The 221,687-nt window shown below is 67.6% G+C and carries 239 protein-coding genes, 4 tRNA genes and 2 pseudogenes (1 of these 245 only partly in view); 155 read left to right on the top strand and 90 right to left on the bottom strand.

Going from position 1 to position 221,687, the window contains the following annotated elements; translation table 11 throughout:
* From IBX18_RS01845 to IBX18_RS01835, 3 genes are all read left to right on the top strand, one after another.
* Positions 1-70: the final stretch of a 3-hydroxybutyryl-CoA dehydrogenase gene (locus IBX18_RS01845; protein ID WP_107659627.1), read on the top strand. Its footprint begins 803 nt before the window's first position; the window shows 70 of its 873 coding nt (coding positions 804-873); its start codon lies beyond the left edge, outside the window; its stop codon occupies positions 68-70.
* 90 nt (positions 71-160) lie between these two features.
* Positions 161-2,464 (top strand): 5-methyltetrahydropteroyltriglutamate--homocysteine S-methyltransferase, encoded by a 2,304-nt coding sequence (gene metE, locus IBX18_RS01840; protein WP_194832036.1) that lies wholly within the window; start codon positions 161-163, stop codon positions 2,462-2,464.
* 335 nt (positions 2,465-2,799) lie between these two features.
* Complete coding sequence (locus tag IBX18_RS01835) at positions 2,800-4,395, top strand: DEAD/DEAH box helicase (protein WP_194832035.1); 1,596 nt, start codon at positions 2,800-2,802, stop codon at positions 4,393-4,395.
* A gap of 71 nt (positions 4,396-4,466) precedes the next feature.
* Here the strand turns inward: IBX18_RS01835 and IBX18_RS01830 are convergent, their stop codons facing one another.
* The 5 genes from IBX18_RS01830 to IBX18_RS01810 all read right to left on the bottom strand — a co-directional run bounded on the left by IBX18_RS01830 (position 4,467) and on the right by IBX18_RS01810 (position 7,655).
* Positions 4,467-5,522, bottom strand: a complete 1,056-nt coding sequence (locus tag IBX18_RS01830) for a serine hydrolase (protein WP_194832034.1) — start codon at positions 5,520-5,522, stop codon at positions 4,467-4,469.
* Positions 5,522-6,007: a Clp protease N-terminal domain-containing protein gene (locus IBX18_RS01825; protein ID WP_228540253.1), complete on the bottom strand. Its 486-nt coding sequence runs from the start codon at positions 6,005-6,007 to the stop codon at positions 5,522-5,524. Before IBX18_RS01825 ends, IBX18_RS01830 begins: the two co-directional genes overlap by 1 nt.
* Positions 6,004-6,234 (bottom strand): hypothetical protein, encoded by a 231-nt coding sequence (locus IBX18_RS01820; protein WP_194832033.1) that lies wholly within the window; start codon positions 6,232-6,234, stop codon positions 6,004-6,006. Before IBX18_RS01820 ends, IBX18_RS01825 begins: the two co-directional genes overlap by 4 nt.
* Positions 6,235-6,287: 53 nt before the next feature.
* Complete coding sequence (locus IBX18_RS01815) at positions 6,288-7,019, bottom strand: ZIP family metal transporter (protein ID WP_194832032.1); 732 nt, start codon at positions 7,017-7,019, stop codon at positions 6,288-6,290.
* 78 nt (positions 7,020-7,097) lie between these two features.
* Positions 7,098-7,655 carry a TetR/AcrR family transcriptional regulator gene (locus IBX18_RS01810; RefSeq protein WP_194832031.1) on the bottom strand — a complete coding sequence of 186 codons (558 nt, stop codon included), beginning with the start codon at positions 7,653-7,655 and terminating at the stop codon, positions 7,098-7,100.
* A 79-nt stretch (positions 7,656-7,734) separates the two neighbouring features.
* On the opposite strand from IBX18_RS01810, the gene IBX18_RS01805 reads away from it, so the two are divergent.
* Positions 7,735-9,078 carry a condensation domain-containing protein gene (locus IBX18_RS01805; RefSeq protein WP_194832030.1) on the top strand — a complete coding sequence of 448 codons (1,344 nt, stop codon included), beginning with the start codon at positions 7,735-7,737 and terminating at the stop codon, positions 9,076-9,078.
* Here IBX18_RS01805 and IBX18_RS01800 read toward each other — a convergent pair.
* Entirely contained in the window at positions 9,047-10,276 is a 1,230-nt protein-coding gene (locus tag IBX18_RS01800; protein WP_306796094.1) for an AI-2E family transporter, read from the bottom strand. The two genes, IBX18_RS01805 and IBX18_RS01800, sit on opposite strands and share 32 nt — an antisense overlap.
* A gap of 33 nt (positions 10,277-10,309) precedes the next feature.
* Positions 10,310-11,362, bottom strand: a complete 1,053-nt coding sequence (locus tag IBX18_RS01795; protein WP_194832029.1) for an NAD(P)-dependent alcohol dehydrogenase — start codon at positions 11,360-11,362, stop codon at positions 10,310-10,312.
* A 175-nt stretch (positions 11,363-11,537) separates the two neighbouring features.
* Between IBX18_RS01795 and IBX18_RS01790 the strand changes: the two genes are divergently transcribed.
* Positions 11,538-12,626: a S1C family serine protease gene (locus IBX18_RS01790; RefSeq protein WP_194832028.1), complete on the top strand. Its 1,089-nt coding sequence runs from the start codon at positions 11,538-11,540 to the stop codon at positions 12,624-12,626.
* Here IBX18_RS01790 and IBX18_RS01785 read toward each other — a convergent pair.
* Both IBX18_RS01785 and IBX18_RS01780 read right to left on the bottom strand, forming a co-directional pair.
* A complete protein-coding gene (locus IBX18_RS01785) occupies positions 12,623-13,189 on the bottom strand; it encodes a vitamin K epoxide reductase family protein (protein ID WP_194832027.1) in 567 nt (188 codons plus the stop codon). The two genes, IBX18_RS01790 and IBX18_RS01785, sit on opposite strands and share 4 nt — an antisense overlap.
* Positions 13,186-13,962, bottom strand: a complete 777-nt coding sequence (locus IBX18_RS01780; RefSeq protein WP_306796093.1) for a thioredoxin domain-containing protein — start codon at positions 13,960-13,962, stop codon at positions 13,186-13,188. Before IBX18_RS01780 ends, IBX18_RS01785 begins: the two co-directional genes overlap by 4 nt.
* A 190-nt stretch (positions 13,963-14,152) precedes the next feature.
* Here IBX18_RS01780 and IBX18_RS01775 point away from each other — a divergent pair, with 190 nt between their 5' ends.
* Positions 14,153-15,013, top strand: coding sequence for an LLM class flavin-dependent oxidoreductase (locus IBX18_RS01775; RefSeq protein ID WP_194832026.1), 861 nt, complete (start codon positions 14,153-14,155; stop codon positions 15,011-15,013).
* Positions 15,014-15,019: 6 nt separating this feature from the next.
* On the opposite strand, the gene IBX18_RS01770 is transcribed toward IBX18_RS01775, so the two are convergent.
* The 4 genes from IBX18_RS01770 to IBX18_RS01755 all read right to left on the bottom strand — a co-directional run bounded on the left by IBX18_RS01770 (position 15,020) and on the right by IBX18_RS01755 (position 17,736).
* The gene (locus IBX18_RS01770; RefSeq protein WP_194832025.1) at positions 15,020-15,868 is read right to left on the bottom strand and encodes a polyphosphate kinase 2 family protein; all 849 of its coding nucleotides are present in this window, start codon (positions 15,866-15,868) and stop codon (positions 15,020-15,022) included.
* Between the two features lie 30 nt (positions 15,869-15,898).
* Positions 15,899-16,618 (bottom strand): ESX secretion-associated protein EspG, encoded by a 720-nt coding sequence (locus tag IBX18_RS01765; RefSeq protein ID WP_228540251.1) that lies wholly within the window; start codon positions 16,616-16,618, stop codon positions 15,899-15,901.
* Between the two features lie 5 nt (positions 16,619-16,623).
* Positions 16,624-17,262, bottom strand: a complete 639-nt coding sequence (locus IBX18_RS01760) for a hypothetical protein (RefSeq protein ID WP_306796092.1) — start codon at positions 17,260-17,262, stop codon at positions 16,624-16,626.
* Positions 17,263-17,343: 81 nt separating this feature from the next.
* On the bottom strand, positions 17,344-17,736 hold the full coding sequence (locus IBX18_RS01755) for a hypothetical protein (protein ID WP_194832023.1): 393 nt from the start codon (positions 17,734-17,736) through the stop codon (positions 17,344-17,346).
* 196 nt (positions 17,737-17,932) lie between these two features.
* Here IBX18_RS01755 and IBX18_RS01750 point away from each other — a divergent pair, with 196 nt between their 5' ends.
* The 3 genes from IBX18_RS01750 to IBX18_RS01740 all read left to right on the top strand — a co-directional run bounded on the left by IBX18_RS01750 (position 17,933) and on the right by IBX18_RS01740 (position 20,632).
* Positions 17,933-18,646 carry a GntR family transcriptional regulator gene (locus IBX18_RS01750; RefSeq protein ID WP_194832022.1) on the top strand — a complete coding sequence of 238 codons (714 nt, stop codon included), beginning with the start codon at positions 17,933-17,935 and terminating at the stop codon, positions 18,644-18,646.
* A gap of 58 nt (positions 18,647-18,704) precedes the next feature.
* Positions 18,705-19,949, top strand: coding sequence for a serine hydrolase (locus IBX18_RS01745; protein WP_194832021.1), 1,245 nt, complete (start codon positions 18,705-18,707; stop codon positions 19,947-19,949).
* A gap of 125 nt (positions 19,950-20,074) precedes the next feature.
* Complete coding sequence (locus tag IBX18_RS01740) at positions 20,075-20,632, top strand: hypothetical protein (protein WP_194832783.1); 558 nt, start codon at positions 20,075-20,077, stop codon at positions 20,630-20,632.
* Between the two features lie 70 nt (positions 20,633-20,702).
* Here IBX18_RS01740 and IBX18_RS01735 read toward each other — a convergent pair whose 3' ends face one another.
* From IBX18_RS01735 to IBX18_RS01715, 5 genes are all read right to left on the bottom strand, one after another.
* A complete protein-coding gene (locus tag IBX18_RS01735; protein WP_194832020.1) occupies positions 20,703-21,785 on the bottom strand; it encodes a serine hydrolase in 1,083 nt (360 codons plus the stop codon).
* Between the two features lie 236 nt (positions 21,786-22,021).
* Positions 22,022-22,654 carry a methyltransferase domain-containing protein gene (locus IBX18_RS01730; protein WP_194832019.1) on the bottom strand — a complete coding sequence of 211 codons (633 nt, stop codon included), beginning with the start codon at positions 22,652-22,654 and terminating at the stop codon, positions 22,022-22,024.
* Positions 22,655-22,688: 34 nt separating this feature from the next.
* The gene (locus IBX18_RS01725; protein ID WP_194832018.1) at positions 22,689-23,939 is read right to left on the bottom strand and encodes a trans-acting enoyl reductase family protein; all 1,251 of its coding nucleotides are present in this window, start codon (positions 23,937-23,939) and stop codon (positions 22,689-22,691) included.
* An 18-nt stretch (positions 23,940-23,957) separates the two neighbouring features.
* Positions 23,958-25,394 (bottom strand): AarF/ABC1/UbiB kinase family protein, encoded by a 1,437-nt coding sequence (locus tag IBX18_RS01720; protein ID WP_194832017.1) that lies wholly within the window; start codon positions 25,392-25,394, stop codon positions 23,958-23,960.
* Between the two features lie 154 nt (positions 25,395-25,548).
* The gene (locus IBX18_RS01715) at positions 25,549-26,232 is read right to left on the bottom strand and encodes a TetR/AcrR family transcriptional regulator (RefSeq protein WP_107659606.1); all 684 of its coding nucleotides are present in this window, start codon (positions 26,230-26,232) and stop codon (positions 25,549-25,551) included.
* Between the two features lie 202 nt (positions 26,233-26,434).
* On the opposite strand from IBX18_RS01715, the gene IBX18_RS01710 reads away from it, so the two are divergent.
* The 5 genes from IBX18_RS01710 (at position 26,435) to IBX18_RS01690 (ending at position 30,602) form a co-directional block, all read left to right on the top strand.
* The gene (locus IBX18_RS01710; RefSeq protein ID WP_186818796.1) at positions 26,435-27,769 is read left to right on the top strand and encodes a DUF445 domain-containing protein; all 1,335 of its coding nucleotides are present in this window, start codon (positions 26,435-26,437) and stop codon (positions 27,767-27,769) included.
* A gap of 104 nt (positions 27,770-27,873) precedes the next feature.
* A complete protein-coding gene (locus IBX18_RS01705) occupies positions 27,874-28,377 on the top strand; it encodes a helix-turn-helix domain-containing protein (RefSeq protein ID WP_107659605.1) in 504 nt (167 codons plus the stop codon).
* Complete coding sequence (locus IBX18_RS01700) at positions 28,374-29,048, top strand: heparin-binding hemagglutinin (RefSeq protein WP_107659604.1); 675 nt, start codon at positions 28,374-28,376, stop codon at positions 29,046-29,048. The genes IBX18_RS01705 and IBX18_RS01700 overlap by 4 nt, the downstream gene beginning before the upstream one ends.
* 114 nt (positions 29,049-29,162) lie before the next feature.
* Complete coding sequence (locus IBX18_RS01695; protein WP_107659603.1) at positions 29,163-29,468, top strand: DUF2516 family protein; 306 nt, start codon at positions 29,163-29,165, stop codon at positions 29,466-29,468.
* A gap of 93 nt (positions 29,469-29,561) precedes the next feature.
* A complete protein-coding gene (locus IBX18_RS01690; RefSeq protein ID WP_194832016.1) occupies positions 29,562-30,602 on the top strand; it encodes an alpha/beta fold hydrolase in 1,041 nt (346 codons plus the stop codon).
* Positions 30,603-30,620: 18 nt separating this feature from the next.
* Here IBX18_RS01690 and purU read toward each other — a convergent pair whose 3' ends face one another.
* Together purU and IBX18_RS01680 are read right to left on the bottom strand one after the other, a co-directional pair.
* Positions 30,621-31,511: a formyltetrahydrofolate deformylase gene (purU, locus tag IBX18_RS01685; protein WP_194832015.1), complete on the bottom strand. Its 891-nt coding sequence runs from the start codon at positions 31,509-31,511 to the stop codon at positions 30,621-30,623.
* Between the two features lie 69 nt (positions 31,512-31,580).
* Positions 31,581-32,132: a GNAT family N-acetyltransferase gene (locus tag IBX18_RS01680; RefSeq protein WP_194832014.1), complete on the bottom strand. Its 552-nt coding sequence runs from the start codon at positions 32,130-32,132 to the stop codon at positions 31,581-31,583.
* Between the two features lie 155 nt (positions 32,133-32,287).
* On the opposite strand from IBX18_RS01680, the gene deoC reads away from it, so the two are divergent.
* Entirely contained in the window at positions 32,288-32,956 is a 669-nt protein-coding gene (gene deoC / locus IBX18_RS01675) for a deoxyribose-phosphate aldolase (protein WP_194832013.1), read from the top strand.
* A gap of 34 nt (positions 32,957-32,990) precedes the next feature.
* On the opposite strand, the gene IBX18_RS01670 is transcribed toward deoC, so the two are convergent.
* Positions 32,991-33,719 carry a DUF2993 domain-containing protein gene (locus IBX18_RS01670; RefSeq protein WP_194832012.1) on the bottom strand — a complete coding sequence of 243 codons (729 nt, stop codon included), beginning with the start codon at positions 33,717-33,719 and terminating at the stop codon, positions 32,991-32,993.
* A 99-nt stretch (positions 33,720-33,818) separates the two neighbouring features.
* On the opposite strand from IBX18_RS01670, the gene IBX18_RS01665 reads away from it, so the two are divergent.
* Complete coding sequence (locus tag IBX18_RS01665; RefSeq protein WP_135233658.1) at positions 33,819-34,427, top strand: hypothetical protein; 609 nt, start codon at positions 33,819-33,821, stop codon at positions 34,425-34,427.
* Between the two features lie 60 nt (positions 34,428-34,487).
* Here IBX18_RS01665 and IBX18_RS01660 read toward each other — a convergent pair whose 3' ends face one another.
* The 3 genes from IBX18_RS01660 to IBX18_RS01650 form a co-directional block, all read right to left on the bottom strand.
* Positions 34,488-35,306: a class I SAM-dependent methyltransferase gene (locus IBX18_RS01660; protein ID WP_306796091.1), complete on the bottom strand. Its 819-nt coding sequence runs from the start codon at positions 35,304-35,306 to the stop codon at positions 34,488-34,490.
* Positions 35,276-35,797 (bottom strand): DUF2505 domain-containing protein, encoded by a 522-nt coding sequence (locus tag IBX18_RS01655; RefSeq protein ID WP_194832011.1) that lies wholly within the window; start codon positions 35,795-35,797, stop codon positions 35,276-35,278. The genes IBX18_RS01660 and IBX18_RS01655 overlap by 31 nt, the downstream gene beginning before the upstream one ends.
* Positions 35,798-35,920: 123 nt before the next feature.
* Positions 35,921-36,406, bottom strand: coding sequence for a DUF2505 domain-containing protein (locus tag IBX18_RS01650; RefSeq protein WP_194832010.1), 486 nt, complete (start codon positions 36,404-36,406; stop codon positions 35,921-35,923).
* Positions 36,407-36,445: 39 nt separating this feature from the next.
* Between IBX18_RS01650 and IBX18_RS01645 the strand changes: the two genes are divergently transcribed.
* Both IBX18_RS01645 and IBX18_RS01640 read left to right on the top strand, forming a co-directional pair.
* Entirely contained in the window at positions 36,446-37,525 is a 1,080-nt protein-coding gene (locus IBX18_RS01645) for a UDP-N-acetylmuramate dehydrogenase (RefSeq protein WP_306796163.1), read from the top strand.
* Positions 37,526-37,592: 67 nt separating this feature from the next.
* Positions 37,593-38,825, top strand: coding sequence for an Ig-like domain-containing protein (locus IBX18_RS01640; RefSeq protein WP_306796090.1), 1,233 nt, complete (start codon positions 37,593-37,595; stop codon positions 38,823-38,825).
* 66 nt (positions 38,826-38,891) lie between these two features.
* Here the strand turns inward: IBX18_RS01640 and IBX18_RS01635 are convergent, their stop codons facing one another.
* Positions 38,892-39,554 (bottom strand): hypothetical protein, encoded by a 663-nt coding sequence (locus IBX18_RS01635; RefSeq protein ID WP_194832008.1) that lies wholly within the window; start codon positions 39,552-39,554, stop codon positions 38,892-38,894.
* A 227-nt stretch (positions 39,555-39,781) separates the two neighbouring features.
* Between IBX18_RS01635 and IBX18_RS01630 the strand changes: the two genes are divergently transcribed.
* Positions 39,782-40,582 (top strand): patatin-like phospholipase family protein, encoded by an 801-nt coding sequence (locus IBX18_RS01630; protein WP_194832007.1) that lies wholly within the window; start codon positions 39,782-39,784, stop codon positions 40,580-40,582.
* Between the two features lie 158 nt (positions 40,583-40,740).
* Here IBX18_RS01630 and mscL read toward each other — a convergent pair whose 3' ends face one another.
* Positions 40,741-41,196, bottom strand: coding sequence for a large conductance mechanosensitive channel protein MscL (gene mscL / locus IBX18_RS01625; protein ID WP_194832006.1), 456 nt, complete (start codon positions 41,194-41,196; stop codon positions 40,741-40,743).
* 130 nt (positions 41,197-41,326) lie between these two features.
* Positions 41,327-42,061 (bottom strand): SDR family NAD(P)-dependent oxidoreductase, encoded by a 735-nt coding sequence (locus IBX18_RS01620; RefSeq protein ID WP_194832005.1) that lies wholly within the window; start codon positions 42,059-42,061, stop codon positions 41,327-41,329.
* A gap of 71 nt (positions 42,062-42,132) precedes the next feature.
* Between IBX18_RS01620 and IBX18_RS01615 the strand changes: the two genes are divergently transcribed.
* From IBX18_RS01615 to IBX18_RS01585, 7 genes are all read left to right on the top strand, one after another.
* A complete protein-coding gene (locus IBX18_RS01615) occupies positions 42,133-42,954 on the top strand; it encodes an alpha/beta fold hydrolase (protein ID WP_194832004.1) in 822 nt (273 codons plus the stop codon).
* 138 nt (positions 42,955-43,092) lie between these two features.
* Positions 43,093-44,514: a D-inositol-3-phosphate glycosyltransferase gene (gene mshA / locus IBX18_RS01610; RefSeq protein ID WP_194832003.1), complete on the top strand. Its 1,422-nt coding sequence runs from the start codon at positions 43,093-43,095 to the stop codon at positions 44,512-44,514.
* Positions 44,515-44,519: 5 nt separating this feature from the next.
* Positions 44,520-45,017 (top strand): YbjN domain-containing protein, encoded by a 498-nt coding sequence (locus IBX18_RS01605; protein ID WP_194832691.1) that lies wholly within the window; start codon positions 44,520-44,522, stop codon positions 45,015-45,017.
* Complete coding sequence (locus tag IBX18_RS01600) at positions 45,014-45,919, top strand: ROK family protein (protein WP_194832002.1); 906 nt, start codon at positions 45,014-45,016, stop codon at positions 45,917-45,919. Before IBX18_RS01605 ends, IBX18_RS01600 begins: the two co-directional genes overlap by 4 nt.
* A 92-nt stretch (positions 45,920-46,011) precedes the next feature.
* On the top strand, positions 46,012-46,749 hold the full coding sequence (locus tag IBX18_RS01595) for a phosphoglyceromutase (RefSeq protein ID WP_194832001.1): 738 nt from the start codon (positions 46,012-46,014) through the stop codon (positions 46,747-46,749).
* 378 nt (positions 46,750-47,127) lie between these two features.
* Complete coding sequence (locus IBX18_RS01590) at positions 47,128-49,185, top strand: CocE/NonD family hydrolase (protein WP_194832000.1); 2,058 nt, start codon at positions 47,128-47,130, stop codon at positions 49,183-49,185.
* A gap of 206 nt (positions 49,186-49,391) precedes the next feature.
* The gene (locus IBX18_RS01585) at positions 49,392-51,422 is read left to right on the top strand and encodes a CocE/NonD family hydrolase (RefSeq protein WP_194831999.1); all 2,031 of its coding nucleotides are present in this window, start codon (positions 49,392-49,394) and stop codon (positions 51,420-51,422) included.
* Between the two features lie 94 nt (positions 51,423-51,516).
* On the opposite strand, the gene IBX18_RS01580 is transcribed toward IBX18_RS01585, so the two are convergent.
* Complete coding sequence (locus IBX18_RS01580) at positions 51,517-52,179, bottom strand: NADPH-dependent F420 reductase (RefSeq protein ID WP_194831998.1); 663 nt, start codon at positions 52,177-52,179, stop codon at positions 51,517-51,519.
* A gap of 90 nt (positions 52,180-52,269) precedes the next feature.
* Here IBX18_RS01580 and IBX18_RS01575 point away from each other — a divergent pair, with 90 nt between their 5' ends.
* From IBX18_RS01575 to IBX18_RS01565, 3 genes are all read left to right on the top strand, one after another.
* A complete protein-coding gene (locus IBX18_RS01575; RefSeq protein WP_194831997.1) occupies positions 52,270-52,674 on the top strand; it encodes a helix-turn-helix domain-containing protein in 405 nt (134 codons plus the stop codon).
* 252 nt (positions 52,675-52,926) lie between these two features.
* Complete coding sequence (locus IBX18_RS01570; protein WP_135233643.1) at positions 52,927-54,162, top strand: cell wall metabolism sensor histidine kinase WalK; 1,236 nt, start codon at positions 52,927-52,929, stop codon at positions 54,160-54,162.
* Positions 54,159-54,848, top strand: coding sequence for a response regulator transcription factor (locus tag IBX18_RS01565; RefSeq protein ID WP_069160635.1), 690 nt, complete (start codon positions 54,159-54,161; stop codon positions 54,846-54,848). The genes IBX18_RS01570 and IBX18_RS01565 overlap by 4 nt, the downstream gene beginning before the upstream one ends.
* A gap of 68 nt (positions 54,849-54,916) precedes the next feature.
* Here IBX18_RS01565 and IBX18_RS01560 read toward each other — a convergent pair whose 3' ends face one another.
* Together IBX18_RS01560 and IBX18_RS01555 are read right to left on the bottom strand one after the other, a co-directional pair.
* Positions 54,917-55,249, bottom strand: coding sequence for a hypothetical protein (locus IBX18_RS01560; RefSeq protein ID WP_228540250.1), 333 nt, complete (start codon positions 55,247-55,249; stop codon positions 54,917-54,919).
* Positions 55,250-55,328: 79 nt separating this feature from the next.
* Complete coding sequence (locus IBX18_RS01555) at positions 55,329-56,126, bottom strand: hypothetical protein (protein WP_194831996.1); 798 nt, start codon at positions 56,124-56,126, stop codon at positions 55,329-55,331.
* Between the two features lie 143 nt (positions 56,127-56,269).
* Between IBX18_RS01555 and IBX18_RS01550 the strand changes: the two genes are divergently transcribed.
* From IBX18_RS01550 to IBX18_RS01510, 9 genes are all read left to right on the top strand, one after another.
* Positions 56,270-57,301 (top strand): Ppx/GppA phosphatase family protein, encoded by a 1,032-nt coding sequence (locus IBX18_RS01550; RefSeq protein WP_306796089.1) that lies wholly within the window; start codon positions 56,270-56,272, stop codon positions 57,299-57,301.
* A 102-nt stretch (positions 57,302-57,403) separates the two neighbouring features.
* Positions 57,404-58,984 carry a hypothetical protein gene (locus tag IBX18_RS41875; protein WP_228540249.1) on the top strand — a complete coding sequence of 527 codons (1,581 nt, stop codon included), beginning with the start codon at positions 57,404-57,406 and terminating at the stop codon, positions 58,982-58,984.
* A gap of 128 nt (positions 58,985-59,112) precedes the next feature.
* Positions 59,113-59,979, top strand: coding sequence for a sugar phosphate isomerase/epimerase (locus tag IBX18_RS01540; protein WP_194832690.1), 867 nt, complete (start codon positions 59,113-59,115; stop codon positions 59,977-59,979).
* Between the two features lie 153 nt (positions 59,980-60,132).
* Positions 60,133-61,014 (top strand): thioesterase family protein, encoded by an 882-nt coding sequence (locus IBX18_RS01535; RefSeq protein ID WP_194831995.1) that lies wholly within the window; start codon positions 60,133-60,135, stop codon positions 61,012-61,014.
* A 22-nt stretch (positions 61,015-61,036) separates the two neighbouring features.
* A complete protein-coding gene (proC, locus tag IBX18_RS01530; RefSeq protein WP_194831994.1) occupies positions 61,037-61,873 on the top strand; it encodes a pyrroline-5-carboxylate reductase in 837 nt (278 codons plus the stop codon).
* Between the two features lie 170 nt (positions 61,874-62,043).
* The gene (locus IBX18_RS01525) at positions 62,044-62,328 is read left to right on the top strand and encodes a helix-turn-helix domain-containing protein (protein ID WP_370465384.1); all 285 of its coding nucleotides are present in this window, start codon (positions 62,044-62,046) and stop codon (positions 62,326-62,328) included.
* A 262-nt stretch (positions 62,329-62,590) separates the two neighbouring features.
* Positions 62,591-62,692: a 30S ribosomal protein bS22 gene (locus IBX18_RS01520; RefSeq protein WP_003402602.1), complete on the top strand. Its 102-nt coding sequence runs from the start codon at positions 62,591-62,593 to the stop codon at positions 62,690-62,692.
* 248 nt (positions 62,693-62,940) lie between these two features.
* Positions 62,941-63,975: an NAD-dependent epimerase/dehydratase family protein gene (locus IBX18_RS01515; protein ID WP_194832689.1), complete on the top strand. Its 1,035-nt coding sequence runs from the start codon at positions 62,941-62,943 to the stop codon at positions 63,973-63,975.
* Positions 63,972-64,997 carry a lysophospholipid acyltransferase family protein gene (locus IBX18_RS01510; protein WP_194831993.1) on the top strand — a complete coding sequence of 342 codons (1,026 nt, stop codon included), beginning with the start codon at positions 63,972-63,974 and terminating at the stop codon, positions 64,995-64,997. The genes IBX18_RS01515 and IBX18_RS01510 overlap by 4 nt, the downstream gene beginning before the upstream one ends.
* Before the next feature lie 155 nt (positions 64,998-65,152).
* Here the strand turns inward: IBX18_RS01510 and IBX18_RS01505 are convergent, their stop codons facing one another.
* Complete coding sequence (locus tag IBX18_RS01505) at positions 65,153-66,106, bottom strand: HAD family phosphatase (RefSeq protein ID WP_228540374.1); 954 nt, start codon at positions 66,104-66,106, stop codon at positions 65,153-65,155.
* A gap of 186 nt (positions 66,107-66,292) precedes the next feature.
* Between IBX18_RS01505 and IBX18_RS01500 the strand changes: the two genes are divergently transcribed.
* From IBX18_RS01500 to IBX18_RS01480, 5 genes are all read left to right on the top strand, one after another.
* Positions 66,293-66,553 (top strand): glutaredoxin family protein, encoded by a 261-nt coding sequence (locus IBX18_RS01500; RefSeq protein WP_107659576.1) that lies wholly within the window; start codon positions 66,293-66,295, stop codon positions 66,551-66,553.
* Positions 66,554-66,802: 249 nt separating this feature from the next.
* Positions 66,803-67,678 carry a redox-sensing transcriptional repressor Rex gene (locus tag IBX18_RS01495; protein ID WP_194831992.1) on the top strand — a complete coding sequence of 292 codons (876 nt, stop codon included), beginning with the start codon at positions 66,803-66,805 and terminating at the stop codon, positions 67,676-67,678.
* A 73-nt stretch (positions 67,679-67,751) separates the two neighbouring features.
* Entirely contained in the window at positions 67,752-69,191 is a 1,440-nt protein-coding gene (locus IBX18_RS01490) for a glutamyl-tRNA reductase (protein ID WP_194831991.1), read from the top strand.
* A 79-nt stretch (positions 69,192-69,270) separates the two neighbouring features.
* Entirely contained in the window at positions 69,271-70,365 is a 1,095-nt protein-coding gene (gene hemC / locus IBX18_RS01485) for a hydroxymethylbilane synthase (protein WP_194831990.1), read from the top strand.
* Positions 70,366-70,518: 153 nt separating this feature from the next.
* Positions 70,519-72,084, top strand: coding sequence for a bifunctional uroporphyrinogen-III C-methyltransferase/uroporphyrinogen-III synthase (locus tag IBX18_RS01480; protein ID WP_135233634.1), 1,566 nt, complete (start codon positions 70,519-70,521; stop codon positions 72,082-72,084).
* A gap of 73 nt (positions 72,085-72,157) precedes the next feature.
* On the opposite strand, the gene IBX18_RS01475 is transcribed toward IBX18_RS01480, so the two are convergent.
* Positions 72,158-72,430 carry a hypothetical protein gene (locus IBX18_RS01475; protein ID WP_306796088.1) on the bottom strand — a complete coding sequence of 91 codons (273 nt, stop codon included), beginning with the start codon at positions 72,428-72,430 and terminating at the stop codon, positions 72,158-72,160.
* A gap of 182 nt (positions 72,431-72,612) precedes the next feature.
* On the opposite strand from IBX18_RS01475, the gene IBX18_RS01470 reads away from it, so the two are divergent.
* The 3 genes from IBX18_RS01470 to IBX18_RS01460 are packed head-to-tail and all read left to right on the top strand — an operon-like array spanning position 72,613 to position 75,094.
* Entirely contained in the window at positions 72,613-73,413 is an 801-nt protein-coding gene (locus IBX18_RS01470) for an alpha/beta fold hydrolase (RefSeq protein ID WP_194832686.1), read from the top strand.
* Positions 73,413-74,714 (top strand): SpoIIE family protein phosphatase, encoded by a 1,302-nt coding sequence (locus tag IBX18_RS01465; RefSeq protein ID WP_194832685.1) that lies wholly within the window; start codon positions 73,413-73,415, stop codon positions 74,712-74,714. Before IBX18_RS01470 ends, IBX18_RS01465 begins: the two co-directional genes overlap by 1 nt.
* The gene (locus IBX18_RS01460) at positions 74,711-75,094 is read left to right on the top strand and encodes an STAS domain-containing protein (protein WP_194831989.1); all 384 of its coding nucleotides are present in this window, start codon (positions 74,711-74,713) and stop codon (positions 75,092-75,094) included. Before IBX18_RS01465 ends, IBX18_RS01460 begins: the two co-directional genes overlap by 4 nt.
* 18 nt (positions 75,095-75,112) lie before the next feature.
* Here IBX18_RS01460 and IBX18_RS01455 read toward each other — a convergent pair whose 3' ends face one another.
* Together IBX18_RS01455 and IBX18_RS01450 are read right to left on the bottom strand one after the other, a co-directional pair.
* Positions 75,113-75,991 carry a tetratricopeptide repeat protein gene (locus IBX18_RS01455; protein WP_194831988.1) on the bottom strand — a complete coding sequence of 293 codons (879 nt, stop codon included), beginning with the start codon at positions 75,989-75,991 and terminating at the stop codon, positions 75,113-75,115.
* 31 nt (positions 75,992-76,022) lie between these two features.
* On the bottom strand, positions 76,023-76,808 hold the full coding sequence (locus IBX18_RS01450; RefSeq protein WP_194831987.1) for a hypothetical protein: 786 nt from the start codon (positions 76,806-76,808) through the stop codon (positions 76,023-76,025).
* A 243-nt stretch (positions 76,809-77,051) separates the two neighbouring features.
* Here IBX18_RS01450 and hemB point away from each other — a divergent pair, with 243 nt between their 5' ends.
* The 6 genes from hemB (at position 77,052) to IBX18_RS01420 (ending at position 80,245) form a co-directional block, all read left to right on the top strand.
* Positions 77,052-78,029: a porphobilinogen synthase gene (gene hemB, locus IBX18_RS01445; protein WP_194831986.1), complete on the top strand. Its 978-nt coding sequence runs from the start codon at positions 77,052-77,054 to the stop codon at positions 78,027-78,029.
* A complete protein-coding gene (locus tag IBX18_RS01440; RefSeq protein WP_194831985.1) occupies positions 78,026-78,550 on the top strand; it encodes a hypothetical protein in 525 nt (174 codons plus the stop codon). Before hemB ends, IBX18_RS01440 begins: the two co-directional genes overlap by 4 nt.
* Positions 78,551-78,862: 312 nt before the next feature.
* A complete protein-coding gene (locus tag IBX18_RS01435; protein WP_194831984.1) occupies positions 78,863-79,408 on the top strand; it encodes a hypothetical protein in 546 nt (181 codons plus the stop codon).
* On the top strand, positions 79,405-79,653 hold the full coding sequence (locus IBX18_RS01430) for a hypothetical protein (RefSeq protein WP_194831983.1): 249 nt from the start codon (positions 79,405-79,407) through the stop codon (positions 79,651-79,653). The genes IBX18_RS01435 and IBX18_RS01430 overlap by 4 nt, the downstream gene beginning before the upstream one ends.
* A 44-nt stretch (positions 79,654-79,697) precedes the next feature.
* Positions 79,698-79,937: a hypothetical protein gene (locus tag IBX18_RS01425; RefSeq protein ID WP_194831982.1), complete on the top strand. Its 240-nt coding sequence runs from the start codon at positions 79,698-79,700 to the stop codon at positions 79,935-79,937.
* Between the two features lie 65 nt (positions 79,938-80,002).
* Positions 80,003-80,245: a hypothetical protein gene (locus tag IBX18_RS01420; RefSeq protein ID WP_194831981.1), complete on the top strand. Its 243-nt coding sequence runs from the start codon at positions 80,003-80,005 to the stop codon at positions 80,243-80,245.
* 7 nt (positions 80,246-80,252) lie between these two features.
* Here the strand turns inward: IBX18_RS01420 and IBX18_RS01415 are convergent, their stop codons facing one another.
* Complete coding sequence (locus IBX18_RS01415) at positions 80,253-80,624, bottom strand: hypothetical protein (RefSeq protein WP_107659563.1); 372 nt, start codon at positions 80,622-80,624, stop codon at positions 80,253-80,255.
* Positions 80,625-80,800: 176 nt separating this feature from the next.
* Between IBX18_RS01415 and hemL the strand changes: the two genes are divergently transcribed.
* The 8 genes from hemL (at position 80,801) to IBX18_RS01375 (ending at position 88,532) form a co-directional block, all read left to right on the top strand.
* Positions 80,801-82,138, top strand: coding sequence for a glutamate-1-semialdehyde 2,1-aminomutase (gene hemL / locus IBX18_RS01410; protein ID WP_194831980.1), 1,338 nt, complete (start codon positions 80,801-80,803; stop codon positions 82,136-82,138).
* Between the two features lie 596 nt (positions 82,139-82,734).
* Entirely contained in the window at positions 82,735-83,385 is a 651-nt protein-coding gene (locus IBX18_RS01405; RefSeq protein ID WP_107660986.1) for a histidine phosphatase family protein, read from the top strand.
* Positions 83,382-84,023, top strand: a complete 642-nt coding sequence (locus IBX18_RS01400) for a TlpA disulfide reductase family protein (RefSeq protein ID WP_194831979.1) — start codon at positions 83,382-83,384, stop codon at positions 84,021-84,023. Before IBX18_RS01405 ends, IBX18_RS01400 begins: the two co-directional genes overlap by 4 nt.
* Before the next feature lie 77 nt (positions 84,024-84,100).
* The gene (locus IBX18_RS01395) at positions 84,101-84,268 is read left to right on the top strand and encodes a hypothetical protein (protein WP_194831978.1); all 168 of its coding nucleotides are present in this window, start codon (positions 84,101-84,103) and stop codon (positions 84,266-84,268) included.
* A 48-nt stretch (positions 84,269-84,316) separates the two neighbouring features.
* Positions 84,317-85,159: a cytochrome c biogenesis CcdA family protein gene (locus tag IBX18_RS01390; RefSeq protein WP_194831977.1), complete on the top strand. Its 843-nt coding sequence runs from the start codon at positions 84,317-84,319 to the stop codon at positions 85,157-85,159.
* A complete protein-coding gene (locus tag IBX18_RS01385; RefSeq protein ID WP_194831976.1) occupies positions 85,156-86,814 on the top strand; it encodes a cytochrome c biogenesis protein ResB in 1,659 nt (552 codons plus the stop codon). Before IBX18_RS01390 ends, IBX18_RS01385 begins: the two co-directional genes overlap by 4 nt.
* Before the next feature lie 2 nt (positions 86,815-86,816).
* A complete protein-coding gene (gene ccsB, locus IBX18_RS01380; protein ID WP_194831975.1) occupies positions 86,817-87,785 on the top strand; it encodes a c-type cytochrome biogenesis protein CcsB in 969 nt (322 codons plus the stop codon).
* Positions 87,786-88,208: 423 nt separating this feature from the next.
* On the top strand, positions 88,209-88,532 hold the full coding sequence (locus IBX18_RS01375) for a PadR family transcriptional regulator (protein ID WP_228540248.1): 324 nt from the start codon (positions 88,209-88,211) through the stop codon (positions 88,530-88,532).
* A gap of 41 nt (positions 88,533-88,573) precedes the next feature.
* Here IBX18_RS01375 and IBX18_RS01370 read toward each other — a convergent pair whose 3' ends face one another.
* Positions 88,574-88,732 (bottom strand): hypothetical protein, encoded by a 159-nt coding sequence (locus IBX18_RS01370; RefSeq protein ID WP_228540247.1) that lies wholly within the window; start codon positions 88,730-88,732, stop codon positions 88,574-88,576.
* Positions 88,733-89,427: 695 nt separating this feature from the next.
* Between IBX18_RS01370 and IBX18_RS01365 the strand changes: the two genes are divergently transcribed.
* The gene (locus IBX18_RS01365) at positions 89,428-89,943 is read left to right on the top strand and encodes a hypothetical protein (protein ID WP_194831972.1); all 516 of its coding nucleotides are present in this window, start codon (positions 89,428-89,430) and stop codon (positions 89,941-89,943) included.
* Between the two features lie 276 nt (positions 89,944-90,219).
* On the opposite strand, the gene IBX18_RS01360 is transcribed toward IBX18_RS01365, so the two are convergent.
* The 4 genes from IBX18_RS01360 to IBX18_RS01345 are packed head-to-tail and all read right to left on the bottom strand — an operon-like array spanning position 90,220 to position 92,231.
* Entirely contained in the window at positions 90,220-90,591 is a 372-nt protein-coding gene (locus tag IBX18_RS01360) for a hypothetical protein (protein ID WP_135233620.1), read from the bottom strand.
* A gap of 11 nt (positions 90,592-90,602) precedes the next feature.
* Complete coding sequence (locus IBX18_RS01355; protein WP_234391280.1) at positions 90,603-91,070, bottom strand: roadblock/LC7 domain-containing protein; 468 nt, start codon at positions 91,068-91,070, stop codon at positions 90,603-90,605.
* Positions 91,067-91,849 (bottom strand): hypothetical protein, encoded by a 783-nt coding sequence (locus IBX18_RS01350; RefSeq protein ID WP_194831971.1) that lies wholly within the window; start codon positions 91,847-91,849, stop codon positions 91,067-91,069. The genes IBX18_RS01355 and IBX18_RS01350 overlap by 4 nt, the downstream gene beginning before the upstream one ends.
* Complete coding sequence (locus IBX18_RS01345) at positions 91,839-92,231, bottom strand: hypothetical protein (protein WP_194832683.1); 393 nt, start codon at positions 92,229-92,231, stop codon at positions 91,839-91,841. Before IBX18_RS01345 ends, IBX18_RS01350 begins: the two co-directional genes overlap by 11 nt.
* Before the next feature lie 425 nt (positions 92,232-92,656).
* Between IBX18_RS01345 and IBX18_RS01340 the strand changes: the two genes are divergently transcribed.
* On the top strand, positions 92,657-92,869 hold the full coding sequence (locus IBX18_RS01340; protein ID WP_194831970.1) for a hypothetical protein: 213 nt from the start codon (positions 92,657-92,659) through the stop codon (positions 92,867-92,869).
* 28 nt (positions 92,870-92,897) lie between these two features.
* Here the strand turns inward: IBX18_RS01340 and IBX18_RS01335 are convergent, their stop codons facing one another.
* The gene (locus IBX18_RS01335; RefSeq protein ID WP_194831969.1) at positions 92,898-93,107 is read right to left on the bottom strand and encodes a hypothetical protein; all 210 of its coding nucleotides are present in this window, start codon (positions 93,105-93,107) and stop codon (positions 92,898-92,900) included.
* A 118-nt stretch (positions 93,108-93,225) separates the two neighbouring features.
* Complete coding sequence (locus tag IBX18_RS01330) at positions 93,226-93,435, bottom strand: BldC family transcriptional regulator (protein ID WP_040739417.1); 210 nt, start codon at positions 93,433-93,435, stop codon at positions 93,226-93,228.
* A 184-nt stretch (positions 93,436-93,619) separates the two neighbouring features.
* On the opposite strand from IBX18_RS01330, the gene IBX18_RS01325 reads away from it, so the two are divergent.
* The 5 genes from IBX18_RS01325 (at position 93,620) to IBX18_RS01305 (ending at position 96,517) form a co-directional block, all read left to right on the top strand.
* Positions 93,620-93,973, top strand: coding sequence for a DUF4229 domain-containing protein (locus IBX18_RS01325; RefSeq protein WP_107659534.1), 354 nt, complete (start codon positions 93,620-93,622; stop codon positions 93,971-93,973).
* Positions 93,970-95,055, top strand: coding sequence for a PLP-dependent cysteine synthase family protein (locus tag IBX18_RS01320; RefSeq protein WP_194831968.1), 1,086 nt, complete (start codon positions 93,970-93,972; stop codon positions 95,053-95,055). The genes IBX18_RS01325 and IBX18_RS01320 overlap by 4 nt, the downstream gene beginning before the upstream one ends.
* A 182-nt stretch (positions 95,056-95,237) precedes the next feature.
* A complete protein-coding gene (locus IBX18_RS01315; protein ID WP_135233616.1) occupies positions 95,238-95,459 on the top strand; it encodes a helix-turn-helix domain-containing protein in 222 nt (73 codons plus the stop codon).
* On the top strand, positions 95,459-96,040 hold the full coding sequence (locus tag IBX18_RS01310; RefSeq protein ID WP_194831967.1) for a Clp protease N-terminal domain-containing protein: 582 nt from the start codon (positions 95,459-95,461) through the stop codon (positions 96,038-96,040). Before IBX18_RS01315 ends, IBX18_RS01310 begins: the two co-directional genes overlap by 1 nt.
* 93 nt (positions 96,041-96,133) lie before the next feature.
* Positions 96,134-96,517: a phage holin family protein gene (locus tag IBX18_RS01305; RefSeq protein ID WP_147138736.1), complete on the top strand. Its 384-nt coding sequence runs from the start codon at positions 96,134-96,136 to the stop codon at positions 96,515-96,517.
* On the opposite strand, the gene IBX18_RS01300 is transcribed toward IBX18_RS01305, so the two are convergent.
* Positions 96,518-97,387 (bottom strand): 1,4-dihydroxy-2-naphthoate polyprenyltransferase, encoded by an 870-nt coding sequence (locus IBX18_RS01300; RefSeq protein ID WP_194831966.1) that lies wholly within the window; start codon positions 97,385-97,387, stop codon positions 96,518-96,520.
* Positions 97,388-97,477: 90 nt separating this feature from the next.
* Positions 97,478-97,945, bottom strand: coding sequence for an SRPBCC family protein (locus IBX18_RS01295; protein ID WP_194831965.1), 468 nt, complete (start codon positions 97,943-97,945; stop codon positions 97,478-97,480).
* An 87-nt stretch (positions 97,946-98,032) separates the two neighbouring features.
* Between IBX18_RS01295 and IBX18_RS01290 the strand changes: the two genes are divergently transcribed.
* Positions 98,033-101,416, top strand: coding sequence for a BTAD domain-containing putative transcriptional regulator (locus tag IBX18_RS01290; RefSeq protein WP_194831964.1), 3,384 nt, complete (start codon positions 98,033-98,035; stop codon positions 101,414-101,416).
* Between the two features lie 79 nt (positions 101,417-101,495).
* Here IBX18_RS01290 and IBX18_RS01285 read toward each other — a convergent pair whose 3' ends face one another.
* Positions 101,496-102,332: an ABC transporter permease gene (locus tag IBX18_RS01285; RefSeq protein WP_194831963.1), complete on the bottom strand. Its 837-nt coding sequence runs from the start codon at positions 102,330-102,332 to the stop codon at positions 101,496-101,498.
* A complete protein-coding gene (locus IBX18_RS01280; RefSeq protein ID WP_194831962.1) occupies positions 102,329-103,315 on the bottom strand; it encodes an ATP-binding cassette domain-containing protein in 987 nt (328 codons plus the stop codon). The genes IBX18_RS01285 and IBX18_RS01280 overlap by 4 nt, the downstream gene beginning before the upstream one ends.
* 45 nt (positions 103,316-103,360) lie before the next feature.
* On the opposite strand from IBX18_RS01280, the gene IBX18_RS01275 reads away from it, so the two are divergent.
* Entirely contained in the window at positions 103,361-103,696 is a 336-nt protein-coding gene (locus IBX18_RS01275; RefSeq protein ID WP_194831961.1) for a TA system VapC family ribonuclease toxin, read from the top strand.
* 10 nt (positions 103,697-103,706) lie between these two features.
* Here IBX18_RS01275 and menE read toward each other — a convergent pair whose 3' ends face one another.
* The 3 genes from menE to IBX18_RS01260 form a co-directional block, all read right to left on the bottom strand.
* The gene (gene menE / locus IBX18_RS01270) at positions 103,707-104,840 is read right to left on the bottom strand and encodes an o-succinylbenzoate--CoA ligase (protein WP_194832682.1); all 1,134 of its coding nucleotides are present in this window, start codon (positions 104,838-104,840) and stop codon (positions 103,707-103,709) included.
* A gap of 354 nt (positions 104,841-105,194) precedes the next feature.
* Positions 105,195-105,587, bottom strand: coding sequence for a VOC family protein (locus IBX18_RS01265; RefSeq protein WP_194831960.1), 393 nt, complete (start codon positions 105,585-105,587; stop codon positions 105,195-105,197).
* Position 105,588: 1 nt separating this feature from the next.
* On the bottom strand, positions 105,589-106,482 hold the full coding sequence (locus IBX18_RS01260; protein ID WP_194831959.1) for a 1,4-dihydroxy-2-naphthoyl-CoA synthase: 894 nt from the start codon (positions 106,480-106,482) through the stop codon (positions 105,589-105,591).
* Positions 106,483-106,575: 93 nt separating this feature from the next.
* Between IBX18_RS01260 and IBX18_RS01255 the strand changes: the two genes are divergently transcribed.
* The 3 genes from IBX18_RS01255 to menD all read left to right on the top strand — a co-directional run bounded on the left by IBX18_RS01255 (position 106,576) and on the right by menD (position 109,627).
* Positions 106,576-107,232 (top strand): PaaI family thioesterase, encoded by a 657-nt coding sequence (locus IBX18_RS01255; RefSeq protein WP_194831958.1) that lies wholly within the window; start codon positions 106,576-106,578, stop codon positions 107,230-107,232.
* A 143-nt stretch (positions 107,233-107,375) separates the two neighbouring features.
* Positions 107,376-107,822 carry a hypothetical protein gene (locus IBX18_RS01250; RefSeq protein WP_107659520.1) on the top strand — a complete coding sequence of 149 codons (447 nt, stop codon included), beginning with the start codon at positions 107,376-107,378 and terminating at the stop codon, positions 107,820-107,822.
* A 161-nt stretch (positions 107,823-107,983) separates the two neighbouring features.
* On the top strand, positions 107,984-109,627 hold the full coding sequence (menD, locus tag IBX18_RS01245; protein ID WP_135233604.1) for a 2-succinyl-5-enolpyruvyl-6-hydroxy-3-cyclohexene-1-carboxylic-acid synthase: 1,644 nt from the start codon (positions 107,984-107,986) through the stop codon (positions 109,625-109,627).
* A 24-nt stretch (positions 109,628-109,651) separates the two neighbouring features.
* Here the strand turns inward: menD and IBX18_RS01240 are convergent, their stop codons facing one another.
* Positions 109,652-109,891 (bottom strand): hypothetical protein, encoded by a 240-nt coding sequence (locus tag IBX18_RS01240; RefSeq protein ID WP_194831957.1) that lies wholly within the window; start codon positions 109,889-109,891, stop codon positions 109,652-109,654.
* Positions 109,892-110,024: 133 nt separating this feature from the next.
* Entirely contained in the window at positions 110,025-110,261 is a 237-nt protein-coding gene (locus IBX18_RS01235; protein ID WP_107659518.1) for a hypothetical protein, read from the bottom strand.
* A 139-nt stretch (positions 110,262-110,400) separates the two neighbouring features.
* Between IBX18_RS01235 and IBX18_RS01230 the strand changes: the two genes are divergently transcribed.
* Positions 110,401-110,979 carry a TIGR03086 family metal-binding protein gene (locus tag IBX18_RS01230; RefSeq protein ID WP_194831956.1) on the top strand — a complete coding sequence of 193 codons (579 nt, stop codon included), beginning with the start codon at positions 110,401-110,403 and terminating at the stop codon, positions 110,977-110,979.
* A gap of 6 nt (positions 110,980-110,985) precedes the next feature.
* On the opposite strand, the gene IBX18_RS01225 is transcribed toward IBX18_RS01230, so the two are convergent.
* Entirely contained in the window at positions 110,986-111,606 is a 621-nt protein-coding gene (locus IBX18_RS01225) for a TetR-like C-terminal domain-containing protein (RefSeq protein ID WP_194831955.1), read from the bottom strand.
* Positions 111,607-111,688: 82 nt separating this feature from the next.
* On the opposite strand from IBX18_RS01225, the gene IBX18_RS01220 reads away from it, so the two are divergent.
* Positions 111,689-112,723: an aldo/keto reductase gene (locus tag IBX18_RS01220; RefSeq protein WP_194831954.1), complete on the top strand. Its 1,035-nt coding sequence runs from the start codon at positions 111,689-111,691 to the stop codon at positions 112,721-112,723.
* A gap of 17 nt (positions 112,724-112,740) precedes the next feature.
* Here IBX18_RS01220 and IBX18_RS01215 read toward each other — a convergent pair whose 3' ends face one another.
* The 4 genes from IBX18_RS01215 to IBX18_RS01200 form a co-directional block, all read right to left on the bottom strand.
* Positions 112,741-116,916: a bifunctional nitrate reductase/sulfite reductase flavoprotein subunit alpha gene (locus IBX18_RS01215; protein ID WP_194831953.1), complete on the bottom strand. Its 4,176-nt coding sequence runs from the start codon at positions 116,914-116,916 to the stop codon at positions 112,741-112,743.
* Positions 116,917-117,028: 112 nt separating this feature from the next.
* On the bottom strand, positions 117,029-117,733 hold the full coding sequence (locus tag IBX18_RS01210; protein ID WP_194831952.1) for a demethylmenaquinone methyltransferase: 705 nt from the start codon (positions 117,731-117,733) through the stop codon (positions 117,029-117,031).
* Between the two features lie 96 nt (positions 117,734-117,829).
* Complete coding sequence (locus IBX18_RS01205; RefSeq protein ID WP_194831951.1) at positions 117,830-118,969, bottom strand: glycosyltransferase family 1 protein; 1,140 nt, start codon at positions 118,967-118,969, stop codon at positions 117,830-117,832.
* Between the two features lie 99 nt (positions 118,970-119,068).
* Positions 119,069-119,521, bottom strand: a complete 453-nt coding sequence (locus tag IBX18_RS01200; RefSeq protein ID WP_194831950.1) for a DUF3592 domain-containing protein — start codon at positions 119,519-119,521, stop codon at positions 119,069-119,071.
* 39 nt (positions 119,522-119,560) lie between these two features.
* Here IBX18_RS01200 and IBX18_RS01195 point away from each other — a divergent pair, with 39 nt between their 5' ends.
* Complete coding sequence (locus tag IBX18_RS01195) at positions 119,561-120,067, top strand: DUF2505 domain-containing protein (RefSeq protein ID WP_194831949.1); 507 nt, start codon at positions 119,561-119,563, stop codon at positions 120,065-120,067.
* A 60-nt stretch (positions 120,068-120,127) separates the two neighbouring features.
* Here the strand turns inward: IBX18_RS01195 and IBX18_RS01190 are convergent, their stop codons facing one another.
* Positions 120,128-120,565, bottom strand: coding sequence for a VOC family protein (locus IBX18_RS01190; RefSeq protein ID WP_194831948.1), 438 nt, complete (start codon positions 120,563-120,565; stop codon positions 120,128-120,130).
* 101 nt (positions 120,566-120,666) lie between these two features.
* On the opposite strand from IBX18_RS01190, the gene IBX18_RS01185 reads away from it, so the two are divergent.
* Together IBX18_RS01185 and IBX18_RS01180 are read left to right on the top strand one after the other, a co-directional pair.
* Positions 120,667-121,239, top strand: a complete 573-nt coding sequence (locus IBX18_RS01185) for a PadR family transcriptional regulator (protein ID WP_194831947.1) — start codon at positions 120,667-120,669, stop codon at positions 121,237-121,239.
* A gap of 11 nt (positions 121,240-121,250) precedes the next feature.
* Positions 121,251-121,700 carry a deazaflavin-dependent nitroreductase gene (locus tag IBX18_RS01180; RefSeq protein WP_194831946.1) on the top strand — a complete coding sequence of 150 codons (450 nt, stop codon included), beginning with the start codon at positions 121,251-121,253 and terminating at the stop codon, positions 121,698-121,700.
* On the opposite strand, the gene IBX18_RS01175 is transcribed toward IBX18_RS01180, so the two are convergent.
* Positions 121,697-122,125, bottom strand: coding sequence for a helix-turn-helix transcriptional regulator (locus IBX18_RS01175; protein WP_194831945.1), 429 nt, complete (start codon positions 122,123-122,125; stop codon positions 121,697-121,699). The two genes, IBX18_RS01180 and IBX18_RS01175, sit on opposite strands and share 4 nt — an antisense overlap.
* Positions 122,126-122,183: 58 nt before the next feature.
* Positions 122,184-123,449, bottom strand: a complete 1,266-nt coding sequence (locus tag IBX18_RS01170) for a geranylgeranyl reductase family protein (protein WP_194831944.1) — start codon at positions 123,447-123,449, stop codon at positions 122,184-122,186.
* Positions 123,450-123,643: 194 nt separating this feature from the next.
* Here IBX18_RS01170 and IBX18_RS01165 point away from each other — a divergent pair, with 194 nt between their 5' ends.
* Together IBX18_RS01165 and htpX are read left to right on the top strand one after the other, a co-directional pair.
* Positions 123,644-124,666: a polyprenyl synthetase family protein gene (locus tag IBX18_RS01165; protein WP_135233590.1), complete on the top strand. Its 1,023-nt coding sequence runs from the start codon at positions 123,644-123,646 to the stop codon at positions 124,664-124,666.
* A 226-nt stretch (positions 124,667-124,892) separates the two neighbouring features.
* Positions 124,893-125,765 carry a zinc metalloprotease HtpX gene (gene htpX, locus IBX18_RS01160; protein WP_194831943.1) on the top strand — a complete coding sequence of 291 codons (873 nt, stop codon included), beginning with the start codon at positions 124,893-124,895 and terminating at the stop codon, positions 125,763-125,765.
* A gap of 11 nt (positions 125,766-125,776) precedes the next feature.
* Here htpX and IBX18_RS01155 read toward each other — a convergent pair whose 3' ends face one another.
* Entirely contained in the window at positions 125,777-126,268 is a 492-nt protein-coding gene (locus IBX18_RS01155; RefSeq protein WP_135233588.1) for a YajQ family cyclic di-GMP-binding protein, read from the bottom strand.
* 166 nt (positions 126,269-126,434) lie between these two features.
* On the opposite strand from IBX18_RS01155, the gene IBX18_RS01150 reads away from it, so the two are divergent.
* The 11 genes from IBX18_RS01150 to IBX18_RS01100 all read left to right on the top strand — a co-directional run bounded on the left by IBX18_RS01150 (position 126,435) and on the right by IBX18_RS01100 (position 131,667).
* A tRNA-Tyr gene (locus tag IBX18_RS01150) sits at positions 126,435-126,517 on the top strand.
* A gap of 211 nt (positions 126,518-126,728) precedes the next feature.
* Positions 126,729-126,801 (top strand) — tRNA-Thr (locus tag IBX18_RS01145).
* Positions 126,802-126,893: 92 nt separating this feature from the next.
* Positions 126,894-126,969: transfer RNA gene (locus IBX18_RS01140), tRNA-Met, on the top strand.
* 42 nt (positions 126,970-127,011) lie between these two features.
* A complete protein-coding gene (gene rpmG / locus IBX18_RS01135; protein ID WP_014988500.1) occupies positions 127,012-127,182 on the top strand; it encodes a 50S ribosomal protein L33 in 171 nt (56 codons plus the stop codon).
* A 270-nt stretch (positions 127,183-127,452) separates the two neighbouring features.
* Positions 127,453-128,514: a fused (3R)-hydroxyacyl-ACP dehydratase subunits HadA/HadB gene (locus tag IBX18_RS01130; RefSeq protein ID WP_306796162.1), complete on the top strand. Its 1,062-nt coding sequence runs from the start codon at positions 127,453-127,455 to the stop codon at positions 128,512-128,514.
* Between the two features lie 230 nt (positions 128,515-128,744).
* Positions 128,745-128,817: transfer RNA gene (locus tag IBX18_RS01125), tRNA-Trp, on the top strand.
* A gap of 67 nt (positions 128,818-128,884) precedes the next feature.
* A complete protein-coding gene (gene secE / locus IBX18_RS43015; protein WP_159080734.1) occupies positions 128,885-129,277 on the top strand; it encodes a preprotein translocase subunit SecE in 393 nt (130 codons plus the stop codon).
* Between the two features lie 118 nt (positions 129,278-129,395).
* Positions 129,396-130,193 carry a transcription termination/antitermination protein NusG gene (nusG, locus tag IBX18_RS01115; RefSeq protein WP_371865773.1) on the top strand — a complete coding sequence of 266 codons (798 nt, stop codon included), beginning with the start codon at positions 129,396-129,398 and terminating at the stop codon, positions 130,191-130,193.
* Between the two features lie 96 nt (positions 130,194-130,289).
* Positions 130,290-130,724, top strand: coding sequence for a 50S ribosomal protein L11 (gene rplK, locus IBX18_RS01110; protein ID WP_107659500.1), 435 nt, complete (start codon positions 130,290-130,292; stop codon positions 130,722-130,724).
* 77 nt (positions 130,725-130,801) lie between these two features.
* Positions 130,802-131,515, top strand: coding sequence for a 50S ribosomal protein L1 (gene rplA / locus IBX18_RS01105; protein WP_107659499.1), 714 nt, complete (start codon positions 130,802-130,804; stop codon positions 131,513-131,515).
* Positions 131,516-131,568: 53 nt separating this feature from the next.
* Positions 131,569-131,667 (top strand): NAD(P)H-dependent oxidoreductase, encoded by a 99-nt coding sequence (locus IBX18_RS01100; RefSeq protein WP_306796085.1) that lies wholly within the window; start codon positions 131,569-131,571, stop codon positions 131,665-131,667.
* A gap of 51 nt (positions 131,668-131,718) precedes the next feature.
* On the opposite strand, the gene IBX18_RS01095 is transcribed toward IBX18_RS01100, so the two are convergent.
* On the bottom strand, positions 131,719-133,341 hold the full coding sequence (locus IBX18_RS01095; protein ID WP_194831942.1) for an MFS transporter: 1,623 nt from the start codon (positions 133,339-133,341) through the stop codon (positions 131,719-131,721).
* Positions 133,342-133,754: 413 nt separating this feature from the next.
* On the opposite strand from IBX18_RS01095, the gene rplJ reads away from it, so the two are divergent.
* From rplJ to IBX18_RS01020, 15 genes are all read left to right on the top strand, one after another.
* Entirely contained in the window at positions 133,755-134,303 is a 549-nt protein-coding gene (rplJ, locus tag IBX18_RS01090; RefSeq protein ID WP_107659496.1) for a 50S ribosomal protein L10, read from the top strand.
* Positions 134,304-134,368: 65 nt separating this feature from the next.
* Positions 134,369-134,749, top strand: a complete 381-nt coding sequence (rplL, locus tag IBX18_RS01085) for a 50S ribosomal protein L7/L12 (protein WP_107659495.1) — start codon at positions 134,369-134,371, stop codon at positions 134,747-134,749.
* 242 nt (positions 134,750-134,991) lie between these two features.
* A complete protein-coding gene (locus IBX18_RS01080) occupies positions 134,992-136,068 on the top strand; it encodes an ABC transporter ATP-binding protein (protein WP_194831941.1) in 1,077 nt (358 codons plus the stop codon).
* Positions 136,069-136,079: 11 nt separating this feature from the next.
* Positions 136,080-136,874, top strand: a complete 795-nt coding sequence (locus tag IBX18_RS01075; protein ID WP_107659493.1) for an ABC transporter permease — start codon at positions 136,080-136,082, stop codon at positions 136,872-136,874.
* 105 nt (positions 136,875-136,979) lie between these two features.
* Entirely contained in the window at positions 136,980-137,744 is a 765-nt protein-coding gene (locus tag IBX18_RS01070; RefSeq protein ID WP_228540357.1) for an ABC transporter permease, read from the top strand.
* Complete coding sequence (locus IBX18_RS01065) at positions 137,741-139,096, top strand: MCE family protein (RefSeq protein WP_194832679.1); 1,356 nt, start codon at positions 137,741-137,743, stop codon at positions 139,094-139,096. The genes IBX18_RS01070 and IBX18_RS01065 overlap by 4 nt, the downstream gene beginning before the upstream one ends.
* Complete coding sequence (locus IBX18_RS01060; RefSeq protein WP_194831940.1) at positions 139,093-140,169, top strand: MCE family protein; 1,077 nt, start codon at positions 139,093-139,095, stop codon at positions 140,167-140,169. Before IBX18_RS01065 ends, IBX18_RS01060 begins: the two co-directional genes overlap by 4 nt.
* Positions 140,169-141,179 (top strand): MCE family protein, encoded by a 1,011-nt coding sequence (locus IBX18_RS01055; protein ID WP_194831939.1) that lies wholly within the window; start codon positions 140,169-140,171, stop codon positions 141,177-141,179. The genes IBX18_RS01060 and IBX18_RS01055 overlap by 1 nt, the downstream gene beginning before the upstream one ends.
* A 1-nt stretch (position 141,180) precedes the next feature.
* Entirely contained in the window at positions 141,181-142,434 is a 1,254-nt protein-coding gene (locus IBX18_RS01050) for an MCE family protein (protein ID WP_194831938.1), read from the top strand.
* Positions 142,435-142,475: 41 nt separating this feature from the next.
* Positions 142,476-143,669, top strand: coding sequence for an MCE family protein (locus IBX18_RS01045; protein WP_194832678.1), 1,194 nt, complete (start codon positions 142,476-142,478; stop codon positions 143,667-143,669).
* On the top strand, positions 143,666-144,907 hold the full coding sequence (locus IBX18_RS01040; protein WP_194831937.1) for an MCE family protein: 1,242 nt from the start codon (positions 143,666-143,668) through the stop codon (positions 144,905-144,907). Before IBX18_RS01045 ends, IBX18_RS01040 begins: the two co-directional genes overlap by 4 nt.
* Positions 144,908-144,936: 29 nt before the next feature.
* The gene (locus IBX18_RS01035) at positions 144,937-145,644 is read left to right on the top strand and encodes a hypothetical protein (RefSeq protein WP_194831936.1); all 708 of its coding nucleotides are present in this window, start codon (positions 144,937-144,939) and stop codon (positions 145,642-145,644) included.
* 11 nt (positions 145,645-145,655) lie between these two features.
* Positions 145,656-146,375, top strand: coding sequence for a hypothetical protein (locus tag IBX18_RS01030; RefSeq protein ID WP_194831935.1), 720 nt, complete (start codon positions 145,656-145,658; stop codon positions 146,373-146,375).
* Positions 146,376-146,763: 388 nt separating this feature from the next.
* On the top strand, positions 146,764-150,270 hold the full coding sequence (locus IBX18_RS01025; protein WP_135233578.1) for a DNA-directed RNA polymerase subunit beta: 3,507 nt from the start codon (positions 146,764-146,766) through the stop codon (positions 150,268-150,270).
* A 105-nt stretch (positions 150,271-150,375) separates the two neighbouring features.
* Entirely contained in the window at positions 150,376-154,329 is a 3,954-nt protein-coding gene (locus tag IBX18_RS01020; protein ID WP_194831934.1) for a DNA-directed RNA polymerase subunit beta', read from the top strand.
* A gap of 79 nt (positions 154,330-154,408) precedes the next feature.
* On the opposite strand, the gene IBX18_RS01015 is transcribed toward IBX18_RS01020, so the two are convergent.
* Together IBX18_RS01015 and IBX18_RS01010 are read right to left on the bottom strand one after the other, a co-directional pair.
* Complete coding sequence (locus tag IBX18_RS01015; protein ID WP_194831933.1) at positions 154,409-154,882, bottom strand: NUDIX domain-containing protein; 474 nt, start codon at positions 154,880-154,882, stop codon at positions 154,409-154,411.
* A 31-nt stretch (positions 154,883-154,913) separates the two neighbouring features.
* Complete coding sequence (locus tag IBX18_RS01010) at positions 154,914-155,627, bottom strand: XRE family transcriptional regulator (RefSeq protein ID WP_194831932.1); 714 nt, start codon at positions 155,625-155,627, stop codon at positions 154,914-154,916.
* 254 nt (positions 155,628-155,881) lie between these two features.
* Here IBX18_RS01010 and IBX18_RS42755 point away from each other — a divergent pair, with 254 nt between their 5' ends.
* The 6 genes from IBX18_RS42755 to IBX18_RS00985 all read left to right on the top strand — a co-directional run bounded on the left by IBX18_RS42755 (position 155,882) and on the right by IBX18_RS00985 (position 160,119).
* Positions 155,882-156,010: a hypothetical protein gene (locus IBX18_RS42755; RefSeq protein ID WP_255528006.1), complete on the top strand. Its 129-nt coding sequence runs from the start codon at positions 155,882-155,884 to the stop codon at positions 156,008-156,010.
* Between the two features lie 171 nt (positions 156,011-156,181).
* Positions 156,182-157,213: an alpha/beta fold hydrolase gene (locus tag IBX18_RS01005; RefSeq protein WP_194831931.1), complete on the top strand. Its 1,032-nt coding sequence runs from the start codon at positions 156,182-156,184 to the stop codon at positions 157,211-157,213.
* Positions 157,214-157,221: 8 nt separating this feature from the next.
* Positions 157,222-157,359, top strand: coding sequence for a hypothetical protein (locus IBX18_RS01000; RefSeq protein WP_194831930.1), 138 nt, complete (start codon positions 157,222-157,224; stop codon positions 157,357-157,359).
* Positions 157,360-157,417: 58 nt separating this feature from the next.
* Positions 157,418-158,389 (top strand): zinc-binding dehydrogenase, encoded by a 972-nt coding sequence (locus IBX18_RS00995; protein ID WP_194831929.1) that lies wholly within the window; start codon positions 157,418-157,420, stop codon positions 158,387-158,389.
* Between the two features lie 61 nt (positions 158,390-158,450).
* Positions 158,451-159,515, top strand: coding sequence for a glycerophosphodiester phosphodiesterase family protein (locus IBX18_RS00990; protein WP_194831928.1), 1,065 nt, complete (start codon positions 158,451-158,453; stop codon positions 159,513-159,515).
* Between the two features lie 133 nt (positions 159,516-159,648).
* Positions 159,649-160,119 carry a PaaI family thioesterase gene (locus tag IBX18_RS00985; RefSeq protein ID WP_194831927.1) on the top strand — a complete coding sequence of 157 codons (471 nt, stop codon included), beginning with the start codon at positions 159,649-159,651 and terminating at the stop codon, positions 160,117-160,119.
* 41 nt (positions 160,120-160,160) lie between these two features.
* Here IBX18_RS00985 and IBX18_RS00980 read toward each other — a convergent pair whose 3' ends face one another.
* The gene (locus tag IBX18_RS00980) at positions 160,161-161,171 is read right to left on the bottom strand and encodes an aldo/keto reductase (RefSeq protein ID WP_194831926.1); all 1,011 of its coding nucleotides are present in this window, start codon (positions 161,169-161,171) and stop codon (positions 160,161-160,163) included.
* Positions 161,172-161,271: 100 nt separating this feature from the next.
* Here IBX18_RS00980 and IBX18_RS00975 point away from each other — a divergent pair, with 100 nt between their 5' ends.
* Entirely contained in the window at positions 161,272-162,132 is an 861-nt protein-coding gene (locus IBX18_RS00975) for a helix-turn-helix transcriptional regulator (protein ID WP_194831925.1), read from the top strand.
* 5 nt (positions 162,133-162,137) lie between these two features.
* Here IBX18_RS00975 and IBX18_RS00970 read toward each other — a convergent pair whose 3' ends face one another.
* Both IBX18_RS00970 and IBX18_RS00965 read right to left on the bottom strand, forming a co-directional pair.
* Positions 162,138-162,764, bottom strand: a complete 627-nt coding sequence (locus tag IBX18_RS00970; protein ID WP_194831924.1) for a hypothetical protein — start codon at positions 162,762-162,764, stop codon at positions 162,138-162,140.
* 114 nt (positions 162,765-162,878) lie between these two features.
* On the bottom strand, positions 162,879-163,349 hold the full coding sequence (locus tag IBX18_RS00965) for a MarR family winged helix-turn-helix transcriptional regulator (RefSeq protein ID WP_194831923.1): 471 nt from the start codon (positions 163,347-163,349) through the stop codon (positions 162,879-162,881).
* Positions 163,350-163,414: 65 nt separating this feature from the next.
* Between IBX18_RS00965 and IBX18_RS00960 the strand changes: the two genes are divergently transcribed.
* Complete coding sequence (locus IBX18_RS00960) at positions 163,415-163,804, top strand: VOC family protein (RefSeq protein ID WP_228540242.1); 390 nt, start codon at positions 163,415-163,417, stop codon at positions 163,802-163,804.
* A 12-nt stretch (positions 163,805-163,816) separates the two neighbouring features.
* Here the strand turns inward: IBX18_RS00960 and IBX18_RS00955 are convergent, their stop codons facing one another.
* The 3 genes and pseudogenes from IBX18_RS00955 to IBX18_RS43345 form a co-directional block, all read right to left on the bottom strand.
* Positions 163,817-164,803 carry a pirin family protein gene (locus tag IBX18_RS00955; protein WP_194831922.1) on the bottom strand — a complete coding sequence of 329 codons (987 nt, stop codon included), beginning with the start codon at positions 164,801-164,803 and terminating at the stop codon, positions 163,817-163,819.
* A 40-nt stretch (positions 164,804-164,843) separates the two neighbouring features.
* A complete protein-coding gene (locus IBX18_RS43350) occupies positions 164,844-165,155 on the bottom strand; it encodes a GNAT family N-acetyltransferase (RefSeq protein ID WP_228540352.1) in 312 nt (103 codons plus the stop codon).
* A 21-nt stretch (positions 165,156-165,176) separates the two neighbouring features.
* Positions 165,177-165,638: pseudogene (locus IBX18_RS43345) on the bottom strand (carboxymuconolactone decarboxylase family protein); the annotation flags it as partial.
* A 172-nt stretch (positions 165,639-165,810) separates the two neighbouring features.
* Between IBX18_RS43345 and IBX18_RS00945 the strand changes: the two are divergent.
* Positions 165,811-165,981, top strand: coding sequence for a hypothetical protein (locus IBX18_RS00945; RefSeq protein ID WP_167837573.1), 171 nt, complete (start codon positions 165,811-165,813; stop codon positions 165,979-165,981).
* 67 nt (positions 165,982-166,048) lie between these two features.
* Here IBX18_RS00945 and IBX18_RS00940 read toward each other — a convergent pair whose 3' ends face one another.
* Genes IBX18_RS00940 through IBX18_RS00930 form a run of 3 tightly spaced genes read right to left on the bottom strand, consistent with a single transcriptional unit; the run spans position 166,049 to position 167,829 of the window.
* Positions 166,049-166,339: a putative quinol monooxygenase gene (locus IBX18_RS00940; protein ID WP_306796083.1), complete on the bottom strand. Its 291-nt coding sequence runs from the start codon at positions 166,337-166,339 to the stop codon at positions 166,049-166,051.
* A 30-nt stretch (positions 166,340-166,369) separates the two neighbouring features.
* The gene (locus tag IBX18_RS00935; RefSeq protein ID WP_194831920.1) at positions 166,370-167,377 is read right to left on the bottom strand and encodes an aldo/keto reductase; all 1,008 of its coding nucleotides are present in this window, start codon (positions 167,375-167,377) and stop codon (positions 166,370-166,372) included.
* Positions 167,374-167,829 (bottom strand): MerR family transcriptional regulator, encoded by a 456-nt coding sequence (locus IBX18_RS00930; protein ID WP_194831919.1) that lies wholly within the window; start codon positions 167,827-167,829, stop codon positions 167,374-167,376. Before IBX18_RS00930 ends, IBX18_RS00935 begins: the two co-directional genes overlap by 4 nt.
* 155 nt (positions 167,830-167,984) lie before the next feature.
* On the opposite strand from IBX18_RS00930, the gene IBX18_RS00925 reads away from it, so the two are divergent.
* On the top strand, positions 167,985-168,560 hold the full coding sequence (locus IBX18_RS00925; protein ID WP_194831918.1) for a Uma2 family endonuclease: 576 nt from the start codon (positions 167,985-167,987) through the stop codon (positions 168,558-168,560).
* Between the two features lie 180 nt (positions 168,561-168,740).
* Positions 168,741-169,085: a Uma2 family endonuclease gene (locus IBX18_RS00920; RefSeq protein ID WP_306796082.1), complete on the top strand. Its 345-nt coding sequence runs from the start codon at positions 168,741-168,743 to the stop codon at positions 169,083-169,085.
* 73 nt (positions 169,086-169,158) lie between these two features.
* Here IBX18_RS00920 and IBX18_RS00915 read toward each other — a convergent pair whose 3' ends face one another.
* Entirely contained in the window at positions 169,159-169,527 is a 369-nt protein-coding gene (locus IBX18_RS00915) for a glyoxalase superfamily protein (protein ID WP_194831917.1), read from the bottom strand.
* Between the two features lie 58 nt (positions 169,528-169,585).
* Between IBX18_RS00915 and IBX18_RS00910 the strand changes: the two genes are divergently transcribed.
* Complete coding sequence (locus tag IBX18_RS00910) at positions 169,586-169,789, top strand: hypothetical protein (protein WP_107659473.1); 204 nt, start codon at positions 169,586-169,588, stop codon at positions 169,787-169,789.
* Between the two features lie 8 nt (positions 169,790-169,797).
* Here IBX18_RS00910 and IBX18_RS00905 read toward each other — a convergent pair whose 3' ends face one another.
* The gene (locus IBX18_RS00905; RefSeq protein WP_194831916.1) at positions 169,798-170,289 is read right to left on the bottom strand and encodes a histidine phosphatase family protein; all 492 of its coding nucleotides are present in this window, start codon (positions 170,287-170,289) and stop codon (positions 169,798-169,800) included.
* Between the two features lie 158 nt (positions 170,290-170,447).
* On the opposite strand from IBX18_RS00905, the gene IBX18_RS00900 reads away from it, so the two are divergent.
* Positions 170,448-172,118, top strand: coding sequence for an FAD-dependent oxidoreductase (locus IBX18_RS00900; protein WP_194831915.1), 1,671 nt, complete (start codon positions 170,448-170,450; stop codon positions 172,116-172,118).
* 142 nt (positions 172,119-172,260) lie between these two features.
* Here IBX18_RS00900 and IBX18_RS00895 read toward each other — a convergent pair whose 3' ends face one another.
* Entirely contained in the window at positions 172,261-173,037 is a 777-nt protein-coding gene (locus IBX18_RS00895; RefSeq protein ID WP_186818791.1) for an acyl-[acyl-carrier-protein] thioesterase, read from the bottom strand.
* A 311-nt stretch (positions 173,038-173,348) separates the two neighbouring features.
* Here IBX18_RS00895 and IBX18_RS00890 point away from each other — a divergent pair, with 311 nt between their 5' ends.
* The 3 genes from IBX18_RS00890 (at position 173,349) to IBX18_RS00880 (ending at position 177,035) form a co-directional block, all read left to right on the top strand.
* Positions 173,349-173,777, top strand: a complete 429-nt coding sequence (locus IBX18_RS00890; RefSeq protein WP_194831914.1) for a hypothetical protein — start codon at positions 173,349-173,351, stop codon at positions 173,775-173,777.
* 103 nt (positions 173,778-173,880) lie between these two features.
* Positions 173,881-175,821 (top strand): serine/threonine-protein kinase, encoded by a 1,941-nt coding sequence (locus IBX18_RS00885; protein WP_194831913.1) that lies wholly within the window; start codon positions 173,881-173,883, stop codon positions 175,819-175,821.
* On the top strand, positions 175,821-177,035 hold the full coding sequence (locus tag IBX18_RS00880) for a hypothetical protein (protein ID WP_194831912.1): 1,215 nt from the start codon (positions 175,821-175,823) through the stop codon (positions 177,033-177,035). Before IBX18_RS00885 ends, IBX18_RS00880 begins: the two co-directional genes overlap by 1 nt.
* A 9-nt stretch (positions 177,036-177,044) precedes the next feature.
* On the opposite strand, the gene IBX18_RS00875 is transcribed toward IBX18_RS00880, so the two are convergent.
* Entirely contained in the window at positions 177,045-178,166 is a 1,122-nt protein-coding gene (locus tag IBX18_RS00875) for a transglycosylase SLT domain-containing protein (RefSeq protein ID WP_194831911.1), read from the bottom strand.
* Complete coding sequence (locus IBX18_RS00870) at positions 178,163-178,486, bottom strand: type VII secretion target (protein WP_194831910.1); 324 nt, start codon at positions 178,484-178,486, stop codon at positions 178,163-178,165. The genes IBX18_RS00875 and IBX18_RS00870 overlap by 4 nt, the downstream gene beginning before the upstream one ends.
* 201 nt (positions 178,487-178,687) lie before the next feature.
* Here IBX18_RS00870 and IBX18_RS00865 point away from each other — a divergent pair, with 201 nt between their 5' ends.
* Together IBX18_RS00865 and IBX18_RS00860 are read left to right on the top strand one after the other, a co-directional pair.
* On the top strand, positions 178,688-179,662 hold the full coding sequence (locus IBX18_RS00865) for an NADPH:quinone oxidoreductase family protein (protein ID WP_194831909.1): 975 nt from the start codon (positions 178,688-178,690) through the stop codon (positions 179,660-179,662).
* A 13-nt stretch (positions 179,663-179,675) separates the two neighbouring features.
* The gene (locus IBX18_RS00860; protein ID WP_194831908.1) at positions 179,676-180,788 is read left to right on the top strand and encodes a winged helix DNA-binding domain-containing protein; all 1,113 of its coding nucleotides are present in this window, start codon (positions 179,676-179,678) and stop codon (positions 180,786-180,788) included.
* 6 nt (positions 180,789-180,794) lie between these two features.
* Here the strand turns inward: IBX18_RS00860 and IBX18_RS00855 are convergent, their stop codons facing one another.
* Positions 180,795-181,319, bottom strand: a complete 525-nt coding sequence (locus IBX18_RS00855; RefSeq protein WP_107659462.1) for an Lrp/AsnC family transcriptional regulator — start codon at positions 181,317-181,319, stop codon at positions 180,795-180,797.
* A 187-nt stretch (positions 181,320-181,506) separates the two neighbouring features.
* On the opposite strand from IBX18_RS00855, the gene hppD reads away from it, so the two are divergent.
* The 9 genes from hppD (at position 181,507) to IBX18_RS00810 (ending at position 189,255) form a co-directional block, all read left to right on the top strand.
* Entirely contained in the window at positions 181,507-182,715 is a 1,209-nt protein-coding gene (gene hppD, locus IBX18_RS00850; protein WP_194832675.1) for a 4-hydroxyphenylpyruvate dioxygenase, read from the top strand.
* A gap of 68 nt (positions 182,716-182,783) precedes the next feature.
* Positions 182,784-182,990 (top strand): hypothetical protein, encoded by a 207-nt coding sequence (locus IBX18_RS00845; protein WP_194831907.1) that lies wholly within the window; start codon positions 182,784-182,786, stop codon positions 182,988-182,990.
* Positions 182,991-183,086: 96 nt separating this feature from the next.
* A complete protein-coding gene (locus IBX18_RS00840) occupies positions 183,087-183,614 on the top strand; it encodes a DUF3558 domain-containing protein (RefSeq protein WP_107659460.1) in 528 nt (175 codons plus the stop codon).
* Positions 183,615-183,628: 14 nt separating this feature from the next.
* Positions 183,629-184,180 carry a DUF3558 domain-containing protein gene (locus IBX18_RS00835; protein WP_107659459.1) on the top strand — a complete coding sequence of 184 codons (552 nt, stop codon included), beginning with the start codon at positions 183,629-183,631 and terminating at the stop codon, positions 184,178-184,180.
* Positions 184,181-184,449: 269 nt separating this feature from the next.
* Positions 184,450-184,824 (top strand): 30S ribosomal protein S12, encoded by a 375-nt coding sequence (rpsL, locus tag IBX18_RS00830; RefSeq protein WP_019049359.1) that lies wholly within the window; start codon positions 184,450-184,452, stop codon positions 184,822-184,824.
* 1 nt (position 184,825) lies between these two features.
* Positions 184,826-185,296 carry a 30S ribosomal protein S7 gene (rpsG, locus tag IBX18_RS00825; protein ID WP_040739280.1) on the top strand — a complete coding sequence of 157 codons (471 nt, stop codon included), beginning with the start codon at positions 184,826-184,828 and terminating at the stop codon, positions 185,294-185,296.
* 138 nt (positions 185,297-185,434) lie between these two features.
* Positions 185,435-187,537 carry an elongation factor G gene (gene fusA, locus IBX18_RS00820; RefSeq protein WP_147140581.1) on the top strand — a complete coding sequence of 701 codons (2,103 nt, stop codon included), beginning with the start codon at positions 185,435-185,437 and terminating at the stop codon, positions 187,535-187,537.
* Between the two features lie 150 nt (positions 187,538-187,687).
* Positions 187,688-188,878, top strand: a complete 1,191-nt coding sequence (tuf, locus tag IBX18_RS00815) for an elongation factor Tu (RefSeq protein ID WP_107659457.1) — start codon at positions 187,688-187,690, stop codon at positions 188,876-188,878.
* A gap of 191 nt (positions 188,879-189,069) precedes the next feature.
* Positions 189,070-189,255 (top strand): hypothetical protein, encoded by a 186-nt coding sequence (locus IBX18_RS00810; RefSeq protein WP_194831906.1) that lies wholly within the window; start codon positions 189,070-189,072, stop codon positions 189,253-189,255.
* A 129-nt stretch (positions 189,256-189,384) separates the two neighbouring features.
* Here IBX18_RS00810 and IBX18_RS00805 read toward each other — a convergent pair whose 3' ends face one another.
* Positions 189,385-189,639 carry a type II toxin-antitoxin system Phd/YefM family antitoxin gene (locus tag IBX18_RS00805; RefSeq protein ID WP_194831905.1) on the bottom strand — a complete coding sequence of 85 codons (255 nt, stop codon included), beginning with the start codon at positions 189,637-189,639 and terminating at the stop codon, positions 189,385-189,387.
* 66 nt (positions 189,640-189,705) lie between these two features.
* Positions 189,706-190,371, bottom strand: a complete 666-nt coding sequence (locus tag IBX18_RS00800) for a hypothetical protein (RefSeq protein WP_194831904.1) — start codon at positions 190,369-190,371, stop codon at positions 189,706-189,708.
* Between the two features lie 147 nt (positions 190,372-190,518).
* Between IBX18_RS00800 and IBX18_RS00795 the strand changes: the two genes are divergently transcribed.
* Complete coding sequence (locus tag IBX18_RS00795; RefSeq protein WP_194831903.1) at positions 190,519-191,349, top strand: alpha/beta fold hydrolase; 831 nt, start codon at positions 190,519-190,521, stop codon at positions 191,347-191,349.
* A gap of 80 nt (positions 191,350-191,429) precedes the next feature.
* Here the strand turns inward: IBX18_RS00795 and IBX18_RS00790 are convergent, their stop codons facing one another.
* The 3 genes from IBX18_RS00790 to IBX18_RS00780 all read right to left on the bottom strand — a co-directional run bounded on the left by IBX18_RS00790 (position 191,430) and on the right by IBX18_RS00780 (position 193,498).
* On the bottom strand, positions 191,430-192,386 hold the full coding sequence (locus tag IBX18_RS00790) for a type IV toxin-antitoxin system AbiEi family antitoxin domain-containing protein (RefSeq protein WP_194831902.1): 957 nt from the start codon (positions 192,384-192,386) through the stop codon (positions 191,430-191,432).
* Between the two features lie 87 nt (positions 192,387-192,473).
* Positions 192,474-193,139, bottom strand: coding sequence for a TetR/AcrR family transcriptional regulator (locus IBX18_RS00785; protein ID WP_194831901.1), 666 nt, complete (start codon positions 193,137-193,139; stop codon positions 192,474-192,476).
* Positions 193,139-193,498 (bottom strand): SPW repeat protein, encoded by a 360-nt coding sequence (locus IBX18_RS00780; protein WP_147140594.1) that lies wholly within the window; start codon positions 193,496-193,498, stop codon positions 193,139-193,141. Before IBX18_RS00780 ends, IBX18_RS00785 begins: the two co-directional genes overlap by 1 nt.
* 152 nt (positions 193,499-193,650) lie before the next feature.
* On the opposite strand from IBX18_RS00780, the gene IBX18_RS00775 reads away from it, so the two are divergent.
* The 3 genes from IBX18_RS00775 (at position 193,651) to IBX18_RS00765 (ending at position 196,490) form a co-directional block, all read left to right on the top strand.
* Positions 193,651-194,862, top strand: a complete 1,212-nt coding sequence (locus tag IBX18_RS00775) for an FAD-dependent oxidoreductase (protein ID WP_306796081.1) — start codon at positions 193,651-193,653, stop codon at positions 194,860-194,862.
* Between the two features lie 97 nt (positions 194,863-194,959).
* Positions 194,960-195,721, top strand: coding sequence for a glutamate racemase (locus IBX18_RS00770; protein WP_107659449.1), 762 nt, complete (start codon positions 194,960-194,962; stop codon positions 195,719-195,721).
* A 28-nt stretch (positions 195,722-195,749) separates the two neighbouring features.
* A complete protein-coding gene (locus IBX18_RS00765) occupies positions 195,750-196,490 on the top strand; it encodes a DNA alkylation repair protein (RefSeq protein ID WP_194831900.1) in 741 nt (246 codons plus the stop codon).
* Positions 196,491-196,497: 7 nt separating this feature from the next.
* Here IBX18_RS00765 and IBX18_RS00760 read toward each other — a convergent pair whose 3' ends face one another.
* Positions 196,498-197,553: a ferredoxin--NADP reductase gene (locus tag IBX18_RS00760; protein WP_194831899.1), complete on the bottom strand. Its 1,056-nt coding sequence runs from the start codon at positions 197,551-197,553 to the stop codon at positions 196,498-196,500.
* A gap of 61 nt (positions 197,554-197,614) precedes the next feature.
* Positions 197,615-198,253: a mycofactocin system transcriptional regulator MftR2 gene (gene mftR2 / locus IBX18_RS00755; RefSeq protein ID WP_228540241.1), complete on the bottom strand. Its 639-nt coding sequence runs from the start codon at positions 198,251-198,253 to the stop codon at positions 197,615-197,617.
* A gap of 360 nt (positions 198,254-198,613) precedes the next feature.
* Between mftR2 and mftA the strand changes: the two are divergent.
* From mftA to IBX18_RS00725, 6 genes and pseudogenes are all read left to right on the top strand, one after another.
* Positions 198,614-198,676 (top strand): annotated as a pseudogene (gene mftA / locus IBX18_RS43005) (mycofactocin precursor MftA); the annotation flags it as partial.
* A 14-nt stretch (positions 198,677-198,690) separates the two neighbouring features.
* Positions 198,691-200,244, top strand: coding sequence for a mycofactocin radical SAM maturase (mftC, locus tag IBX18_RS00745; protein WP_194831898.1), 1,554 nt, complete (start codon positions 198,691-198,693; stop codon positions 200,242-200,244).
* 230 nt (positions 200,245-200,474) lie between these two features.
* Positions 200,475-201,875 (top strand): mycofactocin biosynthesis glycosyltransferase MftF, encoded by a 1,401-nt coding sequence (gene mftF / locus IBX18_RS00740; protein ID WP_194831897.1) that lies wholly within the window; start codon positions 200,475-200,477, stop codon positions 201,873-201,875.
* A gap of 41 nt (positions 201,876-201,916) precedes the next feature.
* The gene (gene mftG / locus IBX18_RS00735; RefSeq protein WP_194831896.1) at positions 201,917-203,410 is read left to right on the top strand and encodes a mycofactocin system GMC family oxidoreductase MftG; all 1,494 of its coding nucleotides are present in this window, start codon (positions 201,917-201,919) and stop codon (positions 203,408-203,410) included.
* A 730-nt stretch (positions 203,411-204,140) separates the two neighbouring features.
* A complete protein-coding gene (locus tag IBX18_RS00730) occupies positions 204,141-204,359 on the top strand; it encodes an MbtH family protein (RefSeq protein ID WP_107659443.1) in 219 nt (72 codons plus the stop codon).
* A 121-nt stretch (positions 204,360-204,480) separates the two neighbouring features.
* Complete coding sequence (locus IBX18_RS00725) at positions 204,481-204,642, top strand: hypothetical protein (protein ID WP_194831895.1); 162 nt, start codon at positions 204,481-204,483, stop codon at positions 204,640-204,642.
* A gap of 73 nt (positions 204,643-204,715) precedes the next feature.
* Here IBX18_RS00725 and IBX18_RS00720 read toward each other — a convergent pair whose 3' ends face one another.
* Positions 204,716-206,062, bottom strand: a complete 1,347-nt coding sequence (locus tag IBX18_RS00720; RefSeq protein WP_194831894.1) for a DNA-binding transcriptional regulator — start codon at positions 206,060-206,062, stop codon at positions 204,716-204,718.
* Positions 206,063-206,320: 258 nt separating this feature from the next.
* On the opposite strand from IBX18_RS00720, the gene IBX18_RS00715 reads away from it, so the two are divergent.
* Positions 206,321-206,509 (top strand): hypothetical protein, encoded by a 189-nt coding sequence (locus IBX18_RS00715; protein ID WP_107659441.1) that lies wholly within the window; start codon positions 206,321-206,323, stop codon positions 206,507-206,509.
* Positions 206,510-206,557: 48 nt separating this feature from the next.
* On the opposite strand, the gene IBX18_RS00710 is transcribed toward IBX18_RS00715, so the two are convergent.
* Both IBX18_RS00710 and IBX18_RS00705 read right to left on the bottom strand, forming a co-directional pair.
* Positions 206,558-207,430, bottom strand: coding sequence for an aldo/keto reductase (locus tag IBX18_RS00710; protein ID WP_194831893.1), 873 nt, complete (start codon positions 207,428-207,430; stop codon positions 206,558-206,560).
* Between the two features lie 142 nt (positions 207,431-207,572).
* Positions 207,573-208,268 carry a type 1 glutamine amidotransferase domain-containing protein gene (locus tag IBX18_RS00705; RefSeq protein ID WP_194831892.1) on the bottom strand — a complete coding sequence of 232 codons (696 nt, stop codon included), beginning with the start codon at positions 208,266-208,268 and terminating at the stop codon, positions 207,573-207,575.
* Between the two features lie 172 nt (positions 208,269-208,440).
* Here IBX18_RS00705 and IBX18_RS00700 point away from each other — a divergent pair, with 172 nt between their 5' ends.
* On the top strand, positions 208,441-209,571 hold the full coding sequence (locus tag IBX18_RS00700; RefSeq protein WP_194831891.1) for a serine hydrolase: 1,131 nt from the start codon (positions 208,441-208,443) through the stop codon (positions 209,569-209,571).
* 74 nt (positions 209,572-209,645) lie between these two features.
* On the opposite strand, the gene IBX18_RS00695 is transcribed toward IBX18_RS00700, so the two are convergent.
* Positions 209,646-210,548 (bottom strand): oxygenase MpaB family protein, encoded by a 903-nt coding sequence (locus tag IBX18_RS00695; protein WP_194831890.1) that lies wholly within the window; start codon positions 210,546-210,548, stop codon positions 209,646-209,648.
* A 287-nt stretch (positions 210,549-210,835) separates the two neighbouring features.
* Between IBX18_RS00695 and IBX18_RS00690 the strand changes: the two genes are divergently transcribed.
* From IBX18_RS00690 to IBX18_RS00640, 11 genes are read left to right on the top strand one after another with little or no spacing between them, the layout of a single operon-like run.
* Positions 210,836-211,060 (top strand): hypothetical protein, encoded by a 225-nt coding sequence (locus tag IBX18_RS00690; RefSeq protein ID WP_194831889.1) that lies wholly within the window; start codon positions 210,836-210,838, stop codon positions 211,058-211,060.
* Positions 211,060-211,248, top strand: coding sequence for a hypothetical protein (locus IBX18_RS00685; protein ID WP_194832673.1), 189 nt, complete (start codon positions 211,060-211,062; stop codon positions 211,246-211,248). The genes IBX18_RS00690 and IBX18_RS00685 overlap by 1 nt, the downstream gene beginning before the upstream one ends.
* Before the next feature lie 13 nt (positions 211,249-211,261).
* A complete protein-coding gene (locus tag IBX18_RS00680; RefSeq protein ID WP_107659435.1) occupies positions 211,262-212,116 on the top strand; it encodes an ABC transporter permease in 855 nt (284 codons plus the stop codon).
* A 1-nt stretch (position 212,117) separates the two neighbouring features.
* The gene (locus tag IBX18_RS00675) at positions 212,118-212,981 is read left to right on the top strand and encodes an ABC transporter permease (RefSeq protein WP_194831888.1); all 864 of its coding nucleotides are present in this window, start codon (positions 212,118-212,120) and stop codon (positions 212,979-212,981) included.
* An 8-nt stretch (positions 212,982-212,989) separates the two neighbouring features.
* A complete protein-coding gene (locus IBX18_RS00670; RefSeq protein ID WP_194831887.1) occupies positions 212,990-214,354 on the top strand; it encodes an MlaD family protein in 1,365 nt (454 codons plus the stop codon).
* A gap of 2 nt (positions 214,355-214,356) precedes the next feature.
* Positions 214,357-215,379 carry an MCE family protein gene (locus tag IBX18_RS00665; protein ID WP_194831886.1) on the top strand — a complete coding sequence of 341 codons (1,023 nt, stop codon included), beginning with the start codon at positions 214,357-214,359 and terminating at the stop codon, positions 215,377-215,379.
* Positions 215,376-216,401: an MCE family protein gene (locus IBX18_RS00660; RefSeq protein WP_373889156.1), complete on the top strand. Its 1,026-nt coding sequence runs from the start codon at positions 215,376-215,378 to the stop codon at positions 216,399-216,401. Before IBX18_RS00665 ends, IBX18_RS00660 begins: the two co-directional genes overlap by 4 nt.
* Complete coding sequence (locus IBX18_RS00655) at positions 216,401-217,501, top strand: MCE family protein (protein WP_194831885.1); 1,101 nt, start codon at positions 216,401-216,403, stop codon at positions 217,499-217,501. Before IBX18_RS00660 ends, IBX18_RS00655 begins: the two co-directional genes overlap by 1 nt.
* On the top strand, positions 217,498-218,580 hold the full coding sequence (locus IBX18_RS00650) for an MCE family protein (RefSeq protein ID WP_194831884.1): 1,083 nt from the start codon (positions 217,498-217,500) through the stop codon (positions 218,578-218,580). Before IBX18_RS00655 ends, IBX18_RS00650 begins: the two co-directional genes overlap by 4 nt.
* Positions 218,577-219,797 (top strand): MCE family protein, encoded by a 1,221-nt coding sequence (locus IBX18_RS00645; protein WP_194831883.1) that lies wholly within the window; start codon positions 218,577-218,579, stop codon positions 219,795-219,797. The genes IBX18_RS00650 and IBX18_RS00645 overlap by 4 nt, the downstream gene beginning before the upstream one ends.
* A gap of 11 nt (positions 219,798-219,808) precedes the next feature.
* Positions 219,809-220,423 carry a hypothetical protein gene (locus tag IBX18_RS00640; protein WP_194831882.1) on the top strand — a complete coding sequence of 205 codons (615 nt, stop codon included), beginning with the start codon at positions 219,809-219,811 and terminating at the stop codon, positions 220,421-220,423.
* On the opposite strand, the gene IBX18_RS00635 is transcribed toward IBX18_RS00640, so the two are convergent.
* On the bottom strand, positions 220,424-221,668 hold the full coding sequence (locus IBX18_RS00635) for a TetR/AcrR family transcriptional regulator (protein ID WP_194831881.1): 1,245 nt from the start codon (positions 221,666-221,668) through the stop codon (positions 220,424-220,426). It lies immediately after the preceding gene.
* Between the last annotated feature and the right edge of the window lie 19 nt (positions 221,669-221,687).

Below are 221,687 nucleotides of genomic sequence, written 5' to 3'. Positions count from 1 at the left end.
GCGTATGGTCGAAGCTGGGTTGCTCGGCAAGAAGACCGGCGCCGGTTTCTACCAGTACAACCGGGCCTGAGCTCGTTTCGATTCAACCCAGGCGCAATAGCGTGCGGCGTCCAGTCTTCGTAGTGGGCGCCGCACAGCCATCGAAGGGAGCAGCGCGCTCATGGTGAACGTGACCGACGGCTACGGGTCGAGCATTCTCGGCTATCCGCGCATCGGGCCGCATCGAGAACTCAAGCGGGCACTCGAGGCCTATTGGCGCGGTGCGATTCCCCGCGAAGAGTTGCTCGCGGTGGGCCGTGACATTCAGGAACGGCAGTTCAACGAACTCGCCGCCACCGGGTTGACCCAGGTCCCCGGCAATACCTTCTCGTTCTACGATCACGTGCTCGACAACGCGCTGATGTTCGGCGCGGTGCCCAAGCGGTTCGAGCCGTTCCGCGGCGAGATGGATCCGCTGGACTTCTATTTCCTGATGGCGCGCGGCAGGCCGGATCTGCCGCCGCTGGAGCTGGTGCGGTTCTTCGGCACCAATTACCACTACCGCCAGCCGGAATTGGATGCCGACACCGAATTCTCGCTGCATCCCGAGGCGTTGCTCGACGAATTCGACCGGGCCAAGACGCAGGGCATCGAGCTGCGGCCGGTGGTGCTCGGCCCGGTGTCGCTGCTGCTGCTGTCCAAGGCGGGGCAGGTCCCCGGCGAGGACGAGTTCGACACGCTGAAGCTGCTCGACCGGCTGCTGCCCGCCTACGAGGAGCTCTTCGAGATCCTGGCCAAGCGCGGCGCCACCTGCGTGCAGCTGGACGAGCCCGCGTTCACCAGCGAGCGCACGCCCGCCGAGCTGGCCGCGTTCGAGGCTGCCTACCAACGACTTTCGAAGGCGCCGCTGCGTCCGCGCATGCTCGTTACCGGCCAGTACGGCGACTTCGGCGAGGCGCTGCGCATCCTGGCGGCCAGCAATGTCGAGGCCATCGGGCTCGACCTGTCCAGCTACCGCATCCGGCCGGAGGAGCTCGCGGAGATTCCGGGCATTCGCCGTAAGCGCCTGTACGCCGGGGTGATCAGCGGGCAGAACGTCTGGCGCGCCGACCGTTACGTCACGCTCGAGTACCTGAACCAGCTCGCACAGGTGTGCCCGGACCTGGTCGTCTCGACCGGCACCACGCTGCTGCACGTGCCCTACGACCTACTCATCGAGTACGACATCCTCGGTAACGTCGCCGACCGGCTCGCCTTCGCGAAACAGAAGGTGGGCGAGGTGGTTTCGCTCGCCAAAGCGCTCACCGACGGCCCGTCGGACAGCTGGCGCAAGCGGCCGACCGAGGTGCACTTCAAGCAGAAACACGCGGTGCGCCAACGGGTTTACGCGGTCACGCCGGATATGCGGGCGCGCGAGCCCTACGCGGTGCGCCGGGAGGCCCAGCAAGCCAAGCTGAATCTGCCGCCGGTGCCGGCCACCACGCTCGGTTCCTTCCCGCAGACCAACAAGATTCGGCAGGCCCGCTACGAACTGGGCGAGGGCCGGCTGTCCTTCGACGACTACAAGAAGCGGATCGAAGCCGAGATCGAGGCGACGATCCGGCTACAGGAAGATATCGGGCTCGACGTGCTGGTGCACGGCGAGCACGAGCGCAACGACATGATCCAGTACTTCGCCGAGCTGCTCGACGGCTTCGCGACCACGCACTTCGGCTGGGTGCAGGTGTACGGATCGCGCTGCGTGCGACCGCCGATCCTCTACGGCGACGTGTCGCGGCCCGCGCCGATGTCGGTGGAGTGGATCAGCTACGCCCAGTCGTTGACCGACAAGCCGGTCAAGGGCATGGTCACCGGTCCGGTCACCATGCTCGCGCGCTCGTTCGTCCGGCAGGACCTGCCGCTGCACGAGACCGCGGACCAGGTGGCCCTCGCCATCCGGGACGAGGTGGTGGACCTGGAACGGGCGGGCATCGCGATCATCCAGGTCGACGAGCCCGCGCTGCGCGAGATGCTGCCGCTGCGGCCCGAGGGGCGGGCCGAGTACCTGCGCTGGGCGGTCGGCGCGTTCCGGCTGGCCACCTCCGGGGTCAAGCCGGAAACCCAGATCCACACGCACATCGGCTATTCCGGCCGCGCCGAGGTGGTCGAGGCGATCGAGGAACTCGACTGCGACGTCACCGCGATCGTGGCCACCCGCTCGATCGACTGGGTGGTCAAGGCGCTCAAGGCGGACAGCGGCACCGACCACGGGCTGAGCCACGGTGTCGGTCCCGGTGTGTACGAGAGCCGCTCGGCGCGCATCCCGGACATCGACGAGCTGGACGAACTGCTCACCGCGGCGGCGGAAGCCATTACGCCGGAACGACTATGGGCCAATCCGGACGGTGGGCTCAAGACCAGGCACTACTGGCAGCTGGAGCCGTCGTTGCGCAACTTGGTGGCCGCGGCGCGACGGGTGCGCAGGCGCGCGCTCGCGGGCGAGTAGCCGAACTACGTTGGCCGCCCCCTGTTTTCGCAGGGGGCGGTTTTCGTTCGAGGAGGGCCGGTGGTGGGTCACCGATGGGCGAGCCGCCGACGGTCATTCCTCGCCCAGGCAATGAGTGACGTAACCCACTGGCAACCTGGCATCGAGGAATACTCGAGGTTGCGGTAGAGTTACCCGAGGCAAGCGTTGATCTTCACGCTCCCTCTCGATCCGTCGTGGATGTCTTACCTTTCGCGTCGGCGCCTCAGCTGGGTGTCATAACACCGAACGCACGGACGACAGTCCTGCGCAGCGCTGGGGTACACCCCGATGCCTGGAAGGCACACCCACCTCATATGACGAATCCTTCTTCGAACCCTGCCGCCACCACGTCCTTCGCCGCTCTCGGCGTCGGTGCGAAGCTGGTCGGCGCCCTGACGGCGAGCGGTATCACCGCTCCGTTCCCGATTCAGGCGGCCACCCTGCCCGACACCCTGGCCGGTCGCGACGTGCTCGCCCGCGGCAAGACGGGTAGCGGCAAGACGCTGGCCTTCTCCATCCCGATGGTCGACCGCCTCGCCGGTGGCGACCGCAAGCCGGGCCGCCGTCCCCGCGGCCTGATCCTCGCCCCGACCCGTGAGCTGGCCACCCAGATCGCCGCCGCGCTCGAGCCGATGGCCACCGCCGCGGGGCTGAAGGTGACGACCATCATGGGTGGCGTCTCCCAGCACCGGCAGGCCAAGGCCTTCTCGACCGGCGTCGACATCGTCGTCGCCTGCCCCGGCCGGCTCGAGGACCTGATGCGCCAGCGTCTGGTGTCGCTGCAGGACGTGCAGATCACCGTGCTGGACGAGGCCGACCACATGGCCGACCTCGGCTTCCTGCCCGCGGTGACCCGCATCCTCGCCTCGACCCCGAGCGGCGGCCAGCGGCTGCTGTTCTCCGCGACGCTGGACAACGGCGTCAACAAGCTGGTCAAGCAGTTCATGCGCAACCCGGCCACGCACTCGGTCGACACGGCGGACTCGCCGGTGCCCGCGATGACCCACCACGTCTTCGAGGTCGGCGGCGTCGAGGCCAAGCGGATCCTGGTGGAGACGCTGGCCGCGGGCTCCGGCCGTCGAATCCTGTTCATGCGCACCAAGCACCAGGCCCGCAAGCTGGCCAAGCAGCTCACCACCGTGGGGATTCCCGCGACGGACCTGCACGGCAACCTGTCGCAGGTGGCCCGCGACCGCAACCTGGCCGCCTTCACCAACGGCTCGGCCCGCGTGCTCGTCGCGACCGATATCGCGGCGCGCGGCGTGCACGTCGACGACGTCGAGCTGGTCGTGCACGTCGATCCGCCCGCCGAGCACAAGGCTTACCTGCACCGCTCCGGCCGCACCGCCCGCGCGGGCAGCTCCGGTGACGTCGTCACCGTGGTGCTGCCCGAGCAGCGCCGCGATGTCGCGGCACTGCTGCGCAAGGCGAACATCAATGTCGCCTCGCAGCGGGTGACCGCGGACGCCGCGCCGGTGACGGCGCTGGTCGGCACCGTCGCACCGCGGGTCGCACCGAGTGCGATGCCGGTGGCGTCGAACTCCGAAGGACAGGGCAACCGCAACCGGCGTGGTGGCGGCGACCGTCGCTACAGCGCGCCTGCCGGTCAGGTCCGTAGTCGTGGCGCTCGGGACGGTGCGCCTGCCGGTGGGCAGCCGCGCAGCCGGACCGCGCGCAGCACCGATGACGCCGCGTCGCGCGGTGTCGCCGGTGGCCAGTCGCGTGGTCGCGGCGGGCGTGGCGGCGACGCGGCGGCACATGTCGGTGGTGGTCAGTCGCGCAGCCGGAACGGGCGTGGCGCGAACGGTGCCGCAGCCCATGGCTTCGACAACGCGGGCCGTTCGGCGGCCCGTCCGGTCCGTGGCGCGGCGCCGCGCACTCGGGCAACCCGCGAACAGGCACCCGCCTGACCATAGGCGAGCGGTTCACTAGCTGAAAGATCAAGGCCGCCTTCCCAGTACGGGGAGGCGGCCTTTGTCGTTCAGCGAGAAGCCGGCACGGTGGAGCCGAACTGGGTGTCCAGCACCGCGAGGAAGACCTCCAGCGGGTCGTTCCAGTCGCCGTTGGTGTGCGTCACCACGATGCGTTCGCCGTCTCGGCTACCCATCGCCCAGGTCCACGAGCCCATGGCGGCGCCGGCGAGGCCGTAAACCGTTGTGCCGCACGGCAGCTGCTGTTCGAACACGCCGCAGCCGTACCTGGTGTCCGGGACCCACTCCGCGCCCGCGGTGGAGACGGTGGTCCACATTTCTCGCTGCTGGGCGGGTGGCAGCAGCTGCCCGGTCAGCAGTGCATGCAAGAAGACCTGGAGGTCTCCGGTGGTCGAGACCATGTCGCCTGCGGCACCGGCCCAGGTCTGGTCCATTTCGGTGAGGTCGTGGACCGCGGCGTCCGGGGTGGGGTCGAACAACGTCGAGTAGTGGCGAGGGTGTGGCCCACGGATCTCGGTTTCGGTGCCTGCGCAGTAGGTCCCGGTCAAGCCGAGAGGTTCACAGATTCGGTGGGTAATCTCCTGCGCAAGTGGGGCATTCGTCACCTGCTCGATGAGCAGTCCGGCGAGAAGGTAGTTGGTGTTGGCGTATCGGAAATGCGCACCGGGGGCGAAGTAGGGCGGGTGTGTCGTCGCGATCCGGACCAGCTGTTCTGGCCGCCAGCCTTCGGCGGAGTGCACCTGTTCGTCGTCGGTGTGGTTGAACAGCCCGCTGGTGTGGTCGAGCAGTTGCCGAATGCTGATCGCGCTGCCGTCGTTGCCGTTGCCCGCGACCAGTCCGGGTAGCCACCGCTCCACCGTGTCGTCGAGGCTCAGCTTGCCCTCGGCGACCAGCTGCAGAACCACCGTCGCCGTGAACGCCTTTGTGGCGCTGCCGATTCGGAACTGCTCGTGTTCGGCACGCGCTCGCCCGGTAGAGGTGTCGGCCACCCCTGCCGCACCGAACCAGCGGCCCTGGTTGTCGCGGATCTCGCTGACGACGCCGGGCAGGCCGCGCTCGCGTACCGCCTCGTCCAGCAGCTGCTGAACCTCCGGATGTGCTGCCATCACGCTTCCTCGAGCGTGTGCTGCACCTGGGCTTGTAGCTCTGTCCGGTTCACACCGGCCAGTGCGAGCGCGCGCGGTACCGTCCCGACCTCGGCCCGCAGAATGCCGAGCAGCACATGCGCGGGACGCAGATCTCGTTTGCGCGCAACGGAACCGAACCCGCGCTCCAGCGCGAGCTTGGTCGACGCGCCGACATTCGGGGCGCCCTTCCCGCAGCCCTTCGCAGGTGGCACATCCAGACCGGAGAGGGACACTCCCGCTGCGCTCAGGCTGTGCTCGAACTCGCGGTGCAGCGCGTCGCGGATCGCCTGGTGGTCCAGTCCGGCCGCGGCCAGGACGCGCTGCGGCGCGGTGCCCTGCTGTGCGGCGATCGCCAGCAGCAGGTGCTGCGCCTCGACGGTCGCCGAGCCGTCCCGCTGCGCCTCGCTGCTGCCCTCGGTGAGGACCGTGTGCAGGTATTCGTCGAATGCGGTCAGAATCATCATCGCCTCCTCAGGCTGACGCCCGCGGCGATGAGCCGCTTGGCGTGCTTCTTGTGCACCGCTTGCCTGGTGACACCGAGGGCCTCGGCGACCTGCGGCCAGCTCCAGCCCGTCCGCATCGCCTGCTCGACGGCGGCGTCCTCCAGTTGATCGGCCAAGCGCCGCAACGCGACCACGGCCGCGAGCCGGTCTGCGGGGTCGCCGGAATCGGGGATTTCGGGGGTGGGCATGCGAGCAACCTTAGTTGACTAAATTGCGGATAGTCAACCTTGGTTGCTAACGCTCAGTGGCTCAGTGCGGCCACGAGCAGCATGATTCCCGCGCCCGTCACGGTGCAGGCAAGGGTCAGGCGGGAGGGGTGCACGGCGTGCGCCTCCGGCAGGATGTCCGCGGTGGCCAGGTACAGCAGGAACCCGGCGAAATACCCGAGGTAGAGCCCGACTACGCCGTCCGGGACCTGGATGAGCGTGCCTAGGATCGCGCCGACCACCGGGGCGATGGCGTCCAGCGCGAGCAGGGTCAGCGCCCGCTTGCGCGCACTGCCGTAGAGGGTCGAGATGGTGAAAGTGTTGAAGCCGTCGGCGAAGTCGTGCGAGATGACCGCGATCGCCACCGCCGCGCCGACCGTGGCGCCCGCCTGGTACCCGAGGCCGATGCCGAAGCCGTCCAGCAGACTGTGAAAGATCAAGCCGGACGCGGCAAGCAGGCCGACGGATTCGAAACCGTGTGTGTGCGAGCCGAATTCCTGCTCGTGTCCGGTGTGCACGGCGACCGCGCGTTCGATGACGTGGATGGTGAGAAACCCGACCACCGCGGCGATCAGCGCGGCGGGCACCCCGAGGACGTGCTGCCCCGACTGTTCCAGTGCCTCCGGCAGTAGATCGAAGAAGACCACGCCGAGCATCACGCCTGCGGCCAAGCCGAGGACCAGGTGCCGGCGGTCGCCGATGCGCACCGCGACGAAACCGCCGAACAGCGTGGAGCACATCGAAACCAGCGCCAGCAGAATCGCCATCGTTCCAGCATCGGTGAACGGCACGGGCGGGAACGGTAGCACGGGCCGGTGGGTTCGCCGGGCGGTTACCCGGTGTACTCAGTCCGGGTCGGCCGCCGCGGCCAGTGCGCGCAGACCCGCCGCGATGGTCTCGGCGGAGGGCGCGTTGGCGGGGTCGATCAGCCATTGGACGAGCAGGCCGCCGATCAGGGTCTGCACCACCGCGCCGATGGCGGGATCGGGTGTGGCGCTGTCGGCGACGCGTGAAAGCGCCTGGCGCGCACGGGCTTGCGCGGTGCCGAGTTCGGCGCGCAGCTCGGGGGAGTGCAGCGCCTGCACGAAGCTCTCGATATTGGCGGACCAGAGCAGCCGTTCCTCGGTGAACGAGCGGATCAGTTGCTCGAGGAATGCTCGAATGCGGACGGCCGGATCGGCGGTGTCGTCGGCGGGCAGCGAGTCGAGGATCGCCTGCACCGCGGTCGCGCTCGACTCCATCATGGCCTGGCTGAGCAGCTTGTCGCGGGTGCCGAAGTGGTAGTTGATCGCGGCCAGGTTGGTGCCAGAGGCGGCCACGATGTCGCGCACGGTGGTGCGCGCGTAGCCGCGTTCGGCCAGGCACTGCTTGGCCGCGGCGAGGAGGTCGTCTCGAGTTCCCACCTTTCGCACGATAGCAGCCGGGCATACGGGTGTTTGTGACGACTGTTTCATACATATGTTTGTGACAACTGTTTGAAACATGCGTATGTTCGAGGGCATGACCGCACAGCGCCCCATTTCCCCGTTCGAAACCACGTTCTTCGGCACGGACACCAAGCTCGGCAGCGTCCCCACCGGCGGCATGCCGCTGTACATCGGCTCCACCGTGCACGGAGCGCTCGATCCCGAGCTGCTGCGCCGGGTCCTCGGTGAGCTGGCCGCCGTGCACCCGATGTTGCGCAGCAGGGTGCTCACCGAGCCCGACGGCACGATGTACCTGCGCCGCGACGACGACTATCGCCCGCGCCTGGACGTCACCGACGGTGACGAGGCCGACTATCTGCTGCTGGTGAACGGTCCGCGGGACTGGACCGACGGCTTGTTCCGCGCCCACCTCTTGCGGGCCGGCGAGCGTCAGCAGATCGTGCTGACCATCCATCACGGAATCGCCGATGGCCGATCGGCTTTCGCGCTGCTTGCGGAGCTGTGGCGGCGCTACACCGCGCACATCGCGGGAAGTCCACTGCCGGTGGGCGACTCGGATCAGTCGCTGCCCGAGGCGATGGATACCCGTCTCGCCGAGGCCTTTTCCGACGCCGAGGTGGCCGAGTTCCTGGACTTCGCCGCCGCGGGCGTGACGATGATCGATCCGGCCGCGGCGCCGCGCGCGCTGCCCCGCGACGGGGACGGCGTCGGCGACGATCCCCTCGGCCGTTTCGCGGTGCGGCGCATCGAGTTGGACAGTACCGAAACCGGTGCGCTGGTCGATGCCGCTCGCGCGCACGGCATCTCGGTGAACAGCCTGCTCTGCGGCGCCGCGCTGGTGGCCTGGCGCACGCAACTCGAACCGGCCACCGGCGCCCTGCCGCTGATCTGCGGGCACGCCATGGATCTGCGCAACGAACTGGTGCCGCCGCTGCCCGCGAGCACGATGCTGAATGTCGCGTCCGGTGTCGGCACCCCTGTCGAGGTAGGGCCGGAGCACAGCCCGATCGAGCTCGGTCTCCTGGTGACGGCCGGTATGCAGGCCGCGGTAGCGCGCCGCGACGCTGGCCGATTCCTGCTGGCCGCGCAGCGCGTCACGGACCCGGCGACGGCCGCTGCGTTCGCCGCGGCGCCCACCCTGGCCATGTCCAATATCGGCCGCCTGCCCGCACATTCGACGCCGCCGGGCCTCGGGCACGTGCGCGACGACGTCTTCGCGATGGGGCCGGGCATGCCGCCGAAGCTCACTGTTTTCACCGTCGGTGACCGGCTCACCATCCAGGTCGAGCACGATATCGCGCAGCACAGCCGCGCGCAGATGGGCAAGATCACCGCGGTGCTGCTCGAGCAGCTGCGCCGGTGCGCGGCTACTCGCCCTTCGGTCGCTCAGCTCCGGTAAACCGGATGGTCAACTGGCGAGCCCACTTTCGATGGGGCTTCGGCGGCGGTGGCGGCAGCGGCGCGCGCACATCGATATCGGTCTGCACCTCGTAGCGCCGGATGTAGGCCCCGGAGAAGGCCTGCACGGTCGCGGTGACCGGAATGGCAAGCAGCGCACCGGTCGCGCCGAGTAGCGCGGCGCCGGCCAGCACCGCGCCGAAGGCGACGGCCGGATGCATGTCCAGGGTGGTCGCGGTGATTCGCGGTTGCAGCACATAGTTTTCGAACTGCTGGTACACCACGATGAAGCCGAGGATCCACACGGCGTCGGAGGGGTCGTGCACCAGCGCGACGATGACCGGCAGCGCGCCGGCCAGATAGGTGCCGACGGTCGGAATGAACTGCGAGACAACGCCGACCCACAGCGCCAGCGCGAACGCCGACGGCACATCGAGCACCCGCAGCGCGACATAGTGCGCCACCGTCGAAGCCAGGGCGAGCAGCCCGCGCGAGTAGATGTAGCCGCCGGTCTTCTCCACCGCGATATCCCAGGCGCGCAACACATGTCGCTGCTTGCGCGGCGGCAGCAGCGAGCACACGGCGTTGCGGAAGCGCGGGCCGTCGGCGGCGAAGTAGTAGGTGAAGAGCAACACGCCCAGGGACTGGAAGACCACACTGACCGCCCGGGTGCTGATGTCCCAGGCGTTTCCGGCCGCGCCCTCGAGGTACTTGCTCCAGTCGCTGGTATATCGCTCGATATCGGTACCGGACAGGTTCGTCTTGAAGGTGTGATTGATCCAGTCGATGCCCTGGTCGGCGTACTGCGGCGCATTGTTGACCAGCGCGGTGACCTGATCGATCAGCAGCGAGCCGAGCGTCCAGAAGAAGCCAACGACGACCGCGATCAGGGCGAGGAAGACCACGCCCGTGGCCAGTCCGCGCTTCATACCGCGGCGCGCCAGCCAGTTCACCGCAGGCTCGATGGCGAAGGCCAGGAACAGCGAGACCAACAGAATGGTGAGCAAACCCTGCAGCCGGGTCAGCGCCCAGAAGCCCGCGAACAACCCCGCCACCGTCGCCGCCGCGAGCAGAAACGCCCGCAGCAGCCACGGCGGCGGGGTGGTCGTCATCTCCGCGGTAACCACGGCCTCCCCGGTGGGTGCCACCGCATCCGCACCCGCAGGCGGTGTCGCGTTGTCGTCTTCGTCCGAAGCCACATCGCCAACGTACCCACCCGGCGCGGTCTTATCTCAGATGGTCGACACGTCGATGACGAAGCGGTAGCGGACGTCGCTGGCCACCACGCGGTCGTAGGCGCCGTCGATCTCGTCGGCGGAGATCACCTCGATCTCCGCGCCGATGCCGTGTTCGGCGCAGAAGTTCAGCATCTCCTGGGTCTGCGCCAGGCCACCGATCATCGACCCGGCCAGCGAGCGCCGGTAGCCCGCGATGGTGAACGGCTTGACGCTCATCGGGTTCTCCGGGAGACCGAGGATCACCAGGGTGCCGTCGAGGTTCAGCAGCTTGAGGTAGTCGTCGATCGGCAGGTCGGCCGAGACGGTGTTGAGGATGAGGTCGAACCGGCCGCGCAGCTCGCGGAAGGTCTGCCGGTCGCTGGTCGCGTAGTAGTGGCTGGCACCGAACCGCTTGCCGTCGTCCTGCTTGCTCAGCGAGTGGCTGAGCACGGTCACCTCGGCGCCCAGCGCGGCGGCGATCTTCACCCCGACGTGCCCGAGCCCGCCCATGCCGATGATGGCGACCTGCTTGCCGGGCCCGGCGTTCCAGTGCCGCAGCGGCGAGAAGAGGGTGACGCCCGCGCACAGCAGGGGTGCCGCCTGGTCGAGGCCGATCCCCTCGGGGATGCCGACGACGAAGTTCTCGGTCACCGCGATCTGGGTGGAGTACCCGCCCATGGTGTACCCGCCGGGCTGGACGGCCGGATCGACGGGCGTGTTGTAGGTCATGGTCGCGCCGCGGGTGCAGTACTGCTCCTCGTCGGCCAGACACGGTCCGCACTTACCGCAGGAATTGACCATGCAGCCGACCCCGACGCGGTCGCCGACCTGATATTTGTTCACCTCGGAGCCCACCGCCGCGACCAGGCCCGCGATCTCGTGACCCGGTACGCAGGGGTACTTGGTGCCGCCCCACTCGTCGCGCGCGGTGTGAATGTCGGAATGGCAGATACCCGCGAATTTGATGTCGATCAGCACGTCACGCGGACCCAGGTCCCTGCGTTCGATCGTCACCTTCTCGAATGCGCCATCAGGTGTGGAAAGAGCGTACGCAGCAGCATTGGTCATGCATACATGCCTACCGCCGCATGCCTCTACTTGCCAAACATGACACATAACGGACACGCCTGAATTACGAACACGCGGGTATTTCGGCGGGCAGCGGCGGTCATCGACCCGATTTCGATCTACGGTGAAGATCTCCGGCCACAATGGAATTCGCATGGCATCGAGGCGGAGTGCGATGAATGAGCAACGGTATGGGGGCCGCGCGCTGGCGATGATCGTCGCCGCGCTGCTCGCCGTGGCCGGATTCCTCGGTTACCGGGGCGAATTGCCGGGCTGGCCGACCGGGGCGAGCGAGCTCCCCGCACCGATCATCGAGCAGCCCCCGCCGCCGCTGGACCCGCTGGCCGTCGCCGCTGTGGTCGATCCGGCGCTGGTGGATATCAGCGCGTCGGCCGCGCCGTTCGGGCTCGGCGCCGCCGGCTCGGGCATCGTGCTCACCCCCGACGGTCAGGTGCTGACCAGCCACCATGTGGTCAAGGGCGCGGACACGGTGAGCGTCACCGATGTGGGCAACGGGCGCACCTACGACGCCGTCGTGCTCGGTTACGACGCGGGCGTCGATATCGCGCTGCTCGCGCTGTCCGGCGCGGCCGATCTGGTAACCGCGCGCATCGGCAGCTCGGCCGGCGTGCGGGTGCGCGACGAGGTGCTGGCCATCGGCAACGCGGGCGGGCTCGGCGGTACGCCGACGGCGATCCAGGGCACGCTCACCGATCTGGACAGCACTATCGTCGCGTTGAACTCCGCCGACCTGTCGCGCAAGCCGCTCACCGGGATGCTCGAGGTCGCCGCGGCGGTCAGCTCCGGACAATCCGGCGGGGCACTGGCCGATCGCGAGGGCGCGGTAGTCGGGGTGATCGCCGCGGCGTCGGGCGATCCGGAGCGTGCGACGAGCAGGCCACCGAACGGCTATGCGGTACCGATCGATACGGCCATGCGGGTGGTCGAGCAGATCCGGTCCGGCATTCCAACCGACACCGTGCACATCGGCCCGACCGCAACCCTCGGCGTGCTGACCACCGACGCGAAACCGAGTGGGGCACGGATAGATCTGGCGCTCTACGGGCTACCCGCCTACGCGGCAGGGCTCGCGCGCGGCGAGGTGATCACGGCCGTGAACGGTCGCGTGATCACCTCGGCTCGCGCGCTGCACGCGGCGATCAACGTGCACAAGCCGCAGGACACGATCCAGCTCGAGATCCTCGACGCCGCGGGCGGCCGTCGCACGGTCACCCTGGTGCTCGCGCTGGGCACGCCGAACTAGACCAGCGACAGCCAGTAATCCTGGAACCGCAGGAAAATCAGCAACAGCACCACCGCGTAGAACAACGCGACAATGGTCCAGCGCCACTCCGCCAGCACCCGCAGCGGGCCGCGTGACCCGCCCCAGAGCTGATCGGTGACCACCGCGAGCAGCGGGGTGATGATCGCCCACACCACCATGCAGTACGGGCACAGCGCGTTGATCCGGTACAGGCTCTGGAAGATCAGCCAGCAGACGAAGCCGACCCCGGCCGCGAGGCCGAGCCACAGCCCGCCCCAGATCCATTGCGGGAACCCCACCCCGACCACCGACAGCACCCCGAGGGTGACCAGCACCGAGAAGCCGACGATGCCGATGAGCGGGTTCGGGAACCCGAACACCGCGGCCTGCTCGGTCACCATCACCGAACCACAGGACAGGATCGGATTGATGCTGCACGACGGGGTGTAGCCCGGCTCGGTGAACAGCTTGAACCGCTCGACGGTCAGTGCCACCGAGGCCAGCCAGCCGGCCAGCCCGCCGATCAGAAGAATCCAGGCGGCCCGGGGCGGGGCGGTGATCACTGCGCCGCGGCGGCGGCGATCACGGGTGCGAGGCCGCCGGGTCCCATGAGCTCTTGGCTCGACTGGATCTGCTTGCCGTTGACGAAGACCGACGGGGTCGACTTGATGCCGCTGTTGAGCACCTCATCGGTGCGGGCCTGGATGTACTTGTCGTACTTCACATCCGTGATGCAGCTCGCCACCGAATCCGGGTAGCCCGCGGCCTTCGCGATCTGGACCAGCTTGTCGTCGGTCAGGCCCGCGCCGCCCTCCGGGGGCTGCTGGGCGAACATCGCCGACACCCAGGACACGTACTTCGACGGATCCGCCTCGGCGACGCAGTAGGAGGCGTTCGCCGCGCGCGTCGAGTACCGCGTGCTGGAGGCCTTGTCCAGGAACGCGATCACGTTGTATTCGACCACCGCGGTGCCGTTCTGCACGGCCTCGTCGAGCACCTTGCCGTTGGCCTCCTCGAAGGCATTGCAGGCGGGGCACTGCAGGTCGGCGACGACCCGGACGGTGACCTTCGCATCGGGCTTGCCGATCCGGATGGCGCCGTTGTCGGTGATCGTTCCGGTGATGCCCGACGCGTTCTGGTTCGCGGCCGCCGCGATGGCCGGGCTCGGCCCCGGATCGTCCCTGCGGGCCTTCTTCACCGCGACACCGATACCGATCGCCGCGATGAGCGCGACCAGTACGGCGGCCACGGCCACCTGGATGAAGATCTTGCGGTTGCGGTCGGCGCGATCCGCCGCCAGCAGCGGATTCTTCTTCCCACCCGGGTTCTTGCTCACCGTGCGTTCACCACGCCTTTCGCTCGACTGCCGGTACCTGCCGCCACGATGGTAGAGAGCGAAACTCGTCCCCGCGTGGTCGGGCCACGGCCACATCATCGTGGGTCAACCTGAGAGATTCCGAAATATCGGGCGCAGACGCGGCCGCTAATCTCGCGCGTTGTCGGACCCGCCGGGTAGGAATGGTGGGATGACTGTCCTCGGTGCCGTATTTCGTCCACAGAATCCGCCGGAACGGCTGCGTGCCGTGGCCATGGCCGCGGAGGCGGCCGGGCTGGAGCAGCTCTGGCTCTGGGAGGACTGTTTCCTGGAGAGCGGAATCGCCAGTGCCGCAGCGGCTTTGGCATGGACCGAGCGGCTGGGTGTCGGTATCGGGCTGCTCCCGGTGCCGCTGCGGAACGTGGCGCTGACCGCGATGGAGGCCGCCACGCTCTATCGCCTGTTCCCCGATCGGGTGCACCTCGGCGTCGGACACGGCGTACAGGACTGGATGGGGCAAGTGGGGGCGCGGGTGGAGTCCCCAGTCACGCTGCTCGGTGAATATCTGGATGCGTTGCGCGCGTTGCTCGCCGGCGAACGGGTCACCACCTCGGGTCGCTACGTCCAGCTCGACGAGGTCGCGCTGGATTGGCCGCCGCTCGCGCCGCCGCGGATCTACGCGGGCGCCCGTGGACCGCGCTCGATCCGGCTGTGCGGCGCGCATGCCGATGGGACGCTGCTGGATTCGATCACCGATGCCGACGGTGTGCGCGCCGCGCGGGCGCTGATCGAGCAGGGCCGCGCCGCGGCGGGCCGGACCGACGAGCATGTGATCGTCGCGAGTCTGCTGGCCGTCACCGGCCCGGACGCCGCGGCCAGGCTGGCCGCCGAACGCACCCCGCAGCACGCGCCCGGCGCGGGCGTCGCCGGTGACGCGCATGCCGTGGCCGCCGCGGTGCGCGCACTGGCCGAGGCGGGTGCCGCGACCGTCATCGTCCAGCCGACGGCCGACGAGGCGGATCCCGAGGGATTCGTCCGCTTCGTCGCCGAGGAGGTCCGCCCGCTCGTGTGAATCGGGTCAGGCTTGGGCGAGGCGGCGCTTCTGTTCGGCTACGTCGAAATTGGCCGGCGGCCAATCGAGGTCGAGGCCGGTCAGGGCGTCGATGAGGAGTTCGGTGACGGCCAGGCGGGAGAACCATTTGCGGTCGGCCGGGATGACGTGCCAGGGGGCGTAGTCGGTGGACGTGCGGTCGAGCATGGCCTGGTAGGCCTCTTGGTAGGCGGGCCAGAAGCCGCGCTCGTCGATGTCGGACGGGTTGAACTTCCAGTACTTGTCCGGTCGTTCCAGGCGTTCCATCAGCCGCTTCTTCTGTTCGTCGAGGGAGACGAACATGGCGACCTTCACCAGCGTGGTGCCCTCGTCCACGAGTTCGCGCTCGAAGGTGTTGATCTCGTCGTAGCGCGGTTCCCACTCTTTCTGCGGAACCAGGTTGTGTACCCGCACCACCAGCACGTCCTCGTAGTGCGAGCGGTCGAAGACGCCGAGCTGGCCGCCGCGCGGCAGCGCGTTGCGGATGCGCCACAGGTAGTGGTGGCGCTGCTCCTCCTCGGTCGGTACCCCGAACGCGTGATGGTCGACGCCCTGCGGATCGACCGAACCGATGACGTGCCGGACGATGCCGCCCTTGCCTGCGGTGTCCATGCCCTGCAACACCAGCAGCACATTGCGCAGATCGCCGGATCGTCCATTGGCGTAAAGCTTTTCCTGCAGACCCGACAGCACCGTGGTGCGCTCGGCGAGCAGCTCCTGTCCCGCCACCTTGTCACCGTCGAATCCGGGCGTGCCGGAGGTGTCCAGGTCGGCGATCTGCAAGCCATCGGCTTTCAGCGCCTCGGTGGCCGGAACGGACCAGTGCTTCTTCGCCATCTCCCACAACTACCACAGCGGGTCCTCGCCTCAGCGGATGTGCGCGAGCCCGATCAGCTGGGCCGCGAAGTCCTCATCGGAGACCGGGGTGAGGATGAGGTCCTGCGACGTGGTCAGCAGGTAGCGACCGTCGCCGGTGAAATCGAGCCAGGTGCGGTGGCGCGTCGGCGGCGACATCGGATTGTCGGGTTCCACGGTGACGGTCAGGAAGCCGCGTCCGTCCACCGGCTTGCGCAGCGTCTGCCGGAATCGGGCGGCGCCGCGATGGCCGTTGGTGACGAACGGTTCGGTGCGGTCCGGGCTCAGCACCGCGTCCTGCGGCTCCCGCATGGCGGCGAGCTTGCCGACCGGGGCCGAGCCGATGATCTGCACCAGGCGCTCGCCGACCGCCCGGGCGTGGCACATCAGCACGGTCACCTTCTCCGGGGTGGCGACCAGGATGCCCGCGTGGTTGTGCACCACCGCGGCGAAGGCGAGGATGCGCTCGGTGTCGGCGCCGGAGCCGTTGCGCGGGGGCGTGTTCCGCTCGCCGGCGACGGTGATGGTGGTCGCGTCGGAGCGCCCGCACAGCATGAGGGCGGCGGCCAGGTCGGGGTCGGCCTGGCGGGCGAAGCGCTGCGGCAAACGCAGTGCGGCGTACTCGGATTCGGTGCGCACGGTGGCCGCGGGCACCATGTTGACCGGGTAGGGCCTGCGGTCGAGGCTGGTTTCGTTTTCCCAGACATGTGAGAACTCGTCCGGGGTGAGCACCCATTTCACTGTGCGGCGCCCCCATCGCCCGCGGGCAGTGGCCCCTCGGGTGGTGGGGTGAAGCGCGGCACGTGATTTCCGGAGGCGGGCATGGTCGGGGCGTAGACGTAGGTCATCGTGTCCCGGACATCGGCCTCGATATCGGCCGCCGCGCTGTCGTGCGCCATGCGCCGCTTGCCGCCGTACACGGCTTCGGCGGCCGGATCATCCAGCGGCCGATACGGCACGGGCGGTGGGATGGCGGCCCGAATTGCTTGCGCGGCGTCGCAATTCAGCTCGAGTAAGCGCGCGACCGCCCGGCAGACGTCGTGGGCGTCGGTACCGGCCAGGACGAATTGCCGGGTGGCCCGTAACGCGGCATCGGCGGCGCGGCCCGACCAGCGGGCGAATTCCCGGTTGGCGGTGTCGGAAAAGGCTTGGAACGCTTCGGCTATCGCGTCCGCGTTCGACTGCCACACCGCCGATGCGTGGCCGAGCGCGGCCGGGTCGAGCGCTTCGTGGACGAGGTCCCAGATCTCCTGGTGGCTGTAGGAGCCGAATCGTTCCCGCTCCGGCGCGTACGCGGGATCGGTTGTGCCGGAGCGTAATCCGGCCAGTTCCTGGCGGATGTGCTCGGCGGCCGCGCGGGCGGCGGAGTCTGCCACGGCGATCCTCTCAGCCCGCTCGGTGCCCGGCCGGGCCCGGTGTGATGCCGGAGCACGTCTGCGGCCCGACGCGAGGATGGTTCATCGTGCCTCTAAGTGTTCGGCGACCAGGTCCAGGGCGGCCTTGTGCGCGGCTTCGGCGTCGGCGAACTTCTTGCCCGCTGCCAGGTACGCGGCCTTGAACAGCAGCGCCGTCTCCTGGAAGGCGGCGAGCGTATCGAGGTACTGCCTGCCCTTGCCGCTGAAGCCGCGGGTAAGGCCTTGGCCGCTCGGCAGATTCGGAAATCCGGTCACCTCTGTCACCAGCTGCCCGGTGGTCATGGCCCGGTGCAGGTCCTCGACGAGCTGGTCGCACGCGGCGGCGAGATTCTCGGCGACGTCGGTGGCCAGCTCGAAGGGCCGATCCCCATTCGCGCCGGTGGCCGCCGCGTACAGTTGCCTCGCCGTCCCCTGTCCGGTGTCCGGTACCGCCATCTGGGAACCCCCTCTGTTCGGTCCACTGGCTGTTCGGTCCATTGGCGCAGTGCCGTACTGGATGGGCACTCTACCGGGCGGTAACCCCTCTGGGGACCGGCTTGGTCTCGCGCTGTGCCTGTGATGTGGGGCACGATTGTTGCATTCTTCGTCCGGCCTGCGGCGGCCGGAGGCGGTGTGCGCAGAGAGGCGGCCGGTGCCCGAAATCGATGAAGTACTGCCGAAATATCTGCGGATATCGGAGTACCTCCGCGATCGCATCGAGCGCGGTGAGCTCGCGCCGGGTGCCGAGGTGCCCTCCGAACGTGAACTCGCCGCCCAATGGCAGGTGGCCAGGCCGACCGCGGCCAAGGCGCTGAATACGTTGCGGCAGCAGGGAATAGTGGAGTCCCGGCGCGGCTCCGGAACCTATGTGGCCGACCGGCCCGGTGGTCCGGTGCTGCGCGAGCAAGTGCCGCGCTACGGTTCGGCGTATGCCGAGGACGAGTCGGTGGCCGTGCTGGCGGCCGCCCTCGTCGCCGCGCCTGCCCCGGTCGCCGAGGTGCTGGCACTGCCGAGCGGCGGCCCGGCGATCATGCGAAAGCGATTGACCGGCAACGGATCCGGTGGCAGCGAGCTTGCGACGTCCTGGTTCGACGGCGCGCTCGCCGAAGCCGCGCCCCTGTTGTTGCGGACCGAACGCCTGCCCGGCGGCACCCTGCGTTATCTCGAATCGGTGACCGGCCTGCGGGTCGCCTACCTGCGCGACCGGGTCGGCGCCCGGCTCGCCACCGCCGACGAGCGGCGCGTGCTCGGGTTGGCCAGGCCCGCCGCCGTGCTGGTCTGTCAGCTGACGCTGCACGCCGCGGACGACGCCGTGCTCCAGCTCGACGAGATCGTCCATCCGCAGGCGAGATGGCTGCCGAGCTGAGCGCCGCGCCCGCGCGGACCGATCCGGAATGCCGCCGAATGGTCGATATGCTGGGCGAATGAGCACACTCCCTGGCACGTTGGTGACGGTGGCCGAGGATCTGGACTCGGTGACCACGGTCGGCGACGAGGACGATCCCGCGGCGGCCGCGTTGGCCGCGGCCGACGTCGACGCGCTGTGGAAGTCGGTGCAGGACTGGTATCGACTGGGCACGACGCCCGCGATTCAGGTGTGCCTGCGGCGCAACGGGAAGATCGTGTTGAACCGGGCCATCGGGCACGGCTGGGGGAATGCGCCGGGCGACGGACCGGACGCGGTGCAGGTGCTCGCGACGCCGGAGACCCCGTTCTGCGGGTTCTCCACCGCGAAAGGAGTTTCCGCGGCGCTGATGTTCATGCTGGTGGAGCAGGGCGCATTTCGGCTCGAAGACCCGGTGTGCACCTACATTCCCGAGTTCGCGGCCAATCGCAAGGAGCGGATCACCATCGGCCACGTGCTGTCGCATTCGGCAGGCGTGCCGTTCGTGACGCCGCCCTACAAGGGGTTCGAATTGGTCGTCGACGAGGAATTGGCCGCGCAAGGCTTGGCCGATCTGGTCCCCAGTTGGCCGCCCGGGCGATTCCGGATCTACCACGCGCTCACCAGCGGGCTGATCCAACGGCTGCTCGTGCAGCGGGCGACCGGAAAACGCATGCGCGAACACCTCGCCGAGCAGGTGCTGGACCCACTGGGATTCCGCTGGAACAACTTCGGCGTCCGACCCGAGGACGTCGGCAAAGTCGTGGCCGGCGTGAAAACCGGGCCGGGACCCTCGCGCATCTCGAAATACCTGGCGCGCAAAGCACTCGGCGGCGGGATGGGCGGCGCGGTCTCGGAATCCGCGACCCGGACCTTCCTCACCGCCGAACTCCCGTCGGGCAATCTCGTCACCACCGCCGTCGAACTGTCCCGCTTCTACGAAATCCTCGCGCGCGGCGGCGAACTCGACGGCGTGCGGGTCATGCGGGAAAGCACGCTGCGCGACGCGATCCAACCGGCCGACCGCATGCCCGGGCTGGCCGGGCGGGTGAGCCGGGCCGGATTCGAACTGGGCGGACGGAAATCGAAGTTCGGGCGCAACACCCGGACCCACTTCGGCCGCAGCGGACTGACCACCCAGTACGGCTGGGCCGACCCGGCCCGCGGGCTGGCCGGGGCAATCCTGACCAGCGGCAAGGCGACCACCGACACGCAGCGGCCGTGGCAGCTGGTCGCGCAGGTCTCCGACCGTGTCGGGCTGAGCGACCGGCCGAGCTGGTGGTAATCGGATCCACAAGCCCCGGAAAGTAGGGTCGGCGCGAAAGTCGCTGCGGTGTAGCAAATCTGGACATTCGACCGATAGGGGACTCGGGTGCGGTGAGCGCGCTCATCTCGAGTTGGAGGTCAACCATGTCGCAGTGGAGGAGAAGTTCGCGCACCGTTCGGCAGTCGGTGCTGCTGGCCGCCGTCGCCGGGACGGTGGCGCTCGCTCCCGCCGCGCTTGTCATACCGGCATTCGCAACCCCTGATCAAACCCCGGCTACCACCGCACCCGCCACCATCGCGCCGGTGACCACGGTGCCGCCCGTGACGACCGCGCCGCCGGTCACCACCGTGCCGCCGGTGACCACCGCGCCGCCGGTGACCACGACCCCGCCGGTGACGACCACACCACCGGTCACCACCAAGCCGCCGGTCACCGAACCGCCCGTCACGACCCCGCCACACCCGAAACCCGCTGAGCCGGAAGATCCCTACGGTCCGGACGGCTACGACGTCTGGGGCTACGACCGGTGGGGTTACGACCGCTGGGGCTTCGACAGGTGGGGTTACGACCGACAGGGCTACGACGTGCACGGCTACACCGCGCAGGGCTGCGCCCGCTCCGGCGAGGACCGGCCGGACGCCGACCGGGTGGCCTGCGAACTGCGTCGCGCACGCCCGTCCACCGGCAGCGCGGGCAGCTGAACCTCGAAACTTCGCGCCCATCGACCCGTAGCGCAGGAAACCGCGCGGGCGGGTCGATGGGCAAGGCCGGTCAACCGGTGCAGAGGGCGGCGTCGATGACGTTGTTCATGGCGGCCCGGTGCAGGAAAGTGGTGACCGGGTCGGGGAACTGGTTCATGCTGAGGGTGACCGCGCGATCCGCCGTCGCGGCATTGACGACGACGAAGCCGGTCATCGCGCCGCCGTGGCTCCAGCTGTCGAGGCCACAGGCGTTGACCCGGCGGAACAGGCCGAGCCCGAAATCGTCGTCGCGGAACGGATCGCCGGATTCGACGGTGCGTTGCATATCGGCCAGCTGCGCGGGCGGGAGCAGTTCACCGGACAACAAGGCCATGAAGAACCGATTCAGATCGGCCCCGGTAGAAACCATCGCGCCGTCGGACAGGCCCCAGCCGGGATCGATATCGGTGATGTCGACCAGCACGCCGTCGAACTCCTGATAGCCGCGCGGGTGTGGCTGCCGGATGACGTTCTCCAATGGGAACAATGGCCAATAGGTGTCGCGGAGACCGAGCGGGAGAATGATCCGCCGGGTCACCTCCAGGCCCACCGGCTGACCTGTCAGCCGGTGGATCAATTCGCCCGCCAGCAGAAACCCGGTATTGGAGTAGCCGGTACTCGAGCCAGGCGCGAATTCGGCGGGCTGGTCGAGACCGAGCCGGATCAATTCTGCCGGTGACCGCGGTGTCTGCAATTCGGCGACGGAGGCAAGACTCAACTGCGGCAGGTAATCCGGTATTCCGCTGGTGTGCTGCAACAGATCTCGCACGGTGATCAGATTTCCGTCGCCGCCGGGTCCGGCGACCACGCCCGGCAGGTATTGCTCCACCGGCGCATCCAACTGCACCCGCTGTTCCGCAGCCAGTTGCAACAGCACCGTGGCCACGAAAGTCTTGGTGTTGCTGGCGATCCGCACTTGCGCGTTATCCGGGAAAGCGCCGCCGGTAACCAGATTCCCAGCGCCACTGTCGAGTTCGGTGCTCAGGCCGGCACCGCCGACTACCAACTGAGCGCCCGGGACACCGAGGGCCAGCACCAATTGATCGAGCTCCGCTTGCAGCTGTTCGGTGGGCGAACCCGGATCGGCGACCGCTACCGGCGCCCCGGTCACCATCGAAACCGCCACTGTCACAACGCAGGCCGCCACAACCAGCAAATGCCGCACCAGTTCTCCGATTTCGTCGCCTGCTCTCCTCACGGCCCCGAAATCGCGTTCACGCACCGGCGAGGGTGACACCACGGCGAATGTTGGCGGCACAACTACGTTCTGGATGGACACTAGAGGTATCCCCGGCGAGCCGAAGATCGTTTCCGACTCGCGTAATCCAGTCCGGTGTTGCGTCTACCCGTTCACGCAGGCCTGGTGGCGCTGACGTACTGCAGCAGCCGGTGCACGTCCTGCTCGATATCCACCAGCCCCGCCTCGGCGAAGAGGTCCGGGAACGTCCTGGTGTCGAAGACGCGCAACCCGCTCCACCCGCCGACCACCCGGCTGACCTGCCCGAACGGATTGTCCGCGCGGTAGCTGGTGGTGATGGCGATCCGCCCGCCCGGCGCGAGCACGCGCAGCATCTCGCGGGTGGCGGCGAGCGGGTCGGGGATCAGATAGAGCGCGCCGAAGCAGCACACCGCGTCGAACGTGCCGTCGGCGAACGGGAGCACCCGGGCATCGCCGCGCAGATAACCGACGCGCGGGCCCGCGTTGTCGGTAACGGCCCTGGCGAGCATCGGCTCGGAATAGTCGAGGCCGACGGCGAAGCCGTCACCGGTCAACGCCTTGCTCAGGTGGCGGGTGAAATTGCCGGGCCCGCAGGCGATATCGAGCACCTTCTGCGCACCGTCGAGCCGCAGCGTGCGCACGGCATCGCGGCGATCCGAGGCCGTGCTGCGCCCGCTGGCCAGATAGAACAGCGTGGGTCGCCATGCCCGCTCGTACACCGCGGCCAGCGCCGGATGGTTCATGGTGCGCCGTGCCAGGTTCAACCGATCACTCCTGCATTCGTCCACCGCGCTGTCTTCAGGCCCGCGCGACCTCGATGGTCATCCCCGCCGCGCGCAGCCGCTCGGTGAGCGCGTCGCCCATCGCGGCGCCAGGCGTGAGGACGCCTGCCAGCTCGGGTTGCTTGTCGGTGTCGAACGCCAGGCACAGCCCGCTTTCGCCGAGCAGCACCGCCGTCGCCTTGTAGCCGGGGTCGCCCTTACCCGAGAAGGTCGCCACGTACTTCGCGCCCGAGGAGGTGCGGGTGAACGTCTTCATGGCGAACCACCCACTCTCGCGGGCTTTCTCGCTCGGACCGGTGCCCGGCTTCGGCAGCACCCGGTCGAGCAGCTTGCGCCCGACCGCCACCCGGGACAGCACCGCGCCCGCGGCCATGGTCGCGACGATGCCGCCCGCCATTCCCGCGGCCACCAGCGGTGCGGCGGCCGAGGTGCCCGCGTTCATCACCTCGCGGTAGCGGAAGTTCTTGCCGTACACCCAGCCGAGCAGGCCGTTGGTCCGGCGCACGATCTTGGTGTTGTGCGCGGCCATGACGAACGTGCTCACCCAGCCGTCCAGGCTCGGGTCGATGGCGCTGGCGCGCGAGAGCGCCTGGTCGGACTGGCGGCCGACGTCGGGATCCATCGACTTGTCCGGGCTCAGCGAGTACGGGTGCGACAGCACCGAACCCTTGCGCGGGTCGGCGGCGATGGCCTCCATCATGGCCCGGCCCGAGTCGATGGTGCCGCCGCTGACGCCACCCTTGAGCGAGGCGACCAGCGTGGTCTCCTCCAGCTCGCCGGTGTTGTCCGCGAGCGAGCGCCGGTACAGCTGATACACGCTCAGATCCGACGGAATCGAGTCGTACCCACAGGAATTCACGATCTTCGCGCCGGTCGCGACGGCCTGCTCGTGGTACTCGTCGATCGCGTCCCGGATGAACAGCGGCTCACCGGTGAGATCGGCGTAGTGCGTGCCTGCCTTCGCGCAGGCGGCGACCAGCGGCAAGCCGTAGCGCAGGTACGGGCCGACCGTGGTGACGACCACCTTGGTCCGCGCGGCCAGCGCGGCGAGCGCGGCCTCGTCGGTCGAGTCGGCCACCACCAGTCCCCAGTCCGCGGCCACCGGGCCGAGCTCGGTGCGGACCTTGGTGAGCTTGTCCAGCGAGCGGCCGGCCAGCGCGATGCGCGCGGATTCCGGTGCGGCGGTGAGCAGGTACTCCGCGGTGAGCTTGCCTACGAAACCCGTCGCGCCGAAGAGGACGATGTCGAATTCGCGTGTGTCTGCCATGTTTTTCCGTTCTGCGGGTCAGGCATCGGTGCTGGGCTTCGGGACTTTCTTCGCCTTGGCGCGCGGCTTCTTCGGCGCGGCCGGCGGATGCTCGGCCAGCCAGGCGTGATGGGCCTTGCCGAGCTCGGTGACGGGGGGCTCGTCGTAGAGCCATTCACGGGAGATCTGATGCCAGTTCGCGGTGCAGCCGAGCTGGCCGAGCATGCCGAAGGTGAGGAAATCGGCCCGGCGGGAGAACAGGTGCTCCGGCGGCAGGTTCTGCTGTTTCATCCCGGCGAACTCGCTGGCTCGCGGATCGACGGCGAGCAGGAACGCGCCGCTGGCCAGCTCCGGAGTGATCGTCAGGTCCTCGTCGATCAGACACCATTCGGAGGCGGCGAGCACGTATTCCAGACATTCCTCGGCGCCGATCTCGTCCGGCGAGTCGATCACGCCGCGCTCGATCATCAACTCCCGCAGGTCTTCGGCGCGGTCTTCGGCGGCCGCGCGCAGGCAGGTCAGCTCGAACTGCACGTGCTCGGGGTCCATCCGGTTGAACAGGCCGAAGTCGAGGAAGCCGACCTTGCCGTCCTCGGCGAGCAGCACGTTGCCCGGGTGCGGGTCGCCGCAGAACTCGTTGAAGGTGAACAGCGAACCGACGTAGAAGCGGTAGATGATCTCGCCGATCCGGTCGCGCTGCGCGTCCGGCAGCTGCCGGATCTCCTCGAAGCCCTTGCCCGCCACGTACTCGCTGACCAGCACGCGGGTGGTGCTGAGCTCCGGCATCGACCGGGGCACCACGATGAACGGATGCCCGGCGTAGAGCTCGGCGATCTGCAACTGGGTGTTGGCCTCGGCCTGGTAGTCGAGTTCGCTCTCCATGTTGAGCCGCAGCTCGTCGAGCACGGCCGGGGTCACCCACGGCATCGCCGATTGCAGCACCCGGCGGAACATGGCCAGGTTCTTCAGGTCCGCGCGCACCGCGGCGTCGATGCCCGGGTACTGCACCTTCACCGCGACCCGCCTGCCGTCGTGCAGCGTGCCCCGATAGACCTGGCCGATCGAGGCGGCCGCGATCGGCTCGGCCTCGAACTCGGCGAAGATCTTGTTCAGCGGCTGGCCGAAATCGTCCTCGATCACCTGGCGCATCGACTCGAACGACACCGACGGCGCGGCATTGCGCAGCACCGCGAGCCGCTTCTGGAACCGCTCGCGATGCGCCTCCGGCACCAGGTCCATATCCAGCACGGACATCATCTGCCCGAGCTTCATGGCCACGCCCTTCATGGTGCCGAGCACCATGACCACCTGCTCGGTGGTGCGAATCATGGACTCCTCGGCCATCTTCGCGCGCACGGCCTCGGATCTACCCCGCATCGACAGCCGCGCGCGTTGCGTGCGAATCACCGAGCTGGCTGCGACGGCACCTAGCTTGGTGCCACGAGCAAGCCGAGAGGTCGGTACTTGCTTCGCCATCGAGGTACCTCCATTGGTGCCAGTGCGCGGGGCGGTGACGTGGCCCACGGGGCGCACCGCTCGGGTTCAGAGTAGCCAACCTCGCGGCAAAGTCGAGCCCGTCGTCACACTTTTGCTAGCACCCCAGCTAGCACCCCGGAAGTCGGGCGATTGATCAGTTCGCCGAGTTCGCACCGGGTGTCGGGAGCACGTGCGGCTGCGCGTTGAACACCTCGCGCGAGCCGTTGGCACGCGCCATCCCGTCGATCGCACTCCAGGCCATCATGGTCAGGTAGTCGATCACCTGTTCGCGCGACATCGTCTTGTTGGTGGTCCACCAGTGCGTAGCCAGCTGGATGCCACCGACCAGGACATAGGACCAGAGCATCGCGCCCTCGGTCTGGATGCCCTTCGCGGTCGCGCGATCGATGATCACCGCGGCGACCACCTCGGCGAAGAGTTTCTCGAATTCGGCGAGCGAGGACTGATCGGCCGAGCCGTTGCCCATGATGAACCGATAGACCTCGGGGTCCTCGTCGACCGTGCCGACGTACTCGCCCAGTGCCGAACGGACCAGCTGATATTCGTCCGCGTCGAGGCTGATCGCGCCGTAGACCCGTGGCATCAGGGTGGTCTCGATGAACCGCTGCATGGTCGCGTGGACCAGGTCGTTCTTATCGGAGAAGTACCGGTAGAGGACGGTTTTGGAGACGCCGATCTCGGCGGCGATCTCGTCCATGCCGGCATTGGAGCCGCGTGCTCGAACAGCGGCAAGAGTGCCGTCGACGAGTTCCTCGCGGCGGTCGATCTTGTGCTGGCGCCATCGGCGTTTGCGGCCATCCTGTCGGCCGGTGCGCACCGCCGCCGGTCGGTCGGCGATCTCGCCGACGTCGACAAGGTCATCGGTGGACAGCGTGGGCTCCCTTGTTAGTCGGATTCTCCGTTCGCCTCCAGCTTATGTCCCGGTCGCTGGTGATATGCGCGTTTGGGTCGGGATGCGACAGGTTGCACATCTTCCGCGCCTCAGGCCAGCCCGCCGTCCGGCACAGCAGAATGGAGCCATGGAGAAAGCTCCCGGCAACATCGCGGTCCTGGAAACGCCCCCGGCGCCCGCGGCGGCCGCCCCGTTCGGCTTCGCCGCGGTCCTCGACGAGGAAAGCAAACGCCGCGACCTCTGGCGGATGAAGGCACTGGCCACCGGACTGCTCGCCGTGGCGACGGCGATCTACCTGTTCTGTCGCTGGCTGGAATCGCGCGGCAGCGACGGGTGGGTGGACTATGTGCGCGCCGCGTCCGAGGCGGGCATGGTCGGCGCGCTGGCCGACTGGTTCGCGGTGACCGCGCTGTTCCGGCATCCGCTCGGCCTGCCCATCCCGCACACCGCGATCATCCGCAAGAAGAAGGACCAGCTCGGCGAGAGCCTCGGCACCTTCGTCGGCACCAACTTCCTGGCGCCCGAGGTCGTTTCGGCCAAGGTGACCTCGGCGCAGATCTCCTGGCGGGTCGGCCGGTGGATGGCCGATCCCGGCCATGCCGCCCGGGTGGCCGAGGAGAGCTCCACGCTGCTGCGCGCGGTGGTCGGAGCGCTGCGCGACGAGGACGTCGAGCAGATCATCGACCAGACGATCGTGAAGCGGATCGCCGAACCGCTCTGGGGTCCGCCGATCGGCCGGGTGCTCGCGGAGTTGCTCGCCGACAACCGGCAGCTCGCGCTGATCGACCTGCTCGCCGAGCGCGCGCACCAGTGGGCGCTGGGTTCGCAGGAGACGATCGACCGCATCGTCTTGCGCGACGCACCGCAGTGGGCGCCGAAATTCGTCAACATTCTGTTGTCCGAACGGATCTACCGGGAGCTGGTCGAGTTCACCTGGAAGGTCCGGTCCAATCCCGAGCACGAGGTGCGGCTCGCGGCGAATCGCTTTCTCGAGGAATTCGCCGACGATCTGCAGCACGACGACGCGATGATCAAGAAGGCCGAGCGGATCAAGGCGCAGATCATGGGCCGCGAGGAAATCACCGGGATGGCCGAGGCAACCTGGCGCGCGGCCAAACGTTTGATCTTGGAATCGGCCGACGACCCGAACAGCACATTGCGGCGTAAGGTCGGCGAGAACGTGCAGCAACTCGGCGAGCGGCTGCGCGACGACGCCGACATGCGCGCGAAGGTGGACGGCTGGATCGACCGGGGGGCAAGGTATCTCGTGGAGAACTATGCCGGGGAGATCAGCACCCTGGTCACCGATACGGTTGCCAGGTGGGATGCGGACGAGGCAAGTAAGAAGATCGAATTGCAGGTCGGGCGTGATCTGCAATTCATCCGCATCAACGGAACGGTCGTCGGTTCGCTTGCGGGCCTGGCGATTTACACGATCTCGCAGTTGATGTTCGGCGGCTGAGCAGCAGCGCGCCGAATGTTTGCCGAGAGGGTGCTAGCAGACTGCTTGCAATAGTTAGCACCCTGCCCTAGAATTGAACTCGTACAACCGCCAGAAGGTGAGTGATGGCAGACCAGCCCGAGGTTTCCGCCGAGTACACCGATAGTTCGGCCGAGCAATCGGCCGGCGTCGGAGAAAAAGCGGCCCGCGTGGTGAACGCGGCGCACGACATCGGAGGCTTCATCAGGGCACAGCGAGAGGCCGCGCAAGTCTCGCTGCGTCAGCTCGCCACCCTTGCGGGAGTGAGCAATCCGTACCTCAGCCAGATCGAGCGCGGATTGCGCAATCCATCCGCCGAGGTACTCGCGCAGATCGCCAAGGCACTGCGGGTGTCTTCGGAGGTGTTGTACGTCCGGGCCGGCTATCTCGAACAGCGGCCACACAGCCCGGTCCGGGATGCCCTGCTCGCCGATACGTCGATCAGCGAACGGCAAAAGCAGGTGCTGCTCGAAATCTATGAATCGTTTCGCCGGGAAAACGGAGGGAACGAGCCCGGGGGGGATGGGGACAGCGTCGTTCCGCGCACACCAACCGAAACTCCGCCACGCCAGGAGAACGAAGAAACATGACCGAGAAGAACCCGACCGTGACCAAGCCGCTGCTCGCTACCGTCGGTGCGGGCGACGCCATCTACGCCGTCGTGACCGATGTCGTCACCCAGGTGCGTGAGCGCGCCGCCTCGACCGACGTCTCCGCCCGGGTCGACGAGGCCCGCGAGCGCTTCGCCAACGTGCCCGCCGATGTGCAGGCCCAGTTCGAGACGCTGCGCGAGCGGCTCGCCGGACTGCCCTCGGAACTGCCGGAGGACCTCGCCGAGCTGCGCGAGAAGTTCACCCCCGAGGAACTGCGCACGCTGGCCGACAAGTACTACCACCAGGTGCTCGACATCTACGCCGATCTCGCCGTGCGCGGCGAGGAGACCGTGGAGCGGCTGCGCGCCAACCACCTGGTCGAGGAGCAGATCGAGCGCGTCGAGACGCTGTACAAGGACGCCGCCACCCGCGCGGAGGACGTGCTGGGCCGGGTCAACGGCCTGCTCGGCCGCCCGGCCAAGGTCGAGGGCGAGGCGCCCGCGCCGGTCGTCGACGCCGAGGTCGTCACGGTGACCACCGAGACCACCCCGGCCCCCGAGGAGAACGGTGCGCCTGCCGCGCCCGCAGCGCCTGCCGCCCCCGCCGCCAAGAAGGCCGCCCCGGCCAAGAAGGCTCCCGCGAAGAAGGCCGCGCCCAAGAAGGCATGAGCTGACCGATACGCCGTGCGTTCCGAGCGTTGATTCGTAAGGGCCGCAACGGTATTGGAGTTCGACCGAGCAACGCCCCCGCACACTCTGGTGTGCGGGGGCGTTGCTCGTATGATGGGTGAGGTGAATATGGTGCACGGATTGACCGGGATGATCCTGCTCGTGCTGTGGCTGGCGGCGCTAGGCGCGACGATCTTTGCGCTGATTCATGCCGTGCGGCAGCGTCCGGACGCGTTTACCGCGGTGGACAAACTGACCAAGCCGATCTGGCTGGCGATCCTCGGGGTCGCGGTGCTGCTGCTCCTGCTCTCGCCCGCGGGTCTCGGGCTGCTCTCCTTCATCGCCATCATCGCCACCGGCATCTACCTGGCCGATGTTCGGCCGAAGGTGGACGAAGTTCAGCGGGGTCCACGCTGGTAATCGACGAATACTCGATAACTTTTGCGGTGCTAGCACTAGCTAGCGGCATGAATCGGAGTTACTGTATCGAGCAGTAACACAAAGGAGTGTCCGATGCGTGCCAAGCTGCCGACTGCGTTGGTGAACTTCCCGGGTCAGCTTCGGGGGTTGCTCGACGCACACCGCGCGAACCTGCGGTCCCGTACCTACGCGACCACGGCGTTCAACCCGCCCACCGTCGTGCCCGAGGTGATCCCGGTGACCACCCGCGACGGTGTCCGGCTCCGCGTCCACTCCTACGGCCCCGCCGACCGCCCGGTGATCGTGCTGGTGCACGGCTGGACCTGCTGCATCGAATACTGGAACGCCCAGATCAACGCCTTCGCCGGCGAGTACCGCGTGGTCGCCTACGATCAGCGCGGCCACGGCGAGAGCGAATACGGCACCAGCATGCTGAGCATGGAGCTGCTCGCCGACGACCTGGATGCCGTGCTCACCGCATCGCTGCGCCCCGGCCAGCGGGCCGTGCTGGTCGGCCACAGCCTGGGTGGCATGACGCTGCAGGCGTGGGCCGCGCGCTACCCCGAGCACGTCGCCGAGCAGGCGCTCGCCGTGCTGCTCACCAATACCGCGCCCGATCGGCTGGTTTTCGAGACCACCGTGGTGCCGCTGCTGAACCGGCCGATGCGGCTGCTGGAGCTGAAGGTGCCGCTGCCGTTCCTGTTCGGGCGCCTCGGGCTCGGCGCCCCGCTCGTCTTCCCGCCGATCGCGCCGGTGCGGTGGCTGTTCGCGCGGTCGATCATGACCACCAAGGCCAAGGGCGACCTGCTCGACTTCAGCATGGCCATCGTGCGGTCGTGTCCGGCCATGGTGCGGGCCAGATTCGGCAGGCTGCTCGCCGATATGAACGTCGGCGAGGGTGCGCGAAACCTGGTGGTGCCCACCACGGTGATCGCCGGATCGTTCGATGACATGACGCCCGTGGTGCATTCCGAGCGGATCGCGGAAATACTCAGGGAGACCGGCCATCTGGCGCGCTTCACCGAGCTGCCGACCGGGCATCTCGGCAATACCGAGGCCTACGAACAGTTCAACGAGGAACTGGCGCGCGTCCTCGAATCGGTACGCCCCCGGCGCGCCGAGATCGCGGGCTGATTCCTCGGCTGCGCGCGGTCAGGTGAACACGACCGTGCGGCGGCCGTGCACGAGCACCCGGCCCTCCAGATGCCAGCGCAGGCCACGCGCGAGCACGACGCGTTCGATGTCGCGGCCCTGCCGGACCATGTCGAGCACGTCGTCGGCGTGGTCGATGCGGCTCACGTCCTGCTCGATGATCGGGCCCGCATCCAGCTCCGCGGTGACGTAGTGGCAGGTGGCGCCGATCAGCTTCACGCCGCGCGCGAACGCCTGGTGGTACGGGCGGGCGCCGACGAACGAGGGCAGGAAGCTGTGGTGGATATTGATCGCCCGGCCTGCCCAGTGCGCGCACAGTTCCGGCGGCAGCACCTGCATGAAACGGGCGAGCACCACCGCGTCCGGGTGGTGCGAGTCGACCAGCGCCTGTAGTTCGGCGAAGGCGGGCCCGCGGTCGGCCGGGTCCTTCGGGAACGGCACGTGATGGAACTTCACCCCGTGAGCGTCGGACATTCCGGCCAGATCGGGGTGGTTGCCGATCACCGCCTCGATCGTCGCGGGCAACTCACCGCTGGCGGCGCGCCCGAGCAGGTCGTGCAGGCAGTGCCCGTCCTTACTGACCAGCAGCACCGCGCGGCGGCGTGCGCCGGAGTCGAGCAGCTGCCATTCCGTCTCCGGCCCCAGCTCGGCGGCCACCGTCGCGAATCGGTCGCGCAGTTCCGCGAGACCGAACGGCACCGTCGCCGCCTTGATCGCCTGCCGGGTGAAGAACCAGCCGCTGTCGGCGTCGGAGTGATAGCCCGCCTCCACGATCGACCCGCCGAACTCGGCGATGAAGGTGGTGATCCGGGCGATGATGCCGGGACGGTCGGGGCAGCCGAGCGTCAGCACGAAGCGTCGATCGTCCAGGGCGAGTGGAGCGGAACTCATGACGCTCATCCTTCCAGGTCAGCCTGGACAGGAGAGCAGGAGGTTTGCTGGGATCCGGCGGGGTAGCGGTCAGAGATCGTAAAACGGCTCAGGGTAGTGGAATTCGCCCGTGATGCGAGGGTCGTAGGCGCTGAGCGGGCGGACCTGGAAGTGCGATATCCAGGCGGGGACGTCGGGGGTGATGCCGAGGCGGGCCGCCGGGACGAAGCCGAATTGCGGGTAGTAGTCGAGGTGGCCGAGCAGGCAGACGAGTGGTTCGTCGAGGGCGTCGGCGGCGCCGAGGGCCGCGTGCATGAGTGCGGAGCCGACACCGCTGTGCTGGTGTTCGGCGACGACACCGATCGGGCCCAGCGCGAGGACGGGGAAGGGGCCGACGGCGGCCCGGGTGAGGCAGACATGTCCGATGACGGTTTTGTACTCCACCGCCACCATCGAGAGGGTCGGGATCCAGCCGGGGTCGCTGCGCAGCCGGGCGACCAGATCGACCTCGGGCGGCTCGGCCCCGTCGTTCTCAGATGGTTCGCCGGTACGGTCGCCGTCCGCCTGAAGCGGACCGAACGCGCTGCGATGGACGGCGGCGATCTCGGCGATGTCGTCGGCGCGCTCGCGACGGATCAGCACGGTGTCGTCTCCTCCCGAACAAGTAGGGGCCCATCCGCACACGTTAATCAGTCGACCGCTGCGTCACTACCGGCGATCTGTCACCTGTACGAGTGTGCGGGAGTGTCGCCAGGCGCGCAACGGAATTCGCCACCGGTGTGCCAGACTCTCAGCTCATGGCAAGTTCCGCGTCACTCACCAGGGCCGAAGTGGCCGCCATGATCGATCACACACTGCTGGCGCCGGGGGCGACCCCCGACGACGTCGCCGCGTTGATCTACGAAGCCCGCGAACTGGGGGTGCTGGCGATCTGCGTGTCCCCGTCGATGCTGCCGGTGCGCGCGCAGGGGCTGGTGGTCGCGACCGTCGCCGGATTCCCGTCCGGCAAACACCATTCGCTGGTCAAGGGCGCCGAGGCCCGGCTCGCGGTGGACCAGGGCGCGACCGAGGTGGACATGGTCATCGACGTCGGCGCGGCACTGGCCGGCGACTACAACGCGGTGCTCTCCGACATCGTCACGGTGCGCGAGGCGATCGGCGACCGTGCGGTGCTCAAGGTGATCATCGAGGCGGCCGCGCTGCCGGACGCCGCGATCGTCGAGGTCTGCCGGGTCGCCGAGCGCGCGGGCGCGAATTTCGTGAAGACCTCCACCGGTTTTCACCCCGCGGGCGGCGCCAGCGTGCACGCGGTCGAGCTGATGGCGGCGACCGTGGGCGGGCGGCTCGGGGTCAAGGCGAGCGGCGGTATCCGCACCGCCGAGGCCGCGGCGGACCTGATCGCGGCGGGCGCGACGCGGCTCGGGTTGTCGAAGTCGCGCGAGGTGCTCGACGGGTTCCCGGCCTGAGCCGTCCTCCCGTTAGTTGGTGCGGCGCAAGCGATCAGGCGCAGGTGGCGTTCGCGTTCTCGGCGGCGGGCAGCTCGGCGCGACCGCCCGCGAGCTTGACCGCGATACCGTCGTCGGTCACCTTCACCTCGGTCGGCGCCATGTGGTACGGGTAGCTCTGCAGGCTCTTGGTGAACACCTCGACGATGCCCTGCACCAGATCGGTGGGCAGGCCCATGCCGAGCAACTGCGCCGACATCGTCTCCACCTCGATCACCCCGCCCTTGATCACCGGCTTGACCTGCAACTGGGCCAGCCCGCCGAGCACATCCAGGGTGAGCATGTCCGAGGCCGCCGACGAGCGCACGCCGCTGACCAGGCCGCCGAGCGTCTGCCGGATGCCGTCGTTGTGCCAGCTGACATCGGCCGACGAACTGCCGATCACGCCGCCGCCACGACCGTTGTCGGTCACCTCGACGCCGTGGAACTCGGCGTGCACCACCATGCCGACCGCGGGGCCGAACTTGGTGTCGTCGCTGTCCACCTTCACCGTCGGCACCTTGCCGTCGATCCAGGTGATCAGCATCGGTTTGGCGCCGAAGCCGACATCGATCTTCGAGCCCATCTCCTTCTCGAATTGCGTACTGATGCACTGGGAGACGGTGTGCCTGGCGTACGCCTCGCCGCCGGCCAAGGCCGTGGCCAGCAGGATCGCTACCACGGTCAGGGCGATCAGCAGGGCTCGCCGGGTGATCGTCTTGGTGGGCCTTGGCTGCGTACTCATGCGGCTGATTCTTCCCGACGTTTCTGTGCCGTCTCTGAGGGGGCGATGAGGGGTTCGAATGTGACATGTGACACAGGATTCGAGCGTAGCCTTAGGCACATGGCTGGCGAGGCGGCGGGCCGGGCCCTCGGTTCCGCGGAACACGGCTGGCGTGTGCTGCGGCGATTGGCCGGTCGCCACGCGGGTTTCTTCACCACCCGGCAGGTGGTGCGCACCCGGTGTGAGGCGCGGGTGCGGATCGCGCTCGGTGACGGCTCGGTGACCCGGGCGGGGGTCGGGTTGCTCCGACTATCCGAATGGCCTGCTGGTCCGCTCGACGAATACGCCATGTGGGCCGCCTGGTTCGACGGTGCCGCGGCGGTCTCCCATCACAGCGCGGCCGAACTGCACGGCATCGGCCGACTACGCCCCCGCTTCCTGCACCTGTCGGTGGGTTCGGGCCGCCCGCCGGTGACTCCGCGACTGGTGGTGCTGCGCCGCTCACTGATCGGCACCGAAATCGAGTCGGCGGGCCCGTTCTTGGTGACAACACCGCTGCGTACAGTGCTCGATCTGGCCGAGGCGGACATCGGCCAGTCCGCACTCGACGAGGTGGTCGCCGACGCGGTCGCGATCAACCGCTGCGCGAGCGACGAAATCCGCACGGCCGGTGCGGGACTGACACCGCGCGCGGCCGCCAGGGTCTATCGAGCACTGGCAAGCGCGTAGCCGACGCACGAAAACAGCAGCGGTGCAGAGTAAGTCAGAATGTGCACCGGCTGCTGTAGCTCAGAGTGCCCGGGGTGGTTCGAGTTTCGGCGCGACGGTATCCCACGGCACGGAAAGCACGCAGTCGCGCATGCGGCGACGGTAGGTCCGCAGTGGAAACCCTTCCTGCCGTAGTGATTCGGCGGCAGCACGCCAGCGGATGCGGGGGCCGAAGGGGGCCAGGGGTGCGGCGCGGGCCCAGGCTCGGTCAGCGGCGGTGAGCAGGGTGTGGATTCGTTCGCCCGGAATGTTGCGGTGAATCAAGGCTTTCGGTAGCCGCTCGGCGATGTCGGAGGGCTGGGCGACGGTGAACGGATCCCAGGCGAGGGTGAGCGATTGCGGGCCGGTGCGGTCCAGCAGTACCCAGGCGCAGCGGCGGCCCAGTTCGTCGCAGGTGCCATCGATCAGCAGGCCGCCGGGGGCGAGATTGGACAGGATGGTCGACCAGGCCTCGGGCACCGCCGATTCCGGATATTGCCGCAGCACGTTGAACGCGCGCACCAGAACCGGTCGCAGCCCGGCCAATTCGAACCCGCCACGGGCGAAGGTGACGCCGTCGCGACCGGGCACCACCCGGGCCGGATCGATCTCGAGGCCGACGACCCGGACCTCCGGCCGCACGGTCCGCAGCCGTGCCGCCAATTCCAGGGTGGTCCACGGGCTGGCCCCGTAACCGAGATCGACGACCAGGGGATCGGTCGCCGCGCGCAGCCGCGCCACCACCGATTCGTCATGGGTCAACCAGCGATCGCTGCGGCGTAGCCGGTTGACGCCGGTGGTGCCGCGGGTGATGGAGCCTAGGGGTTTGGTCAGCGGGTCGGGTGGTGGTCGTCGAGCCACTGCACGGTGAACTCGGCTTCGGCCCGGAACAGGTCGATCAGGTTCACCAGCATCAACTGCTCGAGCCGCGGCCCGACCATCGGGATGAACACCTTCGCCTCCGAGGAGAAGCGCATGGTGCAGCCGGTGTCGGTGGGGAACAGGCGGATGGTGCCGCCGAGGCTGCCGGGCCCGGCCGGGATCGAGGCCGAGTATTTGCCGGTGATCTCCTCGGCGCCGAACGGCCCGTAGCTCTCCTTGCGGGTGATCACCATGTCCTTGCGCATCACGGCCTGGGCGATCTCGGGCAGCATGTCGCGCGGCAGGATGTGGTGCAGTTCGACGTCGATGCCGCCGTCACCGGCCTCCAGGTGCGCCACTTCATTGCCCGGCGAGTACTTCCGCATCTCGGCCATCCGCGCGTCCCAGTAGTCGCGGTTCGACAGCGCCGCGTACAGCTCCTTGGTGGTGTGCAACGGGTAGCGCGCGGAGTAATCCAATCGACGGGCCATGGATCCAGAGATTACTGGGTGGCGCGGCCCCGGCCTCGCTCGGCGGTACGGTCCACAAAAAAGGTGAGCGGGAAGTGTGCTGTCGCAACAACTTCCCGCTCCGAAGGGCTGATTCTCCGCGTGTCAGTGCGTGTCGAGCCAGGTGTTGGTGAACTCTTCCTCGTTCTTCAGCACCTCGGTCAGGTGCTCGGCGATCGCGGCCTCGATCTTGCCGCCGAACAGCGGGATCTTCACCTCGATGGTGCCGTTGGCGGCGGCGGTCGAGCCCGCGCCGTCCTCCCGCAGCGTGATGGTGCCGCGCACCTCGGCGGGCGCGCCCTCGACGGTCGCCTGGAAGGTGGCGGCGTCGCCGGTCCAGTTCTCCACGCGGGGGATGATCAGGTCGCCGGGGCGGACCGCGGTGATCGCGGCGGGCAGCAGCTCCGCGGCGATGGCCTGCACCAGCTGGACGCGGATCTGGTCGCCCTGCACGCTCACCGAGTCGAGCCGGGCATTCGGCCCGCCGACCTCGGCGACGCGGTCTTTCCAGTACTGGTCGTTCGCGAACGCCGCGCGCACGGCGGCAGCGGGATGCGAGTAGCGGGCCGTGTACGCCAGCGGTGTAGCCATGGTCGGACACGCTACCGTCTGCCTGTGCGAACTTCACGTGTGGTGCCGTCGGATGTGCTGGCCGCCACCGGCGCCCGGATCCGCGAATCGGTGCCGCTTGCCGAGCTGACCACGCTGCGGGTCGGTGGTCCGGCCACCGTCGCCGAGTGCGCGAGCACCGAATCGCTGGTGGCGACGGTACGCGCACTGGATACGGCGGGTATCCCGGTGCTGCTCATCGCGGGCGGTTCCAACCTGCTGATCAGCGACGACGGTTTCGACGGCGTGGTGGTGCGGGTGGCGACCGAGGGCGTCGAGCTCGGTACCGACGGTGTGCGGGCCGAGGCGGGCGCGAATTGGGACGCGGTCGTCGCGGCGACCGTCGCCGCGGGGCTCGGTGGCCTCGAGTGCCTGTCCGGAATTCCGGGTTCGGCCGGGGCGACGCCGGTGCAGAACGTCGGCGCGTACGGCGCGGAGGTGGCGAGCCTGCTGCGCCGGGTGCAGCTGCTCGACCGCCATAGCGGCGCGATCCGCTGGGTCGAGCCCGACGAGCTCGGGTTCGGTTATCGCACCAGCGTGCTCAAGCACCGCGACGACGCACTGGTGCTCGCGGTCGAGTTCGCCCTCGACCCGAGCGGTGCGAGCGTGCCGCTGCGGTTCGGCGAGCTCGCGACCGTGCTCGGCGCCGCGAACGGGGAATCCCGCCCGGCCGCCCAGGTCCGCGAGGCCGTGCTGCGCCTGCGCGCGGGCAAGGGCATGGTCCTCGACCCCGCCGATCACGACACCTGGAGCGCAGGCTCCTTCTTCACCAACCCGGTCGTGCCCGAGGATCGCGTGCCCGAGGTGCGCGCCGCGATCTCGGCGCATGTGGGTGATGTCACTGTGCCGACCTATCCGGCGCCGGACGGGGTCAAATTCTCGGCGGGCTGGCTCATCGAACGCGCCGGTTTCGCCAAGGGCTTCCCGGCCCCCGACGCACCCGCCCGGTTGTCCACGAAACACACGCTCGCGCTGACGAATCGCGGGGCCGCGACCGCCGCCGATCTGGTGGAATTGGCCAGGACGGTGCGCGATGGGGTGGCCGAGCGATTCGGCATCCAGCTCGAGCCCGAACCGGTCACCGTCGGCGTGACGTGGTAGCCGGTGAAACGGACACCACACCTTTCGGTAGTCAATCGAACGAGTTTGCCCGCGTAAATTCGATGTGGTGAGCAAGCGTCCAGTGATCCGTAGACCGGTCGCCGCGGTATCGGCCGTGCTGCTCGTCGTGGTCGCCTTGGTGGCCGGATGCAGCACCGGCAGCGGCGGTAACAGCAACTCCTCCCGCGAAGCGGGCCCCGTCGCCAAGGTCGCCCTGGCACCGGAGAACAACGCCAAGAAGGTCAACCCGACGGCACCCGTCTCGGTCACCGTCACCGACGGCACGATCGACCAGGTGGCGTTGACCAACGCCAACGGTAAACAGGTCGCCGGTGAATTCTCCCCGGACAAGCGCGCTTACACCATCACCGAGCCGCTCGGCTACGACGCCACCTACACCTGGTCCGGCACCGCGGTCGGCACCGATCGCAAGCCGATCCCGATCGACGGCACGTTCAGCACGCTCGCGCCGAAGAACACCGTCCCGGCGACCATCAACATCGCCGACAACCAGGAGGTCGGCATCGCCGCGCCGATCATCCTGCAGTTCAAGGCTTCCGTGCAGAACAAGGCCGCGGTGGAGAAGGCGATGACCATCACCACCGACCCGCCCACCGAGGGCGCGTGGGCCTGGTTCCCCGACGACAACGGCTCGCGATTGCATTGGCGCCCCAAGAATTACTGGGCGCCCGGCACCACGGTGCACGTCGCGGCCAAGCTCTACGGCCTGGATCTCGGCGACGGCAACTACGGATACTCCGACCTGACAACGGATTTCCGCATCGGCCGCAGCCAGATCGTGAAGGCCAACGCGCCGAGCCACCGCATGCAGGTGGTGCGCGACGGCCAGACCATCTTCGATTTCGCGGTCAGTTACGGCGAGGGCAACGAGCCGCGCAATGTCACCCGCTCCGGGTTGCACGTGGTCACCGAGAAGTACGAAGACTTCATGATGTCGAACCCGCCGTTCTACACCAACGTTCGCGAGCGCTGGGCCGTACGCATCTCCAACAACGGCGAATTCATCCACGCCAACCCGGAATCCTTGTCCGCCCAGGGTTCCTCGAACGTCACGAACGGCTGCATCAACCTCTCGCCCGCCGACGCGCAGGCCTACTTCGGGACCGCGCTCTACGGCGACCCGGTCGAAGTCACCGGCACCTCCATCCCGCTCTCGGCCGCCGATGGTGACCTGTACGACTGGACCATCGACTGGGCCACCTGGAAAACCATGTCCGCCTTGGACGGTTCTACCTCGGTCATCACCGCGACCCCGGTCGCGCCCGGCCCGCCACGGTAGGTTCGACTCGGGCGGATCCGGTTCCGCCCCCTCGGAATCCGATGGGGGCGCCGACGTTCAGCACAGTCAGGGGTTGATCCATTCGGCAGCCTTGTAGGCCGCGATGGCGTCGGTTTCGGCTTTGTCAGCGGCGACGTTCGCCTCCGCCATCAGACCAGATTTGTGGACAATATCGGATGCGGCACCCGCCCAGCTGGAGGCGGTCGCCGCAGCGCTCCCCGCTTTGCCGTGCTGACCGAAGTAGATCGGTGGAAGGTCGGTGTCTCCCATAGTGTTCGGCACCTTGCCGTATCCGCCGAGCAGTGCTGCTGTGCTATTCGCCGCGTTCAATGCGACCCCGGCCGCTGAACTAGCAGACAGCGCCGCGTTCTTCGCGTTGTTTGCCTCGGCGCTCTCCTTGGCTTTGTTCGCCCATTTCTCTGCGGCCGGCACCAAACCCTTCATCTGTTCGATAATCGACGCCGTGCCTTCTTTGTCTTTCACCGAGTCTTCCTGGCGTTTCTCGGCGTATTCGACTGCCTCGCGGGTCCGATAGAGCGCGCTGGCGGCTCGTTGTGCATGACAGCGTGCGGCATTGGCCGCCACGTCCTGCTCCTCTTCGCTCGTGCAGAGTTGAGGAGGGGGAGGGGAAGCTGCGTGAGCGAAGGTGGACAGTGGGCCGGGTGCCAGCAGCCCCACAACGATGGCCACTGCGGAGTAGCTGGTGATCCGAGAGATGGCGCGGTGCATGGAGAACTTTCCTTCCGTAGACACTCTGGGTACGTCGCTGTGCAACATTCGGCACTGGGACGACTACGGATGGCGGAGTCATCCGATCGTTACGACCTTCAGCGCGTCAGCACCCGCATCCCGCTGGCGTGGATCCATCGCGGTAACTCCGCGACCCCGGTCGCGCCCGGCCCGCCACGGTAGGTTCGACTCGTTGATATCGATGTGCTCGACGAGAAGGTGACGTGGTGAACGACGGGCGTGCGGTGGTGCTCGGTCCGGGCGGGGTGGTCGGCACCGCTTGGTTGCTCGGGGTGGCGGAAGGCTTGCGCCGCAACGGCATCGAGCTGGCCGACGCCGATCTGCTGGTCGGCACCTCGGCGGGCGCCATCGTCGGGGCGCTGCTGGCCGACGGACGTGACCTCGCCGCGCACGCGGAACCGCCGACCGCCGCGGGCCCCGCGCCGCAGGTGGATCCGGTGGTGACGGCGCAGGTGCTCGAACTGCTCCGCGGCCCGGACGCCGCGACGGCCTGGCCGCGCATCGCCGAGCTGACGTTGAACGCGTCCACCGCGCCCGAACAGTTACGGATCGAGGGCTTGAAAGCCATGGTGGGCGAAGGCGATTGGCCGCACCCCCGGCTGCTCATCCCGACCGTCGATGTTCATTCCGGTGCGCCCAAGGTGTGGCGCGGTACCGAGGGCGTCCCCGTGCACCTGGTGATCACGGCGAGCACCGCGATGCCGGGGATGGCCGCGCCGGTCACCATCGACGGCCGCCGCTATGTCGACGGCGCGCTGCGCAACGGCTCGAATGCCGATCTGGCCGAAGGCATGTCCACGCTCGTGCTCATCGAGCCGCTCGCCCATCTCTTCGCGACGAAGATGCCGTCGAGCGTGCAGCGGGTCGCCCGGATCGTGCCGGACCCCGTCGCGCTCGACATCTTCGGGCCGGACCTCAACGACGGGTCGGCCTGGACCGCGGTGTTCGGCGCGGGGCTGCGGCAGGGCAAGGGCGCGGCCGACGAGATCCGTTCGATCTGGACCTAGGGCCTGTCGCAAAGTCCCATCCGGCGCCTCCGGGGGCTGCTTCGTCGCCTGGCCGCGTTGTCGTCGTCGCCGATACAAACCCGGTATCGGCAACTCCTCCGCCTTGCCAGGCGACGAAGCAGCCCCCGGAGGCATCCGGCCGGACTTTGCGACAGGCCCTAGCGGCGCAGCGAGGTATCGAGCTCGGGGTCGTTCTCGATCGCGTGGTCCGCGGCCCGCTGGGCGCGCACGGCGTCGTGGCGTTCGGCGAGCAGGTCGCGGATCTCGATGAGCAGTTCGGTCTCGGTCGGCTCGGCCGCCTTGGTGGTGCCGAAGCGGTTCTTGATCGTCTTCATCGGCAGCATCAGCACGAAATACAGCACGGCGGCGACCACGAAGAAGTTGATGAACGCGGTGATGATCGGGCCGACCTGGATGAAGGTCGCCGGCTTGCTCGCGATCAACTGGACGCCGAGTCCCAGCTCGTTCTGGCTGCCGAACACGGCTAGCAGGGGGTTCACGACGCCCTTGGTGACCGAGGTGACCACCGTGGTGAACGCGGTGCCCATGACGACGGCGACGGCGAGGTCGATGACGTTCCCGCGCATCAGGAACTCTTTGAACCCCTTGAACATGCGCACAACTCCGATCTGAGGTAGACGTCGAAGCATCCGATGCTAACGGCAGCCGAGGCCCGTCGTTGACTCAGCAATTGTGCGGCGAACCAGCCCTCGCCGGTGAGTAATGCGATTCGGCTATAACGCGTCAGTTGCGGCGTGCGAAGCGTCCCGCGTCGGCCTGATCACGGGGCTTGACGATGATCTGGTCGAGGTTCACATGCGACGGCCGCGAGGCGACGAAGCCGACGATCTCCGCGATGTCCTGCGCGACCAGCGGATCGATACCTTCGTAGACCTTCGCCGCGCGTTCCTCGTCGCCGTCGAAACGCACCAGCGAGAACTCGGTTTCCACTGCGCCGGGGGCGATTTCGGTGAGCCGCACCGGCCGGCCGAGCAGCTCTCCGCGCAGGGTGCGGTGCAGCACGGCCTGGGCGTGCTTGGCCGAGGTGTAGCCCGCGCCGTTGTCGTAGGCGACGAAGGCGGCGACCGAGGTGATGGTGACGATGAGGCCGTCGCCGGAGGCGATCAGCTTGGGCAGCAACGCTTTTGTGACGCGCAGCGTGCCGAGCACGTTGGTCTCCCACATCCAGCGCCAGTCGTCGAGGTCGGCGTCGGCCACCGTGGCCAGGCCCTTGGCGCCGCCCGCATTGTTGACCAGCACGTCGGCCCGCTCGACCGCGTCGGCGAAGGCGCGCACCGAGTCGTCCGAGGTCACATCGAGTTCCAGTGCGGTGCCGCCGATTTCGTCGGCGACGCGCTGCAGGCGATCGAGCCTGCGGGCGCCGACGTAGACGTGGTAGCCCTGCTTGGCCAGTTCCCGGGCGGTGGCCTCCCCGATGCCGGAGCTGGCTCCGGTGACGACAGCGCTGCGAGTGCTCATGTCTGCGATCCTAAATGCAGGCTGTTTGCGGACAGGAGCGCTGTTGCGGGGATCACCGTTAGCCTGACGTCATGGCTATACGGGACGCGGTGAGCGCGGATGGCACCAACATCGTCTATCGCGTGAGCGGTCCGGCCGACGCGCGGCCGCTGGTGATGTTGCACGGGTGGTCGGCGAATCTGCGCTGCTGGGGCCGGGCGGCCGATGATCTCGCCGCCCGCTTCCGGGTGATCGCGGTCGACCTGCGTGGCCACGGTTATTCCGACGCGCCCGCCACGGGCTACGACGATCCGAAGAACTGGGCGGCCGACGTCGCGGCCGTGCTGGCGGGGGCGGGCATCGAGTCCGGCGCGATCTTGCTCGGCTGGTCCTACGGCGGCATCGTGCTCAGCGACTACCTGACGGCCTACGGCACCGGCGCGCTCGCGGGCGCCGTGTTCACCGGTTCGCAGGCCAATATCGGGCGCGGCGTGCCCGGCGCGGCGAGCGGCGCCGCGATGCAGGCCGCGATGCCGGGTGTCTTCGAGGAGAGCGCGGGTCGCGCGGTGCGCGCGTTCGGAGCCTTCGGCAATGCCAACACCGGCCCCGGCGCGGACAAGGGCGCCGACGCCCAACGTCTGTTCGGCACCAGCCTCGCCACCGCGCCCGCGGTACGCAAGGCGCTGTTCTACCGCACCGTCGACAACACCGAAACCCTTCGCGCACTGGATATTCCGGTCTTGGTGCTGCACGGCACCGCCGACCCGGTGGTCCCGATCGAGAACGGCCGCTACGTCTTCGAGGCGGTGCCCGACGCGCGCGCCTCGTTCTGGGAGGGTGCGCAGCACGGGCTGTTCATCGAGGACCCGGCCCGCTTCGTAGGCGAGATCAGCATGTTCGCCGACAGCTTGTGAATCGGGCGAACCGGACTGGGGAAATCCGAGTCGTCCCAGGTGGCGTCGCCGCCCAGTTGTGAGTGAGTTCACCAATCGTCTGTGATAGCTCTCACTTGGCGGCGTGACGGCATGGAGGCCGGGAATGCAACGTGCACTATGGATAGTGTGAGTCAACGCCCGGACCTACGGCCGAACCGTGTCGCCGTGCTATCGGTGCACACCTCACCACTGGCTCAACCGGGCACCGGCGACGCGGGCGGCATGAACGTCTACGTGCTGCAAACCGCCCTGCAGCTGGCCCGGCGCGGCACCGAGGTGGAGATCTTCACCCGGGCCACCGCCTCCAATCTGCCGCCCGTGCAAGAAGCGGGCCCCGGCGTGCTGGTGCGCAACGTGGTGGCCGGCCCCTTCGAAGGCCTCGACAAACACGATCTGCCCACCCAGCTCTGCCCGTTCACGGCGGAAGTGCTGCGCCAAGAGGCGCGCCATCTGCCGGGCTACTACGATCTCGTGCACTCGCACTACTGGCTGTCCGGCCAGGTCGGCTGGCTGGCCAGGGACCGCTGGCGGGTGCCGCTGGTGCACACCGCGCACACGCTGGCCGCGGTCAAGAACGCCGCGCTCGCCGACGGTGACTGTCCGGAGCCGCTGACTCGCGAGATCGGCGAGAAGCAGGTGATCGCCGAGGCGGATCGGCTGGTCGCCAATACCGCGGACGAGGCCCGCCAGCTCATCGAGCTGTACGGCGCGGAGCCCGAGCGCATCGACGTGGTGCCGCCGGGCGCCGACCTGACCCGGTATCAGCCGGGCGACAAGGCCGCGGCCCGTGCGGCACTCGGCCTCGCCGCGGACGAGCAGGTGGTCGCGTTCGTCGGGCGGATCCAGCCGTTGAAGGCACCGGATGTGCTGGTGCGCGCCGCGGCCGAGGTGCTGCGCACCGATCCCACCCATAAGCTGCGCGTCCTGATCGTCGGCGGGCCCTCCGGCACCGGCCTGGATCGGCCGGACGCGCTGATCGAATTGGCCGCCGCGCTCGGCATCGCCGACCGCGTCACCTTCCTGCCGCCGCAGCCGCCGGACCGGCTGGTGCTCGTCTACCGCGCCGCCGATCTCGTCGCGGTCCCGAGTTACAACGAATCCTTCGGCCTGGTCGCGATCGAGGCCCAGGCCAGCGGCACCCCGGTGCTCGCCGCCGATGTCGGCGGGTTGGGCACCGCCGTCCGGCACGGCGAAAGCGGCCTGCTGGTGCCCGGCCATCGGACACCGGATTGGGCTGGTGCCCTGGGCTATCTGCTCGACGACCCCGAACGCCTGCGTCGAATGAGCGGGCGCGCGGTCGAGCACGCCGCCAACTTCTCCTGGGAGCACACCGCCGACGGGTTGCTGGCCAGCTACTCTGCCGCGCTGACAGATTTCCGGGCCGAGCGGGCCGGCCTCGGCGCGGGCCGGATCGCCGCGGGCAGCGGCGCGCTGCGTGCCGACGTGCGCGAGTGGGTACCTGGTGAACGCACTAACCTGGAACCGAATCAGGCCAGGTCGCGGGCGCTGTGGCGGCGCCGGATGGGAGCACGCCGGTGAACGAGGTGCAGGCAACCGCTCAGCTGATCGAGGAGACGCTGCGCGACCGGGAGATCGAATACACCCGGTCCAGTGAGGAGACGTTCGTCGTCATCCTGCCCGGTGAGCGCAAGCTCAAGACCTCGGTGATGCTCACCGTCGGCAAGCACGGGGTGCGCATCGAGTCGTTCGTCTGCCGCAAGCCGGACGAGAACTTCGAGGGCGTCTACAAATTCCTGCTGCGCCGCAATCGCAGGCTCTACTGCGTGGCGTACACGCTGGACCGGGTCGGCGACATCTACCTGGTCGGTCAGATCTCCGCGCACGCCGTCACCGCCGACGAACTCGACCGCGTTTTCGGCCAGATCCTGGAGGCGGTCGACGCCGATTTCAACGTGCTGCTCGAACTCGGTTTCGCCGAATCCATTCGCAAGGAATGGAAGTGGCGGGTCTCGCGCGGGGAATCGCTGAAAAACCTGCGCGCCTTCGAACACTTGGTAGACACCGCCGATAAACCGCGATGACCGTTCTCGCACTCGATATCGGCGCGACGAAGTTCGCGGCCGGGGTGGTGCACACCGGCAAGGAAGTGCGCGACGTGCGCCGGGTGAATGTGCCGCGCGAAGATGTCTGGGCGGCCTGTCGCGACCTGCTGCGCGCGGTGGCCGGCGAAGCGACGATCACCGCCGTTGGCATCGGCTCGGCCGGACCGGTCGACGTGCGCACCGGCATCACCGCCCCGCTGAACATCCCCGAATGGAAATCGGGCTTCGCGATCGTCGCCGCGGTGCGGGAGCTGTTCCCCACGGCGGCAATCAGATTCGCCATCGATGGCGCCTGCCTGGCGCTGGCCGAGCATCACGTCGGCGCGCTGCGCGGGGTGCCGAACGGGTTGGCGCTGACGGTCTCCTCCGGGATCGGCGGCGGGCTCATCGCGGACGGCCGGGTGGTCCTCGGGCGCACCGGCAACGCCGGTCACATCGGCCACATCGTGGTGCCCGGCTGGGACGTGCCCTGCCTGTGCGGTGGCCTCGGCTGTGTCGAGGCGGTCGCCAGCGGCATGTCCTCGGTGCGCTGGGCGGTCGCGCAGGGCTGGCCGGGCAGCACCGGCGTGCAACTCGCCGAGGACGCGCACCGCGGCAACGAGATCGCGCTCGCGGCGCTGCACCGGGCGGGTACCGCGCTCGGTCAGGCGATCGCCTCGGCCGCGGCGCTGCTCGACGTGGACCGCGTGGTGATCGGCGGTGGTTTCGCGCAATCCGGTGCGCCGCTGTGGGATCCGATGCGGGCGGCGCTGGCCGTGCACGCGCGCCTGGACTTCCTGAGCGACATCAGCGTGGTGCTGTCCGAGATCACCAACGGCGCCACCCTGGTCGGCGCGGGTGTGCTGGCGACGGGCGACGCGGGCATCGACGACCTCGGCTGACCGCAGGACACCCGTGGACCTGGCCGAGCCGGTGACCGCGGGCCGCCGGGGAACGATGTGACGGCAATTTCCGCACATGGAAAGATGGCCGCATGACGTACACCCTCGTGCTGCTGCGCCACGGCGAGAGCGAATGGAACGCCCTGAACCTGTTCACCGGCTGGGTGGACGTGCACCTGACCGACAAGGGCATCGCCGAGGGCAAGCGGGCGGGGGAGCTGATGGCCGAGCACGGCATCCTGCCCGATGTCGTCTACACCTCGCTGCTGCGCCGCGCGATCAGCACCGCGAACATCGCGCTGGACGCCGCCGACCGGCACTGGATCCCGGTGATCCGGGACTGGCGCCTCAACGAGCGGCATTACGGTGCGCTGCAAGGCAAGAACAAGGCGCAGGTCAAGGAGAAGTACGGCGACGAGCAGTTCATGCTGTGGCGCCGCAGCTACGACACCCCGCCGCCGCCGATCGACCCGGACGACGAGTACAGCCAGGAAGGCGACGCCCGCTACGCCGACATCGACGTACCGAAGACCGAATGCCTGCTCGACGTGGTGCGCCGGATGGTCCCGTACTGGGAGGACACCATCTCCAAGGACCTGCGCACCGGCAAGACCGTCCTGATCGCCGCGCACGGCAACTCGTTGCGCGCCCTGGTCAAGCACCTCGATCAGATCTCCGACGAGGACATCGCCGGCCTGAACATCCCCACCGGCATCCCGCTGCGCTACGAACTGGACGACAACCTTCGCCCGGTGCGCCCCCGCGAGTACCTGGACCCGGAAGCGGCCGCCGCGGGCGCTGCCGCCGTCGCCAACCAGGGCGGTAAGTAGCCCTTATCCTCAGCTCGGTAACGCGCCGCATCCCGGTTCGGATGCGGCGCGTTGCCATTTCAGCTCGTCGAGCCGGATGGTTGCTGAGGCAGTCGGCCTCGAGGCAGATCTGCACTGGTCAGGGTGTTCTTCGCCACACTGACCGGCTCAGTGCCAGTACTGGATGGCTAGTTCAGCGTGGTGCACAGTAAGCGTTGGTTCTCTTTTCGAGTTTGCTAGCAAAACGCGCCCTACCTGCGTGTTAGCTGAGTCATTGCCATTCGGGTTGCTATATGTGAACCTCTATTCGGAATCAGTACGTGTTACCCCTTGTCATTACCGACAAGTAGGTATGTACACTTTGGGCGTTCGACCAGCCCGAGAGGTAGATCACGTCTGATGAAGCACGCGTTGCGGTTCACAGTCGCGGCAGTTGCCGCCGCGATGCTCGTCCCGTTCCTCACCAGCGGCGCTTCGGCCGCACCGGCCCCGACCGGTCCCGACGGCGGAGCCGCAGGCGCGGCTTGGCAGGCAGCCGAGGACGGTCCGCAGCAGTATCCGAACATCCACATCGAGTGGGACGTCCCGATCACGATGAGTGACGGAACGGTGTTGAAGGGCAATGTCTATCGCCCTGCGGATGCTGCCAGCCGGCCGATCGATACGCCGACGCCCACCGTGGTCAACCTGACGCCCTACACCAAACTGGTGTCGAACCTGGCCGACCACGCCCAGTCCATCCCCGGCCTGTCCGACGCCCTGCTCGGGCTGTTCCGCGAGATCGATATGAGCGGTACCCCGCTCTCCGGCGTCACCGATCTGACCAAGGCTTTCGGCGGCGGCGAGCTGCGCAACTTCACCGTCGACCGTCAGCTCATCAAGAGCGGCTACTCCCAGGTCGTCGTCGACGTGCGCGGCACCGGCTTCTCCCAGGGCACCTGGGACATGCTGCGCCAGCGCGAACAGCAGGACACCGTCGAGGTGATCGACTGGGCCGCGCGGCAGCCCTGGTCCAACGGCCGCATCGGCATGAACGGCATCTCCTACTCCGGCATCAACCAGGTGCAGGCCGCACAGCAGAACCCGCCCGCGCTGAAGGCGATCTTCCCGGTGGTGCCCGGCAGCGACCTGATGAACGACGTGCTCGCGCCCGGCGGCGGCTTCGGCTTCAACTTCATCCCGCTGTGGCTGACCGCCATCAACGGCCTCAAGCTCGTGCCCGATCTGGCGTCGGTGCTCAACGGCCAGTTCGACACCAAGTGGCTGGCCGATCGCGTGCGGGATCCGTTGACCTTCATGGATGTCCTGCTCAACGTCTACACCACCGCGCGCGTCGAGGACCTCGATCCGCGCGCCAAGGAACTGCTCACCGGCAGCTCCCGCCCGCGCGACGGCTGGCTCAGCGATCCGTCCAAGATTCAGGTGCCGACCTTCGTCACCGGCGGCTGGCACGACCTGTTCACCTACTCGGAATCGAAGATCTACAACGAGATTCCGCTGCCCGCCGGGCAGAAGCAGCTGTTGATGGGCAACACCTACCACGTCAATTCGGGCAACGAGTACGCCAAGCCGGGCTTGCCGCCGCGGCTGGATGTGTTGCAGCGCGCGTGGTTCGACAAGTGGCTCAAGGGCATCGACAACGGCATCGATCAGTACGGCCCGGTCACGTTGCGCCAGCAGGGCGGTGGCTGGATCACCACCGGTTCGTTCGCCGACTTGAGCGTGACCGCCGATGCGCAGTCCGCGACGCATCAGCGGATGTACCTGTCCGCCACCCCCAGTGGCACCGCGAACAGCGTGTACGACGGCTCGCTCACCGCGGCCGCCAACGGCGACACCGCGCGGTTGTCCATCGCGCCCGGCCTGACCAGCCTGTGCTCCAACGACGCGGCGCAGGGCAGCGCGGGCATCCTGTCGATCATCGACGGCTGCGCCAAGGACTCCAGGATCCAGGAGACCAACGGGCTCACCTTCACCAGTGCGCCGGTCGCCGAGCCGACCTCGGTGTCCGGGCGGATCGCCGTGCGGCTCAACACCGTTCAGGACGCGGCCGACGGCTACTGGGTGGTCACCGTCAACGATGTCGCGCCGGACGGCCAGTCCACGGTGCTGTCCTCCGGGCAGATCATGGCGTCGCTGCGCGAGATCGACGAGGCCAACAGCAGCAAGTCGGCCAACGGCGACTACACCGATCCGCGGCCGTTCACCTCGCTGGAGCACCGGCAGCCGACGGTGCCCGGTGAGGCGACGACTCTCGATATCACCATGCCCGCCACCGAGGCTTTGCTGAAGCCGGGCCATCGGCTGCGCGTCGATGTCTATGCGGGCAATTTCCCGAAGGGGCTGCCGATTCTGCCGATGCTGCTCGATACCGGGCTGAAGGCGCAGCATGTGCAGCTGGATCCGAATCGGCCGAGTTTCGTGAATGTGCCGGTGCGGGGAAACCCCGGCTGGTGATGCCGGCCTGAATATCTCGCAAGGGCGCCTTCGTTTCGAATGATTCGAGCGAAGGCGCCCTTTCGCGTTTTCGGCATACCGCTGATTTCGCGAGCGACAGCTTGTGAGCATGCACGAACTTTCGCGATTTTCCAGCGCGGACCAGCGGATCTCTGCTTCCCTCCCCTTTGTTAGAGAGCAACCGTTCCCCTAAGAGAGTGGATTCAATGAGGTATGCGCTCCGCACCGCGGCCTTGGTTGTCGCGGCGGTGGCCTTGGCCCCCTTCCTTTCGCCCTCTGCGGCAGCGAGCCCCGTCGGCCCGGACGGCGGCGCGACCGGGGCGGCGTGGGCCGCGACCGAGGACGGCCCGCAGCAGTATCCGAACGTCTTCATCGAATGGGACGTGCCGATCACCATGAGCGACGGCACCGTGCTCAAGGGGAACGTCTACCACCCGGCCGACGCGGCGGGGCAACCGATTTCGACGCCGACGCCGACCGTCGTCAACATGACGCCCTACACCAAGCTCGGCTCGATGATCGCCGACAGCATGATCTCGATCCCGTGGCTGTCGGACGCGGTGCTGCAGGTGGCCCGCGACGTCGACCTGTCCGGCACGCCGTTCTCCGGCATCACCGATCTCACCAAAGCGCTCGGCGGCGGCCTGCTGCGCAACTTCACCGTGGACCGGCAGCTGATCAAGAGCGGATACACCCAGGTCGTCGTCGACGTCCGGGGAACCGGCTTCTCGCAAGGGATCTGGGACCTGCTGCGTTACCGGGAACAGCAGGACACCGTCGAGGTGATCGACTGGGCGGCCCGGCAACCGTGGTCCACCGGCGACATCGGCATGAACGGCGTCTCCTATTCGGGGCTGAACCAATTGCAGGTCGCCGCGAAGAACCCACCCGCGCTGAAGGCGATCTTCCCGGTGGTGCCGAGCCGGAATCCGTTCCGCGACTTGGTCGCACCCGGTGGTGGCTTCGGCATCACCTTCATGCCCGCGTGGCTCGCCGCGGTCAACGGCGGCAAGCTGGTGCCGGACCTGGCGTCGGTGTTGCGCGGCCAGTTCGACATGAAGTGGCTGATGGATCGGCTGGCCGATCCGTTCACCTTCGTCGACGCGCTGGTGAACGTGCTGATCACGCCGGATATCAATCAGCTCAGCCCCAAGGTGCAGGAGGTGCTGCACTCCGACAGTTCGTTCCGGCAGGCCTGGGAGACCGACCCGACCCGAATCACCGTGCCCACCTTCGTGACCGGCGGCTGGCACGACGTGTTCGTCAATTCACAGGCCGACGTGTATCGGCGGATTCCGTTGCCGCCCGGGCAGAAGCAGCTGTTCGTGGGCGACGGCTACCACATCAGCAACGGCAACGAGTCCGGTCGTCCCGGCCTGCCGCCGCGGATGGACGTGCTGCAGCGCGCCTGGTTCGACAAGTGGCTCAAGGGCATCGACAACGGCATCGATGAATACGGCCCGGTGACCGTCCGGCAGCAGGGCGGCGGCTGGATCACCGCGCCCTCGTTCCCGCAGCCGGGCGCCGAGCATCGCCGGATGTATCTGTCCGCCGTGCCGAGCGGGACCGCGACCAGCGTGCACGACGGCTCGCTGTTCGCCGCGCCGAGTCCGAGCGTGGACCGGCTCACCGTCGCGCCGGGCCTGACCGGCCTGTGCTCGCGCGACGCGGCCCAGCAGACCATCGGTGTGCTCTCGATCATCAATGCCTGCGGGATCGATTCGCGGATCCAGGAACTCAACGGGCTGACCTTCACCAGTGCGCCGGTGGCCGAGCCGACCACCATCTCCGGCCCGATCGCGGTGCGGCTCAATACGATTCAGGACGCCACCGACGGCTACTGGGTCGCCACGGTGAACGACGTTGCGCCCGACGGACAGTCGACGGTGCTGTCCTCGGGACAGCTGGTCGCCTCGCTGCGCGTCATCGACGAGGCCCGCAGCACCCGCCTGTCGAACGGCGACTACACCGACCCGGTGCCCGACCTGTCACTGGACAGCAGGCAGCCGACGGTGCCGGGACAGCCGACGGCCCTGGACATTTCGGTGCCGGGCATCGAGGCGGTGCTGCAACCGGGCCACCGGCTGCGCGTCGACGTCTACGCGGGCAACTTCCCGAAGGGCCTCCCGCCGACCCCGCTGCTGGTGGAGAGCGGTCTGCGCCCGCAGCACCTGCTGCTGGACCAGAACCAGCCAAGTTTCGTGAATATCCCGGTGCGCGGAAACCCGGGCTGGTAAACCGTAACCCGGTCTGAGCGTGCACTTATCGCCCATCAAAGCTCTATCCCGCGGGGTATGAGCGAATAGTGCCCGCTCAGGCCGGGTGCACCGGTTACTGATCCACCACGGCGAACGCCGCCTCCAGCGGCGGGAAGATGGCGCGCGCGTCCTCGCCCGCGAACCAGAGCCCGACGGTGAACACCGACACGGCCTCCAGATACTTGGCGCGATGCAGCCCGCCTGCCGAAACCGGTTGCAGCTTCAGATCTTCGACCAGGGCTGCCACCCGGGCCAGCGCGTCCGGGTCGTCACCGCACAGCGGCACCCCCAGCCTGCGCTGCTCGAACACGCGAGCATCCGACTCCCACACCTCGGCCGCGCACAGATTGAACGCCTTCACCACGTGCGCCGTCGGCGCCGCCGCCGCGATGCGTTCGGCGACAGCCTCTTCCGACAGCACGAACGCCGTCGCCCCCTCGGGCGCGGCCGCGTCCGGCTCGTAAGCATTGGTGCAGTCGACCACGGTCCGCCCGTCGAGCAGCCCGTCGACCGTCCGCAACACCTCGTCCAACGCGTCCACCGGCAGCGCCAGCAACACCACCTCGCCGAACTCCGCGGCGTCGCGAATACTTCCGGCCTGCGCCCCGATCGCGGCCGCCAACTCCGCGGCCGCGGCCGACGACCTGGCACCGATGCGGACCTCGTGACCCGCCGCGACCCATCCACCGCCGAGCGCCCGCGCCATCGCCCCGGCGCCGATGATTCCGATTCGCATATCCACTCCTAGCTCGAAAGGTCTCGGTACAAACGCTAGGAAGATCGATAGGCACCTGCGGGTGCCCAACAACGCTGGCATGCTGGTGGCATGACCGCCGTGCACGCCGAGCCGATCACCGCCGAACGGGTGGAGTTCACGCCCTACGGCGACTTCGAGTCCGATTGCCCGGCCCGGATGGGCGTCGACGTCTTCGGAAACTCCTGGCTACCGGTCGTCGTCTACATGCTCCGCGAGGGCCCGATGCGCCCGAGCGACCTGCGCGCGTCGATCGGCGGCATCAGCCAGAAGATGCTGACGCAGACCCTGCGCCGGATGGAGCGGATGACCCTCATCGAACGCCACCGCTACGCCGAGGCCCCGCCCCGCGTCGAATACCGCCTCACCGAAGCAGGCCGAGACCTGCTCACCCCCATCTACGCCCTCGGCGAATGGGTGGACAAACATGGCCCCGCCGTCAGCGCAGGGCTCGCCGGCCCCGACGAAGACGACTGAGCTCGTAAGCAAAATGGAAGACCAGTGATCTCGCCGGCACATGGGTAACTCACCGGGTACCAGCTAACTCCTTCGACGACCCCTCCGCCGCCCGCCGACGGCACGCACACCGCACCTGAATCCGGCCTGAAGTCCCGGAGCGGCGTAACAGTACGTAAACGGCGGGCTAACAGGGTCGTAAGTAGCTATGACCTGCACGAAACATCGTGCACCCGGAGTTGGATACGTCCTACGCGACCGTACGATTCAAGTGTGAGTGTTCCGCAAGCCGTGCTACTGGCAGTCCTTGCGGCTGTCGTAGGTCTGGCAGTCGGCGGGCTACTTATCCCCTATATGAACGCCAGGCAGCAGGCCAGGCGTCAGGCCGACTCCGGCCTGACGATGTCGCAGGTGCTCGACCTGATCGTGCTCGCCTCCGAGAGCGGCATCGCGGTGGTCGACGAGTACCGCGACGTGGTGCTGGTGAATCCGCGCGCCGAAGAGCTCGGCCTGGTCCGCAACCGCCTGCTCGACGAGCGCGCCTGGGCCGCGGTGGAGAAGGTGCTGGCCACCGGCGAGTCCGCCGAGTTCGACCTCACCGCGAAGAATCCGGTGCCCGGCCGCGGCCGCATCGCGGTGCGTGGCGTGGCCCGCCAGCTATCGCGCGAGGACACCAACTTCACCGTGCTCTTCGCCGACGACGACTCCGAGCAAGCCCGGATGGAGGCCACCCGGCGCGACTTCGTGGCCAACGTCAGCCACGAACTCAAGACCCCGGTCGGCGCGATGAGCCTGCTGGCCGAGGCCATGCTCGAATCCGCCGAGGATCCCGAGGCGGTGCGCCACTTCGGGCAGCGGGTACTCGGCGAATCGCGGCGGCTCGGCAAAATGGTGACCGAACTCATCGCGCTGTCCCGGCTGCAGGGTGCGGAGAAGCTGCCCGAGCTCGAAGTGGTCGACGTGGACACCGTGGTGATGCAGGCGGTGGACCGCTCGCGCACCGCCGCCGAGGCCGCGGGCATCACCGTCAGCACCGACCGGCCCAGCGGGCTCGAGGTGCTCGGCGACGAAACCTTGCTGGTCACAGCCCTATCGAACCTGGTGGAGAACGCGATAGCGTACTCACCGGCCGGCTCACACGTGTCGGTGAGCCGTTCCCTACGCGGCGACCATGTCGCCATGGCGGTGACCGATCGCGGCATCGGTATCGCCAAGGAAGACCAAGAGCGGGTGTTCGAACGTTTCTTCCGGTCCGATAAGGCCCGCTCGCGCGCCACCGGCGGTACCGGCCTCGGCCTGGCTATCGTCAAGCACGTGGCTGCCAACCACAACGGTGAGATCACGTTGTGGAGCAAGCTGGGCACCGGTTCGACGTTCACCCTGCGAATACCTGCCCACCACGAGGCCGACGGAGAAGAGGATTCCGCCGGTCCGACGGTGAGCATGAGAGAAACAAGCCCGCGCCCCTCGGGGCCGGGCCGACCCAATGGTGTGGAGGCACGCAGATGACGAGTGTGTTGATCGTCGAGGATGAGGAGTCGCTGGCCGATCCGCTCGCGTTCCTGCTGCGCAAGGAGGGTTTCGAGGTCACCGTTGTCGGTGACGGACCATCCGCGCTCGCCGAGTTCGATCGGTCCGGTGCCGACATCGTGCTGCTCGATCTCATGCTGCCAGGCATGAGCGGCACGGACGTGTGCAAGCAGTTGCGCACCCGCAGCGGCGTACCGGTGATCATGGTGACGGCAAGGGACAGCGAGATCGACAAGGTGGTCGGGCTGGAGCTCGGCGCCGACGACTACGTGACGAAGCCATACTCGGCGCGCGAGCTGATCGCGCGCATTCGGGCCGTGCTGCGCCGCGGCGCGGGCGACGAGTTGGACGGCACCAATGAGAGCGGCGTGCTGGAAGCGGGCCCCGTCCGGATGGATGTGGACCGCCACACCGTGCTGGTGAACGGCAAGCCGGTGACGTTGCCGCTCAAGGAATTCGACCTGCTCGAATACCTGCTGCGCAACTCCGGCCGGGTGCTCACCCGGGGCCAGCTGATCGATCGCGTCTGGGGCGCCGACTACGTCGGCGACACCAAAACCCTCGACGTGCACGTGAAGCGGCTGCGCTCGAAGATCGAGGCAGACCCGGCCAAGCCGGAACATCTGGTCACGGTCCGCGGACTGGGCTACAAACTCGAAGCGTGAGCTGACAAAGCTACGGCCGAGGGCGCTGCGAAGCCCTCGGCCGTAGTTTCGTTATGCAGTTCTAGTTTTTACGGCAGGTAGGTCCAGGTCGGGCCGACGCCGGGGACGTCGATCTTGCGCAACGAGATCCAGCCCAGGTCGTCTTCCTGCATGCAGTCGTAGACGTCCGCGGCGTTGGTGCCGCGGCAGGCGATGGTGCGCGAGGTGCCGTACGGGCTCATGATCAGGTTCTTGCCCACCTTGGCGGCGTTCATGGCGTCGGGGGTGTTGGCGGGCAGGAAGTCGGCGGTGAAATCGGCGTACTTGGCGGGATCACCGTTCGGCTCGGCGTGCGCGATGGCGGGGAGACAGAGTGCGGCGCCGAGGGAAACGGCGGCCAGGGTCAAAACTTTCTTGGACATGACCGCACATCAAACCGCAAACGGGTGAAGATCGCATGCCCTACAGGTGAACGGGGTGCAAGCTCGCATTCCGAGGGGCTCACCCGGTCGCGGTGTTCGAACTGTCGCGCATCCGGTCCGCGTGCACCGTCGCAGGATGAATCGCGATGAGGCCGAGCCCCGCTCGACGCTTGCAGTGCCTGGCCAGTTCGTCGTAGGCCGGAGCGCCGAGCAGCTCCTTCAGTTCCGGACCGTAGGACTGCCACACCGGTCGCGTGCCGACGTGGGCATCGGGCGAGCCGGAGCAGTACCAGTCCAGGTCCTCGCCGCCGGCACCCCAGCCGCGCCGGTCGTACTCGGTGACCGTGGTGCGCAGGATCTGCACGCCGTCGGGCCGGTCCACCCACTCCTGGGTGCGCCGGATCGGCAGCTGCCAGCACACGTCCGGCTTCACCTCGAGCGGTTCGATGCCGCGGCGCAGCGCCATGGAGTGCAGCGAGCAGCCGACACCGCCCGCGAAGCCGGGCCGATTGAGGAAGATGCACGCGCCGTCGAACCGGCGGGTGCGCAGCGCGGGCTCGTCCTCGAGCTCGTCGAGCTCCAGGTAGCCCTTCTTGGTGACCTTGCCCGCGGCGTCGGTCGCCTCGCCCATCAGCTGCCAATCCGCTGGTGTGAGCATTTTCACAGCGTTCTGCAGGCGCTTGCGGTCGTCCTTGTCGGACAGGAACGCGCCGTGCGAGCAGCACCCGTCATCGGGGCGCTCGGCGATGATGCCCTGGCAGGCCGAGGTGCCGAAGACGCACGTCCAGCTCGACAGTAGCCAGGTCAGATCCGCGACGATCAGATGCTCGTCGTTTGCTGGATCGACGAACTCGATCCATTCGCGGGGGAAATCCATGTCGACTTCGGGACTCGGATCGATCTTCCCCGCTGGTCGGGGCCGCGCCGGCCCACTCGCTGATGCGCCTACCGTCACACCTCGGAACGCTAACAGTTCAGTCGCTTAACCTATAGGACCGGATCACCCAGTACCGTGTTCTTGTGCGGCTTGGGGTACTCGATGTCGGAAGCAATACCGTCCACCTGCTGGTGGTGGACGCGCATCGGGGTGGTCACCCCATGCCGATGAGCTCTACCAAGGCCACTTTACGGCTGTCGGAGAACATCGATAACGAGGGCCGGATCACCGAGGCGGGCGCCCAGCGGCTGATCGCCACGGTCGCCGAATTCGCCAGCATCGCTGAGACTTCCCGGTGCGTCGAGCTGATGCCGTTCGCCACCTCCGCGCTGCGCGAGGCGACCAATTCCGAGGACGTGCTCGCCCGGGTCCGCGCGCAGACCGGCGTCGATCTGCAGGTGCTCTCCGGCGTCGACGAGGCGCGGTTGACCTTCCTCGCGGTGCGCCGCTGGTTCGGCTGGAGCGCGGGGCGCATCCTCAATCTCGACATCGGCGGCGGCTCGCTGGAAATGACCAACGGCGGCGACGAGGAACCCGATGTCTCGCTGTCCCTGCAGCTCGGTGCCGGACGGTTGACCAGAGAGTGGCTGCGCGAGGATCCGCCGGGCAAGCGCCGGGTCAATGTGCTGCGCGACTGGCTCGACGCGGAGCTCACCCTGCCCGCCAAACAGCTGCTCGACGCCGGTAAACCGGACCTGGCCGTCGGCACCTCGAAGACCTTCCGCTCGCTGGCCAGGCTGACCGGAGCGGCACCCTCGGCGGCGGGCCCGCGGGTGCGCCGTACACTCACCAGCTCAGGTCTGCGCCAGCTGATTGCGTTCATCTCGCGGATGACGGCCGCGGACCGTGCAGAATTGGAAGGCGTAAGTTCCGATCGGTCACAGCAATTGGTGGCTGGCGCATTGGTCGCGGAGGCGAGTATGCGGGCACTATCGCTGGAATCCCTGGAGATTTGTCCATGGGCGCTGCGAGAAGGACTGATCCTGCGCAAACTGGATACCGACATGAATGGCGGACCCCGAGCAACCTGCTTACCGGGCCCGGCGACCGACAGCGGCGACCCGGTGCTCAATGCTGCCGTGCTACCGGGGCCGATAGGGACGGTGTCGTCATGAGTGGGCGTACCGGTGAGGTGCAGTCATGAGTGAGCGCAGCGAACGAATCGTGTTACAGCGTGCTTCGCTCGTGACGGAGCCGAGCGCCAGCGAGGTGCAGTCATGAGTGATGATTCCAAACAGCTATCGGTCGCTGAGCTGCTGGCCCGCAACGGGCAGCAGGGCGCGTCTTCCGCGGGTGGTGGCCGACGCCGCCGCGGTGGTCGCGGGATCTCGGTGGCCGAGCTGACCGGTGACATGCCTGTCATCGGCAGCGGTCACTCCTCGCACGCCGCGCCCGACGCCGACGTGCCCGACGAACCGGTCTACGAGGCCCCGGCCTACGAACCGCCTGCGCCGGAACCTGTCTCATACGCGCCACCCGCGCCGGACCCCGCGGCGTATTCACCGATCTCCGGGCCGATCTCGATGTACGACCCGCTCGCCGCGTACGCCCAGCCCGAGCCGGCCGCCGACCCGTTGCCGGGCCGATCCAACCGGGTGATGCCCGGCCGGGAGATGCCGGCCTCGCGGCACGGCGCCCCCGCCGATCCGCTGTCCTCGCGCACGCCGGTCGACGACCTGTACGCCCCCTCGCCCAACCCGTACGCGCCGTCACCCAATCCGTACGCGCCGTCGCCCAATCCCTACGCGAGCGACCCGGTAGCCGACGAGCCCCCGCCGCCGCGCTCCGGTCGCCGCCGCAGGCAGGACGACCACGACGACGCCACCACCGAGGTGCGCCCGCTGCGTGAGGTCGCCGCGCCCGACCCGGGTGGACGGGGCGCGACCAACGGCCGCGCCGAGCGCAACGGCGCCACCGGCGGCCGCGCCGCCCGCCGTCGCGCCGCCGAGGCCGAGGCCGAAGAGGCCGCACCGTCGACCGCAGCTTGGTCGCCGTCGGCCGCGGATTACGAGCCCGAACTGCCGGAGTCGCGAGCCACGGCACCGTGGGCGCCGACGCCCGAGCCGCCGCCGGAACCGCCGCGAAGATCACCACAGCGCAACGGGTCCGCCGAGGGCGCCCTGCCCGCCTGGTCGGCGCGAAGACGCAAACCCGATGCGCCACAACGCAATGACCCGCCGCCCGAGGTCGAGGGTATTTCGACCGCCGCGTGGTCGCTGGCCAGCCAGGATCAGCAGCTCGTTTCCGGCCAGACGGTCGCGGGCGATCTGCTCAGGGACGGTGTCGAGCGGGCTGAACGCGCGGGCGCCGAACGTGCGGCCGACGCCGCCGGGCGGGGCAAACGCGGTCGCGGCAAACGCGATTCGGGCCGCGCCCCGGTCGATGAGCTCGAGATGTACGACGGCAAGACCGATTTCTTCGAGCCGGTCGACCTGGACGCCGAGCACGACCTCGACGACCTCGACGAGGACGAGCAGTCCGAACACGCCACGCCGCGCCGGTCGGCCCGGGCGGCCAGGAAGGCCGAGTACGACGCCAACCGCCGCCAGTGGATGATCCTGGGTGGTCAGAGCACCGGCGCGGCCGTCGCGGGCATGCTGCTGTTCAAGGGTTTCGAGCGGATGTGGGAGATGCTCCCCTGGGTGGCGCTGGCCCTGGCGATGATCGTGATCCTCGGTCTGGTGGCGCTGGTACGGATCCTGCGCCGGACCGACGACGTGCTGAGCACTGTGATTGCTGTCGTTGTCGGCGTATTCGTCACGCTGGGGCCGCTAGCCTTTCTGCTCAGTACGAACTGAGGCAGGGAGCGCCAGTGGGGAAAACCGGACAGGCAGACCAGACCAGGGTGCACCGCGCCCCCGCTGCCGGGGCGCGACCCGCGGCGGTCACGCCGGGGGAGTCCGAGGGTGCGCCGGATCGGCGCCAGATCCTCGTCGGGCTCTCCACCGCGTCGGTGTACCCGCAGAACACCGAGGCGGCCTTCCGGTACGCGGCCGAACTCGGTTACGACGGCATCGAATTGATGGTCTGGGCCGAACCGGCCAGCCAGAGCATCGCCACCGTGCAGTCCTATGCCCGCAAGTACGACGTGCCGGTGATCGCGATCCACGCGCCGTGCCTGCTGATCTCGCAGCGGGTGTGGGGCTCGGATCCGGTCGCCAAGCTCGAGCGCAGCGTGCGCACCGCCGAGGCACTCGGTGCGCGCACCGTGGTGGTGCATCCGCCGTTCCGCTGGCAGCGGCGCTACGCCGAGAACTTCGCCGAGCAGGTCGCCGAGCTCGAGGAACACAGCCCGGTCATCGTCGCGGTGGAGAACATGTTCCCGATGCGGGCCGACACCCTGTTCGGGCGCGGCGCCCGCTCGGTCAAACGGCTGGAGCGCCGGGGCGGGCCGGGCGTCGGGCTCACCGCGTTCAGTCCGTCCTATGACCCGACCGACACCGGTTTCGAGCACTACACCCTCGATCTCTCGCACACCGCCACCGCGGGTGCGGACCCCCTGGCGCTGGCCGCCCGGATGGGCCAGGGCCTGGCGCACCTGCATCTGGCCGACGGCCGCGGCGCCGCGCACGACGAGCATCTGGTCCCCGGCGAAGGCACCCAGCCGTGCGTCGAGGTGTGTGACACGTTGGTACGCAACGGTTTCGCCGGTCAGGCGGTCGCCGAGATCAACACCCAGAACGCCCGGACCACGCAGGCCCGCGCGGCCATGCTGCACCGCACCCTCGCCTTCGCGCGGCTGCATCTCAACGGCCAGACCGCGCCCGCGCCGACCTCGGCCCGGCACGCCTGATTCGGCGCTACGCCTGATTCGGGACTGTGACGCAAGTCGCCGCCGTCCGGCCGAGGGGAATGCGCGTGCGGAGCCCGCTCGTTCTACGCTGTACGAACGCCGCGTATCAGCAAGCCTGATCGCCGACGCGGCAGCTGGACGACAGGAGTGACGATGACAACGGAGCTGGGACTGACACAGGTCACCGCGACCGATGCCCCGTTCAGCCAGGTACTCACGTTGACCGAGTTGGCCCCGAACATTCCCGATACCGGCAGCTACCTGGGCACCATCGGTAAGACCTGGACGATCGGCAGGAAGGTGCACGGCGGCACCATGGTCGCGGCCAGCGCGTCGGCGGGCCTGAAATGGTTGCGCACGGCCGATCCCGCGCTGGCCGACATGGCGCCTATCGTCGCCAGCTCCGACTTCCTCGGCGCACCCGATCCGGGCGACGTCGAGTACGAGGTGCACATCCGCAAGATCGGCCGTCAGATCTGCCTGGCCGACGTGAACCTGATCCAGAACGGCCGCACGCTGGTGCGCACCGCCCTCACCTTCGGCCACCTCGACGACGCCGAGCCGCGGTTCGCGCGCGAGCACAGCGACATGCCCGTCGAGCCACCGGCCGACGCGGTCGGCTACCAGCCGGGCTCCCCGATGGGCCGGGTCGTGCACGTCGGCCAGGCCGCCGACCTCTACATCGACCGCGAGTGGGCCCGCTTCCTCGACGGCGAAACCGCCGAACCGCGCCTGCGCCTGTGGATGCGCCCGCGGCCCGCCGACGAGCAGGACCCGGACGTCGCCATGTTCTTCGCGATGATGGCCACCGACATCAGCCCGCCGGTCCCGTACAACCTCGGCCACTACGGCTGGTCGCCCACCGTCCAGATGGTCAGCTTCCTGCGCCGCAAGCCCGCCCCCGGCTGGCTGCGCGTCATCGCGACCACCCACGAGGTCGGCGGCCGCATGTTCGACGAGGACCAGCTGGTGCTCGACAGCACGGGCGCCGTGGTCGCACAGAGCCGCCAGCTGGCGCTGATTCCGCAGCGATGAGTGCCGTCTAGCCTTAACCCCCATGACGAGAATTGCGGTTATCGGTGGCGGGCGCATAGGGGAGGCGCTTATTGCGGGTCTGCTCGAATCGGGGCGGCTGGCGAAGGACCTGGTTGTCGTCGAGACCTTTCCGGAGCGCGGTGCGCAGATCGCCGAGCGCTTCGGCGTGCGGGTGACCGATTCGGTGGCCGATGCCGCGGTCGGTGCGGACCTGCTGGTCGTCGCGGTCAAGCCCGCGGACGTGGACGCGGTGATGACCGCGCTGGGCAAGGCCGCCCTCAGCGACGATCCGAGCGTGGGCAACGATCGGGACCAGATCCTCGTCTCGCTGGCCGCGGGCGTGCCGACGGCGCGGTTGGAGGCGAAGCTGCCCGCCGGTTTCCCGGTGGTCCGGGTGATGCCGAATACCCCGATGCTGGTCGGCCAGGGCATGAGCGTCATCGCACCGGGGCGGCACACGCGACCGCCGCAGCTGGAGCTGGTGACCGAGGTGCTCGGCGCGGTCGGCAAGGTGGTGACCGTCGCGGAGTCGCAGATGGACGCGGTCACCGCGGTTTCCGGCTCGGGGCCCGCCTACTTTTTCCTGGTCGTCGAGGCCATGGTGGACGCGGGCGTCGGGCTCGGCCTGACCCGCGAGGTGGCCACCCAGCTGGTGGTGCAGACCATGGTCGGCGCGGCGGCGCTGCTCGACGAGTCCGAGCAGAGCGCGGTGGAGTTGCGGGCCGCGGTCACCTCACCGGCGGGCACCACCGCCGCCGCGATCCGCGAGCTCGAGCGTGGCGGGGTCCGTTCGGCCTTCCTGGAGGCGCTGCACGCCGCGAAGCAGCGTTCCGCCGAGCAGGGGACCGCCGCAGACTAACAGCGCGCGACCGGTTGGTTTCCGAAGGGAAAAGCTGATTTCTCACTCCCGTCGCAGTAACACCACTGGTCCCGCTAAGCTTCAAGGAGCACGTGCGTGTCTGTTCCGCCGGTGGGGAAGCCGGCGGCGCGGACGTGCCGGAGGTCAATGGTGCAATGATGTCTAACAAGATGTCTGCAAGTAGCTCAGGAAGTTCGAGTGGCTCAGGTCCCTCAGGCGCCCGGGCTGGTTCCCGGACGCAAGGTGGTTCCGGGTCGCAGGGTCAACCCATGCTCGGCGGCACTCAGTTCCTCACGGTCGCCGAGGTGGCGAGCCTGATGCGAGTGTCCAAGATGACGGTGTACCGGCTTGTGCATTCCGGTGAGTTGCCCGCGGTGCGGGTGGGTCGTTCGTTCCGGGTACACGCCAAAGCGGTACACGACTATCTGGAGACGTCCTACTTCGACGCCGGATGAACGACTGATCCCACCGCGCTCCACGGGGTGCGGCCCGCCGACGGACCGGGTCCGGCGGCGTTGGATCAGGCGGTTTCGAAGCTAGCTGGACGTGCCGGTACGATGGACCCTCGGTTCGTGTTCGCCCGCCGGTGGCATCGCTTTGTGGTGTCCGGTGGTACCCGGCGGCGCGGACACTGGGCGTGAGGCTTGCCGAGCGACCGGTCAGTTGGCGTACGTGTGTAGCGTGCGCGCCGAGTAGAGAGACGCGAGGAACAACCCTATGGGTTCTGTGATCAAGAAGCGCCGCAAGCGCATGTCGAAGAAGAAGCACCGCAAGCTGCTTCGCCGCACACGCGTGCAGCGGCGCAAACTCGGCAAGTAAGCGCTGCGCGTCAGCTCGAAGGCCCGTCACCAGTAGGTGGCGGGCCTTTTTGTTTGAAATACTGAATTTTGAAACTACGCCGTGTATCAGGTGACCGAAGTCATCGTTAGATCCTTGTTAATCCCAACGGAACCCGTGAACGCAGCGGCTACCCTAGGAACCGGGGAAATAAATGAAATGGGGGCTTGCCAAGGTGGGATGCGGTGCCGGTGGCTTCTGACGCTCGAGACGGACACACGCCGAAGGTGGTGCTGGTGACCGGTGCCAGTCGCTTCTTCGGCGGCAACGTGGTCGCTCGTCTCGCGCAGGACCCCGACATCGAACGCATCATCGCCGTCGACACGATGACCCCGAGCCGAGAGTTGCAGCGGCGCATGGGCCGTGCCGAATTCGTCCGCGCGGACATCCGAAATCCGTTGATCCGCAAGGTGATCGACGGCGGTGCGGTGGACACCGTGGTGCACGCCGCGGTGCTGGCCAGGCCGCCGGCCGGTGCCGGGCGGCCGGTGATGAAGGACCTCAACGTGCTCGGCGCGATGCAATTGTTCGCGGTGTGCCAGAAGGCGCCGACGGTGCGCACGGTCGTCGTGCGTTCCTCGTCGGCCGTGTACGGCTGCAGCGCGAAGGACCCCGCGAAATTCACTGAGGAAATGAGCGCGCGCACCCCGCCACGCGGTGAGTTCGCGCGCGACATGATCGACATCGAGGGATTCCTACGCGGGCTGGGGCGCCGTCGCCCGGATATCGCCACCACGATTCTGCGGCTGGCGCCGATCGTCGGACCGCGGCTGGCCGGCCGCGGCGTGCAGTATCTGCGTTCACCGATCACGCCGACGGTGTTCGGCCGTGACGCGCGCATCCAGCTGCTGCACGAGGAGGACGCGGTCGCCGCGCTGGCGCATGCCGCGCTGACCCGACGCGGCGGTACCTACAACATCGCGGGCGACGGCGCGCTCGCCCTGTCCCAAGCGGTCCGGCGGGCAGGCCGGATCGAATTACCGGTGCCGTTCGCGCTGTTCCGCACCGCGGGCCGGGTGCTGATGGGTCCGGTGATGCGCGAATTCTCCGGCGAACAGCTCGACTATTTCCATTTCGGTTGTGGCCTGGACACCACCCGGATGCGGGCCGAACTCGGGTTCGTGCCGCGCTGGACCACGGTGCAGGCCTTCGACGACTTCATCGGGGGCGCAGCGTTGCGGCCCGTAGTCGATCCCGCGTGGATCGATGCCGCAGAGAACAAACTGCTCGGCCTGCTCGGGGCCGGTACGGGAGCACAGCAATGAACGACGTAGCGAAAGTCATCCACCTCCACGACGTGCAGGACGAGGCGCGTCATCGGCCGACCGCGCGGCGCTGGCCGGAGCCGGTACACGGCGAAGCGCCCAGCCCGGTGACCTCGCTGACCGAACGCTTGGCCGCCGCCGAACCGCCTGCGCCACAGTCGTTGTCGGACCTGGTGCGCGGCGCGATCGGCAAGCAGATCGGCAAGACCGCCGACTTCGCCCGCCGCCGGATCACCGGCGACTACCAGGTCGACGAGTTCGGTTTCGACGAGCACCTGCTCGAGTCGGTGCTGCTGCCCGCGCTGCGCCCGATGTCGGAGCTGTGGTTCCGGGTGCAGGTCAGTGGCATGGCGAACATTCCGGAGGTGGGCGGCGCGCTGATCGTGGCCAACCACGCGGGCACCATTCCGCTGGACGGGCTGATGCTGCAGCTGGCCATCCACGACCGGCACCCGAAGCAGCGGGCGCTGCGCCTGCTGGCCGCCGACCTGATCTTCGAAACCCCGGTGCTCGGTTCGCTCGCCCGCAAGGCGGGGCACACGCTGGCCTGCCGCGAGGACGCCGAACGATTGCTGCGCTCCGGCGAGCTCACCGGTGTCTTCCCAGAGGGCTTCAAGGGCGTCGGCAAGCAGTTCGCCGATCGCTACAAGCTGCAGCGGTTCGGTCGCGGCGGTTTCGTGGCCGCGGCGGTGCGCACCGGCGTGCCGATCATCCCGTGCTCCATCGTCGGGTCCGAGGAGATCTACCCCAAGCTGGCCGATCTGCAGCCGCTCGCCCGGCTGCTCGGTTTGCCGTATTTCCCGGTGACGCCGCTGTTCCCGCTGCTCGGCCCGCTGGGCGTGCTGCCGCTGCCGTCGAAGTGGTACATCGAGTTCGGCGCCCCCATCCCGACCACCGGCTACGAGCCGGAGGCGGCCGACGACCCGATGACCATGTTCGAGGTGACCGACCAGGTCCGCGAGACCATCCAGTCGACGCTGTACAAGCTGCTCACCAAGCGCCGCAACCCTTTCACCGGCTGAGGCGCTCGTGATCGTTTCGGGAACGGAGTCCACCAGCACCAGACGGTAGCGACCCCGTTGGTCCGGCGAACGCCGGGCACCAGTCGGTAAACCCCTCGGCCGCACTGGTTTCCGGCGTTCGCCGGACCGCCGGGTGCGCTACCGGGCGGGGGAGTTCAGTGGTCGCGGCGGCGGGTGACCGCGGCCGCGACGGCGCCGCCTGCCGCGCCGAGCGCCAGGGCCGTCGGCACGCCGATCTTCGCGGCCTTGCGACCGGTGCGGAAGTCGCGGATCTCCCAGCCCCGGTTCTTCGCTACTTCACGTAGGTCCGAATCGGGGTTGATCGCGACCGCGGTGCCGACCAGCGACAGCATCGGCACGTCGTTGTGGCTGTCCGAGTACGCGGTACAACGCTTGAGGTTCAACCCTTCTCGGATCGCCAGCGTGCGCACCGCGTGTGCCTTGCCGAGCCCGTGCAGGATGTCGCCGACCAGCCGTCCGGTGAACGTGCCGTCCACACTCTCGGCCACCGTACCGAGCGCGCCGGTGAGTCCGAGCCGCTTGGCGATCACCTGGGCCAGCTCGACCGGGGTCGCGGTGACCAGCCAGACCTGCTGGCCCGCGTCCAGGTGCATCTGCGCGAGCGCCCTGGTGCCGGGCCAGATCTTGTCGGCGATGATCTCGTCGTAGATCTCCTCGCCGAGCGCGGCCAGTTCGGCGGTGGGGCGCCCGGCGATGAACGCCAGCGCCTTCTCCTTACCGCTGACCATGTCGGAGCTGTTCTCCCGCCCGGTGACCCGGAACTTGACCTGCTTCCAGGCGACATCGACGAGATCGGAAGTCTTGAAGTACTTGCGCGCGGCCAGACCTCGGGCGAAATGCACGATCGACGCGCCCTGCACCATGGTGTTGTCCACATCGAAGAACGCCGCCGCGGTCAGGTCGCGCGGCACCTCGGGGCCGGTCTCGTCCGTCTCGGCCAGCGCCAATTCGGCGTCGTGCAACGACAATGCGGCGTCCGCACTGGCCTCACCGGCCAGGTTGGCCCGCAGCTCTTCCTCGCTGGGGCCGAAGGGGCTGCGCGGGATGCGGGCCAGCTGATCCTGCAGACCCTGACCGATCGGACCCAGATTCCACCGCGCCGGAAACTCGCCGAATCGTCCCGCGATGAATCCGGCCCTTGCCACCTTCGATCGTTCCGGCACCAGTACCTCCGCCCGTCGCGCGAACCACGTCCACAGTAACCGGGACGGCCGACAGTCAGCGCAGTACCTGGCACACCGATCCCGGCGTGGCGAGGGGATTTAATATCCGCCATGACCAATCCCACACCTTCGGTGACCCTGTTGACGAGATCCGGCTGTGGCCTGTGCGCGACCGCGCTGGACCAGCTGCGGGTGATCTGCGCCGATTACGGCATCGAGCCCGCGACGGTGGATGTCGACGCGGCCGCGGCCACCGATCCCGGCCTGCGCGCGGAGTTCGGTGACCGGTTGCCGGTAGTGCTGCTCAACGGTCGTGAGCACAGCTATTTCGACGTTGACGAGGCCCGATTGCGGGCCGACCTGAGCCGCTGACCGGTAGCGATGACTGTCCGTTTCCGCCGCAGCGCTGGTCGCGGCGGAAAATGAGGCCAATTTCACCGACTTTGTGAAGGGCTGCACAAGCAGTTACGGTGGTGGCACGCGGACCCGCTTGCCGAGGCTGCGGGCCCACCGCGTAAAGACACAGCATTCCGACACTTCGACCATGGCACCGGACCGTCCCGGGTCAGAGGTCCAGCGACGAACCGTAACCCGATCGGGCCGGAACGAGGAGCCGACGACGTGACAGAGCAGCATGAGGCGCCGGGCGGCGTCTCCGGCAGGGCTCTGCAGAAGGACATCCCGCAGGCCACCGTCGCGCGACTGGCGACCTATCTCCGGGTCCTCGCCACGTTGGCCGACGAAGGTGTTGCCATCGTATCGAGTGAGGAACTCGCTGTCGCGGCGGGTGTCAATTCGGCGAAGTTGCGCAAGGACCTTTCCTTCCTCGGACCCAATGGCGTACGGGGTGTCGGCTATGACGTAGCCAGGTTGCGGGCAAGGATCGAGGATGTGCTCGGCCTGTCGCAGGGACACCGCGTGGTGCTCGTCGGCGCCGGGAATCTCGGCCGGGCGCTGGTCGGCTACGGCGGGTTCCAGCGGCGTGGCTTCACCGTGGTCGGCATCTTCGACAACCACCCCGAGGTGATCGGCCTGTCGGTCGCCGGTTTGGTGGTGCGCGATGTCGCCGGGCTGGCCGAGGCGGTCGAAGCGCTCGAGCCCACCATCGCGGTCATCACCGTGCCCGACGACGCGGCCCAGGATGCCTGTGACCGGCTGGTCGCGGCGGGGCTGCAATCCATCCTGAGCTTCGCGCCCTGCGAGCTGATCGCCCCCGCGACGGTCGAACTGCGCCGGGTCGATCTCGCGGTCGAACTGCAGATGCTGTCGTTCGAGCGAGTGCGCAACGCGGACAACACGTCCGAGGCCCGCGCGACCACCGAGACTCCGGCGAACACCGAGGCCGCGCGCCCCGCCGCAGGTCGGCTCAGCCGCCGCGCGCCCACCGCGCACACCTCGGCGATCCATCAGGCACTCAAGCATTCGGCAGCCGCGCATACGGCGTCCTCGCATACGGCAACGGAGCCAAGCAGCAAGGGATCGGTGGTTACTCCATGAGTGAGCGTAGCGAGCGAATCGTGACACAGCGTGCAACGCGCGTGCCCGCGCCGAGCGCTAGCGAGGTGCGGGCATGAGTGTTCTTCTGGTCGGGATTTCGCACAGGAGTGCGCCCGTCTCGGTGCTGGAAAAGGTTGCCATCACCGACGCCGACCGGCCCAAGCTGATCGACCGCATGCTCACCTCGAGCCACGTCTCCGAGGCGATGATCGTCTCCACCTGCAATCGCGTCGAGGTCTACGCCGTAGTGGACGCCTTCCACGGTGGCCTCGCCGAGGTCGGCGACCTGCTCACCAAGCATTCCGGGTTGCCGCTGCCCGATCTGACCAAGCACGCCTACGTCCGCTACAGCGAGGCCGCCGCTGAACACCTGTTCGCGGTGGCCAGCGGCCTGGATTCGATGGTGATCGGCGAGCAGCAGGTGCTCAGCCAGATCCGCGGCGCCTACGCCTCCGCCGACGCCCAGCAGGCGGTCGGCCGGACGCTGCACGAGCTCGCCCAGCACGCGCTGCGGGTCGGCAAGCGGGTGCATTCGGAGACCGGCATCGACCGGGCCGGCGCGTCGGTCGTCTCGGTGGCGCTGGATCGTGCGCAGCACGTGCTCGGCCCGCTGGCCGGGCAGACCGCGGTGGTCGTCGGCGCCGGTGCGATGGGCAGCCTTGCGGTGGCCCATCTTTCGCGGGCCGGCATCGGGCGGATCATCGTGGTGAACCGCACCATGGCGCGGGCCGCGCGGCTCGCCGAGACCGCGGGCAGCTACGGCGTCGCCGCCGAGGCGATGGAGCTGTCCAGGCTCACCGAGGCGATGGCCCTCGCCGATGTGGTGATCACCTGTACCGGCGCGGTCGGCAACGTGGTGACGCTGGCCGACACCCACCGGGCGTTGACCGAGCGCGAGCGCGGCCTCGAATCCGCCACGGCGGAGCGGCCGTTGGTGTTCTGCGACCTCGGCCTGCCCCGTGATGTCGAACACGCCGTGGCCGGACTGCCCGGCGTGACGGTCATCGACATCGAAACCTTGCAGCGCGATCCGGCCGCGGGCGCGGCCGCCGACGACACCGCCGCGGCCCGCGCGATCGTCGCCGACGAACTCGCCAAATACCTGACCGGCCAGCGGATGGCCGAGGTCACCCCGACCGTCGCCGCGCTACGCCAGCGCGCCGCCGAGGTGGTCGAAGCCGAACTGCTGCGGCTGGATTCGCGGCTGCCCAGCCTGGCCGATCCGGAACGCGACGAGGTCGCCCGCACGGTGCGCCGGGTGGTCGACAAGCTGCTGCACGCGCCGACGGTGCGGGTCAAGCAGCTGGCCTCCACCCCGGGCGGCGACAGCTACGCCGAGGCGCTGCGCGAGCTGTTCGAGCTGAAACCGGGTGCGGCGCAGGCGGTTGCCGCGCCGATGGAGATCACCGCGATCGGCGATCACGCGGGCATCCTGCTCACCGACGCCGATATCGCGCTGGCCGACGACTTCACGGCGAGCCACCGCGCCGACGAACAGGGGCACCCGGCATGAGCGCGCGGGGCGAACGAACCAGCGGCGCCGTGCGACGAAAGGCCGGTATGGCCGCGCCGAGCACCCGTGGGGTGCGGGCATGACACTCGTGCAGGAAGAGGACAACGTGACGGCAGGCAGCACCGGTGCGCCGTGGCGCATCGGTACCCGAGGCAGCTTGCTCGCGCTCACCCAGTCGGGCACCATCCGCGATGCGCTGATCGCCGCCGGACACGAAGCCGAGCTGGTCGTGGTCAAGACCGCCGGTGATCTGTCGTCGGAGCCGGTGCAGCAGATCGGCGTCGGCGTGTTCACCTCGGCGCTGCGCGACGAGCTGGCCGCGGGCGCCATCGACATCGCGGTGCACTCCTACAAGGACCTGCCGACCGCCCAGGACCCGCGCTTCACCATCGCCGCCATTCCGGTCCGGGAGGATCCGCGTGACGCGCTGGTCGCCCGCGACGGTCTGGTGCTCGGCGAGCTGCCCGCGGGTGCCCGCGTCGGTACCTCCGCGCCGCGGCGCGCCTCGCAGCTGCGGGCGCTGGGCCTCGGCCTGGACATCGTGCCGCTGCGCGGCAACCTGGACACCCGGCTGCGCAAGGTCAGCGAAGGCCAACTCGACGCGGTCGTGGTCGCCAGAGCGGGCCTGGCCAGAATCGACCGGCTCGACGCGGTGACCGAGGCCTTGGAGCCGGTGCAGATGCTGCCCGCGCCGGGCCAGGGTGCGCTGGCCGTCGAATGCCGCAGCGACGACAACGAACTCATCGAGGTGCTCACCGCACTGGACGATGCCCCCACCCGGGCGTCGGTCGTTGCCGAGCGGGCGTTGCTCGCCGAACTGGAGGCGGGCTGCACCGCGCCGATCGGCGCGCTCGCCGAGGTGGTCGAGTCGATCGACGAGGACGGCCGGATCTTCGACGAACTGTCACTGCGCGCCTGCGCGGCCGCCGTCGACGGCTCCGATGTGCTTCGTGCCTCGATAGTCGGAGCGCCTGCGAATGCGGATGAGCTCGGCCGCACGCTGGCTCGCGAGTTGCTCGATCTGGGCGCACGCGAATTGCTCAGCGTCACCGAACAATCCAGCGCATCCCAAGGGCTCAGCGCCCACGAACCGGGTTCCGGTTCGAATACACAGGCGGTGAATGCGCCCGCCCCAGACTTCACCCAACCCAGCCCAATGGAGAACAACCAATGAGCGAGCGCAGCGAGCGATTCATGACACAGTGCGCACCGCGCATGACGGAACCGAGCGCCAGCGAGGTGGAGGCATGAGCGAGCGTCAGCGAGCGAATCATCAACACAGCGCGCCTCCGCGCATGACGGAGCCGAGCGTTAGCGAGGTGCAGTCATGAGCGGTCGAGCTACCAAGAAGCATCCTGGTCGGATCCTTTTCGTCGGGTCAGGTCCGGGCGACCCGGCGCTGCTCACCGTGCGCGCTCGCGAGGTGATCGGGCGCGCGACGCTCGCCTTCACCGACCCCGACGTCGACAAGGGCGTGCTCGCCTTGATCGGGACCGCGGTCGAGCCCGGCGCCGACGGTGAGCCTTCGGTCGACGTGCGGCCCGCCCTGGGCGAGCCCGCCGAGGTGGCCAAGACGCTGATCGCCGAGGCCCGCAACGGCCACGACGTGGTGCGCGTCGTCGCCGGCGACCCGTTGACGACCGACTCGGTGATCGCCGAGGTCAACGCGGTGACCCGCTCGCACATGGTGTTCGAGGTGCTGCCCGGCCTGCCCAACGGCTCGGCGGTGCCGAGTTACGCGGGCATCGCGCTCGGCTCCGGACACACCGAGGCCGACGTGCGCGGCGAGGTCGACTGGGCCGCGCTGGCCGCCGCGCCCGGACCACTGGTGCTGCACGCGACCTCGGGCCACCTGGCCGAAACCGCGAGTGCCCTGGTGGAACACGGCATGGCGCCGCAGACCCCGGTCGCGGTGACCGTGCGCGGCACCACCCGGCAGCAGCGCACCATCGAGGCCACCCTGGCCACGCTGAACAGCGCCGCCTCCGAACTGGTCGGCCCGCTGGTGGTGACCATCGGCAAGGTGGTCGCGGCGCGCTCGAAGATGTCCTGGTGGGAGTCGCGGGCGCTGTACGGCTGGACCGTGCTGGTGCCGCGCACCAAGGATCAGGCGGGCGAGATGAGCGAACGGCTGGTTACGCACGGCGCCATTCCGATGGAGGTGCCGACGATCGCGGTCGAGCCGCCGCGCAGCCCCGCGCAGATGGAGCGCGCGGTGAAGGGCCTGGTCGACGGCCGCTACCAGTGGGTGGTGTTCACCTCCACCAACGCGGTGCGCGCGGTGTGGGAGAAGTTCGCCGAGTTCGGTTTGGACGCACGGGCTTTCTCCGGCGTGAAGATCGCCTGCGTCGGCGAGGCCACAGCGGACAAGGTGCGTTCGTTCGGTATCAACCCGGAGCTGGTGCCCAGCGGCGAACAGTCCTCCGAGGGCCTGCTCGCCGACTTCCCGCCCTACGATGACGTTTTCGACCCGGTGAACCGGGTCCTGTTGCCGCGCGCCGACATTGCCACCGAGACGCTGGCCGAGGGCCTGCGGGACCGCGGCTGGGAGATCGACGATGTCACCGCCTACCGCACGGTGCGTGCCTCGCCGCCGCCCGCGGAGACCCGCGAGATGATCAAGACCGGCGGTTTCGACGCCGTGCTGTTCACCTCGTCCTCCACGGTCCGCAATCTGGTCGGCATCGCGGGCAAGCCGCACACACGCACCATCGTCGCGTGCATCGGCCCCAAGACCGCTGAGACCGCCATCGAATTCGGTCTGCGCGTCGACGTGCAGCCCGAGGTCGCCCAGGTCGGTCCGCTGGTCGAGGCGCTGGCCGAACATGCCGCCCGGCTCCGCGCCGAGGGCCTGCTGCCGCCGCCGCGGAAGAAGAGCCGCCGCAGCCGCTGACCTGCTTGCACTGCCCGTACCGAGTTCGGTACGGGCAGTGTGCTTTTCGCGTCATCGGTCCGACAGCGGTGCCTCAGTACCGCTTGCGCATCAGCGTGCGCACCATGTTGCAGGTGGTATCGGAGGGTGGGCGAATGCCGACGACCTCGGCGGTGTGCCGAATCCGCTTGTTGTTGGCGTTGCTCGGGTTGTAGACCCCCGAATCCAGCAGGGCGATGGTCAGGCGCATCGCCTTGAGCTTGCGGTTGTGGCGGACGTACCACGACCGTGGTCGCCCAGCGGGCAGCGACTTCTTCTCCAGCGGTGTGTAGGGACGATCGATGAGGACGGTCTTCGTCGCGGGCACAGGCTTCCCTCCCGTTGCGATCGGGGACTCGGCGAGTCCCCTCGAACACTCCTTCGATTATATCGAAGGGCACCGACAAAAACCGCTGGCCGCAAGGGTTTTGGCGAAGCATCGGTTCGGCGACATCAGCCGCATTTCGGTGATCCGTAGTGCGGTCCGTCGAAGGTGGCAGGATGGTCCGGATGAGCGCGCGTGCCAGGAACAACGTGACCGTCACCGGTTCGGTGCACGGTCCGACGTTGCTGCTGGCCCATGGTTTCGGCTGTGACCAGAACATGTGGCGGCTGGTGGTGCCGATGCTGGCCCAGCGCTTCCGGGTGGTGCTGTTCGACCATGTCGGCGCGGGCCGGTCGGACACGTCGGCGTGGTCGGCCGAACGCTATGCGCGCCTGGACGCGTATGCCGAGGACGTCGTCGAGATCTGTGCCGAGTTGGATCTGCGCGATGTCGTGCTCGTCGGTCATTCGGTGTCGGCGATGATCGCGGTGCTGGCCGCCGATCTGGCACCGGAGCGGTTCGCGCGATTGGTGCTGCTGACTCCGTCACCGCGCTATATCGATGACGGCGACTATCGCGGTGGGTTCAGCCGCGCCGATATCGATGAGTTGCTCGGTTCGCTCGACGCCAATTATCTGGGCTGGTCGGCGACGATGGCGCCGGTGATCATGGGCAACCCCGACCGTCCGGAACTCGGTGCGGAGCTGACCGAGAGCTTTTGCCGCACCGACCCGATGATCGCCCAGGTGTTCGCCAAGGCGACTTTCCTGTCGGACAATCGCGCCGACCTGCCGAAGGTCAGGATTCCGACCTTGGTGATCCAGACGGCGGTGGACGCCATCGCCCCGCCCGAGGTGGGCCGGTTCGTGCACGACCAGATCCGGGGTAGCGAGTTGGTCACCTTGCCGGCGACCGGGCACTGCCCGCAGCTGAGCGCACCCGAGGCCACCGCGGCCGCGATCGCGGCGTTCGCGGGCCGCAGATGATGTCGCGCACCGATGACCCGCCCGGCGGCGGCCATCGCGACGGGGAGCCGCCGCCGGAACGTGGCGACACCGACCCCGCCTTCTCCGCGTTGCTGGAGGACAGCGTCGAGGACCTCTATGAAAATGCCCCGTGCGGTTACCTTTCCACGCTGATGGACGGCACCGTCGCCAAGATCAACGGCACCCTGTTGGATTGGCTGGGCTATCGCCGCGACGAGCTGGTCGGGCAGCGTAGGTTCACCGACCTGCTGACGGTGGGTGGGCGCATCTATTACGAAACCCATCTCGCGCCGATGCTGTCCATGCACGGTGAGGCCGGCGGTCTGACCCTGGAACTGCGCTGCGCCAACGGAACTCGGCTACCGGTGCTGCTGACCTCGGTGGTCAAGACCGGCCAGGACGGGACCGCACAACTGATCCGCACCACCGTCTTCGACGCCACCGACCGCCGCGCCTACGAGCAGGAACTCCTGCGCGCCAGGGAAAGCGCCGACCGAGCCCGCGACAGAGCCGACCGGGCACGCGAGTCGGCCGACCGTGAGCGCGAGCGGGTGCAGAAGCTGGCGACCACCTTGCAGCGCAGCCTGCTGCCGCCGGAGTTGCCGGAGATTCCGGGTGTCGAGATGGCTGCTTACTACCACCCGGCCTCGACCGACAACGTCGGCGGCGACTTCTACGACGTGTTCCCGCTGACCGGCGAAACGTGGGGCTTCTTTCTCGGCGACGTGTCGGGCAAGGGTGCGAACGCGGCGGCGGTTACCTCGCTGACCCGCTACACGTTGCGGGCGGCCGCGGTCTACGACCCGGATCCGATCTCGGTGCTGGACAATCTCAACACCGTGCTGCTGCACAAGTATCGGCGCGACGAACCGCGTTTCTGCACCGTGGTCTACGGTTCCCTCGCTCCCGAAGCCACCGGCGTCACCCTCACCCTGGCCTCGGGCGGGCACACTCCCGCCGTGCTGATCCGGGGCGACGGCACCACTAGCCTGGTCGAGACACCGGGTGGCATGCTCGTCGGCGCGCTGCCCGATGCGCGCTTCGCCAGCGTCGAGCTCCACCTGGGACCCGGCGATGCCGTGCTGTTCTACAGCGACGGTCTCACCGAGGCCCGCATCCGTGGTCGCGAACGTTTCAGCGAGGAGCACCTGCGCGAGTTCATCGGCGCCCTCGGTCCGGTCACCGCGTCGACGCTGGTGGCCGCGGTCACCGATCTGCTCACCGGATTCGGTGACGGAGTCGACGACGACACCGCCTTGCTCGCCATGAGCATTCCGCCCTTCGGAGGCAACCAGCCGTGAGCACCGACTTCACCGTCACCAATCACACCACCGAGGCCGGGCCGGTGCTCGTGTTCATCGGCGAACTCGATGCCGTGAGTTCGCCCGCCGTGCTCGCCGCTATCCAAACGCTGGCGCTTACCCGCGGACAGCTGCTGGTGCTGGACCTGGCCGGGCTCGAATTCTGTGATTCCAGCGGGATTTCCGCGCTCATCGCTGCCCGGAACCGCGCCACCGACGCCGACGCCCAGCTCGCGCTCGCGGCGGTGCCCGCGCGGCTCGACCGCACCTTCAATCTCATCGGCCTCAAGGGTGTTTTCAGCACCTACCCCACCGCGCGAGACGCCTACGACACCTGGACCACGCCGACCGCGGAACACCCCACGGCCACCCCGGACTGAGCTCGTCGCGCCGGTCGGTCAGCGGTCGTGGAGCAGGTGCAACGACTGCGGATGGCCCAGCGCGGCGGCGCGTTCCAGCAGTTTCCTGGCTTCTTGCTGGGCCGGTGTCCGGCCGGTGGCGATCGCCGCGGCTGCTTGCCGGACGCCCGGCTCGCTCAGATCGCCTGCGAGCGGAGCGACGTCCTGCTCGCGCAGGAACAGGGCGAGATGGAACATCGAGTCGGGATCGCCCGCCTCCGCCCCGCGGCGCAACCAGTACTCGCCCGCCGCGGTGTCCTCGTGATCGAGATGCAATGAGCCCAGAATGGCCATGGCGTCGGTGCGCCCGCGCCGGACCGCCTCGGTGAGCAGCTCGACGGCCCGGTCCAGGTCGCCGCGTCTAGCCATATAGAGGCCCAAAGTTCGCATGGCCGTGGGGTTTCCGGCCTCGGCGGCGCGCTCGTACCACTGCTCGGCCTCGTCGTCGCTGCCGCGTCGATTGGCGACAACGCCCATGTTGCACAACGCTTCCGGCGACCCGGCCTCGGCTGCCGGCCGCAGCCATCGTTCGGCGTCGTCGATCTGGCCCCGCTGCAGATGCAGCAACCCGAGTTGCAGGCCCGCACCGGGACAGCCCGCGGCGTCCGCCGCCGTCAGCCAGCGCACCGCCTCGGCGATCCGGCCGTGCGTGCCGAGCAGCAGCCCGAGATCGGCCATGGCGGCCGCGCTGCCGCGCTCGGCGGCCCTGCGGAACCAGTGCTCGGCACCGTCCAGTTCATCCGCCTCGCGCAGCAGGTGCCCGAGCTGCGCCATGGCGCCGAGGTCGCCGCGCTCGGCGATGGCCCGCAGCGTGTCGAGCCTGCGCTGGTGCGCGTTGGGCACCGGATCGGGTCGGGAACCCGGTGCAGGCGATGTCATGACGGAGCGGTTCGGGTCATTCGCGGACCTTTCAGGCCGGATCGGGCGTGCCGTGCCGGTACCCGTTGGCGTCGGCGTACTCGGCGAGCTGGGATTCGTAGCTGCTCAGGCTGTCGAGCAACCAGGTATCTCCAGTGTCCTTCACCACCACGATCGGCCCCTTGGTGCCCGGCTCGAGCACCGGCGAGGTGCCGTCGGCGTACCAGGACGTGGTGGACCAGGGAAAGACGAACGCCCAGCCCACATCGGAGACGTGCCCCTGTGGTCCGAGCTGGAACGGATCGGCCGGCGTGGCGAACCGCGCGCTGTGCTGCGCGAGCAGATGCCTGGCGCTGTTGCGGGCCACCCGGATGTCCATCGGTCCGGTCGTGGTGTTCGGGAACGGCAGCGTGGCGTCGGGTATGGCGCTCAGCTGCCACCCGGCGGCGGTGGAGACCTGACACGGCCTGCTCTGCAGGCGCAGGAAGATGGTGTGCGCGGTGTCGGAGAAACGCAGCTGCACGGCGGCGTCCTCGGTGTGCCCGACCAGGTGCCTGCCCAGGCTCTGCGTCATCTCGCGCTCGTCCGGTGTCATGCCGAGGTCGTCGAAGGCGCGCCGGGCCACCGTCATCAACTCGGGCTCGGCCAGCTGCCGGGCGATGAACTCGACGCGGAAGATCTGTCCGGTGGCGTCGGCGGCGCGCCAGGCGCGCAGGGTCGTCGCCGGTGCGGTGAGTCCACCGGTGAGCACCGGCCACCAGTCCGACAGTAGGACCGCAACCCACGACTCGAAGTCGGCGGCTCGGGCCAGCGAGATTTCGGTGTGCGGTTCGGTCATGCTGTCCCCCAGGGGGTCTCGCCCTCTTGTCGGAGTATGCGCCATCGGCCTGCGCGGCAGGTGTGATTTCACCCACCGTTGGTCCCGAACTCGGGCTCGGCGGGCCGGTGTGTGCATGCCGGGCCCGCGGTCGAGCTGCTGTCGTGGCGAAACGCCAGGCTCCGGCGCGGCGGGTCGAGCTCCCTCGCGCGCGAGGCGACGGGCGCTCGCGACAGCTCCCGGCGCCGGGCGTATCGTGCGGTTATGACCGGATTGGACCGCCCACGGCGGTTGCGCCGTACCCCCGCCATGCGTCGTCTCGTGGCCGAAACCACGCTGGAGCCACGGCAATTGGTGCTGCCGATGTTCGTGGCCGACGGCCTGGAAGAGCCCAGGGAAATCAGCTCGATGCCCGGCGTGCTGCAGCATTCGATGGATTCGCTGCGCAAGGCCGCCGTCGAAGCGGTGACCGCGGGCGTCGGCGGGGTGATGCTGTTCGGCGTGCCGCGCCCCGAGGACAAGGACGCCACCGGCAGCCAGGCCAGCGATCCGGACGGCATCCTGAACCGCGGCCTGCGCGCGCTGGCCGACGAGGTCGGCGACTCGACGGTAATCATGGCCGACACCTGTCTCGACGAATTCACCGATCACGGGCACTGCGGGGTGCTCGGAACCGACGGTTCGGTCGACAACGACGCCACCCTGCACCGCTACGTCGAGATGGCGCTGGCCCAGGCCGCCGCGGGCGCGGACCTGCTCGGCACAAGCGGCATGATGGACGGACAGGTCGGTGCGATCCGGCGCGGCCTGGACGCGGTCGGGCGCACCGACACCGGCATCCTCGCCTACGCCGCCAAGTACGCCTCGGCGTTCTACGGCCCGTTCCGCGAGGCCGTCGCCTCGTCGCTGGAAGGCGACCGGCGCACCTACCAGCAGGACCCGGCGAACCGCCGCGAGGCGATCCGCGAACTCCAGCTGGACCTGGCCGAGGGTGCGGACATCGTGATGGTCAAGCCGGCCATGTCCTATCTGGACATCTTGCGCGACGTCGCCGACCACTCCACCGTTCCGGTCGCGGCGTACCAGATCTCCGGCGAGTACGCGATGATCACCGCCGCCGCTGAGCGCGGCTGGATCGATCGGCGCGGCGCCATCCTCGAGTCGCTCATGGGGATCCGGCGGGCGGGCGCGGACATCGTGCTCACCTACTGGGCGACCGAGGCCGCACACTGGTTGTCGTGACGAACCCGCCGAGACCGGTCGGCGCCGCGCCCACCCCCGCGCCGATGCCGGTGGATGTCGGTACCGCCCGGCAATTGTGGTGGGGCGTGGTCGGATTCGGGGTCGTGCAGCTGATCGCGTCGGTGCTGGCCGCGCTGCCGCAGCGGCGCACCTTCGCCCAGCAGGTCTTCGACCAGGCCAAGGAGCAGGACCCGCACGTCACCCTGGCCAGTGCCGAGCTGATGGTCACGCTGGCCTACGTCATAGCGGTATTCCTCGGCCTCGGTGTCGCCGTGCTGGCGCTGCTGATCGTGCACCAGTTCGCGCGCGGAAAGCTCTGGGCGCGCACCTTGCTGACCGTGGTCGGCGCGTGGCTCGTGGTGATCGGCGTCGGCGCGTTGTTCGCGTTCAACTCGGTGACCAGCGCCGCCTCGCTGGTGGCCGGCGGCGCGGCGATCGTGCAGGCGGTGCTCGCGGGCGGGGCGATCTACCTGGCGCACCGTCCGGAACCGACCGCTTATTTCCAGATGAGCCGACGGTGAACGGTTGGCGCCCGAATTTGTCGGGGCACGGCCGGCATGTATCGTGAGGGTTGTCACAGTGGACATGGGAACCGGTAGTTGTTTGTCAGACGTTGTCTTACCTCGCGTGAGGAAATCCGTCAGATGGCTCCGGGGAATCGGAGGCATCGGTGCGAGTGGTGATCCAACAGCCGCAAAGCATTCGGCGGGAACTGGCCGTGTTGAGCCTGCTGATCCTGTTCGCGGTGCTCACCGTCGCCGTGCTGCTGTTGCCCGGTCTCACTCGCTGATTCCGCGCTCCGCCTTGCCGATTCGTGACGCTGTGGGCGTCGCGTGAGCAAGGCGCTCGACAATTCCGGCGTGCTGTTCGCCGAGCCGGGTGCGCGGTGGCGCACCGTGGCCTACGGCCCCATTCTGTGCCTGATCATCTTCCTGCTGGAAATCGCGACCGGTAGCTCCGTGCACTGGTTCGCACTCCTCTTCTGTGGCTCGCTGATCGCCATGTTCGTTGTGCTGCAGGTGACCGCCGGCCGGCGGCACGTCAGCGTCGAACTCACCGAGACCACGCTGCGCGACGGCACCGAGACGCTGCCGCTCAGTTCGATCGATGCCGTGCTGCCCGAACGCGACGAAGACTCCTGGGACGACGAGGACTGGGAATCCGCGCGGGCGCTGGGGGAGTTGAGCGGCGTGCCCCGACGGCGCACCGGCATCGGGTTACGGTTGTCCGACGGCCGTCTGGTGCAGGCGTGGGCGAAGAACCATCGAGCACTGCGTGCCGCGTTGACCACGGCGATCGGCCAAGCGCCCGAAACCGATTCGGCGCCGGACGATTCGGCACCGGAGACCCAGCACAGTGAGAAGGGAACGGACCGTTGAAGACCTCGATCACGGTGATCGCCGTCGAACTCGGTGTGGTGCTGCTCGGCCTCGTCGCCGCGGTGCTGAGCTGGCGCAACGGCATCCAGACCAGCACCTTCGCCGCGCTGGGGGAGGCGCCGGAATTCGTCGCCACCCGTTACGTCGCACCGTGGTTGCTGCTCGCCGCGGTGCTGCTCGCGATCGCAGGCTTGTTCGCCATCGACGCGGTTACTCGCGCGGTGCGTGTTCGCCGCCGCCACTGACAGCCGCACCGTTTCGGCCCGCCGATCGCGGGAACATCGAATCCATGAAACCCACAGTCACGGTCAAGCGAACGCTCCTCGGCGCGGCCGCCGCGGGCCTGATCGGCGCGGCAACGGTGACCCCGGCGGTCGCGGCACCCGCCGAGGTTTCCCCGGCCGCACCGGCCGCGGTGGTGCCCGCATTGGTGCAGACCCCGCCGCCGCCGTTGCTGCACGCGCTGCCCGCGCCGCTGGCCTGCCTGGCGACCACCGGCTTCGCGCTCTGGTGCATCGGCATTACCTGACAACAATCCCGCTGCGGCCGTTAGTATTTCGGCCGTAAACCTGTGTCTACCAAGGAATGGGATTGATGAACCGGCTTGCTGTGAAAGTCTGTGCCGCACTGGCGATATCCGCCGCGATCGGGATCGGTGCCGCGCCAGCGGGTGCGAACCCCGGACTTCCGCTCGAGCCCGCGGCCGCGGTCGATACCGCGGTGAGCCCCGTGGACGCGCCGGTGCTGGTGCCGGACTCCGGTTCGGCGGGCCCGTACAACACCTTCATGTGTTACCTGCACACCGTGTCCGCGCAGGCACCGTGCATGTACAGCTGAGCCCGGCTCAGCTCCAGTTCTGATAGACGTCGAGCACGCGGCCGTTGCGGGTACCCGGGGCGTTCAGGAACAGGGTGATCGTTCCGTCGGAATGATTCGCCGCTTCCACGATCGTCTGCCGCAACGACGCGTGCACGCCGCCGTTCTCATCCTTGTAGATCGCGGTATCGGCCTTCAAGCCGACGCCGATCCGGTTCAGCGGCACGAACATGGTGACCACCGCCGGAATGGGACCGTCGGCGACCATCCTGGTCTCCTCATGACTCAGCTGCACGCCGATCCGATCGGGCTGCGCGACCGGTTCCACCGCCGCGGCCGAACCGGCGCCGAACGCGACGGTCGCACCGACGAGCGCGGTGGATACAGCAGCACTGAACATGGCAAACCGCATAGAAATCCTCCGGGGCAGATGAATGGTGACGCCCGAGATTACGCACCAGCAATCTCAGGGCGATCGAATACGGCGTAAACAGTGCCCCGGCGTGTTGCGGTCTGCGTCACCCCCACTACACCCTGTCGTCGACCCGATCCGAACGGGCTGAGACACTGGAGGTCGTGAGTTCTTCTCCGCGCGTGACCAGCGCATCGGTGCCGGTTTCCGCCCAGCTCTTCGACCGGGCATGTTCGGTGATTCCCGGCGGTGTCAACTCGCCGGTGCGTGCCTTCAACTCCGTTGGTGGCACACCGCGATTCATCGCGTCCGCGCACGGTTACACCCTCGTCGACGCGGACGGCCACGAGTACGTCGACCTGGTGTGCTCGTGGGGCCCGATGATTCTCGGGCACGCGCATCCCGCGGTGGTCGATGCGGTGCAGCGAGCCGCGGTCGGTGGCCTGTCGTTCGGCGCGCCGACCGAGGCGGAGATCGAACTGGCCGAGGCCATCATCGAGCGGGTCGCCCCGGTGGACCGGGTGCGCTTGGTGAACTCGGGCACCGAGGCCACGATGAGCGCGGTGCGGCTGGCGCGCGGCTACACCGGCCGCGCCAAGATCATCAAGTTTTCCGGTTGCTACCACGGCCACGTGGACGCGCTGCTCGCGGACGCGGGCTCCGGCGTAGCAACCCTCGGGCTGCCCACCTCGCCCGGCGTCACCGGCGCGCAGGCGGCCGACACCATCGTGCTGCCCTACAACGATCTCGACGCCGTCGCCGCCGCGTTCGCCGCGCACCCCGACGCCATCGCGTGTGTGATCACCGAGGCCGCCGCGGGCAACATGGGCGCGGTGGCGCCGCTGCCCGGCTTCAACGCGGGACTGCGCAAGCTGACCGCCGAGCACGGCGCGCTGCTCATCATGGACGAGGTGATGACCGGCTTCCGGGTCAGTCCGGCGGGCTGGTTCGGCCGCGAGGGCGTGGCCGGTGACCTCTACACCTTCGGCAAGGTGATGAGCGGTGGCCTGCCCGCCGCCGCGTTCGGTGGCCGCACCGAGATCATGAACCACCTCGCCCCGCTCGGCCCGGTCTATCAGGCGGGCACCCTCTCCGGTAACCCGGTCGCCGTCGCCGCGGGCCTGGCCACGCTGCGTGCGGCCGACGCCGCGGTGTACGCCGCACTGGATCGGAACGCGCAACGGCTCGGCGCGCTGTTCGGCGAATCGCTCAGCGCCGCAGGCGTCGAGCATCAGGTGCAGTTCGCGGGCAATATGGTGAGCGTGTTCTTCGCCGAACGCCCGGTCACCGACTACGCCGCCGCCAAGGCGAGCCAGACCTGGCGCTACCCCGCGTTCTTCCACGCACTGCTCGACGGTGGCGTGTACGCGCCGCCGAGCGCGTTCGAGGCGTGGTTCGTGTCCGCGGCGCTCGACGAGGACGCGTTCGACCGTATCGCCGCCGCCCTGCCCGCCGCCGCACACGCGGCCGCGGCCGCCACTCCCGAAGGATCCCGCGCGTGAGCTCCGATCACGATCAGCCCGATGCCGACAAGCGCGAGCTAGCAAAGTCCGCCACTGATTCCGCCGACGCCGCGGGCACTGCCGACGCAGCCGCGGTCGAGGCGGGCATCGATGCCGTCGCCGCCGATTCGGACGCAGCCGGTTCTGTTGCCGGCCTGGGTGCCGCGCCGGTCGCGGAGGCAGGTCCCGCTTCGGGTGCCGTCGGGTCGGGCGTCGCCGGGACGGGTGCCGCGCCGGTCGCCGACGCCGCTGACGCTGATGCCGCCTCCGTCGACGCCGCTGATTCCGCCGCCCCTGACGCGAGCGCCGCTGAGTCCGGTGCCGAGAAGACCGTTGCCGGGTCTGTCGCCGGGTTGGGTGCCGCGCCGGTCGCCGATTCAGGTGTTGTCGAGTCGGACGGTGAGCCGTCGGACGGGTCGATTGCCGGGCAGGCTGCTGGCCCGGCCGCCGACTCCGCTGCCGAGTCGACCGTCATCGACACGGGCGCGCAATTCGCCGCCGCCGCATCGGGTTCGGCCGATCGGATTCCGGCGGTCGAGGAAAACGACAGCGCCACAACGCCTTCCGAGTCGAAGGCGCCGCCGCGGGAAACGCGGCTGCACGATGGCGGCACCGCGCCGGTGGAGACGATCGTGCACGTGCTGCGCCACGGCGAGGTGCACAACCCGAACGGGATCCTCTACGGCAGGCTGCCCGGGTTCAGCCTGTCGGTGGCGGGCCGGTCGCAGGCCGGAGCCGTCGCGCGGGCGCTGGCCGAGCACGATATCGCCGTGGTGATCGCCTCGCCGCTGCAGCGAGCCCAGGAAACCGCGGAACCGATTGCCGCACAACATCATCTGCTCGTGCGCACCGACGAGAACCTGATCGAGGCGGGCAACACCTTCGAGGGGCTGCGGGTCTCCGTCGGCGACGGTGCGCTGCGCAAGCCGCGGCACTGGTGGAAGCTGCGCGATCCGTTCACCCCGTCCTGGGGCGAGCCGTACCTGCAGATCGCGCACCGGATGCTGGCCGCCGTCAACAAGGCACGGGTCGAGGCTGCCGGGCGTGAGGCGGTGCTGGTGTCGCATCAGCTGCCGGTCTGGACGCTGCGCCGGTTCCTGCAGGGCCAGCGGCTCTGGCACGACCCGCGCCAGCGCCAGTGCTCGCTCGCGTCGCTGACCTCGCTGGTCTACCAGGGCGACACCCTCGTCGACATCGTTTACTCCGAGCCCGCCGGTGGTTCGGATCCCTCGGTACACGGCGCATGATCGGGTGCACCGCCTCCACTGAACCGCCTGCCGGATCGGCCCGGCGGGTCGTTCCGGCCCTGCTGGCCTGCGTCGCCCTGGTGGTGACGCTGGCCGGCTGCTCGAGCGGTAAGGACGCGGTGGCCTCCGGCGGCACCTTCGAATTCGTCTCGCCCGGCGGCAGGACCGAGATCTTCTACGACCCGCCGAGTTCGCGCGGCACCATCGGCAAGCTGGCCGGGCCCGATCTGATGACCGAGGGTAAAACCACCTCGGTGCAGGATTATCCGGGCAAAGTCGTGGTACTCAATCTGTGGGGCCAGTGGTGCGGACCCTGTCGCGCGGAGGCGCCCGCGCTCGAAAAGGTCTACGCCGCAACGAAAGACAGCGGTGTCGCCTTCATCGGCATCAATGTCCGTGACCCGCAACAGGACAAGGCCCAGGACTTCGTCGTCGACAACAAGGTCGGCTACCCGTCCATCTACGACCCGTCCATGCGCACCCTGCTGGCCCTCGGTGGCAATTTCCCGACCAGCGTCATTCCCACCACCCTGATCTTGGATCGTCAGCATCGCGTCGCCGCGGTGTTCCTGCGCTCATTGCTGGCCGACGATCTGCAACCGATTGTTCAAAAAATCGCCTCGGAGGAAGCACAGTGAATCGCGATCGTCGTACCCGTACCCTGCGTGCCTGTCGCCCTCGGCAGGGCGCCCGCCGAATCGGCGGTGCCTGGGCCGTGGACGACCGATGGAAGGGCATCGCCACCGTGCCGCGCAGCGTCGCGGCGGACTCGCTGCTGGACTTCGGCGTGCTGTTCGAGTCGAGCGAGCCCACCGAGCAGCGCGTCGTGCTGCGCGGCGACACCGAACCGGCCGAGCAGGCGCCGGAGGGTGAGGCCGGGTGAGTCCCCGCGTGACATCGGTGGCCCGGCCATGACACCGGTGACCGAGTAATGCCGCTCGCCGCCGTGGGGGATTCGTTCCAGCAGACGGCCGCGACCGGACCGTTGCTGCTGGCGCTGGGCGCCTGTCTGCTGGCAGGTCTGGTCTCCTTCGCTTCGCCGTGCGTGGTGCCGTTGGTGCCGGGCTATCTGTCCTATCTCGCCGGACTCGTCGGCGCCGAGGCGCCGCCCGCCACCGTCGCGCAAGCCGAAGGGGCGCAACCGGGTTCGGTGGCGGTCGCGTCGGCCAAGGCCGACCTGCGGGCCGGCCGGATGCGGGTGGCCGGTGCCGCGGGCCTGTTCGTCGCCGGGTTCACCGTCGTGTTCGTGCTCGCCACCGCAACGGTTTTCGGCGTCATCCAGACCATGAACGTGAATCGTGAACTGCTGCAACGCATCGGCGGCGTGGTCACCATCCTGATGGGCCTGGTGTTCATCGGCCTGATCCCCGCGCTGCAGCGCGACACCAGGATGGAGCCGCGCAGGTTCACCAGCATCGCGGGCGCGCCGCTGCTCGGCGGCGTCTTCGCGCTCGGCTGGACGCCGTGCCTCGGGCCCACCCTGTCCGGCGTGATGGCGGTGGCCGCGGGCACCGAAGGCACCACCGCGGTGCGCGGCGTCGCGCTCATCGTCGCCTACTGCCTCGGTCTCGGCCTGCCGTTCGTGATCCTGGCGTTCGGGTCGGCCAGCGCGCTGCGCGGCGTCGGCTGGCTGCGCCGCAACTCGCGCACCATCCAGGTCGCCGGCGGCATTCTGCTCGTCCTGGTCGGCGCCGCGTTGGTCACCGGGGTGTGGGACCAGTTCGTCGGCTGGGTGCGTGACGCGTTCGTCTCCGAGGTGACACTGCCGATATGACCGTGACGGAAAATTCGGTGACCGAACCCGCCGCGGTGCCGAGGCAATCCCGGCTGGGCCGGGCGGTGGCCTTCGCCCGCAACGCCTGGCGCGGGCTCACCAGCATGCGCACCGCGCTGGTGCTGCTGTTCCTGCTCGCGCTGGGCGCCATTCCCGGCGCCCTGCTGCCGCAGCGAAACCTCAACGAACAGAAGGTCGCCCAGTACATCGCCGACCGGCCGACGCTCGGCCCGTGGATGGACCGGTTCGAGCTGTTCGACGTGTTCGGCAGCTTCTGGTTCACCGCCATCTATGTGCTGCTGTTCATTTCGCTGGTCGGCTGCATCCTGCCGCGCTGTGTCGACCACTACCGCGCGCTGCGCACCCCGCCGGTGCGCGCGCCGCGCAACCTGACCCGGCTGCCGCACCACTACTCGAGCAGCGCCGAGCAGACGCCCGACGAGGTCGTCACGCAGGTCCGTAAAGAGTTGCGCGGCTGGCGCACCGAGGTCCGGCCGGGCACCAGGGACGGTGAGATCACCCTTGCCGCGGAGAAGGGGTACACCCGCGAGCTCGGCAACCTCGTCTTCCACCTCGCGCTGGTCTGCCTGCTGGTCGCGATCGCGGTCGGCAAGCTGTTCGGCTACGAGGGCAGCGTCATCGTCATCGCGAACAACGGGCCCGGCTTCTGCACCACCTCACCCGCCGTCTTCGACTCGTTCAAGGCGGGCAATGTCAACGACGGCACCGGGATGGCGCCGATCTGCGTGCGGGTCAAGGACTTCAAGGCCGACTACCTGAACAACGGGCAGGCCGAGATGTTCACCTCGAACATCGAATACCAGTCCGGCGACGACCTGCGCAGCGACACCTGGCGCGCGACGCGGATCCAGGTGAACCATCCGCTGCGGGTCGCGGGCGACCGTATCTACCTGCAGGGTCACGGTTTCGCCCCGACCTTCACCGTCACCTTCCCGAACGGGCAGACCCGCACCGAGACCATCCAGTGGCGCCCCGACGACGCGATGACCTTCCTGTCCAGCGGCGTGCTGCGGATCGACCCGCCCGGCGGCATGTACGCCACCGACGAGCAGCGGCGCAAGAACCAGATCGCCATCGAGGGCCTGTTCGCGCCGACCGCGCTGTTCCACGGCAGCCTGATGACCTCGTCGTACCCCGCGATGAACGATCCGGCCGTCGCCGTCGACATCTATCGCGGCGACACCGGCCTGGACACCGGCAAGCCGCAGTCGCTGTTCGCACTCGATCCCGAGCAGGTCAAGCAGGGGCGACTGGCCAAGGAGGCCAGGGTGAACCTGCGCCCCGGCGAGTCGACCAGCCTGCCCAACGGCACCAAGGTGACCTTCGACGGCGCCCAGGAATTCGTGAACCTGCAGGTGTCGCACGATCCGGCGCAGCAGTGGGTGCTGGTGAGCGCGGTGGCCATGATGCTCGGCCTGCTGGTCTCGCTGCTGGTGAAGCGGCGCCGGATCTGGGTCCGGGTCTACCCCGCCGAAGGGGAAGCCGGTACCTTGGGCAAACGACGCACCGTAGTAGAAATGGGCGGGCTGGCCCGGACCGATCAGGCGGGCTGGGGCAGTGAGTTCGACCGGCTACGCGCGCGCCTGCTGGATGCGCGGCCCGACTCGGCCGACGCGAAGACCACGGGAGAGTAGAGATGCCGATCAACGAGACCATCGCGCGCTACAGCGATTTCTCGTTCAAGACCGCGATCGTGGTCTACGCGCTGGTGCTCGTGCTGCTGATCTGGCAGTACGCCACCGCGCGCAGCCGTCAGGTCGCGGAGCGCGAACTCGTGAGCGTCGGCGGGCCCAGCGTCGATCCGGCGCTGCCTGGCCGGGTCGTCGAGCCGCCGGCGAAGTCGTTGTCCGAGCGGCTCGGCAACATGGCGTTCTCGGTTCTGGTCGTCGCCGTCGTCCTGCACATCGGCTCGATCGTGCTGCGTGGTTTCGCGACGCACCGATTCCCGCTCGGCAACATGTACGAGTTCGTCACCATGGCCACCGCCGCCGCGGTCCTGATGGGCGCGCTGTTCCTGCGCGAACAGCGCTACCGCGCCATGTGGGTCTTCCTGCTCGTCCCGGTGCTGATCCTGCTGTTCCTCGCAGGCACCATCCTCTACGCCGACGCCGCCCCCGTGGTGCCCGCCCTGAAGTCCTTCTGGCTGCCCATCCACGTCACCATCGTCAGCATCGGCAGCGGCGTCTTCCTCTTCGCCGGCGTCGCCAGCCTCCTGTTCCTCTACCGCATCCGCCAGCCCGAAGGCCAGGAGTCGAACAGCGTCCTCGGCACCATCGCCCGCCGCCTGCCCGACGCCCGCACCCTCGACCGCCTCGCCTACAAAGCCACCATCATCGGCTTCCCCCTCTTCGGCGCAGGCGTAATCCTCGGCGCCATCTGGGCCGAAGCCGCCTGGGGCCGCTTCTGGGGCTGGGACCCCAAAGAAACCTGCTCCTTCATCGCCTGGGTCCTCTACGCCGCCTACCTGCATGCCCGCGCCACCTCCGGTTGGCGCGACACCAAAGCCGCCTGGATCAACGTAGCCGGTTTCGTAGCAATGCTTTTCAACCTCTTCATCATCAACATGGTGATCAGCGGGTTGCACTCCTACGCGGGACTCAACTGACGTCGTCTAACTGGGGAAACTCCGGTTTATCTGGTACATCCGTACTGGAGTTTCGGGGTCGGTACGCAGTGGTGCGCTCGTTGATCGCGTCGCCGACCGCAGTCCTGGTGGTCTCGTCCGCGTCCGGCCACAGGTGGGGTAGTACTTCAGCGTCGTGACGGCGCTCCCATGCCGCACACGAGTCAGAGGTCGTGTAGCGCGTGTGGCGGTCGGCCGTGGTCAGCAGGCAGGGCCGCGTTTGATGCCTAGGAGCCAACAGGAAGGTATGAGCAGGCCAGGCCAACTAACGGGGACGCGTCACGGATTGATCCTTGGGTCTCAATCTGCCGGATCACCGCGTAAGCGGGGAAACTAGGCATCAACGGCAGCCTGTAAGCGACGATCGACCCTATGTAGAATACCGACATGGCCCCAAGTTTCAGGATGACGACCTCAGTCGCCACCGTCCTACGTGAGTTCCTAGGTGACCCCAACGAGCGGCGCTACGGGTTCGATTTGATGCAGAGCTGCGGCCTTGCGAGCGGCTCTCTGTACCCGATTCTTGCCAGGTTGGAGACGGCCGGATGGATCGAGGGGCAACGGGAGGAACTGGATCCCGCGCAGGAGGGGCGACCGGCTAGGAAGTACTACCAACTCACCACCAAAGGTCGTGCAGAGGCGACGCGCGAGCTCGCGGCGCTGAGTGCCCGTTTCCAGCTCCCTGATTGGACGCTGAATCCGCGACTGGCATGGGGCGGTACGGCATGAGCTCCGCTTCGGTTGCGTTTATTGCTGCTGTTGGTCTCGTCTTACTGGTCGCCGGAAAGGTCATGATCAGCTTGCTTGCCAAGGAGGTTGAAGGTCGGCTTGATCAGGTCGGCTTTGCCATTCTTCGGATCGCACGCTGGCGGCTGCCGGCCGAACTCCGCGAGCCCCTGTACGACGAGGCGTGGCTGCCTGAGCTGCACTACATCCTTGAACGTGAAGAAGCCCGTCCCCTCACTAGGCTGATTCAAGGTCTTCGGTATGCGTGTGGAGTGGCGTGGTCGGCTCGCACGACGGCAAGGGCCGCGAGTTTGAAGCCTCGTCGTTTCGCGATCGCCTTTCAGTGGCTGCTCGTACGGAGATGGGGGCGTGTCACTGCGGCCTACGGTCCTTCGTGCATATCGACCCAGATTGGATGGCTAACCACCGCAGGCTGGGCGACGCCCTTGGCTACCTTGGTCGGGTTCCTCGTCTTAGTCTTCGTCGTTGTCTACGTAGGTGGCGTGGTATTTCGCCGACCGTCGTTCCGTCATGCCTGGGAGGATCTGACAACGTATCGACGGCTGCCCTTGTCGCGGCTGCGTTGTCACCGTTGCGACGGTTTTCATGAACTATCCGAGCTCAGGCTCGCTGAGGGCCCGCCCTGCTCGGTATAGGTGCGGTACGCAGAGAACGCGCAGCAGCCTTGATCCTGACCGTCCTGTACCCACATCTGTACCGCCAATCCCGTAGGTCAGAGAGTCGGGCCAACGTTGCCAACGTTGGCGACTGCCCAGGTGTCAGTCCGAGCTAACAGAGGAATCGATTCGCGATTGATTTCTAGGCATCAATCCAATGCCCCGCTTAGCTGATGTGATTTGGGCCTAGGCAGCCAGTGCGGCAGTAGTGTCTTGAGCCGATGGAGAATATTGCGCGGACTGTCGAAGCGATCGGCGGCGTGATTACGGCGCTGGGGCTCACGTACGCATATATGAGAGCGCGTGGGGCTCTTGGCTATCGGGCCGTCCGGGCACGCCGGATCTGGCGACTTGTCATGCGTCGGCCGCAATCCGCGACCGTCCATGCCACGGCCGCCGCGGCGTCCGCGGGTGCGCTCTCCGTGGACGCCTACGCGTTGTTCAACCTTGATAGGTCTGCGCCGGTGCAAGACCAACTCGACGTCATCGCCGAATTCTGTCGGTCCTCTCAAGCGGAGTCGAGCCAGCTGCGTCAGCGGTTGGCGGGACACGATCGTGAGTTCAACAGCGTTAGGGGATACGCGAAAGAAGTTGCGGACCAAGCGCAGACCGAAGCATCTACCCAGCTGAAGGCGTTCGGCGTGAAGCTCGACAGTGTGAGTGCACTCGACCTTCGATGTGCGATCGTCGGAGTAGTAGTGAACACTGTCGGCGTGTGTATGGGGTACTGGGCGTGACATAGGTACGCAGCGAGTACGCAGCGTAGCCGAGGAGTGCCAATGCTCTCACTATGTCCAACGCCTGAAACTGCTGGTAGATGACCCCGTCATCGGCAGCCGCCGACCGCAAACACCGGGAACGCTCTTCATCATCAACATGGTGATCAGCGGCCTGCACTCCTACGCTGGACTCAACTGAGCATTGGATGAACGGCGCAAGCCCCGCTCTCGCATGAGGAGGGCGGGGCTTGCGGCTCGTTCGGATGCCATCCAGGCGGTGGCATGCCGGGTGGACTACACCTCGAGCTCTTCCTCGATGCTCTTGATGCGGTGGCGGGCCAGCGCGAGGTTCGCGCGGTTGCGGTCGAGGGCGAGGTAGAGGAACAGGCCCTTGGATTTGCGGCCGGTCATCGGGCGGATGAGGTGGTACTGGGCGGACAGGGTGATGAGGATGTCTTCGATGCCCTCGTTGAGGCCGAGCTGCTCGATGGTGCGCATTTTGGCGCGCACGACCTCGGTGTTACCCGCTGCGGCGACCTGGAGGTCCAGTGCCTTGGAACTGCCGAGGGTGCCTAGCGCCATGCCGCTGTTGTAGTCGACGACGGCGGCGCCGATCGCACCGTCGATCACCATCATGTCCTTCAGTGACAGATCCAGGTTGGACATGTCTGTTCCTTTCATTCGGTTTTCGTTGCCTGGTCTTTTCCGTTGGCCGCCGCCATGTGATCGGCGATGGCCCGGGCCACCGGACGGGATTCCAGATGGAGCCTGCCGACGTTCACTTCGGGGCCGGCCAGCACGGTCAGCGAGGTCCAGCCCGCCGCGTAGACGACCACGTGCCCTTCGGCGCCGTGCACCACGACCTCGTTGAACCCGCCCCCGTGTGCGGTCGTCGCCAGCCGGTAGGACAGCGACAGCTGCGCGGCGGCCAGCGCGGCCATCCCGCCGGGTTCGATGTGCGCGGGTAGATCGTGCGCGACGAGCAACCCGTCGCTGGAGGCCACCAGCGTGCCGGTCAGCCGCGGGACGCGTTCGCGTAGCGCTTTCAGTTCCGCCAGCACCGCCGCGTTCGGTTCAGGTCCGGACATCGACACCTTGGTCAACCTTCCCATCAGTTCGCCGAGCAGTCTTTTCCGCGCGGTCACGCATCCTCCAAAGCCGCCCGCAGGCGAACGAGCAGGCCAGGATCGACCGGCTCCCAGCCGTCCTGAGCAGCAACGGACGCGCTCGGTCGGGCCCGCCGGCGCCGGGGCGGTACGGCGTCGGCGCGCAGCGGGTTGACCATGGCCTCGGCGGGCAGCACCGGGACCGGCGGCTCGATCAGCCCGGCCCCGGTCAGTTCCCGCACCGCCACCAGGCAGCCATAGGTGGTGCGGCCGAGGTATTCGCCGATCCCGGTGACACTGCGGCGGGCGTCCGCGGCGGCGAGCACTTCGGCCTGGCCCGCGGTGAGGACGACGCGTCGGCTGCCGCGGCGGACCGGCACGACCGGCGCCCGGTCGACCAGCCGCGCGGGCCACGGCGTGCCGGCCGGGTCGCCGCGGCGCACACATTCCTGGACCAGCACCTGCGGTGCGATACGGCAGAGCGCGGCGAGCCAATGCGGTGGGGCGGGCCGGAATTCGGGGACCGCGGGGGTGTCGAGCAGGAAGTAGGCGGCATCGAAAACCGAAAGCAGCGCCAGGGTTTCCAGTCGCGGCTGGGCCAGCACCCGCTCCGGATGTCCGCCCTCGGCGGCACGCCAGTCCTCGGCGGTCGCTACGCCCGTTTCCGATACCAGCCGGGCCAGCCCGCTCGTCCGCAGGCAATCGGCGGCGGTGACAGCGCCTTCGGCGAGATGAAAGGCGCCGTCGCCGACGAACAGCACACCGGTACGTTTTTCGTTTTCCAGTCGGCGCAGTTCGTCGGCGAGCTCACCGCTCATGACCGGCCTCGGCGAATTCGGCGAGAATTCCGTGCAGCCGGAACCGCGCCATCGCCAAGTTGCCGGTGTCGTCGTCCAAGCGGACATGGACGAAAAGCCGGCCGTCGAAGTCGCCGTGCACCAGATTCAGCAGGTGATATACGTGGGTGCCGCAGACGATGATCTCGGTGAGGTTTTCGTCGTGATGGCCGTTCGTCAGTGCGGGACAGTCGAGTACGGCGCGCACGACGTCGGTGCTGGTAGCTGCGGCTTCGTGCTGGTCGACGCCCTGGTGCAGTCCCGCGGTGGCGATCGCCAGACCGCTGGCGGCGTCCACCAGGGTCACGCTGCGCGCGCCGGGAATGTCCATGATGCGTTCCAGACAGCCGTCAACACCGAGCACCGCGCCACCACTTGTCATATCAGGGGTTCAAGAAATCCAGACGCTACACAGTGTCGATGTAGAACATACGGTAAATGCCGCAAAATATTGCTTCAAAATATCGTAGAAAGTACCTGTTGGTATTCAATACCTCGCAGTATCAATTTTCTTTCAGTACTGAATACTGCGCAGTATTGAATACCTTGTGGTTTCTGCTATTTCGTCTTTCGCCGGCCGATAGTCGATGACGCGAGCGGGCTTCGGCTCGCGAGTCCTCGCGGGGCGCCGGCATGACTCCGGGCAGGGCAGCCGGTCACTCGGAAGACGGCCGCCCGCACCTAGTGGTGCACATCACGTCCAACTCGGCGTGCCGTTCGGCGAAACGCCGTGTCCTGTCTACATGCGATGCGCTGATCCTGCGCACACAGTTTCGAGGAGACGGGCTCTTGGATTCCGATTACTTCACCTATCTCCCGGCTGCGGTTGTCGACGCGGACGGAAGTGTGGTCGAGCAGTTGAACAACGGTGCGTTGCGCAAGCTGGCGCGGACGGCGACCGGGCTCTCCGTGGAGGCACAGCACTATCTGGCGATGCTCGCTAACCGACTACGCGCGAGCGAAGGGTTGCACGCGCGCAACTACGCCGACGGTGAGATGTAGTGCGCGAAAGGGGATCCGGGGCGAACGCTCAGCGCTCGGTGCTGCCGGGTTCTCCGTCGCGATGCTGGCGGGATAGCCGCCAGAGGAACTCCGGGTCGTCGTCCGGGCCGACGGCACGCTTGCGCTGCGGTGGACGCGTAGGGCCGGCGGTCGGTCCGGCAGTCTTCTCGGGGCCGAACGCTTTCCAGCACAACACCGCGACTGCCACGACCGCGATGAGTGCCAACAGGTACGTCACGTCGCTCACCTCCTGGTTACGAGGGTAGTCCCGTGCGCAACCCGCGCACACCGCAGCCGTGAAATCAGTGTCACGGGTGGGCGCGGGCCCCGGCACGATGGGCCCGCGCGGCCCGCAGTCAGCGTGCGGTCGCCTCGGTGGTGAGCGACTTGAGCAGCTGCATTACCTCTGATTCGCGGAACCGGCGATGTCCGCCCGGTGTGCGCAACGATCCGAGACGCCCGGCATGGGCCCAGCGGGTGACCGTCTTTGGATCGACGTGGAACATGGCAGCAACCTGCCCTGGTGTCAGCAGGGTGTCCTGGCCGCCGACGGTGATCGCACTCATAGCAAACCTCTCCGTTCTCGACAGTTCCCTCATCAGATGGCGACATCGTTGCACTGAAACCCCTAGGTACTCGAACCACCTACTGTTGGTAAAGGGGAAGTAATAGACAAATCGGATACGCTCTACGACCTCGGCAACAGGTGTGGCCCGAGCGCGGGCAACAGCTTCGCATAGGCTGATCGACGTGAGTGACGCAACTCCACCTGATGGTGCTCCAGGACAGCAAACCGCTGGCGCGGGCCGTCGGCTCGCCCGCGATCTCGGTCTGTACACGGTGGCCAGGCTGGGCCTGGTCGTGCTGATCACCGTGCTGATCATGCTGGTGGCCCGGCTGGTGTCGGTGGACATCCCGCTGGTGGTCGCGGCCCTGTTTGCGCTGATCATCGCCATGCCGCTGTCGCTGACGCTGTTCAAGCGGCTACGCACCCGGGTCAACGAGGACATCGCGGTGGTGGACGAACGCCGCAGGCACGACAAGGCCCAGTTGCGCGCCCGGCTGCGCGGCGAGGCGCCCGAGGACAATCAGGGGACATCGTGAAGTCCTGCGATCGCAGCACCCCGCGCGACTGGGTGGACAACGCGGTGCGGCTCATCGATGCCGACGCCCAGCGCAGCGCCGACACCCACCTGCTCCGCTATCCACTGCCCGCCGCGTGGAATGTCCAGTTGTATCTGAAGGACGAATCCACCCATATCACCGGCAGTCTCAAGCATCGGCTCGCCAGATCCCTGTTCCTGTACGCGATCTGCAACGGCTGGGTCGGCGAGGGCACCACGGTGGTCGAGGCGACCTCGGGCTCCACCGCGGTCAGCGAGGCGTATTTCGCGAAGCTGCTCGGACTGGATTTCGTCGCGGTGATGCCCGCGAGCACCTCGCCGCAGAAGATCGCGCTGATCGAAGCACAGGGCGGCCGTTGCCATTTCGTGCAGCGCCCACCCGACATGTACACCGAGGCGGCCCGCCTCGCCGCCGAGTGCGGCGGCCATTTCATGGACCAGTTCACCCACGCCGAGCGCGCCACCGACTGGCGCGGCAACAACAACATCGCCGAATCCATTTTCCAGCAGATGGCGTTGGAGTCCCATCCGGTGCCGGAGTGGGTGGTGGTGGGCGCGGGCACCGGCGGCACCAGTGCCACCATCGGCCGCTACATCCGATACCGCAGGCACGCAACGAAATTGGCCGTCGTCGATCCGGAGAACTCCGCGTTCTACGGCGGCTACGAGACCGGCGACGCGGGCTACGAGACCGGAATGTCTTCGCGCATCGAGGGAATCGGCCGCCCACGGGTGGAGCCGTCGTTCGTCGGCGAGGTGGTCGATCGGATGATCGAGGTGCCCGACGCGGGCTCCATCGCGGCGGCGCGGTACGCGAGCCGGGTGCTCGGGCGCCGGGTCGGCGGTTCCACCGGCACCAACCTGTGGGGCGTGTTCGGCATCATCGCCGAGATGCTGGCCGCGGGACGCGGCGGCAGCGTGGTCACCCTGCTGTGCGACGGCGGCGACCGCTATGCCGGAACGTATTTCGATGACGCGTGGGTCGAGTCCCAGGGCCTGAGCCTCGCCGAACCGACCGCGATCCTGGACAAGTTCGCGGCCACCGGCGAATGGGCGGGCTGAGCGCTTCTCATCGGGTCGGGCCGAACGCTACTTAACGATGCATTGAAGGCCACCTTCACTCGGGAACAGCACCCGATCGAAGGTGGCCTTCGTGCTGTCCGCCCGCTCCTTCGCTGAACGCGAACGCGCAGCGCGTCAATTTTTGTTGACAAACGCTCCGGTCGTCAATCAAAATTGACGACATGACAGAAGCAACCACTCTGGCGGCCGCCGCGGGCAGCCCCGACCCCGAAGTCGGGCTGCGGGCGGTGCTCGCCCTGCGGCGGCTGCTCGAACGCCTCGAGGCGATCCAGGTGGCCAACGCCCGCGAACAGGGCTGGTCCTGGCAGGCAATCGCGGAGGCGCTCGAGGTCAGCAAGCAGGCAGCCCACCAGAAACACAATCGGAAAGGTAGGAACCGCTGATGTTCGAACGGTTCACCAAGTCGGCGAAGATGGCCGTTGTGTCGGCCCAGGAGGACGCGCGCGAACTGCGCTCCTCCTCCATCGAGATCGAGCACGTGCTGCTCGGCCTGCTGTCGCAGGGCGAGGACGATCTGAAGGCGCTACTGGCCGACGCGGGCATCACCCACGACAGCGTGACGAGCGCACTGGCCAAGCGCGGAAAGGGCGAACCGCTCGGCGCGGAGGACGCGGAGGCGTTGCGTTCGATCGGCATCGATCTCGACGCCGTGCGCGAGACACTGGCCGAGAACTTCGGCGAGGACGCCCTCGATCGCGCGGCACCGCAGGAGAAGCGCGGCCGGTTCGGCTGGGGTCGCGGCGGCGACGTCGGGCATATCCCGTTCACCCGGGACGCGAAAAAGGTGATCGAACTGTCGCTGCGGGAAGCATTGGCGCGCAAGGACAAGACCATTGAATCCGGCCATCTGCTGCTCGCGATCCTGCGTGCCCCCAATCAGACGACCATCGGCCTGCTCGGCGGCTCCGACCGGATCCACGAGTTGCGGCCGAAGGTGCTCGCGCTGCTCGATCGCGCGGCCTGACGCGGCGGGCGGGTGCACCGCAGGACGCGCTGAAGTCCGGCGTCGGCCGCGTCGGGCCGAGCGCAGGCCGGGCACTCGCCTTAGCATGAGCGCATGCAGCTTCTGATTCGGTTGGTCATCAACGCGGTAGCCATCTGGCTGGCCGCCGCCTGGGTCGACAAGATCGACATCATCAGTCCGGCGGAGAACGGCAACGGCGGCAAGATTCTCGTCCTGCTCGCCGTCGCCGTGGTGTTCACGGTGGTGAACGCGCTGGTCAAACCGATCATCAAGCTGCTGTCGCTGCCGCTGGTGATCGTCACGCTCGGTCTGTTCCTGCTGGTGATCAACGCGCTCATGCTGTGGCTGACCGCGAAGATCACCGAGACCACCGACTATGGCCTGCGCGTCGACGGCCTCTGGGCGGCGATCATCGGCGGGCTGATCGTCTCGATCGTCAACTGGGTCCTGGGCATCTTGGTCCCGGACGGCGACTAGTTACCCGAAGCTGATGGCCAGGGCGGTGAGCGCCGACCAGGCGAGCATCGCCAGGCCGGAATCGCGCAGCGCCGGAATGAGTTCGAGGCCGCCCTTGCCGGACCGGACCGGGGCATTGGCGCGCACCGCGAGCGGGATGGCGAGCAGCCCGACCAGTGCGAACGGGGTGCGCGCCACCAGCAGCAGGGTGCCGAGGAACGGGACGATCAGCAGGGCGAGCTGCAGCGTCCTGGTGCGCGGGTCACCGAGCTTGACCGCGAGGGTGACCTTTCCGGATTGCGAGTCGGTCGGGATGTCGCGCAGGTTGTTCGCGACGAGCACCGCGCTGGAGAACGCACCGACCGAGACCGCGAGCACCGCACCGGCCCAGTCGATCTGCTCCGCCTGCACGAACTCGGTGCCGAGCACGCCGATCAAGCCGAAGAACACGAACACCGCGATCTCACCGAATCCGCTGTAGCCGTAGGGCTTGCTGCCGCCGGTGTAGAACCAGGCGCCCGCCAGGCAGGCCACGCCGACGAGCAACAACCACCACGCCGTCGTCGCCGCCAGCACGAGGCCGACCACCGCCGCGATGCCCAGGCTCAACATTGCCGCGTTGCGCACCGCGGCGGGCGAGGCGAGCCGCTGGCCGACCAGGCGTACCGGGCCGACCCGGACGTCGTCGGTGCCGCGAATGCCGTCGGAGTAGTCGTTGGCGTAGTTGACGCCGATGATCAAGGCCAGCGAAACCAGAAGCGCCAGAACGGCTTTCCACCACACCGCGCCGTCGAGCGAGGCGGCGGCACCGGTGCCAGCCAGCACGGGGGCGATTGCGTTCGGCAGGGTGCGTGGACGCGCGCCCTCGATCCATTGCGCTGCAGTAGCCATTCCCGCAGCATAATGTCGCGACCGGACCCTGGCCGCTCAGAGCCCGCGCTCGGCCGGGTCCGGACCCGGCCGACTGCCGCTATCGGCCGCTCAGCGCCCGTTGGCCTCGGCGACCGCTTTCAACCGGGCGAGCCCCTTCTCGAAGTCCTTGCCGACGATCCGGTCGGTCGGGATCACCTTCGACAGCACGCGCATCAAACCCCGCTGCTCGCCGGTCATCCGCCAGACCACCTCGGTGGCGCCGGACTCGGTCGGGTTCAGCTCGAACACGACCTGGTTGGTGGCCTTCCACGGCTTCTCGAAGATCAGCCGGATACCGACCTCGCGCTCGGCGCTCGCGATGATCTCCATGTTTCCGCTGCCGACCTTGCGGTCACCGATCCAGGCGTATTTGGCGCCGACGCCGGCCTCCGGCCCGGAATAGGTGCGCTGCAGCTGCGGATCGATGTCCTCCCACGGCGACCACTTGGTCCACTCGTGCAGGTTATCGATCAGCCCGTGAATCCGCGACGGCTCGGCCGAGATCACGGCCTGCCGGACCACTTCGAACTCAGCCATGCCGACAGCGTAGGCGACCGACCACTGGAAATGGGGTGAAAAACCATGTCGGCTCGGTCGGCGCCGCTCGCATACGATGGCCGCGGGATGTTGTCGGATCAGAGCGGCCCGGACGGTCGCGGTCAACTGTGGCGGACGCCCGCAGGTGAACCGGTGGTGGTCGCCCTGCTGGGCGAGATCGCGCTGCGCCGAGACGGCGCGCTCACCGCGCTACCAGGTGCGCGTTCGCGCTTGCTGCTCGCCGCTTTGGCGTTGCGGCCCGGCCGTAGCCGCAGCGCCCAGTCCCTGATCGACGACGTGTGGGGCGAGCAGCCGCCGCGCGCGCCGATGAACGCACTGCACACCCAGGTCTCCCGGCTGCGTTCCGCGCTGCCGGACGGTGCGCTGGAAATCGGGCCCGCCGGATACCGATTGACCTTGCCCGCGAATCAGGTGGACCTGACGCGCGTCGCCGAACTCGGGCAGCAGGCCCGGGCCTGCCGGACCGCGGGCGATGATGCAAGCTGCCTCGAGCTGGTCGCGCAGGCACGTGCGCTGTGGCGTGGCGAACCCGGCGCCGACCTGCCGCCGGGCGAGGTCGCCGACGCACTGGACGCCGCGGCGACGAGCAGGCTGGCCGAACTGGATGCGCTCGAACTGGCGGCCCGCGAGTCGATCGGCGACCTCGACGGTGCGTTGCGGATCGCCCGGCTCCGGGCCGAGGTCAACCCGGTGGACGAGTCGGCTCAGCTGGCGGTGATGCGACTGCTCGCCACGGCGGGCCGGCCCAACGAGGCCCTGGAATCGTTCGCCGCCTTCAGAATTCGCTTGGTCGAGCACCTCGGTGCGGACCCCGGCCCTGCGCTCGTCGAGCTGAACACGGCGATCCTGCGCGGTGAACCATTGCGCCCCAACGGTTCTGCCGTCCGCTCCGGTAGCGAGAGCCGTCCGCAGACACCCAGCCCTGCAACACTTTCCGGCGACGACAGTCCCGCACCACTCGACGCGAGCACCGAGTTCGGTGTGCCCGCGGCGATCGGTCTGCGGGCGGCGCCCAACGCACTGCTCGGTCGCGAGGACGATCTGGCCGCGCTCGACACCCTGCTGCGCACGTCCAGGGTGACGACCGTGCTCGGACCCGGCGGGTCGGGAAAGACGCGCATCGCCAACGAGGTCGGTGCCCGCGCCGCGGGCGCCCGCCGCGTGGTGCTGGTGGAACTGGCCTCGCTCCGGGCCGACGCCGCAGACGCCCCGGTCGAGATCGAGGCCGCGATCAGCGCCGTGCTCGGCCTGAGCGACCTGACGTACGGCACCACCAACTTGATCAGCCGCATCGATGCCCGTAAGCGCCTGCACGAAGCCGTGTCCGCGCGCCCGATGCTGTTGATCCTGGACAACTGCGAGCATGTGATCGATGGCGTCGCGATGGTGGTCGCCGACCTGATCGGTGCCGCCGATCGGCTCACGGTGCTGACCACCAGCCGGGCGCCGTTGATGATCACCGCCGAAACCGTCTACCCGCTACCGTCATTGACCATCGACCCGGCCGGGTCGCCCGCGACGGAGTTGTTCGCGGCGCGGGCCAGGTCGATCCGCCCTGGCGTGCGGCTCGACCCCGACGTGGTCGCGCAGCTGTGCCACACCCTCGACGGGCTGCCGTTGGCCATCGAACTTGCCGCCGCGCGGGTGCGTGCGATGAGTGTCGAGGAGATCAATCTCGGTCTGGCCGACCGGTTTTCGTTGCTGCGCCACGGCGATCGCAGTTCACCGGAGCGCCATCGCACCCTGCACGCCGTCATCGACTGGAGCTGGAATCTGCTGGACACCGCGCAACAGGCTGCCCTGCGCCGATTGTGCCGATTCCCAGCCGGTTTCACGTTGTCCGCCGCCGAGGTGGTCGCGGGCGGCCCCGAGATCGACGATGTCGCCGCGGCGGTGGACGGTTTGGTGAACCAGTCGCTGCTCACCGTGCTGGACGAGGACGCACTCGGCACCCGCTACCGCATGCTGGAGACGGTTCGCGAATACGGAGAGGAACAGCTGGCCGCCCAGCCGGGCGAAGCCGATCTGGTCAACGCTCGAATGATGGCGTGGGCCAGGGCTTTCGCCGTGGACGTGGTGGGCGGCTATGCCACCGGTGACCAGGTGCGGCTCGCGCTGTCGGTGGCCACCGAGCTGGACAATCTGCTCGCGACGCTGCGCACCGCGATCGACAATCGGGACGCCGACACCGCCTACACCGTCTTTCCGGTCGTCGCAGGTTTGTGGATGCTGCGCGGTTCGCACATGGAGGTGATCGCCTGGGCCAGGCGGATCGCCCCGCTCGAGCCGGACGAGAGCAGCCCGAGCGCACCCTCCGCCGATCTGGTGCTGATGAGTTATCAGACGATGTTCCTGCACTTCGTGCACGCCAGTGGGGCGGTGCGCGAGCTGGCCCGGATGCGCACCCGGGTGCGCCGAATGCAGCGCGGCCGCACCGATCTCAGCCCCAGCGTCCGCTTCGTCAGCGGCCTCGTGCTGTGCAGGCCCGACGGCCGCGGCCTGGCCCGGTTGATCGCGCGGGCCGTTCGATCCCGGGATGCCGAAACCCGGGGCAGCGCATTGCTGCTGCGCGCGAACATCAAAGAGAACCTCGGCGACGTGCGCGGCTCGACGGTGGACGCGGTCCGCGCGCAGGACATCTTCGGGCCGGAGAACGTGTGGAACGCGGCCATGGTGAGCCGGCACCTCGGCCAGGTATACGGCCAGATCGCCGAGTACGCGGAAGCGGTTGTGCACTACCACCGTTCGCTCGACATGCTGCAACGGCTCGGTGCCTACGAGGACACCGTCGAGACCCGCAGCATGCTGGTCGCGGCGCTGTTGGGGGCGGGCGAGCCGGCGGCGGCCGAGCACGAGCTCGACCTTGCCTTCAGCTCATCCGAAGCCGAGAACACCGTTCCGGCGAAGAATCATCTGCTCGCTGTCGTCCTGCACAGTGCCGCCGAGGTAGCGCTCGCCAAGGGCGAGATCGCGGAGGGTCTGCACCGCTACGACCGGGCATTGAAGCTGTCCGGCTGGCCGGACATCGACGGCGGTCCGGGGCAGGGCCTGCTCATGCTCGCCGCTTCCGCTGTGGACGCCCGGGTGCTGTACGGCGCGGCCGATACGGCGCGAGAGTTGGTCGAGCAACTGATCGAGCGGACACCGGTAATGATGCTGCAGTACACCGATCTGCCGCAGATCGGCGGCATAGCCTGCGCCGTCGGCTCGTTTGCGATCGTCAGCGGCCGGGATCCGGTCCGTGGGCTGGAACTGGTGGCGTTGGCGCCGAATGTGTCCTGCCGCCAGGACTATCCGTCCATGCGCTGGTCGACGCACGCCGAGCTGGCCGACCGGCTGCTCGGCGCGGATCGGTTCGCGCAAGCGCGGGCCGAGGCGGTCGGGCTGCGCAGACAAGGCTCGGCGGAACGAATCCTGCAGATACTGCGGGAGTTTCAGAACACGCGCTGATCCGCCTGTTCGATGTATCGACGGCACAACGCCGGGCGACCGTTGTCGCCCGGCGTAGTGCCCCTTCAGCTTTCGGCTCTCACGCCCGGCGCATGTACGCCTTCACGGCGAGCGGGGCGAAAATGGCGATCACCACCACCGAGCCGATCAGCGAGTAGGCCAGATTGGCGCCGTAGACGTTGCCGTTCATCAGGTCCTGGCACGCATTCACCATGTAATACACCGGGTTCACGTGGTTCAGGCCTTGCAGCCACCCTGGCATCGTCTGCACCGGTGCCAGCGCGCCGGACATGAACGTCAGCGGGAACATGATGATCATCGAAATGCCTTGCACGCTGGAGGCACTCTTGCCGGTGACCCCCACCAGCGCCCAGATCCAGCTGACCGCGAACGAGCACGCGATGATCACCAGTGCGGCGGCGAGGACACCGGCGAAACCGCCGCCGGGCCGGTAGCCGAGGCACAGGCCGACCACAATGGTGAGCACCGTCGCGATGGTGTAGCGCACCATGTCGGCGATGAGCGCACCGGCCAACGCCGAAATGCGGGCGATCGGCAGGGATTTGAAGCGATCGAAGACGCCCTTGTCCATGTCCTCGCGCAACTGGGTGCCGGTGACCACCGAGGTCAGGATCACCGTCTGCACCAGGATGCCCGGGATGAGGGTCGGCAGATAGTCGTGCACGCTGCCGCCGATCGCGCCGCCGAAGATGTAGGCGAACAACGCGGTGAACAGGATCGGCTGCACCGTCACGTCGAACAGCTGTTCCGGGTTGTGCTTGATCTTCAACAGGCCGCGGTAGGCCATCGTGAACGAGGTTTCGACGGTGCGGCGCAGCGGGAGATGGTTGCTGACCGCTGGAATGTTGACCGGCGCCGCGCGGCGCGTCGTGGTCGGTGCGGTGATGGTGGTCATGCCGCGCTCCGTTCGGAATCGTTGTCGGCGGCCGGGTGGCCGGTGATGGTGAGGAAGACCTCGTCGAGGCTCGGCTTGCTGACGGTGATCTCGTCGACGCCGATCTCCCGCTCGCGCAGGCGAATCAGCAGATCGGCGGTCACCCCGGCGTCGCGCAGCGGTGCGGTGAGCCGACCGGCCTCGGGGGTGACCACGGCGTCCACGCCGAGGAATTCGCTGACGATGCGGCGGGCCGTCTCGAGCTGACCGCGGTCGACCAGGGTCAGGTGCAGCGACGAACCGCCGACCGAGGCCTTGAGTTCGTCGGCGGTGCCGTCGGCGATGACCCGGCCGTGGTCGATCACCGCGATGCGGTCGGCCAATTGGTCGGCCTCGTCGAGGTATTGGGTGGTCAGCAGCACCGTGGTGCCGCCGCGGACCAGCCTGCGGATGGTCTCCCACATCTGGGCGCGGGTGCGCGGGTCGAGTCCGGTGGTCGGCTCGTCGAGGAATAGCAGCGGCGGCGTCGCGATCAGGCTGGCGGCGAGATCGAGCCTGCGCCGCATGCCGCCGGAGAAGTTCTTCAGCGGCTTGGCCGCCGCTGCCACCAGGTCGAACTCCTCGAGCAGCTCGACGGTCTTGCGGCGAGCATCGGTCCGGCTGAGGCCGAGCAGGCGGGAGAACAGGATCAGGTTCTCGGCGGCCGACAGGTCCTCGTCGACCGAGGCGTACTGCCCGGTGACGCCGACGAGGGAGCGCACGGCCGTCGGTTCGGCGACCACATCGTGGCCGAAGATGCGGGCGCTGCCGCCGTCGAGGCGAAGCAACGTGGCCAGCATCTTGATGGTCGTGGTCTTGCCCGCGCCGTTCGGCCCGAGCACGCCGTACACCGAACCCTGCGGCACCGCCAGGCTCACCCCGTCGACGGCGCGCTGGTCCCCGAACACCTTGACCAGCTCGTCCGCCTCGACGGCGAGTGCTGAAGTGGGTGTGAAAGAAGTCATGAGGATGACTGTGCGGCCCCTCTCTTGCATGACCCTTGCACGGCAGTGACACAACCGGAACTGACCACCCTGTTCTGGCCCGTCTTGCAGAGCTATCTGCGCATCGTCACGCACCCGACGATCTGCGCGTCGCCCCTACCGATCGCGACGGCACAGCAGGCAGTCGAGGCGGTGCTGGCGTCGCCGTCGATCCGGGTGGTCGCCGAGGGCGAGAACTTCTGGCGCTGCTACCGCCAGGTCGGTGGCGGCCGCGGCAATGAGGTGCCCGACGCGGTGATCGTCGCGCTCATGCTCGAGCACGGCGTGTCGACGATCTACAGCCGGGACAGGGACTTTCGGAAGTACCCGGCCATCTCCGTCCGCGACCCGTTCGCGGACTGAGTCGGCCGGGTCAGCGCGCCGAGTCGGCGAGCAGGTTCTCCCGCAGCATGGTGCGGTCGGGCTTGCCCGGGCCGCGCATCGGGATCTCGTCGACCAGGGTGAGTTCGCGGGGGGCCGCGATGGAATCGAGTTCGGCCACGACGAATTCGCGCAGCTGCTCGAGGGTCGGCACCGCCCCGGGCGCGGGGACCACCACGACCGCGACCCGCTGGCCGAGCCGCTCGTCCGGCAGACCGAGCACCACGCACTCGCGGATGGCCGGATGGTTCATCAGCACGGCCTCGACGACCTGCGGGATCACCAGGAGCCCGCCGGTCATGATCGCCTCGTCCAGCCGGCCGGTGATGCGCAGCCTGCCGTTGTCGAAGACGCCCGCGTCCTCGGTGCGGAACCAGCCGGGCTCGGCGAAGGCGGAATGGCCCGGTTGGCCGCGGTAACCGGAGGCGATCATCGCACCGCCGAGCAGCACCCGGCCGTCCTCGATGCGGACCTGCGTGCCGTCCAGCGGAATGCCGTCGTACACGCACCCACCGCAGGTCTCACTCATGCCGTAGGTGCGAACAACGTTGATACCGGCCGCTTTCGCGCGCTCGTACACCGGCGGCGGCGTGGCCGCCCCGCCGACGAGAACACCGTCCAATTCGGCGAGCGCCGCCGCGGCGACGGGTGCGTCCAGCGCCTTGATCAGCTGGGTCGGCACCAGCGCGGTGTAGCGGCGGTCGCCGCGCATGCTCGACACGGCACCGGCCAGCGCCTCGGGCAGGAAGCCGCCCGACACATCGAGAATGGTGGGCTGGGTACCGGCCAGGATGCTGCGCAGCAGCACCTGAATGCCCGCGATGTGGTGCGTCGGCAAGGCGAGCAGCCAGCTGCCCGGACCGCCGAGACGGTCGTGGGTAGCGGTGCCACTGGCCCGCAGGGCGGCGGCGCTGAGCATCGCGCCCTTGGGCACCCCGGTGGTGCCGGAGGTGGTCACCACGAGCGCGACCTCGTCATCGATCGTCTCGCCGGGCGCGAGGGCGTCACTGAGGCGCCTGGCCTCGCGGCGGTCGCTGGTCGGGATCGGCAACCACGCGGGACCGTTGCCCTCCAACGCTTCCCGCAGATGCGGCAGCACCTCGCCAGCACCGGAGCCGGTGGGCATAGGCAAAGTGCGAAGAGTGCGACTCACGACCGCACCTCGCCAGCGCCAAGACACCCGTTGGGCTTACTCACAACCCCACTGCGCTCGCTCACGTCAGCGATCGTGTCATGGCCGCGTCGCCGAACGCGGAACGGGTGGTCGGTTTGCGGGGGCGGCGCGAAACATGTGCGGCCGCTCCCAAGAAATGGGGCTCAGGTACGCCAGGCATCGAGACTGCGATTCACTCGTCGGACGGGTTACGCATGGTGGCCGGGCCGGACATCGGCGGTCGGGGGCCTTCCGAGCGCTATCGTCCTCGCCGTGGCGCGCCTTGGCAACTCGGTCCGGTCGCCGCGCGTGCGTACAAATAAAATGTCAGTCCGCTGACCAGCGCGGATCCCGTCGGATCGGATGCGCAGGCGGCACCTCGACGAGCACGATCGGCACCCCATCGGGGTCACGCACCCACATTTCGATCAGCCCCCACGGTTCCTGCACGGGTGCCCGGTCGATGGCGATGCCCTTCACCGCGAGTTCCGCGGCCGCGTCCGCGACGTCGCGCACCTGCAGCCAGATCGCACCTTGGAAGGACGACGACTCACCGGATCCGCCGTGCGCGGCCACCTCGATCAGCGACTGCCCGGCGAAGAACACCGTGCCGCCCGGATACTCGCGCGCGATGGCCAGCCCGAGCCCGTCGCGATAGAAGTCGAGGGCCCGCTGATAGTCGGCGGGCCGCAGAATGATGCGGCTGCTGAGAATGTCCATGTCAGAAGTACCAGGGGTAGGGGGTCCAGTCGGGCTTGCGCTTCTCCAGGAACGCGTCGCGGCCCTCGACGGCCTCGTCGGTCATGTAGGCCATGCGCGTCGCCTCACCGGCGAACAATTGCTGGCCGACCAGTCCGTCGTCGAGCAGGTTGAACGCGTACTTGAGCATGCGCTGCGCCTGCGGTGACTTGCCGTTGATGTCGGCGGTCCATTCCAGCGCAACATCTTCCAGCTCGGCGTGGTCGACCACCTTGTTCACCGCGCCCATCTGGTGCATCTCCTCGGCGGTGTACGGGCGGCCGAGGAAGAAGATCTCGCGGGCGAACTTCTGGCCCACTATTTTCGCGAGATAGGCGCTGCCGTAACCGCCGTCGAAGCTGCCGACGTCGGCGTCGGTCTGCTTGAAGCGGGCGTGCTCGCGGCTGGCCAGCGTGAGGTCACAGACCACATGCAGGCTGTGCCCGCCGCCCGCGGCCCAGCCGTTCACCAGCGCGATGACCACCTTCGGCATGAACCGGATCAGCCGCTGCACCTCGAGGATGTGCAACCGGCCCGCGCGCGCCTGGTCGACGGTGTCCGCGGTGTCGCCGCTGGCGTACTGGTAGCCGTTGCGGCCGCGGATGCGCTGGTCGCCGCCGGAGCAGAAGGCCCAGCCGCCGTCCTTCTCGCTGGGGCCGTTGCCGGTGAGCAGCACCGCGCCGACGTCCGGGGTCATCCGCGCGTGGTCCAGTGCCCGATAGAGTTCGTCGACCGTATGCGGGCGAAACGCGTTGCGCACCTCCGGTCGATCGAACGCGACACGGACCGTGCCCTGTTCGATGTGCCGGTGGTAGGTGATGTCGGTCAGATTCTCGAACCCGGGGACGGGTCGCCACAACTTCGGAGTGAACGTCACCCCAGTGATTATTGCCTTCGTCGCGCAGGTGGCTTGTCCGGTGTCCGAAGTGTCCCGACTTGACGGTGTAAAACAAGCGGTTACCGTGCAGGTATGAACGAGCGAGTGAAACCGGTTATCGACCGCAGTGCGGTGGACGAGTCCCGGTACGAGAAACACGGGGGATTTCCGAAGGTGTCCCGCGCGAAGATCGGGCGCAACTTCGCCCCGTTCGTCGAGGCGATGCGCACCTTGCAGGATCTCGCGGTTTCCGTTGACGCACCCGACGAGGTCTTCGGTGACGCGCTCGCCCAGGCCGAGCAGCTGATCGCGCTGTTGGATCCCTACCGCGCACCGGAATTGCAGGGCCCGGCGGGCCGCGCCGTCGAACTGCCCGGCCGCGGCAGTCTGCTGTTGCTGCCGTGGCGGGTGGTCGAGGCGGGCCCGGACGGCATCCGGATGACCGGTGAATTCCGCCGTTTCCACCTCGGCGGCAACGGCGCTGCGCACGGCGGCGTGCTGCCGCTGCTGTTCGACGATCTGCTCGGCATGATCGTGCACTACGCCGGACGGCCCATCAGTCGCACCGCGTATCTCCATGTGAATTACCGCAAGATCACCCCGCTGGAGACGCCGCTGACCGTGCACGGGCGGGTCGATCGGATCGAGGGCCGCAAGACCTTCATCACCGCGGAATTGCTCGATGAGCAGGGCAATGTGCTCGCCGACTGCGAGGGATTGATGGTCCAGCTGCTGCCGTGGCAGCCATGAGCGACCGTCCGGTCTGTATTTGCGGTGGCGCAGGCCACGTTTGGGACGCACCGCGTTAGCGGGTGAGTGCCGCGACCAGTTGCGCGGGGATGCGTATAGTTGCGCCTGCTCGTTCATCGAAACCTATTCCGGAGGACCTGAAAGTGGTTGCAGCACTGTCTGAATCCCTGCTCGACGACGCCAAGCGCCCGGCTTTCCTTGCCGATGCCGTCGAGGTTCTTGATGCCGAGGTCTCGGACAAGGGTGGTGCGTCCGGCCTGGCTGTGAAGGGTGGCTACGCGGCGGTCAAGAAGATCAGCCCGTCGATCGTGCCCGACGCCCTGGAGTCGTTGGCGCCCAAACTCGTTGCGCAGCTGGACCCGTTCTGGCAGGAATACACCGCTACGGGGTCCGGCACGTTCGGCGATCTGCTGGTCGCCAAGTCCGACGAGGTTGCCGAGGCCTTGCTCTCGGTCACCGACGCCCGCGCCGAAGCCTCCACCCGGCCCGCGCTGAAGAAGGTCTACTCGTCGATGCGTTCGTCGGCGAAGAAGAACGTCATCGAGGCGCTGCCGCGCGTCGGCGACCTGATTCAGAAGCACGCCAACTGAATCAAGACCGTGCACGACGAACGCGTCGCACATCGACCGGCCGCCCGCGGCCGTACTTTCCGATGTGCGGCGCGTTCTGCGTTTCGGGGGAGTGCCACACCCCCGCCGGGTGTGAGCAGGGCGACGAAGACGAGACGGCCACTGTCTGAGAGGCTGGAGAGGTGAACCCGTCTACAGCACAAGCGCAGGTCGTGGTGGACGAACTCGCGCGTGGGGGTGTGCGCGACGTCGTCCTGTGTCCCGGCTCGCGCAACGCGCCGCTGGCCTTCGCGCTGCAGGCCGCCGACGCGGCCGGTCGGCTGCGGCTGCACATGCGCATCGACGAGCGGACGGCCGGTTTCCTCGCCATCGGATTGTCGGTGGCCAGCCGCCTGCCGGTGCCCGTGGTGATGACATCGGGGACCGCGGTGGCAAATCTCGGCCCGGCCGTGCTGGAGGCCAATTACGCGCGCATTCCGCTGGTGGTGCTCAGCGCGAACCGGCCCTACGAGATGCTCGGTTCCGGCGCCAATCAGACGGTGGAGCAGCTCGGACTGTTCGGTAGCCAGGTCCGCGCCACCATCAGCCTCGGCCTCGCCGAGGAGGAGGCCGAGACGGCCGACTGCGTGGCGTACGGCCACCAGAACAGCCAGTGGCGCTCGGCCGTCTGCCGGGTGCTCGCGGCGGCCCGCGGCACCCGCTCCGGCAATGCGGGCCCGGTGCACTTCGACATCCCGCTGCGCGAGCCGCTGGTGCCCAATCTGGCGCCGGGCGAGACGGCGCCGGGCGGCCGCGCGGACGACCAGGCGTGGACCAAAACCCAGTACGCCACGCTCGATGTGCCGCTCGATCTCGATCTCACCCCCGACACCGTCGTCATCTCCGGGCACGGCGCCGGGCTGCGGCCGGAACTCGCCGACCTGCCGACGGTCGCGGAACCCACCGCCCCGATGCACGGTCCCGCCCTGCATCCGCTCGCGTTGCCGCTGCTGAAGCCGCGCCAAGCCATCATCACCGGACGGCCCACGCTGCATCGTCAGGTCTCCAAAGTCCTTGCCGACCCGGCGGTTCGGGTCTACGCGCTCACCACCGGCCCGCGCTGGCCCGATGTCTCCGGCAATGTGCTCGGCACCGGCACCAGGGCGGTCACCACCGGCGCACCGCGCCCGGAGTGGCTGGCCTACTGCCGCGAACTCGACGCGAAAGCCAATCAGGTGGTGCGCGAGGAACTCGACCGCCATCCCAAGCCGACCGGCCTGCACGTGGCCGCCGTGGTGATGAACGCGCTGCGCGACGGCGACCAGCTGCTGCTCGGCGCCTCTAATCCGGTGCGCGACGCCGCGCTGGTGTCGCACCCGCGCCCGGGCATCAGGGTGCTGTCCAACCGCGGTGTCGCGGGCATCGACGGCACCGTGTCCACCGCGGTCGGGGCGGCGCTGCGGCACGAGGGCCGCACCGTGGCGCTGATCGGCGACCTGACCTTCCTGCACGACGCCGCCGGCCTGCTGATCGGCCCCGGCGAGCCACGGCCCGCCGATCTGACCATCGTGGTGGCCAACGACGACGGCGGCGGCATCTTCGAACTGCTCGAGCAGGGCGACCCGCAGTACGCGGGCGTCTTCGAGCGCGTCTTCGGCACCCCGCACGGAATGGATCTCGCCGCGCTGTGCGCGGCCTATCGCATCCCGCACCGGCAGGTCGATCCCGAGCAGCTGGCCGTCGAACTGGCGGGCAACGCACACGGCACCCGGGTGCTGGAGGTGGCTACCGAGCGTTCCAGCCTGCGCGAGCTGCACGCGACGGTGCGCGCCAAGATCGGCCCCTGAGCCGAACTGCTCGGGCTACCGCGATCAGGCCGGATCCGGCTCGTCGTCGAGCGGTACGGGAATCGACTGCTCGAACACGTCGGCCGGATCGGCGCTCCAGGTGTCGCGGGCGACGTTCTCGGCAATCTCCTGGTCGATGACGCCGTCCTGCTCGAGTCCGTCGTCGACGTAGCCTGTGTCGTCCGGGTAGGCGGGCGTGGACTGTTCGGCCAGGTCGGCCTCCGGAACGGCATTCATCTCGGTGGACGTGCTGCGATCGGTCATCGTGCGCTCCTCTCCGCAGTGGGTCTCGGTCGGGGCGTACCCAGTTGTGGCGCGCCACAATCAAGGCGGACAACAGTCCAGCACTGTCGAGCATGCGCCAGGTCCGGTCACCGGGCAACCCCGGGGCGTCCGGTTACTCGCCGTCGAGCGCCCCGGTGCCGTTGGCCGGATATTCGACAAGCGCGAGCGTGCGGCCTGCCATGAATCGTGCGGTCCGCACCGGTGTCCCGGTCCGCGTCACCTCGCTGACTTCCACCACACCGCGTGCGATGCGTACCTCGACTCGGCGCCCCGCGCGGGTGGCGGCCACTTCATAACTGCGAGACCCGTCGCCGAAGTCGACAACGATCTCTACTCGATCACCCTTCATCTACCAATTGTCCGCTTTTCCAGCGCTTTTCGCGGTCACGACTTGGTCGCGGGGCACGCCGGTGGGCGGGCACCGATGAATCCCGCTGCGCCGCACCGTCTGCACAAGAGGAGCCGTCCGCACCTGTCCAGGAGAACCCATGAACCCGGAATTCGATTTCGAACCGGCCGCCACCGCTCTCGAGGCCGTAGTTGTCCGCATCACCGATGAGCAGCTCGCCGACGAGACGCCGTGCGCGGATACCACCGTGCGCGATCTGCTCGCCCACGTCGTCGACCTGACCGAGGCGTTCCGCCAGGCCGCGACGAAGGAGGCGGTCGGCGGGTCGGTCGCACCCACCGTGGGGGACGAGCGCACGCTGGCCGGCGATTGGCGCTCGCGCATTCCCGCGCAACTGAAGGCGCTGGTTTCCGCGTGGCGTGAGCCGGGCGCCTGGGACGGCGTGACGGAGGCGGGTGGGGTCAGTGAGCAGGCGCCGGTGATGGCCATGATCGCGCTGGACGAGCTGGTCGTGCACGGCTGGGATCTGGCGCAGGCCACCGGTCAGCCGTTCAGTGCGACGGCCACCGATCTCGCCATCCTGCTCGACATGCTCCGCGAGACCCCGCCGGAGGGCACCCCGGGTCTCTTCGGCCCGGTGCTCCCGGTCCCCGCCGAGGCCTCCGCGCTCGACCGGGTGCTCGCGCTCACCGGTCGCAGCGCCGCCTGGGCGGGGTAGCGCGACTCACTGTTCGCCGGTGACGAATATGCCTGCGCTGACCGCGTTTACGGCGGCGCGGGCGGCGGACGTCGCGGCGCGATCATCGATCGGGTCGCCGCTGGCGAGCAGGCGGTAGTACAGCGGTGCCGACACTGCCGAGAGCACGGCGCGGGGATCGGTGCCTGCGGGCGCCTCGCCGCGTTCCACCGCCCGTTCGACGCAGGGTGACCATTCGGTGAGCCGGACGTCGTAGAAGCGGCGCAGGGCCGCGGCGGCCGCCTCGTCACAGGTGGCCGCGGCGATCACGGCCTGAAAGAGCCTGCCCTGCCGGGGATCGGTCAGTGTTCTGGCGACCAGGCGGGCATTGGCGGTGAGGTCGCCGAGCAGCGATCCGGTGTCGGCATGCGGCAGCGACTGCTCGGCCATCTCGGCCAGCAGGTCGGTGACCAGACCGGTGGGGTTGCGCCAGCGGCGGTAGACGGTGGTCTTGCCGACCTCGGCGGCGGCCGCGACCTCGGCGAGGTCCAGGTGCGCGAAACCGCGCTCGGCGAGTAGGTCGCCCGCGACGTGCAACACGGATTCGCGCACCCGAGCCGTGCGGCCACCGGGGCGGATCGAGCCGGGAACCGCCTCGTCTCCAGTCATAATGGGTCTCCAGTTTCATTTAGCGCCGATTGGGTGTACCGTTCGACGTGTTAACGGAACTATAGACCCTTTAGGAGTCACAATGGAGTACCGGCGGCTTGGTGCATCAGGTCTGCACGTTCCGGCTCTGAGCTTCGGCGCGGGCACCTTCGGTGGACGCGGCGAACTGTTCAGCGCCTGGGGCGACACCGATGCCGAGCAGGCGCGGCGGTTGGTCGACATCAGCCTGGAGGCGGGTGTCACCATGTTCGACACCGCCGATGTCTACTCCGACGGCGCCTCGGAGGAGGTGCTCGGCGCGGCCATCAAGGGCAGGCGCGATCAGCTGCTCATCTCCACCAAGGCCTCGCTGCCCACCGGCCCGGGCCCGTCGCAGGCCGGTTCCGGCCGCGCCCGGTTGGTCGGCGCGGTGGAAGCCTCGCTGCGCAGGCTCGGCACCGACTACATCGACCTGTTCCAGCTGCACGCCTTCGACGCGGGCACCCCGGTCGAGGAAGTTGTTGCCGCACTGGACGATCTGGTGCGTGCGGGCAAGATCCGCTACCTCGGCGCCTCCAACTTCGCCGGCTGGCAGCTGATGAAATCCCTTGCCGCGGCGGACAAGCACGGCCTCACCCGCTACGTCGCGCACCAGGTGTATTACTCGCTGGTGGGCCGCGACTACGAGTGGGAGCTCATGCCGCTCGGCCAGGACCAAGGCGTCGGCGCGGTGATCTGGAGCCCGCTGGGCTGGGGCAGGCTGACCGGCAAAATCCGGCGCGGCCAACCCCTTCCGGACGGCAGCCGGTTGCACCAGACCGCCGCCGCGGGCCCGCCGGTCGACGACGACAAGCTCTACGACGTGGTCGACGTCCTCGACGAGCTCGCCGCCGAAACCGGTAAGACCGTCCCGCAGATCGCTCTCAACTGGCTGCTGCGCCGCCCCACCGTCGCCACCGTCATCGTCGGCGCCCGCAACGAGGACCAGCTACGCCAGAACCTCGGCGCCATCGGCTGGGAACTGACCCCCGACCAGATAGCCCGTCTCGATAAGGCCAGCGCCACCACCCCGCCCTACCCCTACTACCCGTACTACCGCCTCGCCGACTTCACCCGCCTCAATCCTCCTGCGGTGTAGCCGAACCCGTGCGTCGTTCAGTAGACGTCGCGGACGTAGCGCTTCTGGGCGACCAGTTGTTTGCGGAAGGCGAGGGCGCCCGCTTCGTCGAGGTTGCCGTGGACGCGGGCGATACGCAGCAGCGCTTCGTCCACGTCCTTCGCCATTCTGGTCGCGTCGCCGCAGACGTAGAGGTGCGCGCCGTCGCACAGCCAGGACCACAGCTCGGCGCCGTGCTCGATCATGCGGTGCTGCACGTAGATCCGCTCCCGCTGGTCGCGGGAGAAGGCCAGGTCGAGGCGGGTGAGGAAGCCGGAGCGGAACATGTCTTCCAGTTCGGTCCGGTAGTAGAAGTTGCGCGCGGCGTGCTGTTCGCCGAAGAACAGCCAGTTGCGGCCGGTGCAGCCGAGTGCGCGGCGCTCCTGCAGGAAGCCGCGGAACGGCGCGATGCCGGTGCCGGGCCCGACCATGATCATCGGTGCGGTCGGGTCGGCGGGCGGCCGGAAGTGCGGTGCGCGCTGCAGGAAGATCGGCACGGCGGTGGGTCCGGTGCCCGCTCGATCGGCCAGGAAGGTCGAGCAGACACCGCCGCGCCGGGCCGCCGATCCGGTGGCGGCGGGATCGCCGTAGCGCACCACGCCGACGGTCAGCTGCACCTCGTCGGGGCTGACCAACGGGCTCGACGAGATCGAATACTGGCGCGGCTGCAGCTTTTTCAGTATGCCGAGCCAGTCGACCAGATCGGCCCGCACCGGGAAGTCGCGCAGCACGTCCACGGCCTGCCGGTCCCACAGGTAATTGTCGAGTTCGATCCGATTGTCGCGCCGCAGCAGCTTCGCCAGCCGGGTGTTCGGGTTGCGTTCGGCGATGAAGGTGAGCAGGTCGTTGCTCACCTTGCTGATGTCGTAGTGCGTGCGCAACGCTTCGGCCAGCGACAGTTCGCGGTCGTCGACCTCGATGATCCGCCGGCCGTCGAGTCCGGCGCCGGCCAGCCACTCGTCCACCAGCGCGGTGTCGTTGGTCGGCCAGACGCCGAGCGAGTCGCCGACCTCGTAGTCGGCCTCCAGGCCGCGCAGATCGAAGCCGAACTGCCGCACCTCTTTCGGTGAGTCACTGAGGGTGAGCGGCTCGTTGCGCACCAGCGCCGCGGGTACCGGCGCGTGCCGGGTGAACGGCGCGATCTCTCGCCGGGTGCGCCCCGGCGCGGGCGCGGTCGCGCGGGTGCGCACCGCCGTCATGGTGCCGCCGCCTCGACTGGGTGCCGGTCCTTTCGCGGGCGGGCCCGGATCAGTTTCCGGCGCAGCGGTTTCCACGCCCTCGCCGAGCAGCGCCACGATCGAATCGAGCCAGCGCTCGGCGGGCTCCAGGAAATCCGGCTCGCTGTCGACGCGGTCGAGCAGCCGCACCGCACCGTATTCGGCCAACCGTTCATCGAGTTTGCGGCCGTGCCCGCAGAAGTCGTCGTACGAGGAGTCGCCCAGGGCGAACACCGCATAGCGCACGCCGGTGAGGCGAATCGCATTGCTGTCCAGCTGGTTCCAGAAGTCGGCGCCGTTGTCCGGTGGCCCGCCGTCGCCGAAGGTGCTGCTGATCACCAGCACGTCACCGGTCAACGCGTCCACCGCACACGAGTCCATGTCGAGCAGCCGTGGCGCGAAACCGCATTCGGTGAGCCGCGCGGCCACCGTCGCGGCGAGTTCCTCCGCCGTCCCGGTCTGCGAGGCCCACAGCACGGTCACCGGGTGGGCGCTCGCCGCCTCCGGCGCTCCGGCGCGGGAGTACATGCCTGCCAGCACGCCATCGATCCAGAGCCTGCTCTGCGTGGACATCGGCGCCGCGGCGGGCAGCACAGGCTGCCCGGTCACCGGAACCGCCTGCAGTGCGGAGAGATACCCGCTGAGATAGATCCGCTCGGTCTCGGTGAGCATCGGGGTGGCGGCGGCGTCCAGCCCGAACAAGGCGGCCAGCGGATGGGCGGCGGCCATCGCGGGCGTCGGCACCGCGGGCGAGTGCGGCGGCTCGGCCTCCGGCACCGCCACTCTGCGCAGCGAGATCGCGCAGGCCTTGAACTCCGGTTGCAGCGAAGCCGGATCGACGGCGTCGTTGGTGACCGCGTTGATCGTCAGATATTCACCGTGCTCGTCGTTCCAGTGGAACGGCGCGAAGCAGTCACCGGGCCGGACCCGGTCGCTGATCTGCACCGGCAGCACCGCCCGCCCACGCCGCGAGGCGATTTCGAGCTGGTCGCCCGCGCGCACTCCGAGCCGTTCGGCGTCGGCCGGGTGCACCTCGACGAACGGCTGCCCGTTCAACTTGTTCAGCTTGTCGATCTTGCCGGTCTTGGTCATCGTGTGCCATTGGTGCTGCAGCCGACCGGTATTGAGCACGAACGGGAAGTCGTCGTCGGGCAGCTCCGCGGCCGGCAGATGCGGGCGCGGCCAGAACACGGCGCGCCTGCTCGGGGTGGCGAACGCCAGCCTCGGCCGATGACCGGACGCGTCGACGTGCAGTGTCTGGCTGACCCCGTCGTTGAGATAGCGAATCGGATTGCGCGCGCCGGCCCCCTCGGGACACGGCCACTGCATCGGCCCCTCCCTGAGTCGCTCGAAATCCATGCCGCGCAGGTCATATCCGGTGGCGGGATTGGCGAACTGTTTGATCTCGGCGAAAACCTCGGCGCTGGAGGCGAAGTCGAAGCCGGGGAAGCCCATCGCGGTGGCCACCTGGGCGATCAGCAGCCAGTCCGGGCGAGTATCGCCGATCGGATCGACGGAACGCTGCAGCAGCGTGACGTTGCGTTCCGAATTCACCATCACCGCATCGGCTTCGGCCCACAGCGTGGCGGGCAGCAACAGGTCGGCGTAGGCGTTGGTGGCGGTTTCGGCGTACGCGTCCTGCGCGATCACCAGTTCGGCCGTCTCCAGCCCGTCGAGCACGGTCTTGCGGTTGGCCACCGTGGCAACGGGATTGGTGCAGATGATCCAGGCGGCCTTGATGTTGCCCGCCGCCAGCTCGCGGAACATCTCGATGGTGCCCGGACCCACCTCCTCGCGAATCGTGCCGGCCTCGAGACCCCAGGCGGTTTCCACGAACGCGCGGTCGGCGGGGGAGAGCACGCTGCGCTGGCCCGGCAGGCCGGGGCCCATGTACCCCATTTCGCGGCCGCCCATGGCATTCGGCTGTCCGGTCAGCGAGAACGGCCCGCTGCCGACTCGCCCGATGGTGCCGGTAGCCAGGTGCAGATTGCAGAGCGCGTTGGTGTTCCAGGTGCCGTGGGTGGACTGGTTGAGCCCCATCGTCCACAGCGACATCCACTCGCCCGCCTCGCCGATCCACTGTGCGGCGGTACGGATATCGGCTTCGGCGAGCCCGGTGATCTCGGCGACCCGCGCGGGCGGATAGTCCGCGAGGAACTCGGGCATCCCGGCCCAGCCCTCGGTGTGCTCGGCAATGAAATCCTGGTCTATGTCACCGTTTTCGACCAGCAGATGCAGCAGCCCGTTCAGCAGCGCCAGGTCGGTGCCTGGCGCGATCTGCAGGAACAGGTCGGCGCGCGCCGCGGTATCGGTGCGGCGCGGGTCGACGACGATCAGCTTGGCGCCGGCCTTGACCCGATCGACCATGCGCAAGTACAGGATCGGGTGACAGTCGGCCATGTTCGCGCCGATCACGAAGAACAGGTCGGCGTGTTCGAAGTCGTCATAGGAGCCGGGCGGCCCGTCCGCACCCAGCGACTGCTTGTAACCGGTACCGGCGCTCGCCATGCACAGCCGCGAGTTCGCCTCGATGTGCACGGTTCGCAGGTAGCCCTTGGCCAGCTTGGTCGCCAGGTACTGTGCCTCGAGCGACATCTGCCCGGAGACGTACAGCGCGATCGCGTCGGGCCCGTGCTCGTCCAGGATCGCCCGCAACCGGTCGGCCGCCTCGCGCACGACGTCGTCGACCGGTGCCGGCACCGGCTCCTGCCCGCGTTCGGGACGTCGGAACGCGGTCTGCATCCGGCCGGGCGCCCGCATCAATTCCAGGTGGGTGGCGCCCTTGGTGCACAGCCTGCCCGCGTTCGCCGGGTGCAGCTTGTCCCCGCTGACCTTGGCGATCACCGGTGCCCCGTCGGCGCCGGCCCGCGTCTGCACCGTGACGCCACAACCGACGCCACAGTACGAGCATGCCGTCCGCGCGGTGCCGTCCGCGCGCGTCGTGCCTGCGTCCACCATGCCCCGATCATGGCCATCGCCGATTGCGGCGGGTTTACCGCGCGTTATCGCCAGATGACATTGCCCCTCACAGGCGGAAAAATCGCCGGTGAGGTGTGACGCAGGTCGCTGATCAGCCCAGTTTGTACGCGCGATGCAGCGCGACGATCCCGCCGGTGAGGTTGCGCCACTTCACCGAGGACCACCCGGTGCTCGCGATCCGCAGCGCCAGTTGCCGCTGGTTCGGCCAGGCGCGGATCGACTCGGCCAGGTAGACGTAGGCGTCCGGATTGCTGCTGACCGCGCGGGCCACCTTCGGCAGCGCCTTCATCAGATATTCCATGTATACGGTGCGGAAACCCGGCACGACCGGCGTGGAGAACTCGGCGATGACCAGCCTGCCGCCCGGCTTGGTGACCCGCAGCATCTCGCGCAGCGCGCCCTCGGTATCGGAGATATTGCGCAGCCCGTAGGAGATCGTCACCCCGTCGAACGAGTCGTCGGCGAACGGCAGCGCCAGCGCGTCGGCCGCCACCATCGGCACCTTGCGGTGCCTACCGGCGGCCAGCATGCCCTGGGAGAAGTCGGCGGCCAGGCACCAGGCGCCGGATTTCGCCAGATCGACCGTGGACACCCCGGTGCCCGCCGCGAGGTCGAGGATCCGCTCGCCCGGCCGCGGCGCCAGCGCCTTGCGCACCGCCCAGCGCCAGTAGCGATCCTGACCGCCGGAGATCACGGTGTTGGTCAGGTCGTACCGTCGCGCGACACCGTCGAACATCGTCGCCACCTCGCGCGGCTGCTTGTCCAACGAGGCCCTGGTCGATTCTGTTTTCGCCACGGTTGACCCTAACTCTCGCAGCGCGGCGCGCCGAGGGAGGTAGGGAGATTGTTCGATCACATCGCGCCGCGCTCGGCCGTTCGGACCGGCCCGGCGTTATGCCGTATGCGGTAGCCGCATTCGGTTACCGGTCACGTCCGCGTAGTGCCCCATCAGTTCGGTGCAGATCGCGGGCCAGGTGCGGTGCAGCACCGATTTACGTGCGGCTCCGGCGAATCGGGCTCGCAGTACCGGATCATGCAGTGCCCCAACGGCACTCGGCAACAGTTCGGTGAATCGGTCGACCGGGAGCAGATAACCGTTGCGACAGTGCGCGATCAGGTCGCGCGGCCCGCCCGCGTCGGGGCCGATCACCGGGATGCCGGAGGCGAGCGCTTCCTGCACGCCCTGGCAGAAGGTTTCGTGCTCGCCCGCGTGCACCATCACGTCCAGGCTCGCATACGCCTGAGCCAAGGTGTTGCCGCCGAGTTCGCCGGTGAACACGGCGGTCGGCATCATCCGGGCGAGCCGGTCGCGTTCCGGCCCATCGCCGACGATCACCAACTGGATATCCGGGTCGTTCGCTAGCACCGCGAGCCGCTCGACGTGCTTCTCCGGCGCCAGCCGTCCGACGAAGCCGACCACCAGCTTGTCGCCGTCGAGCCAGGAGTCACGCAGTTCCGTGCGCCGGGCCTGCGGGGTGAACCGGGCGATGTCCACGCCTCGACCCCACCGGTGCACGCGCGGAATGCCGTGCTGCGCCAGATCTTCGGCGGCCGCACGCGACGGCGCCAATGTCCTGGTCGCGCCCTCGTGGATGCGCCGCGTCCAAGCCCAGGCCGCCCGGCTGGCCAGCGCCAGCCCGTAGCTCTTGGCGAATCCGGCGACGTCGGTCTGATACACCGCCACCGTGGGCAGATCCAGCCGCATGGCCGCGGCGAGACCGCCTGCCCCGAGCAGGAACGGCGAGGCCAGATGCACCACGTCGGCGTCGAAATCCTCGATGGCCGAGACGATGCCCGGCTGCGGCAGCCCCACCGGCAGCGAACTGATCTTCGGCACCATCACCGCGGGCACCCGGTGCACCCGGAACCGCTCGTGCCAGCGCGCGGCGGGGGCCAGCCCGCGCGTGGTGTCCGGCGCGATGATCAGGGCGTCGTGGCCGTGCCGGTCCAGGTGATCGAGCACCCGGAGCACGGAGTTGACGACGCCGTTCATATTCGGCAGAAACGACTCGGCAACGATCGCTACACGCACTCTCTCAGGTTGACGGCCGGATCGCGCCGTCTCGCCACGCATGCGTGAAGGACACCTAAAGATCGAGCGAACTCCTCGGGCCGACCCCGGCTCGGTAGTTCAGCTCGCGCCCGGCCGTCGCCTGCTGAGCCGAACCAGCAGCCACAGCGTCGGCAGGGCGATGAGCCACACCACGACGATCACCGACAACGCGGGCGGAATGGCGACGCGGACATCGCGCCCCTCCACCCGCACCAGATCGGGGTCCGCGCGGTTGTATTCGACCCGGATGCGCTCACCCGCTGTGAGGTTGGTCGGGTACAGCACGCCGACCTTCGGATTGTGTGTCTCACCGTCGGGGGTCACGTACATGACCGCGGAGCGCAGCCGGCCTGCGGAGAGCACCTCGGCGCTGGCCACGCCCTTGTCCGAGCTGATCAGGTAGTCGTTGCGCCAGGCGGCCAGCACCAGGAGCACGACGAGCACGCTGATCACCGTGGCAGCCGTGAGCACGCCGATTCTGGCCCGCCGCAGGCGGATCGATCGCCGATCAGACTGCGTGGTTTCCAACACCGCAACAGGCTACCGATCGACTGGACTACCGTGTCGCGCATGTCCCGAAAATTCAGCTTCACCGTGCCTTACACCGTCCCGGTCGAAGATCTTCACCGGGCACTGACCGACGAGAAAGTCTGGCGAGCGCGTTTCGCCGACGCCGAGACCGCGACATTGGACCTCTCGCACCCCGAGGGCGAGGGCACCATCCGCATCCATATGACCGAAAAGGCCGCGCAGGACAAGATTCCCAGCGTGGTGAGCAAGGTGCTCAAGAGCGAGCTCATGCTCTCGCGCACCGACAACTGGCAGGCGCTCACCGGCGAGGTCGCCAAGGGCACCTTCGAGGGCGAGACCGGCGGCATCGCCACCGAGATGTCGGGCACCTACGAAATGCGCTCGACCGCAGAGGGTTCCGAGATCGAGGTGGTCGGCACCGTGCAGGTGAAGGTGCCGCTGGTCGGCGGCGCCATCGAGCCGCTCGCCGAGCAGCTGCACCATCGGGTGCTCAACAGCGAGCGCAAGTTCATCGAGGAGTGGGTCGCCGCGCAGGCGACTGCCTGATCCTCATACAGAACCTGCACCCGTCGTCCCGGCAGATACGCCGGGGCGACGGGTTTCGTTTTATTTGAAGTCCTCCGGGGAGTACTCCTTCTGCTCCACCAGCACCAGCCAGTTCCCGGAGTTGTCCCGGACGATCGCCTCGGTGCCGTAGGGCCGCTCGGCGGGCGGCTGCACGAACTCGACGCCCTTGGCGGTGAGCTCCTCGAAGGTCTTCTGGCAGTTCTCGGTGCGCAGGCCGAGCGCGCCGTGCGTGCCGTTCGCGAGGGCGCGGCGGATGGCCTCGGCCAGGTTGTCGTCCAGCGGCGGCCCGGGGATCATCAGGCCGATCTCCAACTCCGGGTGCTGCGGGTGCGCGATGGTGACCCAGCGGAACCCGTTGTCGCCCATGGTGATGTCGGCGACCTCGACGAAGCCCAGCTTGTCGATGTACCACTGCTTCGATTCGGATTGGTCCGTGACGTACACGGTGACCAGCGAGACGTTCGTGATCGTTGTCATGCGGCAAGGCTATGGCGGCCCCTCGACCGGATGCTTCTCGGAAATTGCGGTCTTCCCGTATAGTCGAGTTCGGTTATTCGAGTTCGAATATTTGGAGCGTGATGGCGGCACAGCGAGCCCGCAGAACTCCCTTGGCACTGGCCGTCCTGAGCCTGCTCAACGAGCGCCCCATGCACCCCTACGAGATGCAGGCGCTCATCAAGGACCGCCACGTCGGCCGCGTGGTGCGGATGCGCGGCGGTTCCGTCTACGACACCGTCGCCCGGCTGGCCGCGAGCGGACTGATCGAGCCGGTCGGCACCAGCCGGGCCGGTGCGCGCCCCGAACGCACCAGTTACGAAATCACCGCCACCGGACGCGCCGAACTCGACTCGCTGCTCGACGAATACCTCGCCGAGCCGATCAACGAATATCCGCGCTTCCCGGCCGGTCTCGCGCACGTCCTCAATCTGGCACCGGAGCGCGCGGCCGAACTGCTCGCCCGGCGGGCCGCGGCCTTGCGCGCCTCTTCCGCTGAGCTGACCGCTGACCTGGCCGCGGCAAAGGCGACCGAAATTCCGGAAATCGTCCTGATAGAGGGCGAGCTCCAACGCGAACTACTCGACACCGAATTGCGGTGGGTAGAGCGCGCCGCACGACGGATCGGCGACGGCGATCTGCCATGGCCGACGTGAAAGGAGTTGTCATGGAAACGAAACTGGGCCTGCCCGGCTGGCTGAAACCGATGAACCGCGTCGTGATCACGCTGAACCGACTGGGGGTGACGATCGGCACGATGCGGGTGCTCTCGGTGCCCGGCCGGGCCTCCGGCGAGCTACGGACCACCCCGGTCTCGCCGTTGACCGTGCGCGGTGCGCGCTACGTCGTCGGTCACGCCAAGGCCGAGTGGGTGCGCAACGCGCGCAAGAGCCACTGGGGCATCCTGGCCGAGGGCCGCAAACGCCACCGCGTCGACCTGATCGAACTGCCCGCCGAGGAACGCGCCGCGATCCTGCGCGAATTCCCGCGCGAGGTACCGCACGGTGTGCCGTTCTTCATCAAGCTCGGTCTGGTCGAGTCCGCCGACCCGGACGAATTCGCCGCCGCGGCCCCGCGCTGCGCGGTGTTCCGCATCGAAAACCCCACGGCGCCTTAGGTATCGCGCTTCCGGTCGCTGAGGCCGTGCATGAACACGAAGCACCCCGGAATGCGCGGTGCCCCGTCGGCGAACTTGGCCTGATACTCCGAGGGCGAGACGCCGACCAGCTGGCGGAATTTGCTGCTGAACGAGCCGAGGCTGCTGTAGCCGACCAGCATGCACACCTCGGTCACCGTGACATTGGTGGAGCGCAGCAGATCCTGCGCGCGCTCGATCCGCCGCTCCGCCAGATACGCGGCCGGCGTCAGCCCGTAGACCGCGGCGAACGCCCGCAGAAAGTGATATTTGGAAACCCCTGCGGCAGCGGCCAATTCATCGAGACGGAGCGGATCGGCATACTGTCGATCCGCGAGGTCGCGGGCCCGCCGCAGATGCGGCAGCAAGTACAACGCGGGTAAGCCACCTGCCGGGTGTCCGCCCATGGCCGGAAGCCTACCGGCAGCCAGTGCCGTCGCCTCGGTGAAACCGCAGGCACAGGTATCAGGAGAAGGGCGGCAGGTCGTCGGCGCGCATCGACATCCGCCCCGCTGCCCGCCAGGCCCGCGCGGTCAGATCCACATCCTCGTCGGTGACCAGGTTGCCCATCACCCGGACCGCGGTGCGCTGCAGGTACTTCGACCGCATCACCGGCGGCCCGCCGATCGGCACCATCCGCGGATGGGTGGCCAGCCCGGCGATCCGCCGCGCCACCGAGAAGGTCCGCCCGTACTTCGCGCGCAGCAGCTCGGGCCAGATGCGGGTGAGGTCCGGTTCGTCCAGCAACCCGGCCAGCATGTGCCCGCCCTCCAGGCCGTAGTCGATGCCCTCGCCGTTCAACGGGTTCACACAGCCCGCGGCATCGCCGACCAGCACCCAGTTACGGCCCGCCACATTCGACACCGCACCGCCCATCGGCAGCAGCGCCGAGGCCACCGCGCGCAGCGAACCCTCGAACTCCCATTCGTCGAAGCGCAGCTTCGTGTAGTGCTCCAGCAGCGGTTTCAGCGCGATATGCGAGGGGCGCTGCTCGGTGGCCAGCGAGCCGACCCCGATATTGACCTCTCCGTTGCCCAGCGGGAAGACCCAGCCGTACCCGGGGACCAGCGCGTTGTCGGCGTCGCGCAGTTCGAGATGCGAGGTGATCCACTGGTCGTCGCTGCGGCCGGACTTGATGTAGGCGCGGGCCGCCGTCCCGTAGGCGTACTGCCGATGCCAGGTGCGGCCGAGCAGCCGCCCGACCGGCGAGCGCACTCCGTCGGCGACGATGAGCGTCGTGCAGCCGATGGTGTGCGTGCCCGTCGCGGTTCGCACCGTCACACCGGTGATCCGGTCGCCGTCGCGGGTGACATCGACCACTTTGCTGCCGTCGATCATCCGCGCGCCGGACTTCACCGCGGTCTCGCGCAGCTTGTCGTCGAGTTCGGTTCGTGGGACGGCACTTCCGTATGTCGGGAACGATCCGGCGGGCCAGGGCAGCAGGGCCTCCCTGCCGAAGCCGGTCATCCGCAGGCCGTGGTTGACGGTGTGCGCGCGCAGCCAATCGCCGAGCCCGAGGTGTTCCAGCTCGGCCGTCGCGCGCGGGGTCAGCCCATCGCCGCAGGTCTTGTCCCTGGGGAAGACGGCGGAGTCGAGCAGCACCACGTCGCGCCCGGCCCGCGCGGCCCAGGCGGCGGAGGCCGATCCGGCCGGACCGGCACCGACGACCAGGACCTCGGCCCTGCTGGGCAGCGCGTCCCCGCCCGCGGGAGTGACTTCCGGTGAACCCATGCGCTCAATACTTGCAGGGCAATCTTGTTCGTGTCGACGGCGGGCGCGTCAGCTGCCACGCGGGTCGGCGCGGCGCGCGGAAAATGGTGTGCGAAAGTGTCTGATACACCGCATAGTGACGGTGTTCATGGGCCATCCGCTGGGGACACGCTAGGTTCTCTATCGTGGGGTCGGACGGATCGGTGGGAGAAGAAATGAGCACATCGGCTGTGAAGGACGAGAGCACCGTGGTGGCCGGGGTCGATCTCGTCGACACCGAACTCGCGGCGACCGTGCGCAACGGCCTGGAAGAGGTCGAGAAGCTCCTGGTCGACGAGCTGTCCGACGGCGAAGACTTCCTGCAGGAGGCGGCGCTGCACCTGGCGAAAGCCGGCGGCAAGCGGTTCCGTCCGCTGTTCACCATCCTCACCGGCCAGCTCGGCCCGAACCCGACCGATCCCGCGCTGATCACCGCGGGCACCGTCGTCGAACTGGTGCACCTGGCCACGCTGTACCACGACGACGTGATGGACGAGGCCACCATGCGCCGCGGCGCCCCGAGCGTGAACGCGCGCTGGGGCAACAACATCGCGATCCTGGCCGGCGACTACCTGTTCGCCCACGCCTCCCGGCTCACCTCGACGCTGGGCCCCGACGCGGTCCGCATCATCGCCGAAACCTTCGCCGAACTGGTCACCGGCCAGATGCGCGAGACCATGGGCGCCCGCGAATCCCAGGACCCGGTCGAGCACTACCTGCGCGTCGTCTGGGAGAAGACCGGGTCGCTCATCGCGGCCGCCGGTCGCTTCGGCGGCACCTTCTCCGGCGCGGGCACCGAGCACGTCGAGCGGCTGGCCCGGCTCGGTGACGCGGTCGGCACCGCCTTCCAGATCTCCGACGACATCATCGACATCTCTTCTGCCGCCGAGCAGTCCGGCAAGACTCCCGGCACCGACCTGCGCGAGGGCGTGCACACGCTGCCGGTGCTGTACGCGCTGCGCGACGAGGGCGCCGACGGCGACCGCCTGCGCAAACTGCTCGCCAACCCGCTGCAGACCGACGCCGAGGTCGAGGAAGCCCTCGACCTGCTGTCCCGCTCGCACGGCATGGTGCTGGCCAAGGAGAAGCTGCAAGGCTTCGCCGACATCGCGCACGCCGAACTCTCCGCGCTGCCCGCCGGACCCGCCAACGACGCCCTCGAACACCTCGTGCGCTACACGATCGAGCGCGTCGGCTGAGTTCGATCCGTGGCGGTGGCTATGTTCCGATCAGGAACCTTTGTCCGCCCCTCCTCGTTGACTTGGCGTGCTCTCGACGAGAGTCGAAGCTCGAAGTGAGAACTGATCTCGTGCGCACATGGGTAACTCGCCGGGTACGGGCTTACTGATGTGAGCTGCTACCGCCGGGCGCCAACGCCGGTCTCGCGGCAGGCGAGTCTGGCCTGAATACGCGGAGAGGCGGGACATGCACGGGTACGCGAATGGTCTGAAGACCTTTGGGCTGATGGTCGGCCTGTCGGCCTTGATCGTGCTCGCCGGCGCGGCGTTCCGCAGCCCGACGATCCTGATCATCGCCATCCTGCTCGCCGTCGGCATGAACGCGTACGCGTACTTCAACAGCGACAAACTCGCGTTGAAGGCGATGCACGCGCAACCGGTCAGCGAGCTGGAAGCGCCGGTGATCTACCGGATCGTGCGTGAGCTGGCGACCACCGCGCGCCAGCCGATGCCGCGGCTCTACATCAGCCCGACCAACGCCCCCAACGCGTTTGCCACCGGCCGCAGTCCCCGGCACGCCGCGGTCTGCTGTACCAGCGGCATCCTGCAGATCCTGGACGAGCGGGAGTTGCGGGCCGTGCTCGGCCACGAGCTATCGCACGTCTACAACCGCGACATCCTGATCTCGTCGGTGGCGGGCGCGCTCGCCGCGGTCATCTCCGGCCTGGCCAACCTGGCCTTCTTCGCCTCCGCGTTCGGCGGCAATCGCAACGGCGAAGGCCCGAACATGCTCGGCGTGCTGCTCGTTTCGCTGCTCGGGCCGATCGCGGCGAGCCTGATCAAGCTGGCCGTCTCCCGTTCCCGCGAATACCAGGCGGACCAGTCCGGCGCCGAACTCACCGGCGACCCGCTCGCCCTCGCCTCGGCGCTGCGCAAACTGGAGCGCGGCGTGCAGGCCGCCCCGTTGCCGCCTGAGCCGCAATTGACCGCCCAGTCACACATGATGATCGCCAACCCGTTCCGGGCGGGCGAGCGTGCCGCCCGCTGGTTCTCCACGCACCCCCCGATGGCCGAGCGCATCGCTCGCCTGGAGGAAATGGCGGGTGGCCCGAAGCCGTAGGCCGCCGCCCGCTAGCGGTAGTTGACGAACTGCAGGGCGATGCCGAAATCTTCACCCTTCAGCAGCGAGATGACGGCCTGCAGGTCGTCGCGCTTCTTGCTGCTCACCCGCAGTTCCTCACCCTGGATCTGCGCCTTCACGCCCTTCGGGCCCTCGTCGCGGATCTTCTTGGTGATCTTTTTCGCATGCTCGGTGTCGATGCCCTGGACCAGTGTTCCGGTGATCTTGTAGGTCTTGCCGGAGGCGACCGGCTCGCCGGCGTCGAACGCCTTGAGCGAGATGTCGCGGCGAATCAGCTTCTCCTTGAACACCTCCAGCGCCGCCTTGACCCGCTCCTCGGCCTCGGCCGTCAGCACGATCTTGTCCTCGCCGGACCACTCGATGGCCGCGCCGGTGCCACGGAAGTCGTACCGGGTGGTCAGCTCCTTCTCCGCCTGGTGCAGGGCGTTGTCGACCTCCTGACGTTCGACCTTGCTGACGACATCGAATGACGAATCGGCCACACTTCGCTCCTGTCCTGGCGGTCCAACTGCTCGCTCGACCGGTTGATCGGTCACGTTAGTTGTACCCCGGAGCGCGACCGTAGTCCCGCCGCATGGCCGATGGCCAGCCGGTTTGCAATCAGGGCGGGGGGTGGATGTATTCTGCTTTTCGCGCCGAGAGCGCGACGGCAGATTGCCCGAGCGGCCAATGGGAGCGGACTGTAAATCCGTCGGCGAAAGCCTACGTAGGTTCGAATCCTACATCTGCCACCCGGAACCCCCGTGGATCGACTTCGATCCGCGGGGGTTTCGTGCTTACCGGGTCCGTCGGCCGCTCTCGATGCCCTCCTCGGTCCGGATGATCTCCGGAAAAAGGCTTCTGACCACCCGGTTTGGAGCTCTGACCGTTGGGTGTGTAACCTCGTTCAAGACTTCGCCGCGCCGGGGTCCAACGTTCTAGTCCTGGTGCGGAAGTAGTCATGCCCCCTTAGCTCAGTCGGCAGAGCGTTTCCATGGTAAGGAAAAGGTCAACGGTTCGATTCCGTTAGGGGGCTCGCCGGATTGCCGGTGGTGACCGACTCGGCATCGCATATAGTTCCCACTCTGGTGGGAGCCGGGGCGCCGCACCACAGCAATGCGACCCCTTGGCGGTGTAGCTCAGTCGGTAGAGCAAACGACTCATAATCGTTGTGTCGCCGGTTCAAGTCCGGCCATCGCTACCAAAACCGATCAGACCAACTGGTTGACCCGAAAGAAGGAATATCGTGGCCGCGAAGTCCACCGATGTCCGGCCAAAGATCACCTTGGCCTGCGAGCAGTGCAAGCACCGCAACTACATCACCAAGAAGAACCGGCGCAACGACCCGGATCGGCTGGAACTCAAGAAGTTCTGCCCGAACTGCGGCACGCACCGGGGACACAAAGAATCCCGCTAGTCCGCCACGCGTGATGCTGCCGCGTGGATCGGCGTCGGGAGTTTGATTGCTCCCGGCAATCTCGGATCGTGACAGTGCGAGGGCCGGACGTTTGTCCGGCCCTGACGCATTTTCGCGGTCGGGTGCGGTAGGTGAGCGAGCAATAGCGAGGGAACGAGAGTCACAGCCGCCACTGCGGTCACGACGAAAGCCGCGCGCTAGCGGGGCCCGCTCGTGAACGCTCCGCCGACTCCGGGCTCGGGGTCAGATAGGTACAGTCCTCCCGTGACAATCAACACCGGTACAGACGAAGCGGTTCAGGCGGTCGAGACCTTCGACCCCGCGGCGCACGCGGCCTCGATGGTCGGTCACCACTACCGCGTCGACGACTACTACGAGGTCGGCCGCGAGAAGGTGCGCGAATACGCGCGCGCCGTGCAGGACTACCACCCGGTGCACTGGGACGAGGACCTCGCGCAGGAGTACGGCTACGACGGCCTGCTCGCGCCGCTGACCTTCATCTCCCTGGTCGGCATTCTGGCCCAGCGCAAGCTCTTCGAGCAGATTGTCACCGGCTACGACCTGAGCCAGATCCTGCAGACCGACCAGATCCTGGAGTTCCACCGGCCGATCAAGGTCGGCGACCAGCTGGTCTGCGACGTCTACCTGCACTCGTTCCGGCAGGCCTTCGGCGGCGACATCATCGTCACCAAGAACATCGTCACCGCGCAGAACGACGAGCTGGTGCTCACCACCTACACCACGCTCATCGGCCGCAGCGGCGGCGACATCGACCCGAACCTCAACGACACCGTGCGCAACGTGCTGATGCACGGCATCGGCGAGGACGCACCGGACCACAAGCCGCGCGCCAATGCCGTTGCCGCGCCGGTGCAGCCGGCCACGGTGCCCGAGATCACGCCGAGCAAGCACGCGATCAGCTTCGACGACATCGCGGTGGGCGACGAACTGCCCGCCCGCATCGTCCGGCTCACCCGCGGCGACCTGGTGAACTACGCCGGTGTCTCCGGCGACGCCAACCCGATCCACTGGAGCGACGAGGTCATCAAGCTCGTCGGCCTGGACAACGTGGTCGCGCACGGCATGCTCACCATGGGCCTCGGCGGCGGTTTCGTCACCTCCTGGCTCGGCGATCCCGGCGCGGTCAAGGAGTACAACGTCCGCTTCACCAGCCCGGTCTACGTCGGCACCGACGAGGCCGCCGAGATCGAGTACACCGGTAAAGTGAAGTCGGTGGATCCGGAGACGCGGACCGCGGTCGTCGCCATCGTGGCGAAGTCGGCGGGGCGCAAGATCTTCGGGCGCGCGACGGCAACCGTGCAACTGGCCTGACCTGGTCGACTGACCCTGATTGGCTATCGACGCGGGCGGTAACGTACACTCGGATTTCTGGGGTCACCAGCCGCTGCGCGCTGCTCTGTAGGGCTGGTTCCAGGTGAGGCCGTCAAGGTTTCGCCCACGGGGCCGGCGACTGCGAAGGCAGCGCGCGTGTCATGTGGTGGCACCGGAGTTCTACAACTGAATACCGAACAGTGGTTGGACAGCCGATACGGTCCAGCCGAAGGGGCGTAGCTCAACTGGCAGAGCAGCGGTCTCCAAAACCGCAGGTTGCAGGTTCAAGTCCTGTCGCCCCTGCCTTTCCGTAGCGACTGCATGCAGGTCGCTCGAAAAGAACCAGCATGCCAGCGACGAAAGGATCGACGTGGTCGACGAGCGGGATTCTCGCCACGGCGCGCATGCGACCGACGACGGCGATGACACCGCCGCGGTGGCCCGGCCGAGCGGCAAGCGTTCCGCCCGGCGGACTCGCGGCGCGTCGTCCGACACAGGTTCGATCGCCACACTCGATCGGCCTTCGTCGCGCAAGGCAGCCAAGACCGATCGGGCCGAACGCACGAAGACGGCTAATCCGTTCAAGCGTTTGATCAAGTTCCTGCGTGAAGTAGTCGCGGAACTGCGCAAGGTGATCTGGCCCAACCGGAAGCAGATGGTCACCTATACGAGCGTTGTTCTGGTGTTCGTGATCTTCATGGTCGCGTTCATCAGCGGGTTGGATGTGGCGTTCATCAAGGGTGTCAACTGGCTGTTCGGCTAGAGATCGACGCCGACGCCGCCGGCCGATCCCGGGGCGGACACGGGTGGAGTAGTTCCGCCGCGCGCCCGGCCCCGGCACGCAGAGGATGTACGTGACGACACAGGAAGCGAGTGCCCCAGTGAGCACCCCGGAGAACGACACAAACGAAGAGTTCCCGGTCGAGGACGCGGTGGTGGATCCCACGACCGACGACGCCACGACCGTCGAAGACTCCGAGGACGTGGACTCCGAGGGCGCCGCGTCGGAGATCGACGAGGCAGCTGCGGCTGCTCCGATCGACGAAGAGCCTGCCGACCCGGTCGCGGAAATGAAGGCCGCGCTGCGTCGCGCCCCCGGTGACTGGTACGTCATCCACTCCTACGCCGGTTACGAGAACAAGGTGAAGGCCAACCTCGAGACCCGCGTGCAGAACCTGGACCTCGAGGAGTACATCTTCCAGGTCGAGGTGCCGACCGAAGAGGTCACCGAGATCAAGAACGGCCAGCGCAAGAACGTCAACCGCAAGGTGCTGCCCGGCTACATCCTGGTCCGGATGGAACTCAACGACGAGTCCTGGGGCGCCGTGCGCAACACCCCCGGTGTCACCGGTTTCGTCGGCGCCACCTCGCGCCCGTCGCCGCTGTCCATCGACGACGTGGTGAAGTTCCTGGTCCCCGCCGCCCAGCAGAAGAAGGCCGCCGCCACCGCCGGTGCCGCGGGTTCGGCCGAGTCCGCCGCCGAGTCGGTGTCCAAGCCGACCATCGAGGTCGACTTCGAGGTCGGCGAGTCGGTGACCGTGATGGACGGCCCGTTCGCGACGCTGCCCGCCAGCATCTCCGAGGTCAACGCCGAGCAGCAGAAGCTCAAGGTGCTCGTGTCGATCTTCGGCCGCGAGACCCCGGTCGAGCTCGGCTTCACCCAGGTTGCGAAGATTTAGTCCTGTTACGTGAGCGGCCGACGGCATCCGTCCGGCCGCGGACCGCAACACCAGCACTTGCAAAGAGCAAGGAAAACAGACACCTAGGAAAGAAAGATGCCCCCCAAGAAGAAGAAGCTCGCCGGGATCATCAAGCTTCAGATCCAGGCCGGCCAGGCGAACCCCGCCCCTCCGGTGGGTCCCGCGCTCGGTCAGCACGGCGTCAACATCATGGAGTTCTGCAAGGCGTACAACGCCGCGACCGAGTCGCAGCGTGGCAACGTCATTCCGGTCGAGATCTCGGTCTACGAGGATCGCTCGTTCGACTTCAAGCTGAAGACCCCGCCCGCCGCTCGGCTGCTGCTCAAGGCCGCCGGTGTGCAGAAGGGTTCGGCTGAGCCGCACCGCCTCAAGGTCGCCAAGGTGACCATGGATCAGGTGCGCGAGATCGCCAAGACCAAGCAGGAAGATCTGAACGCCAACGACATCGATCAGGCGGCGAAGATCATCGCGGGTACCGCGCGTTCGATGGGCATCACCGTCGAGGGCTGAGCTTCCGCAGCTCCAGGTGGGAGGGCCGGCCAGGCCCGCAAACCACGGCTGAACCAGACACTTAAGGACAGAGAATTATGGCAAAACGAAGCAAGGCGTATCTCGCCGCGGCCGAGAAGGTCGATCGCGACACCCTGTACTCCCCGCTCGCCGCAGCGCGGCTGGCCAAGGAGACCGCCACCACCAAGACCGACGCGACCGTCGAGGTCGCCGTTCGTCTCGGCGTGGATCCCCGCAAGGCGGACCAGATGGTGCGTGGCACGGTCAACCTGCCGCACGGCACCGGTAAGACCGCCCGCGTCATCGTGTTCGCGGCCGGCGAGAAGGCCGCTGAGGCCGAAGCCGCCGGTGCGGACGCCGTCGGCGCCGAGGACCTGATCGAGCGGATCCAGGGCGGCTGGCTCGAATTCGACGCCGCGATCGCCACCCCGGACCAGATGGCCAAGGTCGGCCGGATCGCGCGTGTCCTCGGACCGCGTGGCCTGATGCCGAACCCGAAGACGGGCACGGTCACCAACGACGTGACCAAGGCCGTCAACGAGATCAAGGGCGGAAAGATCAACTTCCGCGTCGACAAGCAGGCCAACCTGCACTTCGTTATCGGCAAGGCCTCCTTCGACGACGCCAAGCTGGTGGAGAACTACGGTGCCGCGCTGGAGGAAATCCTGCGTGTGAAGCCGTCGACCGCCAAGGGCCGCTACGTCAAGAAGGTGACGGTCTCGACGAACACCGGACCGGGCATCCCGGTGGACCCGAACCGCACCCGCAACCTCCTGGACGAGGACGCGTAGGTAGCACCTGAGTAGTCCGCAAGGGCGGGAACGCATTACGCGTTCCCGCCCTTGTGCTTTCGGTGCTGTTCTGCACCCCCGAATACGCGGGTACGCTGCCCGGCAGCCTGAAGAACCTGCTGGACTGGACTGTCGGCAGAGCAGCACACTGATACCGGCGAAGGCCGGAACCCTTCCGGATCCCGGCCTTCGTCCGCGTGCGGTCAGTTGACCGAATCCTCTTGGGGCTCAGTTTCTTTCCGCCACGCGAGCAGGACCGATTCGCCCTCCGGCGCGCCCCACGGCAGGAATATCGCCACGATCACCGCGCACACCACGACTGCACCCGCCGCGACGAGCGAGGCGGTATGCGAGCCTTCGAGTGCCGCCGTTTTCATTGCCACGATGAGGTTTTCGCGCTGGCTCTCGAAGAACGGGGGCAGCGGCCGCTTGCGGATCTCCAGCACGCTGAGTGGACTGGATTTGACCAGACCCCGCTCGTTCTCGCTCATCAACGTGGTCGGTAGCGCGTCGATCCGCGGGGCGATCCTGGTCGTGTAGTACGACGCCACGATCGAACCGAGCACCGCGACACCGAGGGTGCCGCCGATCTCCCGGGTGGTGTCGTTGACCGCGGATCCCGCACCCGCCTCGTTGAGCGGCAGTGACCCCATGATCGACTCGGTGGCCGGTCCCTGAACGATGCCGACGCCGAGCGCCATGAACACCATCGAGGGCAGCACGTCGGTGAGGTAGGGACTGTCCACCGTCACCTGACCGCCCAGATACAACCCGAGCCCGGTGCTCAGCAGCCCGATCACGATGACCGGCGTCGGCCCGAACCGCTGGGCGAGCAGCGTGGCAATGGGCGCGCCGATCGCCACCGAGAAGGCGAAAGGCAATGAGGCGATACCGAATTCGAGCGGCGTGTACTCCCGCACCCCTTGGAAATACTGGGTGATGAGAAACAAGAATCCGAACATCGAGAAGTAGCAGATCGCAATCGCCAAGGCGGGCATCGAGAATCGTCGATTGCGGAACAGCGTCATATCGAGAATCGGTGCGGGAGTGCGTAATTCCCAGATGATGAACGCGGCCAGCATGGCGAGGCCGAGTGCGCCGGTACTCAGTGTCGTGGTGGACAGCCAGCCGAAGCGCGGAGCCTCGATGATGGACCACACCACCAGCGTGATGCCCGCGATGGACAGCCCGATACCGGGCAGATCGAGCCTGCCGACCTGGGTGGCCCGGGATTCGGGCACCCAGATCAGCGTGGCGACGAGCGCGATGAGCGCCAGCGGCACATTGATCCAGAAAACCGAGTGCCAGGTGAAGTGGGCCAGCAGCCAGCCGCCCGAGATCGGCCCGATCGCGATGGCGAACCCGGCCATGGCCGTCCACGCCGCGATGGCAAGGGCCCGTTCGCGTTTGTCGCGGAAGATGTTGATGATCAGCGCCAGCGTCGCGGGGAAGACGGCCGCGGCGAACACGCCCATCGCGGCGCGTGCGGCGATCACGCCACCCATCGATTCGGACAGCGCGCCCGCGATCGACATGGCGCCCACGCCGACCAGGCCGACCATCATGATCCGGCGGCGGCCGAGCCGGTCGCCGAGGTTGCCGAAGGCGAGCAACAGGCCCGCGAAGGTGAGGGTGTACGCGTCGACGACCCATTGCAGGCCGCTGACGCCGGTTTGCAGCTGCACCCCGATGGAGGGGAGCGCCACGTTCACGATGGTGTTGTCCAGGACGACGAGCAGCTCGGCGAGGCAGATCACGGCCAAGGCGAGAAAGCGCTGGTTACGTCGTTCCAGCAGCACCGGTGGATCGACTATGGAGGTTGCCATAGTCAAGCAGTCAAACAGTAACTGTCACCTTAGGTAACAGCTAAGAGGGGCGATCTCGACCACATCCGGATAGCGAATGTGATGCGAGACACAACAATACGAGCGCTGAATGGTCCCGATTCGTCGGGGGAGCACCCCGTTTTGGCAGATGGCGGTGGGTCCAGGTACATTGGGCAACAGTTATCGACTAGTTCGATTCCTACCCAAATCCGTTCTACCGAAGACCGTTGGTCGTCGAGCCCGCATGGGTTCGGTCGAAGGTCCGGCGACATTGCCGGCGGCCCACGCAGGGAGAACCGAGGCCGTGTGATTGTTGTGCGCCCCGGAACGCCTTGCGTCCGGGGCGTTTGTTTTGTCGCCGTCCCCTGATCGGTAGTTCGGTTTCGAACCGACCATCAGAGAGGAGGCGAAGTATGGCAAAACCCGAGAAGGTCACTGCGGTCGAGGAGATCGCGGAGCAGTTCAAGAGCTCGACCGCCACCGTGGTCACGGAATACCGTGGTCTGTCGGTCGGCAAGCTCACCGAGCTGCGTCGTGCGCTCGGCGCCGAAGCCACGTACTCCGTCGCCAAGAACACCCTGGTCAAGCGCGCTGCCGCCGAGGCGGGCGTGCAGGGCCTGGACGACTTGTTCGTCGGACCGACCGCGATCACCTTCATCAGTGGTGAGCCGGTTACCGCGGCGAAGGCCCTGAAGACCTTCGCCAAGGACAACAAGGCGCTCATCATCAAGGGCGGCTACATGGACGGCGCACCGCTGTCCGTGTCCGAGGTCGAGAAGATCGCCGACCTGGAGTCCCGCGAGGTCCTGCTGGCCAAGCTGGCCGGTGCGATGAAGGGCAACATGGCCAAGGCCGCCGGTCTGTTCAACGCTCCGGCGTCGCAGGTGGCTCGCCTTGCCGCCGCGCTCGTCGAGAAGAAGCAGGCCGAAGCCGGTGGCGACACCGCCGCTGCCGCTGAATAACCCCGTGCGGGTGATTCGCGCGCGGCTCGCCCTCATAGACAACAACTACCGAAAGGAACAACATCATGGCCAACGTTGACGAACTGCTGGAGACCTTCGGCAACATGACCCTGCTCGAGCTGTCGGACTTCGTCAAGAAGTTCGAAGAGAAGTTCGAGGTCACCGCCGCCGCTCCGGTCGCCGTCGCGGGCCCGGCTGGCCCGGGCGCCGTTGCCGAGGCCGTCGAGGAGCAGGACGAGTTCGACGTCATCCTCGAGGGTGCGGGCGACAAGAAGATCCAGGTCATCAAGGTGGTCCGTGAGATCGTCTCCGGCCTGGGCCTGAAGGAAGCCAAGGACCTCGTCGAGGGTGCCCCGAAGGCCATCCTGGAGAAGGTTGCCAAGGATGCCGCCGAGGCTGCCAAGGCGAAGCTGGAAGACGCCGGCGCCAAGGTTTCGGTCAAGTAATTCCGCGACCGAATCGCCCGACAGGCGGTCCCCTTTGGGGGCCGCCTGTTTTGCTGTTTACGGCGGCCTGCGCGAACAATCAGGAAATACCACATGAAACGGGGTTACTCTTCAGTCAGGTTGGGGTGTGCGTCGTCTCGCTCTTGGGATACAGTGGCCCGACCCACTGTGACGTGACACACCGCTTGACCCAGCACGCGGTTCGCCGGTGGGCAGCTCGCTGAGAAATTGTGGAGGTTGGCGTGGGCGTCGAGGTCAGAACCGAAGGTGTTACCAAGTCCTTCGGATCCCAGCGAATTTGGCAGGATGTCTCCCTGACCTTGCCGACCGGTGAGGTCAGCGCATTGCTGGGCCCGTCGGGTACCGGCAAGTCCGTCTTTCTGAAGTCGCTGATCGGCCTGCTGCGCCCGGAGCGCGGCTCGATCTACGTGGGCGACACGGACATCACCACCTGCTCCAACAAGGAGCTCTACGAGATTCGCAAGCTCTTCGGCGTGCTGTTCCAGGACGGCGCGCTGTTCGGCTCGATGAATCTCTTCGACAATGTCGCGTTCCCGCTTCGTGAGCACACGAAGAAGTCCGAATCCGACATTCGCAAGATCGTCATGGAGAAGCTGGAGCTGACCGGTCTGCTCGGCGCCGAGAACAAGCTGCCCGGCGAGATCTCCGGCGGTATGCGCAAGCGCGCGGGCCTGGCCCGTGCCCTGGTGCTCGATCCGCAGATCATCCTGGTCGACGAGCCGGACTCCGGCCTCGACCCGGTGCGTACCGCCTACATCAGCCAGTTGCTGATCGACATCAACGCGCAGATCGACGCGACGATCCTCATCGTCACGCACAACATCAACCTCGCCCGCACCGTGCCGGACAACATCGGCATGATGTTCCGCCGCCAGCTGGTCATGTTCGGCCCGCGCGAGGTGCTGCTGACCTCCGACGAGCCGGTGGTCAAGCAGTTCCTCAACGGCCGCATGCAGGGCCCGATCGGCATGTCCGAGGAGAAGGACGAGGCCCAGATGGCGCGCGAGCAAGCGTTGTTCGACGCCGGGCATCACCACGGCGGCGCCGAAGAGGTCGAGGGCATCATTCCGCAGATGCAGGCCACCCCCGGCATGCCCGTACGCCAGGCCGTGCTGCGCCGCAAGGAGCGGGTCCGCGAGATCATGCACACCCTGCCGCACGCGGCGCAGACCGCGATTCGCGAGTCACTTGATCAGAACGACGAGACCCAGGTCTTGGCGTACAACAACAGCGACCTGGGTGGTTACCAGGGCGGCGCGTACGAGACCACGACTCGACACAACACAACTAACGGGTAACATCTGCGATCGTGAATTCCTCCCTGGCGCGATTGCGGACTCCACTGGAGTCGGGGTTCGGCCAGGCCGGCAACATCTTTGCGCTGTTCGTAGACGTGTTGCGCAAGACGTTCCGCCGGCCGTTCGAGTGGCGGGAGTTCATCCAGCAGTCGTGGTTCATCGCCAGTGTCTCGATCCTGCCCAGCGCACTCGTCGCTATCCCGTTCGGTGCGGTGGTGGCGCTGCAGACAGGTTCGCTGATCAAGCAGCTCGGCGCCGAATCCTTCACCGGCGCAACGAGCGTGCTCGCCACGGTGCAGCAGGCGGCGCCGGTGGTGACGGCGTTGATCATCGCGGGTGCCGCGGGTTCGGCGGTCGCCGCCGACCTCGGCTCGCGCACCATCCGTGAGGAGATCGACGCGCTGGAGGTGCTCGGCGTCGATCCGGTGGCCAAGCTGGTGGTGCCGCGGGTGCTCGGCATGACGCTGGTCGCGTTGCTGCTGAACGGCCTGGTCTCGGTGGTCGGCATCGCCGGCGGTTACTTCTTCAACGTGCTGCTGCAGGGCGGCACGCCGGGTGCCTATCTCGCCTCGTTCTCCGCGCTGGCGCAGCTGCCCGACCTGTGGATCGGCGAGATCAAGGCGCTGGTGTTCGGCCTGATCGCCGGTGTGATCGCCGCGTACAAGGGGTTGCATCCCAAAGGGGGTCCGAAAGGAGTCGGTGAAGCGGTGAACCAATCGGTGGTCATCACCTTCCTGGTGCTGTTCTTCGTGAACCTCATCCTCACCCTGGTGTATCTGCAGGTCGTCCCAGCCAAGGGCGCCTGACCGGTGGCCACCCAGTACCGCAACCCCGTTCTCGCCAAGTCGCTTCGCCGGGCCGGCGACATCGTGCGCGCACCGCTGAAGGTGATCGACCGAGCCGGCGAGCAGATGTCGTTCTACTCGCGCGCCATCGCCTGGATCCCGCGCACCGCCGTGCATTACCGCAAGGAGGTCATGCGGCTGCTCGCCGAGGTGACCTTCGGCAGCGGCGCGCTCGCGGTGATCGGCGGCACCATCGGCGTCATCGTGTTCATGTCCGGCTCGGTCGGTGTCGTCGTCGGCCTGCAGGGCTTCAAGGCGCTGGACGCGCTCGGCAGCTCGGTGCTCACCGGCTTCCTCACCGCCTATATCAACACCCGCGAAATCGCGCCGCTGGTCGCGGCTTTGGCGCTGTCGGCGACGGTGGGCTGTGGTTTCACCGCGCAGCTAGGCGCGATGCGGATCTCCGAGGAGATCGACGCGCTCGAGGTGATGGCGGTGCCCAGCGTGCCGTTCCTGGTCACCACCCGGGTGATCGCGGGCTTCCTCGCGGTGATCCCGCTGTACATCGTCGGCCTGCTCGGTACGTTCCTGGCCTCGCGGATGATCAGCATCTGGTTCAACGGGCAGTCCAGCGGCTCCTATGACCACTATTTCAGCCTGTTCCTACCACCTGAAGACGTGCTCTATTCGTTCCTCAAGGTGCTGGTCTTCGCGTTCGTGATCATCATGGTGCACTGCTACTACGGCTTCCATGCCACCGGCGGACCGGCCGGTGTCGGCGTCGCGGTCGGTCGCGCGGTGCGGGCCGCCATCGTGCTGGTGAACGTGCTCGACTTCTTCCTCAGTCTGGCGATTTGGGGGACCACGACGACCGTGCGGGTGGCCGGATGAGCGCCCGTGGCGTGCAGGCTTGGCGGTCGACCGAGAAGCTGCGCGTTCGGCTGCTGGGCATCGCGTTCTTCGTGGTTGTCGCGCTGTTCCTGGCGACGACCATCGCGATCTACAACAAGCAGTTCGTGAAGACGGTCGACGTCGACCTGGTCACCGACAGCGTCGGCAACGCACTGACCAAGAACGCGGACGTGAAGGTGCGCGGCATCAGCGTCGGCGAGGTGCGCTCCAGCTACTCCGAGAACGGCCGGGTGACACTGAATCTCGCCATCCAGCCGGACAAGGCGGACCAGATCCCGGCCAACGCGACCGCGCGGCTGCTGCCGAAGACGCTGTTCGGGGAGCGGTATGTGGATCTGGTGATCCCCGCCGACCGCAGCCCGGCGCACCTGACCAACGGCGTGGTGCTGCAGCAGGACAAGAGCGGCAACGCGATCGAGCTGAGCAAGCTGCTCGACGACCTGATGCCGCTGCTGCAGGCGATTCCGCCGCAGGACCTCGCCGCCACCCTCGGCGCGCTCTCCCAGGCGCTGTCCGGTCAGGGTCTCGCGCTCGGTGAGAGTGTGGACAAGCTGGACAACATCTTCCGTCAGGTCAACGGCGTGCTGCCGGACCTGCAGGAAGACCTGCGCAGCTTCGCCGAGGTGGCCGCCACCTACTCCGACGCCGCGCCGCAGCTGGTCAACGCGCTGGACAACCTGCGAACCACCAACGCGACCGTGGTGCAGCGCCGCTGGGACATCGACTCGCTGTACGCGGTGCTCACACCCGCCTCGTCGAACACCGCCGATTTCCTGGTCGCCAACCGCGACAACATCATCGACCTGTCCGCCGACTCGCGCCCGTTGCTGGAGATGCTGGCCACCTACTCGCCGACCTTCCCGTGCGTGATGGCGAACTTCGCCCAGCTCAAGCCGCGCATCGACGAGATCCTCGGCAAGGGCACCGAGCATCCGGGCACCCGGGTGACCATCGAGTTGACCAACCCGCGCGGCAGGTATCTGCCGAACCAGGACGAGCCACGGTGGCTGGACGACCGTGGGCCGTGGTGTATTCCGGAGAAGCCGCTCGGTGTCGATCCAGGTCAGTACACCGGCGGCGCCAACAACGACGGTTCCTACGCGGTGCCGAGCCGTGATCCCGGCGACCAGGTGACGGGCAAGTTGTCGCCGCCGCAGTTCGGGGTCTACCCGGCGGGCAATGTCGCGACCATCGCGGGCTCGCCGCTGGAGCAGCAGTCGCTCGGCGCGATCTACGGTGCGGCGCATGGTGTCTCGCCTGATCAGGTGCCGAGCTGGGTGACCAGGGCCGGCGCGCCCGCGTTCCGTGGTAGCGAGGTGAGCGTGCGATGAAGGAGACATTGCGTGGCTTGGGCGGACCACTCACCAAGCTGATCATCTTCGTCATCGTGACCCTGTTCGCCACCACGATGCTCGGTCTCTCGATCGCCAACTACAGCGGTGGCGGCACCAAGTTCAAGGCTCGCTTCACCGATGTCACCTCGCTGAACGCAGGTGACGAGGTGCGTATCGCCGGCGTGCGGGTCGGCAAGGTCACCGACGTCTCGATCGTGGACAAGCGCCTCGCCGAGGTGAAATTCGAACTCACCGACCGGGATTGGCTGCCCGCCTCGACCACCGCGAGCATCCGCTACCGCAACCTGGTCGGCCAGCGCTACATCGCGCTCGAACAGGGCACCGGTGAGCAGGGCCGCAAGCTCAACGCGGGCGGGACCATTCCGCTGGAGCGCACCAATCCCGCGCTCAACCTGACCACCCTGTTCAACGGCTTCCGGCCGCTGTTCCGCACGCTGACCGCCGATGACGTGAACAAGCTCTCCTTCGAGATCATCCAGGTGTTCCAGGGTGAGCAGGGCACGATCCACGACCTGGTGGCCACCACCGCGAGCCTGACCAACAAGATCGCGGACAAGGACGCGGTGATCGGGGAACTCGTCCGCAACCTGACCGCGGTGCTCGACACGGTCAATCAGCGTGACGATCAGTTCAACCAGCTCATTGTCAATACCGAGGCGCTGGTCAGCGGGCTGTCCGCGGAACGCGACACGATCGGCCGCTCGGTGACCTCGCTCGGCAACCTGGCCTCGGCCACCGCCGATCTGCTCGTCCCGGTGCGCCCGACGCTGCAGGGTTCGATCGCCGGGCTGAGCCAGCTCACCGGCACCATGAACGAGCGCAGCGACGACGTGAACGCCGTGCTGGCCAACCTGCCGGTCAAGATGGAGAAGCTCGGCCGGGTAGGCAGTTACGGCTCCTGGTTCCAGTTCTATCTGTGCGGTATCGACATCGTCGTCGGCCCCGGTGCGGTGGAGGCGCCGCAGCTGAACCTGCCCGCCGGACTGCCCACGATCAACCAGCCGCTCTACACCAACGCCGCGCCGCGCTGCTCCGGGAAGGCCCGCTGATGGACGACCGGATTCTGCTCGGACGCCGCAGCCCCGTCTTCATGGGTGTGCTCGGCCTCGCGATGGTGCTGCTGGTGACGGTGTCGGCGTTCTTCGTGGATCGGCTGCCGATCATCGGCGCCGGCACCAAGTACACCGCCGAGTTCTCCGAGGCCGCAGGCCTGAAGAAGGGCAACGAGGTCCGCATCGCGGGCGTGAAGGTCGGTTCGGTGTCCGACGTGCGCCTCGACGGCGCCAAGGTGCTGGTCGACTTCCGCACCCAGGACGCCTGGATCGGCAGCGAGACCACCGCCTCGATCCAGATCAAGACCGTGCTCGGCCAGAAGTACCTGGCGCTGGACCCGAAGGGCTCCCGCGCGGCCGACCCGGCGACCCGGATTCCGTTGTCGCGCACCGTTTCTCCGTATGACGTGGTGGACGCATTCTCCGACGCGGCGAAGAACATCGACCAGATCGACACCGCGCAGCTGGCCACCAGCATGCGGGTGCTCTCCGACGCGTTCGCCACCACGCCGCCGGAGCTGCGCGGCTCCATCGACGGCGTCGCGCGCCTGTCGGAGACGCTGGCCAAACGCGACGAGGAACTGAAGAAGCTGTTCGCCGCGACCAGGCAGACCACCAAGGTGCTCGCCGACCGCAACGCGGAGTTCGAGCGATTGCTCGCCAATGGCGGACAGCTGCTGGCCGAGCTCAATATCCGGCAGCAGTCGATCGCGCAGCTGCTCTCCGGCGCCAAGACGGTGTCGGCGGAGCTCACCGCGCTGGTGCACGACAACGAGGAGCAGATCGGTCCCGCGCTGAAGAACCTGCGCGGCTCGATCGATCTGCTGAATGCCAACCAGCAGAACATCTCCAAGACCTTGGAACTCGCGGCGCCGTTCTACGGGCTCTACGCCAATGTGCTCGGCACCGGCCGCTGGTTCGACGCGGTGATCGTCAACCTGATCCCGCCCGCGCTGCCGGAGATCCCCGGTGCCCGTCCGCCGATCCGCAACATGGGAGGTAACTGACATGGCGGATCGGCTGCAGGCGCTGCGTGATTCGGGGCGCGGCACCAAGATCACCATCGCGCTCGTCGTGGTGGTGGCGGTGGTCGCCGCGGGAGTGCTGTGGTGGACGTTCGACCGGCTGACCACCACCAAGATCACCGCGTACTTCGATCGCTCGGTCGGCATCTACGAGGGCTCGGACGTGCGGGTGCTCGGCGTGCCGGTCGGCCGGGTGGATTCGGTCGAGCCGCAGGGCGATCAGGTCAAGGTCGTCATGAGTGTCGATCGCTCCTACGACGTCCCGGCCGACGCGCGGGCCGCGCAGATCACGCCCTCGATCGTGTCCGACCGCTACATCCAGCTGACCCCGGTCTACACCGGCGGCCCGAAAATGCCACGCACCGCGACCATTCCGCGCGATCGCACGGTCACCCCGGTCGAGGTGGACCAGCTGTACAAGAGCATCACCGAACTCTCGGATGCGCTGGGCCCCAACGGCGCCAATAAAGAGGGCGCGGTCAACGAGCTGGTGCGCACGGGCGCCGCGAACCTGGACGGCAACGGCGAGGCGCTGGCCAACAGCCTCACCCAGCTGTCCAAGGCCGCCAAGTACCTGTCCGACGCACGCGGCGACATCTTCGACACCGTCAAGAATCTGCAGAGTTTCGTCGCCATGCTGGCCCAGAACGACGCGCAGGTGCGCCAGTTCAACGTGCAGCTCGCCGACCTGTCCAGCTTCCTGGCGAGCGAGCGTGACGATCTCGGCGCCGCGTTGAACCTGCTGTCCGTCGCGCTCGGTGATGTCGCCCGGTTCATCGACAACAACCGCGACATGATCGCCAGCAATGCCGAAGGCCTGGTCACGCTCACCAAGACGCTGTCGGATCAGCGCGACGACCTGGCCGCGGCACTGCCGGTGCTGCCGCTGGCGCTCAGCAACCTGATCAATATCCACAACGCCGAATCCGGCACCCTCGACATGCGCGCCAATTTCACCGACCTGCAGGACCCGTTCGGGGTCATGTGCAAGCTGATCGACGTGTCCAAGCTGCGGCCTGGCGATCCGCAGTTCGAGGCGCTCGGCAGGCAGATGCGCCCGATCCTGGACCACTGCAAGGAGATCTCCGACCAGATCACTGCCGGGGTGCAGACGCCGACGCTGATCCTGCCGTTCGGCATCCTCAGCGGCGAGAACCAGCAGCGGGCGCCGGTGCCCGGCACCGTGCCCGGCGTCCCGTCGGATCGGCTTCCGCCGTCGCAGGGAGGTGAGCGGTGAGTCGCCGAATCCGTTCCGTCGCAAAAGGTCTCGGCACCGCCATGGCCCTCGGGTTGGCCGCTGCGCTGGTCACCTCGTGCTCCTCCGACGGCATCTACAGCGTGCCGCTGCCCGGTGGCGCCGACGTCGGCGCGCACCCGATGCGCATCGACATCCAGTTCGACGACGTGCTCGATCTGGTGCCGCAGTCCGCGGTGAAGGTCGAGGGCGTGCCGGTGGGCCGGGTCGAGGACATCAAGATCGGCAAGGATCAGTGGACCGCGACGGTGCGCGCCGTGGTGAACTCCTCGGTCGACCTGCCCGCGAACGCGCGGGCCGAGGTGCGTCAGTCGAATCTGCTCGGCGAGAAGTTCATCGAGCTGTCCAAGCCCGCGGCCGAGCCGGAGGCGAAGAAGCTGACCGACGGTTCGACCATCCTGATAGCCAACACCAGGCACGCCACCGAGATCGAGCAGGTGCTCGGCGCGATGTCGTTGCTGCTCAACGGTGGTGGCGTCGCACAGCTGCAGCCGATCGTCACCGAGCTGAACAAGACCATCGGCGGCCGCGAGGATCGGGTGCGTTCGCTGCTCGAGCAGGCGAACATCCTGATCAAGGGCCTCGATGATCAGGTCGACGACATCACCAGGGCCCTCGACGGTCTCGACGTGCTGAGCAGCCGGGTGAGCAGCCAGACCGAGCAGATCGGCAAGATCCTCGACGAGCTGCCGCAGGGGGTCAAGATCCTGGAGGAGCAGCGCCCGCAGCTGGTCGGGCTGCTCAGCCAGCTGGATCGGGTCGGCGAGGCAGGCTTCGACGTGCTGAACCACTCGAAGGACGACCTCATCCGTGACCTGACCTCGCTGCGCCCCACCCTGCAGGAGCTTGGCAAGGCCGCGCCGGATCTGATCACCGCGTTGCCGCTGATCCCGACCTATCCGTTCCCCGACTCCACGCTGGAGTCCACCTTCGGCGGGTCGGTGAACACCTGGCTGTCGGTGGATCAGCAGATCGGCGTCACGCTGAGCAATCTCGGTGTCGGCAAACCGGATCCGGTGTACACGCCGCCGCTCGGCCCGCCGGTGCCGGTGAACCCGACCAACCCGTACTACAACGGCAACGGCCCGCGGCCCGGCTGGCCGACGGTGTCGATCCTGCCGCTGCCGCCGAACATGGCGCAGCCGCCCGCGCCGGGCGTGCCGCCGAATCCGGTGGGCGCGATTCTGGAGCAGCTGGGAGTGGGTGGTCCGCGATGACGAAGTTGGTCCGCTGGCAGTTGATCGCGTTCGCCGTCGTCGCGGTGGTCGGCGTGGTGTACGTCGGCGCCAAATATATTCGGCTCGACCACATGCTCGGCTTCGGTCAATACGACGTGCGGGTGCAGGCGGCGCAGACCGGCGGCATCTACAAGGGCGCCGAGGTGACCTACCGCGGCGTGCCGGTCGGCCGGGTCGGGCAGCTGGAACTCACCGGTGACGGCGTGCTGATGCACCTCATCATCGACTCGGGCTCGCCGAAGATTCCCGCGACCGCGAAAGCCGTGGTGGCCAACCGCTCCGCGATCGGCGAGCAGTACGTCGACCTGCAACCGGACACCGACACCGGGCCTTACCTGCACGACAATTCGGTGATCACCTCGGCGACCACGCCGGTGCCGGTGGAGCAGCTGGTCGCCAGCGTGGACTCCTTCACCCGTTCGGTCGATCTGGCGGCGCTGAACACCACCGTGCGCGAGCTCGGCAAGGCGTTCGACGGCAAGGGCGACGACCTGCAGATCTTCGTCGATTCGCTGAACAAGTTCACCAGCACGTTCAACGAGACGCTGCCGCAGACCATTCAGCTGATCCGCGACAGCAAGGTCGTGCTCGGCACCCAGGCCGAGCAGTCCGGCGCCATCCGCGAGTTCAGCGACGGCCTGGACAAGCTCACCGCGCAGCTGCGCTCCAGCGATCCGGACATCCGCAGGCTGATCGGCACCGGCACCGACGCGGGCCAGCAGATCGACGCGCTGCTGCGCGAGAGCGGTGGCGCGCTCACCCAGGACCTGGCGAACCTGCGGCTGCTGCTGCAGGCCATCTCGCCGAAGTTCTATGCCATCCGGCCGCTGCTGCAGTTCCTGCCGCAGTTGTCGATCGGTGGCTCGGCCACCGCGCCCGGCGACGGCACCACACACTTCGGTCTGGTGCTCGAGGCCAACAATCCGCCCGCCTGTACCGTCGGGTACGAGGGAACGCAGCGGATCCTCGAACAGATGAAGGCGCAGGACCCGAACTTCGACGACACGCGCGACGAGTTCCCCTTCAACAAGGACGCCAAGTGCCTTGTGCCGCAAGGTAACCCGACCGCCGTGCGCGGCGGTGAACGGGCCGACCTCGCCGATCCGCGGGTCGAGCAGCCGTGGGATTCGACCCCCAAGACCGATCCGGAACGGCTGAACCTGACTCCGATCGCCGTGCAGCTGGCAACCCTGATGGGAGTCACGCCGAAGCGGTGACCAGCAACGATGACGTTAGGGTGTCCAGCGTGAGTGCTGATTTGAAGAAGCAGCTCGATCCTTCCGAGCCGCAGGAATCACCGGACCCCGCCGACGGCGTGGATCAATCCGACGTGGTTGCTGAGGGCCCGGCTGAGACGTCCGGGCGCACCGGCATCCTCCGCACCTGCGCCCTGGTCGGCTCCGCCGCCGCGCTGGTCGTCGCGCTCGTCGCTGCCGTCTGGTTCGGCACCGGCTGGGTGCGCGCAGCGATCAGCGACGCCCCGCGCGCCGACGCCCGCGACACCGCGCTCGACGCCGCCCGCCAGGCCGCGCTCAACATGACCTCGATGAACCTCGACGACGTCCCCGGCTCGCTGGCGCTGGCCCGCTCCTCGATGACCGGTGCGCTGCTCGACTCGGCCGACAAGAACAAGGATCAGGCCGAGACGCTGGCCAAGCAGACCGGCGTCGGCATGACGTCCAAGGTGCTCGGTTCCGCGCTGACCACGCTGAACAGCGAGAACGACAAGGCCTCGGCCTTGGTCGTGCTGCAGGTGACCGAGCACGGCAAGGACAAGCCGCCCGCCGACTACCGCTACACCTGGAATGTCGACGTGACCAAGACCGGAGAGGTCTGGAAGGCCGAGCAGATCTCCTCGCTCAGCCAGCCGGTGCTGCTGAGCGGTGGCCAGGGCCAGTCCCCGCAGGCGCCGCCCGCCGACCAGCCGCCCGCCGCGCCCAAGCCGGGATCGTAGGAGAACCAGTCATGACCTCTCGCAAACCGATCAACCGGGTCACCTCCAAGCGCCGCCCGGCCGGCGAACAGCAGTCCCGTGCCGCCGCGCCGCGCAGTACGCCGAGCCGTAAGCCGCGGGTGACGGGCACCACCCGCCCCACCGCACCGCGCCACGCCCCCGCTGCGCAGCAGCCTCAGCAGAGCAAGCGCGTGAGCGTCCGAAAGAAGCTCGCCCGTGGCGCAGGCTCCGGCACGCCGGGCCGCTCGTTCTGGTCCCTGGTCGCCGGCTGCCTGATCGCCGCGGTGTTGCTCGGCGGATTCGCGGCGGTCGCCGCCTCGCGTCCCGGCGTCGACGATTCGAACAAGGCGTTCGTCGACAACAAGGCCACCGAGGAGGTGCGCGCGGCCGCCGATCACGCGCTGAAGACGGTCTACGCCTACGACGTGCAGAAGATCGACGGCTACCGCGACACGGCTCGCCAGGTGCTCACCGGCAAGATGCTGGCCGATCTGGACAAGTACGCCGACACCACCATCTCGGCGGTAAAACAGGCCCAGACCAGCGCCGATGCCAAAGCCGAACCGATCGGTGTGACCTTGCTCACCGATGATCGCGCCGAGTTGCTGGTCAACCTGGTCGTCAGCGCCACGAAGAACGGTGCGGCGCAGCAGAGCGTGGCGGGTCCGGTCGTGCTGCACATGCAGAAGGTGGGCGATCGCTGGCTGGCCAGCGACATCGTCGACCAGTGATCGTGTAGCGGCCCAGTCGATCTCACTCGGCCCTGGTAGGGCCCGCCTACTTGACGAGTTTCGCCGGAGCCGTCACGCTATTCACAACAGCGGCAGCTGTCACAGTGGCTCTATTACGCCCCGTCGTCCTCGACGCAGCCAGCGATTCGGACACGGCGCGCCAGCCACGTGAATGTGCGCACGGGTGGTAGGTTGACACCTCCGTGACGGTTGGTGTACGGTTGGACGTTGCGCTGGCTGCCTCCTGTCCATACCTCGATTTGCACACGAAAGTTCCACCTTCCGGTGTTACTTCCGTTGTTGCCTGTTCGGGTTTCGTTCGGGTTGTAACCAGCGGAATTCGTAGCAGACAAGCGACGGTCGCGGACCACCACGCGACGCGCGTGAGGTGCTGGAAGGACGCATCTTGGCAGTCTCCACCCAGACCAAGGCAGTTGCCGGAATCCCCGGAGCCCCGTTGCGGGTGTCTTTCGCGAAGATCCGTGAACCCTTGGAGGTGCCCGGACTTCTCGATCTACAGACGGACTCATTTGCATGGTTGATCGGTTCGCCGTCATGGCGTGAAAAGGTCGCCCTTCGCGGCGATGTCGGGCTAGTCGGGGGACTCGAGGAGGTGCTCGAGGAGCTTTCGCCGATCGAGGACTTCTCCGGCTCGATGTCCCTGTCTTTCTCTGACCCTCGGTTCGAAGAGGTCAAGGCCTCCATCGACGAGTGCAAAGACAAGGACATGACCTACGCGGCGCCGTTGTTCGTCACCGCGGAGTTCATCAACAACAACACCGGTGAGATCAAGAGCCAGACGGTCTTCATGGGAGATTTCCCGATGATGACCGACAAGGGCACGTTCATCATCAACGGCACCGAGCGCGTCGTCGTTTCGCAGTTGGTTCGTTCGCCGGGCGTCTACTTCGACCATTCGGTCGACAAGACCACCGAGAAGGACCTGCACAGCGTGCGCGTCATTCCGTCGCGCGGCGCGTGGCTCGAGTTCGACATCGATAAGCGCGACACCGTTGGTGTGCGCATCGATCGCAAGCGTCGTCAGCCGGTCACCGTGCTGCTCAAGGCGCTCGGTTGGACGAACGAGGAGATCGTCGAGCGTTTCGGCTTCTCCGAGATCATGATGTCGACGCTGGAGAAGGACAACACCGCCGGTCAGGACGAGGCGCTGCTGGACATCTACCGCAAGCTGCGTCCGGGCGAGCCGCCGACCAAGGAGTCCGCGCAGACCCTGCTGGAGAACCTGTTCTTCAAGGAGAAGCGCTACGACCTGGCGCGCGTCGGTCGCTACAAGATCAACAAGAAGCTGGGTATCCACCTCGGCGAGCAGGTCACCGGATCGGTGCTCACCAAGGAAGACATCGTCAGCACGATCGAGTACTTGGTCCGCCTGCACGCGGGTGACCGCGTCATGACCGCCCCCGGCGGTCAGGAGGTCCCGGTCGACGTCGACGACATCGACCACTTCGGTAACCGTCGCCTGCGTACCGTCGGCGAGCTGATCCAGAACCAGATCCGGGTCGGCCTCTCCCGCATGGAGCGCGTGGTCCGCGAGCGGATGACGACTCAGGACGTCGAGGCGATCACGCCGCAGACCCTGATCAACATCCGCCCGGTCGTCGCCGCGATCAAGGAGTTCTTCGGAACGTCGCAGCTGTCGCAGTTCATGGACCAGAACAACCCGCTGTCGGGGCTCACCCACAAGCGCCGCCTGTCGGCCCTTGGTCCGGGTGGTCTGTCCCGTGAGCGGGCCGGCCTGGAAGTCCGTGACGTGCACACCTCGCACTACGGCCGCATGTGCCCGATCGAGACCCCGGAAGGCCCGAACATCGGCCTGATCGGTTCGCTGTCGGTGTACGCGCGGGTCAACCCGTTCGGTTTCATCGAGACGCCGTACCGCAAGGTGGTCGACGGCCGGGTGACCGACGAGGTCAAGTACCTCACCGCCGACGAAGAGGACCGGCACGTCCGGGCCCAGGCCAACTCGCCGGTCGACGCCGAAGGTCGCTTCCTCGAGGACCGGGTGCTCTGCCGCCGCGGTAACGAGGAGAACGAGCTCGTCGCCGCCGATGAGGTCGACTACATGGATGTCTCGCCGCGCCAGATGGTGTCGGTCGCGACGGCCATGATCCCGTTCCTCGAGCACGACGACGCCAACCGCGCCCTGATGGGTGCGAACATGCAGCGTCAGGCGGTTCCGCTGATCCGTTCCGAGGCCCCCGTGGTGGGCACCGGCATGGAGCTGCGCGCCGCTGTCGACGCAGGCGATGTCGTGGTGAACGAGAAGGGCGGTGTGGTCGAGGAGGTTTCCGCCGACTACGTCACCGTGATGGCCGACGACGGGACTCGCAAGAGCTACCGGATGCGCAAGTTCGCCCGCTCCAACCAGGGCACCTGCGCGAACCAGCGGCCGATCGTGGACGAGGGCCAGCGGGTCGAGGTCGGCCAGGTGCTGGCCGACGGTCCGTGCACCGAGAACGGTGAGATGGCGCTGGGCAAGAACCTGCTCGTCGCGATCATGCCGTGGGAAGGCCACAACTACGAGGACGCGATCATCCTGTCGCAGCGCCTCGTGGAAGAGGACGTTCTCACCTCGATCCACATCGAAGAGCACGAGATCGACGCCCGCGACACCAAGCTCGGTGCCGAGGAGATCACCCGGGACATCCCGAACGTCTCCGACGAGGTCCTCGCCGACCTCGACGAGCGCGGCATCGTGCGCATCGGCGCCGAGGTTCGCGACGGCGACATCCTCGTCGGCAAGGTCACCCCGAAGGGTGAGACCGAGCTGACCCCCGAGGAGCGGTTGCTGCGCGCGATCTTCGGTGAGAAGGCGCGCGAGGTGCGCGACACCTCGCTGAAGGTGCCGCACGGTGAGTCCGGCAAGGTCATCGGCATCCGCGTGTTCTCGCGCGAGGACGACGACGATCTGCCTCCCGGTGTCAACGAGCTGGTGCGCGTGTACGTGGCGCAGAAGCGCAAGATCCAGGACGGCGACAAGCTCGCCGGTCGCCACGGCAACAAGGGTGTTATCGGCAAGATCCTGCCGACCGAGGACATGCCGTTCATGCCGGACGGCACCCCGGTCGACATCATCCTGAACACCCACGGTGTGCCGCGTCGGATGAACATCGGCCAGATCTTGGAGACCCACCTCGGGTGGATCGGCAAGGCGGGCTGGGATGTCGGCGTCGGTGCGGACGGGACTCGTCCCGACTGGGCCAAGGCGCTGCCGGAGGAGATGCTGGCGGCCCCGGCCGACTCGAACATCGCCACCCCGGTGTTCGACGGCGCCCGCGAGGAGGAGCTGACCGGTCTGCTCGCCTCGACCCTGCCGAACCGCGATGGTGAGCGCATGGTCGACGACAACGGCAAGGCCACCCTGCTCGACGGCCGTTCCGGCGAGCCGTTCCCGTACCCGGTGGCGGTCGGCTACATGTACATCCTGAAGCTGCACCACCTGGTCGACGACAAGATCCACGCCCGTTCGACCGGCCCGTACTCGATGATCACCCAGCAGCCGCTCGGTGGTAAGGCGCAGTTCGGTGGTCAGCGCTTCGGCGAAATGGAGTGCTGGGCCATGCAGGCCTACGGCGCGGCTTACACGCTGCAGGAACTGCTGACGATCAAGTCCGACGACGTGGTCGGTCGCGTCAAGGTTTACGAGGCGATCGTCAAGGGCGAGAACATTCCGGAGCCGGGCATTCCGGAGTCCTTCAAGGTGCTCCTCAAGGAACTCCAGTCGCTGTGCCTCAACGTCGAGGTGCTGTCTTCCGACGGCGCCGCGATCGAGATGCGCGACGGCGACGACGAGGATCTGGAGCGCGCCGCGGCGAACCTGGGCATCAATTTGTCCAGGAACGAAGCGGCCACCGTCGACGATCTGGCGAACTAGGCGGTCGGCCGGATGTCGTTTCCACACAACGGCATCCGGCCCCGCGTTCCACCAACTAGTGAACTTTTTGCTCGAATTCGACCCTTATAGGGGAAAGGAAGTTACGTGCTAGACGTCAACTTCTTCGATGAACTCCGGATCGGCCTGGCCACCGCGGACGACATCCGCCAGTGGTCTTTCGGCGAGGTGAAAAAGCCGGAGACCATCAACTACCGCACCCTCAAGCCGGAGAAGGACGGGCTCTTCTGCGAGAAGATCTTCGGTCCTACCCGGGACTGGGAGTGCTACTGCGGCAAGTACAAGCGTGTCCGCTTCAAGGGCATCATCTGTGAGCGCTGTGGCGTCGAGGTCACTCGCGCCAAGGTGCGTCGTGAGCGGATGGGCCACATCGAGCTGGCCGCACCGGTCACCCACATCTGGTACTTCAAGGGCGTGCCCTCGCGCCTCGGGTACCTGCTCGACCTGGCGCCGAAGGATCTGGAAAAGATCATCTACTTCGCCGCCTACGTCATCGTCGCGGTCGACGACGAGCTGCGCCACAACGAGCTCAGCACGCTCGAAGCCGAGATGGAGGTCGAGAAGAAGGCGGTCGCCGATCAGCGCGATGCCGACCTCGAGGCCCGTGCCCAGAAGCTCGAGGCCGACCTGGCCGAGCTCGAGGCCGAGGGTGCCAAGTCCGACGTCCGCCGCAAGGTCAAGGACGGCGGCGAGCGCGAGATGCGTCAGCTGCGCGACCGCTCCCAGCGTGAGCTGGATCGGCTCGACGAGATCTGGACCACCTTCACCAAGCTGGCGCCCAAGCAGCTCATCGTCGATGAGGTGCTCTACCGCGAGCTGATCGACCGCTACGGCGAATACTTCACCGGCGCCATGGGTGCGGAGTCCATCCAGAAGCTGATGGAGAACTTCGACATCGACGCCGAGGCCGAGAACCTGCGGGAGACCATCCGCAGCGGTAAGGGCCAGAAGAAGCTGCGCGCGCTCAAGCGGCTCAAGGTCGTCGCGGCGTTCCAGACCAACGGCAACTCGCCGATGGGCATGGTGCTCGACGCCGTTCCGGTGATCCCGCCGGAGCTGCGCCCGATGGTTCAGCTCGACGGTGGCCGGTTCGCCACCTCCGACCTGAACGACCTGTACCGCCGCGTGATCAACCGCAACAACCGCCTCAAGCGACTGATCGACCTCGGCGCGCCCGAGATCATCGTCAACAACGAGAAGCGGATGCTGCAGGAGTCCGTGGACGCGCTGTTCGACAACGGCCGTCGCGGCCGCCCGGTCACCGGACCGGGTAACCGCCCGCTGAAGTCGCTGAGCGATCTGCTCAAGGGCAAGCAGGGTCGTTTCCGGCAGAACCTGCTGGGCAAGCGCGTCGACTACTCGGGCCGTTCGGTCATCGTGGTCGGCCCGCAGCTGAAGCTGCACCAGTGTGGTCTGCCGAAGCTGATGGCGCTCGAGCTGTTCAAGCCGTTCGTGATGAAGCGTCTGGTCGACCTGAACCACGCGCAGAACATCAAGTCCGCCAAGCGGATGGTCGAGCGTCAGCGTCCCCAGGTGTGGGATGTCCTCGAAGAGGTCATCGCCGAGCACCCGGTGCTGCTGAACCGCGCGCCCACCCTGCACCGCCTCGGCATCCAGGCGTTCGAGCCGCAGCTCGTCGAGGGTAAGGCGATCCAGCTGCACCCGCTCGTCTGTGAAGCGTTCAACGCCGACTTCGACGGTGACCAGATGGCCGTGCACCTTCCGCTGTCCGCGGAGGCGCAGGCCGAGGCCCGCATCCTGATGCTGTCCTCGAACAACATCCTGTCGCCTGCCTCCGGTCGACCGCTCGCCATGCCGCGTCTGGACATGGTGACCGGCCTGTACTACCTGACCCGCCTCGAAGAGGGCGCGAAGGGCGAGTACAAGGCCGCAGGTAAGGACAAGGCCGAGTTCGCCGTCTACTCCTCGCCAGCCGAGGCGCAGATGGCGGTGGACCGCGGTGAGCTCACCGTGCGTTCGCTGATCAAGGTCCGGCTCATCCACCAGCGTCCGCCGAAGGACATCGAGGCGAAGCTGTTCCCGGAGGGCTGGAACCGCGGCGACGCGTGGCTGGCCGAGACCACCCTCGGTCGCGTGCTGTTCAACGAGCTGCTCCCGGCGGACTACGCCTTCATCAACGAGCAGATGCCGAAGAAGCGTCAGGCGACGATCATCAACGATCTGGCCGAGCGCTACCCGATGATCGTGGTCGCGCAGACCGTGGACAAGCTGAAGGACGCGGGCTTCTACTGGGCCACCCGTTCCGGCGTGACGGTCTCGATGTCCGACGTGCTGGTGCCGCCGGAGAAGACCGAGATCATGGAGCGCTACGAGGCGCTTGCCGATCAGATCGAGAAGAAGTACCAGCGTGGTGCGCTCGATCACCAGGAGCGCAACAATGCCCTGGTCAAGATCTGGCAGGAAGCGACCGAAGAGGTCGGTACGGCACTGCGGGCGCACTACCCGCCGGACAACCCGATCATCACGATCGTCGAGTCGGGCGCCACGGGTAACTTCACCCAGACTCGTACCCTCGCCGGTATGAAGGGTCTGGTGACGAACCCGAAGGGTGAGTTCATCCCGCGCCCGATCAAGTCCTCGTTCCGTGAGGGCCTGACCGTGCTCGAGTACTTCATCAACACCCACGGTGCTCGTAAGGGTCTGGCCGATACCGCGCTGCGTACCGCCGACTCGGGTTACCTGACCCGTCGTCTGGTGGACGTCTCGCAGGACGTGATCGTGCGCGAGCACGATTGCGCCACCGAGCGCGGCATCATCGTGCACATCGCCGACAAGCAGGCGGATGGCTCGCTCATCCGCGACGCGCACGTGGAGACCTCCGCGTACGCTCGCACGCTCGCTTCGGACGCGGTGGACGCCAAGGGCAACCTGGTCATCGCCAAGGGCGCCGACCTCGGCGACCCGGCGATCGACGCGCTGCTCGGGGCAGGCATCACCGAGGTCCGGGTCCGCTCCGTGCTGACCTGCACCACCGGTACCGGTGTCTGTGCCACCTGCTACGGCCGCTCGATGGCCACCGGCAAGCTGGTCGACATCGGTGAGGCCGTCGGCATCGTCGCCGCGCAGTCCATCGGTGAGCCCGGTACCCAGCTGACCATGCGTACCTTCCACCAGGGTGGTGTCGCGGGCGATGACATCACCGGCGGTCTGCCCCGGGTGCAGGAGCTGTTCGAGGCCCGCGTGCCGAAGGGCAAGGCTCCGATCGCCGAGGTCAGTGGCCGGGTCCGGATGGAGGACGACGACCGCTTCTACAAGATCACCATCATCCCCGATGACGGTGGCGAAGAGGTTGTCTACGACAAGCTCTCGAAGCGGCAGCGTCTGCGTGTCTTCAAGCACGACGACGGCACCGAGCGTCTGCTCTCCGATGGTGACCACGTCGAGGTCGGCCAGCAGCTGCTGGAAGGCGCGGCGGATCCGCACGAGGTGCTGCGCATCATGGGTCCCCGTCAGGTGCAGATCCACCTGGTCCACGAGGTCCAGGAGGTCTACCGCTCGCAGGGTGTGTCGATCCACGACAAGCACATCGAGGTCATCGTGCGCCAGATGCTGCGTCGCGTGACGATCATCGACTCGGGTGCCACGGAGTTCCTGCCCGGTTCGCTCACCGAGCGTTCCGAGTTCGAGGCCTCCAACCGTCGCGTCGTCGCCGAGGGCAACGAGCCCGCGGCGGGTCGCCCGGTGCTGATGGGTATCACGAAGGCGTCGCTCGCGACGGATTCGTGGCTGTCGGCGGCGTCCTTCCAGGAGACCACTCGAGTGCTGACGGACGCGGCCATCAACTGCCGCTCCGACAAGCTCATCGGCCTCAAGGAGAACGTGATCATCGGCAAGCTGATCCCGGCCGGTACCGGTATCAACCGCTACCGCAACATCACGGTGCAGCCGACCGAAGAAGCCCGTGCCGCCGCGTACGCGGTGCCGTCCTACGACGACACCTACTACAGCCCGGACAGCTTCGGCCAAACCACCGGCGCCGCAGTCCCGCTCGACGACTACGGTTTCAGCGACTACCGCTAACCCGGTACCGCAACACATCCGGCCCCCGCTCCTTCCAGGAGCGGGGGCCGGATGCGTTGCCCTCTCGACCGCGACGTTCTCAGCCCAGAAACGGCTGCGTTCGTTGCGCGGCATGATGTTGCAGGCGAAGCCGGACGGTGTCGTGGACCGGTACGCCCTCGAGTTCTTCTGGCCGGAGAAAACGAACATCGGTGGATTCAGCACTGAGCGCCAGTTGTCCGCCGATCACCCGCCCGTAGTACGTCACGTTGAATTCTTGCCGAACCTCACCGTCGGAGTAAGCGATGACGTGCTCCGGATCGGTGTAAATGCCTAGCAGGCCGGTGATTTCGATGTCGAGACCAGTTTCTTCCTTGGTCTCTCGAACCACGCAATGCTCCAGGGTCTCGCCGATCTCCATCGTCCCGCCCGGCAGGGACCAGTTGCCCGAGTCGGATCTGCGTTGCATCAGGATCGCTCCCTGCTCATCGACGATCAGGGCGGATCCGCCGGGCACCAGGCTATTGGCCTTCGGGGCGTGGGGATCTCGGTAATAATCACGACGGTTGCTCATGCCTGCACCTACTCGAGTACGGAGTTACGGACTACCAGATTTGTTCGAACTGGTCGGAGTACGAAGAGAAGATGCCGTGCGGGGAGAGTTCCCGTAAGTGGAGCGCGGGATGCTGATAGCCGCGGGCTCGGACGAGGTACGGGGTCACGATCATCTGTTTGTCGAACCGGAAGACCGAGTTGTACAGATGTGTGGTGTGCAGCCCGACAGCACACCCGGCGGCTTGCGATAGGGAGCCGAGCATATTGAGTGCGTTCCGGATTCGTCCAGGCAGTGTTCCGCCCATCTGCTCCAAGTCGTCGCGTTCAGCGACGTGGGCACAGTCCGGGTCGGCGAAGGCCAGACGCATCCTCGCACCGCGGTGACACTTGTCGGCTAGGTGGTCCGCCGCGTCGGGCAGCAACTCGAGCACGAACGGGTATGCGTATCCGAGGATATCGATCTGCTCGGTGGCGCTGTGCAACAGCGACACCCAGACTTCATGAGGAATGTCAGCTCGATGAGCGTAGGCGCCGATCACCTCTGCGGTAGCCGGCGTTCCGGCGCTGAGGTCCGGTCGCGCCTGTGGCCACAGGTTGGCTTCGGACTCACCCAAAACGGTCGCGACTGCAAGCCGGGTCCGTCGATGTGGCACTCGCCCCGCCAGCCAGCGATGCACCGTCTTCACATCGACCGCTACAGCCGCTGCGAGCCCGACCGTATCGAGCTGGGCTCGCAGCATCGCGGACCGCAGGCGCTGGCTCATACGCCCACCGTAGCGGGCGTTTCAGGGACGTTTTAAGGCATTTGAAATGTCCGGCAAAGTGTCCTATCGGCAGTTACAGCGTCCACAGGTCAGCTCGTAGCGTCGGGGCTGCAGTTGCTCGAAACATTCGGTGCCCATGGGGGTTCCGTCAGCTCCGAGGCGGTGTCTATGCCCTGCACCGGAGCGCTGAGCGGCGGGCATGCGCTGTCAACGGTGCCCGCCGCTCCTTCCAGGCGATGATCAGGGGAGAGGTTATGGCTTACGTCCTGGCAGTGGCGCTCGGAATGCTGCTGATCATCGGGATCGTCGCCTTGGTGGCGTGGGACGACGTACGCGATCGGAGCGGGGATGAGACCCAGGTACCCGAAGAACGCGAGTGGTGAGGCAACACCTGCCGACTCCGCAGTGTCGGAAGAGTGATGCGAAATTTACTTCGCGGGGAATATTTTCTGTAAGAATATTTTCAATTGAAGGGGTTTGGTCGGTGGATGGTGCGCTCGGGCGGCTGGGACCTGCTGAATCCTGTTCCGCCCGTTGCGAAAGCGAGTCGCTTCATGACCGACCACCAGATCTTCGATCTCGGTGATTTCACCACCCAGCACGGTGCCACGCTGCGTGGTGCCTTCCTGACGTACGCCACTTACGGTGAACTCAACGCGGACAAGAGCAATGCCATCGTCTATCCGACCTGGTATTCGGGGCGACATTGGGACAACGAGTGGCTGATAGGTCCGGGGATGGCGCTGGATCCGGCGCAGTACTTCATCATCGTGCCGAACATGATCGGCAACGGCCTGTCCAGCTCGCCGAGCAATACGCTGCAACCCTATGACCGTGCCCGCTTTCCGGACATCACGGTGTACGACCAGGTGGCCGCGCAATACCGTTTGGTGACAGAGCGTTTCGGCATCGAGCGCCTGGCGTTGGTGACCGGCTGGTCGATGGGCGCGGGCCAGACCTACCAGTGGGCGGTGAGCTACCCGGACATGGTGGAGCGGATCGCCCCGTTCTGCGGCTCCGCCCGAACCAGCGACCACAACAAGGTCTTCCTGGAGGGCGTCAAGGCGGCCCTGACCGCCGACTCGGCCTTCGCGGGCGGCTGGTACGGCGAACACTGGCCGACCACCGGATTGCGCGCCCTGGCAAGGGTTTACGCGGGCTGGGGCTTCTCGCAGGCCTTCTACTGGGAGAAGGAATACGAGAAGCTCGGCTACACCTCGCTCGAGGACTTCCTGATCGGCTTCTGGGAGGGCTTCTTCCTGGACGGCCGCGACCCGAACAACCTGCTCACCATGCTGTGGACCTGGCAGCACGGCGACGTCGGCCGCACACCCGGCTTCGACGGCGACACCGAGGCCGCCCTCGCCTCGATCAAGGCCACCGCCCTGGTCATGCCCGCCGAGAAGGACCTCTACTTCCCGCCGGAGGACGAGGCCTGGGCCGTCGGCCACATGCGCAACGCCGAACTCCGGATGATTCCGGGCATCTGGGGCCACTTCGCCGGCCACGGCAGCAACCCCGAAGACACCCGGTTCATCGACACTGCCCTAGCCGAGCTACTCGGAAAACCCGGTGGCCTGGCCTGATCCGGCCGGTGAACTATCCACTGGTGGTAGCGCTCGGCGCCCTGCTGCTGTTCGGCATCGTCGCGCTGGCGGTCTGGGACGACGTGCGAGACCGGGGCGAGGACGGCATCCGACAGCCGAACGAGGAGCGAATTGACATCAACTAACGTTTAGGTTGCACGCTGGTCACCGAAGCTCGAACGAGTTCTGACCAGAGGAGATGCTGTGCGCGCCGTAGTCCTGCATTCATTCGGCCCCCCGGAAAACCTGCGCTACGAGGAGGTTCCGGATCTGAAACCGGGTCCGGGCGAGGTGCGCATCGCCGTCCGGGCGGCCGGTGTGCACCTGATCGAGACGGCGATGCGCGCGGGCCTGCCGATCGGCCCGCCGCTGCCGGAGCTACCCGCGATCTTCGGCGGCGAGGTCGCGGGCGTCGTCGACGCGATCGGCCCGGACGTGGACCTGGCGTGGCTCGACGCCGCCGTGGTGACGCCGCGCAGCACCTCCGGCGGCTATGCCGAGTGGGCGGTAGCGGAATTGTCTGCGCTGCATCGGATCCCGGACGCGCTGGATTATTCGACCGCCGTCGCGATGATCGTCACCGGCACCACCACCGTCGAGGTCCTCGATATCGCCGCGCTGACGGCCGACGACCTGGTCCTGGTGAATTCGGCGGCGGGCGGGGTCGGCCGATTGATCGTCCAGCACGCCCGCAATATCGGCGCCAGGGTCATCGGCGCGGCCGGCGGACCGGCCAAAGTCGCTGCGGTGGACGCACTCGGTGCCGATCTCGCCGTCGACTACAACGAGCCCGATTGGACCGATCAGGTCCGGCAGGCGTTCTGCGACCGCGCGGTGACGGTGGTGCTCGACGGTGTGCTGGGCGAGAAGGGCCGGGCGGCAGTGTCCTTGCTCGCCGAGGGCGGGCGGTACGTCACCTACGGAAACGCCTCGAGGGAGGCCTTCGAACCGGACCCGGAGAAGCTGCGGGAACAGGGCATTACGGTGATCGACGCACTATCGATCATGCTGAGCAAGCCCCGCGAGGTGCGCGGCGAGGAGTCCCGCGCGCTGGCCGCGGCCGCCGACGGCACCATGGTGTCGGCCGTTCAGACCTTCCCGCTCGACCAGGCGGCGAAAGCACATGCCGCGTTGGAGAATCGGGCGACGACCGGCAAGGTGGTGCTGATTCCGTAATCCGCCCGGGATTCATGCGGACGTCACCGCCGCGTCGGCGAAGGCGGCCACAATGGGGTGCATGCGTCGAACGTCTGTACTCGGAGCCGCGGCGATCCTGCTGGCCGGTCTGCTGAACGCGGGTGCGGCGTCGGCGGACGTGCCGCCGGTGCAATTCGATCTGCAGGCGCACCGCGGTGGCCTCGCCCTGGTGGTGGAGAACACCGTGGCCGCCTTCGCGAACGCGTTGGAGCTCGGCGTGCGCACGCTGGAGCTGGACGTGCAGATCACCGAGGACGGCTACGCGGTGGTCACCCACGATCGGGACCCCAATCCGAACAAGTGCGTCGACACCGCGCCCGCCTTCCTCGGCGATCCCGAGTTCCCGTATGTGCCCGGCACCAGGTTCATTCGCGACCTGACGTTGGCGCAGGTGCGCACCATCGATTGCGGCTCACTGCGATTGGCGGCCTACCCCGAGCAACGCACCGTGCCGGGCGCTCGAATGCCGTTGCTGTCAGAGGTTTTCGATCTCGTGCGTGCCTATAGAGCCGATGAGGTCATGCTGAACATCGAGACCAAGGTGGAGGCAGGCGCGCCGGAGCAAACCGCGCCGCGGGAGCAGTTCGTGCAGGTGGTCGCGGCGGAAGTCCGGCGCGCGCACCTCGAAAGCCAGGTCACCATCCAAAGTTTCGACTGGGGCGCCCTGATGCGCATGCGGGAGGTGGCGCCGGAACTGCCGATCGTCGCGTTGACCAACGGGCAGCAGTTCCTGCAGGCCGACCAGCCCGGCGCGTCACCCTGGTTGGGCGGCCTCGACATCGATGACTTCCCCGGCTCGCTACAGCGGAAGTTCGTCAGCGCCGCAGCGTCTTTCGGGGCCGACGCGGTCTCGCCGGTGCACGGCGACCCGCAGGACGGCAGCGTCGAGGATCCGGGCTATCGGCCGTTCACGACGCGTGAACTGGTGCGGGCCGCACACCGGCAGCAGATGCGCGTGGTGCCGTGGACGGTCGACGACCGCGCCACCATGACCGCGCTGATCGACCTCGGCGTGGACGGCCTCATCACCAACCGTCCGGACCTGTTGCGCGCCGTCCTCGCCGAACGCGGCTACCAGCTACCGAAGGCTTATCCTCGTCCCTGACGCACGGGGAGTGCCCGCGGTCCGGCTTGCTCCGCAACGTATCCACGAGCCCGGTCTCGCGCTTCGCGTGGACAACGCCTGCCCACCACGGTATGAAAATGGAACACGTTTCAGTTAGGTAGTGGGAGATGCGATGGACAGCGCGGCCATGGGCGAGTTGGTGATGGCGGGGTTCCAGAAGCTGGGGTTCATCCAATTCACCGGGATCGAAGGAGTGGAGTTCGACGCCGGACGGAACGTGGTGCGGATGGCACCGCGGGCCGAGCATCTCAACCACAACGGTGATCTGCACGCGGCGGTGCTGTTCGGTCTGGCCGAGACCGCGGCGATGGGTGCGTCGGTCTCGGGGATCGTGGACCTGATGGGCGAGACCTTCATCGTGGCCAGGGACGGGCGGATCGAATACCGGGCACGCGCCAAAGGCGATGCCGGGCCGTACCTTGCGACGTCGGAGGTGTCCGGGGAGATTCTGCATCAGGTGCGGGCGGATATCGCGGCGCGGACGCCGATCGAACTGGAGGTGCCGGTGAACATCACCGACAACACCGGAAAGTCGGTCGCCGCAGCGGCATTCACCGCCGTGATCCGGCCGCGCCGGAAGTGATGCAAGGGCGGGCGCGTCCGAGCGCGCCCGCCGCTCTCGGCTCAGCGCTCGCTGTCGAGCATCGCCATCTGCTCGGCGGCATACCGCGAACCGGCGATCTGCTCGGCAGGCACCGCGGCCTCGATCGTCGCCAACTCGTCCTCGGTCAGCGAAACATTCAGTGCGCCTACCGCTTCCGTCCAACGCTCGCGCCGACGCGCACCGATGACCGGCACGATATCGTCGCCGCGGGTCAGCACCCACGCAATCGCCAGCTGGGCGACCGAAACATCCTTGGCCGCGGCGATTTCGGCGAGCGCATCGACCAGCTTCAGGTTCCGGCTGAGGTTTTCGCCCTGGAAGCGCGGACTGTGCGCCCGGAAGTCGTTGGCGGCGAACGTGGTCCCGGCCTGCACCGAGCTGCTGAGCAGCCCGCGCGACAGCACACCGTAGGCGGTGACGCCGATGCCGAGATCCCGGCACAGCGGCAGGATCTCGGCCTCGATACCGCGCGAGATCAGCGAGTATTCGATTTGCAGGTCCGCGATCGGATGCACGGCCGCGGCCCGCCGGATGGTGTCGGCGCCGACCTCGGACAGCCCGATGTGCCGGACATACCCCGCCTCGACCAGCTCGCCGATCGCACCGACCGTGTCCTCGATCGGGACGTTCGGATCGAGCCGGGCCGGACGGTAGACGTCGACATAGTCGACGCCGAGCCGCTGCAGGCTGTAGACGAGGAAGTTGCGCAAGGCCTCGGGCCGGTTGTCCACGCCGCCCCAGGTGCCGCCGGGGCCGCGCAGCGCGCCGAACTTCACGCTGAGCACCACGTCCTCGCGCGGCCGCTCCGCGATGGCCTTGCCGATCAGTAGCTCGTTGTGTCCGGCACCGTAGAAATCGCCGGTATCGATGAGGTTCGCGCCCGCGTCGAGCGCGGCGTGGATGGTCGCGGTGGATTCGGCGTCGTCCGCGGCCCCGTACATGCCGGACATCCCCATCGCGCCGAGGCCGATGCGGCTGACGGAAGGCCCGGTCTTACCGAGCTGAACTGCGGGAATCTTCGATGTCGTCATGCATCCAGCCTGCGCTTCCTGCGGCGATCGCGGCAGAGATTGCTGATCGGGGGATCGCCGGTCCCTGGCTGAGCCGCCCGACTCGAGGGACAGTGGTGCTATGGACCGCACCGAGCTCGCCGACTTCCTGCGCCGCCGTCGGGAGCAGTTGACGCCCGCCGACGTGGGTTTGCCACCCGGTGTCCGCCGTCGCACTCCCGGCCTGCGCCGGGACGAGGTGGCGCTGCTGGCGGGCATGTCCACGGACTACTACACCCGATTGGAGCAGTCGCGTGGGCCGCGGCCGTCCACCCAGGTGCTCGCCTCGCTGGCTCGCGCGCTGCGCTTCAGCAGCGACGAACGCGACTACCTCTACCACCTGTGCGACCAGTCGCCGCCGGGACGCGAGCACACCGACAAGCACGTCGGCCCCGGGCTGATGCACCTGCTCGCCAAGCTCGACGACACCGCCGCCACCGTGGTCACCGACCTCGGTGAGGTACTCGTGCAGAACCGCATGCACACCCTGCTCGTCGGCGATCACGGCAGCCGCCGCGGGTGGGACCGCTTCTACGCCTACCGCTGGTTCACCGACATCGAGTCGCGCGCGACCTTTCCCGAGGAGGACTGGGATCGCTTGGGCCGCAAGCACGTCGCCGACCTGCGGGCCACGGCGGCGCGCAGAGCGGGCGATGCCGACGTCGCCGAGTTCATCGGCGTATTACGCTCCGCGAGCACGGAATTCGACCGATTCTGGGACGAACATGAAGTAGCGGTGCGCCTTTCGGACACCAAACGCATCCAGCACCCGCAGGTCGGCTTGATCGACACGATCTGCGAAACACTGCTCACCCCGAACGCCGCGCAGCGCCTGCTGGTCTACCTACCGCGCCCCGGCACGGACGCGGCGGAGAAGCTGGATCTGCTGCGCGTCATCGGAACGCAGACCCTGGGCGGCATCGAGGATCCCGCGCAAAGCTGATCGGATCAGGGTGCCCCGGTGGCGTAGTCGAGCGCCGCGTCGATCGCGGGCTGACCGCCGCCCATGGCGAGTCCGGCCGCCGCGCCGATCGCGGCGCCGAGCACCGTGGTGATCGGTACCGTGATGAAGTCGAGCACGAAAAGCCCGAGTGGAAAGCCGAGCACGAAGCCGATCGCCGCGCCGATTCCCGCGCCCGCCAACACAATCGGCATGGCCTTCTCGACCTCGGCGAAGAATCGCTCCTGGCTGCTGACATCGCGCAGCGGCGTCTGCGACATGTGGTCCGGAACGAGGGTGAGCCGGTGGCCCGACTCCTCGATGACCGGGTGCAGCGCCACCCGCTTGTCGCCGACGCGCAGCGCCATCGGGAGCGCGGCGACGACGGTGCCGTCGTGACCGGTCAGCGTGACGACCCGGCCGTCGTGGATCAGGTCGAAGCGACCGTCCTGGATGGTCGTCACCGCGGCGCGCCGATCCTCGGATGCCGCAACCTGATAGGCGATGTCGGCGAAGGAGCCGCGCACATCGAGCGCGGTGTCGGGGGTGGTGGGATCCGCGTGCGTGGCGCTCGTGCTGATGACCGTGGCGACCAAGGCCAGCAGTGCCGTCGCGGCGATTCTGGAGACTCTCATCGTGTTCTTTCGGTAGCGCTGCCCCTGCGCAGTGTTTTCGTCGGCGACAGTATCAGGCGCGGCCGGGACGGCGGTTCGGACCGGCGGAACAGCTCGGTCGCAGCGCAACTCGGCTCAACGCTCGAGTTCGCCGCTCAACCTGCGTAGGTAGCCGGCGAACCGCTGCCGATCGAGATCGTCCCAGTCGGCGGTGAGTTCGGTGAAGACCTGGCGCTGCCAGTCGCGCGCGTCGGCGAGCAGGCGCTCACCGCTCGCGGTCAGCGCCAAGGACGTTCGGCGTCGATCGTGCTCGGACTCGGCGCGGGAGAGGTGGCCGGCCGCGGTGGCGTCGCGCACCATCCGGCTGGCGCCCGAATGATCAAGTCCGAGTTGATGTGCCACCGAGGTGATGGTGGCCTCGGCGCCCTGTTCGACGGTGGCGGCTACCGCCTCGACCACCTGGACGTGCTGAGCGTGCCGTAACTCCTCGGGTAGGTCCGCGGACGTCCGGTTGATCCAGCGCCGGGACCAGAATCGAACCAGTCGAAACAACGCGGGCCCGCCGTCGGCGGCGGTCCCAGGCTTGGCGGTCGCCCGTCTGCTCATGGTGCCAGCCTAGCTGGCCCTTGCCAGTCGCATGCGTTACGCATGTATATTTGTATGCGTAACGCATGTTTATTGGAGGTAGCCATGACCATCGTCTTGAACCACACGATCGTCCCCGCGACGGACCGGCACGCCGCCGCAACGTTTTCGCCGAGCTGTTCGGCTTGGCCGTCGGCCCGCCGAGCGGGCCGTTCGCGCCGGTCCAGGTCAACGCCGATCTCACCTTCGATTTCGACGACCGAGGGCAGGTCCAGCCGGGACACTACGGATTCCTCGTCGACGACGAGACCTTCGACGCGGTGCTGGGGCGACTGGCGCAGTGGCCCGCCGTCGATTACGGATCGGCCCCGCAGCACGGGTGGAACCGGGCGATCAATCACCTCGGCGGCGGGCGGGGTGTCTACGTGCACGCGCCCGATGGGCACAGCTACGAGCTGTTCACGGCGCTCCCGTGAGCCGAACGCGAATCAGGTTCTGGCCGGACCGATCCGGCGCTTACGCGGCTGGAGATGCAGCCCAGGCAGCGGCGGTGCCGGGATGCGCTGCTCGGGCGGATGGCCCGCGATATCCGGGAAGCGGCTGAGATCGCGGTTCTCCCAATCGTTTCGGGCCGCCACGATGTCCTCATGGCTGCGGCCGACGAAGTTCCACCACATCACCAGTTCCTCGCCGAACGGCGCACCGCCGATCAGCGCGAAATGCGCACCGGCCGTGCTGGTCAGCGAGATCTCCGCCCGGTCGGTGCCGAGGTACAGCAGCGGGCCCGCGGCCAGCGGGGTGCCGTCGACCGTCACCTCGCCCTCGATCACCATCAGCGCGTGCTCGAAGCCGCGCTCCAGCGGGAGCGTGGCCGCGCCCGGTGCCAGCCGCACGTCCGCGCCGACGATCGGCGTGTAGGCGGTGGCGGGGGAGGTGACGCCGGCCAGCGTGCCGATCAGCACGATGGCTTGCAGTCCCGGGGTCTGATAAACGGGCAGGTCGCGATGCTGCTCGAAATGCGGGTCGATCCCGGTTTTGTTGCCGGGCAAGGCGATCCACAGCTGCAGGCCGTGCCCGGCGTGCGCACCCGCGACACCGTATTCGGAATGCGCGATGCCGCGCCCCGAGGTCATCAGGTTCAGCTGCCCCGGTTGGATCTGCACGTCGGAGCCGACCGAGTCGCGGTGGCGGATCCGGCCGTCGAACGGCCAGGTCACCGTCTGCAGGCCGATGTGCGGATGCGGATCGATATCCGGCGACGCCCCGGTATCGGTGACCGTGGGCGAGCCGAAGTGATCGAGGAAGCACCACGCCCCGACGGTCGGCAGGTCCCGTTGCGGCAGTACGCGTTCCACGAAGACGCCGCGGACCCCGCCGAGCGGTACCTCACGCGTCGGGTAGAGCTCGGCCACCGGACCCGGACCTGGTGCGGGCTCGCAGAGCGTCTCCGCCGGATGCGGATCGAGGTCGCTCACGACCGCGCCGTTCCGGACGCCGTGCCGACGGTGCGCTCCCTCACCGGGTGACGCCCTTGCCGATCACCTGCGCGTCGTACTGCGGGTGCTTGTCCAGGTACGCCTTGATGAACGGGCACAGCGGGCGGATCACCCGGCCGCGCTCGATCACGTCCTCGATGGCGTGCTTGGCCAGCGTGCTGCCCAGGCCCTTGCCGGAGAACGCGCCGTCGATCTCGGTGTGTGTGAACACCGTCTCGTCGTCGCGCTCCTCGTACTCGGCGAACCCGGCGAGCTCGCCGCCGTAGGTCACCTCGTACCGGTTCTTCTCGTCGTTGCGGACAACCTTGGATTCCGAGGCAGCTGCGGTCATGGTCGACTTCTCCTTCGATGCGCGTACCGGATGCTTACTGAGGATCGACACGCGATTGAACGCGCCGATCGTGGTGGCTGCCCAGACAACGACGGACAGCTGATCGTCGGTCAGGTGCTTGCGGGCGAAAGCGTAGTCACGCTCCATTGTCGCCTCGTCCGGCAGCGTGGCGGTGATCTCGGCCAGCGCGAGGGCGGCCTGTTCCTGCGGTGTGTACAGCTCGGTGCGCCGCCACGCGGGCAGTACGGCGAGTTCCTGTTCGGTGTTCCCCGCGGCGAGCGCGGCCCGCTGGTGCGTGTCCAGGCAGAAGGCGCAGCCGTTGAGCTGGGAAACGCGCAGGTTGATCAGCTCGATGAGCTTGCGGTCCAGGCCGACTGCGGCGCCTGCGGCGCGTACTTCGCTCGCCACCTTGCCGAGGGCGCGGAACGCGGCGGGCGTCTGCTTGTCGATCCAGACGCGGTCGGGCGGTACATCGGGCTTCACTCCATTGGATGGTAGTGACCCGGGTACCCGGTCGTACGGCCGGGGCCGGGTTAAACGGACCGGGGTCCGCGTTCATTTGCACCGGCATACAGAACTCGTAGAGATCGTCCGGCACTGCTCGCGCGGGCCGGTGCGCGGGACAAACATGGAGGTCCGTAGAAGGAGAAGTGTCATGAGGTTCCGCAACCGCACCGCCCCCACCTTGGTCGCCGCCTGCCGTCGCAGCGCGCACCGTATCTGGGCCAGGCAGGATCTCACCCCGCAGGAGCGGGCGAATCTGATGGCCGGGTGGACGCCGCCCGCCATCATCAGCGCCTCGCTGGGCGGGCGAACGTTCCACTGAGACAGCACGGCCCGGCGATCCGCGTTCGGATCGCCGGGCCGGCCCAGTTCTCAGATCTCGGCTGTTGCTAGATCTCGGTGAATCGCCGCAGCTGGAACGGCTCGACCAGGATGTCGTCCAAAGCTGCCGCGCACTGCTTCAGATGCGGGGTCTCGAAATGCGCGGCCAAGGCGTCGGCGTCGACCCACTCCTCGAGCAGGACGACCCGGCTCGGATCGGTGGGGTGCAGGTACAGCTCGTAGCCGAGGCAGCCGTGCTCGGCGATGGTCGGCTCGATCATCTCCTGCAACACCTCGCGCAGCTCGGCCTCGCGCCCTGGCTTGGCGGCGAAGCGGACATTGAGCGTCAGCGTGGACACGGTTGAACTCCTGATCTGTTGTGGTGCTTGTTATTCCCGGCCTGCGGACGTGAAAGACATGTCCGCGTAGCGGTTTCCGGCCACCTGGCCCGCGATCGGTGCGAGCGTCGCTACTTCGTCGGCGGTCAGCTCGATGGTCGCGGCCGCAACATTATCGGCAAGCCGAGTCCTACTGCGGGTACCGGGAATCGGGGCCACCGAGAGATCGTGCACCCGGGCTTGTGCGTGCAGCCAGGCCAGCGCGACCTGCGCCATGGTGATCCCGCGGGCCTCGGCGATGGCGCGTAGCGGCGCGAGCAGTTCGGCGTTGCGGGCCGCGTTGTCCTCGGCGAAGCGCGGAAACACCCGCCGCACATCGTCTTTCCCGAGTTCCTGGACCGCACCGGTCAAAAAGCCGCGGCCCAGCGGCGAGTACGGCACGAAGGTCACACCGAGCTCGATGGCGGCGGGCACCACGGTTCGCTCGACATCCCGGGAGAAGATCGACCATTCGGACTGCACGGCCGCGATCGGGTGCACCGTCTGCGCCGCGCGCAGCTCCGGACCGGTCACCTCGGACAGGCCGATCGCGCGAATCTTGCCCTGCTGCACCAGGTCCGCCAGCACGCCGACGGTGTCCTCGATCGGCACCGCCGGGTCGCGCCGGTGCATGTAGTACAGGTCGATGACGTCGATGCCGAGCCTGCGCAGGCTGGCCTCCACGGAGTTGCGGATGTACGCCGGTGAGTTGTCGATGCCGCGGTAGGCCGGATCGTCGGCCTTGCGGACGATGCCGAACTTGGTGGCCAGCACCACCCGATCGCGGTTGGCTCGCACGAAGTCGCTGAGGAACTCCTCGTTGTGACCCAGGCCGTAGACGTCGGCGGTGTCGAACAGCGTGATGCCCAGTTCCAGCGCCCGGTCCAGCGTCGCCCGCGATTCGGCCAGGTCACTGGTGCCGTAGAACTCGCTGATCCCCATGCAGCCCAGCCCCTGCACGCTGATCTCGATACCGCTGGTGCCCAGCGTGGTCTTCGGCAGCGTTCCGGTGGTGGTCATACCTTGATCCCTTCACTGTCTTGCACGGTGATCGTGGCCGGCCGGGCAAGCTGTGCCTTGCCCTCGTAGATATCGATCTTGTAATCCAGCACGGCCACGGTCTGACGAAGTTCATCGATCTTGGCGAGGACCTCGGCGCGCGTGTTGCGGAACATCTCCAGCCGCTCGGGGAACGTCGACTCCCCGGCCCGCACCAGCTCGGCGTAGCGAACCATGTCCGCCACCGTCATCCCGGTGGTGCGCAGCCTGCCGATCAGCGCCAGCCACTCCAGGTCGCGATTGCTGAAGCGCCGCTTGCCGGCATGATCGCGGCCCACATAATCCATCAGCCCGATCCGCTCGTACCAGCGCAGCGTGTCCCGGCTCAGCCCCGACCGTTCGGCAACCTCACCGATCGAATACCTCGGCTGCTCCCAGCCGCTGCCCCGCTCGTCCCGTGCGCCTTCACTCACGACCCTCGCCCTTCCCGTTGAACATCGACGACGCTAGTCACTTGGAGTGCACTCCAAGCAAGTCCAATCTACGGATAACCGCGGTCGCGTTCCGGCCGCCCGAGTACCTTGCGTGGGACACTGGAGCCGACCAGGGGGCGAGCTGAGGAGCGAGCGTGACCGCACTTCCGGAGCCAGGACGGCTGTTGACCATCGCCGACTATGTGGCGCTCGGTGAGGACGATCGGTATCGCTTGGAGCTGGAGGAGGGGAAGCTGTTGATGGTGCCGTCGCCGGAACCGGAGCACAATCTCGTCGGCGTCGAACTCTGGTCCCAGCTACGCACGCAACTGCCCCCCGACTTGGTCGCCGTACCCGACATCGATATCGACCTGGAGTTGGCTCCTGCGGAGGGGCCGGCGACGGTACGCAGGCCGGACATGGTGATCGTGCGGCGATCCGAGGTCGACCGACGCAAAGCCGAAGGCGGGATCCTGCGTTCGTCGGGCGTCGTCGTCGTCATCGAGATCGTCTCACCCGGCTCCCGCCGCACCGACTACCGCACCAAGCGCGGTGATTACGAGGACGCGGGCATCCCCCAGTACTGGATCGTCGACCCGAACCCGCCGGTGAGCCTGCTCGCGCTGCGACTCACCGACGAACTCGGCTACGTAGACAACGGCGAAGCAACCGAAACCTTCACCACCACCTCACCCTGCCCCCTGAAGATCGCGCTGGATCAGTTGGACTGAATCCGGCTCGCGATATTGCGCGTCTCCGTTGGAAACCGACGGTGCTGGCCCGTTGGCGGGGCAAAATCCAACTGCGTAAACAGAGGTCGGAGGTCCCGGCTGAGCGTGTGCTACGCCTGGCACTGAGTCGACCAGGAGCGGGACGAGCTGAGGAGCAGGGGTGACGGCATTTTCGGAACCGTGGCGGCTGTTGACGATTGCCGACTACCTGGCGCTGGGAGAAGACGACGACGGGAGTACGAGCGAGTTGATGCGGAGCAGGGGATCCTTCGGGCCTCTGCCGCTTGCCTTGTCGTCGAAATCGTGTCGCCGGGCTCCCGGCGCACGGATTACGTCATGAAGCGCAGCGAGTATGCCGATGCCGGGATACCGCACTACTGGATTATCGACATGAGTCCGCCGCTCAGCTTGGTGGCGTTCCGGCTCACCGAGGAGCTCGGGTATGTCGATGACGGCGAGGTGACCGATGTTTTCACGACCACCTCGCCGTGCCCGCTGACGATCCGATTGGACCAGCTGGGCTGACATCGAGGACGGGGGCGCCGGCGTCAGCTTCGGGTTTCGTGCCCAACGATGTGCCGCGCCGAAAAATCCTCGCTCAGTTGTACTGCGGCAATTCCTGCACGGCCCACTGGTTTCCATCGGGGTCGGCGAAGTAGGTGAACTTCCCCCAGGCCAGTTCTTCCACCGGTGACGCGTCCACCCCGGCCGCCACCAAATGTTTGTACGCGTCCTCCGCGCTGGCGACCACGATCTGCATGCCGCGGACGCTGCCGGGGGCCGCGTCGGTGACTCCCTCGCCGATACAGATCGAGCAGCCGGAGCCGGGCGGCGTGAGCTGGACGAAGCGCATGCTCTCGTCGACCCGGTGGTCGTGGTCGGCGTTGAAACCGATCTTGGTGTAGAAGTCTTTGGCGCGATCCACGTCGGTCACCGGGATCGCGATGAGCTCGATTTTCCAATCCATCGACCGAGCATCCCACCGGTGGCCGACAAAGTCCTGGCTTCCGGCCTACCCTGGGGACATGCCTGGTAAGGACGTCAACCGGATCAGGGCCCGCTCGGCCCTGGCAACGGTCAAGGAAAGTCCGGTGATCGCCGCTATCGCGGTCGCACCGGTGGTGCTCGCGCTCGCCGTCGTGTGGTGGTTGCTCGGCGGGTTCGCCGCGTTCGTGCTGCTGGTCGTGCTCGGCGCGGTCGTGGTGGTCGGCGGCAAGCTGCTGAACTGACTACCTGTTCAGCGGGGGATGTGGAACCGCACGAGTTCACCGGTCCCCTGGTCGATCCGCGTCCACGGCCGGTCGAATTCGAGCACGGCCAGCGCCGAGGTGGGGAACTTGCGGCTGAGCTCGATGGCGGGCGTCGAACTGCGGTTGCTCGCCAACTCCCATGCCGTCCACGGCATTCCGGGCGCGTGCCCGATCACCAGCAGCGTCGACACGTCGTCGTCGCTGAGCTGGACCAGCTCGATGAGGCTCTGCGGGGAGGCCTCGTAGATGCCCGCTTCGTAGACCACCGGCGCGGTGACCCCGGTGGCGGCGAGGGTTTCCCTGGTGCGGGTCGCGGTGGAGCACCGCACCGCGTCGATCGTCGGCTGCGTCTTGCGCAACCACTCACCTGCCAGGCCTGCCTCGCGTTGTCCGCGCGGCGCCAGCGGGCGCTCGTGGTCGCCGACACCGTCGGGATAGGCCGACTTGCCGTGCCGCATGAGGATCAGAGTCCGCACCATGGGGATACCGTAAGGCCTCCGGTCGCATGGCCTCGACCACACTCGAGGCAAACTGAAAGCGGCGTCACATCGCGGTGGTTCCGCGCCGTGCCGTTTCTGTCCACCTCTGCCCACCGGGTGGCCTACAGCCCACGTACATCTTCGAGGATCTGCACAATATGGCCTACGTAATCACGCAGCGTTGTTGCAACGACGCCAGCTGCGTTTCCGAGTGCCCTGTCGATTGCATCCGTCCGACCCCGGACCAACCGGAGTTCGCGACGACCGAGATGCTCTACATCGACCCCGACACCTGTATCGACTGCGGTGCGTGCGTCGATGCGTGCCCGGTCGAGGCGATCTTCTCCGAGGACGACCTGACCGCATCGCTGGCCAGATACCGCGAGATCAATGCGGCCTATTTCGAGCGGCATCCGCTGGAATCGAACTTCGACCCGATCGTGACGCCGCCGCGCCCGCCGAAGGAACTCGGCACGCTGCGGGTGGCGATCGTCGGCGCCGGCCCGGCGGCCTGCTACGCGGCCGACGAGCTACTGCGCAGGGCGGATGTGGAGATCGAGATGTTCGACCGGGTGCCGACCCCGTGGGGTCTGGTCCGGGCCGGCGTCGCCCCCGATCACCCGGGCACCAAGACGGTGTCGAGCCTGTTCGAGTCCGCGTTCCGGCGCGAAGCCCTGCAGTACTACCTCAATGTCGAGGTCGGCACGCACATCTCGCACGAGGAGCTGCTGCGGCACCATCATGCCGTCCTCTACGCGGTCGGCGCGTCGACCGACCGCAAGCTCGGCGTTCCCGGTGAGGATCTGCCGGGCAGCCACTCGGCCACCGAGTTCGTCGCCTGGTACAACGGCCACCCCGATTTCGCGGACCGGGAGTTCGACCTGTCCGGCGAGCGGGCGGTGATCGTCGGCAACGGCAATGTCGCACTCGACGTCGCCCGCGTGCTGACCGTCGACCCGGACGAGCTGGCCAAGACCGACATCGCCGACCACGCGCTGGACGCCCTGCGGCGCAGCAATATTCGCGAGGTGGTCGTGCTCGGCAGGCGCGGGCCGCTGCAGGCGGCGTACACGTCGTCGGAGTTCCTGGCGCTGGCCCATTTGCAGGGCATCGACGTCATCGTCGACGAATCCGACCTCGCGCTCGATCACGCCAGCCAGGCGCTGCTGGACGACCCGCAGGTCGAGCCGTCGCTGAAGCTCAAGTACACCCTCGCCGAGGAGTACGCGGGCGGGCGGCGCGACCCGTCCCACAAGCGGATTGTCTTCCGTTACCTTGCCTCGCCGACCGCGCTCGTCGGCACCGACCACGTCGAGGCGATCGAGTTCGCGCACAACGAATTGTTCGAGGAGAACGGCCAATTGCTGGCGCGGCGGACCGAGCGCACCGAGCGGATGGACGCGTCGCTGGTGCTGCGCTCCATCGGTTACCGCGGCGCGGCCGTCGCCGACGTGCCGTTCGACGAGCAGCGCGGAGTGATGCCGAACGAGCACGGCCGGGTGCTCGGCGCGGACGGCACGCCGCTGTCCGGGGTGTACGCGAGCGGCTGGATCAAGCGCGGCGCCCGCGGCGTCATCGGCTCGAACCGGATCGACGCCGAGGAGACGGTCGAGAACCTGATCTCCGACTTCACCAGCGGCAAACTCGCTGCGCCCGAGGCGGATCGGGCGGCGCTGAAGGCGTTGCTCGGCCAGCGGCAGAGCGATCTGGTGGACCGGGAAGGGTGGCGGGCGATCGATCAGGCCGAGCGGGCCGCGGGCAAGTCCGCCGGACGGCCTCGGGTCAAGTTCACCACGCGCGAGGACCTGCTGAAGGCCGCACGCGGCTGAGCTGAACGGGCACGCCGACCGGACCGCCAGTTTCCGGTCGGCGCGTTCGGACCTGGACGATTCGCGTGACGCGAGCTTCCGATCGGCGTACTCGAATTCGTCTGGTCCGGCGGCGAGTTGCGCCGTGCGCCCGGGGGTCCGCCTATTCCGGCGGCAGCGGCATGATGCGGACGACGGTCGTGGTCGTGCCACCGACCACGAACCACAGCCGCAGCACCGGCCGCCCGGTGCGATCACCCGGCTCGTAGCGACTGCGGACAGTCACATGCTGGCGCGCCAGCACCGGCGCGACGTACTCGATGACCGCGCGATGCGGACCGGCGAGCAGTTTCGGGTACTCGACCATGAACTGTTCCACCGCCTGCCAGTAGCAGGCGTTGTTGACGTGGTTGTACTGGTCGATGTCGGTCGCGCGCACAGGAAACGGCATATCGGTGTCGGATTCCGACGGCGTGGCGTCGGTCAGATAGGGCCGCCAGCGCAGGCGGTGTTCCTGGGTCGTCCGCGAGAGATAGGCCAGGCCCTCGTCGCTGATCCGCGCGGGCATCCCGGTCGCCTCGCTGATATTGATCCAGAAACCCTCGGTCTCGATCAGGCCACCGTTCGTGCTGGTCACCCGCACGCGCATATTGGTCCAGCGGGTGGACAGCGCCGAGCACCAGCGCAACAGCTGCACCTCGTCCGGCCACAGGATCGGCCGGATCACGTCGATCACCGTGCGGCGCACGATCCAATTCGGATCGGTGCGGTGAAAGAACGTCTTGTGCAGATTTTCCCAGGCGATGTCTTGCAGGTAGCGGGCGACGGCGTCGAACCGCAGCCGGTCGTAGGGGTCCACATCGCCCGCCCGGATGGGCCACGCCGAAGCAAAGCCCATGCCCTCCTGGGGAAGCGGGGCGAGTGGCTGATCGAGTGACACTGGTGCTCCTCGCGCTGCACGGTGTGCCGCGTTCTTCGTGTGGTGCTGTTGTGAGACGACTTTACGGGGCGTACGTCACACCATCGCGTCGAGTGCGTCCGTTACCAACGGTATCCCCATCGACAACGCTTCTACCAGGCATCATGGGGGACATGAGCGTTTCGGATCTCCCCGCGAAACTGGGCAAACCGGCCGAACGCGCCCTCGCCGCGGCCGGCCGGACATTCGCCTGACCCCGCACCCGGCGACATCAGGACGTGACCGACCCGCGCCGGTACGATCCCGAACAGGCACTACAGGGGAGGAACACGGTGAAGCCGCTCGGGCGACACGATCCGCGCACGGCCGGCCGCCACCGGCTGATCGCGGTTATCGGCCAGGGCGCCATGGGTCGGGTGCTGCTCGGCCGCGCACCCGACGGCCGGTTGGTCGCGGTCAAGATGATCCATCGGCATCTCGCCGAGAATCCGGAGTTCCGCGCCCGCTTCCGGCTCGAGGTGCAAGCGTCCCAACGGGTCACCGGGGCGTACACCGCCGCAGTGATGGACGCCGACCCGGAAGCCGAAGCGCCTTGGCTGGCCTCGGTTTTCGTGCCCGGCCCTTCGTTGCGGGACGCCATCGATCACCACGGCCCGATGTACCACCCCGACACCAGTCGCGTGCCTGCGCCTTTGCGCCCCGTCGTGGCGGCCTGCCTGGACAAGAACCCCGCGCATCGCCCGAAGACCGAGGAGAACTGATCGCCGTGACCGCGCAACCGACCGGGCCCGGCGCCGCCGAAACCGCCTGCGCGACCACCGAAGCAGTGCTCGGTGGCGTCGCGGCCCGACTGAGGAGCTTGTGATGGTGACACCGCTCGAGCGCGATGAACCCCAGCAGATCGGCCGATACCGGCTGCTCGGCCAGCTCGGCTCCGGCGGCATGGGGCGGGTGCTGCTCGGCGTCGGCCCGGATGATCGGCTGGTCGCGATCAAACAGGTGCACCAGCACCTGGTGACCGAGGAAGACTTCCTGCCACGGTTCCGCCGCGAGGTGCAGACCTCCATGCAGGTCTCCGGCGCCTTCACCGCCGCAGTGATCGACTTCGACGTCGAGGCGGAAGAGCCTTGGCTTGCTTCGGTTTTCGTGCCGGGGGTGCCGCTGGACAAGGCGGTCCAGGACTACGGCCCGCTGACCCCGGAGGAAGTGCACAAGCTGGCGATCGGCCTCGCCTCGGCGCTGCAGGCCATCCATGGCGTCGGCCTGATTCATCGGGATCTGAAGCCCGCCAACGTAATTCTCGCCGAGGACGGCCCGAGGGTCATCGATTTCGGCATCGCCCGCGCGGTCGAGGGTCGATCCGAGTTCACCCACACCGGTTCGGTCATCGGTTCACCCGCGTTCATGTCCCCGGAGCAGGCGCAGTCGCTGCCGCTGACCCCGGCGAGCGACATCTTCTCCCTCGGCGCGGTGCTCGCGATGGCGGCGGGCGGCGCGAGTCCCTTCGCGGGCGCCTCGCTGCCGCACACGCTCTACAACATCGTGCACACCGACCCCGACCTGAGTGGATTGCCGCCCGAGGTCAGGGAATTGGTGGAGCCGTGCCTGCACAAGGATCCGCAGGAACGCCCGACGCCGGCCCAGCTGCTCGACTTTCTCGGCCCGCTGCCACCGCAGCATCAGCCCTGGTCGACGCAGGTGCACAAGGCGATCAGCGCGCAGGAAGCGGAGATGTCGGCGCTGCTGGCCGACCCGGAGGCCACCCAGTTCGTCGGTGCCGCGCCGGTACCCGTCCCGGCGTCGCACAGCGCCGACTTCGAACAGCGCCTGCAAGCGCTCGTCGAGATCCAACGCGCCGGGGTATTGCACCGGCGGCGGAAGCGGGTGCTGATCGCGGCCGCGGCCGTGGTGGTCTTGGTGGTAGGTGTCCTGGCCGGCACGACCCTGTTCGGTGGTGCGGACGAGCGACCGGCCGATCCGGCGGCGAATCCACTTGCCGCGCTGAACCTTACGAAACTCCGGTCGCTGGATGTCTGCGCCGCGGTCCACGAGCCACTGGTCTCCGCGCTGGGTAATTGGACGACGGAGCCGAGCTCTACCCAATGGGGAACGTGCTCGGGTGAGGCGGGCGGGCACCGGTTCGACGTCGACATCAAGCACATCGAGGGCTATCGCGACAATGGCAAACGTGTTGCGGGAGTGCCGGTCCTGGAGGACGTGACCAGCGGCACCGACAGTTGCGGGCGGGCACTGTTCCCCGCGACGACGGATCCGCAGTTCGGGATCGCGGTCCGGGTGCAGGGCGGGCAATCCGAGAAAATGTGCGGCGTCGCCGACGACGCGGTCGCGGAGCTGGCCCGCCGGCTGACCGAACGCGCGCCACAGCTTCCGGGCTTGCGCAGCTCACTCGCCCCGCATGACCCGTGCGCCCTGGTCGATTCCAGCGTCGTCAAGCTGAATATCGGCGAGCAGGTCCGCGGCGCTCCGGATCAGCTGCACACCTGCAAGTGGATCTCGACCGGCACGGTCACCGTCGCGCTGGAACGCTCGAAGGTGCTGGTGCCGACCGAAAAGCCGATCCCGTTCGATCTCGGTGGCGGCAATATCGTCTTCACGGACGAGGCGGACCTGCGATCGCCCACCTGTGAACGTCGCGGTCAATATCGCGGCATCAACAGCACCGACGCGGAGGTGGTGACCGTGCAGGTGGCGAACCCGACGCTCAACGAACGTCCCGAATTCCGATGTCTGACAGCGCAATTGGTGCTGCAGAATGTCCTCGACAACCTTCCCCGGGTGAACTGATGAACTGGAATACACGCGCGGTCACGGCAATCCTCGCTGTTCTCACCGCCGTAGTCGGGGCCGGGGGTTGCGCATCGACGGTGCGCGGCACCGGCGTTTCGGCCGAGGTCGACGTGCGTTCGCTGGATACGGGCAAGTTCCCGACCACGCCGCCCAAGCTCTCGGCCCGCCTGGACGATGTCGGGTACGCCCGGCTGGAGGCCGCGCGGATGGCGGATGCGGTACTGAGTCCGCACGAGGTGGACCCGACATACTCCGCGGGCGCGTCGGCGCTCATGCATACCGATGTCCAGTCGGTGACGCGGTATCTCGCCGAGCCCACGATCCCGGTTTTGCTGAATCACGGTTTCGTCCTCGGGTTCTCGACCGGTTCGGCCGAGGACGTGCTGCCGCTCACCACGGCGGCGGCCGGCAGTCGCCAGCGCGAGGGGCTCACCGTGACGGTGTTGCGTTTGCGGGATGCGGCGGCGGCGAAGGCCGCGGCAGCCGAACTCGACGCGGTGGATTTCGCCCTCAATCCGGAAAACGTCGCGGTCAGCCTGCCCAAGTACCCGGACTCGCGGGCCCATTGGCGTCCGTCGGTTCCGACGCTGGGCAGCACGACCGCGCACGGGATCTACGTGATCAGTGTGCTCGCGGATTCGCGGGTCGCGGATATCAATCGACTGGTCGAGGCGACCCAGAAGTATCTCGATGCCGAGGTGGCCGAACTCGACAAGTTCACGCCGACACCGGTCGGAAGCTTCAGCACGCTGCACCAGGATCCGGACGGGTTGCTGGCCCGGGTCATCCACGACCAAGGCGTTGTGGCCGGGCCCGACGGGCAGGGCGAGGTGGTGTTGACGTTGCGCGGCTACCTGAACTACGTGCTGGACCAATCGGGCCGGCTGCCGGTGCTGCGCCGAGCGGGGGTCGATCGGGTTGCGGTGGCTCCCAGTGCTTTCGGCTTCCGAACCACCGACGACGCCGCCGCGGCGCGATTCGTCGCGGAGTCCGCCGAACTCGGCAACCCGGTGGACCGGCGTGCGGTGGATCCCCCGGCGGAGGTGCCCGGTGCGTTGTGCGTGCAGGACTACGTCGCGCCGAAGGAAGCGCAGTTCCGCTGCTTTGTCGCGTACCGCAGATACGCGGCGCTGGTGCTCGGCGCCCGACTATGGGAAACGCAGCAACGGGCGGCCGCGCAATACGCGGTGCTGGCCAACGCCCAGCGATGACCGGGACCGTCAGTAGCCGCGGTAGGCGCCGCCCGATTCGACGGCCACCACGCCGGGCACATTCTTGACCGAGCCATAGGTATCGATCGAATAGCGGACCCCGGCGATGATGTTGTCCACCGGATTCCAGATATCGTCGTGCCCCGGTGCCTTGTAGGCGTTGAAGGTGCTGTCGATCGTCTGCATCAGCCCCTTCGACGGGTGCCCCGCCAACCAGTTGCTGTCCCAGCGGTTTTCCGCATAGGGATTACCCGCCGATTCGTGCTGGATGATCATGGCGATGGCCCGCTCATCGATATCCTTGGGGTCGTACCCCATTTCGATGAGTTTCTGTTTCGCCTCCGCGATCCATTTCGCCATATCGCCGCTCGGCAACGGCCCGGTGGGCGCGCTCGAACTCCCCGAATAACTTCCGGTGTACGGACTACCGACGGACGACCCCGAATTGCTGTTGTTGCCCATCGCGTAACTCGGTTTGTTGGACGAAGGGCTACTGCTCACCGGAGTCGGCGCCGCGACGCTGGCCGGTGCCGTACTAACCGGTGGCGCCACATTCGTCGCGGGCTCGCCGAGTCCACCGAACGCCTGCTCCAATTTGCGTACCGCCGCATCGACCTGTGTCTTCGCCTGGTTGGCAACGGTTTCCGCGGTTTTCAGCGCATTGGTCAGTTCCCAGGTCCGAGTCGCCGCCTGCAGCGACTCCTGAAAAATGAGTCCCTCGAGGTTCGCCTTGTCCGAATGCTCGCGCAGCGCCGCGATCCGGGTCGTCGCGTTGACGGTGCCGTTCGGCTCCACATCGAATGAGGGCGTCTGATTGACGGCGTCGTCGCGCAGTTGCAGCACCTTGGTTTTCGCTTCGACCAGGTTCTGCGTCTGAGAGGTGAAGGCTATCTTCAATTCCAGCAGCGCGGCACTGACCGGTGAGGCCTTGGTCTTCTCGGTGTCCATGCGCGCGTTCGCGGCGGCCCCGGCCGTTCCGGACCATTTCTTGCCGTCTTCCAGCGATTTCGTCTGACTGGCGCCCTTGCCGACGGCGGCATCCAGGCCCTGCGAGACGGTCCCCGCGTGTTCGCCTGCGGCGGTGAGCTGTTCGGGTTTCCAGTTCTCCACATCGGGAATGGTGAGGGTCATGGCAGTCCGATCGCGCGCAGCTTCGCGGTGAAGTCGTCCTCGGCCAGTTTGTATTTCCCGGCGGCGTTGTGCATATTGTCGGCGATGGTGGTCAGTCGATTGCCGATCCGTTGCAGGCAGCGGTTGACCACATCGTTCGCCTGCTGTGCGGCGGTACCGAATTCGGTGCCGGGTAGTGCCGTGGCCGCGGCGGTGAACGCGCCGCCCGCGTTGAGCCCGGTCACCTCGCCTGCTTCGGTGCCGAGGGTTTGCGCGAAGGAGCGCAGTGCGTCCGGATCGACCTGCACGCTCGTCGACGATGGTTGATTGCGCTCGACCATGAGTCCCCCTTCACGCCCGACCATAGGTCGCGGTCAGCATAGCAAAACGGGGTCCGCGGAACAGGGGCGTCGCGCAGGTCGCGGCGGTCGCGCACGGCGGGACAACGCAGGCAGGGTGCGCACAGCGCGGCGACGCGGGTTACGTTGATCACGGCGGCGCCGGCGCGGACGAGGCCGGTGCCACGACAGAGAGGTCGGCAGATGCGCGCAGCCCAGGTCAGCAAGCTGGAGGGACCGGAGTCGGTCGAGATCGTGGACATCCCGGAGCCCAAGTCGTATCCGGGTGGCGTGGTGATCGACGTGCACGCCGCCGGTGTCGCGTTCCCGGACGTGCTGATGTCGCGTGGGCTGTACCAGATGAAGCCGGAATTGCCGTTCGTCGTCGGCGGCGAGGTCGCGGGCATCGTGCGCGAAGCGCCGGCCGACGCGCACGTCAAGGCAGGCGACCGGGTGGTCGCGCTGACGTTGCTCGGCAATGCCATGGCCGAGACCGCTGTCGCGCCCGCGCAGATGGTGTTCCCGTTGCCCGACAACGTCTCCCTGGAGTCCGGGGCAGGCATCCTGTTCAACGATCTGACGGTGCACTTCTGCCTGCGCAACCGCGGCAGGCTCGCCGAAGGCGAGACGGTGCTGGTGCACGGCGCCGCGGGCGGCATCGGCACCTCGACGCTGCGGATGGCGACCGCGCTCGGCGCGGGCCGGGTGATCGCGGTGGTCAGCACCGAGGCGAAGGCGGAGGTGGCCCGCGCGAACGGTGCCACCGATGTGGTGCTGGCCGAGGGCTGGCTCGCCGCGGTCAAGGAACTGACCGGTGGTCGCGGTGTGGACATCGTGCTGGATCCGGTCGGCGGCGACCGTTTCACCGACAGCGTCCGTTCACTCGCGTCGGCGGGCCGCCTGCTGGTGGTCGGCTTCACCGCGGGTGAGATCCCCACCGTGAAGGTGAACCGGCTGCTGCTGAAGAACGTCGAGGTGATCGGCGCGGCCTGGGGCGAATGGGTGATGACGCACCCGGGCTACCTGACCGAGCAGTGGGCCGAGGTGGCGCCGCTGCTGGCCGCGGGCAAGATCGCCGCACCCGAGCCGGTGCTCTACCCGCTGGACCGCGCGGCCGAGGCGATCGCCTCGCTGGAGAACCGGACGGCGACCGGCAAGGTCGTGGTCACGCTGCGCTGAGGCGAAGCGAATCATGATGCTCTCCGACCGGATACTGAACCGCACGTTGCTCGCCCGCCAGCACCTGCTGGAACGCTCGCAACTCACCGTGCACGAAATGTGCGACCACCTCGTCGGTTTGCAAGCACAGGACTCGCCGCCGCCGTTCGTCGCATTGTGGAGTCGCATAGCGGATTTCGATCCCGCGACAATCTCCAACGCGCTGGAGGATCGGACGCTCGCCCGAATCACCTTGATGCGCGGCACTATTCACATGGTGACCCCGCCGGACGCGCTGCGGATCGCGCCGCTGATGCAGCCGGAGCTCGAAAAGATCCCCTTCCGAAAGGGTTTCAACTACGGCGCGCTGGTCGGCCTCGACCCCGACGAGGTGCGTGCGCACGGCGAGCGGGTGCTCGGCGACGAACCGATGTCCGCCGCCGACCTGCGACAGCACGCCGCCGAGTGCTACCCGGACCGCAACCCGGGCATGGTCGTGCAGGCTTGGCTCATCCTGCTGCCGGTGCTGCAGACCCCGCCGCGCGGCAAGTGGAAGGACAGCAGCAGACCGGTCTGGTCCCGGGTCGAGCCGTGGCTCGGCGCACCGCTCGACCCGTCGTATCCGTTGGCGGAGTTGCTGCTTCGGTACCTGCGTGCCTTCGGTCCGGCGTCCACCATGGACATGCAGACCTGGTCGAAGCTGCTCGGCATGAAGCAGGCGATCGGCCAGCTCGGCGATCGTGTGCGCACCTACACCGACGAGCGCGGCCGCACCCTCTACGACGCCGCCGACGGCGAGCTCGCCGATCCGGAACTCCCGGCGCCGGTGCGCCTGCTCGGCTGGTACGACAATGCCCTGCTCTCGCACCAGGATCGGAGCAGGATCGTGCCGGACGGCGCGGCGCCCCCGCTGCGCGCCTTCGCCGCCGCGGTAGCCCCGGTACTGGTCGACGGCTTCCTTGCCGGTCTCTACAAGATCTTCCCGGAGTCCGGCGCGGCGCGCCTGCGGATCAGCCCCACCCGCAAGTGGACGAAGGCCGAGCGCGCCGCGGTGGAAGCCGAATCGCATGCCCTGCTCGCCTTCCATGAAGCGGACAAGGAACTCCGGGTGGAGATCCTGGAGGTGGGCGCCGACGTGCGGCCCTGAGCTCCGCTACCGTTCGTGCGCCGCGCGATATGCCGGCGCCTTCGTACCGCCCGCCGGATCGAGGGTGCGCAAGAGCGGCAGGGTGCGGAACGGCACCACCGTCGACAACACGATGACGCTGTGCGACCGCACCACCGACGAGGTCCGGTCGATGCTCAGCAGCACCGCTTGCAGCCCGGCGTGCGAGTCGGCGCCGATCCGGCACCACACATCGCCCGAACCGGTGGTCGCGTAGGCCTCCAAAACCCCTGGGATCATGTCGAGTTCGGCGGCGACCGAGTCCAGCGCGCCCTGGGCGATCTCCAGCGTGACGAACGCCTGCACGTCGAAACCCGCTGCGGTAACGTCGATCTGCGGGTCGTAGGAGGCGATGACGCCGGATTCCTCCATCCGCCCGATCCTGGACTGCACCGTAGCCCTGGCCACCCGGGTCCGGCGGGACAGCTCGAGGATGCCCGCCTTCTGGTATTCATGCATCGCGGTCAGGATCGCGAGATCGAGTTCGTCCAGTTTCGCCGGCGTGCGTGACATTGGCGGCCTCCGTTCCGAGCACAGGCTGGCCTTCCAGCCTTGGATAGCACCAGCCAGCTGATGCTATTCAAATTGTCCAGCATTTCGGGGCACTTCCTAGCCGGATTCGCCAGAGTGTCTAACGAAAATCGCCGCTGTTGCCTAACCGGCGGCCCTGACGATTACTTGGTGCATGACCATCGAGCAGATGCCGAATGCCCGGTCCAGCACGGCGCAGAGCCAGTCCGGCACCGCCCCCACCGACGGTGAGCTGCGCAAGCTCGTCGGACTCGTGGACCACGACACCAGTGTCGACAACTTTCCCGTAATCGGCTGGGATGCCCTCGTCTGGGTTGTCGGTAACGCGACCCAGACCGCCCATTACCTGGAATCCGCCTTCGGTATGCGACTGGAGGCGTATTCGGGTCCCGAGACCGGTAACCGCGACCACAAGGCGTTCGTGCTGCGCAGCGGCGGCGCCCGCTTCGTGGTCAAGGGCGCGGTCGACCCGGACAGCCCGCTCGTCGCCCATCACGACCGGCACGGCGACGGTGTCGTCGACATCGCGCTCGAGGTGCCGGACGTGGACCGCTGCGTCGAGTGGGCGCGCACCCACGGCGCCACCGTCCTCGTCGAACCCCATGACGAGACAGACGAATTCGGCACCGTCCGGTCCGCCGCCCTGGCCACCTACGGCGAAACCAGGCACACCCTGGTGGACCGTTCCGGCTACCACGGGCCGTACCTGCCCGGCTATGTCGCGCGCCGAGCCGGCTACCAGCCGCGCGAGGGCGCGCCGAACCGGCTGTTCCAGGCGATCGACCACGTCGTCGGAAACGTGGAGCTCGGCCAGATGGACGAGTGGGTCGAGTTCTACCGCCGCGTCATGGGTTTCACGAACATGGCCGAGTTCGTCGGTGACGACATCGCCACCGAGTACTCGGCGCTGATGAGCAAGGTCGTCGCCAACGGCAACCACCGGGTGAAGTTCCCGCTCAACGAGCCCGCGGTCAGCAAGAAGAAGTCGCAGATCGACGAGTACCTCGAGTTCTACCGCGGCCCCGGCGTCCAGCACATCGCGCTCGCCACCGGCGACATCCTGGCCTGTGTCGACGCGCTGCGCCGCGAAGGCGTCGAGTTCCTGGACGCGCCCGACTCCTATTACGAGGACCCGGAACTGCGCGCCCGGATCGGCCGCGTCCGCGTCCCGGTCGAGGAACTGCAGCGCCGCGGCATCCTGGTCGACCGCGACGAGGACGGCTATCTGCTGCAGATCTTCACCAAGCCGATCACCGACCGCCCCACCGTCTTCTTCGAGCTGATCGAGCGGCACGGCTCGCTCGGCTTCGGCAAGGGCAACTTCAAGGCGCTCTTCCAAGCGATCGAACGTGAGCAGGAGGCCCGCGGCAATCTGTGATCGGTTGTGGCCCTGAGCATCCGGCAGTACGCTCCGTGGACTCGCCGGATGCTTAAGGGGCCGCCGCAGTGCTCGACAGATCCGCCGCCGCGTTCTCCTTGGCCGTCGCCCTCACCCTCGGTACCGACGCCACCTCCCGCGCCGAACCCACCCCCACCTATTACCCGTCCCTCGACGCCTGCCTCGGTGCCATGTCGAAATACAAGACCGGCCCGGCGCAGTGCACCTACATCGATTCGATGGGTGCTTACGAACTGCGCGTCCCGCACGAGTAGCGGGTGGGGCAGGTGCCGGCTCGCCGACGCCTGAGATCATCCGGGCCGGTCGGCCGAGCCGGTCGCCGGCACCGTCGCGCCGGTAGAGTCTCAGGCATGCGGATCAAGTCGGCGATCGTCACGGGCACGGTCTTCGCGCTGTTGCTGTCCGCGTGCGGATCGCGCGGCGACTCGGACACCTCGAACACCCCGTTGCGTCCGCCGCCGAAGGTCGCCACGCTCGGCCCGTTCGTCGGCGAGTGCGGCCATGCCACCGATGACGAGGTGCGTGATCTCGCGGGGCTCGGTCAGATCTCCCAGGCGCTGAAGAATTCGGTCGGCTGCAATTGGCAGTCCGCCGGATTGGGTTCGCCCAGCGTCACTTTCGCGTCGTACCGGGGCAGCCCGATCGACCGCGAGAAGGCGTGGGTGACCACCCAGGGACGGACCACCCAGGCGATCGAAGTCGGCGGCCGCACCGGCTGGCAGGCGCTCGAGCCGGACAGCAAGGTCTGCGATCTCGCCGTGCAGCTCGACGACGACTTCTTCGAATGGTCGATGTCCTACGGCATGTTCGCGCCCGACGGCAACCCGTGCGACCGGATGCACAAACTGGCGGAGCTGACCGTGCGGCGGCTGAAGTGAGGGGGAGGACGGCAATGCAGCTGCGTCGCGCTCGCGCCATACTCACGGCGGCCGCCGTGTCGGCCCTAGCGGTGACCGTCGCCGGTTGCGGTCAGACGGTGAGCGGTTCGGCACATCCCGCCGGTTCGGGGACCGGGGAGTCGGTGAACACCAACTTCGACAAGCTGTTGCGCGAATGCGACATCGTCTCACTGAACCAGGTCGGCGACGCGGTGAGCCAGGGCGCCATGGCGATGCAGTCCTTCTACGGCGCGGTCTGCATGTGGGACGTGCAGGGTTCGAGCAGCGCCATGGTGACCCTGAACTGGTACGAGATCGGCTCGCTGAACAACGAGAAGACCACCAACGACAAGTTGGGTTACCTGACCAACAACATCACCGTGCAGGGGCGGCGCGGGTTGGAGACGCGGCGGCCGAACGATCCGGACTCCTGTGGCGTCAGCGCGGGGGCCGCGGATCAGGGTGTGATCGGCTTCTGGATCAACTATCGGCCCGGCTCGGCGCATCCGGATCCGTGCGCGGGCGCCAAGAAACTCGTAGAGTTGACGCTGAACCTGGCCAGGTAGCGGGGTCTCCAGCCACCCCGCTTTGACCCTGTGTCGCGACCACGAGTATCGTGGATCGCTGTGCCCGGAAGCATACGGGCAAGTTCGTGCGTGACCGTAGGCCAGCGAAAGCGGCTGACACCTCCAGCGTGCCCGCATTTCGGGCCCTACACCACGCGCGACACGCCCGACCTCGGGGCACGTGAAACGTGGCCGGACGTGCGAGTGAAAGCTCGATGACAAAGACATGAAGTTCCAGACACCGCGTAACTAATAAGGAAAGCCGGTCTATGCCAACCATCAACCAGCTGGTCCGCAAGGGTCGCCGCGACAAGGTCTCCAAGACGAAGACCGCGGCGCTCAAGGGCAGCCCGCAGCGTCGTGGCGTGTGCACTCGCGTGTACACCACGACCCCGAAGAAGCCGAACTCCGCGCTGCGTAAGGTCGCGCGCGTTCGCCTGACCAGCGCGGTCGAGGTCACGGCCTACATCCCGGGCGAGGGCCACAACCTGCAGGAGCACTCGATGGTGCTCGTTCGTGGCGGCCGTGTGAAGGACCTTCCCGGTGTGCGTTACAAGATCATCCGTGGCTCGCTCGACACCCAGGGTGTGAAGAACCGCAAGCAGGCCCGCAGCCGTTACGGCGCCAAGAAGGAGAAGAGCTGATATGCCACGCAAGGGCCCCGCACCCAAGCGTCCGCTGATCAACGACCCGGTCTACGGGTCCCCGCTGGTCACTCAGCTGGTCAACAAGATCCTGCTGGACGGCAAGAAGTCCACGGCCGAGCGCATCGTCTACGGCGCGCTGGAGCAGGCGCGCGAGAAGACCGGCACCGATCCGGTCGTCACCCTCAAGCGCGCGCTGGACAACGTCAAGCCTGCCCTCGAGGTCAAGCCCCGCCGCGTCGGTGGTGCCACCTACCAGGTGCCCGTCGAGGTTCGTCCGGGCCGTTCCAACACGCTGGCCCTGCGCTGGCTGGTCAACTACTCCCGCGCTCGCCGCGAGAAGACCATGGTCGAGCGTCTGGCCAATGAGCTCCTCGATGCCAGCAACGGCCTCGGTGCTTCGGTGAAGCGTCGTGAGGACACCCACAAGATGGCCGAGTCGAACCGGGCCTTCGCGCACTACCGCTGGTGACGTCTGCCCGGCCCATCGTCTGGGGTCGGGAGGCACACTGTCGGCGCGGCACCAACCTGCCGCTTCCGGCGTTGACATAGAGACGACCACAGGGTCGTCCCCGAAAATCCCATCTAGCTACGAGCGGGGAAGATTTCCGTGGCACAGGACGTGCTCACCGACCTGAACAAGGTCCGCAACATCGGCATCATGGCCCACATTGATGCGGGCAAGACGACCACAACCGAACGCATCCTCTTCTACACCGGCATCACCTACAAGATCGGTGAGGTTCATGATGGCGCGGCCACCATGGACTGGATGGAGCAGGAGCAGGAGCGTGGTATCACCATCACCTCCGCGGCTACCACGTGCTTCTGGAACGACAACCAGATCAACATCATCGACACCCCCGGGCACGTCGACTTCACCGTCGAGGTGGAGCGGTCGCTGCGCGTGCTCGACGGCGCCGTTGCGGTGTTCGACGGCAAGGAAGGTGTCGAGCCGCAGTCCGAGCAGGTGTGGCGTCAGGCCGACAAGTACGACGTGCCGCGAATCTGCTTCGTCAACAAGATGGACAAGCTCGGCGCGGACTTCTACTTCACCGTGCAGACCATCAAGGACCGCCTCGGTGCCAAGCCGTTGGTCATCCAGCTGCCGATCGGCGCTGAGGACACCTTCGAGGGCATCGTCGACCTGGTCGAGAACAACGCCAAAGTCTGGCGGGGCGAGACCAAGCTCGGCGAAGAGTACGAGGTCGTCGAGATCCCCGAGGATCTGAAAGAGCGGGCCGAGCAGTACCGTCAGGAACTGCTGGAGACCGTCGCGGAGTCCGACGAGGCGCTGCTGGAGAAGTTCTTCGGCGGCGAAGAGCTCTCGCTCGAGGAGATCAAGGGCGCGATCCGCAAGCTCACGGTCAACTCCGAGATCTACCCGGTGCTCTGTGGCTCGGCGTTCAAGAACAAGGGCGTTCAGCCCATGCTCGACGCGGTCATCGACTACCTGCCCTCGCCGCTGGACGTGGAGGCCACCACCGGCCACGTGCCCGGCAAGGAAGAGGAGCTGCTGACCCGCAAGCCGAGCGCCGACGAGCCGTTCGCGGCCCTGGCGTTCAAGATCGCGGTGCACCCCTTCTTCGGCAAGCTGACCTACGTCCGGGTGTACTCCGGCAAGGTCGACTCCGGCGCCCAGGTCATCAACTCGACCAAGGGCAAGAAGGAGCGTCTGGGCAAGCTGTTCCAGATGCACTCCAACAAGGAGAACCCGGTTCCGGCTGCCTCGGCAGGTCACATCTACGCGGTGATCGGCCTCAAGGACACCACCACCGGTGACACCCTGTGCGATCCGCAGAACCAGATCGTGCTCGAGTCCATGACCTTCCCGGACCCGGTCATCGAGGTCTCCATCGAGCCGAAGACCAAGTCCGACCAGGAGAAGCTGGGCACCGCGATCCAGCGTCTCTCGGAAGAGGACCCGACCTTCTCGGTCAAGCTCGACCAGGAGACCGGCCAGACCGTCATCGGCGGCATGGGCGAGCTCCACCTCGACATCCTCGTCGACCGCATGCGTCGCGAGTTCAAGGTCGAGGCGAACGTCGGCAAGCCGCAGGTGGCCTACCGCGAGACGATCACCAAGAAGGTCGAGAAGCTCGAGTTCACCCACAAGAAGCAGACCGGTGGCTCCGGCCAGTTCGCGAAGGTCATCATCGCCGTCGAGCCGTTCGTCGGCGAGGACGGCGCGACCTACGAGTTCGAGAACAAGGTCTCCGGTGGCCGCGTGCCGCGCGAGTACATCCCTTCGGTGGACGCCGGTGCGCAGGATGCCATGCAGTACGGTGTGCTCGCGGGCTACCCGCTGGTGAACCTGAAGGTCGTTCTGCTCGACGGCGCGTACCACGACGTCGACTCGTCGGAAATGGCCTTCAAGATCGCCGGCTCGCAGGCCCTGAAGGAAGCGGCCCGTAAGGCCGGTCCGGTGATCCTCGAGCCGCTCATGGCGGTCGAGGTCATCACGCCCGAGGAGTACATGGGCGATGTGATCGGCGACCTGAATTCCCGCCGTGGCCAGATCCAGGCCATGGAGGAACGCAGTGGTGCCCGTGTCGTCAAGGCGCTGGTTCCGCTCTCGGAGATGTTCGGTTACATCGGTGACCTGCGGTCGAAGACCCAGGGCCGAGCGAACTACTCCATGGTGTTCGACTCGTACGCGGAGGTTCCGGCCAACGTGTCGAAGGAGATCATCGCCAAGGCGACCGGCGAGTAACAACACCGGCGGAGCAAGTGCGAGACTTGCGGCAAGCCCTTCGGGGGTAAGCCATCAAGCACTTGCCCCGCCAGCCGGGAGTCAGTACGACCCCAGTAATAACCGCACTGCTGCAACTGCACGCACCAACAAGTCCAGGAGGACACCACAGTGGCGAAGGCGAAGTTCGAGCGGACGAAGCCGCACGTCAACATCGGCACCATCGGTCACGTCGACCACGGCAAGACCACGCTGACCGCAGCGATCACCAAGGTGCTGGCTGACAAGTACCCGGATCTGAACGCCGCGTTCGCGTTCGATCAGATCGACAAGGCGCCGGAGGAGAAGGCTCGTGGTATCACGATCAACATCTCCCACGTCGAGTACCAGACGGAGAAGCGCCACTACGCGCACGTCGACGCTCCGGGTCACGCTGACTACATCAAGAACATGATCACCGGTGCGGCGCAGATGGACGGTGCCATCCTCGTGGTCGCCGCGACCGACGGCCCGATGCCGCAGACCCGCGAGCACGTGCTGCTCGCCCGTCAGGTCGGCGTGCCCTACATCTTGGTCGCGCTGAACAAGTCGGACATGGTCGACGACGAGGAAATCCTCGAGCTCGTCGAGATGGAGGTCCGCGAACTGCTGGCCGCCCAGGAGTTCGACGAGGACGCGCCGGTCGTGCGCGTCTCCGGCCTGAAGGCGCTCGAGGGCGACCCGAAGTGGACCGAGTCCATCGTTGAGCTGATGAACGCTGTCGACGAGTCGATCCCGGACCCGGTCCGCGACACCGAGAAGCCGTTCCTGATGCCGGTCGAGGACGTGTTCACGATCACCGGTCGTGGCACCGTCGTCACCGGTCGCGTCGAGCGCGGCATCGTCAACGTGAACGAGGAAGTCGAGATCGTCGGCATCAAGCCGACCTCGACCAAGACCACGGTCACCGGTATCGAGATGTTCCGCAAGCTGCTCGACCAGGGCCAGGCCGGCGACAACGTCGGTCTGCTGGTTCGTGGCATCAAGCGCGAAGATGTCGAGCGCGGCCAGGTCATCGTGAAGCCGGGCACCACCACCCCGCACACCGAGTTCGAGGGCCAGGCCTACATCCTGTCCAAGGACGAGGGCGGCCGGCACACGCCGTTCTTCAACAACTACCGTCCCCAGTTCTACTTCCGTACGACTGACGTGACGGGCGTTGTGACCCTCCCCGAGGGCACCGAGATGGTTATGCCGGGCGACAACACCGAAATGTCGGTCGTGCTGATCCAGCCGATCGCCATGGAAGAGGGCCTGCGTTTCGCGATCCGTGAAGGTGGCCGCACCGTCGGCGCCGGTCGCGTCACGAAGATCATCAAGTGATTTCCTGAATCACTGAAACTGAACGGCGCCGCTCCGAAAGGAGCGGCGCCGTTCAGCGTTTCGGGGGGCTAGTCCGCGGGTGCGTTCGTGTCGAATGTGGCCACGCCGAGGGACTTCCAGGCTGCCAATAGGCGGCTGTGGCCGGAGGCGGCCACAGTGTCGGTGTCTTCCATCTGCTCGGCAGAGGCGCAATGGACCGCATCGTATCCGCGCAGCGCTACGCCCTGCCTCGAAGTCCCAAATGCCGCCGTGATGTCCCGTTGGACAAGGACGGCATTCGCGAGTGGGACATGGTGGCGGGTCTACTCGATGGATGCCGCCGTGGTGTCCCGCTGGGCGTGGACGGTGGTTGTGGGTGGGACATGGTGGCGGTCTAGCTGGCCGGCCAGTTCCGTCGTGCGCAATACCGGCGCATTGTCGACCTTGGTTTTGTGCCAGAGTTGTCCAAGAGTCGCAGGCGTGCCGCATATTCCCCGTCGTTGAGACGGGTCGGTCGATGCAGCCGATCATCGGCGTTGGTCACCAATCAGTTCGCTCACCGTGCCGTGGCCTTGGATCGGCTGGGGCGCAGGCTGCTTGCGAGTACGTGCGGGTTGAACCCGCCGTTCTCCCCGGGGCGGCTCCGACCTGGTAAGTCGTCCGTTAGGGACGATTCGAGCGATTGGTTGACCGTGGTCAGTGACAGTCACGGTCCGTCCGGCACGAACCTCTGCCAAGTAACTGCTTAAGCTGTCCCGTAGTTCGCGTACTCCGACCTCCACCGCCGCCTCCTTGTTGTCATATGTCTATAGGTAGCTCTAACCACAATCGGTTCGGCGGTGGGGCGATCAGCAGGTGTAGGTTCGGCCGACTGGGGAGTCGGGGGGTGATTGGGTTTCGCGGAGGCAGCCGAAGGGGACGATGGCGTCGTCGCTCATGTGGACGCCGGTGCGGGTGGTGGGGTTGACGCAGGTGAGGCCGTCGGTGGCGATGCGGCAGGTGTAGTCGCCGAAGGTGAGTTTGCTGTCGTAGGGGAGGGTTTGGCCGTCGCCGTGGATGAAAAGGCCTGGGTCGCCGCGGAATTGGCCTACGGTCAGGGTTTTCGCGGAGTAGTTGACGTAGCCGCCGTCCCAGTTGCCGAAACCCTCGTGCGGCTTGGGGACAGGGGTCTTCAGTTTCACTACACAGTTGAATCCGTCCAGCTGATAGGCGGTTCCGGTGATGCAGCTGATTTTTCCGGAGGGGCTGATGAAGGCGATATCGCTCTTCAGGTCGGCGGCGGCGCCGGTGCCCGTGCTCGCGGAGTGGTAGCGGCTCGGGTCGACCTCGTTGCCCGCTTGGACCCAGGCGATCCGGTCCTTCAATCGGCTTTCCGGGCTGGCCGGTGTCGAGGGCGGCGCGGCCGTGGTCGAGGTCGCCGGTGGTGGGCCGGGGGCGGGCTGTGGTTGGCCCGAGGTGGATTGGGAACAGGCGCTCAGCGCCAAGATCAAGGCAGCGAGTGCCGCGATTCGCATGGCTTCCAGACTAGCCATTGTGGCGCAACATGTTCCGGCCACGGTCGGGCCGGGAGGTGATTCGATGACCTCGGAGGTTATCGCGGAACGTCGGTCGGGTCCGTTAGCGTCGAAATGCGAACAACACCGGATCATCGGAGGAACGTGATGAGCAAGAACCTCGCCGCTGAGCTCGACATCGCCGAGGTGGCGCTGCGGCACGGGCTGCCCTATCTAGCGCTGGGTGCGGGGCGGCCACTGGTGTTCCTGCGCTGGTTCACGCCGGACCACGCGAATCCGAGCGGTTGGATGCGTAATTCGGAGATCAAGATGCTGACGCCGTTGGCGTGGCACTTCCGCGTCTACGCGGTGAATCGGGCGCCGGGGATGCCCGAGGGCACCACGATGGGCGAGATCGCGGCCCAGCACGCGGACGCGTTGCAGGCCGAGTTCGGTGAGCCGGTGGATGTGCTCGGTGTGTCGTCCGGCGGATCGTTGGCGCTGCAGCTGGCGGCGGATCATCCGGGTGCCGTCCGCCGCTTGGTTATCGCCTCGTCCGGCTACCGCTTGGACCCGCTCGCCAAGCAGGCCCAGATCCGCTACGGCGAAGCGGCGTTCGCGGGTCGGCGCGCACTGCATCACCTGGCGCCGATCACCGCCTCGTCGCGGCTGGTCGCCCGGTTGGCCGGTGCGGGCATGTGGCTGATCGACCCGCTGGGCCGTCCGAAGAACCCGGCGGACACCCTCGCCTTCGTCCGCGCCGAAGACGAGTTCGACCTGTCCGACCGCCTCGCCGAGATCACCGCACCGACCCTGGTCCTCGGCGGTGAACGCGACGCGGCCTACAGCACCGAGAACTTCCGCCACACCGCCGACGGTATCCCCAACTCACGCCTGATCGTCTACCCCGGCACCAGCCACATGGGTGTCGTCAAGCACGCTCAGTTCGCTCGCGACGTCAGCGAATTCCTCACCTCCCCAACCCCACTCGCGCCCTGACCGCATTGCCGGCGGGCATGCGGCACTCCCGCTTCCGGACTTACTGCCCGTCGGCGGCCACTCGGCAAGCACACATCAGCTCAACTCCACGGCGTCGGAATCCAATGCCCGGTGCGGTGAGCGCGTCCCGCGACCGCGGCGGCGGCGCGGATGCGTTCGGCAAGCTGCGCAGGGTCATCCAGGTCGCTCCAGGTCCAGCGGACCACCTCCCACCCGAGTGCGCGTAATTGGTCGTCCTGGTCCTGTGCCGCAACCGTCCACTGTGCGGGCAGGCGCGCACCGCTCAATTCACTGCGCTGCTCGCTCTGCCCCTCGAATTCGCCGATCACACCCAATCCGTCGAACAGAAAGTCGACCCGCCCGACACACACCTCATCGTCGGTGAAGACCCGCGCCTGCAATTCCGGCGCGGGCAAACCGCTTTCATGAAAGGCCACCCGGCTCCGCGACTCACCGACGCTCTCACTGCGCCCGTCCAGGAACTCGATGGCCCGAGCGGCCTGCCGAGATCCGCGACGGTGCGCCGCCCGCCGGAGATGCTCGCCCAATGCGTCGGCGGTGGTCAGTCCTTGGCGCAGCGCGCTGTCGCCGCAGACGGCCGCGTGTTCGAAACCTGCCGAGCGCGCGATATCGAAGACCGTCCGCGGCGCGGTGGTCACCCGAACCCCGTTGATCAGGGTGATCTCGTCCGGCGTCAGTTGCGCCGAATGCAGGACCAGCTGCTTCCGGATCCGCCCACCGGCGATTCGGTCGCGCGTGACGTGTGCCCGCTCGAGCGGGAGCGACCAGGTCGGCAAGCCGTGCAGCACCAACGCCGAACAATGGCTCGCGACAGCGTCATCGGACATCGCCTCGCACATCGCGAGCACCAGCATCAGATGGCGGCCCGCCGGGGTGAGCGCCGGCTGCGGCGCGTTCACATAGTGCCCGGCGCGGATCCGCTGCCATTTTCCGGAGCGGCAGAGGCGCTGCAATTGGCTGTCGGACATCCCGGCGACCAAGGCTTGCCTGCGCGAGATCAGTTGCGGTGCGTCCATACCGCGATCCTGACCGAAGCCGACGCCGCGCAATACCCACCATCCGCCGAATGTGGATAACACGCACCCTGTGGATAACTTCGGAGGTCAGCCGAGCTGGGTCATGCCCGCGGCGACCACCCGAGCGACATTCAGCACGTCTTCGGCGGACGGGATGGGCACACCGTCCAGTGCGTGCAATCGGTCGGTGCTCGCGATGGCGAACATGGCCGAGACCCAGGCGGCGGCGCAGGCGCGCAGCGTGCCGGGGCGCACCGGGGCCGGCGCGCTGGCCTGCAATACCCGCGCGGTGACATCCAGCAATTGGTCACGCAGTTGGCGCAATTGGCGCCGGACATCGGGATGGGTGTCGGCCTCGCGCCACATGATCACCCGCAGCACCGAGGAATGGTGATCGCGCAGGTTGAGTGCGGCATCGAGGGCGACCAGGCTGGCGGCCGGATCGCCGGGCGCGACCACGGTGTCGATGTCGTCGATCGGGTGCACCGGCACCCGCTCGTCCATCAGCGCCGACAGGATCGAATCCTTGGTCGGAAAGTAGTAGAAGACAAGGCCTTTGGGCACCTCGGCGGCGCCCGCGATGGCCGCTGTCGCGGTGGCATCGAATCCCTGTGCCGCGAAAAGCTTTTCGGCGGCGTCCAGAATGAGTTGCCGGGCGTCGCCGTCGACTTTCGCGCTGCGCCGCCGCCCGGCCCTCGGTTCCTTGCCCGGTCGCTGAGCCGCGGCTCGGCGACCGGGTTTCGGCATCTGCATCAGTGGTGGGTCGCCGCGCCGTGCAGCCGTCCCGACACCGTCGGCAGCGCCGCTACCGCGACCACCGCCGTCACTACCCCGACTACCCATGCGGTCCAGGATGCGCCGCGGTAATCCGTGAAGTCCATGGCCCATGGGGAAATGAACAGCAACACGCCGAAAAGACCCATCGCGTAGTCGGCGTTGGTGCCGAGCGCGGGCCGGTACATCTGCGTGAGGCCGGTGAGGGCGATCAGCACGCCCAGCACGATCAGCGACCACATCGCTTTGTCGGTGGTCTCCAGCCACAGGGGTGAGAGCGCGGCGAAGATCCCCAGCACTACGGCGAGGAAGTCCTGTGCGCGGCTTTCGGTGAACATGATGTGCCTCCTTGGGCTCAGGAATATGTCCTTCCTTCGGTATAGACCTGATTGACCGCCCGATCAATACCTGAACGGCTACGATTGCACGCCACCGCCGAGTGATCGGGTTCACTCCGGCGCGGAACCAAGCAGACGTTAGGGTGAGCTGCGTGTCACCTTCCGCAACAGACGCCGCGCCGATCGTGATCGTCGGCGCCGGGCTCGCCGGCCTGCGCACCGCCGAGGAACTGCGCCGCGCCGGGTACGAGGGCGGGCTGATCCTGCTCGGCGACGAGTCCCGCCTGCCGTACGACCGGCCGCCGCTGTCCAAGCAGTTCGTCCGCGGTGAAACCGACGACACCACCCTGCGTCCCGGCGAGTTCTTCACCGAGAAGCAGATCGATCTGCGCCTGGATACCGCCGCGACCGGCGTCGACACCACCGCGCGGCAGGTACGTCTGGCCGACGGTTCGACCCTCGGCTACGACCAGCTGATCATCGCCACCGGCCTGCGCCCGCGCCTGCTGCCCGGCCTGCCGGACGCGCAGGGTGTGCACGTGCTGCGCGGTCACGCCGACGCCACCGCGCTGCGCACCGAATTGGCCGAGGCGACAACGGCACTCGTGGTCGGCGCCGGCTTCATCGGCTGCGAGCTCGCGGCCAGCTTCCGCAGCCGCGGCATCGCGGTGGTGCTGGTCGAGCCGCAATCGACCCCGCTCGCCTCGGTCCTCGGCGAACAGGTCGGCGCGCTGGTGGCCAGGCTGCACCGCGACGAAGGCGTCGACCTGCGCTGCGGCACCGGGCTGGACACGCTGCTCGCCGACGACGGCCGGGTGCGCGGCGCCCTCCTCGCCGACGGCTCCGAGGTCGCCGCCGACCTGGTGGTGATCGGCATCGGCTCGCGCCCGGTGACCGAATGGCTCACCGATTCCGGCATCGCCCTCGCCGACCCGGCGGCGGGCGGTGGGGTACTGGCCGACGAGGTGGGCCGCACCTCGGCCGACCGCGTCTGGGCGGTCGGTGACGTCGCGGCCTGGCTGCACGACACCGGCCACCGTAAGCGGGTCGAACACTGGACCAATGCGGGCGAACAGGCCCGTCTGGTGGCCAGCGCAATGCTCGGCGCCGCCCCGCCGACCGCGGCCAGGGTCCCGTACTTCTGGAGTGACCAGTACGAGGTGAAGATTCAGGCGCTCGGCACGCCGACGGCCACCGACGAGGTGCATCTCGTCGTCGACGACGGTCGCAAATTCCTCGCCTACTACGCCCAGGACGGCAAGCTCACCGGTGTGGTCGGTGCGGGCATGACGGCCCAGGTGATGAAGACCAGAGCCAAGATCGCCGCGGGCGCACCGGTGTCGGAACTGCTCACCCCCAGCTGAGTTCGGACGCCGGGAAGTACCCCGGCTGCGTCGCCGGACGGACGATCGGGCTGCTGCCGCGCGGGACCCGGCCGGGCACTGTAATACGGTTGTCTCTGTGATCGTCGCGCTCATCGATTCGGGTCTCGGGCTGCTGCCCACATCCGCTTGGCTGCGCAAGCTGCGGCCGGACGTGGATCTGCTGCTGCAATTGGACCCCGACGGCGCACCATGGGGACCGAAACCCGAGCAGTGGACGATCGACCGCGTGGTCGAGACGGCCCGGACCTCGATCGGGCTCGGCGCGGAAGTGATCGTGATTCCGTGCAATACCGCCAGCGTCACCGCGTTGGAGCATGTGCGGGTGGAGGTCGGGCCGGATGTGCCGGTCATCGGCACCGTGCCCGCGATCAAACCGGCGGCCGCGGTCTGCCGCTCGGTGGCGGTCTGGGCCACCGCCGCGACCACCGCGAGCCGGTATCAGGCGGATCTGATCGCCAAGTTCGGCGGCGACGCCGATGTGGTCGGCGTGGCCTGTCACGGTCTCGCGGACTCGATCGACCGGGGTGACCTGGTCGCGGCGCGCGAATCCATCGCCCGCGCCGTGGAGCAGACCCCCGACGACGTCGAAGGCGTAGTCCTCGGTTGTACCCACTATCCGCTGGTGATCGACTCCATCGTCGCCGCCCTGCCCGACGGGGTCCGGCTCTTCGACAGCGCGCAAGCCGTTGCCGCGCAGACCATCCGGCGGATGGACGCGCTCGGCCGCCCCACACCCGGCAACGGTGCGGTGATCGTGCGCAACAGCGGACGGCCCGGTGCGCTGCCGGCCAGCGCGGCCAGCTTCGAATCCGGCAGAATCCTGGGTGCCCAGGGGTGAACCGCTGCACCCGAAGGAGATTCGCGCGATGACAGAGGTCGCGCCGACCGCCGCGGACGTGCAGGCGGCGCTGGTCGCCGTCGCGAATCCCGCGGACGCGATCCATCTGCAGCGGTTCTTCAAGACCGGGCCGGGGGAGTACGGCGAGGGCGACGTCTTCCTCGGCGTGCGCGTACCGGTGACGCGCGGCATCGCGAAACGCTTTGCGGCACTGTCACTCGACGAGATCGACGTGCTGCTGGACAGTCCTGTGCACGAGGATCGGCTGGCCGGCCTGGTCATCCTCAACGCCCGGTTCGCCAAGGCCGCCAAGCCGAAGACCTTCGATGACGCGGCGCGCGCCGAGATGGTGCGGATTTATCTGGCCGCCGTGCACCGCGGCCGGGTGAACAACTGGGACCTGGTCGACGTGTCCGCCGAGAACATCATCGGCCCTTGGCTATCGGACAAACCCCGCGACCTGCTGTTCGATCTGGCCGGGGCGGATTCGCTGTGGGAGCGCCGGGTTGCTCTGCTGTCGACTTTCGCGTTCATCAAATCCGGCGACGCCACAACAACATTCGAGCTGGCCGAGCGCCTCCTCGACGACCGGCGCGACCTCATCCAGAAGGCGCTCGGCTGGATGCTGCGCGAGGTCGGCAAGCGCATCGATCAGCGGCTGCTGACCGGCTTCCTCGACCAGCATGCGGCCGAATTGGGCCGCACAGCACTGAGTTACGCCACCGAACACCTCGACGCGGAACTGCGCGCGCACTACCGCGCGCAGTAGCAGGGCGTCAGAACTGGATCTTGAGGTGATCCGTCACCGGATGTGCCTGGCAGCCCAGGATGTACCCGTTCTCGATGTCCTCCGGGTCGAGGATCTCGGCGTTGTCCATCTCCACCGCGCCCTCTAGCACGGTGCACGCGCACGAGCCGCACTCGCCCTCCTGGCAGGAGTACGGCACGTCGAGGCCCCTGGCCAGCATGATGTCCACCAGCGTCTGCTTGCGCGGCCACTTCAGCTCGTGCACCTCGCCGTCGAGTTCCACCTCGACCGTCGCCGCACCGGCGGCTTCTTCGTCGGACACCGCGACCGGCGCCTGATCCGCGAACGGATCTCCTGCAAGGGAATTGAACACCTCGGCATGCGTGCGCGAGCGCGGCACGCCGAGCTGCGCGAGCGCGTCGTGCACCCGGTCCATGAACGGCTTGGGCCCGCACATGAACGCCTCGTAGTCCTGATACGGGCCGACCAGGGCGGCCAGTCCCTCGGTGGTCGGCAGCCCCTGCAGATGCTCGAGCCAGTGGATCACGGTGAGCCGCTGCGGATGCTTGTCCGCGAGCTCGCGCAGCTCGTCGGCGAAGATGACCGCGTCGTGGTCGCGATTGGCGTACACCAACACGATTCGGCCGCTGCCCCTGGCGAGCGCCGACTTCAGGATCGACATCACCGGCGTGATGCCGCTGCCCGCGCCGAACAGCAGCAGGTCGGCGTCGAGGTCCTTGGGTGTGAAAACCCCTGAGGGCGGCAGCACTTCGAGCGAGTCGCCGGCTTTGACGTTGTCGCACAGCCAGTTCGAACCGTAGCCTTCCATGGTCCGTTTGACGGTGACCTTCGGCCGGTCGTCGGTGTACGGCGAGCTGGCCAGCGAATAGCAGCGGGCCACTGAGCCGGTCAGCTCACTGGGTATGCGCAGCGTGAGGAACTGGCCGGGCTGGTAGCGGAAGCGTTCGGCCAGTTCGTCCGGAACGTCGAAGACCAGCGAACAGGTATCGGTCGTCTCGGTGATCACCGCGGCTACCCGCAGTACGACCGAACGCGAGCCGTGTGGAACCTCGACTGTGGTCATGTCGTCCTCTCGAACCTGGCAGGGCGCCTGCACAGCGCCAAAACTAGAACGTGTTGCAGTTTTATCGTACGTCGGACTTCGGTTGCCGGACAAGCTGAGCCTCCAGACCGGCGATCAGCACCTCCATGCCGAAGTCGTAGGCGTACTTGCCGCGCAGGTCCGCCATGTATTTGGTGGCACGCTCGACCGCGTCGGGCAGTGCGACGTCCGACAGCGGCGCGCGATCGCGCGGGTTCACCCGGCTGCGGCCGAACAGGTAGGTGTGGATGGTCGCGTACGCGGCGAGCACATTGCGATCGGTGAAGCCGGCCTCGAGCAGGATCTCCATGATCGCCGCGATCAGATCCAGCTGTTTGCCGAGCATCTGCTCGATCAGCACATCGCCGAGGCCGGGGTGCTTGCGCAGCTTGTCGTCGATCTGGTCGATGAGATCGCGCAGCCGGTGTTGCCACGGGCCCGATTCCGGTGGTGGCGTGCGTACTCCGGTCAGCGCGGCGGTGGCGACCAGGTCGAGCAGCTCGCGCTTGTCGGCGACGTAGTAGTACGGCGCCATCGGCGAGACGCCGAGTTCGCGGGACAGTCGCCGCATCGACAACTTCTCCACACCGTCCTCGCGCACCACGCGCAGCGCCGCCTCGACGATCTCGGACTCCGACAGGGTATTGCCGCCTCCGCTCGCCTGCATTCGTCCGACTCCCATGCCACCTCTACCACCGCGGGCGCGGTTCGCCCGTCCGTCCTGTTCAGCTACTTCCCACCCGAAGTCTATGCGCGTCCATCGGACCCGGGTGGGCGGGACGGCCCTCGGCGATGAGCATCCGCGTCGGGCCCGACCAGGCCCGAACACGCACCGGGCAGCCCGGCCGCGCCGAAGTCGATAGGAAGAACCTGTTCCATTTTGTCAGCGAATGACGTTATCGTGTGACGGCGGCTACATCGGTGGCCGCGGTCACGGATCGCTCGCTCGGAGGTAGACATGCCGGAATTCGGATCGAACGGACACGCCGACACCGACCGCTCGGGGCCGGTCGGCACGGTCGAGGCACACGAGGACGCCGCACCGCTGGTCGAGGAGACCCTCATCGAAGAGGTGTCCATCGACGGCATGTGCGGCGTGTACTGAGAGGCGGTCCGACCATGCTCGATCTCGACACCCGATGGCAGCTGCATCCGAGGGTGGCCTTGCGGCCGGAACCGTTCGGCGCGCTGCTCTACCACTTCGGCACCCGCAAGCTCTCCTTCCTGAAGAGCCCGCGGATCGTCGAGATCGTGCGGTCGCTGCCGGAGCACGGCACCGCGCGCACGGCCATGCGGGCGGCGGGCGTCACCGACGCGAATGCCGCGCAGTACGTGAAAGCCCTGACACAGCTGGTCGATTCCGACATGATCGTCGGTGCGACCGCCGATGCCCCGGTGGCGCCCGCCGCCGTGAGCAGGGCTCCGGCATCGTCGACGGCGGGGGTGGTCCCGCCGTCCGACACGGCGGTGCGGCTGGTCGATCGGTTCGAAACCGGCCTGGCCGCACCGATTTGCCTCACCTGGGAGCTGACCTACGCCTGCAACCTGTCCTGCGTGCACTGTCTGTCCTCGTCCGGCCGCCGCGATCCCCGCGAGCTGAGCACCGAGCAGTGCAAGGCGCTGATCGACGAGTTCGAGCGCATGCAGATCTTCTACGTGAACATCGGCGGCGGCGAACCGACGGTGCGCCCGGACTTCTGGGAGCTGGTCGATTACGCGACGGCACACCATGTCGGAGTGAAGTTCTCCACCAACGGGGTTCGGATCACCCCGGAGGTCGCTGCCAGGTTGGCCGCGAGTGACTATGTCGACGTACAGATTTCGCTGGACGGTGCCGACGCGGCGGTGAACGACGCGGTGCGCGGGCCCGGTTCCTACGACATGGCCATCCGTGCGCTGGAAAACCTTGCGGCAGCGGGTTTCCGGGACGCCAAGCTGTCCGTCGTGGCGACCAGGCACAACATCGGTCAGCTCGACGAGTTCCGGGCGATCGCCGAAAAGTACGGCGCCACCTTACGTTTGACCAGGCTGCGGCCGTCCGGCCGCGGCGCGGACGTGTGGGACGACCTGCATCCGACCCAGGAGCAGCAGCGGGTGCTCTACGACTGGCTGGTGCGCAACGGCGAGGGCGTGCTCACCGGCGACTCGTTCTTCCACCTGTCCGCGTTCGGCGAGGCGCTGCCCGGTTTGAACATGTGCGGCGCGGGCCGGGTGGTCTGCCTGGTCGACCCGCTCGGTGACGTGTACGCCTGCCCGTTCGCCATCCACGACCGGTTCCACGCCGGAAATGTGGTGTCGGACGGCGGTTTTCGCACGGTCTGGCACGACTCGGCGTTGTTCGCCGAACTTCGTGAGCCGAGCGGTGGCGGCGCCTGCGCGTCGTGCGGCCACTACGACTCGTGCCGCGGCGGCTGTATGGCGGCCAAGTTCTTCACCGGCCTGCCCGCCGACGGGCCCGACCCGGAGTGCGTCCAGGGCTACGGCGAGGCGGCGCTGGCCGACCCGGCGCGGCTGATCCCGCGCTCGTCGGTCGACCACTCCCGGCGGGTGACGCCGCGGGCCGGTGCGCGCACATCCGCGCCGGTGCCGTTGACGCTGTCCGTGACGCGCCCGAGCGTATTTCCACCTGAACGCCGACCCGCGCGGGCCTGCGACGAGAACCCGCTCGCCTGAGGTGATGGGAGTAGCCAATCGGATGCTGCCCGCTGTCCGGCGGGCGGATTCCGGTCGCGACCGGCCGATTGCCGTTGCGTTGCCGGATGCTGGATTCGGCGGCGGCTCGGCGCTTCGTCGTCTGCCGCAACACGTGTCAGGGGGCCGAACGGCCCTGTTTGATGCGGAATTCTGTCCTTTTAACCGGACTGATGATGCTCGCGCGCGAATCTCCGCCTAGCATGCCAGGAATGCGCCATGATCGCCTGCCCGACGGATTCGGGGTGCGGATTGATCCACGGGTACGCGCATACTCCGGAGGCCGGGTACTGATCGGCGGTTCGCCCGCTCGGTTGCTGCGACTTGCCCCGGAGGCCGCCGAGATGATCGGCGACGGGTACCTCGAGGTGACCGGCCCGAAGTCCGCGACCGTTGCCAGACGGCTGCTCGACTCCGGGGTCGCCAACCCGCGTCCCCGCCTGCTGCCGTCCCCCGAGGACGTCACCGTCATCGTGCCGCTGCACAACAACGCCGACGGACTCGCCAGGCTGCTCGCCGCGCTGCGCGGGCACAACGTCATCGTGGTCGACGACGGTTCGGACCAGCCGGTGCAGATCCCGCGCGATCGGGGCACCCGCTGCCGGGTGACCGTACTGCGCCACGACGAGAAGCAGGGGCCCGCCGCCGCGCGCAATGCCGGATTGAAGGCCGCGACAACCGACTTCGTCGCGTTTCTCGACTCCGACGTGGTGCCGCGCAGCGGTTGGCTGGAGGTGATGCTCGGGCACTTCAGCGATCCGGAGGTGGCGCTGGTCGCCCCGAGGATCGTCGCGCTGGACCCGGAGTCCAATGCCCTCGCCCGCTACGAGCACACCCGCTCCTCGTTGGATCTGGGTAGGCGGGAAGCCGCGGTGCAGTCGCACGGCCTGATCTCCTACGTGCCCAGCGCCGCACTGCTGGTGCGCCGTCGGGCGCTGCTGGCGCAGGACGGCTTCGACGAGTCGATGCTGGTCGCCGAGGACGTCGACCTGTGCTGGCGGCTCGAGCAGGCCGGCTGGCGGCTGCGCTATGAGCCCGCCGCCCACGTCGCGCACGACCACCGGGTGTCCTTCCGGGCCTGGTTCGGCCGAAAGATGTTCTACGGCACGGGCGCAGCGCCGTTGGGTGAGCGCCACCCGGGCATGGTCTCGCCGCTGTCGCTGCCCTCTTGGACGATGGTGGCGGCGTTCCTGTTCGCCACGCTGTCGAAGTGGGGACTGATCGGCGGGCTGCTCACGTTGCTCACGGCGCTGGTCCGACTACGCCGGGTCTTCGCGGAACTGGACAACCCGACCAGGATCGCCGCGATCTACCTGTCCCGTGGTTTCTTCGCCGGTCTGTGGCGGCTGGCCTCGGCGATGTGCAGGCACTACTGGCCGGTGACGCTGCTGGCGATGCTGGCGTCGAAGCGGATTCGGCGCATCGCTATCACCATGGCGGTCGCGGACGGGCTCGCGGACTGGTTCACCCATCGCGACGCCGGTGGCCTCGACCCGGTGCGGTACGTGGCCTACAAGCGGCTCGACGACATCGCCTACGGCACCGGCCTGTGGGTGGGTGCCTTCCGTGCGCGCAGCCCGGAATCGCTGAAACCCACTGCGCCGTCGCACTGATCGGCGATCGGGCGCGGACACACTGATCGGACAGGGCTCGGATGACCGACACGCTCATCGTCGGGGGCGGTACCGCGGGCTGTGTGCTCGCGGCGCGGCTGAGTGCGGACCCGGAGCACACCGTCCGGCTGCTCGAAGCCGGGTCGGTCGGGCTCGCGCCGGAGGGATTTCCCGCGGCGCTGCTCGATGCCACCCGCCTGCCGATCGGCGCGGACGCGGCGTGGTTGTGGCGTTACCCGGTGACCCTCGCCGACGATGGTGCCGCAGTCATGGGAGATATCGTGCGCGGCAAGATATTCGGTGGCTCGGGCGCGGTCAACGGCAGCTACTTCGTGCGGGCCACCGCGGCGGACTTCGCGGCATGGAGCAGGGTGCTCGGGTCGTCGACGGCCTGGTCGTTCGACGCGGTGCTGCCCGCGTACCGCCGCTCCGAGCGTGACCTCGACTTCGGCGACCAGCCCTGGCACGGCCGGTCCGGGCCTATTCCGGTGCGCCGCAACAAGAACCCGGTGCCACTCAGCGAGCACTTCGCCACTGCCTGTGCGGCACTGGGGTTTCCGGAGATACCCGACCTGAACGGACCGGCGGGTGCCACCGCTGGGCTCGGCCGGGTGCCGTGCAGTACCGACGACGGCAAGCGGGTCAGCACCGCGTCCGCCTACCTGCTGCCCGCGCTGGGCAGACCGAACCTCACCGTGCAGGCCGCTACGTCGGTGCTGCGCCTGCGCTTTCACGGCACCCGTGCGGTCGGCGTCGACGTGTGGCACGACGGCCGGGCCGACACCCTCTGGGCGGACCACATCGTGCTCAGCGCCGGCGCGATCGAATCCGCCACGCTGCTGCTGCGTTCGGGCATCGGCAACTCCGAACAGCTGCGGGCACTCGATATCCCGGTCGTGCACGCCGCCCCCGTCGGCGCCTGGTTCACCGACCATCCCGAGATCGGTCTCGAATACCGAGCAGGGCCGGCCGAGCGGGCCACCGTCCCGCTGGAATACGTGCTGGAACTGGACGACATCGAGATCCGGCCGTACACGGTTGCTTTCACGCCCGGCGCACAGCGCCTCGGCATCGCGCTCATGCGCCCGAGTTCCGCGGGGGTGCTGCGGCTGCGGTCGGCCGATCCCGCGGTACCTCCGGTGATCGAGCATCGGTATCTCTCCGCCGAGCACGATCGGACCAGGCTGCGTGCCGCCGTCGGGACCGCCACGGAGGTGCTGCACGAGATGTCGGCGACACCGCGCACCGAACCGATGCCGCAGCAGCCGGCGACCGCGGCGGCGTGGTTGCACGCGAATCTGGGTACCTCGCAACATCTCTCCGGGACCTGCCGGATGGGGCCGGCCGGCGACGAGCGCGCGGTGGTGGACGAGTCCGGCCGGGTGCACGGCGTAGCCGGCTTGACGGTGGCCGATCTCGCCGTCGTGCCGGTGCCGCTGAGCCGCGGCCCGCAGGCCACGGCGGTGCTGATCGCGGAACACCTCGCCGATGATCTCCGCCGATCCGGCGGCGGTCGAACGTCACAAAGTCTTTAACGGAAAATCGTCCAGCTTATTGATCCAACGCCTAATGTTCGCAATGCACGAGTCACTTCCGTGCGAGGTAGCTGGCAGCCGGGCGCGTTGCGCAGCGGCAGTGAAGTTGGAGGAACGTTGTCGACCGCCATCGTTTCGCCATATGGGCAGCCTCTGGTGCACCATACGGAGTTGTGCGGGTTCAGCGCGCGGCCCCGGCGCCTCCCCAGACCGCAGCGCCGAGTGAGCTGTATCTGTCGGGGGTACAGCTCGCTCAGCGGCGGCCCGGTGCGCTGGAAGATCGCTCGCCCCGCCCGAATTCCGGCAATCGGTGTCGAATCGCCCGACTTGTCGGTGTGCGCCAGTACCCTGGTGGAGGGCGTGACCGAGTTCGATCCGCAGCTCGCGATCATCGACGGCCGACCGGTCACTACAGACTTCGTCGGTGCCGGACACAGGGAAGGTCCGGCACCGACGGGGATTCCGGTGCACCGTGCTCGCCCAGTCCCCGATCCGCACGGCGCATCCGCCGTCGGGGTTGCCACCGAGGCCTCGCGCCGCCTTCGTCGTCGTGAGTTCGGCCACACCATCTTTCGCGTAACCCGGCACCTGCGCCGTGCGCTGCCGGGTTCGACGCCGTCGACCGCTGCGTCCACACGCGGCGCGCACAGGCCGAATCGCAGGCCCCCTTCGGGGTATCGGCACCGCACAGACCCCCCAAACCTGACCCAACCAGGAAAAAGGAAACCCGATGAACAACCCTTTCGACGACGATGGCGCCCAGTTCTACGTACTGATCAACGACGACGGCGAGCACTCGCTCTGGCCGATCTTCGCGGCCGTCCCGGGCGGCTGGACCATCGCCTACGGTGCCGCCGCCCGTAAAGCCTGTCTGCACTACGTCGAAACGCACTGGCTCGATATGCGTCCCAAATCACTCATCGAGGCCTCGGCCAACGAAAGTTCCTGAGCGCCCACCGAACCCCGAAACCACCCGTATAGGCGGGGAGCGCCGGTCAACATCCCCCCTGCAGACCGGCGCGCCCCGCCCCCTACTCGTACTTCGCTGCGCCCCAGTGCATCATGGACGTATGACGAATCAACGGTTCACCCCCAGCCTGCCGGAGACGTTGATCGAAGCGGCCCATCGCTGGGAGGCCGGTCGCCCGACTCCCGCGCAGACCCAACAGATCAGCGGCTGGCTGGATGCGATCATGCACCGCCGCCGCCGGCAGGACGCCGCGAAGTCCTAGCGCCGCACCGACGCCCGGCGGCGGTCCGCACCGATAAGCGGATCGAATGGTGCGGGCGTCGAACGGCGGTCGGCTAGGCCTTCGTGCGCGCTGACTCGATGATCGAGCGAGCCTGCTGGCGCCACTCGGTGACCGCGCGCCCGCGAAAGTCGGTGAGCGCGGTATCGAACTTCCCGGCGCGCTTGGTGACGGTCAACCCGATATAGGTGTTGTTGCCGGTGATCGCTTGTGTCGCAACGGAACACGCTTCATCGACCTCGCCTGCGCTCAGCAACGCGGTGGCATGCTCGAACCGGACGAGGGCGGGCTCCATTGTTTCCTGTGGGTCGTACAGGGCGAGCGCATGGGCCGCGGCCTTTGCGGTTTCGGCGGCACGGCCGAGATTGGAGTAGCCGATCGCCTGATAGAAGGCCAGTTTTTCCGGGCGGTAAGAAAAGATGCCGACCGTAAGCTCTTCTTGGCCAACATTTTCCAATGCGCGACCGGATTTCTCGATACACCGGACAAACTGGACGGCATTTCCGAGGCTGGCATGGGCGCGGGCCGCCATTCCCCACAGCCAAGCGGCCGCCGGGCCGTGGGCCGGATTTTCTTCGAGACGGCCGCCGAGCAAGTTCAAGACTTCCTTCGGCTTGTCACTATACGTCGGTAAATATGCGAGACCGGCCAGCGCGATATCCTCCGAATAACGATCACCGATGTCCTGCGCGGCGTGGATCGCGGTGCCGTACCAGAGTCGCGCTTGCCCGAAATGTCCTTCGTTGAACAGGATTTCGCCGACGACGTTGGCCAGCCTGCCCGCGGTGCGCACCAGCCGCACCTGATGGTGGGTGGCCTGGCGCTGCGCGAGAGTGCCACGGACGGTACGGAATTGCTCGAGTGTGGTGTGTAGCAGCTCGTGCGGCGGCACCTGGACCACTCGTTTGCCGAGCGCCTCGGCCGACTGCTCCAGCAGGCCGAGTCGTCGTTCGCTGATCGATCCGGCGTCCAGGGTGGCCAGCATTTTCTCCGGTTCGGCCGCGACCAGGTCGGCGGCCTTGCCGGTCAGGCCGACCCCGATGCAGGCCAATAACTCTCGCCTTCTCACGTCGTCATCCTCGACTTCCTTGTCGAGCCCGATGTCCCTACCGAGCTGGGTTTCCGTATCGGGCGCCGGGGGGCCGGCTTCGATGTCGAAGCCGGCCCCCCGGCCCGCGGTGACGGCCCGCTCGAATCGTGCGACGACGACCGGATCGGCTTCTGACACGACCCGGTCGAGCAGACGTTGGCTTGCGGCATGCATCCGGGTTGTCCGGCCGTTTTCCCACAAGACCACGGTGCGCGGGGTGACGCCCACCAGACGCGCGAATTCGTACCGACTTCGCCGCATCGCGGCGCGAAGCGCACGGACATCCTCGCCCGTCCAGTCGATCTCAACCATAGGTCCCGCTTCCTCGCACCAGGCTGATACAAACGGAAACTACCCGCATTTACCGCATTCGGGACTGTTATCCACCGAATCGCAACGTGCACGCTGAATCTGCACCCGGCGCCGGGGTTCTGCCCAAACCCGTACCAGGGCGCCGGAATTCCAGAATCCGCCGCATGGTCCCGACACGGCCCGATCCATCCGTGTCGCGCGTGATTCCGGGGGCGCCTTTCGGTGCCGGGTGCACTGACGTTTACGCAGAGGTGAACTATGGACGTATTGCACTCGGATGTGCGGGAATTGTGGCTGGTGCAGAGTCGCGACTGCGCACAGGATCCGGTGGACCTCAGCTACGAACGAGCGCGGTTCATCCTCACCGTGCACGGCGGCCACGGTGCCCGCTGTCACCAATACCTCGCCGCCTCGGCCTGCTGTTTCCGCCGGGCGGCCGAGAAGTGAAGCAAGGCGGGCCCGGCCGAAGCCGGGCCCGCCTCCAGTCGGGAGGGTTCAGGCGGCCGCGGACAGCGCCTCGAACTCCTTGTCGGTCAGCGTGATGCGCGCGGCGTCGGCGTTCTCCTCGAGGTGCGCGATGCTGGAGGTGCCCGGAATCGGCAGCACCACCGGCGAGCGGCGCAGCAGCCAGGCGAGCGCGAGCTGGGCGGGGGTCGCGCCGTTTTCCTTGGCGATCGCGTCGAGCGGGCCGCCCGGCCTGGCGAGTTCGCCGGTGGCGATGGGGAACCAGGGGATGAACGCGATGTTCTCCTGCTCCGCGTACTCGAGCACATCCTCGTCGGCGCGGTTGGCCAGGTTGTACAGGTTCTGCACCGAGACGATGGTGGCGATCTCGCGGGCTTGCCGCAGCTCCTCGACGCTCACCTGGGAGACGCCGATGTGCCGAATCTTGCCCTCCTGCTGCAGCAGGACCAGCTCGCCGAGCTGGTCGGCCAGCGGCACCTGCGGGTCGATGCGGTGCAACTGGTAGAGATCGATCTGCTCGACGCCGAGGTTGCGCAGGCTCAGTTCGGTCTGCTGGCGCAGGTATTCGGGCCTGCCGACCGGACGCCAGTCGCCCGGGCCGCCCCGGGTCAGCCCGCCCTTGGTGGCGATCACCAGGTCATCGGCGTAGGGGTGCAAGGCCTTACGGATGAGCTGTTCGCTGACGAACGGGCCGTAGGAGTCGGCCGTGTCGATGAAGGTGACGCCGAGCTCGACGGCCCGTCGCAGCACCCGGACCGCCTCGTCGGGATCCTTGGGGTCACCCCAGACGCCGGGGCCGGTCAGCTGCATGGCCCCGTAACCGAGCCGGTGGACGGGTAGGTCACCGCCGAGCGCGAAGGTGCCGGATGCCGCGGCGGGCCGCGCGTGCAGGTTGGTGCTCATGGGTTCGGTTCCTTCCGAAGGGGGAATTGCGCGAGAGCGGGCGAGCCGGTGTGACGTCGGCACGGCGACGTCGCTACTGGCAGCAACGTTGTCGCCGCCCCGGCGATTCCCCCTGCGGGGTCGTTTCGCGAGCAGCGAAACGTCAGCCGAGCGCCCGCAGCAGTTCCTGCGCCACCGCCGCGGACGAGGCCGGGTTCTGCCCGGTGATCAGGTTACGGTCGACCACGACCTGCGGCGCCCACGGCTCGCCCTCGCGGAAGTCCGCGCCCAGTTCGACGAGCCGATCCTGCAGCAGCCACTTGGCCTTGTCGGCCAGGCCGCCCTGGCGCTCCTCCGCGTTGGTGAAGCCGGTGAGCCGGTAGCCCGCGAAGGGATTGCTGCCGTCGGCGCCGACGGCGGCGAGCAGCGCGGCAGGGCCGTGGCACACCACCGCGAGCGGTTTGCCGGATGCCAAGGTGGCGGTAAGGAGTTCGCCCGACTCGGCGTTCACCGCGAGATCCTCCATCGGGCCGTGGCCGCCGGGATAGAAGACGGCGGCGTAGTCGGCGAGGTCTACTTCGGACAACTTGACGGGATGCTTCAGTTCCGCACTCGCGGCGAGCACCTCAGCCCGTTTGCCGGCACCCTCCTGGCCGCCGTTGAATTCGGGCGCCAGGCTTCCCTGGTCGACCGGCGGCACGACTCCGCCGGGGGTGGCGACGACGATCTCGTGGCCCGCCGCCTTGGCCGCCTCGTACGGCACGGCGAACTCCTCGGCCCAGAAGCCGGTCGGGTGCGGGGTGCCGTCGGCAAGTGTCCAGGTGTCGGCACCGGTCAGTACGAACAGTATTTTCGCCATACGGTCGACAGTACGAGCGTCTCCGTAGACTGGCCAATGGGAACGCCGATATCAGACATCGGAATTCTGATGGGCTCGGTGCTGCCTCATCCTTGTAGGGGAGGGGAGATCCGGGGGATCTCGGGGTCTGTCCCCGATGTGGGCGAGGGCGTCCGATCCTTAGCGTTCAGGTATGCGCTGTGCACCGATCATCGTCGCCCTCTCCGCGGTTGCCCTGCTTGCCGGGTGTACGTCGGAGTCGAAGCCCGAGAACGCGTCCGGTGGGGTGCCGGACACCAAGATTCGCGCCGTGCAGGCCGATATCGATGGCATTGTCGCGTCGGGGGTCACCGGGGCGATCGCCACCGTCACCGATAACGGCACGACGGTCGTACTCACCAGCGGTGTCGCCGATATCGACACCGGCGCGAAGATTCCCACCGAGCCTGCCCAGCACGTCCGGGTGGGCAGCATCTCGAAAACCTTTACCAGCGCGATCGTTCTGCAGCTCGTCGCGGAGGGCAAGGTGCGGCTGGACGAGTCGGTCGACACGTATCTGCCCGGGCTACTGCGCGGGGAGGGGATCGACGGGCGGGTGATCACCGTGCGTCAGGTGCTGCGCCATCAGAGCGGGTTACCGGAGGTGGCCGCGGATCCGCGCGTCGACGAGTATCGCGCGGCCGTGGAGAACCGCATCATGACACCCACCGAGGGCATGGCGATCGCGCTACAGCGGCCTGCCGATTTCGCGCCGGGGACCCGGTACGAATACAGCAACACCAACTACTACGTCGCCGCCATGCTCGTCGAAAAAGTCACCGGCGCACCGTATGTCGACGAGCTGAACCGGCGTATTCTGCAGCCGCACGGGCTGGCCGACACGTATCTGCCCGCGGCGGGTGATCGCGAGATCCGCAGTCCGCATCCCAAAGGCTATGGGGTGGTGGACGGCAAGGTGACCGATGTGTCGCGCATCGAACCGTCGGTACCGTGGGCGGCCGGGGGGCTGATCTCCACGGGTGCCGACTTGAATCGCTTCTATTCGGCGCTGGTCGCCGGTCGGGTGGTCCCCGAGGCTCAGCTGCGCGAGATGCGCGACGGCGTGCTGATGGACGCGGAAACCCAGATGCACTATGGACTCGGCTTGGGCAGCGTCAAATTATCTTGTGGTGCAGAGTATTTCGGACACTCGGGTGGGATCTACGGGTTCGTCAGCCTGTCTGGTGCGACACCGCAGGGGCGCGCGGTGACCTACACCTTCACCAAGGATCCGGATGCGATGCCCGATCTGGTCGGCCTGCTGGGCCACGCGCTCTGCCCGTAATCGTTTGTGCGGATCGAGGGGTCTCCGCCGTCCGGGCAGTTCGCTCGGACGGCGGAGTCATGCGCTGCCGGCGTTCAGACGAGATTGCGCTGCTTGCGGATTCGACGCCGCACATCCGCGAGCAACGTGTACGTGCCGCCGTGCCGGAGGAAGCGTGGGATGAATCGGTTCACGAAGGCGACGAACACGAACAGATGCTCGAAGCGCCGCTGATCGGTGGCCGTCCATGGCACCTGGAGCTGTTCGCGGAAGATCGGCGCGAGGAAGCCGATCGTGAGGAACTTCAACAGGTTTCGGAACGGTAGCCGCAGATACCAGTGGATCATCCGCAGCTCCAGTAGATCGTTCAGATAGGCGCGCACGTACTCGTCGATGGCGACCTGTTCGCAGGCCTCGTTCCAGTACCGGTCGAAGTCCGCGCGGGTGGCGGGCCACATGTCCTCGGTCACCTGCAAGGTGGTGCCGAGCGTCGACGACGACACATAGAACGCCTCGGCCTGCTCGTCGCTCATCCGGCCTTGCAGCAGTTGATAGGTGTCCTCGAAGCCGATGTACAGGCAAGCGGCGACCCACAATTGGAGATTCCGGTCGAAGGCGTTGTACCTCACCGGTGCGCCGGGCGCCGAATGTACTTGCCGGTGCGCGACATTCACCGCCTCCCGGTAGGCGAGGCGCTCGTCTTCGGTGCCGAGAATGGCGACCGCCAGATACTGCGTCGTGGTGCGGGCCCGCTTCCACGGATGGTGCATCAGCGAGCCGGACTCGACCTTGCTCTCCGCGACGCCGTACCCCACACCCGGGCGCGCCAGTTGCATCACCACATTGGCCGCGGCGCCCGCGAAGGACCAGAAATCCAGCGCGTCGGAGAGTTTGATCGCCCGCTTGGTGGTCGGCCGGTGCGTGGCGCCGATCCGGATCCGAGTGCGTTCCTTGGACAGCGGGACGGCGGCGTATTCGGAGGAGTGAGCGGCGGTCATGGGAGTCCTTTCGGGTCCGGAATCGACTCCGCGTGGCGTAACAACCTGTGAACTGTTGATAACTTAAGCCGAGCGGGCTCAGCGCGTCAACGGGTTGCACTGCATGGGGAAAGTCTGGTGTGTACCGCAATGAATCTACGCCAAAGCCTTCCGTTAAGTTCGGAATCGTGCGTAACATACGGGCCCATACCGGACCGTGTGGCGTCCGGCACGGATCCAACGGTGGATCCCTTGTGGGTCCTGCCGTGGGCGGCCGGTCACGTCGACCGGCACGCGAAAGGACACGCATGCTCAAGAGGCTGGATCGGATATTCAGCTACGAGATGAAGGTCTCGGAGTTCCTGGGGACGCTGATCATCCTCGGCATCCCGTACGGCCTGATCGGCGTGGTCTGGACGCTGACCCACACCAGCCACCTGCGCGGTATGCACGGCATCGACGTGGTCGTCTCGTTCCTGGGTTCGATCGTGTGCTGGCCCGTGCTCATCTTCTCGAATGTGTGCATGACCTGATGATGATGCTGGTCTGGCTGATCGACGTCCTGGTGATCGGCGTGCAGGTGCTCGCGGGGCACACGCGGGTCAATCCGGTGCTGCGGTTCGGGTTGTGGTTGGTCGTGCTGAGCGCCGTTGTGGCCGGCGCAGCCGCTCTCGGGTTGCTGTTCGTGCTGCTGCAGCGGCAGTTGAGCGGGACCGCGTGAGAGGCAGCGATCGATGACCAGCACCCAACGGCCGCCGGGCCGCACGGATCTCGAGCAAGCCGTCGACGACCTCAGGGGTCTGTGGCAGCGGCACCCCCAGCGGTCGCTGGAGACGCTGGGCAGGCAGGTGACGCTGGGTCGCGACGCCGTGCTGGAGATGTTCCGCGCACTGCTCACACGTCGATTCCCGTTCCAGGAATTCATCAAACAGTGTGCGTTCATGTCGAGTGTGTCGGCGGCACCGACGGTGTTCGTCGCGATACCCGTCGCGGTGGTGGTCTCGATCCAGATCGGCGCCCTGGTGAGTCAAGTCGGCGCGACCACCTTCATCGGTGCGGTCAGCGGGCTCGGCATCATTCGCCAGGGCGCGCCGCTGGTCACCTCGCTGATGATCGCCGGTGCGGTCGGCTCGGCCATCTGCGCCGATCTCGGCTCCCGCACGATCAGGGAGGAGATCGACGCGATGAAGGTGATGGGCGTCGATCCGATCCGCAGGCTGGTCGCGCCGCGGCTCGCGGCGGCGGTGCTGGTGAGCATGCTGCTGTGCGGCTTCGTGGTCTTCGTCGGCTTCGCCACCGGCTACCTGTTCAACGTGTATGCCCAGGCCGGCACGCCGGGCTCGTTCATCAGCAGCTTTTCCTCCTTCGCGGTGGCGAACGACATGATCGTCGCGTTGCTGAAGGCCGCCATCTTCGGCGCGCTCACCGCGATCATCGCCTGCGACATCGGCCTGCACACCCGGGGCGGACCGGGCGGCGTCGCCAACTCGGTGAACGCGGCGGTGGTCAACTCGGCGCTGATGCTGTTCGCCACCAACATCATCATCACCCAGGTGTACAACACGCTGTTCCCGGCGAAGGTGATCTGAGATGGGTTCGCGCTATACGCCGCCGGCGTTGCAGCCGTTCCGGGTGGTCGGCGAGTTCGCGCGCGGACCGATGCGCGCCAACCGGCGCCTCGGCCATCAGGCCATCACCTTCGTCGCGGCGATCGCGGCAATTCCGTTCACGCTCGAGCACTATCGCAAAGAGGTGCTGCGGCTCACCGCGGACGTCGGCTGGGGCAACGGCTCGCTGGTCGTCGGCGGCGGCACCGTCGGCGTCGTCATCATCCTGTGCGGATTCGGCGGGATCACCGTCGGCATGGAGTCCTACACGGCGCTGAACCTGCTGACCATGAACCCGCTGACCGGTGCCATCTCCGGGTTCGCCACCACCCGCGAGATCGGGCCGATCCTGGCGACGCTGGCCTTCGCCATCCAGGCGGGCTGCCGATTCACCGCGCAGTTGGGCGCGATGCGGATCTCCGAGGAGATCGATGCGCTGGAATCCATTGCCATCCGCCCGCTCCCGTACCTGATCACAACCAGGATGATCGCGGCCACCTTGACCATCGTCCCGCTCTACAGCGTGGGGCTGGCGGTGGCGTACCTGATGACCAAGCTGTCGGTGCTGTTTCTCGGCGGCACCTCGGCAGGCACCTACGACCACTACTTCTTCCAATTCCTCAACGGCGCCGACGTCTTCTTCTCGGTGCTCAAAGTGATGGTGTTCGTGCTCATTTCGACGTTCCTGCAGTGCTACTACGGATATGTCGCCACCGGCGGTCCGGAAGGCGTCGGCCATGCGGCCGGGCGCGCGATCAAGATGGTGATCGTCGTCATGGTGTTCGCGAATCTGTTTCTCACGCTGGCGATCTGGGGCATCGACCCCGGTATCCGGATCTCGGGATAGGGGCCGCGATGATCATCGATCCCAGTGGCCGCGGGCCGAGCCCGCGGCAGCTGTCCCTCGCGGGCATCGCGCTCACGGCGGTGGTGCTGCTGTTGCTGTACCTGGTCGGACTGCGCTACACCGGCCGCTTCGAGGACAACGTCGGCGTGGTCGCCGTGCTCACCAGCACCGGTGACGGGTTGCCCGAGAACGCCGACGTGAAGTTTCGCGGCATGATCGTCGGCTCGGTGGCCGACGTGCAGGTCGTCGCGAAGGGCGAACGGCAGCGCGCCGAGCTGAACCTGAAACCCGCTGTGGCAGCGCTGATCCCGGCTGCCGTCACGGCCAGGGTGATCCCCAACAACATCTTCGGCGTGACGGCGATCGAGCTCGTCGACAACGGGCCGACCCGGGAGACGTTGCGTGCGGGGGCGGAGATTCCCGAGGACACCAGCGAGGGCACCGTCCAATTGCAGACCACGCTCAGCGTGCTGCGCGACGTGCTCGATCACATCCAGCCGGAGAAGCTGGGCCGGGTGCTCGCCACGCTCGCCGACGCCCTCGACCCGGCCGCCCGGGTACCGGGCTCCACCATCGAGCGGCTCGACACCTGGCTCACCCAGGTGCATGCCATCCCCGGGATCGGCAACCTGCTCGGTGATCTCGGCCGGGCCGCGACCGCGCTGAGCACGTCCGCGCCCGAGCTGGTCGGTGTGCTGTCGGAGTCGGTGACCACCGCGCGCACCCTCACGGAGCGGCGGGACAAGCTCGTCGCGCTGCTCACCAACGCCAACGGGGCGGTCGATTCGGTGAATTCGCTGTTCGCGCGGAACCCCGATGCGGGCAAGGAGGTGGTCTCCGGTGTCGGCGAGCTGTTCGGCAGCCTGGCCGAGGATCCGGATGCCCTGCAGCAGACGGCGGCCAATCTCAATGTGTCCCTGCAGAAATTGCGCTCGGTGTTCGGTTTCGGGCCGAGTCGCCAGATGATCTGGAAGATGGACGTGTCCTTCACGCCGTTTCAGCAGTACACGGCCGCGGATTGCCCGCGGTACGGCAGCATGGCCGGGCCACGCTGCGGCGGTGCCTCGGTACCGGAAGTCGCGCCGCCACAGGAGTTTCCGGAACAGCTGAAACCGCGGTGGTTGGATGCCGCGGGCCCTGCGCCGGTGGTGCTCGAGCTGCCGAGCATTCCAGGTATTCCGATGATTCCCGGGCTCACGGCACCGGCCGCGGCGAAGGATCCGGCACCGAATACCGCAGGGCCCAACGGTTTACGGGGCCCGGACGCCGTCGCGGCGATTGTCGGCGGCAAGCCGACCGCGGCGCAGTATCTGCTGCTGTCGCCGTTGCTGGCGGGCGGCTCGGTCACCCCGGCGGACAAGGGCGGTAGCTGATCATGAAATCAGGTAAGGCCCTGGCCGGCTTCAGCCTGTTCGCCGTGGTCGCGATCGTGCTGACCTACACGATCTGGTCCACCCTGCAACGCTCGGTCCCCGGCGACACCGAGTCCTACTCCGCGACGTTCTCCGATGTGCTCGGCCTGCGGGTCGGCGACGACATCCGGATGGCGGGGGTGCGGGTCGGCCGGGTGGACGAGATCGACTTCGACGGCGACTACCGGGCCCGCATCGAGTTCCGGATCCAGCGCAGGCAGCGGCTGACCACCACCACCAAGGCCATGGTGCGCTACCAGAACCTGATCGGACAGCGCTACATCGCGCTGGTGCCCGGCGCGGGCGACGGGCAGCCGCTGGCGGCGGGTGCGGCGATACCGCTCGAGCGCACCGAGCCGTCGTTCGATGTGTCCGCGTTGCTGTCCGGGTTCGAGCCGTTGTTCAGTGTGCTGCAACCGGATCAGATCAATTCGCTGTCGGAGACGCTGATCCAGGCCTTGCAGGGCAACAATGTGTCGCTGAGCGCGTTGATCACCCAGGCCGCCGAGCTGGCGGGCACCTTCGGGCAGCGGGACCAGATTCTCGGCGACGTGATCGGCAACCTGAGCAGTGTCATCGCCGGTCTCGCCCATCGCAGCGGCGAACTGGAAACGCTGATCACCCAGGCGCGTTCGCTGGTCGAGTCGCTCTACGCGCAAGGTGAGTCGTTGAAGGGGTCGGTCGATCAGGTGGCCACCTCGACCGACTCGGTGGCGCGGCTGATCGCTCAGGTGAAGCCGAATATCGCTCGGGCGCAAAATGATGCGACGACCGGTGTTGCACTGCTGCTGCTCAACGGCGCCTCGCTGGACCAGGCCGCCGTCGAGCTGCCGAGCCTGCTCAACGGCATCGCCAGGTTCACCAGCTATGGCGCCTACGGCAATGCCTACATCTGCCGTCTCGATGTCTCGCTGTGGGGTGTACTGCTGCCGCCGGGGCTCTTCTCTCAGGTCGGCGGCGATTCGCAATCGGAGGTGTGCCGATGATGACACGAGCGCGATCGCTGATCGGGCGCGTCCGGCTGCCGCGGAACCGGCTGCTGTGGCTCGGGCTGCTCGCGGCGGGTTCGGTGGTGCTGCTGCTGGTCGGCTCCAGCGTGCTGTCCCAGGCCCGGTTGGGGGACAAGACCATTCAGGCGGAGTTCGCCCAGGCGGCGGGGCTGCGGGCGGGTGCGTCGGTGGATGTGTCCGGCATCGAGGTCGGCTCGGTGCGCGCGGTACAGCTCGACGGCGCGAAAGTGCTGGTCGACCTGAGGGTGCGCCGGGATCTGCGGCTCGGCCCGGACGCGCACGCGGCCATCAAGATGACGACGATCCTCGGCAAGCTGCACGTCGAGCTGGTGCCCGGCAATGGAAAAGGGTTGCCGGGCAACCGGATAGCGCTGGCGAACACGTCGGTGCCGTACAACCTCAGCAAGGTCATCCGTGATCCGGTGTACAAGTCGTCGTTCGAGCGGATCGAGCGGATCGATCCGGCCAAGCTGCGTCAGTCGCTGGATCTGCTCACCAGGCAGATGGGTGACTCGCCGCAGCTCACCGTCGAGGCGTTGAACAGCATCGGCGCGCTGGCCAAGGTGATCAACGACCGCCGCGACGAGGTCGACGTGCTGCTGAAGAGCATGGATCAGGTGTCGCAGCTGGTGTCGGACAACCGCAACAGCGTGCTGCTGCTGCTCACCCGCGGCGAGGCCATCGGCAACGCCGTCGCGGTGCGGCAGAACATGCTGAAGTCGTTGCTGGACAACGTCGCCGAGCTCTCCCGGTTGCTGCAGGAGATGGGCCTGGAGAACAACGATCAACTCGGGCCGATGATCCAGAGCCTGAACACCATGTCCGAGGGCCTGGAGAAGAACCGGGAAAACCTCGACTCGCTCTACGAGATCATGCCGGTTGCCTTGCGGCAGTTCAACAATGCGCTCGGCAACGGACCCTACGGCGACGTGTGGGCGCCGTGGATTTTCCCGGACAACTGGTTGTGTTTCGCCGGTGCGGTACAGGGGTGCAACTGATGAAGATAGGTACTTTCCGCAAAACCGCCGTGTTGTGCTGGGTCGCCGCAGTGGCATCCGGGTGCTCGCTGCTGCCGGACAGCCTGAGCGGCCTGCCGGACCAGTATCTCGGTGAACGTCTGCGGATCAGCGCCGATTTCGAGAACGTCGCCGGCCTGTACGCGGGCAACGACGTCGCGATCCTCGGGGTCCCGGTGGGCCGGGTCGACACGGTGACGGCCAGGGGCAGCTACGTCGAGGTGACCATGTCCATCGACAAGGACGTCAAGGTGCCCGCCGACGCGATCGCGGCGCTGGTGTCACCGCAGCTGATCACCAACCGGCACGTCGAACTCGCGCCCGCCTACGAGGGCACCGGCCCGGTGCTGGCCGACGGTGCGCACATCCCGCTCGAGCACACGCGCACCCCGGTGGAACTCGATCGGATCCTGGAGAATTTCGACCAATTGGGGCAAGCGCTCAAGGGCGACAACGAGTCCGGGCCGATGGCGAGCCGGGTGCTCTTCCCGCTGCTCGACGGCAACGGCGACAAGCTCCGCGAGACGCTCGACGCGATGTCCTCGGCGTTCGAGGTGAGCCTGGCCAACGGAGATCAGATCTCCAACACCATCGTGAAACTCAATGAGATCACCCAGATCATCGCCGAGAACGACCAGACGGTGCGGGATTTCAGCGGCAGGCTCACCGAGATGGTGCAGCTGATGGGCGAGCAGGCGCCGGGCTTGCAGGCGGTGCTGACCCAGCTCAACGACTTCGTCACCAACACCTCGACCGTGGTCGGCACCAACCGCGAGCAATTGCTCGGCGCGCTCAACCGATTCACCGCCCTCACCGGGCAGATGCGGGCCAACGCGCGGGCGGTCACCGAGATCGCCGACGTGACACCGCTGTTCTTCCAGAACCTCGCCAACGCGACCAGCCGTGAACATCAGGCGCTGCGCCTGCACGGCCTGCTGGACAAGGCGGTGCTCGACGGCGAGGCCCTGTCGGTGTTCTGCGAACGGGTGCAGATGCGCCTGGATGGTTGCCGGACCGGCAAGATCCAGGATTTCGGCCCGGACTTCGGGCTCACCGCCGCGCTGCTCGGACTGACCAAATGAGGGCGCGGGGACTGACTACGCTGTGCGTCGCGATGGTGATCGGCGCGACCTCGGGCTGCGCGGTGACGGTGGACAACGTGCCGCTGCCGAAACCGGGCATCGGCGGCCCCGGCTACACCCTGCACGCGGTGTTCCGGGACGCGCTGAACCTGCCCGCCAACGCGCACGTGAAGATCGGCGGCTCCGATATCGGCATGGTGTCCGCGATCAGCACCACCGACTTCCTCGCCGACGTGGAAATGCAGATCCGCCAAGACATTCAGCTGCCTCGGGGGACCACCGCCGAGCTGCGCCAGGCCACCCCGCTCGGCGACATGTTCGTCGCGATGACGCTGCCCGCCAAGCAGGACGGCGCCGAGCTGCTGCGCCCCGGGGACACCATCGCCCCGGAGCACACCGCGACCGGTGCCTCGGTGGAGCAGCTGATGATGTCGGTCTCGTTGCTGCTCAACGGCGGCGGCCTCAACCAGGCGGCCCGGATCACCGCCGAGATGAACTCCATGTTCGGCGGGCGTGCCCCGGAGCTGTCGCATCTGATCACCGAGATGACCGATGTGCTCACCGCACTCAATCGGCGCACCGCCGACATCGACGGCGTACTGACCGGGCTGAATACGCTCACCGGTGAATTGGCCAGGCGCAAAGCCGAATTGGGCGCCGCCGCGGACACCTTCCCGCCGCTGATCGGGCTCGTCGCCGAAAACAACAGGGCCATCGCCGATCTCATCGCGAAGGTCTCGGTGACCATGGCCGCGCTCGGCGACTTCACCGACACCACCGGCCCGGACTTCCTCAGCTTGTTCGACAGCATCCAGCGGCTGATGTCCGGCTTCACCAAGATGGGTGACGATCTGGCGGGCGCCCTCGACGGGCTGCACGCCATCTACCCGTCGATCTCGGCCAGCCTGGACGGCCCGGTGCTCGCGGTCGCGGCCACCGTCTCCTATCTCAGCGTCGGTGCGCTGACCGACCCGAAGGGCAGCAGGCCACCCGAGATCGGCGACGTGCCCGCGTTCATCGGCAGCCTGGCGCAGGTCATCGAGAAGGTCATCGGCCGGCTGCAAGGCGGTGGCCGATGAATCCGCCGCTGAGCTCACCCACCCCGCCGGCTTCGCCGGCTGCCATCCCCCTGTGGCAATGGCTGGTCCGGCACCGGGTCGCGGCGGCCAATATCGGCCTGATCGTGGTGCTCGTGCTCGGCGCGTCCTATCTGGGTGTCTATGTGCTGCGGATCAATCCGCTGCCGAGCACGTATATGGTGCGGGTCGAGTTGCAGAGCTCCGGCGGCCTCGCACCGAACAACGACGTCACCTTCCGCGGTACCCGTGTCGGCCGGGTCGAGGATGTCCGCATCTCCGGCGACGGCGTCGCCGCGATCGCCGAAATCGACAAGACCGCGCGGATTCCGGTGGGCGGCACCGTCGCCGTCGGCAGGCTCTCCGCGGCGGGCGAGCAGTATCTCGACTTCCGGCCGGACGCGGACAGCGGGCCCTATCTGGCCGACGGCTTCGTGATCGAGCGCGCCAGGACGACGGCGCCGGTGACGATGCAGTCGGTGTTCGGCAGCATGAGCGCGCTGATCGGCGGGATGAATCCCGGACGGCTCAACGTGATCGTGGACGAACTGGACAAGGCGCTGGCCGGTGGCCCGGATCGGCTGCGCAACATGATCTCCGGTATCAGCCGGGCCATGGCCGGATTGACCGACCTACTGCCGCAGACCAGGCAACTCATCGAGAACCTCCAGGTGATCGCCGACACGACCAGCCACGCGCAACCCGACCTGACCACCTTGACCACCGGCTCCAGCGCGCTGTTCCAGCAGTTGACCGCCGCGGATCAGGAAGTGCGCAAGTTCCTCGACCTCGGGCCCGGTCAGCTGGCCACCCTCGGCGGCATCGTGCGCGACACCGAGGATCCGATGACCAACCTGGTCACCAACTTCGTCGCGATCACCAAGGCCGCCAAGCTGCGGGCCCCTGCCATCGCGGCGCTGTTCCCGGCGCTGCGCACGGGTTCGGAGGCGATCGGCATTCCGGCCCATGACAACGCGTACCACACCCTGGTCGACCCGTGGCCGCGGCCGAGCTGCGACTACGACACCGTGCCCGTGGTGCCGACCACGAAAACCGTCGACACCAGGGTCCGGCTCTACAACTACTGCGTCACGAGCAATCCGGCACTGCAGGTGCGTGGTTCGGCGAACGCGCCGCGACCGAACGTGCCGGACAACGGTTCCGGGCCGCCGCCCGGCGTCACCGGCAATGAGCTGTCCCGACCGGCACCTGGTAGATAGAGGAGCGCACCATGACCGACAACGAACTCCCCGAGGATTCCGCTGCATCGAGTGATGTTGTGGCAGAGAAGGACTCGGATCAGACGGCGTCTGCCGGCCGGTTCGAGCGGTTCCGGCCAGGCCGAGTGGGAAGGCTCGTGCTCGGTGTGGCGGGTGCCGTATTGCTCTGCGCCGCAGTCGCTTCGAGCGTTATTTTTTACGTGCAGAACAAGGGCAACAAAGCCACCCTTGCCGCCAACGCGGACGCGCGCACCGCCGCCTGCGCCTACGCGCCGATCCTGGCCGACTACGACGCGAAGAAGCTCGACGCCTACTTCGCCGCCGTGCTCGACGGTGCGACCGGCGACTGGAAGAAGCAATTCGACAGCACCAGTACGGAATTGCGCGAGGTGCTCACCCAGGGCGAGGTGGTGTCGAAGGTCAACGACGTCCAGTGCGCGATCAAGACCGGTGACGAGCACTCCGCCGAGGCCATCGTGGTGATCGGGCAGACCATCACCAGCATGGGCACCCAGGGCAAGCCCGCCCCCGGCCAGCTGTCCATGGTGATGCGCCTGGAGAAGGTCGACGGCCGCTGGCTGGTGAACAGGGTGAATTCGCCGCTGGCCCCGCCGCAGCAGCCGTAACTACTCGGCGTCGCGTCCGAACAGCACGACCCGCATCAGGTGGACCACCCGTTGCCGCGAGCACGCCGGATCCGTCGAGCCGAAGCGCTGGCCCAGATCGACCACCAGCGCCAAGGCCGCGTGGACCAGCAGTCTCGCGTCGGCGGCGGCGAGTTCGGGGCGCACGCCGACGAGCAGCTTGGCCCACTCTTCGACGTTGAGCCGCTGGATGTTTCGCAGGGCCGTCCGAGCGTCGGCAGGCACGTTACTGATCTCGGCGTAGTAGACGAAGGTCAGCTCGCGTTCGGCGAACGAGCCCGCCACATACAGCTCGATCAGCGTCGTCAGGGCCTGCTCGGGGCCGTCCGCGGCGGCGACCGCAGGGCCGATCGCGGCCGAGACCCGGTCTGCCGCACGGCGGAACGCGGCCGCCAGGATGTCGCCTTTACTGCGATAGAAGCGGTACACCGCGGAGGAGGCGGGCAGCCCGGCCGCGGTGGCGATGTCCTCGACGCTGACATTCGGATAGCCGCGTTCGTGGAACAACTCGATCGCGCGCGCGAGCAGCAACTCGTGCTTGAAGGTCAGCGGAATCTCGGTCACCGCAAGGGGTTCGGGATGTTGCGCCGGTGCGGGCAGCACGCACTCGGCGGCGTCGCGGCAGGCGGCGCCGAGCAGTGCGGTCAACGCGCGCATCGGGATCGACACGTGGTGGTCGCCGATGCTGCTGAGCACGCTCAGTATCGCGGCCGACAGCACGGCGCGGTCCGCCTTGTCCAGCTCCGGACGGGCCTCGCCCAGCAGCGACATGAGCACCGAATGCACCGTCGCCAGCTGGTCGTCCAGGATCGCGGCGTCGGCGTCCTCGAGATAGCGGCGCTGCCAGCGCAGCAGCGCGGCGCTGCGGCGATTGGCGATCGAGGACGCGATGAGGGCGTCGATGACGCGCCCGAGCCGTACGTCGGCGGGCAGCCCGCGCGCCGAGTCGGGCAGGCGCACCGCCGCCTCGCTGAGCGCACCGAGCCGCAGGGCCTCTTCGCGGAACAGCGCGTACTTGCTGGGATAGTGGCGATACAGCGCGGCCGAGCTGATATCGAGCCGGGACGCGATGTCCTCCATGCTCACACCGTGGTAGCCGAGCGACCCGAACGCCTCCGCGGAGGCCGCCGCGATCTGGGCCCGTCGATCCCGCGGCCGCCGGCGGACCACGCGCGGCGCTGTCCCGTCGGACACCTTGTCCGCTGCGCGGCCTTCCTGGGCACCCATGCGGCGATGGTAGCCCAAT

Source organism: Nocardia sp. XZ_19_369 (assembly GCF_015355715.1).
Classification (GTDB): domain Bacteria; phylum Actinomycetota; class Actinomycetes; order Mycobacteriales; family Mycobacteriaceae; genus Nocardia.
The sequence above is the reverse complement of the archived record's forward strand: the minus strand, read 5'-3'. Positions and strand labels throughout refer to the sequence as shown.

Excerpts from the sequence above, each read along its gene's own strand:
- IBX18_RS00885 (WP_194831913.1), top strand. The coding sequence starts at position 173,881 with ATGGTGACACCGCTCGAGCGCGATGAACCCCAGCAGATCGGCCGATAC.
- IBX18_RS00870 (WP_194831910.1), bottom strand. The coding sequence starts at position 178,486 with ATGGTCGAGCGCAATCAACCATCGTCGACGAGCGTGCAGGTCGATCCG.
- IBX18_RS00640 (WP_194831882.1), top strand. The coding sequence starts at position 219,809 with ATGACCGACAACGAACTCCCCGAGGATTCCGCTGCATCGAGTGATGTT.
- mftF (WP_194831897.1), top strand. The coding sequence starts at position 200,475 with ATGCGCCATGATCGCCTGCCCGACGGATTCGGGGTGCGGATTGATCCA.
- IBX18_RS00645 (WP_194831883.1), top strand. The coding sequence starts at position 218,577 with ATGAATCCGCCGCTGAGCTCACCCACCCCGCCGGCTTCGCCGGCTGCC.
- IBX18_RS01745 (WP_194832021.1), top strand. The coding sequence starts at position 18,705 with ATGAGCACACTCCCTGGCACGTTGGTGACGGTGGCCGAGGATCTGGAC.
- IBX18_RS01280 (WP_194831962.1), bottom strand. The coding sequence starts at position 103,315 with ATGACTTCTTTCACACCCACTTCAGCACTCGCCGTCGAGGCGGACGAG.
- IBX18_RS01265 (WP_194831960.1), bottom strand. The coding sequence starts at position 105,587 with ATGGACATTCTCAGCAGCCGCATCATTCTGCGGCCCGCCGACTATCAG.
- IBX18_RS01300 (WP_194831966.1), bottom strand. The coding sequence starts at position 97,387 with ATGGCTACTGCAGCGCAATGGATCGAGGGCGCGCGTCCACGCACCCTG.
- IBX18_RS42755 (WP_255528006.1), top strand. The coding sequence starts at position 155,882 with ATGGCTTACGTCCTGGCAGTGGCGCTCGGAATGCTGCTGATCATCGGG.
- IBX18_RS01180 (WP_194831946.1), top strand. The coding sequence starts at position 121,251 with ATGGAAACGAAACTGGGCCTGCCCGGCTGGCTGAAACCGATGAACCGC.
- IBX18_RS01215 (WP_194831953.1), bottom strand. The coding sequence starts at position 116,916 with ATGGTGGACGCAGGCACGACGCGCGCGGACGGCACCGCGCGGACGGCA.
- IBX18_RS01285 (WP_194831963.1), bottom strand. The coding sequence starts at position 102,332 with ATGACCACCATCACCGCACCGACCACGACGCGCCGCGCGGCGCCGGTC.
- IBX18_RS01385 (WP_194831976.1), top strand. The coding sequence starts at position 85,156 with ATGACCGTGACGGAAAATTCGGTGACCGAACCCGCCGCGGTGCCGAGG.
- IBX18_RS00785 (WP_194831901.1), bottom strand. The coding sequence starts at position 193,139 with ATGCAGATGCCGAAACCCGGTCGCCGAGCCGCGGCTCAGCGACCGGGC.
- IBX18_RS01220 (WP_194831954.1), top strand. The coding sequence starts at position 111,689 with ATGGAGTACCGGCGGCTTGGTGCATCAGGTCTGCACGTTCCGGCTCTG.
- IBX18_RS01190 (WP_194831948.1), bottom strand. The coding sequence starts at position 120,565 with ATGACAACGATCACGAACGTCTCGCTGGTCACCGTGTACGTCACGGAC.
- IBX18_RS01615 (WP_194832004.1), top strand. The coding sequence starts at position 42,133 with ATGGCTATACGGGACGCGGTGAGCGCGGATGGCACCAACATCGTCTAT.
- IBX18_RS00725 (WP_194831895.1), top strand. The coding sequence starts at position 204,481 with ATGACGAATCAACGGTTCACCCCCAGCCTGCCGGAGACGTTGATCGAA.
- IBX18_RS01315 (WP_135233616.1), top strand. The coding sequence starts at position 95,238 with ATGACAGAAGCAACCACTCTGGCGGCCGCCGCGGGCAGCCCCGACCCC.
- mftC (WP_194831898.1), top strand. The coding sequence starts at position 198,691 with ATGCTCGATCTCGACACCCGATGGCAGCTGCATCCGAGGGTGGCCTTG.
- ccsB (WP_194831975.1), top strand. The coding sequence starts at position 86,817 with ATGCCGATCAACGAGACCATCGCGCGCTACAGCGATTTCTCGTTCAAG.
- IBX18_RS01390 (WP_194831977.1), top strand. The coding sequence starts at position 84,317 with ATGCCGCTCGCCGCCGTGGGGGATTCGTTCCAGCAGACGGCCGCGACC.
- IBX18_RS01580 (WP_194831998.1), bottom strand. The coding sequence starts at position 52,179 with ATGCGAATCGGAATCATCGGCGCCGGGGCGATGGCGCGGGCGCTCGGC.
- IBX18_RS01820 (WP_194832033.1), bottom strand. The coding sequence starts at position 6,234 with ATGCCCACCCCCGAAATCCCCGATTCCGGCGACCCCGCAGACCGGCTC.
- mshA (WP_194832003.1), top strand. The coding sequence starts at position 43,093 with ATGGATAGTGTGAGTCAACGCCCGGACCTACGGCCGAACCGTGTCGCC.
- IBX18_RS01770 (WP_194832025.1), bottom strand. The coding sequence starts at position 15,868 with ATGGCGAAGAAGCACTGGTCCGTTCCGGCCACCGAGGCGCTGAAAGCC.
- IBX18_RS00795 (WP_194831903.1), top strand. The coding sequence starts at position 190,519 with ATGAGCAAGAACCTCGCCGCTGAGCTCGACATCGCCGAGGTGGCGCTG.
- IBX18_RS01305 (WP_147138736.1), top strand. The coding sequence starts at position 96,134 with ATGCAGCTTCTGATTCGGTTGGTCATCAACGCGGTAGCCATCTGGCTG.
- IBX18_RS00670 (WP_194831887.1), top strand. The coding sequence starts at position 212,990 with ATGATCATCGATCCCAGTGGCCGCGGGCCGAGCCCGCGGCAGCTGTCC.
- IBX18_RS00935 (WP_194831920.1), bottom strand. The coding sequence starts at position 167,377 with ATGACCACCACCGGAACGCTGCCGAAGACCACGCTGGGCACCAGCGGT.
- IBX18_RS01015 (WP_194831933.1), bottom strand. The coding sequence starts at position 154,882 with ATGAGCAACCGTCGTGATTATTACCGAGATCCCCACGCCCCGAAGGCC.
- IBX18_RS00965 (WP_194831923.1), bottom strand. The coding sequence starts at position 163,349 with ATGAGCAGACGGGCGACCGCCAAGCCTGGGACCGCCGCCGACGGCGGG.
- IBX18_RS01165 (WP_135233590.1), top strand. The coding sequence starts at position 123,644 with ATGAGCACATCGGCTGTGAAGGACGAGAGCACCGTGGTGGCCGGGGTC.
- IBX18_RS01710 (WP_186818796.1), top strand. The coding sequence starts at position 26,435 with ATGGAGAAAGCTCCCGGCAACATCGCGGTCCTGGAAACGCCCCCGGCG.
- IBX18_RS00695 (WP_194831890.1), bottom strand. The coding sequence starts at position 210,548 with ATGACCGCCGCTCACTCCTCCGAATACGCCGCCGTCCCGCTGTCCAAG.
- IBX18_RS00915 (WP_194831917.1), bottom strand. The coding sequence starts at position 169,527 with ATGGATTGGAAAATCGAGCTCATCGCGATCCCGGTGACCGACGTGGAT.
- IBX18_RS00790 (WP_194831902.1), bottom strand. The coding sequence starts at position 192,386 with ATGGACGCACCGCAACTGATCTCGCGCAGGCAAGCCTTGGTCGCCGGG.
- IBX18_RS01415 (WP_107659563.1), bottom strand. The coding sequence starts at position 80,624 with ATGTTCAGTGCTGCTGTATCCACCGCGCTCGTCGGTGCGACCGTCGCG.
- rpsG (WP_040739280.1), top strand. The coding sequence starts at position 184,826 with ATGCCACGCAAGGGCCCCGCACCCAAGCGTCCGCTGATCAACGACCCG.
- IBX18_RS01520 (WP_003402602.1), top strand. The coding sequence starts at position 62,591 with ATGGGTTCTGTGATCAAGAAGCGCCGCAAGCGCATGTCGAAGAAGAAG.
- IBX18_RS01225 (WP_194831955.1), bottom strand. The coding sequence starts at position 111,606 with ATGACTGGAGACGAGGCGGTTCCCGGCTCGATCCGCCCCGGTGGCCGC.
- IBX18_RS00800 (WP_194831904.1), bottom strand. The coding sequence starts at position 190,371 with ATGCGAATCGCGGCACTCGCTGCCTTGATCTTGGCGCTGAGCGCCTGT.
- hemB (WP_194831986.1), top strand. The coding sequence starts at position 77,052 with ATGACCGGATTGGACCGCCCACGGCGGTTGCGCCGTACCCCCGCCATG.
- IBX18_RS01040 (WP_194831937.1), top strand. The coding sequence starts at position 143,666 with ATGACGAAGTTGGTCCGCTGGCAGTTGATCGCGTTCGCCGTCGTCGCG.
- IBX18_RS43350 (WP_228540352.1), bottom strand. The coding sequence starts at position 165,155 with ATGACCGCAGCTGCCTCGGAATCCAAGGTTGTCCGCAACGACGAGAAG.
- IBX18_RS01330 (WP_040739417.1), bottom strand. The coding sequence starts at position 93,435 with ATGAGTGCGATCACCGTCGGCGGCCAGGACACCCTGCTGACACCAGGG.
- mscL (WP_194832006.1), bottom strand. The coding sequence starts at position 41,196 with ATGTTCAAGGGGTTCAAAGAGTTCCTGATGCGCGGGAACGTCATCGAC.
- IBX18_RS01700 (WP_107659604.1), top strand. The coding sequence starts at position 28,374 with ATGACCGAGAAGAACCCGACCGTGACCAAGCCGCTGCTCGCTACCGTC.
- IBX18_RS01595 (WP_194832001.1), top strand. The coding sequence starts at position 46,012 with ATGACGTACACCCTCGTGCTGCTGCGCCACGGCGAGAGCGAATGGAAC.
- IBX18_RS01665 (WP_135233658.1), top strand. The coding sequence starts at position 33,819 with ATGGCTGGCGAGGCGGCGGGCCGGGCCCTCGGTTCCGCGGAACACGGC.
- IBX18_RS01230 (WP_194831956.1), top strand. The coding sequence starts at position 110,401 with ATGAACCCGGAATTCGATTTCGAACCGGCCGCCACCGCTCTCGAGGCC.
- rplL (WP_107659495.1), top strand. The coding sequence starts at position 134,369 with ATGGCCAACGTTGACGAACTGCTGGAGACCTTCGGCAACATGACCCTG.
- IBX18_RS01790 (WP_194832028.1), top strand. The coding sequence starts at position 11,538 with ATGAATGAGCAACGGTATGGGGGCCGCGCGCTGGCGATGATCGTCGCC.
- IBX18_RS01735 (WP_194832020.1), bottom strand. The coding sequence starts at position 21,785 with ATGGTGACCGGGGCGCCGGTAGCGGTCGCCGATCCGGGTTCGCCCACC.
- IBX18_RS01365 (WP_194831972.1), top strand. The coding sequence starts at position 89,428 with ATGGAGAATATTGCGCGGACTGTCGAAGCGATCGGCGGCGTGATTACG.
- IBX18_RS01185 (WP_194831947.1), top strand. The coding sequence starts at position 120,667 with ATGGCGGCACAGCGAGCCCGCAGAACTCCCTTGGCACTGGCCGTCCTG.
- IBX18_RS00865 (WP_194831909.1), top strand. The coding sequence starts at position 178,688 with ATGCGCGCAGCCCAGGTCAGCAAGCTGGAGGGACCGGAGTCGGTCGAG.
- IBX18_RS00855 (WP_107659462.1), bottom strand. The coding sequence starts at position 181,319 with ATGTCACGCACGCCGGCGAAACTGGACGAACTCGATCTCGCGATCCTG.
- IBX18_RS01240 (WP_194831957.1), bottom strand. The coding sequence starts at position 109,891 with ATGACCGATCGCAGCACGTCCACCGAGATGAATGCCGTTCCGGAGGCC.
- IBX18_RS01535 (WP_194831995.1), top strand. The coding sequence starts at position 60,133 with ATGACAACGGAGCTGGGACTGACACAGGTCACCGCGACCGATGCCCCG.
- IBX18_RS00985 (WP_194831927.1), top strand. The coding sequence starts at position 159,649 with ATGGACAGCGCGGCCATGGGCGAGTTGGTGATGGCGGGGTTCCAGAAG.
- IBX18_RS01690 (WP_194832016.1), top strand. The coding sequence starts at position 29,562 with ATGCGTGCCAAGCTGCCGACTGCGTTGGTGAACTTCCCGGGTCAGCTT.
- IBX18_RS00835 (WP_107659459.1), top strand. The coding sequence starts at position 183,629 with ATGCAGCTGCGTCGCGCTCGCGCCATACTCACGGCGGCCGCCGTGTCG.
- IBX18_RS00990 (WP_194831928.1), top strand. The coding sequence starts at position 158,451 with ATGCGTCGAACGTCTGTACTCGGAGCCGCGGCGATCCTGCTGGCCGGT.
- IBX18_RS00975 (WP_194831925.1), top strand. The coding sequence starts at position 161,272 with ATGGACCGCACCGAGCTCGCCGACTTCCTGCGCCGCCGTCGGGAGCAG.
- IBX18_RS01255 (WP_194831958.1), top strand. The coding sequence starts at position 106,576 with ATGAACGAGCGAGTGAAACCGGTTATCGACCGCAGTGCGGTGGACGAG.
- IBX18_RS00685 (WP_194832673.1), top strand. The coding sequence starts at position 211,060 with ATGATGATGCTGGTCTGGCTGATCGACGTCCTGGTGATCGGCGTGCAG.
- IBX18_RS00840 (WP_107659460.1), top strand. The coding sequence starts at position 183,087 with ATGCGGATCAAGTCGGCGATCGTCACGGGCACGGTCTTCGCGCTGTTG.
- IBX18_RS00970 (WP_194831924.1), bottom strand. The coding sequence starts at position 162,764 with ATGAGAGTCTCCAGAATCGCCGCGACGGCACTGCTGGCCTTGGTCGCC.
- IBX18_RS01465 (WP_194832685.1), top strand. The coding sequence starts at position 73,413 with ATGTCGCGCACCGATGACCCGCCCGGCGGCGGCCATCGCGACGGGGAG.
- menE (WP_194832682.1), bottom strand. The coding sequence starts at position 104,840 with ATGCCCACCGGCTCCGGTGCTGGCGAGGTGCTGCCGCATCTGCGGGAA.
- IBX18_RS00860 (WP_194831908.1), top strand. The coding sequence starts at position 179,676 with ATGATGCTCTCCGACCGGATACTGAACCGCACGTTGCTCGCCCGCCAG.
- IBX18_RS01705 (WP_107659605.1), top strand. The coding sequence starts at position 27,874 with ATGGCAGACCAGCCCGAGGTTTCCGCCGAGTACACCGATAGTTCGGCC.
- IBX18_RS01350 (WP_194831971.1), bottom strand. The coding sequence starts at position 91,849 with ATGAGCGGTGAGCTCGCCGACGAACTGCGCCGACTGGAAAACGAAAAA.
- IBX18_RS01360 (WP_135233620.1), bottom strand. The coding sequence starts at position 90,591 with ATGTCCAACCTGGATCTGTCACTGAAGGACATGATGGTGATCGACGGT.
- IBX18_RS01375 (WP_228540248.1), top strand. The coding sequence starts at position 88,209 with ATGACGACCTCAGTCGCCACCGTCCTACGTGAGTTCCTAGGTGACCCC.
- IBX18_RS00945 (WP_167837573.1), top strand. The coding sequence starts at position 165,811 with ATGAGGTTCCGCAACCGCACCGCCCCCACCTTGGTCGCCGCCTGCCGT.
- rplJ (WP_107659496.1), top strand. The coding sequence starts at position 133,755 with ATGGCAAAACCCGAGAAGGTCACTGCGGTCGAGGAGATCGCGGAGCAG.
- IBX18_RS00660 (WP_373889156.1), top strand. The coding sequence starts at position 215,376 with ATGATGACACGAGCGCGATCGCTGATCGGGCGCGTCCGGCTGCCGCGG.
- IBX18_RS01565 (WP_069160635.1), top strand. The coding sequence starts at position 54,159 with ATGACGAGTGTGTTGATCGTCGAGGATGAGGAGTCGCTGGCCGATCCG.
- proC (WP_194831994.1), top strand. The coding sequence starts at position 61,037 with ATGACGAGAATTGCGGTTATCGGTGGCGGGCGCATAGGGGAGGCGCTT.
- IBX18_RS00705 (WP_194831892.1), bottom strand. The coding sequence starts at position 208,268 with ATGGCGAAAATACTGTTCGTACTGACCGGTGCCGACACCTGGACACTT.
- IBX18_RS01045 (WP_194832678.1), top strand. The coding sequence starts at position 142,476 with ATGGCCCTCGGGTTGGCCGCTGCGCTGGTCACCTCGTGCTCCTCCGAC.
- IBX18_RS00690 (WP_194831889.1), top strand. The coding sequence starts at position 210,836 with ATGCTCAAGAGGCTGGATCGGATATTCAGCTACGAGATGAAGGTCTCG.
- IBX18_RS01635 (WP_194832008.1), bottom strand. The coding sequence starts at position 39,554 with ATGCACCGCGCCATCTCTCGGATCACCAGCTACTCCGCAGTGGCCATC.
- IBX18_RS01490 (WP_194831991.1), top strand. The coding sequence starts at position 67,752 with ATGAGTGTTCTTCTGGTCGGGATTTCGCACAGGAGTGCGCCCGTCTCG.
- rplA (WP_107659499.1), top strand. The coding sequence starts at position 130,802 with ATGGCAAAACGAAGCAAGGCGTATCTCGCCGCGGCCGAGAAGGTCGAT.
- IBX18_RS00905 (WP_194831916.1), bottom strand. The coding sequence starts at position 170,289 with ATGGTGCGGACTCTGATCCTCATGCGGCACGGCAAGTCGGCCTATCCC.
- IBX18_RS01650 (WP_194832010.1), bottom strand. The coding sequence starts at position 36,406 with ATGGCTACACCGCTGGCGTACACGGCCCGCTACTCGCATCCCGCTGCC.
- IBX18_RS01420 (WP_194831981.1), top strand. The coding sequence starts at position 80,003 with ATGAACCGGCTTGCTGTGAAAGTCTGTGCCGCACTGGCGATATCCGCC.
- IBX18_RS00880 (WP_194831912.1), top strand. The coding sequence starts at position 175,821 with ATGAACTGGAATACACGCGCGGTCACGGCAATCCTCGCTGTTCTCACC.
- IBX18_RS01620 (WP_194832005.1), bottom strand. The coding sequence starts at position 42,061 with ATGAGCACTCGCAGCGCTGTCGTCACCGGAGCCAGCTCCGGCATCGGG.
- deoC (WP_194832013.1), top strand. The coding sequence starts at position 32,288 with ATGGCAAGTTCCGCGTCACTCACCAGGGCCGAAGTGGCCGCCATGATC.
- hemC (WP_194831990.1), top strand. The coding sequence starts at position 69,271 with ATGACACTCGTGCAGGAAGAGGACAACGTGACGGCAGGCAGCACCGGT.
- mftG (WP_194831896.1), top strand. The coding sequence starts at position 201,917 with ATGACCGACACGCTCATCGTCGGGGGCGGTACCGCGGGCTGTGTGCTC.
- IBX18_RS01585 (WP_194831999.1), top strand. The coding sequence starts at position 49,392 with ATGAGGTATGCGCTCCGCACCGCGGCCTTGGTTGTCGCGGCGGTGGCC.
- rpsL (WP_019049359.1), top strand. The coding sequence starts at position 184,450 with ATGCCAACCATCAACCAGCTGGTCCGCAAGGGTCGCCGCGACAAGGTC.
- IBX18_RS01795 (WP_194832029.1), bottom strand. The coding sequence starts at position 11,362 with ATGACCAATGCTGCTGCGTACGCTCTTTCCACACCTGATGGCGCATTC.
- IBX18_RS00960 (WP_228540242.1), top strand. The coding sequence starts at position 163,415 with ATGTTTATTGGAGGTAGCCATGACCATCGTCTTGAACCACACGATCGT.
- IBX18_RS00650 (WP_194831884.1), top strand. The coding sequence starts at position 217,498 with ATGAGGGCGCGGGGACTGACTACGCTGTGCGTCGCGATGGTGATCGGC.
- IBX18_RS01825 (WP_228540253.1), bottom strand. The coding sequence starts at position 6,007 with ATGATGATTCTGACCGCATTCGACGAATACCTGCACACGGTCCTCACC.
- IBX18_RS41875 (WP_228540249.1), top strand. The coding sequence starts at position 57,404 with ATGAGTGATGATTCCAAACAGCTATCGGTCGCTGAGCTGCTGGCCCGC.
- hppD (WP_194832675.1), top strand. The coding sequence starts at position 181,507 with ATGCCGAATGCCCGGTCCAGCACGGCGCAGAGCCAGTCCGGCACCGCC.
- IBX18_RS01720 (WP_194832017.1), bottom strand. The coding sequence starts at position 25,394 with ATGGCGAAGCAAGTACCGACCTCTCGGCTTGCTCGTGGCACCAAGCTA.
- IBX18_RS01815 (WP_194832032.1), bottom strand. The coding sequence starts at position 7,019 with ATGGCGATTCTGCTGGCGCTGGTTTCGATGTGCTCCACGCTGTTCGGC.
- IBX18_RS01510 (WP_194831993.1), top strand. The coding sequence starts at position 63,972 with ATGAACGACGTAGCGAAAGTCATCCACCTCCACGACGTGCAGGACGAG.
- IBX18_RS01755 (WP_194832023.1), bottom strand. The coding sequence starts at position 17,736 with ATGGCGGTACCGGACACCGGACAGGGGACGGCGAGGCAACTGTACGCG.
- IBX18_RS01480 (WP_135233634.1), top strand. The coding sequence starts at position 70,519 with ATGAGCGGTCGAGCTACCAAGAAGCATCCTGGTCGGATCCTTTTCGTC.
- IBX18_RS00720 (WP_194831894.1), bottom strand. The coding sequence starts at position 206,062 with ATGGTTGAGATCGACTGGACGGGCGAGGATGTCCGTGCGCTTCGCGCC.
- IBX18_RS00765 (WP_194831900.1), top strand. The coding sequence starts at position 195,750 with ATGACAGAGGTCGCGCCGACCGCCGCGGACGTGCAGGCGGCGCTGGTC.
- IBX18_RS00710 (WP_194831893.1), bottom strand. The coding sequence starts at position 207,430 with ATGAGCACCAACCTGCACGCGCGGCCCGCCGCGGCATCCGGCACCTTC.
- IBX18_RS01525 (WP_370465384.1), top strand. The coding sequence starts at position 62,044 with ATGTCTGCAAGTAGCTCAGGAAGTTCGAGTGGCTCAGGTCCCTCAGGC.
- IBX18_RS00655 (WP_194831885.1), top strand. The coding sequence starts at position 216,401 with ATGAAGATAGGTACTTTCCGCAAAACCGCCGTGTTGTGCTGGGTCGCC.
- purU (WP_194832015.1), bottom strand. The coding sequence starts at position 31,511 with ATGAGTTCCGCTCCACTCGCCCTGGACGATCGACGCTTCGTGCTGACG.
- IBX18_RS01775 (WP_194832026.1), top strand. The coding sequence starts at position 14,153 with ATGACTGTCCTCGGTGCCGTATTTCGTCCACAGAATCCGCCGGAACGG.
- IBX18_RS01470 (WP_194832686.1), top strand. The coding sequence starts at position 72,613 with ATGAGCGCGCGTGCCAGGAACAACGTGACCGTCACCGGTTCGGTGCAC.
- IBX18_RS01500 (WP_107659576.1), top strand. The coding sequence starts at position 66,293 with ATGACCAATCCCACACCTTCGGTGACCCTGTTGACGAGATCCGGCTGT.
- IBX18_RS01740 (WP_194832783.1), top strand. The coding sequence starts at position 20,075 with ATGTCGCAGTGGAGGAGAAGTTCGCGCACCGTTCGGCAGTCGGTGCTG.
- IBX18_RS01670 (WP_194832012.1), bottom strand. The coding sequence starts at position 33,719 with ATGAGTACGCAGCCAAGGCCCACCAAGACGATCACCCGGCGAGCCCTG.
- IBX18_RS00910 (WP_107659473.1), top strand. The coding sequence starts at position 169,586 with ATGCCTGGTAAGGACGTCAACCGGATCAGGGCCCGCTCGGCCCTGGCA.
- IBX18_RS00810 (WP_194831906.1), top strand. The coding sequence starts at position 189,070 with ATGGACCGCATCGTATCCGCGCAGCGCTACGCCCTGCCTCGAAGTCCC.
- IBX18_RS01310 (WP_194831967.1), top strand. The coding sequence starts at position 95,459 with ATGTTCGAACGGTTCACCAAGTCGGCGAAGATGGCCGTTGTGTCGGCC.
- IBX18_RS01235 (WP_107659518.1), bottom strand. The coding sequence starts at position 110,261 with ATGAAGGGTGATCGAGTAGAGATCGTTGTCGACTTCGGCGACGGGTCT.
- IBX18_RS01450 (WP_194831987.1), bottom strand. The coding sequence starts at position 76,808 with ATGACCGAACCGCACACCGAAATCTCGCTGGCCCGAGCCGCCGACTTC.
- IBX18_RS01005 (WP_194831931.1), top strand. The coding sequence starts at position 156,182 with ATGACCGACCACCAGATCTTCGATCTCGGTGATTTCACCACCCAGCAC.
- IBX18_RS01290 (WP_194831964.1), top strand. The coding sequence starts at position 98,033 with ATGTTGTCGGATCAGAGCGGCCCGGACGGTCGCGGTCAACTGTGGCGG.
- IBX18_RS01070 (WP_228540357.1), top strand. The coding sequence starts at position 136,980 with ATGTCGTTCTACTCGCGCGCCATCGCCTGGATCCCGCGCACCGCCGTG.
- IBX18_RS01725 (WP_194832018.1), bottom strand. The coding sequence starts at position 23,939 with ATGGCAGACACACGCGAATTCGACATCGTCCTCTTCGGCGCGACGGGT.
- IBX18_RS01805 (WP_194832030.1), top strand. The coding sequence starts at position 7,735 with ATGCGTATGTTCGAGGGCATGACCGCACAGCGCCCCATTTCCCCGTTC.
- IBX18_RS01830 (WP_194832034.1), bottom strand. The coding sequence starts at position 5,522 with ATGGCAGCACATCCGGAGGTTCAGCAGCTGCTGGACGAGGCGGTACGC.
- IBX18_RS01060 (WP_194831940.1), top strand. The coding sequence starts at position 139,093 with ATGAAGGAGACATTGCGTGGCTTGGGCGGACCACTCACCAAGCTGATC.
- IBX18_RS01555 (WP_194831996.1), bottom strand. The coding sequence starts at position 56,126 with ATGGATTTCCCCCGCGAATGGATCGAGTTCGTCGATCCAGCAAACGAC.
- IBX18_RS01600 (WP_194832002.1), top strand. The coding sequence starts at position 45,014 with ATGACCGTTCTCGCACTCGATATCGGCGCGACGAAGTTCGCGGCCGGG.
- IBX18_RS01195 (WP_194831949.1), top strand. The coding sequence starts at position 119,561 with ATGTCCCGAAAATTCAGCTTCACCGTGCCTTACACCGTCCCGGTCGAA.
- IBX18_RS00675 (WP_194831888.1), top strand. The coding sequence starts at position 212,118 with ATGGGTTCGCGCTATACGCCGCCGGCGTTGCAGCCGTTCCGGGTGGTC.
- IBX18_RS00715 (WP_107659441.1), top strand. The coding sequence starts at position 206,321 with ATGGACGTATTGCACTCGGATGTGCGGGAATTGTGGCTGGTGCAGAGT.
- IBX18_RS01170 (WP_194831944.1), bottom strand. The coding sequence starts at position 123,449 with ATGGGTTCACCGGAAGTCACTCCCGCGGGCGGGGACGCGCTGCCCAGC.
- IBX18_RS01590 (WP_194832000.1), top strand. The coding sequence starts at position 47,128 with ATGAAGCACGCGTTGCGGTTCACAGTCGCGGCAGTTGCCGCCGCGATG.
- IBX18_RS00700 (WP_194831891.1), top strand. The coding sequence starts at position 208,441 with ATGCGCTGTGCACCGATCATCGTCGCCCTCTCCGCGGTTGCCCTGCTT.
- IBX18_RS01175 (WP_194831945.1), bottom strand. The coding sequence starts at position 122,125 with ATGGGCGGACACCCGGCAGGTGGCTTACCCGCGTTGTACTTGCTGCCG.
- IBX18_RS01030 (WP_194831935.1), top strand. The coding sequence starts at position 145,656 with ATGACCTCTCGCAAACCGATCAACCGGGTCACCTCCAAGCGCCGCCCG.
- IBX18_RS01055 (WP_194831939.1), top strand. The coding sequence starts at position 140,169 with ATGGACGACCGGATTCTGCTCGGACGCCGCAGCCCCGTCTTCATGGGT.
- IBX18_RS00900 (WP_194831915.1), top strand. The coding sequence starts at position 170,448 with ATGGCCTACGTAATCACGCAGCGTTGTTGCAACGACGCCAGCTGCGTT.
- IBX18_RS01295 (WP_194831965.1), bottom strand. The coding sequence starts at position 97,945 with ATGGCTGAGTTCGAAGTGGTCCGGCAGGCCGTGATCTCGGCCGAGCCG.
- IBX18_RS01095 (WP_194831942.1), bottom strand. The coding sequence starts at position 133,341 with ATGGCAACCTCCATAGTCGATCCACCGGTGCTGCTGGAACGACGTAAC.
- IBX18_RS01455 (WP_194831988.1), bottom strand. The coding sequence starts at position 75,991 with ATGACATCGCCTGCACCGGGTTCCCGACCCGATCCGGTGCCCAACGCG.
- IBX18_RS01575 (WP_194831997.1), top strand. The coding sequence starts at position 52,270 with ATGACCGCCGTGCACGCCGAGCCGATCACCGCCGAACGGGTGGAGTTC.
- IBX18_RS01425 (WP_194831982.1), top strand. The coding sequence starts at position 79,698 with ATGAAACCCACAGTCACGGTCAAGCGAACGCTCCTCGGCGCGGCCGCC.
- IBX18_RS00635 (WP_194831881.1), bottom strand. The coding sequence starts at position 221,668 with ATGGGTGCCCAGGAAGGCCGCGCAGCGGACAAGGTGTCCGACGGGACA.
- IBX18_RS00730 (WP_107659443.1), top strand. The coding sequence starts at position 204,141 with ATGAACAACCCTTTCGACGACGATGGCGCCCAGTTCTACGTACTGATC.
- IBX18_RS01065 (WP_194832679.1), top strand. The coding sequence starts at position 137,741 with ATGAGCGCCCGTGGCGTGCAGGCTTGGCGGTCGACCGAGAAGCTGCGC.
- IBX18_RS00875 (WP_194831911.1), bottom strand. The coding sequence starts at position 178,166 with ATGACCCTCACCATTCCCGATGTGGAGAACTGGAAACCCGAACAGCTC.
- IBX18_RS01050 (WP_194831938.1), top strand. The coding sequence starts at position 141,181 with ATGGCGGATCGGCTGCAGGCGCTGCGTGATTCGGGGCGCGGCACCAAG.
- rplK (WP_107659500.1), top strand. The coding sequence starts at position 130,290 with ATGCCCCCCAAGAAGAAGAAGCTCGCCGGGATCATCAAGCTTCAGATC.
- mftR2 (WP_228540241.1), bottom strand. The coding sequence starts at position 198,253 with ATGGGAGTCGGACGAATGCAGGCGAGCGGAGGCGGCAATACCCTGTCG.
- IBX18_RS00680 (WP_107659435.1), top strand. The coding sequence starts at position 211,262 with ATGACCAGCACCCAACGGCCGCCGGGCCGCACGGATCTCGAGCAAGCC.
- IBX18_RS01010 (WP_194831932.1), bottom strand. The coding sequence starts at position 155,627 with ATGAGCCAGCGCCTGCGGTCCGCGATGCTGCGAGCCCAGCTCGATACG.
- IBX18_RS00760 (WP_194831899.1), bottom strand. The coding sequence starts at position 197,553 with ATGACCACAGTCGAGGTTCCACACGGCTCGCGTTCGGTCGTACTGCGG.
- IBX18_RS00665 (WP_194831886.1), top strand. The coding sequence starts at position 214,357 with ATGAAATCAGGTAAGGCCCTGGCCGGCTTCAGCCTGTTCGCCGTGGTC.
- IBX18_RS01655 (WP_194832011.1), bottom strand. The coding sequence starts at position 35,797 with ATGGCCCGTCGATTGGATTACTCCGCGCGCTACCCGTTGCACACCACC.
- IBX18_RS01695 (WP_107659603.1), top strand. The coding sequence starts at position 29,163 with ATGGGTGAGGTGAATATGGTGCACGGATTGACCGGGATGATCCTGCTC.
- IBX18_RS00980 (WP_194831926.1), bottom strand. The coding sequence starts at position 161,171 with ATGACGACATCGAAGATTCCCGCAGTTCAGCTCGGTAAGACCGGGCCT.
- metE (WP_194832036.1), top strand. The coding sequence starts at position 161 with ATGGTGAACGTGACCGACGGCTACGGGTCGAGCATTCTCGGCTATCCG.
- IBX18_RS00780 (WP_147140594.1), bottom strand. The coding sequence starts at position 193,498 with ATGTTCACCGAAAGCCGCGCACAGGACTTCCTCGCCGTAGTGCTGGGG.
- IBX18_RS01400 (WP_194831979.1), top strand. The coding sequence starts at position 83,382 with ATGATCGGGTGCACCGCCTCCACTGAACCGCCTGCCGGATCGGCCCGG.
- IBX18_RS01835 (WP_194832035.1), top strand. The coding sequence starts at position 2,800 with ATGACGAATCCTTCTTCGAACCCTGCCGCCACCACGTCCTTCGCCGCT.
- IBX18_RS01560 (WP_228540250.1), bottom strand. The coding sequence starts at position 55,249 with ATGTCCAAGAAAGTTTTGACCCTGGCCGCCGTTTCCCTCGGCGCCGCA.
- htpX (WP_194831943.1), top strand. The coding sequence starts at position 124,893 with ATGCACGGGTACGCGAATGGTCTGAAGACCTTTGGGCTGATGGTCGGC.